Origin of the sequence: Plantactinospora sp. KLBMP9567, from assembly GCF_033446045.1 — a bacterium.
In the GTDB taxonomy this organism is placed as follows: Bacteria; Actinomycetota; Actinomycetes; order Mycobacteriales; family Micromonosporaceae; genus Plantactinospora.
Genome location: NZ_JAWQRR010000045.1, coordinates 1 through 183,097 on the forward strand (window position 1 = coordinate 1; position 183,097 = coordinate 183,097).

At 69.1% G+C, this 183,097-nt stretch carries 130 protein-coding genes and 6 pseudogenes; 60 read left to right on the top strand and 76 right to left on the bottom strand.

The genetic code is table 11. The features are described 5' to 3' along the window. The 6 genes from R6Y94_RS34005 to R6Y94_RS34030 all read left to right on the top strand — a co-directional run. A partial coding sequence (locus tag R6Y94_RS34005) for a hypothetical protein (protein WP_318400357.1) occupies positions 1-324 on the top strand: 324 nt, incomplete at its 5' end. After that, entirely contained in the window at positions 291-3,260 is a 2,970-nt protein-coding gene (locus tag R6Y94_RS34010) for a thioester reductase domain-containing protein (protein ID WP_318400359.1), read from the top strand. The genes R6Y94_RS34005 and R6Y94_RS34010, both read left to right, overlap by 34 nt. Further along, a complete protein-coding gene (locus R6Y94_RS34015) occupies positions 3,241-4,470 on the top strand; it encodes a cytochrome P450 (RefSeq protein ID WP_318400360.1) in 1,230 nt (409 codons plus the stop codon). The genes R6Y94_RS34010 and R6Y94_RS34015 overlap by 20 nt, the downstream gene beginning before the upstream one ends. Before the next feature lie 12 nt (positions 4,471-4,482). After that, a complete protein-coding gene (locus R6Y94_RS34020) occupies positions 4,483-5,430 on the top strand; it encodes an ATP-binding cassette domain-containing protein (RefSeq protein ID WP_318400363.1) in 948 nt (315 codons plus the stop codon). Positions 5,431-5,463: 33 nt separating this feature from the next. Beyond that, positions 5,464-6,219, top strand: a complete 756-nt coding sequence (locus R6Y94_RS34025) for an ABC transporter permease (protein ID WP_318400365.1) — start codon at positions 5,464-5,466, stop codon at positions 6,217-6,219. Positions 6,220-6,277: 58 nt separating this feature from the next. Continuing rightward, positions 6,278-7,594, top strand: coding sequence for a glycosyltransferase (locus R6Y94_RS34030; protein WP_318400367.1), 1,317 nt, complete (start codon positions 6,278-6,280; stop codon positions 7,592-7,594). A gap of 221 nt (positions 7,595-7,815) precedes the next feature. Here R6Y94_RS34030 and R6Y94_RS34035 read toward each other — a convergent pair whose 3' ends face one another. Continuing rightward, positions 7,816-8,178 (bottom strand): LuxR C-terminal-related transcriptional regulator, encoded by a 363-nt coding sequence (locus tag R6Y94_RS34035; RefSeq protein ID WP_318400369.1) that lies wholly within the window; start codon positions 8,176-8,178, stop codon positions 7,816-7,818. Further along, the gene (locus R6Y94_RS34040) at positions 8,171-9,514 is read right to left on the bottom strand and encodes a glycosyltransferase (protein WP_318400370.1); all 1,344 of its coding nucleotides are present in this window, start codon (positions 9,512-9,514) and stop codon (positions 8,171-8,173) included. Before R6Y94_RS34040 ends, R6Y94_RS34035 begins: the two co-directional genes overlap by 8 nt. 472 nt (positions 9,515-9,986) lie before the next feature. On the opposite strand from R6Y94_RS34040, the gene R6Y94_RS34045 reads away from it, so the two are divergent. The 6 genes from R6Y94_RS34045 (at position 9,987) to R6Y94_RS34070 (ending at position 18,845) form a co-directional block, all read left to right on the top strand. Then, entirely contained in the window at positions 9,987-10,637 is a 651-nt protein-coding gene (locus R6Y94_RS34045) for a class I SAM-dependent methyltransferase (protein WP_318400372.1), read from the top strand. 15 nt (positions 10,638-10,652) lie between these two features. After that, the gene (locus R6Y94_RS34050) at positions 10,653-11,528 is read left to right on the top strand and encodes a hypothetical protein (protein WP_318400374.1); all 876 of its coding nucleotides are present in this window, start codon (positions 10,653-10,655) and stop codon (positions 11,526-11,528) included. Positions 11,529-11,548: 20 nt separating this feature from the next. Further along, entirely contained in the window at positions 11,549-12,322 is a 774-nt protein-coding gene (locus R6Y94_RS34055; protein WP_318400375.1) for a sulfotransferase, read from the top strand. Continuing rightward, positions 12,312-14,564, top strand: coding sequence for a glycosyltransferase (locus R6Y94_RS34060; protein ID WP_318400377.1), 2,253 nt, complete (start codon positions 12,312-12,314; stop codon positions 14,562-14,564). The genes R6Y94_RS34055 and R6Y94_RS34060 overlap by 11 nt, the downstream gene beginning before the upstream one ends. 13 nt (positions 14,565-14,577) lie before the next feature. Further along, positions 14,578-15,720 carry a glycosyltransferase gene (locus tag R6Y94_RS34065; protein ID WP_318400379.1) on the top strand — a complete coding sequence of 381 codons (1,143 nt, stop codon included), beginning with the start codon at positions 14,578-14,580 and terminating at the stop codon, positions 15,718-15,720. Between the two features lie 299 nt (positions 15,721-16,019). Continuing rightward, entirely contained in the window at positions 16,020-18,845 is a 2,826-nt protein-coding gene (locus R6Y94_RS34070) for a helix-turn-helix transcriptional regulator (RefSeq protein WP_318400381.1), read from the top strand. Between the two features lie 3 nt (positions 18,846-18,848). Here the strand turns inward: R6Y94_RS34070 and R6Y94_RS34075 are convergent, their stop codons facing one another. After that, positions 18,849-21,647, bottom strand: a complete 2,799-nt coding sequence (locus tag R6Y94_RS34075; RefSeq protein WP_318400383.1) for an ATP-binding protein — start codon at positions 21,645-21,647, stop codon at positions 18,849-18,851. Positions 21,648-21,792: 145 nt separating this feature from the next. Between R6Y94_RS34075 and R6Y94_RS34080 the strand changes: the two genes are divergently transcribed. From R6Y94_RS34080 to R6Y94_RS34090, 3 genes are all read left to right on the top strand, one after another. Further along, a complete protein-coding gene (locus tag R6Y94_RS34080) occupies positions 21,793-22,149 on the top strand; it encodes a VOC family protein (RefSeq protein WP_318400385.1) in 357 nt (118 codons plus the stop codon). Positions 22,150-22,270: 121 nt separating this feature from the next. Then, the gene (locus R6Y94_RS34085) at positions 22,271-22,957 is read left to right on the top strand and encodes a glyoxalase (protein ID WP_318400387.1); all 687 of its coding nucleotides are present in this window, start codon (positions 22,271-22,273) and stop codon (positions 22,955-22,957) included. Between the two features lie 48 nt (positions 22,958-23,005). Next, positions 23,006-23,455 carry a DUF1801 domain-containing protein gene (locus tag R6Y94_RS34090; RefSeq protein WP_318400388.1) on the top strand — a complete coding sequence of 150 codons (450 nt, stop codon included), beginning with the start codon at positions 23,006-23,008 and terminating at the stop codon, positions 23,453-23,455. Positions 23,456-23,573: 118 nt separating this feature from the next. Here the strand turns inward: R6Y94_RS34090 and R6Y94_RS34095 are convergent, their stop codons facing one another. Together R6Y94_RS34095 and R6Y94_RS34100 are read right to left on the bottom strand one after the other, a co-directional pair. Next, the gene (locus R6Y94_RS34095; protein WP_318400390.1) at positions 23,574-24,536 is read right to left on the bottom strand and encodes an ABC transporter permease subunit; all 963 of its coding nucleotides are present in this window, start codon (positions 24,534-24,536) and stop codon (positions 23,574-23,576) included. Between the two features lie 5 nt (positions 24,537-24,541). After that, positions 24,542-25,429 carry an ABC transporter ATP-binding protein gene (locus R6Y94_RS34100; protein ID WP_318400391.1) on the bottom strand — a complete coding sequence of 296 codons (888 nt, stop codon included), beginning with the start codon at positions 25,427-25,429 and terminating at the stop codon, positions 24,542-24,544. Between the two features lie 118 nt (positions 25,430-25,547). Between R6Y94_RS34100 and R6Y94_RS34105 the strand changes: the two genes are divergently transcribed. Continuing rightward, positions 25,548-26,042 (top strand): hypothetical protein, encoded by a 495-nt coding sequence (locus tag R6Y94_RS34105; RefSeq protein ID WP_318400393.1) that lies wholly within the window; start codon positions 25,548-25,550, stop codon positions 26,040-26,042. Between the two features lie 267 nt (positions 26,043-26,309). Then, entirely contained in the window at positions 26,310-28,448 is a 2,139-nt protein-coding gene (locus tag R6Y94_RS34110; RefSeq protein ID WP_318400395.1) for a sialate O-acetylesterase, read from the top strand. An 82-nt stretch (positions 28,449-28,530) separates the two neighbouring features. On the opposite strand, the gene R6Y94_RS34115 is transcribed toward R6Y94_RS34110, so the two are convergent. From R6Y94_RS34115 to R6Y94_RS34160, 10 genes are all read right to left on the bottom strand, one after another. Beyond that, positions 28,531-30,705: a DUF6351 family protein gene (locus R6Y94_RS34115; protein WP_318400396.1), complete on the bottom strand. Its 2,175-nt coding sequence runs from the start codon at positions 30,703-30,705 to the stop codon at positions 28,531-28,533. A gap of 15 nt (positions 30,706-30,720) precedes the next feature. Continuing rightward, the gene (locus R6Y94_RS34120; RefSeq protein ID WP_412102950.1) at positions 30,721-34,461 is read right to left on the bottom strand and encodes a glycosyl hydrolase; all 3,741 of its coding nucleotides are present in this window, start codon (positions 34,459-34,461) and stop codon (positions 30,721-30,723) included. A 14-nt stretch (positions 34,462-34,475) separates the two neighbouring features. Continuing rightward, the gene (locus R6Y94_RS34125) at positions 34,476-36,494 is read right to left on the bottom strand and encodes a sialidase family protein (RefSeq protein WP_318400399.1); all 2,019 of its coding nucleotides are present in this window, start codon (positions 36,492-36,494) and stop codon (positions 34,476-34,478) included. Positions 36,495-36,565: 71 nt separating this feature from the next. Next, positions 36,566-38,560: a sialidase family protein gene (locus tag R6Y94_RS34130; protein WP_318400401.1), complete on the bottom strand. Its 1,995-nt coding sequence runs from the start codon at positions 38,558-38,560 to the stop codon at positions 36,566-36,568. 50 nt (positions 38,561-38,610) lie between these two features. After that, the gene (locus R6Y94_RS34135) at positions 38,611-40,062 is read right to left on the bottom strand and encodes a sulfatase-like hydrolase/transferase (RefSeq protein ID WP_318400403.1); all 1,452 of its coding nucleotides are present in this window, start codon (positions 40,060-40,062) and stop codon (positions 38,611-38,613) included. Beyond that, on the bottom strand, positions 40,062-40,994 hold the full coding sequence (locus tag R6Y94_RS34140; RefSeq protein WP_318400405.1) for a dihydrodipicolinate synthase family protein: 933 nt from the start codon (positions 40,992-40,994) through the stop codon (positions 40,062-40,064). The genes R6Y94_RS34135 and R6Y94_RS34140 overlap by 1 nt, the downstream gene beginning before the upstream one ends. A 31-nt stretch (positions 40,995-41,025) precedes the next feature. Beyond that, positions 41,026-42,576, bottom strand: a complete 1,551-nt coding sequence (locus tag R6Y94_RS34145) for an ABC transporter substrate-binding protein (RefSeq protein WP_318400407.1) — start codon at positions 42,574-42,576, stop codon at positions 41,026-41,028. A 33-nt stretch (positions 42,577-42,609) separates the two neighbouring features. Next, the gene (locus R6Y94_RS34150; protein ID WP_318400410.1) at positions 42,610-43,557 is read right to left on the bottom strand and encodes an ABC transporter permease; all 948 of its coding nucleotides are present in this window, start codon (positions 43,555-43,557) and stop codon (positions 42,610-42,612) included. After that, positions 43,558-44,466: an ABC transporter permease gene (locus tag R6Y94_RS34155; RefSeq protein ID WP_318400412.1), complete on the bottom strand. Its 909-nt coding sequence runs from the start codon at positions 44,464-44,466 to the stop codon at positions 43,558-43,560. After that, positions 44,463-46,628 carry an ABC transporter ATP-binding protein gene (locus tag R6Y94_RS34160; RefSeq protein WP_318400414.1) on the bottom strand — a complete coding sequence of 722 codons (2,166 nt, stop codon included), beginning with the start codon at positions 46,626-46,628 and terminating at the stop codon, positions 44,463-44,465. Before R6Y94_RS34160 ends, R6Y94_RS34155 begins: the two co-directional genes overlap by 4 nt. Positions 46,629-46,790: 162 nt before the next feature. Here R6Y94_RS34160 and R6Y94_RS34165 point away from each other — a divergent pair, with 162 nt between their 5' ends. From R6Y94_RS34165 to R6Y94_RS34180, 4 genes are all read left to right on the top strand, one after another. After that, positions 46,791-47,552 carry a FadR/GntR family transcriptional regulator gene (locus R6Y94_RS34165; RefSeq protein ID WP_318400416.1) on the top strand — a complete coding sequence of 254 codons (762 nt, stop codon included), beginning with the start codon at positions 46,791-46,793 and terminating at the stop codon, positions 47,550-47,552. A 2-nt stretch (positions 47,553-47,554) separates the two neighbouring features. Next, the gene (locus tag R6Y94_RS34170) at positions 47,555-50,038 is read left to right on the top strand and encodes a sialidase family protein (protein WP_318400418.1); all 2,484 of its coding nucleotides are present in this window, start codon (positions 47,555-47,557) and stop codon (positions 50,036-50,038) included. A 306-nt stretch (positions 50,039-50,344) separates the two neighbouring features. Then, positions 50,345-51,355 carry a GDSL-type esterase/lipase family protein gene (locus tag R6Y94_RS34175; RefSeq protein ID WP_318400420.1) on the top strand — a complete coding sequence of 337 codons (1,011 nt, stop codon included), beginning with the start codon at positions 50,345-50,347 and terminating at the stop codon, positions 51,353-51,355. A gap of 278 nt (positions 51,356-51,633) precedes the next feature. Continuing rightward, a complete protein-coding gene (locus tag R6Y94_RS34180) occupies positions 51,634-51,810 on the top strand; it encodes a hypothetical protein (RefSeq protein ID WP_318400422.1) in 177 nt (58 codons plus the stop codon). Positions 51,811-51,838: 28 nt separating this feature from the next. On the opposite strand, the gene R6Y94_RS34185 is transcribed toward R6Y94_RS34180, so the two are convergent. Then, positions 51,839-52,849 (bottom strand): hypothetical protein, encoded by a 1,011-nt coding sequence (locus R6Y94_RS34185; protein WP_318400424.1) that lies wholly within the window; start codon positions 52,847-52,849, stop codon positions 51,839-51,841. Positions 52,850-52,916: 67 nt separating this feature from the next. Here R6Y94_RS34185 and R6Y94_RS34190 point away from each other — a divergent pair, with 67 nt between their 5' ends. After that, positions 52,917-53,498, top strand: coding sequence for a TetR/AcrR family transcriptional regulator (locus R6Y94_RS34190; protein ID WP_318400426.1), 582 nt, complete (start codon positions 52,917-52,919; stop codon positions 53,496-53,498). 298 nt (positions 53,499-53,796) lie between these two features. On the opposite strand, the gene R6Y94_RS34195 is transcribed toward R6Y94_RS34190, so the two are convergent. Then, positions 53,797-54,957, bottom strand: coding sequence for an alkaline phosphatase PhoX (locus tag R6Y94_RS34195; protein WP_318400428.1), 1,161 nt, complete (start codon positions 54,955-54,957; stop codon positions 53,797-53,799). Positions 54,958-55,388: 431 nt separating this feature from the next. After that, positions 55,389-55,874, bottom strand: a complete 486-nt coding sequence (locus R6Y94_RS34200) for a phosphotransferase (RefSeq protein ID WP_318400430.1) — start codon at positions 55,872-55,874, stop codon at positions 55,389-55,391. On the opposite strand from R6Y94_RS34200, the gene R6Y94_RS34205 reads away from it, so the two are divergent. From R6Y94_RS34205 to R6Y94_RS34215, 3 genes are all read left to right on the top strand, one after another. Continuing rightward, positions 55,819-56,661 (top strand): helix-turn-helix domain-containing protein, encoded by an 843-nt coding sequence (locus R6Y94_RS34205; RefSeq protein ID WP_318400432.1) that lies wholly within the window; start codon positions 55,819-55,821, stop codon positions 56,659-56,661. The two genes, R6Y94_RS34200 and R6Y94_RS34205, sit on opposite strands and share 56 nt — an antisense overlap. A 74-nt stretch (positions 56,662-56,735) precedes the next feature. Continuing rightward, positions 56,736-57,347 (top strand): dihydrofolate reductase family protein, encoded by a 612-nt coding sequence (locus R6Y94_RS34210; protein ID WP_318400573.1) that lies wholly within the window; start codon positions 56,736-56,738, stop codon positions 57,345-57,347. A gap of 419 nt (positions 57,348-57,766) precedes the next feature. Continuing rightward, positions 57,767-58,255, top strand: a complete 489-nt coding sequence (locus tag R6Y94_RS34215; protein WP_318400434.1) for a pyridoxamine 5'-phosphate oxidase family protein — start codon at positions 57,767-57,769, stop codon at positions 58,253-58,255. 266 nt (positions 58,256-58,521) lie between these two features. Here the strand turns inward: R6Y94_RS34215 and R6Y94_RS34220 are convergent, their stop codons facing one another. Together R6Y94_RS34220 and R6Y94_RS34225 are read right to left on the bottom strand one after the other, a co-directional pair. Continuing rightward, positions 58,522-62,061, bottom strand: coding sequence for a carbohydrate-binding protein (locus tag R6Y94_RS34220; RefSeq protein WP_318400436.1), 3,540 nt, complete (start codon positions 62,059-62,061; stop codon positions 58,522-58,524). Positions 62,062-62,385: 324 nt separating this feature from the next. Continuing rightward, a complete protein-coding gene (locus R6Y94_RS34225; protein ID WP_318400438.1) occupies positions 62,386-63,240 on the bottom strand; it encodes a helix-turn-helix transcriptional regulator in 855 nt (284 codons plus the stop codon). Between the two features lie 102 nt (positions 63,241-63,342). On the opposite strand from R6Y94_RS34225, the gene R6Y94_RS34230 reads away from it, so the two are divergent. Continuing rightward, complete coding sequence (locus R6Y94_RS34230) at positions 63,343-64,041, top strand: SDR family NAD(P)-dependent oxidoreductase (RefSeq protein WP_318400440.1); 699 nt, start codon at positions 63,343-63,345, stop codon at positions 64,039-64,041. A gap of 204 nt (positions 64,042-64,245) precedes the next feature. On the opposite strand, the gene R6Y94_RS34235 is transcribed toward R6Y94_RS34230, so the two are convergent. The 10 genes and pseudogenes from R6Y94_RS34235 to R6Y94_RS34275 form a co-directional block, all read right to left on the bottom strand. Beyond that, on the bottom strand, positions 64,246-66,387 hold the full coding sequence (locus R6Y94_RS34235) for a S9 family peptidase (protein WP_318400442.1): 2,142 nt from the start codon (positions 66,385-66,387) through the stop codon (positions 64,246-64,248). A gap of 387 nt (positions 66,388-66,774) precedes the next feature. Then, complete coding sequence (locus R6Y94_RS34240) at positions 66,775-67,188, bottom strand: DUF3592 domain-containing protein (protein WP_318400443.1); 414 nt, start codon at positions 67,186-67,188, stop codon at positions 66,775-66,777. A 243-nt stretch (positions 67,189-67,431) separates the two neighbouring features. Beyond that, entirely contained in the window at positions 67,432-68,595 is a 1,164-nt protein-coding gene (locus R6Y94_RS34245; protein WP_318400445.1) for a glycoside hydrolase family 113, read from the bottom strand. Next, entirely contained in the window at positions 68,592-70,118 is a 1,527-nt protein-coding gene (locus tag R6Y94_RS34250; protein WP_318400575.1) for a glycosyltransferase family 2 protein, read from the bottom strand. The genes R6Y94_RS34245 and R6Y94_RS34250 overlap by 4 nt, the downstream gene beginning before the upstream one ends. Positions 70,119-70,120: 2 nt before the next feature. Next, positions 70,121-71,701 carry a glycosyltransferase family 39 protein gene (locus tag R6Y94_RS34255; RefSeq protein WP_318400447.1) on the bottom strand — a complete coding sequence of 527 codons (1,581 nt, stop codon included), beginning with the start codon at positions 71,699-71,701 and terminating at the stop codon, positions 70,121-70,123. A gap of 59 nt (positions 71,702-71,760) precedes the next feature. After that, positions 71,761-72,303, bottom strand: a complete 543-nt coding sequence (locus tag R6Y94_RS34260; RefSeq protein ID WP_318400449.1) for a hypothetical protein — start codon at positions 72,301-72,303, stop codon at positions 71,761-71,763. Then, on the bottom strand, positions 72,300-74,399 hold the full coding sequence (locus R6Y94_RS34265; RefSeq protein WP_318400451.1) for a galactose oxidase early set domain-containing protein: 2,100 nt from the start codon (positions 74,397-74,399) through the stop codon (positions 72,300-72,302). The genes R6Y94_RS34260 and R6Y94_RS34265 overlap by 4 nt, the downstream gene beginning before the upstream one ends. A gap of 167 nt (positions 74,400-74,566) precedes the next feature. Continuing rightward, positions 74,567-75,778, bottom strand: a complete 1,212-nt coding sequence (locus tag R6Y94_RS45415) for an RCC1-like domain-containing protein (RefSeq protein ID WP_412102951.1) — start codon at positions 75,776-75,778, stop codon at positions 74,567-74,569. Between the two features lie 147 nt (positions 75,779-75,925). Further along, positions 75,926-76,819, bottom strand: a pseudogene (locus R6Y94_RS45420) (RCC1 domain-containing protein); the annotation flags it as partial. 484 nt (positions 76,820-77,303) lie between these two features. Next, on the bottom strand, positions 77,304-78,392 hold the full coding sequence (locus R6Y94_RS34275) for an FG-GAP-like repeat-containing protein (RefSeq protein ID WP_318400455.1): 1,089 nt from the start codon (positions 78,390-78,392) through the stop codon (positions 77,304-77,306). 524 nt (positions 78,393-78,916) lie between these two features. On the opposite strand from R6Y94_RS34275, the gene R6Y94_RS34280 reads away from it, so the two are divergent. The 15 genes from R6Y94_RS34280 (at position 78,917) to R6Y94_RS34350 (ending at position 95,340) form a co-directional block, all read left to right on the top strand. Further along, positions 78,917-79,915: a ParB/RepB/Spo0J family partition protein gene (locus tag R6Y94_RS34280; protein ID WP_318400456.1), complete on the top strand. Its 999-nt coding sequence runs from the start codon at positions 78,917-78,919 to the stop codon at positions 79,913-79,915. Continuing rightward, a complete protein-coding gene (locus tag R6Y94_RS34285; protein ID WP_318400458.1) occupies positions 79,912-80,139 on the top strand; it encodes a hypothetical protein in 228 nt (75 codons plus the stop codon). Before R6Y94_RS34280 ends, R6Y94_RS34285 begins: the two co-directional genes overlap by 4 nt. After that, positions 80,136-80,879: a guanitoxin biosynthesis heme-dependent pre-guanitoxin N-hydroxylase GntA gene (gene gntA / locus R6Y94_RS34290; RefSeq protein WP_318400459.1), complete on the top strand. Its 744-nt coding sequence runs from the start codon at positions 80,136-80,138 to the stop codon at positions 80,877-80,879. The genes R6Y94_RS34285 and gntA overlap by 4 nt, the downstream gene beginning before the upstream one ends. Before the next feature lie 268 nt (positions 80,880-81,147). Beyond that, on the top strand, positions 81,148-82,110 hold the full coding sequence (locus R6Y94_RS34295) for a TauD/TfdA family dioxygenase (protein ID WP_318400461.1): 963 nt from the start codon (positions 81,148-81,150) through the stop codon (positions 82,108-82,110). Positions 82,111-82,123: 13 nt separating this feature from the next. Continuing rightward, the gene (locus tag R6Y94_RS34300; RefSeq protein WP_318400463.1) at positions 82,124-83,404 is read left to right on the top strand and encodes an ATP-grasp domain-containing protein; all 1,281 of its coding nucleotides are present in this window, start codon (positions 82,124-82,126) and stop codon (positions 83,402-83,404) included. After that, positions 83,405-84,181, top strand: a complete 777-nt coding sequence (locus tag R6Y94_RS34305) for a class I SAM-dependent methyltransferase (protein WP_318400465.1) — start codon at positions 83,405-83,407, stop codon at positions 84,179-84,181. Positions 84,182-84,183: 2 nt separating this feature from the next. Next, the gene (locus tag R6Y94_RS34310) at positions 84,184-85,572 is read left to right on the top strand and encodes a pyridoxal phosphate-dependent aminotransferase (RefSeq protein WP_318400467.1); all 1,389 of its coding nucleotides are present in this window, start codon (positions 84,184-84,186) and stop codon (positions 85,570-85,572) included. After that, on the top strand, positions 85,565-87,988 hold the full coding sequence (locus R6Y94_RS34315; protein ID WP_318400469.1) for a hypothetical protein: 2,424 nt from the start codon (positions 85,565-85,567) through the stop codon (positions 87,986-87,988). Before R6Y94_RS34310 ends, R6Y94_RS34315 begins: the two co-directional genes overlap by 8 nt. Beyond that, entirely contained in the window at positions 87,989-89,365 is a 1,377-nt protein-coding gene (locus R6Y94_RS34320) for a hypothetical protein (protein WP_318400470.1), read from the top strand. Then, a complete protein-coding gene (sbnA, locus tag R6Y94_RS34325) occupies positions 89,362-90,345 on the top strand; it encodes a 2,3-diaminopropionate biosynthesis protein SbnA (protein WP_318400472.1) in 984 nt (327 codons plus the stop codon). The genes R6Y94_RS34320 and sbnA overlap by 4 nt, the downstream gene beginning before the upstream one ends. Then, positions 90,338-91,654, top strand: coding sequence for an MFS transporter (locus R6Y94_RS34330; protein WP_318400474.1), 1,317 nt, complete (start codon positions 90,338-90,340; stop codon positions 91,652-91,654). The genes sbnA and R6Y94_RS34330 overlap by 8 nt, the downstream gene beginning before the upstream one ends. Continuing rightward, a complete protein-coding gene (locus R6Y94_RS34335; protein WP_318400476.1) occupies positions 91,648-92,646 on the top strand; it encodes a phosphotransferase in 999 nt (332 codons plus the stop codon). The genes R6Y94_RS34330 and R6Y94_RS34335 overlap by 7 nt, the downstream gene beginning before the upstream one ends. A gap of 19 nt (positions 92,647-92,665) precedes the next feature. After that, a complete protein-coding gene (locus R6Y94_RS34340; RefSeq protein WP_318400478.1) occupies positions 92,666-93,736 on the top strand; it encodes a scyllo-inosamine-4-phosphate amidinotransferase in 1,071 nt (356 codons plus the stop codon). Between the two features lie 269 nt (positions 93,737-94,005). After that, positions 94,006-94,134, top strand: a complete 129-nt coding sequence (locus R6Y94_RS34345; protein ID WP_318400480.1) for a hypothetical protein — start codon at positions 94,006-94,008, stop codon at positions 94,132-94,134. Positions 94,135-94,206: 72 nt separating this feature from the next. After that, entirely contained in the window at positions 94,207-95,340 is a 1,134-nt protein-coding gene (locus tag R6Y94_RS34350) for a SagB/ThcOx family dehydrogenase (protein WP_318400481.1), read from the top strand. Positions 95,341-95,719: 379 nt separating this feature from the next. Here R6Y94_RS34350 and R6Y94_RS34355 read toward each other — a convergent pair whose 3' ends face one another. The 8 genes from R6Y94_RS34355 to R6Y94_RS34395 all read right to left on the bottom strand — a co-directional run bounded on the left by R6Y94_RS34355 (position 95,720) and on the right by R6Y94_RS34395 (position 103,668). After that, positions 95,720-96,964, bottom strand: coding sequence for a PQQ-dependent sugar dehydrogenase (locus R6Y94_RS34355; protein ID WP_318400483.1), 1,245 nt, complete (start codon positions 96,962-96,964; stop codon positions 95,720-95,722). Positions 96,965-97,068: 104 nt separating this feature from the next. Then, positions 97,069-97,401 carry a hypothetical protein gene (locus R6Y94_RS34360; RefSeq protein WP_318400485.1) on the bottom strand — a complete coding sequence of 111 codons (333 nt, stop codon included), beginning with the start codon at positions 97,399-97,401 and terminating at the stop codon, positions 97,069-97,071. A gap of 2 nt (positions 97,402-97,403) precedes the next feature. Continuing rightward, a complete protein-coding gene (locus R6Y94_RS34365; RefSeq protein WP_318400487.1) occupies positions 97,404-97,781 on the bottom strand; it encodes an endonuclease/exonuclease/phosphatase family protein in 378 nt (125 codons plus the stop codon). A gap of 397 nt (positions 97,782-98,178) precedes the next feature. Then, complete coding sequence (locus R6Y94_RS34370) at positions 98,179-98,610, bottom strand: glycosyltransferase (protein ID WP_318400489.1); 432 nt, start codon at positions 98,608-98,610, stop codon at positions 98,179-98,181. A 61-nt stretch (positions 98,611-98,671) separates the two neighbouring features. Then, on the bottom strand, positions 98,672-99,349 hold the full coding sequence (locus tag R6Y94_RS34375) for a hypothetical protein (protein WP_318400491.1): 678 nt from the start codon (positions 99,347-99,349) through the stop codon (positions 98,672-98,674). Beyond that, positions 99,349-99,834 carry a hypothetical protein gene (locus R6Y94_RS34380; RefSeq protein WP_318400493.1) on the bottom strand — a complete coding sequence of 162 codons (486 nt, stop codon included), beginning with the start codon at positions 99,832-99,834 and terminating at the stop codon, positions 99,349-99,351. The genes R6Y94_RS34375 and R6Y94_RS34380 overlap by 1 nt, the downstream gene beginning before the upstream one ends. Next, entirely contained in the window at positions 99,831-102,359 is a 2,529-nt protein-coding gene (locus R6Y94_RS34385; RefSeq protein ID WP_318400495.1) for a nitrate reductase, read from the bottom strand. The genes R6Y94_RS34380 and R6Y94_RS34385 overlap by 4 nt, the downstream gene beginning before the upstream one ends. A gap of 613 nt (positions 102,360-102,972) precedes the next feature. After that, positions 102,973-103,668 carry a GAF and ANTAR domain-containing protein gene (locus R6Y94_RS34395; RefSeq protein WP_318400577.1) on the bottom strand — a complete coding sequence of 232 codons (696 nt, stop codon included), beginning with the start codon at positions 103,666-103,668 and terminating at the stop codon, positions 102,973-102,975. A 136-nt stretch (positions 103,669-103,804) separates the two neighbouring features. On the opposite strand from R6Y94_RS34395, the gene R6Y94_RS34400 reads away from it, so the two are divergent. Then, positions 103,805-104,149, top strand: a complete 345-nt coding sequence (locus R6Y94_RS34400) for an STAS domain-containing protein (protein WP_318400497.1) — start codon at positions 103,805-103,807, stop codon at positions 104,147-104,149. 597 nt (positions 104,150-104,746) lie between these two features. On the opposite strand, the gene R6Y94_RS34405 is transcribed toward R6Y94_RS34400, so the two are convergent. Next, a complete protein-coding gene (locus R6Y94_RS34405) occupies positions 104,747-105,631 on the bottom strand; it encodes an inositol monophosphatase (protein WP_318400499.1) in 885 nt (294 codons plus the stop codon). 814 nt (positions 105,632-106,445) lie between these two features. Between R6Y94_RS34405 and R6Y94_RS34410 the strand changes: the two genes are divergently transcribed. Together R6Y94_RS34410 and R6Y94_RS34415 are read left to right on the top strand one after the other, a co-directional pair. Continuing rightward, on the top strand, positions 106,446-107,243 hold the full coding sequence (locus R6Y94_RS34410; RefSeq protein WP_318400501.1) for a glycosyltransferase family A protein: 798 nt from the start codon (positions 106,446-106,448) through the stop codon (positions 107,241-107,243). Between the two features lie 926 nt (positions 107,244-108,169). Continuing rightward, positions 108,170-108,433, top strand: coding sequence for a response regulator transcription factor (locus R6Y94_RS34415; RefSeq protein ID WP_318400503.1), 264 nt, complete (start codon positions 108,170-108,172; stop codon positions 108,431-108,433). 47 nt (positions 108,434-108,480) lie between these two features. Here the strand turns inward: R6Y94_RS34415 and R6Y94_RS34420 are convergent, their stop codons facing one another. From R6Y94_RS34420 to R6Y94_RS34455, 8 genes are read right to left on the bottom strand one after another with little or no spacing between them, the layout of a single operon-like run. Continuing rightward, a complete protein-coding gene (locus R6Y94_RS34420; RefSeq protein WP_318400505.1) occupies positions 108,481-109,419 on the bottom strand; it encodes a Gfo/Idh/MocA family oxidoreductase in 939 nt (312 codons plus the stop codon). 31 nt (positions 109,420-109,450) lie between these two features. Beyond that, positions 109,451-110,947: an AMP-binding protein gene (locus R6Y94_RS34425; RefSeq protein WP_318400578.1), complete on the bottom strand. Its 1,497-nt coding sequence runs from the start codon at positions 110,945-110,947 to the stop codon at positions 109,451-109,453. A gap of 13 nt (positions 110,948-110,960) precedes the next feature. Further along, on the bottom strand, positions 110,961-111,611 hold the full coding sequence (locus R6Y94_RS34430) for a cyclase family protein (RefSeq protein ID WP_318400507.1): 651 nt from the start codon (positions 111,609-111,611) through the stop codon (positions 110,961-110,963). Further along, the gene (locus tag R6Y94_RS34435) at positions 111,608-112,846 is read right to left on the bottom strand and encodes an argininosuccinate synthase domain-containing protein (protein ID WP_318400509.1); all 1,239 of its coding nucleotides are present in this window, start codon (positions 112,844-112,846) and stop codon (positions 111,608-111,610) included. The genes R6Y94_RS34430 and R6Y94_RS34435 overlap by 4 nt, the downstream gene beginning before the upstream one ends. Positions 112,847-112,894: 48 nt before the next feature. Further along, positions 112,895-113,908 carry a TauD/TfdA family dioxygenase gene (locus R6Y94_RS34440; RefSeq protein WP_318400512.1) on the bottom strand — a complete coding sequence of 338 codons (1,014 nt, stop codon included), beginning with the start codon at positions 113,906-113,908 and terminating at the stop codon, positions 112,895-112,897. 28 nt (positions 113,909-113,936) lie between these two features. After that, positions 113,937-114,986 carry a Gfo/Idh/MocA family oxidoreductase gene (locus R6Y94_RS34445; RefSeq protein WP_318400514.1) on the bottom strand — a complete coding sequence of 350 codons (1,050 nt, stop codon included), beginning with the start codon at positions 114,984-114,986 and terminating at the stop codon, positions 113,937-113,939. Continuing rightward, complete coding sequence (locus tag R6Y94_RS34450) at positions 114,983-116,278, bottom strand: DegT/DnrJ/EryC1/StrS family aminotransferase (RefSeq protein WP_318400516.1); 1,296 nt, start codon at positions 116,276-116,278, stop codon at positions 114,983-114,985. Before R6Y94_RS34450 ends, R6Y94_RS34445 begins: the two co-directional genes overlap by 4 nt. A gap of 45 nt (positions 116,279-116,323) precedes the next feature. Beyond that, on the bottom strand, positions 116,324-116,587 hold the full coding sequence (locus R6Y94_RS34455) for a hypothetical protein (RefSeq protein ID WP_318400518.1): 264 nt from the start codon (positions 116,585-116,587) through the stop codon (positions 116,324-116,326). A gap of 454 nt (positions 116,588-117,041) precedes the next feature. On the opposite strand from R6Y94_RS34455, the gene R6Y94_RS34460 reads away from it, so the two are divergent. Together R6Y94_RS34460 and R6Y94_RS34465 are read left to right on the top strand one after the other, a co-directional pair. Then, on the top strand, positions 117,042-119,147 hold the full coding sequence (locus R6Y94_RS34460; RefSeq protein WP_318400520.1) for a carbamoyltransferase: 2,106 nt from the start codon (positions 117,042-117,044) through the stop codon (positions 119,145-119,147). Beyond that, entirely contained in the window at positions 119,144-120,547 is a 1,404-nt protein-coding gene (locus R6Y94_RS34465) for a condensation domain-containing protein (RefSeq protein ID WP_318400522.1), read from the top strand. Before R6Y94_RS34460 ends, R6Y94_RS34465 begins: the two co-directional genes overlap by 4 nt. A gap of 123 nt (positions 120,548-120,670) precedes the next feature. On the opposite strand, the pseudogene R6Y94_RS34470 reads toward R6Y94_RS34465, so the two are convergent. From R6Y94_RS34470 to R6Y94_RS34485, 4 genes and pseudogenes are all read right to left on the bottom strand, one after another. Then, positions 120,671-120,946, bottom strand: a pseudogene (locus R6Y94_RS34470) (transposase family protein); the annotation flags it as partial. Positions 120,947-121,193: 247 nt separating this feature from the next. After that, a complete protein-coding gene (locus R6Y94_RS34475) occupies positions 121,194-122,921 on the bottom strand; it encodes an ABC transporter ATP-binding protein (RefSeq protein ID WP_318400524.1) in 1,728 nt (575 codons plus the stop codon). Next, entirely contained in the window at positions 122,918-124,780 is a 1,863-nt protein-coding gene (locus R6Y94_RS34480; protein ID WP_318400526.1) for an ABC transporter ATP-binding protein, read from the bottom strand. Before R6Y94_RS34480 ends, R6Y94_RS34475 begins: the two co-directional genes overlap by 4 nt. 531 nt (positions 124,781-125,311) lie before the next feature. Then, on the bottom strand, positions 125,312-126,496 hold the full coding sequence (locus tag R6Y94_RS34485) for a phosphotransferase enzyme family protein (protein ID WP_318400527.1): 1,185 nt from the start codon (positions 126,494-126,496) through the stop codon (positions 125,312-125,314). 356 nt (positions 126,497-126,852) lie between these two features. On the opposite strand from R6Y94_RS34485, the gene R6Y94_RS34490 reads away from it, so the two are divergent. Next, positions 126,853-127,722: a hypothetical protein gene (locus tag R6Y94_RS34490; RefSeq protein WP_318400529.1), complete on the top strand. Its 870-nt coding sequence runs from the start codon at positions 126,853-126,855 to the stop codon at positions 127,720-127,722. 197 nt (positions 127,723-127,919) lie between these two features. On the opposite strand, the gene R6Y94_RS34495 is transcribed toward R6Y94_RS34490, so the two are convergent. From R6Y94_RS34495 to R6Y94_RS34505, 3 genes and pseudogenes are all read right to left on the bottom strand, one after another. Beyond that, on the bottom strand, positions 127,920-128,663 hold the full coding sequence (locus R6Y94_RS34495; protein ID WP_318400531.1) for a hypothetical protein: 744 nt from the start codon (positions 128,661-128,663) through the stop codon (positions 127,920-127,922). A gap of 569 nt (positions 128,664-129,232) precedes the next feature. Next, entirely contained in the window at positions 129,233-130,321 is a 1,089-nt protein-coding gene (locus tag R6Y94_RS34500; RefSeq protein ID WP_318400532.1) for a ParB/RepB/Spo0J family partition protein, read from the bottom strand. A 693-nt stretch (positions 130,322-131,014) separates the two neighbouring features. Further along, positions 131,015-131,506: pseudogene (locus tag R6Y94_RS34505) on the bottom strand (transposase); the annotation flags it as partial. A 456-nt stretch (positions 131,507-131,962) separates the two neighbouring features. On the opposite strand from R6Y94_RS34505, the gene R6Y94_RS34510 reads away from it, so the two are divergent. Both R6Y94_RS34510 and R6Y94_RS34515 read left to right on the top strand, forming a co-directional pair. After that, positions 131,963-133,003: an SGNH/GDSL hydrolase family protein gene (locus R6Y94_RS34510; protein ID WP_318400534.1), complete on the top strand. Its 1,041-nt coding sequence runs from the start codon at positions 131,963-131,965 to the stop codon at positions 133,001-133,003. A 170-nt stretch (positions 133,004-133,173) separates the two neighbouring features. Continuing rightward, the gene (locus tag R6Y94_RS34515) at positions 133,174-135,006 is read left to right on the top strand and encodes a carbamoyltransferase (RefSeq protein ID WP_318400535.1); all 1,833 of its coding nucleotides are present in this window, start codon (positions 133,174-133,176) and stop codon (positions 135,004-135,006) included. A gap of 494 nt (positions 135,007-135,500) precedes the next feature. Here R6Y94_RS34515 and R6Y94_RS34520 read toward each other — a convergent pair whose 3' ends face one another. Next, complete coding sequence (locus R6Y94_RS34520; RefSeq protein ID WP_318400580.1) at positions 135,501-136,670, bottom strand: glycosyltransferase family 2 protein; 1,170 nt, start codon at positions 136,668-136,670, stop codon at positions 135,501-135,503. A 1,616-nt stretch (positions 136,671-138,286) separates the two neighbouring features. On the opposite strand from R6Y94_RS34520, the gene R6Y94_RS34525 reads away from it, so the two are divergent. Further along, on the top strand, positions 138,287-138,946 hold the full coding sequence (locus R6Y94_RS34525) for a hypothetical protein (RefSeq protein ID WP_318400537.1): 660 nt from the start codon (positions 138,287-138,289) through the stop codon (positions 138,944-138,946). A 153-nt stretch (positions 138,947-139,099) separates the two neighbouring features. On the opposite strand, the gene R6Y94_RS34530 is transcribed toward R6Y94_RS34525, so the two are convergent. Then, on the bottom strand, positions 139,100-140,047 hold the full coding sequence (locus R6Y94_RS34530) for an SDR family NAD(P)-dependent oxidoreductase (RefSeq protein WP_318400539.1): 948 nt from the start codon (positions 140,045-140,047) through the stop codon (positions 139,100-139,102). A gap of 102 nt (positions 140,048-140,149) precedes the next feature. On the opposite strand from R6Y94_RS34530, the gene R6Y94_RS34535 reads away from it, so the two are divergent. The 4 genes from R6Y94_RS34535 (at position 140,150) to R6Y94_RS34550 (ending at position 144,647) form a co-directional block, all read left to right on the top strand. Beyond that, positions 140,150-140,821 carry a TetR/AcrR family transcriptional regulator gene (locus R6Y94_RS34535; RefSeq protein WP_318400541.1) on the top strand — a complete coding sequence of 224 codons (672 nt, stop codon included), beginning with the start codon at positions 140,150-140,152 and terminating at the stop codon, positions 140,819-140,821. 295 nt (positions 140,822-141,116) lie between these two features. Next, positions 141,117-141,497: a hypothetical protein gene (locus tag R6Y94_RS34540; protein ID WP_318400543.1), complete on the top strand. Its 381-nt coding sequence runs from the start codon at positions 141,117-141,119 to the stop codon at positions 141,495-141,497. 462 nt (positions 141,498-141,959) lie between these two features. Next, on the top strand, positions 141,960-143,270 hold the full coding sequence (locus tag R6Y94_RS34545) for a low temperature requirement protein A (protein WP_318400544.1): 1,311 nt from the start codon (positions 141,960-141,962) through the stop codon (positions 143,268-143,270). A 711-nt stretch (positions 143,271-143,981) separates the two neighbouring features. Continuing rightward, positions 143,982-144,647 carry a hypothetical protein gene (locus R6Y94_RS34550; RefSeq protein ID WP_318400546.1) on the top strand — a complete coding sequence of 222 codons (666 nt, stop codon included), beginning with the start codon at positions 143,982-143,984 and terminating at the stop codon, positions 144,645-144,647. A gap of 267 nt (positions 144,648-144,914) precedes the next feature. Here the strand turns inward: R6Y94_RS34550 and R6Y94_RS34555 are convergent, their stop codons facing one another. The 6 genes from R6Y94_RS34555 to R6Y94_RS34580 form a co-directional block, all read right to left on the bottom strand. Continuing rightward, positions 144,915-145,088 (bottom strand): hypothetical protein, encoded by a 174-nt coding sequence (locus R6Y94_RS34555; RefSeq protein WP_318400548.1) that lies wholly within the window; start codon positions 145,086-145,088, stop codon positions 144,915-144,917. Between the two features lie 322 nt (positions 145,089-145,410). Continuing rightward, positions 145,411-145,863 carry a hypothetical protein gene (locus R6Y94_RS34560; protein ID WP_318400550.1) on the bottom strand — a complete coding sequence of 151 codons (453 nt, stop codon included), beginning with the start codon at positions 145,861-145,863 and terminating at the stop codon, positions 145,411-145,413. A gap of 90 nt (positions 145,864-145,953) precedes the next feature. Beyond that, entirely contained in the window at positions 145,954-146,988 is a 1,035-nt protein-coding gene (locus R6Y94_RS34565) for an SDR family oxidoreductase (protein WP_318400551.1), read from the bottom strand. 1,008 nt (positions 146,989-147,996) lie between these two features. Next, positions 147,997-148,791 carry a DUF1963 domain-containing protein gene (locus R6Y94_RS34570; protein WP_318400553.1) on the bottom strand — a complete coding sequence of 265 codons (795 nt, stop codon included), beginning with the start codon at positions 148,789-148,791 and terminating at the stop codon, positions 147,997-147,999. 327 nt (positions 148,792-149,118) lie between these two features. After that, positions 149,119-149,919, bottom strand: coding sequence for a DUF1684 domain-containing protein (locus R6Y94_RS34575; RefSeq protein WP_318400555.1), 801 nt, complete (start codon positions 149,917-149,919; stop codon positions 149,119-149,121). A 126-nt stretch (positions 149,920-150,045) separates the two neighbouring features. Then, entirely contained in the window at positions 150,046-151,029 is a 984-nt protein-coding gene (locus R6Y94_RS34580) for an NAD(P)/FAD-dependent oxidoreductase (protein ID WP_318400556.1), read from the bottom strand. 640 nt (positions 151,030-151,669) lie between these two features. On the opposite strand from R6Y94_RS34580, the gene R6Y94_RS34585 reads away from it, so the two are divergent. Next, on the top strand, positions 151,670-152,314 hold the full coding sequence (locus R6Y94_RS34585; protein ID WP_318400558.1) for a dihydrofolate reductase family protein: 645 nt from the start codon (positions 151,670-151,672) through the stop codon (positions 152,312-152,314). 355 nt (positions 152,315-152,669) lie between these two features. Continuing rightward, positions 152,670-153,077, top strand: a complete 408-nt coding sequence (locus R6Y94_RS34590) for a four-helix bundle copper-binding protein (protein ID WP_318400559.1) — start codon at positions 152,670-152,672, stop codon at positions 153,075-153,077. A gap of 536 nt (positions 153,078-153,613) precedes the next feature. On the opposite strand, the gene R6Y94_RS34595 is transcribed toward R6Y94_RS34590, so the two are convergent. The 6 genes from R6Y94_RS34595 to R6Y94_RS45425 all read right to left on the bottom strand — a co-directional run bounded on the left by R6Y94_RS34595 (position 153,614) and on the right by R6Y94_RS45425 (position 165,722). Further along, on the bottom strand, positions 153,614-153,781 hold the full coding sequence (locus tag R6Y94_RS34595) for a hypothetical protein (protein ID WP_318400561.1): 168 nt from the start codon (positions 153,779-153,781) through the stop codon (positions 153,614-153,616). A gap of 4 nt (positions 153,782-153,785) precedes the next feature. Continuing rightward, positions 153,786-153,992 (bottom strand): hypothetical protein, encoded by a 207-nt coding sequence (locus R6Y94_RS34600; RefSeq protein WP_318400563.1) that lies wholly within the window; start codon positions 153,990-153,992, stop codon positions 153,786-153,788. 23 nt (positions 153,993-154,015) lie between these two features. Further along, complete coding sequence (locus R6Y94_RS34605; RefSeq protein WP_318400564.1) at positions 154,016-154,930, bottom strand: phosphotransferase; 915 nt, start codon at positions 154,928-154,930, stop codon at positions 154,016-154,018. 100 nt (positions 154,931-155,030) lie between these two features. After that, positions 155,031-161,354 carry an RHS repeat-associated core domain-containing protein gene (locus R6Y94_RS34610; RefSeq protein ID WP_318400566.1) on the bottom strand — a complete coding sequence of 2,108 codons (6,324 nt, stop codon included), beginning with the start codon at positions 161,352-161,354 and terminating at the stop codon, positions 155,031-155,033. Between the two features lie 130 nt (positions 161,355-161,484). After that, positions 161,485-165,075: a LamG-like jellyroll fold domain-containing protein gene (locus R6Y94_RS34615; RefSeq protein WP_318400568.1), complete on the bottom strand. Its 3,591-nt coding sequence runs from the start codon at positions 165,073-165,075 to the stop codon at positions 161,485-161,487. Between the two features lie 218 nt (positions 165,076-165,293). Next, positions 165,294-165,722 carry a tetratricopeptide repeat protein gene (locus R6Y94_RS45425; protein WP_412102952.1) on the bottom strand — a complete coding sequence of 143 codons (429 nt, stop codon included), beginning with the start codon at positions 165,720-165,722 and terminating at the stop codon, positions 165,294-165,296. Positions 165,723-165,790: 68 nt separating this feature from the next. On the opposite strand from R6Y94_RS45425, the pseudogene R6Y94_RS34620 reads away from it, so the two are divergent. Both R6Y94_RS34620 and R6Y94_RS34625 read left to right on the top strand, forming a co-directional pair. Further along, positions 165,791-166,063: pseudogene (locus R6Y94_RS34620) on the top strand (transposase); the annotation flags it as partial. A 531-nt stretch (positions 166,064-166,594) separates the two neighbouring features. Continuing rightward, positions 166,595-167,818 (top strand): serine hydrolase domain-containing protein, encoded by a 1,224-nt coding sequence (locus R6Y94_RS34625; protein ID WP_318400569.1) that lies wholly within the window; start codon positions 166,595-166,597, stop codon positions 167,816-167,818. Between the two features lie 221 nt (positions 167,819-168,039). On the opposite strand, the pseudogene R6Y94_RS34630 reads toward R6Y94_RS34625, so the two are convergent. The 7 genes and pseudogenes from R6Y94_RS34630 to R6Y94_RS45430 form a co-directional block, all read right to left on the bottom strand. Further along, positions 168,040-168,276 (bottom strand): annotated as a pseudogene (locus R6Y94_RS34630) (hypothetical protein); the annotation flags it as partial. A 106-nt stretch (positions 168,277-168,382) separates the two neighbouring features. After that, complete coding sequence (locus R6Y94_RS34635) at positions 168,383-168,550, bottom strand: hypothetical protein (protein WP_318400561.1); 168 nt, start codon at positions 168,548-168,550, stop codon at positions 168,383-168,385. A 4-nt stretch (positions 168,551-168,554) separates the two neighbouring features. Beyond that, complete coding sequence (locus R6Y94_RS34640) at positions 168,555-168,761, bottom strand: hypothetical protein (protein WP_318400563.1); 207 nt, start codon at positions 168,759-168,761, stop codon at positions 168,555-168,557. 23 nt (positions 168,762-168,784) lie between these two features. Continuing rightward, positions 168,785-169,699 carry a phosphotransferase gene (locus R6Y94_RS34645; protein WP_318400564.1) on the bottom strand — a complete coding sequence of 305 codons (915 nt, stop codon included), beginning with the start codon at positions 169,697-169,699 and terminating at the stop codon, positions 168,785-168,787. A 100-nt stretch (positions 169,700-169,799) separates the two neighbouring features. Beyond that, entirely contained in the window at positions 169,800-176,123 is a 6,324-nt protein-coding gene (locus R6Y94_RS34650; protein ID WP_318400566.1) for an RHS repeat-associated core domain-containing protein, read from the bottom strand. A gap of 130 nt (positions 176,124-176,253) precedes the next feature. Continuing rightward, positions 176,254-179,844 carry a LamG-like jellyroll fold domain-containing protein gene (locus R6Y94_RS34655; protein ID WP_318400568.1) on the bottom strand — a complete coding sequence of 1,197 codons (3,591 nt, stop codon included), beginning with the start codon at positions 179,842-179,844 and terminating at the stop codon, positions 176,254-176,256. A gap of 218 nt (positions 179,845-180,062) precedes the next feature. After that, entirely contained in the window at positions 180,063-180,491 is a 429-nt protein-coding gene (locus tag R6Y94_RS45430) for a tetratricopeptide repeat protein (RefSeq protein WP_412102952.1), read from the bottom strand. A gap of 68 nt (positions 180,492-180,559) precedes the next feature. Between R6Y94_RS45430 and R6Y94_RS34660 the strand changes: the two are divergent. Both R6Y94_RS34660 and R6Y94_RS34665 read left to right on the top strand, forming a co-directional pair. Then, positions 180,560-180,832 (top strand): annotated as a pseudogene (locus tag R6Y94_RS34660) (transposase); the annotation flags it as partial. 531 nt (positions 180,833-181,363) lie between these two features. Further along, positions 181,364-182,587, top strand: coding sequence for a serine hydrolase domain-containing protein (locus R6Y94_RS34665; protein WP_318400569.1), 1,224 nt, complete (start codon positions 181,364-181,366; stop codon positions 182,585-182,587). A gap of 221 nt (positions 182,588-182,808) precedes the next feature. On the opposite strand, the gene R6Y94_RS34670 is transcribed toward R6Y94_RS34665, so the two are convergent. Further along, positions 182,809-183,097, bottom strand: a 289-nt coding sequence (locus R6Y94_RS34670) for a hypothetical protein (RefSeq protein WP_318400571.1), incomplete at its 5' end; no start/stop codon positions are given.

Below are 183,097 nucleotides of genomic sequence, written 5' to 3' on the forward strand. Positions count from 1 at the left end.
CACACCCACCTCACCCAAGCCCTCACCGCACTCACCACCAACACACCCCACCCCCACCTCACCCAACACCACACCCCACCCACCACCACCCCACACACCACCTTCCTCGTGCCCGCCGCAGCCCAGGACCCCGATTCCCTGATCGCCTGGTGGCGGGAACGCGGCGTAGTCGCGGACACCGTGCTCACCGAGGACGATCCGCCCTCACCGCACTCACCACCAACACACCCCACCCCCACCTCACCCAACACCACACCCCACCCACCACCACCCCACACACCACCTTCCTCGTGCCCGCCGCAGCCCAGGACCCCGATTCCCTGATCGCCTGGTGGCGGGAACGCGGCGTAGTCGCGGACACCGTGCTCACCGAGGACGATCCCGAGGAGTTCCGCACCGCCGTCAAAGCGACCGCGGAAGCCGGCGCCGAGATCTTCGTCGAGCTGGGCCCGCGCGGTCTTGAGCACCTCGTCCGGCAGTGTCCCGGTGGGGAAACAGCCCTCTACCTCCCGACCTACGCCCCCGACGACCCAGACCCGGAACACCGGCAACTCATGCAGCAGTCCCTCGGGATGCTGTGGACGCGTGGAGTCGCGGTCGACTGGTCCGCAATCTGCCAGCGCCCGGAGAAGATTCCGGATCTTCCGCGCTACCCGTTCGAGCACCGCGACTACTGGGTCCCGTCGCTGCGGCAGGAAATGGCCCTCGTACCGGCCGACGAAGGCGTCGCACTGCGGCCGCGCGTCACCGAATCGGCGGCCGGACAGCTCATCGCGGAAACGGAGCTGTCGCTGGCGGCGCTGCCGCTGCTCGACGAGCACCGCGTACACGGCCGGATCGTGGTCCCCGCCGTCGCCTTCCTAGAGCTGATGCACCGCTGCGCACACCGCGCCCTCGATGGACCGTTCGCCCTGCGGAACCTGGCGCTGACCCGGCCGCTGATCCTCGCGGACGACGCCGCACGCACGGTGCAGGCCATCCTGGATCCGGACAGCGGCGGGCACGCCCGCATCCGCGTCTTCGCACGCGATCCGCAGAGCGGCTGGCAGCAACTACTCGAAGCCGACGTCGTCTCGGCCGATTCCGGGAACGCCGACGAGTTGGAACCGGAGGAGTTCGAGCGGGCCCGCAGCCGGTGCCTCGACGAACTCGACCACGAAGAGTTCTACCGACGGGCCTGGCATCCCTCCTTCGCCCTGGGCGCGAGCTTCCGGCTGGTGCAGTCGGCGCTGCGTGGCCGGGCGGCCGCGGTCGGGCTCGTCGCGGCGCCGGACCCGGAGTGCGCCGCACTGACCGCCGGGGTGCGGTCCGACCTGCTCCTGATGGACACCTGCGTGCAACTGATCGCGGTCGCTGCCGGCGCTGGCGCCGGAGCCGAACGGCCGGTGTACGTGGGCACCGGCTTCGAGGGCATGACGGTCCAGCGAAGCTTTACCGACAGCGAAATACGCTGCACCGCAGTCCTCCGCGACGGCCCCGCTCGCGGTCGGGACGACGGCGTGGTCGGCGACGTGTCGATCACCGACGAGGACGGGGTGCTCTTCGCACTCATCAGCGGCGTGTCCTTCCGTCCGCTCACCGCGGAGACCGTCGAGCGGCTGACCGCCGCGCCGGCGCCCGTCGGCGCCCCGAAGCAGGCCCCGGGGCGCGCGAAGGTGAGCCGACCCGACCCGTCGCGGCTGCGCCAGGCAAGCCCCCAACAGGCGCGACAACGCCTGGAGCAGTACCTCGTCGCGCTGCTCGGCTCGATCGAGGGCTGCGAGGCGGAGGAGATCGACCCTGCCGAGCCGGTGATCACCCGGGCCGACTCGCTGATGCTCGCCGAGTTCGTGACCGCGGTCGACCACGACCTCAGCGTGCGGCTGTCGATGCACGTCCTCTTCGACTCCGCCTCGCCGGCCTCGCTCGCCACGACGATCGCCGACGAGATCCGCACCGCTGCCCCTGAAACCGCCAAGCCCGCCCCCGTGCCGGACGCGTCGGCGCCGACCCTCGACCCCGTGGTCGCCACGCAGCCCAGCCCGCTGTCGATCCTGAAGACGGGCAAGCTCACCCGGATGAGCGTGGACGAGATGGCCGCACGGGCCGCGCTACCGCCATCGATCGCCGCCGCCGAGCCGGCGTCGCATCCCGACAGCGCACCGCGTGGCACCCTGCTGACCGGTGCGACCGGCTTCGTCGGCGCCTTCCTCCTGGCCGAGCTGCTCGAACGGCGCGCCGGCGACGTCTACTGCCTGGCCCGGGCCAGCAGCCCGCAGCGAGCGCTGGAGCGGATCCTGACCAACCTCGACACCTACGGCATCGACGTCGCCCGGCACCGGTCCCGGATCGTCGCGCTGCCCGGTGACCTGACCGAGCCGGGCTTCGGCTTGGCGGACGACGCGCTCGCCGACCTGCACGCGCGGTGCGGGGACATCGTGCACTGCGGCGCCCAGGTCAAATGGACCTATCCGTACAAAGCACTGGAACGGGCGAACGTGTACGGCACCCGCGAGGTGCTGCGCCTCGCCACTATGGGCGGCCCGGTCCGCCCCGTGCACTTCATCTCCACAGTCGGGGTGTTCTCCTCGGTCGAATACGAGCCGGACGCCGTCTACGAGTCGCAACTGCCGATCGAGAGCGGACCGCTGGCGGTCGGATACGCGCAGTCGAAATGGGTCGCCGAACAGATGATCCGCACCGCGCACGAGCGGGGCGTGCCCACCACGATCCACCGGATCAACACTGGAGGGGACAGCCGCACCGGTGCGTTCAACCGGCTCGACCACCTCAGCATGATGCTCAAGGGCTGTATCGAGGCCGGGGTGGGGCCGCAGGAGGTCAACGTCCATCTCCAGCCGGCGCCGATCGATTATGTCGCGGCGGCCGTGGTGGAGATCGCCCGCCGCCCGGAACTGAGCGGCGGAACCTTCCACCTGGTCAACGACACCGAGCTGACCTGGCCGCAACTGTTCGACATGGTGCGCGAATTCGGCTACCCGATCGACCTGACCACCTTCGACGACTGGCGCGACCGGATCACGGGCTCGCGTTCCGGGACGATGGCGCTACTCGGCCTCGTGCCGTTCCTGGTGGACACCATCGACGACGCGCGGGTACCGCGCTTCGACTCGGCATGGACCCGCCACGCCCTGATCGGTACCGGACTGGTCTGCCCGCCGCTGACCAGCGGGCTCGTGCACACCTATCTGCGAAGGTTCATCTCCGCCCGGTTCGTCGCCGACCCGAAGGGAGCAGTCCGTGCAGTCCGTAGCGAATGAGCCGATCATCTATGACCCGGCCGATCCCGAGCACCGCGTCCGGCCCTGGCCGATGTACCGGCGTCTGCTCGAGGAGGCCCCGGTACACCGCATGGCCGCCACCACCGTCGACGGCGAGGACTTCTACATTCTGAGCCGGTACGACGACGTGGCGATGGCGCTGCGGGACCGCAGGCAGTTCTCCTCACACGTGCGCCGGGGCGACTTCCTCGATCTGCCGATCATGGTGAACCGGGACGCCCCGGACCACACCAGGTTGCGCCGGGTGACCAACCGTGCCCTCGGGCCACGCGCGCTGAGCTCCCTGAACGGGTGGATCCAGCAAACCGTCGAGGAACTCGTCGAGGACCTGCTCGCGCAGCGCTCCGTCGAGTTCGTCGACCAGTTCAGCACCGCGCTGCCGCTGCGGGTCGTCGGCGGCATGCTCGGCTTTCCGATGGAGCGCAAGGCCGAGATGCAGCGCTGGTCCCAGGCGGTCATCGAGGTCTTCTCCGTGATGGGCGGGCTGGACCCCGAACTCGTCCCGGGCTTCTTCGAGGACTTCATGGGCCTGGTGGGCTACATCGACGAGCTGGCCGCCGAGCGCGTCGGCTGCCCGCACCGCGGCGACATCCTCAGTGACCTGGTCTGTCGCAGAGAGTCCGGGGACGTGGACCACGACGAAATGGTCGGCCTCGGCTGGTCCTATGTCGCCGCCGGCATGGAAACCACCATGAACCTGCTGGGTGGTGGGATGAGAATGCTGCTGGAGGACCGGCATCTGGGCCGGGTCTTGACCGCGGACCCCGACCGCACAGATGATTTCATCGACGAATACCTGCGCCTATACACCCCGACTCCCTGGTTACTGCGCCGCGCAGAGGTAGACGTTGTTTTGCACGACACGGTGATCCCCCGCGGCGCACTTGTGCACACGCTGCTCGCCGCGGCCAATCGGGACCCGCGCAAGTTCCCGGACCCGGACGCGTTCGACCTGGACCGCCCGAACAAGGAGGACCACATGGCCTTCGGCGCCGGCCCGCACTTCTGCCCAGGCGCCGTGCTCGGCAAGCTGTTCGCGGGCAAGGCGTTCCGGGCCATTTACCCGCATCTGGACCGGATGTCGATCGACCCGGAGCGGCCGCCGCGGCTGCGTTCCCGGCCCGGCACTTATGGAATCGAGTACATGGGACTGCTCATCGAGCCGGAGACGCGCGCGGACGCGTCCTGAAAGCGAGAAAAAATGATCGAAACTATTGGTCTTGGCAAAACATTCCGCGGTCGTCGCGGGCAGGTCGAGGCGGTGCGCGGTGTGGACCTCGTGGTGGAGCCCGGAGAAATCTTCGGCTTCCTCGGGCCGAACGGTGCGGGTAAGACGACGACGGTCCGGATGCTCGCGACGCTGCTTCGGCCGTCCTTCGGTCGGGCCACGGTGTTCGGCGCGGACCTCGTCGAGCAGCCGGCCGAAGTGCGCCGGCACATCGGCTACGTCGGCCAGCGAGGCGGCACCGACCCGACCATGACGGCCTGGCAGGAGCTGATCATCCAGGGCCGGTTCCAGGGCATGACCAAGTCCGCGGCGCAGGCACGGGCACAGTGGGCGGTCGACGCCTTCGAACTGGGCGAGTGCGCGGATCGGCGGACGGGCACGTACTCGGGCGGGCAGCGGCGGCGCCTCGACCTGGCGCTCGGCATGGTGCACTCACCCAGACTGGTCTTCCTCGACGAGCCGACCGCCGGCCTCGACCCGCAGAGCCGGGCGAACCTGTGGGTCCAGGTGCGCAGGCTGCGCGAGGAGGGCATGACCGTCTTCCTGACCACCCACTATCTCGACGAGGCGGACGCGCTGTGCGACCGACTGGTCATCATCGACCACGGCCAGGTGGCCGCGGAGGGCACGCCGCAGGACCTCAAGCGTGAGATCGCCGGAGACATCGTCGCGGTCGGCGTGGCCGGCGACCCGAAGATCGGCCGCAAGCTGCTGGCGGAGCAGCCGTTCGTGCGGGAGGTGGACGACACCGACCAGCAGACCATCCGGCTGTACGTGGACAAGGGAGACACCGCGCTGCCGCAGGTGATGCGCCTGCTCGACGCCAACGGGCTCGAACTGCGATCGATCACGCTGGAGCGGCCGTCGCTCGACGACGTGTTCCTGCGCAAGACCGGCAGGTCGCTACGCGATGCGAAGTGACACCGCCGCCCCCGGACGACCAAGGAGTACACCGTGAAGATCGCAAGCGAGACCTGGCTGGTGTTCCGGCGCGCCGTGACCCGGACCATCCACAGCAGGATGGGGGTGGCGGTGATGTTCGTCCAGCCCTTGTTCTTCCTGATCCTGTTCGCCCCGCTGCTCAAGAGCAGCCTGCGCGGGGCAGACCCGGATGACGTGCTCAACCTGTACTTCCCGGGCCTGCTGGTGCAAATGGCGATATTCACCTGCCTCTACGCCTGCTTCTCACTGGTCACCGAGACGCACTTCGGCGTGCTCGAACGGTTCCAGGTCACCCCGGTCAGCAGGTTCGCCCTGCTGCTCGGGCGGAGTCTGCGCGACGCGGCGGTGCTGCTGTTCCAGTGCACGATGATCACCCTGCCGGCGATAGTGCTCGGGCTGCGCCTGTACCCCGTCCAACTGCTACAGATGGCGGGCCTGCTGTTGCTGCTCGCCCTCTCCATCGCGCCGCTCTCGTACGCCCTCGCGCTGATCTTCAAGACCAACGAGGTACTCGGTCCGGGGATCAACCTGATCACCATGCCGCTCCTGCTGCTGTCGGGCATCTTCGTGCCGATGACGTACGCACCGGACTGGCTGCGCTGGCTGTCCCTGGCCAACCCGCTGACGACGGTGGTGGAAGGCGCCCGGGAACTGTTTGCGGGACATGCCTGGAACAGCGGGGTCGCGTGGGCGTTCGGCCTGGCGATTGGCGGTGCCGTCCTGTCGCTCGCCTTCGCCGGACGGCTGTTCGCGCGCGTGGCGGAGTGACCTCGGACGCGTTGCCGGCGCGGCGGAGTTCCGCCGCTGTGGCGGGAGGCTGACCCACATGACAACGATCCTTGTCACCACGCACGCCATCACCGGGCACCTGCGCTACGCGACACCCTTGGTGCGGGAGCTGGTCGCCGGGGGCCACGACGTGCTCTGGTACACCGGGAGGGTGTTCGAGCCCCTGGTCGTCGGTACCGGCGCGAAGTTCGCACCGATGAGCACGCGCGCCGGGGCCGACGCCGGCGCCGCGGACGCGTTGCGGAGCGCGCCGGGCCGAACCGGTGGCGTAGGCGGCTACGGCGCCACCGTGCTGGAGGTGTTCGTCCGCCCCGTGCCGGCCTTCGTCGCGGACATCGACGAGCTGATCGACTCCTTCGCGCCCGAGGTGGTGGTCTCCGACCACAGTTTCCTGGCCGGGATGTTCGCGGCCGAGCGCCGCGGCATCCCCCAGGTGGTCTTCTCGACCGGCGCCCTGCACGTGTCGAGTGTGGACACGGCACCGTACGGTACCGGCCTGCGGCCCTTGCGCGGGCCGCTCAACCGGATACGCAACCGCCTGCTCTACCACCTGGTTCGCCGGGTCGTGATGCGCGAGCCGCAGCGGGCCGCGACCCGGATCCGGGCGGCACTCGACCTGCCGCCGCTCGATGGCTTCTTCTTCTCCTGGCCGCAGCAGATCGTGGACCGCTACATCCAATCGAGCATCCCGCAGCTCGAATATCCACGACGCGACCTGCCCGGCTCGGTGGTGTTCTGCGGACCGACGCGGTTGGACGGATTGGACGCCTGGGCTCGGCCGGCGTGGTGGGGTCGGGTCACGCAGGCACGGGCTGCCGGCCGGCCGGTGGTGTTCGTCACGCAGGGTACCGCCGCCACCGACCCGGAGAACCTCCTGTTACCGGCGATCGACGGGCTGGCAGACGCAGACATGCTGGTGATCGCCACGTCGGGCGGCCGCGATCCGCGGGAGGTGCTGTCCGCGGACCGCCACCCGGCGAACGTCGTGCTGGAGCCGTACATTCCGTTCACCGAAGTGCTGCCGCAGGTTGACCTAATGGTCACCAACGGCGGTTTCGGAGGTGTGCAGACCGCGCTGGCGCACGGAGTGCCGCTGGTCGCGGTTGGCAACTCGGAGGACCACATGGAGAACAACGCCCGGGTGGCGTGGTCCGGTGCCGGCGTGTGGTTGAAAAAGGAGCGGCAGACGGCCGAGCGGATTCGCCACGCCGTGCGCACGGTGCTGACCCGGCCGGCGTACCGCGCCCGGGCCCGCGAAATCATGACCGCCTACGAGCGCTTTCCGGACGGCGCGCAAGCGGCGGCGCGGGTAGTCCTGGACACCGCGGCCTTACGCAAGCGCGGGACGGTCTGACCGCGCCTACCGATGCGACGCGGCACGCCACTCGGCCGCCGAGATTCGGGTGGCCCGTCGGCCGGCCCGAATGGGAGCTGATCCGTACGGAATGTCAGATCGCCCAGGAGCTCCGGGCGGGGGACCGACAGCCACCGGTTCCGGCGCGGGCAGGAGCACGCTTCAGGTCCACGCCGCCGGTACCTCGGGTTGCCGTACGGAACAGGCTGGGTCGACGAACGCTATTCGTCGGCGACGAACTCCCGCAGCACTTTGGGCGGCCAGGAGCCGGAGTCGAATATGCCCAGGGAGTACGCCCTGCCGACCAGAGCCGTCCGGTTCGGCACGCGGAATCTGCGCAGCAGCCGTCCGATGTGGTAGCTGACGCCCTGCTGACTCAGAAAGAGGCTCGCCGCGAGCTGCACGCTCGAGGCGCCCGAGGCGACACCCTCCAGGATGAAGGCGTCCCGATCGTTCAGCGGCGGAACTCTGCGGCGGGGCGAACGGGTCACCGCAGCCGGGAGGGTCAACTCGACCGCGTCCCTCCGGTGCGGGTCCCACTCGCTTCTCGACGCGAGTCTGCGGAGCTGGACCGGGTCACCCATGCCGGCGATTCGCCGTGAGGACGGGTACCCGGGTGCCGATCCGCTGCGCCTCGGCCAGAATCGCCGAGCCGAAGGCACTCCAGAGCCCATCCAGCCTCGACGTGATCACGACGGTGTCCACCGCCTTGTCCGGTAATGCGGTTTGAATGCCCAGGTTGTGACGCACGTCGTGGCGCGCGCCCGCGCCGTCCGCGAGGAGCCGGTCCACGACCTGCCGGTCGAAATCGGCGAGCACGCACGACTGCGTGACGGCCGGCACGACGGCGCCGGCGCCGAACACCGCAACGCGCTCATGGGGCGCGATCGGCTCGAACGCGTGCGCCAACTCCGCAGCGACGGTGAGCCCGGCGCATTGGCGGGTCCAGTCCGCCACCTGGCGGTTGAGCGTCTCCAGAGTGGCGAGCGCAGGCCCACCGGGTGACTGCATGACCAGCCAGCCGAGTTCGAGCGGCGGCTCGGCGAACTGGTATTTGTCGAAGAAGCTCCGGGCGTTGCGGTGGAAGCCCGCGAGGTTCACCGCCCCGTCCCGCTCGTGCGGTGACTCGATCGCCCACGCGTCCAGGCTCAGGTGAATCCCGGTACCGTTGCGTATCAGCCGGTAGCCCAGATCGACGTCGTCCAGGCCCCAACCGCGGAAGTCCTCGTCGAAGCCGCCGACCGCCCAGAAGTCGGCGGCGGGCACGGAGCAGTTCGAGCTCCAGAACAACTCCTCCGGGAAGATGCGGTTCCGCAGGTCGAAGCCGACCTTCTCGAACTCGCCGTGCCGTGGGTCGCGAAACCCCGGCTCGTCCCGATAGCGGTCCACCACCTGCTGCGGTGTCAGCGTCCGAACCGCCGCGGCCAGTCCGGGTGGGCACCGGTAATCCGGATCGTCGGTCTTCCGTGGCGGGTATCCGTACACGTAACCGGCAACCGCCCGGCCCGGCACGGCGGGTGGGGTGTGCGCGCGCAGATGCGCCGCGAGCAGATCCGGGCCGGCCAGCGTGGCGCAGTCCAGGAAGACCAGCAGGGGTGCGGTGGCCAGCCGCGCGCCGGCGTTGCGCACCCGCGTGACGCCGTTGTCGCGCACCGGCCCGGCCGGGGCACCGAGATCCTTCTGAAAGTGGTATTTGAACCACAGCCTGCCCGCGAAGGATTCGACGATGGACCGCGTCCCGTCGCGCGACCCGTCGTCGGCGACGACCACCTCGTACTGGTCGACGGGCAGCGTCTGCCCGCACAGGCTCTCAAGCGTCAGGCGCAGATCCTCGGCGCGGTTGTAGGTGGGGACGATGACTGAAATCCGCGGCGCCGCGTCGGCACCGCCACCGGCCGACTCGCCGTCTATCTCCGACACTCGACTCTCCTCGGAGTACGCATCGCCGAAGCGGCTTCCCACAAATACCCAAACAAGCATTTGGCAGTGAACCTTTTCAACCTGAACCGCGCGGCGCTCACGCACCGCGTCCGACCCTGCGGTCCGTCGAACCGCGAGGGGAGGTTGAAAAAGGTTCAGTGATGACGGTCAGCAACCTAGCCGGGATCCCAAGGAGCGGTCAAGTCGTCGGAGCCAATCTCCTGGCTCCGACGAAAGTCAATGCGCCGACGGGTTGTCCCTGGTCAACTGCGCATCGGCTGGCCATCGCACAGTCGTTAGCGATCACAACTACTCGTTGGTATTGCGTAGTTTTACCTAACGCACTCGCTAGGACGATCTGGTAGAACTGCTGCAGCGTTCCACGTCGGCCGGGTCCACCATGCGCGCACGGGACACCGGCCCGAACGCCACGTACCACAGGTGGCACGATCCCTACCTCAGGCGGCGACCCATGAATGATCAGCTCTGGCAGGACGTACTCGCGCTACAGGTTCTGGCCCCGCTGTCATCGAGCTATCTTCCATGGAATATGGCGGCAATGCGGCCCAGCGGCGTCGTCGCCGTGCTCAACGAGATCATCATCAACCGGCGGCGATGCATCGTAGAGCTGGGGGCCGGCATCTCGTCCATCTACATGGGGCGCCTTCTGCGACAGCGCGGAGGACATGTCTGGGCCGTGGAACACGACGAACAATGGGCAGACGCCGTTGAGCAGGAGTTCGCGAACGAGTCGCTGGAGGACGTGGTGACGGTCGTGCGTGCCCCGCTGGCGCCGACGGAGTCGGCGTGGCCTGACGAGGAGAACGCATGGTACGAATCGGAGGCCATTCGACGGACGATCGCCGACCGGACGATCGACCTGCTCGTCATCGACGGCCCGCCCGCGAACGACGTCGCACGACAGCACGCACGATATCCTGCGATTCCATTTTTCGCCCCGCTGCTCGCGGACGATTACACCATCGTGCTCGACGACGTCGACCGGCCCGGCGAGCAGGAGATCATGAAACGCTGGGAACGCGATCTCGAAATCAGCTTCGAACATCATATGCTCGCCGGAGGAATCGGCATCGGCCGGTCGCGGTCATCATTTGCGGTGTGAATCCCGGGAGGCACCATGAAGGTCGTCACCATAGCATCCGATCTCGATCAGCCCTTCCTGCAACGACTACTGGTCCCGTCCTGCGGCATACTCGGACTCGACCTGATCATCCTGCACTCAGCCAAGGAAGGCTTTCGGCACAGCGACAAGCGGTCGATCTTCACGGATTATCTCGCGCGGCACGCCGAAGCCGACGAGCTGATCGTGTTCACCGACGCGTACGACACGTTGTTCGTTCGGGGAGAGCAGCATATCGAGGATCTCTACACGAGCTTCTCGCAGCCGGTCGTGTTCGGCGCCGAAGCCGGTAGTTGGCCGCTGGGCGCCCTCGGGTTCGCCCTCCTGGACACTCCCCCGGTCTATCCCTACCCCTTCCTCAACAGCGGTGGTTTCGTCGGCCCGGCCGGCGTTCTGCTCGATCTCTGCAACAGATACCCGAAGCCCCCGAGCGAGCGGTTCGAACTCCTGGAGAAGTTGCGACTGTTCGACTACGACACCGACGAGCGGTACGCGTTCAGCGACCAGTACTACTGGACGCTGGTACAACTTGTCGAAGGCGGGACGGTAGCACTAGACCACAAGGCCCTGCTCTTCGAGAACCTCGGGCCGCGCGTACCGGACGTGTGGGACCTGAAGATCTTGCTCGGCCACTACGAGTTCTATGCACAGGACCGGAAGGCGGCCAGCTACCGGGAGGAGCGCGAACGGCTCGAAGAGTTGCTGCGAACCCCCAGCCAGGCCGCCCACATCCATTTCTCCAATCCCATGAGCAAGGCCGCGGTGCTGGATCTGCTCGACGAAGGACGGTTGCCCGACTGGCTTCGCGAGGTCACCGGATCCAGCCCGCCTGGCACACCGGGACCGACGATCCTTTCTCACGAACTCAGGTGAACAACCACGCGGAGGCACTCGTGCGGACCGACCAGGGGGCTCGGCTCGTGGAGAGGCCGGTCTTCATCCTGTCGGCCGTCCGATCCGGATCGACCTTGCTTCGCTGCATTCTCAACACGCATACACAGATCTACGCACCACATGAGCTTCATCTGCCCTCCACGAAGGTCGAGGTCCCCACCTGGTACGCCGAACTGGCGCTGCGGACCGCCGGACTCGTCGGCGAGGAACTTGACTTCCTCCTGTGGGACAGGATCCTCCATCGCCTGCTTGAAGCAAGTAAGAAGTCATTGATCGTCGAGAAGACGCCCTTGAACTCCCTGTCCTGGCGTCGGCTCAGCGAGTGCTGGCCGCAGGCCCGCAACATCTTCCTGCTGCGCAATCCAGCACACATCATGAAATCAGCGCTGCAGGCGGGGCCCGATCCAGAGTCCGAGGTCGTCCCTATCGTTCTCAAAATGATCGACGGGGTTGAGGAAGCTCGGCGGGAGTTGCCGGGCATCACGGTTCGGTACGAGGATCTGATAGCTGAGCCGGTCGAGACGACGAAGGCAGTCTGCGCCTATCTTGAGGTTGGCTGGGAACCGAGCATGCTGGAGTACGGCCGGGCAGACCACGGCCCGTTCCAGCCGGGAATCGGCGACTTCGGCACGGCTATTCGCTCGGGTCGGCTCCAGCCCCGGCCGGAACGGTCGACCACCGAGCCCGTTCCCGACTACCTCGAAGATCGATGCGCACGCTGGGGTTACGGAAGGTCCTCGTCAAGCGCGACGGAGATACAGGATGCCGGCTGAGCCCTCGACGTCAACACTCACGCTCGACCTGACTCGGCTTCCGCCACCGTCCAGCTTCTGGCCGGCTCGCGGGACACCGGACGTTCTGCCGTTCCAGGACGCCACCTTCGATCGCGCCGTCATCGGACTGGAGGTACTCAACGTCTCGCGGCTTCAACGGTTGTTCGACGACCTGGGTCGCGTGGTGGTGGTCGGCGGCGAAATCGAGTTCGTGGCGCGCGACGACGATCTCGTCGACGGTCTGAAGATCCGCTTTCCGGACATGATCGCGGCGATTCTCCGAGGTTTCGACGTTCACTCCATCACGTCGAACGACGGTCGCGTCGTCATCCAGGCGCGGAACCGGACCGCTCGAAAACCAGTCGACGTACGTGTAGAGACCATCGATTCGACCGCCGATGCCGCCGCCGCGCTCATGTGCATGATACGCGACCGTGATATCGAACAGACAGTCGGCGATCGTTCGCCGACCGCCGGCCGGCCGTGGCGGATCGACGTGGCGAACAGCAATGGAACAGCGGCGGAGACGGTCCGGTTCGAGTCGGCCAGTCTTCCGACCGGGCCGACGCGGCGGCCCGACCTCCGCGTCGCGGCCGTCCTTGGTGAGCGCTCGCGCTCGGCGCTGCGGTACGAGTTCGCGTTGGAGCCGGTATGGCGGGACTCCTGGCCTGCGGCGTTCCGCCCCGACCCGCCGCACCTCCTGCTGGTCGAGTCGAGCACCCCGGCCCGCGGTACGGGCGGTCCGTTCACCGCGGATGGCGGGCTCAGCCGATGGACCCTGGACCTGCTCGACCGCTGTCGGCAACACGCCGTTCCCACCGTTTTCTGGAACAACGACGACCCGCTGAGCTACGAGTCCCTTCTGCGCAGCGCCCGCCACTTCGACTGGGTGTTCACCGTGGACGCGAGCTGTGTAGGCCGGTACCGGACGGACCTTGGGCATGACCGGGTCGGCGTGCTGCCGTTCGCGATCCAGCCGCGCATTCACAATCCGGTGGGAGCGTTCTCGCACACCGTCGGCGACATCGCGTACGCGACGTCAGGTCACGATGCCGACCGTCGGGCGGAGGCGGAGCAGATCGACAATCTTCTGGGCGCCACCGCCGATCTCGGGTTGCACATCCTCTCGCTCGGCGAGTCCGAATCCCGTTCCGGGCTACCCACCGGCTCCGAGAACAACGTCGTCAGCCGTCTGGCGTATGACCAACTGCTGAGCGCGTACCGGCGCTATCGAATCCTCCTCAGCGCGAACCCGGCACCGGACTCCCCGACGAGGCTCCCGCCCGAACTCCTGGAATCGCTGGCCTGCGGTACTCCGGTGATCAGTGGGCCCTCGTCCGCGATTGCTCCGATGCTGGGCTCCGGTGTGGTGGAGATCGGCTCCGACACGTCATCGTCGCGGATGCTGGTCAAGGCCCTTCTGGCGAGCACCGAGCTGAGGGACCGCAAGGCGGTGGAAGGTGTCCGGCGGGTCATGCGGGACCATACCTATGCGGGCCGCGTCGACGACCTCCTGAGGACCGTCGGCCTCGACGCCGCTCCCCGCGCACGTCCGCTGGTCTCCATCGTGGCACCGACCCATCGGCTCGGCGGGTACGAGAGCATCATCAGGAACGCGGGTCGACAGACGTACCGGGATTTCGAGCTGATTCTCGGGCTGCATGGCGTCGATGAACCGGAGTCCCGCATCCGAGATGTCGCGCGCGACCAGGGGCTGCACAACCTCACGATCGTACGACTGCCGAGCGAGCGGTCGCTGGGGTCCGTGTGCAATGAGCTGATCGAGGCCGCGTCCGGGACGCACGTTGCCAGGATGGACGACGACGACTTCTACGGTGCGCACTATCTGGAAGATCAGATGCGCGCCTTCGAGTACACCGAGGCGGACGTCGTCGGGAAGTGGACCAGATTCATCTACCTGGAGAAGCTACCCGCGCTCGGGGTGATCTTCCCAGGCAACGAGCATGTGTACGGACCACCCCTGTGCGGCGGGACACTCCTGATGCGCCGGGATCTGTGCGACGCGGTCAAGTTCGCCGACCGGACGAGGGGCGAGGACATCGCGTTCCTCATCGACTGCGCGCGACAGGGGTGCGCCACGTACGCGACCGACCGCTTCAACTACGTCTACGTGCGCCACGCCGACAAGTCACGGCACACCTACCAGCCGGATGACCTGGACCTGCTCTCCCGGACCAGGATCGTGTCGTTCGGCTCGTCGCTGGAGCACGCGTTCGTCTAGAATGGACAGTCGCATGAGGGTTGTCTTCACCGGGGCTCCGCTGCTCGGTCATCTCCTGCCGCAGTTGCCGACGGCCCGAGCCTTCCATGACCAGGGACACGCCGTGTCGCTGATGGTGCCGGAGTCCGTCGCGAAGGTCTTCGCCGCCGAGCAGTTCGAGATTCTTCCCGCCGGCGCGGATGCGAGCGCGCTCCAGGCCGAGGTCCTGCGCCGTACGGGTGAGGACGTGTTGGCGGGGGCGTCGCTCGGAGCGCAGCTTGAGGCGTTCGGCAACGCCCGGATCGACCTCTCCCTGGCGGAGAGTCTGGCCACGGCCAGGGCCTGGCGGCCGGATCTGATTGTCGTCGACCCGGGGGACGTCCTCGGGCCGCTGGTCGCCGTCCTGTTGGACGTGCCCTTCGCCACGCTGACGTACGGGCCAGAGGGTTCGGAAGAGTTCCGGCTGGCCTTGAACGATAATGTGGCCGGCCAGTACCAGAGCCGCGCATCGGCGCCCCGGCAGGCCCGTTGGGTGCTGGACGTCTGCCCCCCGGGTCTGCAGATCGACGAGTGGCAGGTGCCCGACGGGTGGCTGCCGGTGCGCCCGGAGGCTCACCGGGCCCCACGAGGCCAGCACACCCCCGCGCTCCGAACGCTGGTCGGGCGACCACGGATCCTGGTCACCTTCGGCACCCTCTTCACCGACGCCCGGCGGCTCAATCCCATCCTGCGGGTACTCGCCGCCACCGGCGCCGCGCTCCGGGTGCCCGTCGGGCTCACCGCCTCGGCCGACGACTTCGACGTCGACCACACTGCCGTCGCCTTCGAGCCGTTCGTGCCGATGCACGACCTGCTGGCCGATATCGACCTGGCGGTCTGCCACGGCGGCGCCGGGACCGTGCTCGGCGTGCTGACCGCCGGGCTGCCCATGGTGGTCGTACCGCAGGGCGCGGACCAGTTCCTGCACGCCGAACGGGCGGCCAACGCGGGCGCCGCCATTCAACTCCTGCCAGACGACTTCACTCCGGAAGCTCTCGCCCGGGCCGTCGACACGCTGCTCAGCACACCGACCTACCGGCGCAACGCCCGCAGGATCGCCGATCAGATCGCCACCATGCCCTCCCCCGAAGAAGTAGTCACCACGCTGGCGGCAGCCTTCGTAGCCAGCCGGGGATAGACGTTCGCGATCGACCATCCGCCCCGGTCGCCGAGCGGGTCAGGCCACTTCGGCGCCGACGTCAACTCGGACGTGGGCAACGTCGGCGCCGGCGGCCTCCCGGACGCGCGGCTCGCCATGATGCGCACTTTCCGCATGGTCGCGGCGAAGGGCATAAATGCGGATCCGTTGCAGAACTGTCGGAAGAGACCGTTGTTCATGGGCAATTGATGGTAGTTGTCATCGGCCGACAGGCCCTTCGGCTGGCCGTCCATTCGGCGTCCAGTGGCGATCCAGAGGCGGCCGGCACCCTGAGCGCCGTGGGTGATGAGGTGACGCCGATGGTGGGACGTGCCGCCGAACTCGAACTGCTCGACCGGGCGCTGTCGATGGTCGCGGCCGGCCGGTTCACCGGGGTGGAGATATCCGGCGGGCTGGGCGTCGGCAAGACGCGGCTGCTGTCCGAGCTTCGGCAGCGGGCCGCGGCGGCGGGGTTGTCGACCTGCTCGGGCCGGGCCGTCGAGGTGGAGCAGAGCCGCCCCTACGGGTTGTTCGCCGAGGCGTTGGGCCCGCTCGGGTGGCGCGCGCCGGAAAAGGCCGACCGACTGGATGTCTACTATGGAGTTCACCGGCTGCTGGGCGGCGTGCTGCTACTGGACGATCTGCACTGGGCCGACCCCGCGTCACTCCAACTGACCGAGCACCTCATCCGCCGGCCGCCACCGCGGCCACTGCTGATCGCGGTCACCTTCCGGCACACCCGGCCGCCGGTGCGGGTGGTGGACGCCCTGGTCGGCCACGGGCCGGCGGCGATCCGGATCGGCCTGGCCCGGCTGGGTCCCAACGACCTGGAGAGTCTCCTGCCGGATCTGCCGCACCGCCGGCGCGAGCTGATCCTGCGGGCCAGCGGTGGAAGTCCGGGCCTCGTGCGGGCGCTGTGCCGGCTGAGCGACGATGCGCTGGCCGCGCTGCTGTCGGGCGGGGACCACGACGGAGACCGGGCCATCGGCGGCACGGCACGGGACGTCCTCGCCGGCCTGGCCGCGGAGATCGTCGCGCAGGATCCGGACACCCGAGCCGTGGCGCAGGCCGCCGCCGTCGCGGGCGACCAGGCCACCGTCGACCTCCTCGCGCACGTGACGGGACTGACGGTCACGGCGGTGACCTCCGCCGTCGACCGGCTGTGCTGGCTAGGTCATGTCGAGGTGTACGGGACGCGGTTCGGATTCCCGAACCCGGTGCTGCGCGCGGCCGTCCGGGCGCTGGTGGGGCCCGCCACCCGGGTGGGACTCCACGCGCGGGTCGCCGGCTACCTGCGCACGCACGGCGGACCGCTGCGGGCGCTGGCGCATCACACCGAGCGGTCCGCCGGGCCCGGCGACGAGACCGCCGCTCGTACCCTCGTCGACGCGGGCCTGTCGTGTGTGTTCTCCGCCCCGGCGCAGTCCGGCCGGTGGCTTGCCGCCGCGCTACGGGTCCTGCCGGAGGGGGACCCGCGGCGGCCGACCGTCACACTGCGGTATGCGCGCGCCCTGGCCCTGACCGGCGACCTGAACCGCCCTCAGGCGGTGCTCACCGACCTGCCCGACGACCCGGCCGAGCTACCCGACGAGGCTGGGACACGGGTGGGGGACGTGCGGGCGCTGGTCGCGCAGCTTCGGGGTGATGCGGACGAGGCCGCGGCGATCCTGCGCGAGCTGCTGCGGCGCAATCCGCCCGGTACGGCGGCGGCCGAGGTCGGGCGCCGGGTACGGCTGGCGGCGGCGGAGGCGCTGCGCAGTGCCCCGGGCGCTACCCGGATACACGCCGAACGCGCGCTGGCGGGCGCGGGAAACGACCGGTCCGTGCTCGCCGGGATGGCGCATGGGTTGAGCGCGGTGGCCGCATTGTCCGAGGGACGTATCGCGGCGGCACGCATTCACTTGGCCAGTGCGACGGACTTGGTGGATGCCGCCGCCGACGAGTCCCTGTGGCCACACCTCGACCTGCTCGGCACGGTCTCCTGGGCGGCGGCGGACCTGGGCGACCTAGCGGCGGCAGGCCGCCACCTGGCCCGGGCCAGGGAGCTGGCGGAGGACACCGGCCAGCGCGGCGTGCTGCCGTACCTGCTGGTGCTGGAGGCCGCCCTGCATACCCGGGCCGGCCGGTTGGTCGCGGCGCTGCGGCTCGCGCGGGAGGCCGGTACCGCCGCCCGGCGCGCCGGCAGCGCCGAGCTGGCGGCGATGGCGGACGCCGTGCTGCTGCGACCGCTGCTGTGGACGGCCGGTCCCGGCGCGACCGCCGCCGTGGCCCGCCGGCTGGCGGACGCCGACCGGCCCCGCACCGCAGCGTGGCGGCGGATCGCGGGGCTGAACCTGGCCGTGGCGGCGCTGGCCGCCGGGCACCCGCAGGAGTGCCTCGACCGGCTGGCCATCGGCCCGTCCCCGTCCCAGACATTGGCCAACGCATGGACGGCGGCACCGGCCAACGTAACGGCGGCGGCACCGGCCAACGCCCCACCCGACGCACCACCACGAGCCACCGCGGCACCGCCAGCCCACGCATCACCGTCGGTCGAAGCGCCGGCCGCCATGCAAGCGGAGGCGCTGCGGGCGGTCGCGCTGGCCGGCACGGGCGACCTCGGCGCAGCCAGGATGGCGGCAGAGCGGGCGCAGCTAACCGCGGCTGGCGCCGGCCTGCCGTACGAGCTGGGGCTGGCCGGCTACGCGCGGGCGTCCATCGCGGTACGGGCGGGCAGGTCGGGCGAGGCGGCCCGGCTGGCCCGCGGTGCGGCCGCCGACCTGGCCACCGCCGGCGCCCCGTTCGACGCGGCGCTCGCGGAACACCTCGCCGGTCGCGCGCACGGCCGGGCGGGTCACGTCGAGTGGGGGCGAGCGGCGTTCGATCGCGCCCTCGGCGGCTACCGGGAGTGCGGCGCCGGCTGGCTGGCAGCCGTGGCCGTCGCCGAGCGGGACCGGCCGGCGCGCACGTTGACCGCCCGAGAGCGGGAGATCGCCGGCCTGGTCGCGATGGGCCTGACCAACCAGGAGATCGCGGCGCGGCTGTTCCTGAGCCGGCGGACCGTCGAGTCGCACCTGTCGCGGATGTTCGCGAAGCTGGACGTCCGCTCCCGAACCGGACTGATCAACCGGCTGCGCGCGGCGTGACCATCAGGGTGTGGTGGTCCGGGGCCGGCCGGGGCCCATTGGGACGAGTCCAAGGTCGCCGAGCGCGGCCGCGCCGCGCTCGGCATGGGCACCACCGGCGAGCACCAGGGTCCGTGCGGACTGGTAGCGGCAGCCGACGGCGTCGAATGCAGCTGCCGCGGCGAGCAGCGCCTCCTGGTCGCCGTCGAGCAGGGCTTCGGCTCGTCCCACCAAGGCATCGGCCACCGGGTTGCCGGCCACGATGGTCCGGGCCTCGGCCAGGCGGTCGCGGGCGTCGGGGCTCCCGGCGAGTACGGCGGCCTCGGCGCGCAGCGCCACGTACCAGTGGAGCCAGATCCAGGTGACCCACTTCCACACCTCGCCGGGCTCGGGCACCATCCGCTCCAGCGCCTCTGGTGCCTGCCCGTGGTGCAGCAGGAGCATCGCGTCGAAGACCGCCCCGTACCCGTAGACATGCTCCGGTGGGGTGCCGAGCTGATTCAGGACAGCACGCCAAACGCGGCGGGCCTCCCGGTCGTCGCGCAGACCGTGGATCATCGCAACGCCGGCCGCCGCCGGACTGAGGACCGGCCTGGCGGGGCTGCCGGCCCGCTGCCACGCTTCGAGGAACCGGACACTGCCGGCGAGTACCTCGTCGACGTTGCCCGCCAACGCGTCGGCCACCAGCAGCCAGCTCGTGGCACGATGGCCGACCTCTGCCAGCAACGGGTGATCCGCGAGTTGCCGCGCCCACCGGCGGGCGCCCGGCAGGTCCCCCGCACCGAGGTTGGCCTCGGTGGCCATGCCGAGTGCGTCGATCAGCTCGTGGGTGCTGGCCGGGGTATCCGGCGCGGACGAGAGCAGCGCGATCCGGCGCTGGGCCGTGGCCGCGACGGCGAACGTGTCACCGGCCCAGCTCTGGGCGCCGGTGAGCGCATCGAGAGCGGCGGACTCGGCGAGCGGGTCGCCCGTACGGTGCGCGAGTTCGACCGCCCGTTCGGCGCGCGCGATCGTCTCCGGTACCGCGTTGTCGGGTGGGCCCTGGGCGGCGCCGAACGCGTCGGTGAGCACTCCTGCCTCGGCCAGCGCCACCGCAGCCTGGGCGACCCGGTCATCGCCGGCCAACTCCCGCGCCTCGGTGAGGAGCGCGATCGCCTCCTCCTGTGGCGGGATCCGTGCGAATTTGGTCGAGAACCGGTAGGCGTTGGTGGCGGCCGTCGCCAGGTCAGCGGCGGCGCCGGCGGTGTCCCCGGACCGGTGGGCTGCCTCCGCGGCCGCGCGGTGGAAGCCGTACATCTCATCACCGCGCATCCGGCATCCGGCCACAGCCGCGGCCTGCCGGAGCATCGACGCGGTGGCGGCCGGGTCGTCCGCGAGCGCGGCCGCCTGCTCATAGCGCCGCTGGGACTCGCCGATCAGGTGACGGGTGAAGGTCAGCTCCGCCAGGCACCGGGCGAGACGATAGGCGTCCGCGCGCTGCTCCGGCCGGTCGGCCGCCCACGCCAGGGCCGCGCGGAGGTCGTCGGCCACCGCGTCGAATCGGGCTCGCCAGTCCGCTCCTGCCTCCGCCAGCCCGGTAGCCTCGGCCAGGCACCAGCGAAGGTGCCGGGATCGGGCGTCGACCAGCTCGCCAGCCTCGGCGATCCGCTCCGTCCCGTACTGGCGGATGGTCTCCAGCGCCCGGTACTCGGTACCGCCTGGGGAGGCCGTCACCACCAGCAGGCTCTGTTCGGCGAGCCGGGCCAGTCCGTCGGCGACAAGGCCTTCCTCGGAGCCGGCGACCTCCGCCGCCGCCGAAGCGGTGAACGGCGCCACAAAGACCGACACCCGGTGCAGCAGTGCCCGGTCGGCCGGCTCCAGCAGGGCGTGACTCCAGTCCAGCGCCGCACGCACCGAACGGTGCCGGTCATCGGCACGGGAGCCACCGGTGAGCATCCGGAGCGGATGGGACAGGGCGGCGGCGATGCCATCCAGCCCGAGCGTGGGACACCGGGCGGCGGCCAGCTCGATCGCCAGCGCCATGCCATCGAGCCGCTCGCAGATCGAGGCGATCTGGTCGCGCAGCGCGGGATCCAGCGGCCGACCCACCGCCGCCGCCCGCTCCATGAACAACGCGACCGCGTCGGACCCGCCGTCGACAGCCAGCGACAGCGGCGGCACCGGATACACCCGCTCGAACGGCACCATCAGCCGCGCCCGGCTGGTCGCCAGCACCGTCACTCCAGGGCAGGCTGCCAACAGCCGCTCGAGAAACAGCGCCACTCCGTCCACCACGTGCTCGCAGTTGTCCAGCACCAGCAACGCGTGATGGTCGGCCAGCGCAGCGACCACAGACTCCGTCATGTCTCGGCCGGGCTGCTCGCCGAGGCCGAGCGCCCCGGCGACCGCGGTCGCAATCATGCCCGGGTCGGTGGTCGGGACCAGGTCGACGAACCACACCCCGTCGGAGTACCCGCCTGCGGCTTCCGCGGCCACCGCCAGCGCGAGCCGGGTCTTGCCCACTCCGCCGGGGCCGACCGCGGTCACCTGCCGGTGTGCCTTGATCATCTCGGTCAGCTCGGTCCGCTCGCCCACCCGGCCGATGAACGAGGTCAGCGGGGCCGGCAGAACCGGCGCCGGGTGAGCCCGGCCGGTACCGGCCAGTTCAGGCGCACGCTGGGCAAGCGCACGCCGATCCGGGACCGCCAGCTTGCGCAGCAGCGAAGAGACGTGAGTCTCCACGGTACGCACCGAGATGAACAGCCGGGCCCCGATTTCGGCGTTGCTGAGATGTTCTCCAACCAGCGCGAGCACCTCGGCTTCCCGAGGGGAGATGTCAACCATTGCCCCATTCTGTCGTAGGCCCCTCCGTGGTCCGGTTCCGTGGTCGCTCCGTGATCAGCACGGATCCGGGCCGGACGTGCCGGCGGACATGCTGTGCACACGTACCGACCGGGCCGACGGCGGCCCGCGACCTGAAGGAGTAACCATGGCTGGCTCTTCCACCCAGGGAATCAAGACCGTGCTGCATCCAGTGTCGGATCTGGCGAGGGCCAAGGCGGTGTACGCGGCCCTGCTGGGCGTGCCGCCCGCGAACGATTCGTCCTACTACGTCGGCTTCGACGCCGGGGGTCAGCACATCGGGCTGGTGCCGGGCGGTGGACCACAGGGGATGACCTCGCTGGTGGCCTACTGGCACGTTCCGGACATCGAGGCGAAACTGGCCGAGCTGAGCGCCGCTGGCGCCACCGTGACCGAGCCCGCGCACGACGTCGGTGGCGGACGTCTGGTGGCGACCGTCACCGACCCCGACGGCAACGTCCTGGGGCTGATCCAGGACCGGTGAGCGGCCGCTTCCACGCCGGCCGTCATCGAGAGCAGCCCGGCGGGATCTCGCCGGCAACGAACGACCCCTGTCACCTCCGTGGCCCGATAGCCACAATCCGACCTCATGGAAGGGACCTGCCATGTCCCGCATCGAATGTGTCACGCTCGAAGTGCCCGATCCCACAGCCGCCGATGCGTTCTACACCGCGGCCTTCGATTTGGGCGCCCGAGTGCGCGTACGCCCCGCACCGGCGCCCACGACCGGCTTTCGCGGGTTCGCCATGTCGCTCGTGGTGTCCCAGCCGGGCACTGTGGACAGCTTCTTCGGCACCGCCCTCGACGGCGGAGCGACAACACTGAAGCCGGCCGCGAAGGGGTTCTGGGGCTACGGCGGGGCGCTACGGGATCCGTACGGCACGATTTGGAAGATCGCGACGTCATCGAAGAAGGACACCGGGCCGGCCAGCCGGCACATCGACGAGATCGTGCTTCTGCTGGGAGTGGCCGACGTTGCCGCGACCAAACGGTTCTACGTCGAGCGCGGCCTGCCCGTGGCCAAGAGCTTTGGCCGCAAGTACGTCGAGTTCGCCACCACGAACATCAAGCTGGCGCTCTACGGCCGCCGTGCCGCTGCCAAGGACGCAGGCGTCTCTCCCGACGGCACCGGATCACACCGGCTCGTCATCGGCAGCAGTGCCGGAACCTTCACCGACCCGGACGGTTTCGAATGGGAGGCCGCCTCAGCCCCGATCGGGCAGTACGGCGAGGCCAGCCCTGCCGATCTGACCGTACGGGGCGGTGGCCTCGACTCGGACAGCGGGCGGTAAAGCCGATCCGGACGAATACGGGTGTCAAGACACAGAGAAGGAGAAGTCATGAGCACCGAAAACAGCAATTGCAAGGGTTTCACCGCCGAGGAACGTGCGGCGATGAAGGAGCACGCTCAAGAGCAGAAGAAGGCGGCGCGCCGTGGCCCGCGTGCGGACAAGGCGGCGGAGGCAGGGCAGGACCTGCTCGCGAAAATCGCCGAGTTGCAGGATTCGGACCAGATCATGGCCGAGCGCGTACATGCCATCATCACAGCCAGCGCCCCGGCCCTCGCCCCGACGCTCTGGTACGGGATGCCCGCCTACGCACTTGACGGCAAAATCGTCTGCCACTTCCAGCCCGCGGCGAAGTTCAAGACTCGCTACGCGACGTTGGGATTCAGTGACCAGGCAAAGCTGGACGAGGGCGAAATGTGGCCGGCCGCTTTCGCCCTGACCGAGGTGACCGCCGAGGTGGAGGCGCGGATCGGTGCGCTCGTGAAGCAGGCGGTGGGCTGAGGCGCGCCCCGGTGCGACAACCTCGCACCTGGGGCGACCCTCGATCCAGGTAGTTCTCCGGCGGTCGATGTTCCGGCCTCCCGGGGAGGTTGAAAAAGGATGATTGGTGGACACCGCCCTAGCTGACCCGGCGCTGAACGCGCCACAGGCCGACCACTGCGAGCAGCGTGCTGAGCCCGAGATACAGCGCCAGTTCGATCCATTGGAACGGCCAGAAGCGCCGGTTGGGCTGATAGGTAAGCTCTACGTGGAGGTTGAGTTTGCCGAGACACACCGCTGTGTCACCGAATCTGCCGCTGGCGCCGGTCTTCGGGGCGTTGTCCAAACATTCGTTGAAGGCGGCGTCGGACAGTTGCCGGCCCTCAGGCGTCAATAGCGCACTGGTATCCGTGACCCAGGCGTCCGGTATCTGCAGTCCTCCGACGACCGGCTTGCCGGTAATGCTGCCCAGCGACCGGGCCTGGTTGATGGCGTCGGCACTCATCGAGACGGTGGCACGCTCGGCGGGCAGGTAGTGCGGTCGCAGCAGATTCGGTACGGCGAACTGCACCGCGATCACGGCCAGGAACACCATCGCCATCGCCGGTAGGGTGCGGCGGACCAGCAGCCCGGTGACGGCCCCGAAGGTGAAGCCGAAGGCGGCGTACCCGATGGGCGCGACGACGCGTGCGCCGAACAGGAGTGCGCTGAACCGGTCGCCCGCCACCTGGTCGACCGGGGCCGCCGCCCAGGTCAACAGCGCGCTGAGCGTACCGGCGACGGCGGTGCTGGCAAGGGCGAGCACCGCCAGCTTGACGGCGAGCCAGCGGCGGCGGGACACACTCTGGTTCCACACCAGTCGATGGGTGCCGCTCTCTAGTTCCCGGGCGATGAGCGGCGCACCCCAGAACGCTCCGATGAGCGCGGGTACCAGGCCGAAACCGGCGGCGAGGAACAGCATCGTCTGCCCGTACTGGCTCGGGAGCTGGGATGGTTCGCGCGCGGCACGGATGTCCGCGCCGAGTTTGAGCAGGTAGGTGGCGGCCAGGACCAACAGGATCGCTCCGGCGAGCGCCTGGATGCGGAACTGCCGCAGGCTCATCCGGATCATCGCGCCACCGCCGCAGCACCGCGGGGCGCGGCAACCGTTGCGGCGGCCCGCGACATGTAGGCGAGGACCAGTTCCTCCAGCGTAATCGGCTCGGCGTCCCGCGCCGCCGCGCTGTGCCGTACCGCTGTGTCGTCTCGGACCAGGGCGTGGCCGTGCTCCGCCCAGATGACCTCGACCCCGGTGGGCGTCGTGGCCAAATCGCCGGTGATCCTGTGGTGCGAGGCGAGCAGGTTCCGTACCGGGCCGGCGACCTGAACGCGGGAGTCGCAGAGCACGACGAGGTAGTCACAGACCTGCTCGACATCGCTCAACAGGTGCGACGAGAGTACGGCACTGGCCCCCAACTCACCGACGAACTCCACGAGGCTGCGCATGAAGTCCTTACGGGCCAAGGGATCCAACGCGGCGGCGGGCTCGTCGAAGATGAGCACCTCGGGTCGCTTCGCCGCGGCGATGGTCATCGCGAGCTGCGCGCGCTGGCCGCCGGAGAGCCGGCCTGCCTTCTGCGCGGGGTCCAGGCCGACCTGGGTGATCCGTCGCCTGGCAAGCGCCGGGTCCCAGGACGGGTTCAGCCAGGCACCCATCTTCAGGTGGTCGGCGACGCTGAATGAGGCGTACACCGGGGTGTCCTGGGCAACGAACCCGACCCGGGCCAGGTGCGCCGCGTTGGCTGCCGGCCGGGACCCGAGGACGGACAACGTACCCGAGGTCGGCCGGATCAGGCCGCAGGCCAGTTGCAGGAGCGTTGACTTGCCGGCGCCGTTCGGGCCGACCAGCCCGACGATATGCCCGCGCGGGATTCTCAGGTCGCAGTTGGTCAGTGCGGTGCGGCGGCCGTACCGTTTGGTCAGCCGGTCGGCGCGCAGCACGAGTGGAGTTTCCATGGGCCCATCCTGGGAACGGCGGGCCGGGCCGGGCATCGGTCCGAAGAAGGGTTCGGTACCCGGCCGACCCTACTTTCGGCCGGTTCGGGTGGGCCGGTGACTTCCTAGCGTTCTCGGCATGGACACGACACACCGAACGGCAACGAACGCCATGCTGGGGCTGGTCTTCGTCGCCGGGCTCGGGCTAACGGCGCACCTGATCGCGGACAGTTGGGGCGGGCTGTACTGGCTGTTCGACTGCGTGGCCGGGATGGCGGTAGGGGCACTCGCGCTGCTGCGCGGGCCGCAGCGGACCTGGCCGGTGGCGGGCGGGCTCGCGGTCGCGGCGGTGGCCGTCGTGGTGGCCCGGGTCGCGGACCTGCCGCAGGAGCCGGGACCGGCCACCGCACTGGCCCTGGCGGTACTCGTCGGGTCCGGGCTCCGCACGTTGCCGGGACCGCGTGCCGCAGCCGTCGCGGCGGGCGGGCTCGCGGTGGTGGTGGGTACCTGGCTGAGCGCGCTTCCGGACGCGGCGGGCCTCACCGTGGTGACCGTCGTGAACGCCGTCACCTGGCTGGTTGCCATGGCGCTCGGGATCACTCTGCGAGTGGTTGGACGAGCCTCCGTAAGGTGACCGGGGTGAGCATCTGGGACCGGCTGTCCGGGGTCGCGGCCACGCCGTGCCGGATGGACTTTCCGAGCCGAGCCGTCCAGCGCGGAACCGTGGACCGATCATCGCTTGCAGATCACCATTCGCCGCACAGCGCCGGCACTCATCTGTTTCTTCCTGGTTACGCGGATAGCGTGGCGTCATCGACCGGAGCCGCCGGCGGGCCGGCCGCTCCGCCCGGGGCGCGGGGCGGTGCAGCCACCCGGGATCGAATCCCATGGAGGAGGGCCCATGCCGCGACGTCGGCTCGACACCCGCCTGCTAGCCAGCGGATGCGCTGCCCTGGCGTTCGGCACGGCAACCGTTTCCGCCATCGGCGTCGCCTCCGCTGAACCAACAGCCAGCGACGGCTGGTCCACGTCCTGCGATGCCGAGGCCACGGGCTACCGGCCGGTGCGAGGGCTCGACCTGCCCACCGCCGCGAACTGGCGGGACACCACGCCGCCGTACACATTCGATGAGACCGCAACCGTCGCCGGCGGTTTCGACCGGATCGGCTACTGCCTGGAGCTCAGCACCGAGGCGGGTACGACCTGGGTGTGGACGTCGATGGAGGCGCTGAGCGGCAACCCCGATGACGTCGGCCTGCCGACCCGGATGGAGCAGTCACGGCACCAGTTCGTCGACGACCTGACGGTCGCCTCCAACGTGCCCGGCGTGCCGGAGGTCGACGGCGGTTCCGGCTGGGTCGAGATGTGGCCCAACCAGTACGACGCGACGGGCTCCCGGCAGGTACCGGGAGCGTCCGAAACCGTTCACGATGCCGACGACGCGGTCCTGTGGGCGAACGGGTACGGCTCGTTCCAGGTGCACGTGTTCGCCGACGCCGACGACGCCCGTGGCCCGCGGGCCGCGGGCGCTGCCACCGCGACTCCGGTGCTGGCCGTCAACGCCTTCACCACCGCCGGCCCGCAGACGATGGACGTCGGCATCGGCGCCGACACGGTCGGAAACCCCGACTGGACGTTCGCCCAGAACGCTGTCGACTACACCGCTCGGCGGCTCACCTTCTACGCCCGGCCCTCGCTGGCCCGGGTGGACGCCGCCCCGATCTCGCGGCAGGTGGTCCCCCGCCCGGGCCGATCCGCCACCGAGGTGTCGGTGCCGGTCACCGGGGTAGCGCTCGACCCGTACGTCACCGCGGTCGAGCTGCGAACCACCCGCGACGGCCACCAGACGACCCGCCGAGCCACCGTGTCACCGGCGGCGCCACGGTTCTCGTTCACCGTATCGCTGCCGGTGGCGCGGACGTCGACCGATCTGGAACTTGTCGCGCGTACCTCCGACGGCGGTAGGCACCGCATCGGCCGCGCGGTCGACGTCGTCGCCGGTGACGTCATCGTGGTACAGGGACAGTCGAATGCGCAGGCCGGCCAGCAGCCGAACTCGACGTCGTCGGAAGCGGACCGGTCCCGCTGGGTCCGTACCTTCGGCACCTCCAACAACAACAACCCACGGCTGGCGGCCGCCATCGGCGGCTGGACCTACGCCATGGGCGACAACATCCAGCGGGTCGCGGCGATCGGCCAGTGGGCGGTCAGGATGGGACGGCTGATGTCGGCCGAGCTCGGCGTCCCGATCGCCATCGTCAACGGTGCTCGTGGTGGCCAACCGATCAGCTACTTCGCCCGCAACGACAGCGCGCCCACCGATGGTGCGACCAGCTACGGGATGCTGCTGCAACGCCTCACCCGGGCCGGCCTGACCGGGCCGAGTGCCATCGACGTCATGCTGTGGTATCAGGGTGAGGCCGACCGCGACAACGCCGAGGTTCACGTCGCCGGGTTCACCGAGCTGGTCGCGGACTGGCGCCAGGACTACGGCGCCGGGCTGCCGGTCTACGTCCACCAGGTCCGTAACTCCCCATGCGACCAGGCGGTCCCGGTGGCGCTGCGAGACGCGCAACGGCGGCTGCCGGACACCATCGACAACCTGCGGGTGTTGTCGACGACCGGCCTCAACGGCCACGACGGCTGTCACTTCGACTACCTCGACGGCTACCGCACCCTCGGTGACCACAATGCGGCAATGCTCCTCGACGACCTGTACCGTCCGGGTGCCCCGAAGGTGGCGCCGCCGAACCCCAGAGCGGCTCACCGGGTCGACGACCGCCCCAACCAGTTGGTGGTGAAGCTCCGCTCCCCCGCCGTCCGGCTGACCGTCGAGGATGGCGCCGCCGCGGACTTCCAGGTGCCGGGCGCAGTGGTGGAATCCGTGCGCTGGCAACGCGGCCGTGGCCTGGTGCTGACGCTCGACCGGCCGGTACCCGCCGGCGCGACGGTGGCGTACCTCGCCCACCGGCGCGCCGGCCCCCGGGTCATCGACGCCCGCGGTATGGGTCTGCTCGCCTTCCGGATCCCCGTCGAATAAGCACGGCGTCCTGTAGATCGTCGGCGGCGGCGCTGTACCGGTGGACGAACACACGTGTGCGGGGCCCGGAGCGCACCCCAGCTCAGTCGAACGACAGCCAGGTATCGCGCAACGGCCACTGCCCGACTCCGGGCTTCGCCCAGTCACACACGCCGGACGGGAAGATCTGCAACAGTCGACGGCGCTCGGCCGGGTTGAAGGCGACCCCATAGTCGCTCCACTCGATGGCCTTGCGGTGGCAGGTCACGACGTCGTCGGTCAGCGGAGCGCCGGCCACCAGCCGTGGGGTGGAGTAGGCGGGGTAAACCTGCCCGCACTCCCCGGCATTGTCCGCGGTGAGCCGTTGAACGATCTTGCGAGGCGTGTCGTCACGGCTCCAGCAGGTGTCGGTGAGATCAGCCGGCTTGTTCCGCACCACCTTCTGGTGCGCCGGTAGCCGCGCGTCGTCGCCCACGAGTGCGGTCAGCCACTCCTCCATGCTCGTCAGGGCGTACCGCAGGGTTGGACTGGTCAGGCTGAACCCGCCGAAACGGCTGTCCTCCACGAGGAAGACCTGGTTGTCCGCGTCGCCGTTCGCCGCCTCCAGTCGCGCCCTGGTGGCGTAGCCGTGCGTCATCATGTGGATGTCGCCGTTCGTGGCGTCTTCGGAGTACGACCGGTAGTCGATGATCGGTGTGCCGGCGAGGCCCGCCCCGCCGAAGAGGATACGCCCGGTGCGGTAGGCGGCGTTCCTCGCGATCGGGTCCGCCGTGCTGCGCCGCCGCACCGGCTTGGCGTCGAGGTCCAGGCCCCCGATGCCCTCGTTGAGGTCGAGGAACTGCGCGGTGGTGATCGCGCCCGAGTTCAGCGCGGCCAGCCCGTACTGCACGCCCACGTTGTCCAGCGGCCGCCGGGCGAATCCGGTGGCCGGATCACGTCCGTAGACGTTGGCGGTGTGGTCGTACACGTCCGCGCGCGCCCCGCCGGGGTTGGCCTGCGGGTGGTAGCGCAGCTCCGCCGGCAACTCGGCGGGGAACTCGGCGACCGGGTCGAGCCGTTTCGCCCCGTCGCTGAGGTTGCGAATGCTCTCCCACCGCAGGAAGCCGGCGACCTGGCGCTGCTCCTCCCGGCTGAACGCGCCCGGCGCGACCTCGGTGAAATAGTGCTCAAGCAGCCGGGCGTCGAACAGCGTGATGTTCGTCGCGGACGCGACGTCGGGAAACGTCCGCCCGACCACGATGCCGTCCAGCAGGCCTGGGTAGTTGTCCGCGATCTGGTGAGCCTGGTAGGAGCCTCCCGAAGAACCCCAGCCGATGGTGAACAGCGGATCGCCGTAGTGCTCGACGAACCGTTCCTTGACCATCATCATCGTCTCGGCCGCGAGCAGGTCGTTGCAGTTGTTGCCGAAGACGTTCAGCGAGGCCGACGCGACCGCGTAGCCGCGACCGAGCATCTGCGGGTCCAGGACACCGCCGGTTGCGGTGCCCTGGGTGTACCAGCCGCGCCGGCAGCCGCCGCCGAATGTGTAGATGAGCCGGTCGTTCCAGCCGGGACTGTGCCGGTAGAACGTGGGTTGTTCCGTTGCCGGGTCGTGCAGCATGGAGATCTGGTAGATCGACCGGTTGAGCGTGCCGGTCTCGATCCGGATGAGGAACGGGACCGTCTCGCCGACGACGGTCGTCGTCCAGGCGAGGTCGTCGGGTCGGACCGTCGGATCCGGCAGTGGCCTTGTCCGGCCGGCGGTCGATCGGTACGCGTAGTCGACCCGAGTGGCCGCCGAGCAGTCGGCGTCGAGCGGATCACCGAGCGTGCCGCCGTCGACCAGCCGGAACAGCGCCGTGGTGCAGGCGTACGGTGATTCCTGCGGACCACTGATCACCGGTCCGGTGGCCGGATGGTTTGTCATGACGAGTTGGTCGCGCAGTGGCCCGACGGTCGCGACGAGGCGATTGTGCCCTGGGCGGAGCCGATCGACCAGGCCGGTGAGAGCGTGTGCGTTCGCGTCGGCCCGGAAGGAACCGGTGATGTCCGCGCCGTTCAGCGTGAGCCGTACCCTGTCCAACGGCTTGTCCCGCGGCACCGTCGCGGTGACGAGCACGTCGTCCGCCGTCACCAGTTCGGGCCGGGCCGACAGCGCCACCAGTCGCAGGCTGTCGTCGCCGGCCGCCGTTGCCGGTGCGCCTTGAGATGCGACCAGCGTGGCCGCGGCGACAGCGGTCAGGGCCGTGACCGCGGCGAGGACGGATCGTGGCCGGCAGTGCCGAGTGACAGGACGCATCGCAGGTATCCGTTCTCACGCGCCGACGGAGTAGACGGCGAACTCGGCCAGTTGGGTGTTGTGGCCCGGCGAAGTGGGGTACCACCCCTCGGTGATGCGCAGCCGCACGTAACGCGCTGCTGTCGGCCTGACCGCCGTGCGGGTCGCCGCATTCCGGGCGTCGTCCGCGACCGACAGCACGGTCGTCCACCGCGCGCCGTCCAGAGACGTCTGCACGTCGTACGACCGCGGGGCCCAGTTCTCCCGACCGCTCAACCCCACCGCACGCACCACCGTGGCCAGTCCGAGGTCGACGCCGATGACCTCCGGGGTCTCAGGCGTCGGGGCCTGTCCGGGCGTGTGACCGCCGGACACCCAGTACGTCGACGCCAGCCCGTCGGTCAGGAACGAAGGCGGATGCTGGTACTGGTAGCTCGACGCGAAAACGCGTGGATACGGGCTGCCCGTCGCGTTGAGCGCCAGGTTGTCGGAGTGTCGAAGCGTGACCTGCGCCTGCCCGCTCGCCCCGTTGGCCGCCTCCGCGTCGATGACGAGGACCGACGAGCCGGACCCGCGCTGACCGCTCAGCCGTACCAGCACCGTCGCCGACGACCGTCCGGGAATCCGCAGCGCCGGCCGGTCCAACGCTGCCTCGACGCCGTCGTCGGTCGTCACGTCGAGTGACACCGACACCGGTTTCGGGGAGTTGTTGGCGACACGGACCCGCGCCTGGTTGGTGCCGCCGGCGGCCAGCGGCAGCTCCCGCTCCAGGGCCTCCACCGCCAGGGTCGGCTGCCGGGCCTCGCGCGGCGTCAGGCGTACCGGCCCGAACAACCCGTAGTCCATGCGTGCCCGGCCGGCCGCGCCGGTGCCGGGTGCGACCCGGACGGCGTTGACGAGGGTCGACGCGACGCGCACCGTCAGGGTGTTTTCACCGGCCCGCAGATGGCGACCCACCTCGATATGCCCGAGGTCCTGCGGACTGCGCGCCGGGACGCGGGTGCCGTTCAGTGTCACGGTGACGGTGTCGACGGCGGTTCCCAGGTCCAGGTACGCCGTGCGGACCCCGTCCCACGAGTCGTCGAGGCTGAACGTCGAGGTGTACGTGCCGACCCCGGACACGTCGCCGAGGTCGACGTCGTATCCGTTCGCCGGCGTGATCGCCGACCACGGCGGCAACGCTCCCCGCTCGCCGGCGACCGGTTCGACGGCCGGAAGAGTGGTCTTGGCCGTGTCACCGGGCAGCCCCGACTCACCCCGGGACCAGCTCTCCACCTGGAGAGTCCAATCGTCGAGAAGCACGGTGCCCAACCCGGAGTTGCGGGCGACGGTCGGACCGTGCCCCACCGCGGCCGACCACCGGAACGTCTCGTCGTGGCGCGTCGACAGCGCGATGACCGCGGTATCGGAGGCCGCCAGGGCGACGTCGACGACCACGCCGTGCGGTGTCCGCCGGTAGTCGGCGAGCGGGGTGATCTCGCCGGTCCAGGTGTCCAGTTTGTACGGTCGCCCCTCACCCGTGAGCGTCAGTCGCTGTTCGGTCGCCCACGACCGCTGGTTGAACAGGTAGTAGTAGTCGGTGGTCGGGTCGGAGCGGCGGACACTCAACACGTCGGCGGACGGCGTGGCGTGCGCGGCGGCCGGCGCTATCCCGAGCCGGGCGAGCAGGGCCGGCACGGCGGCGAGGTCGGCGACCCGGTGCACGCCGCGCCGGGCGGCCAGCTGGGCGATCAGGCGACGCAGCTCGGCATCCCGTGCCGCGTGTGAGAGGCCCGGAGTCGACGAGGGCAGCTTGCCGACGAAGACGACCGGCAGCCCGTCCCGGGCCAGTTCGAGCAACCGGCGCGCGGTGTCCACCGCCATCGTCGTCTGATCCGCGAGGACGATCGCCTGGTACGCGCCGGACTCCGGGAACAGCCGCTCGTCCGACACCTTCGCCGAAGGCATCCGCAGGTGCGCCGGGCTGAGGTACTCGTAGGTGTAGCCCCGTTCGGCCAGCGGCGAGTCGCTCTCCAGGAGGGTACCCGGTCCGGTGAGCGTGGTGGCCGGTGATCGCAGGCCGAAGTCCTGTAGGTACAGGGCCACGTCGAAGGTCGGCTTACCCTGCCGAAGCACCAGTTGCAGCCGGGCGAGGTGGTCGTTGATCGCCCGGTAGTCCGGCCAGTTGGGGCCGCCCTTGGCACCCCACGCCTCGGCGAACGAGGTGTTGCCCCCGTACGACATGCCCGGCCACACCGCCTGGTCGGACGTCCCCTCTCCCTTGGTCAGGTACGGGTAGCCGTGCCACACCAACTGCGTCACGCCACCGGCGTACCCGCGGTACACCGAGCGCAGGTTGCCCGGCTCCCGCCAGCCGCCGGCGGTCGACGCCCAGACGTCGGCCCGCGCCGCGCAACACTCGCTGGACACCACCGGGGTGCCGTTCACGTGCGCGCCGACCGACACCAACCGGTAGGGCTCGATGTTGTCGTAGAAGACCAGCGACTCGCCCTCGGGCACGTCGACATGGGTGGCGGCCTGTGGCGTGTCGACGGGCCCGCCGTACGGCTGGCTCCGCAGCGCCATGCCGCGCTCGTTCGCCCATCGGCGTAACGGCACGAGCCGGGAGGCGATGTACAGGTCGTTCCAGGTCTGCCGGTAGTCGGTCCGGATACGTGCGCCGCTGCCGTCGGTGAAGTCGAAGAACGGTGCCGTGGTGAGGCCCCCGGCTCCGGCGTCGGCGAGCGCCGGGAGTACCGGGATCGGCGAGTAGCCGCGACGCCGCTCCCACTGGTCGGCGAAGTCCCACGTCCACTTCTGCGAGTCCCCGAGCTCGAGCGAGTCCTCGAAGAGGTCGACGCTGCCAACGGCGTCGAGCGCCTCCCGCACCGGCGGGGTGAGGATCGACGAGTCGTAGAACTCGGTTGTCGCCCGGACCCCCGCTGCGCTGAGGTGGTCGAGGAAGTAGTTCGGCTTGGTCGTGGTGAAGTTGTTGCGAAGCTGGCCGTCGCCGGTCTGGAAGAAGCCGATCAGCACATAGGTGTCGCCGGCGTCGCCGGGCACGTCGAGGCTCAGCGTTCCGTCGTCGCCGACGCTGCCGGTGAGGTCCCGCACACTGTCGCGGTGGAGCATCCGCGGACCGCTGCCCTGGCGGTCGCAGGCCGGGTCCGCGCATCGGGCGAGCAGCACGGCGACCGGGGTGCGCCGGGCACCGACCGGGGGTTGCGGGCGGTAGTTGGTCGGCAGGTCCCCGCCGTATCTCGTACCGCCCTTGACGAAGGTGTGCGAGAACACCAACTGTTGCGACGCGCGCGGATCGTTGACGTCGGTCACCGTGGGTACGATCGCCGGCCACCGTGGACTGATGGTGAAGTCCAGGGCCAGGTCGAGCTGGCCGGCGGTCTCCAGCATGCCCTGGACCTTCCGGGCCCAGAGTGGCGAGCCCCAGCCGTACTCCGCAAGGAACTCGGGGTCGAAGGCCCGCGGGCCGACGGCGGTGGTCGTGGCGACCTCCGCGCCGCCGGCGCCGACGGCCTTCATGTCGGCGAGCTCCGCGCGAAGCTGCTCGTCCTCCGTGAAAGCCATCGGCATCCACCAGCGATACTTCGGACGCACTGTCGAGGGGGGATCGGCGAATGTCCCGGCGGTCAGCCTGGGGGCGGAGCCGGCAGGCGCCGCCGACGCCGGCGCGGCGTGCGAGCCCGACGCGGCAGTCGGTGCGATCGCGACAGGGGGGCCGGCGAGCGCCGCCGCGAGGAGCGGTACAGCGACGAGGCGGCAGCGACGCTTACGGGACATTGCCAGTCTCCGATCTACTTGCCGGCCGGGACGAGGGCGTTCATCGGCAGGCGGGCGGTGAGGCCCGGGATGGCGGCCGTGTTACTGGTGCGCAGCCGGAACACCTCGGTCGTGGTCAGCGCGCGGTCGTAGACGCGGAACTCGTCCATGCTGCCGTGGAACCGGTTCGCCCCGTCGAGCCGCTGCCCCAGGTAGATGGGCGTGGGATCGTCGCCGTGGACCGCACCGGCGGCACCGGCGGCGGCGCCGACCCGGACACCGTCCACGAACAACGCCAGATTGCCCGCCTGACGACGCAGCACGACGTGGTGCCAGGCACCATCGGCGTACGCGCGGGCGGAGGTGACGCTCGCCGAACCCGTGCCGGTGGTCACCGTGCCACGGATCCGGTTGTTGCCAGGTTCGGCCCGCAGCCACACCTCGGGTGCGCCGTTGATGCCGTACGCCCAGAACAGCGCCTGGTCCCTGCCGGTCTCGCCGTACCTGATCCACGTCGACACGGTGAAGTCACCAGTGCCCAGCACCGGTGCGGTCCGGAAGGGCAACTGCACCCGGCCGCGCTCCCCGTCGAAGCGGAACGCCCGGCCGTACCGGCCGGCGGTGGTGGTGACGCCGTCGAACACCAGCGCCGACCGGCCCGGCACGTCCGAAGTGGTGGCCGGGGTGTGCAGGTCGCGGTCGTCGAGCCGGACGAAGGCGATCTCCGAGCGGTAGTCGGTGGCGCCGCGCTCGTAGAGCAGCCCGATGTCCCCGCCCGGCAGCTCCACCATGTCGGAGTAGCCGCCGTAGCAGGCGCACTCCTGCACCGTGGCGTCGCGGTCATTGGTCCCGTAGACCTGGAGGCCCTCGTCGGTCGCGTCGAGCGGGGTGTCGACGGACTGCCAGCTCAGCCCCTCGTCGAACGACGACCGGACGGTCGGGCGGATCCGCGGCTCCACGTTCACCGACGGCGCCATGGTCAGGATCAGGTTGTACGCGTCACCCTCGTCGGTGGCGCGCAGCCGCAGCGACGACGACTGGATGTTCGGCGCCTCGAACCCGGGCAGCAGCCTGAAGTCGCCGTGGTAGGTCGCCCCGCCGTCCTTGCTCGTCGCGACCGCCCGGTGTGGACGGACGTTCGGGTCGGCCTCCTCCTCGGGAGTGCCACCGACCCAGTTCTGCCGGGCCCACACCATGACGTCGCCGTTGGCCAGCTCCACCAGGCTGAGTTCCTGCGGGATCAGCCGGCGGTCGGCCGGGTAGTGCGCCCGGGCGCCCCGGTGCCAGGTGATGCCGGCGTCGTCGCTGTAGACGAGCATGGCGCCGAACCCCCCGCCGTCGTAGTTGACGCCCGCGACCAGCCGGCCGGCGTGCGCGCCACGGGTGAGCTGGATGGCGTGCACCGGTCCGGTCGCGTAGTGGCCCCAGGACGGGTCGTCCAGCTCGGTCAGCGGGCGCGGTGCACCCCAGGTCACCCCGTTGTCGTCGCTGTGCAGCACGTACGGGGTGCGCGGCGCGGTCCGGTGGTTGCTGCCGGGAGTGGCCGGGTCCACCGGGTTGTGCGTGCCCAGCAGCACGACCCGGCCGTCCGGCGCGCCGGCGGCCGGCGCGCCGGGCAGTCGCCGGTACACCACCGGGCCGGGGTTGCCGCGGGTTGCCGGCGCCACCGGGTCGCCCGGTTCGCCCCGTACCACCGTCTGCACCGGCAGCCATTGGGTGGCACCGGCGGGCAGCCGCCGGACCACCGTCTCGATGTTGGACTTGTCGGCACACGTGTGGAACCGGTGCTCGGCGAAGGCCAGCAACGAACCGTCCGCCGCTCGGACGATCGACGGAATCCGGTAGCACCCGGACGGGACGTTCGGGCTGGAGTACAGCACGGTGGTCGTCGCCGCGAACGGGTCGACCGCCGCGGCAGTGACGTCCGCCGCCGCGGTGACGTCCGCCGCCGCGCTCTGGACCGGTACCAGCGCCGCCGCCACGCTGACTCCGACGGCGAGCAGCGCCGCCCGGTATCTGGGTTTGCGATGGGCGTGCCTGCTACGGACAATCACGGTCGTCACTCCTCTTTCTCGGGGGGAACGAGGGCTTCTCGGGAAGACGAGAGTTCGCGTGGAGACGAGGATCAGCCGCCCGATGGGATGACGGCGTTCATCGGCAGGTGTGCGGTGCGGCCGGGAATGCCGTTGGTATTGCTGATCCGCAGCCAGGTCAGCTCGACCGTGCTCAGCGCGCGGTCGTAGATCCGGAACTCGTCCATCCGGCCGTGGAACCGGTTCGCCCCGTCGGGGCGCTGCCCGAGGTATATCGGTGTCGGGTCGCCGCCGTGGACGGCACCGGCGGCGCCGGAGCCGGAGTCGACCCGCACGCCGTCGACGAACAGGGCGACAGTGCCGCGCTGCCGGCGCAGCGCCACGTGATGCCACCGACCGTCGGCGTACGCGCCGTCGGACGTGACGGCCACCGATCCGGCAACGGTGGTCACCATGCCACGGATGCGGTCACTGCCCGGCTCGGCCCGCAACCACACCTGCGGCTCGCCGTCCTGGCCGTACGCCCAGAAGATGGCCTGGTCCCTGGTGTCGTCGTCGTACCTGACCCAGGTCGACACCGTGAAGTCGCCCGAGCCCAGCACCGGCGTGGTCCGGTACGGCAACTGGATTCGGCCCCGCTGCCCGTCGAACGCCAGCGCCCGGCCGTACACCCCATGGGTGGTGGTGACGCCGTCGAACACCAGTGCCGACCGCCCCCGGACGTCCACGGTGGTTGACGGGGTGTGCAGGTCGCGGTCGTTGAGCCGGACGAAGGCGATCTCCGAGCGGTAGTCGGTGGTACCGCGCTCGTAGAGCAACCCGACCTCACCGCCCGGCAGTTCCACCATGTCGGAATAGCCGCCGTAGCAGGCGCACTCCTCGACCGGGACGCTCCGATCGTTGGTGCCGTACACCTGCACACCTTCGTCGGTGGAGTGCAGTGGGGTGTCCACGCCCTGCCAGGTACGGCCCTCGTCGAACGAGGCCCGGACCGTCGGCCGGATCCGCGGCTCCTGGTTCACCGACGGCGCGGAGACGAGGATCCGGTCGTACGCGTCGCCCTCGTCGGTCGCGTCCGTCCGCAACGACGCCGACTGGATCGGCGGCGCCTCGAATCCGGGTAGGTTGGTGTAGCCGCTGTGGTAGGTCTCGCCGCCGTCCTTGCTGATCGCGATCGACCGGTGCGGCACCACGTTGGGGTCGGCCAGCTCCTCCGGGGTTCCCCTGTTGGTGTTCTGCCGGCCCCACACGAGAATGTCGCCGTTGGCGAGCTCGACCAGGCTCAGCTCCCCGACGTTCTGCTGGGCGGCGGGCGGGTACTCGACCTGGGCTCCCTTGTGCCAGGTGGTGCCGCCGTCGTCGCTGTAGGCAATCATGAGGCCGAACATCGAGCCGACGCGGTAGTTGACGCCGATCGCCAGCCGGCCCGCGTGCGCCCCACGGGTGAGCTGGATGCCGTGCACCGGTGCGGTCTGCATGTGGCCCCAGGACGGGTCGTCGAGTTCCTCGTACAGGCTGCGCGCCGGGCTCCAGGTCACCCCGTTGTCGTCGCTGTGCAGCAGGTACGGGGTGCGCGGGTAGCCCTCGTGGTTCTTGCCGGGGGTGGCCGGATCCACCGGATTGTGGGTACTCATCATCACGATCCGGCCGTCCGGGGCGCTGGTGGCCGGCGCGCCGGGCAGCTTCCGGTACACCACCGGTCCCGGGTTGCCCCACGTCGCCGGGCTCTCCAAGGTAGATCCCAGCACGGTCTCCGCCGGCAGCCACTGCGTGGCCCCGGCCGGCAGTCGGCGGACCACCAGGTCCATGTGGGACTTGTCGGCGCAGGTGTGGATCCGGCGCTCGGCGAAGGCCAGCAACGAGCCGTCCACCGCGCGCACGATGGCCGGGATCCGGTAGCACCCGGCCGGCACGTACGGGGTGGAGAACAGCACGGCGGTCTTCGCCTCCAACGGGTCGGTCGCCGCGACGGTGGCATCGGCCGCCGCCCGGACCGGTGTCAGTGCCGCCGCCGCGGTCATCCCGACGGCGAGCAGCGCCGCCCGGTATCGGGGTCTGCGAAGCAGGCGCCTGCGATGGATGGTCACGATCGTCACTCTCCTCGTGGGGGGATGAGGGTGGTCGTGCGGATCGAGCGTCAGGGACGGTGCCGTGCGACCTCGGCCGCGAACAGTTCCTGCCGGGCGGCACGGTCGTCGCCGGTGACCCGGCGGTGGGACGGAGCGGCAGGGTCCACATAGGTCGGTGGGGTGGCATCGTGCAGCGCCCACCGCGCCACGGCGTCGCGCATCCGCCGGAGCGCGTCGGCATGGACCGGGTCATCGACGAGATTGGCCAGCTCGTGCGGATCGGTGGCCAGGTCGAACAGGGCTTCCCCGGCGGCGTCGGACCACAGCAGCTTGTACCGCCCGGCGCGGGCCATCCCCGCGGCCTCCTGCCGGCGGTCCTCGGCGAAGACGCAGTCGTGCCCGGCAGCCGGATCGGTCAGGTCCTGGCCGGGCAGCGGCGTCGCCGGTGACACTCCGCAGGTCGCCAGGACCGTCGGGGCGACGTCGATCAGCGAGACCAGCCCGTCGGCGGTCTCGCCGCCGCGCTGGCTCCCTGGGAACTTGACCAGGAGCGGCACTTTCACCACCGGGTCGTACATCGGCCCGTCCTTGAGCAGCAGGTGGTGGAAGCCCAGGTACTCGCCGTGGTCCGCCGTGAAGATAATCAACGTGTCGTCGTAGAGCCCGCGTTGTCGCAGCGTGTCGAGCAGGAGTCCGACCTGGTGGTCCAGGTGCGAAATGGTGGCGTAGTAGTGCGCCATCACCCGCCGCAACAGCGGCAGGGTCAGCGGCTCAAAGTCGAAGTACCGCTGCCGGTACCGCTCGTCAGCGGGCGGGATCTCGTCCGTCCAACCTGGCAACGTCGTCAACGCCGCCGGGTCGTACATCGCGTCCCAGCCGGCGGGCGGGTCGAACGGGTGGTGTGGCTTGATGAACGACACGTGCAGGAGGTCGCCACCGCCGCCGGACCAGCCGGCCACGGCCTTCCGCGCCCGCTCGCCGATCCAGGTGGTGGAGTGCCACTCCTCCGGCAGGTCCGACCGGCCGCTGCCGTATGTCTCCCAGTACGACCGCGGTGCCGTCGCGCGGAACTCCTGCTCCTGGTCGACGAGATCGGTCACCGGTGCCAGCCCGGCCGACGCCAGTTCCCGGTGATAGTCGTCGTCGTACCGGCCGGGCCCGTCCTGCTCCGCCAGTTCGAGATGGTCGTATCCCACGTCGAGGTACGTCGGCGTGAAGTGCATCTTGCCGACCGCCGCCGTCCGGTACCCGGCCCGGCGCAGCGCCCGGGGAAAGGTGTCGATGCCGGGCGCGAGCGTGCACCGGTTCGTCCAGCCGGCATGCTGGCGGACGTGCAGGCCGGACAGCAGCGAGTACCGGGACGGGGTGCAGACCGGGAACGGGCAGTACGCGTTGCGGTAGCGGACCCCGTCACCGGCCAGCCGATCCAGGTGCGGGGTACGCACGTCCGGGTTGCCGGCCGCGCCGAGGCAGTCCGCGCGGAACTGGTCCGCCTGGATCACCAGTACGTTCGGCGCCATCAGCGGCCGCCGTCGACGCCGAACCCGAGCCGGGCCACCTCGGCTCGCAGCACGGCCATCTGCTCCGCGCCGAGTGACGGCAGCGGAGGCCGGCACGGTCCACAGTCGACGCCGAACACCGAGCCCAACGCCTTGAAACCGGTCAGCTCGCCGCCCGACCGCGCGGCCGCGTCGATGACCTGCTGCGCCCGGAGCTGATACTCCTGCGCCTTGGCCAACTCGCCGCGGGCCGCGTGGTCGAGCATCTGCCGGAAGAGTGGACCGGCGAAGTTGTACACCGAGCCGATCGCGGCCCGTGCCCCCCACTGCCAGGCGGCGAGCACCAGCTTGGCGACACCGACGAAGACCTCCTGCTCGCCGGCCAGGTGCAGGCAGCGCTGCAGGTCCACCATGTCGTTGGCAGCGAACTTGACACCGGCGAACGACGGAATCCTTTCCCGCGCCGCCAGCAGCACGTCGCTGGCCCGCAGGTGCACGCCGGTGATCGAGGGGATGTGGTAGTAGGTGAACGGCAGTGTCGGTGCGGCGTCGGCGATGGCTGCGCACGCGTCCACCAGCGCGTCCACCGTCTCCGGGCGGTGGAAGTACGGAGGGACCGCGGAGATCGCTTTCGCCCCCACCTGCTCGGCGTGGCCGGCGAGCTGGCGTGCCTCGGTGAGGCTGGCGTGTCCGACGTGGACGATGACGTCCAGCCGGCCGGCCGCGACCTCGCACCACCGCTCGACCAGCGCCATCCGCTCGGCCGTCGACAGCGCCGCGCCCTCACCGGCGGTACCGCCGACGAAAGCCGCCGGTGACCCCCATGCCAGTAGCGCGTCCGCCTGCTTCGCGACGGTGTCCAGGGCCAGCTCGCCGGCCTCGTCGAACGGCGTGAACACGGCGGTCAACAGCGCCATGCCCGGTCCGGTGGTGGAGTAGCGCAACCCTGTCATGGGGTTCCTTTCAGTTGGCCGGTGGGGCAGGTCAGGCCTTGGTGTTGACGAGAGTGACGAAGTCGCGGGGATCGGTGGCCAGGCCGGTGACCCGCTTGTCCAGCGCGAACAGCGACGGCTGGGTGGAGATCCCGATCGCCCAGGACTCGTCGGCCAGCACCTTGTTCAGCGCCTCGTACGCGGCCTTCTGGTCCGCCGGTGTGATCGCGGAGCCAGCCACGGCCACCGCGTCGACGTACGCCGGTGGCACCTTCTCGCGGAACGTCGTGTTCCCCTTGCCCGGCAGCATCTGCCGGCCCCGGGCGATCAGCGACGGGCTCTGCAGGTTGTTCGGCTGCGCGGCGACGGTGCACTGCAGCTTGCTGGCGAACAGTGCCTCAAGGTACGCGGCCTCCTCCTGCGGGGCGATCTCCAACTCGAACCCGATCTTCTTCAGGTCCGCCTGGATGATCTGCAGCACCTCCACCTCGGGAGTCCCCGATGCCACGCCCGCCACGGCCTTGCGTACATCACCGGACTGCGCCAGCATCGCGGCCGCGGCGTCCAGGTCGAATTTGTGCGATTCGAGGTACGCCGGGTCGAACGCGGGCGACGGCGGCATGAAGGCCGTGTAGATCGGGTCGCCGATGCCGAAGTTGACCTGCTTGATGATCCGTTCGCGGTCGATGGCCCGCGCCAGCGCCTGCCGCAGCAGCTTGTTGTCGAAGGGCGGGATGGTGGCGTTCATGAAGAACAGGGTCATCCGGCCGCCACCCTCCACCAGGGTGAACCGACCCTTCAGCCGCTCGGAGTGCCGGAACCGGATGTACGCGGCGCCGTCGACGGACCCCGACTCGAGCGCGGCCACCAACGCGTCCTCGTCGGTGAAGAACCGGTACTCGACTTCGTTGAGGTATGGCTTGCCCGCATCGTAGAAGTCGGCGTTCTTCGTCAGCTTCAGGCGCTGGTTGCGCCGGAACTCCCCGAGCCGGAACGCCCCGGAGCCGGCCGGCTCGTGTTCGAGCTGCTTCGGGGTGTTCTTGTCCGCCGGAATCAGCGGGAACGCGAACATCCAGTCGATGACGAGCGACTCCGGGGTGGGCCCCTTGAAGTTGACGCGTACGGTGCGGTCGTCCACCGCGGTGGCCGTCGCGATGAACGCGGACGGCTGCGCGAGGGTGAACGCGGTATCGGGGTTCTGCGCCCGCTTGATACCGGCGACGACATCGGCTGCGGTAACCGGCGCGCCGGAGTGGTACTTCGCCTGCCGCAGCGTGACGGTGACCGACGTGTGGTCGGCGGCGTGCTCCCACTTCTCGGCGCCGGCGGGGATGGCCTGGTACGTGCCGTCGGTCGGGTAGTCGACCAGGTACGTGTAGAAGGCGTGGATGTGAATGTCGGTGTTGGTCAGGTACGGGTCGAACTGCATGATCTTCGTCGTACCGAGCGTGAGCTGGCCGGTGCCGGCGTCGCCGCCGGCGCTGTCACCGGAGCCGCAGGCGCTCAGCAGCGGCGCGGTGGCGAGCGCACCGGTGGCCGCCAGGCCGGTCCGTAGCAGCGCGCGGCGGGAGATGAGGCGGGACTGTCGCGGAGAAATGCTCATTTGACGCCCTCTGAAATGGAGTGGGGGTAGATGTCAGGCGAGTCGAATACGCGGATCGAGAACGCCGTAGGCCACGTCCACCAGGAGATTCAGCAGCAGGAACGTGGCGACGACGAACAGCACCCCGCCCTGGACCAGGGCGTAGTCGCGTTCCCCGATAGCGGTGTAGAGCAGCCGTCCGAGTCCGGGGTAGTTGAAGACGGCCTCGATGACGACGGTGCCGCCGAGAAAGCTGCCGAGCTGGAGCCCGACGATGGTGACGGTCGGCAGTGCGGCGTTCCGCACGGCGTGCCGGCGGATCACGTCCCGTTCCGGTACGCCCTTGGCGCGGGCGGTACGGATGTAGTCCTTGCCCATCACCTCGCCCAGCGAGTTGGCGAGGAACCGGGCGGTGACGCTGGAGGTGTGCACGGCGATGGCGGCCGCCGGCAGGATGGTGCTGCGCAGTGCGGCACCGGGGTCCTGCCACAGCGGCACGAAGTCGCTGGAGGCGGGCAGCCACCGGAGCTGCACGGCGAGCACGATGATGAGCAGCAGACCGAGCCAGAACGCCGGCACCGCCAGGCCCACCGTGAGGTAGCCCTGCAGGACCCGGCCGACGACCGAGTACGGCCGCAGCGCCACGACGATGCCGACCGGCACCGCGATGAGCAGCGTGAGCACCAGTGTGAAGCCGGCGAGCTGCACGGTCGCCGGGATCCGGTCCAGCAGCTCGGTGAGCACCGGTTGGCCCGAGTAGTACGAGGCACCGAGGTCACCGGTGAGCGCGTGGCCGAGCCAGACACCGTACTGCGCCAGGAATGGCTGGTCCAGCCCCATCCGGGCGCGGGTCGCGGCCAACTCGGCCTCGGTCGCGTCCGCGCCGATCAGCACCGTGGCCGGGTCGCCGGGCAGCAGGAACACGAAGGCCCACACCGCGACCGAGCCGAGCAGCAGCACCACCGCGAACTGCATCAGCCGGCGTACCAGGTAGCCGTACATCTACACCGCTCCTCTGCCGATGCCGCGCGCCGCCGCGCGCGGCCCGCCGCCACCGACCGCAAGTTGCAGGCCACGCCCGATCCGTTCCAGGAAGAACACGGTGGCGGCCAGGCAGATCCCCGGGAACAGCCCGTAGGTGGGGCTCTGGTACAGGTACGAACGGGCGTCCTGGAGCATGCCGCCCCAGGACGGTGCCGGCGGCGGGGTGCCGAGCCCGAGGAAGCTCAGCCCCGCTTCGATCACGACCGCCATCGACGCGGTGATGACGAACTGGACCATGATCGGACCGAGCACGTTCGGCAGTACGGTGCGGGCCATCGTGTCCGGCGTGCTCGCGCCCATCCCACGGGCCGCCAGCACAAAGTCGCGCTCGCGCACCTCCAGGGTCGCCACCCGGGTCAGCCGGGCGAACTCCGGTATCGCGCCGATCCCGATCGCCAGGATCAGGTTGAGCCGGCCCGGCCCCAGCACCGCGATGATGACCAGCGCGAGCAGGATCCCGGGCACCGCCAGCAGCAGGTCGACCACCCGCATCGCGACCGTGTCGGCCCACCGCCCCAGATACCCGGCGACAAGCCCCAGCGGGACCCCGATGCCCGCGCCGACCGCGGCGGCACCGGCCGCGACGAGCAGCGACGCACGAGCGCCGTGGATCATCCGGGAGGCGATGTCCCGGCCGAGCTGGTCGGTGCCGAGCAGGTGCGTCCCGGACGGGCCGAGCAACGGCTCACCGCCCTGCACGGCCGGGTCGAACGGGGCGACGACCGGCGCGAGCAGCGCCAGCACCGCGAGCGTGGCCAACCCGACCGCACCGACGACGGCGGACCGGGACCGGGCGAACCGGCGCGCCGCGGCCAGCCGTCGCCGTTGGGGCGCGACTGTCGGAGCCCCGGCGGGTGGCGCACTCATGCCGTCACCTGCGGTACCAGATCGGGGACTTCGTCGGCGAAGTGGCAGGCCGTGTGTCCACCGGCGACGGGACGGAGCAATGGTTCCTCCTCGGCACAACGGGCCGCCGCGATCGGGCACCGGGTGCGGAAGCGGCACCCCGACGGCGGGTTCACCGGACTGGGGACGTCACCGCCCAACGGCACGCGGCGCCGGGTCTCGCGGCCGACCGGATCCGGTACCGGCACCGACGCCAGCAGCGACCGGGTGTACGGGTGGCGCGGGTCGTCGTACACCCGGGTCACCGGCCCGGACTCGACGATCTTCCCGAGGTACATGACCGCGACCTGGTCGGCGACCTGGCGGATGACCGAAAGATCGTGGCTGACGAACAGGTACGCCATCCCCGACTCCCGCTGCAGGTCCGCCAGGAGGTTCAGCACCTGCGCCTGCACCGACACGTCCAGGGCGGACACCGGCTCGTCGAGGATCAGCAGCCGGGGCTGGGACGCCAATGCGCGCGCGATCGCCACCCGCTGCCGCTGGCCGCCGGAGAACTCCGCCGGGAACCGGTCGACGTGCTCAGGCCGCAGGCCCACCCGGCTGAACAGCTCGCGCACGTCTTCGCGGCGCCGCGCGCGCGGTAGGCGCTGGAGCCGTAGCGGCTCGGCAACGTTGTCGCCGACGGTCAGGCGCGGGTTCAGCGACGCGTACGGATCCTGGAAGACCATCTGCGCGCGCCGCCGGATCCGCCGCAGGCCGGCCCGGCCCGCCCGCCCGACGTCGTCGCCCTCCACCAGGACCTGGCCCCCGGTCGGATCCACCAGCCGCAGGACTAGCCGCGCGAGCGTGGTCTTGCCGCAGCCGGACTCGCCGACCAGGCCGAGCGTTCCCCCGGCCGGGATGCGCAGCGATACCCCGTCCACCGCGTGCACCCAGGCGGTCGCCCGCGCGAAGACCCCGGATCGCACCGGGAACCGGCTCACCGCGTCCCGGACCTCCAGCACCGGCACGCCGGACTCCGGTGCTGCCTCGCCGGCACCGGCCGGCGTGGCCACCAGCTCCACCGCGTCGCTGCTCAGTGCCGGCGCGCCGTCCCCCGTTCCGGGCCTCGCTGCCGCCTCGTCGGGGAAGTGACAGGCGCTCGCACCGGTGCCGGCGTCGTCGGCCCGCAACTCCGGCCGGGTCTGTACACAGGCGCTGCGGCCGTGGGCGGTCGGGCAGCGCGGCGCGAACGCACAGCCCGGCGGCATCTCGGTGAGGTCGGGCGGCTGGCCCGGGATCGGAAGCAGCCGTTCCGCCGTGCTGTCGAGCCGGGGCAGCGCGCGCATCAGGGCGGCGGTGTAGGGGTGTCGCGGCCGGGTGAAGACCGACGTGACGTCGCCGGTCTCCACGATCCGGCCGCCGTAGGTCACGGCGACCCGGTCGGCAGTCTCGGCGACCACTCCGAGGTCGTGGGTGATCAGCACGACGCCGGCACCGGTCTCCTCCCGCGCCAGCCGGAGCACGTCGAGGATCTGCGCCTGGACGCTCACATCCAGCGCCGTGGTCGGCTCGTCCGCGATCAGGACCTTCGGGCGGTTGGCGATCGCCATGGCGATCATCACCCGCTGGCACATTCCCCCGGAGAACTGGTGGGGATACTGGTCGTAGCGGGCCCGCGGGTGGGGCACGCCCACCATCTCGAGCAGCTCCACCACGCGATCCCGCGCCGCGCTGGCGGACAGGGCCCGGTCGTGCACCCGCAGCGCCTCGGCGATCTGGTCGCCGACCCGCTGAACCGGGTTGAGGGCGGAGATGGCGTCCTGGAAGACCATTGCCACGTCACGCCCGAGTCGCCGCCGCAGCTCCGCCTCCGGCAGGCTCAGCAGATCCACGTCGGCGAGCATCACCTCGCCGGAGACCCGCCGCAGGTTTGCCGTCTGGAGCAGGCCCAGCGCGGCGAGCACCGAGACGCTCTTGCCCGACCCGGTCTCTCCCACCACGCTGAGCGTCTCGCCGCCGTAGACGTCGTAGCTCATCCCGTCGACCGCGCGCACCACGCCCGCCGGCGTCGAGAACTCGACGACCAGGTTCCGCACGCTCAGCACCGGCTGGCCGGTACCGCGATCCGGCACGACGGGCATGGCGCCGCTGCGGGCGATCGCGTCTCGGACCACACCTTCCAGGGCTCCACCTGACACCGACGGCCTCCTTCGCGCCGAATTGCCGGCGCGTTGCTGCAAGATGTCCTACAGATTTCGCTACCGTAGGCGGCACCCACTAGGGTGTCAAGAGTGGCAAGATATCCTACAGGTTGGCGTGAACGGAGGTCGATCGAGAGCGTGGCGACTCGGCAGGACGACGTGCAGCCGGAGTTCCGGCGGCTTGGTAACACCCCTCCGCTGCACCAGGTAGTGCAGCAGGAGATCAGAAGCTACATCCTCAAGCAGGGACTGCGCCCCGGTGACCCGCTCAAGCCGGAGTCCGAACTGGCCCGGCTGTTCGGGGTCAGTCGCAACTCGGTCCGCGAGGCGGTCAAGGCGCTGGAGTCCACCGGCGTCCTGGAGACGCGTCGCGGCAGCGGCGTGTACGTGTGCGACTTCTCCTTCACCCCGCTGCTCGAGCACCTCCCCTACGGTCTCATGCAGGACTATCGCGCCCTGCGAGAGCTGGTCGCGTTGCGGAAGACCCTCGAAGCCAGCCTGGTCGCCGACGCGATGCGGGCCATGTCGCCCACCAGCGTCGCCGCGCTGCAGGAGAACCTGGAGACGATGCGCAGGCTCGCCGAACAGGGGGAGGGCTTCGCCGAGCAGGACCGCCAGTTCCACCAGTTGATGTTCCGCGATCTCGGCAACGGGATGCTACTGAGGCTCTTCGACCAGTTCTGGCTCGCCTTCCACGCCGCGGCGCCCCCGTCGCGCGGTCGCACGCCGATGGATGCCTACCGCGGCCACGCCGACATCCTCGACGCGATCCTCAGTGGCGACCCGGACCGGGCACGTGCGGCGATCCAGGACCACTACATCGGCATCGAGTCCAAACTCACCGAAGACCCGCCGGCGGAAACGCCGCCGCCCGCAGAGAAACCCACGCAGTCAGGTTCCGCCCCGACATTGGAGGTTTGACCGTGAGATCCCGCACGCTGTGGATCAGACTGTCCGTACTGCTGCTGATGGCCAGCACGTTGCTGGTGGCTCCGCCGCCGACATCGTCCGATGCGGCGATCCCCAACCCGACAGTGCTCTTCACCCGAGGCATGGGTGGCTACGACTGCATCCGGGGAGCCAAGCTGGTGCCCGCCCGTGACGGCACTCTCATCGCCCTCGGCAGTGCGAAGTACCGGAACAGCACGGGAGAGTGTCCGGATCTGACCCACACCGACATCGTGATGCGGCGGAGGTCCCAGAACGGCACCTGGGGTCCGCTGGTGAAGATCCGCTCCAACCCCAAGGGTGACGGCAGGATGCTCTCCGCGACCCCCGTCGTCGACCAGCGCACCGGCAACATCATGCTGTTCGTCCGCGACGGTTCGGACACCGATTTCGACGAGTCCGTGTCGTACGTGCTGAGCAGCGACGACAACGGCGCGACATGGCCGGAGACCGCCAGGTACGCGTGGGTGACCCGACCCGGCCCCAGCCACGGCATCCAACTGGAGCACGGACCACACGCCGGGCGGCTGGTCGTCGCCATGTGGCTCGACACGACGCCCCAGAAGACGCAGTTGATCTACAGCGACGACGGCGGCGTGAGCTGGACCCGTGGCGCCACGTCCACCGGGGAGTGGTCGGGCGAGCCGAGCATCTTCGAGCGCAACGACGGCGCCATCTACGTCATGGCCCGCAACCAGGGCGCCGAGGACCTGGGCGACACCAAGACCTTCGGCATCAGCGCCGACGGCGGCGAGACGTTCACCGGCCCGTTCCAGGTCGTCGACAACCTGGTGGCGCCGAAGGTGTACGGCACCGTCCTGCGCCTGCGGTCCACCCTGGACGGTGACAGGTACAACCGCGTGCTCTTCTCCTCGCCCGTCGAATACCGAGAACGGGCCGGGAGTAACACGAAGGACCGCCATCGGATGGTGATCCGGTCGAGCTACACCGAGGGCCGCACGTGGCAGGGCGTGAACGCCCCCGACAGCCAGACGATCCACACCGGCCCTGCCAGCTATTCCAGCATGGCGGAGCTGCCCGACGGCAGGATCGCCTTGGCCTTCGAAGCGGGCAACGAGGGACAGGTGTCCCACCACGAGGTCCGGTTCACCACGTTCACCGAGGCGGACCTCGGCCTGCCCGACAGCTACTCCGGCGGCACGGGTACCCCGGACACGTCCGGGCTGGGCAACACGGCCCGCATCCGGGGCACGACCCACGGCGGCGACGGCCGGTTCGACGGGGGCGTGACCCTCGACGGGGTCGACGACCACGTGCAGGTGCCGTTCGCGGAGTCGCTCGCGGTCGACGACGCGGACTTCACCGCGATGGCGTGGGTGAAGTACACCGCCACCACAGGCAACCACCCGATCTTCTGGGCGTACGGCGTCGGCGACGTCCATTCCCAGATGTGGCTGCGGGCCGAACCGGGGAGCAACCGCATCCGGGGCCGCGTCCAGAGTGGTGCCAACGGCGGCTCGGTGATGTCGAGCAGGGCCTACAACGACGGCAGGTGGCACCACGTCGCGTTCCAGCGACAGGGCAGCACGTTACGGTTGTTCGTGGACGGCGCGCTCACCGGCACCGCCACCGGTCCGACCAGCACGGTCAGCCCTGGCCGCCCCTTCCAGATGGCCGTCGGGCAGCGAATCGACGGTGCCCAGCACTTCGCCGGATCACTGGATGAGGTTCGGCTCTACCAGGGGGCGCTCACCGAGGCCGAGATCGGCCGCATCCACGCCACCAACGCCGTCAACGTCCCCGGCGCACTGTTGCGGCTGCCGTTCCATCCGAACTTCAAGACCACCGACGACGCCTCGGTCAACGACAACGACGGTTTCGTCCGGCAGGCGGTGTCCGGTCCCGGCAAGTTCGGCAACGCGATGACCTTCGACGGCGTCGAAGACCGGGTCCACATCCCGTACAGCAACGCGACAAACCTCGGATCATCCCAGTTCACTGTCGCCACCTGGTTCAAGTACTCCGGCGGCACCGCCAGGCAGACACTGCTGTGGGGCTACGGCGTCAACGAGGCGAGCAGCCAGTTGTGGGTCCGCGCCGACCCCGCCAACAACACGATCACCGCTTCAGCCAGAACCCCCGACGGCGTCGTCCGCGTCGACACCGGCAACGCATACGCCGACAATGCCTGGCACTTCCTCGCCCTGCGCCGCACCGCCAGCCAACTGATCCTGTCCGTCGACGGTGCAGACGTCGACACCGCACCAGCCCCGACGGGATCGCTCACCGCCGGCTACCCGGACGGCGTTCGGGGCATCCACCTCGGCGAGAAGCTTGACGGCACCGACACGTTCACCGGTGGCCTCGACGAGTTGCACGTGTACACCCGAGCGCTGTCGGTCGCCGAACTCGACGCGATGCGCACCAACAACACCACACCTACCAACGGACTGGCCCTGCACCTTCCGCTGAACGACACCACCGACCCGACACCCTGATCCAAGGCCACATCGCTCGGAAGCGGCGAGCGCGTGTCGGGTGGACACGGCCGTACCTTCACCGACTTCGGAGGTACGGCCGTGTTCGGTCGCCGATCCCGGCGAGCAGGCCGACCTCACTGCCGAGCGACCCGAGATGGCACCCGGTTGCCGACATCCGAGGTGGTCGTTGGCAGTGTCTGGGTTGTCGTGGGTGCGGGCGGCCATCCGGTACCGGTTGCCGCCCACCCGGTGAGATGAAGGGGACCGATCGGAAATGGACAGTCGCGGGCTGAACGTGGTGCTCCTGGGCAACCGGACGCCGACGTGACGGTCCTCCGGTTGGGCCCGGACGCCCCGGGGATCTGGCGGGGAAGCCTGGCCTGGACCGGGGAGGATGGCGCCTGGCAGCCATGGCGGCTGCCACCAGACCGGGTGGACACCGCCCACGCCCCCGACCTCGTCGTGCGGGCGCGGATGGCAGCCGGCGTCCGGGCGACCGTCCGCACCGACGCGACCGCGCTGGAGCTGCGGGTCATCGCGCTGGACGACGAGGTGGCGCCGGTTGACGTGCTCGTGGACGGCGCGCTGTGGCGGCGAGAGCCGCTGGCCGCTGGAGCCACGACGAGCCGCGTCACGTTGCCACCCGGCACCAAGGTCGTCGAGGTCTGGCTGCCCCAGTACGGCGAGGTCCGGGTCGGCCCGCTGATCCTGCACGGCGCCACCACCGCCGACCCCACCGGCGACGACGGGGACTTCCGCTGGGTCACGTACGGGAGTTCGATCACTCAGTGCCGTACGGCCTCGGGGCCGAGCGAGACCTGGCCCGCCCTGGTGGCCCGGCGCCTCGGGTGGGATCTGACCTGCCTCGGCTTCAGCGGGGAATGCCACCTCGATCCGATCGCGGCCCGGGCCATCGCAGACACCCGCGCGAACCTGATCTCGCTGTGTCTCGGGATCAACGTCTACGGTCGCGGGAGCTTCGGCCCCCGTACCCTCGCCGGCCAGGTGTCCGGATTCATCCAGACGGTCCGCGAGGGCCATCCCGGGGTACCCATCGTCGTGATCTCGCCGATCACCTCGCCGAGCCGCGAGCGGCTGCCTAACGCGGCGACGATGACCCTCGAAGACGTACGCGGCGCTGTCGCCAACGCGGTGACCACCCTCCGACTCCGTGGCGAGGCGCGGCTGCATCTCGTCGACGGCCCGAGCGTGCTCGGACCGGACGAGGCCCACCTGCTGCCCGATGGCCTGCATCCGAATGCGGACGGCTACCGTCTCATGGCCGAGCGGCTCGCTCCCCTCCTCGCGCACCACGGTCACGCCGCGGACGCATGACCCCGCACGTCCAGGTTCGGCCAACTCGAACCGGGCGCCGACGCGGCCCTCGACACGCAGTACCAGGTGCGCTCGTGCCGGACGGGCGGTAAGCGCTGCTGGCCGTCGGTGCCGGTTGGCTGGCCGTCGACGCCTACGCCGCGCTCGGGCACACCCTGCACCGCGACCGTCCGGTCGACCGACGGGGCAGCGTCCGGCGCTCGACCGTCCACCTTGGCCGGTCGGGCATCACGGGCCGGCGGATCACGCAATCGCTGTTCCAACGCCGACTCGCGCTGATGACCCTGGACGCGACAACAGCCGCCGGCCGGGGTCACTACTCGACAGTCGACGCGGATCCGTACGGGATCCTCGACGTCGCCGGCGCCGCCGTCCCCGGCGTGCTGCGGTCGTTCCTGTTGCGGCCGGACGGGTCGCCCATGCCTCTGCCGGACCTTCAGGACAAGCGGATGTGACCAGCGTGGCGCCAGGGTCAACGCGGTCTCAGCTCCACCGCTGGTGCGCGCGCGAGCGGCCGTACGCGGCGAGGGCGTGGAAGGCGGCCTTCGGCGTCCACGAGCCGTCCGGCAGCACCCGGACGATCCCGCGCGCGGCCAGGTCGAAGTCGCGCTCCGGGTCGTCGGTGGTCGGCAGATGCCGGTTCGCGAAGGTGTACACGAACGCCGCCTCCACCCCGCCGGCCTCGTAGTCGCGCAGCAGGTCCACGATGTAACGGGCCTGGCCCTCCTCGTCGCGCTCCAGCCCCGCGGTGAGCTTCGCGGCGCGGCCGTACTCGTCGTACGTCACCGGCTCCGGCCCGCCCGCGACGTCGGCCGCGCCCCGGAACGTGCAGCAGCCGAACTCGGTCGCGGCGTAGGGCTTGCCCTGCCCCACCGCGGCCGCCAGGGTCTGCGGGAACGCCGCGGCGTTGGTCGCGTCGCGGTAACCGGCGTCGCTGGCGATGATGTCGAACGGCGCCCAGTCCACGGCCTCCAAGGGGATTGCGGCGTAGCCGACGGGCCCTCCGAACCGCTCCCGCACCGCGGGCACCGCCTCGGCGAGGAAGTCGCGCACCGCGGCGCGCGCGGCCGGGACCGCCTCCCGCATCCGCATCGGGTCGCTGAACAGTGCCATGCGCTCGGCCAGGTCGCGGCCGGGCAGGAAGCCGTCGGTGAACATGGCGATCTCGGAGCCGGTGAGGTACACGACCGACGCCCCGCTCTGCCGTATCCGCTCGGCCCGCTCCGCGCCGTCGAGCACGAACGCCAGGAGCCCGTCGCGGTCGAGGCCGTTGGTGAACGGGCAGTACCACACCTCGAGCCCGGCCTCGGCGGCGAATCCGGCGGTCAGTTCGAGCCGGTCCTGGACCCCGCCGGTGATGCGCACCGCGTCGCAGCGCAGTTCGTTGCGGATGACGCGCAGGTCGCGCCGCACGGTCTCGGGGTCGAACGGCTCGTGGGTCGTGGACCCCGCGCTCACGAAACCGGTGTCGTAGTTCATGCCGAAGACGCGCATCGGACGGCTCCCCCGTTCGTAGGGTACTGGACGTACCCTATAGGGTACGTCCAGTACCCTGCAAGACGTGAGCACGAGGCGCCGGGGCGAGGAACTGGAACGGGCGATCCTGCACGCGGCGGCGGAGGAGCTGCGCGAGTCCGGCTATCCGGGGATGACCATGGACCGGGTCGCCGCCCGGGCCGGGACCAACAAGAACGCCATCTATCGCCGGTGGCCGCACCGGGCGGCACTGGGCATCGCGGCGTACCGTCACCTGTCCGACGCCGTGATGCCGAACCCGGACACGGGCACCCTGCGGGCCGACGCGCTGGAGATGCTGCGGCGGACCAACGAGACGTGGTCGTCACCGCACGGGGCCATCCTGCGCGGGTTGCTCGCCGCCGCGGCCGACGACCCCGAACTGCTCACCCTGATGCGGGAGCGGTCCGGCGCGGACACCATGGACCGCGCCTGGCTGGCGGTGCTGGAGCGCGCCGTGGCCCGGGGCGAGGCACCCGCCACGGCCGCGCACCACCGGGTCGCGACGACGCCGATGATGCTGCTGCGCGCCGAATACGCGATGCGCGGCATTCCCGCCGTGCCCGACGAGGTGCTGGTCGAAATCGTGGACGAGGTGTTTCTACCGCTCGTGCGCGGCCGCGGCTGAACGCGGCCGGCGGCCGTCCGAAGGCTGGTCGGCCGCCGTACCGGTCCGGCGTCGGGCTCTCGTCCTCCAGCGCCCGGATCACCCCGGTGGACGTCGACCGCACACACCGGTGCGGGTTCTGGCGAGCCCTCTCGGCACCCTTACCCTGGCGCGGTTCACCCGCCGTATTCCGGCACCGGACCGGCCGCCCAACGGTCGTCCGGGTGGCCCCGCTGGGCAACCGGCGTGGGGCGGGCGGTTCGGGCGGCGCAAACGTCTGTGGTGGTGGTCGTGGTGCGGGACGGGCGGCCGGCCGGGCTCAGGTGCGGAACGGTCCGGTCACGCAGTATGTGATGCCGCCGGAGGAGGAGCCCGAGGTGCCGCGCTGGGACGAGAAGTACAGCCGATTGCCGGCCGGGGTGAACGCGGGACCGCAGATCTCCGACGAGCCCTGGCCGGTAATCCGCAGGAACACCGAGATCTTGTCGTCCGGCGTGATCATGCAGATCTCCATGTTGCCGCCGTCCTCCGCGACATAGAGATCGCCGAACGTGGAACCAGTGATGTTGTCCACGCCGGTCAGCGGCGCCGCGCCGGGACTGACCAGATTGTCGTCGTAGGCGAGTTCGTAGGTGTTGCTGCCGAGGTTGAGCTGCCAGACCCGGTTGTCGCCCTTGGTGGTGAACCACACCGTGTTGTTGGAGTAGTAGCAGCCCTCGCCGCCGTTGAACGACTTGGCCCCGGAGACCTGCGACCGGGTCGTGGTCGGGGAGCCGTCCGGGTCGGGCACGGCGGCCCAGCTGAACGAGCCGGAGGTACCGCTGCCGGCGACCAGCACCTGCAGCCTGCCCGTGGAGAGATCACCCCAGGTGTCCGGGATGTATCGGTAGAACTTGCCGTTGCTCTCGTCTTCGGTGAGGTAGATGACCCGCCGGTCCGGGTCGGCGGCGGCGGCTTCGTGCTTGAACCGGCCCATCGCCGGGCGGACCACGGCGGTGCCGCCGAGCGGGTAGGTTTCCCATACCCGACCGAGGCTGACCTCTTCGCAGGACAACCAGGTGTTCCAGGGCGTCCTGCCACCCGCACAGTTGTTGGTGGTGCCGGAGAGGATCCGGGACGCTCCGGTGACGGCTCCGGTGGAGTCGAAGAGGATTCGGGACGCACCGCCGCCGGAGCCGGCGCTGGTCTCGGAGTTGGACACGTAGATCCAGCCGTTACCGTTGGCGAAGACCGCACCGCCGTCGGGGGCGTTGTGCCAGGTGTACGAGGTGCCCGGGACGACCTGACCGGAACGGGCGACGATCTGGCTGGTGAAGCCGGCCGGGAGCTGAATGCCGTGTCCGTTGGCCGCCAGCAGCGAACCGTACGGGCCGGGCGCCACCTGCGCCGGTGCCGCGTACGCCGCCGACCAAGCGGTGAACGGCAGCGCTACCGCGCCGGCTCCGAGTACCGTGGCACGGAGCATGTTACGCCGATCCATTGTGGACCTCCTTCTGGGCGGGTCCGACGAACGTAACGGCGTGTGCTTTCGCGGAGCCGGTACGTAAGTGAACGGCTGCCGTCGACGCATCGACGTTCTCCGACCCGGAATCCCCCGCTGGGGTGTACGCCGATCGCGCTGGGTGGCGGCCACCCGCAAACGCGCCGTCACCGCCTGGCCGGATAGACAAGACCGGGACACGATTAGTGGCCAAGCAGCGAGGCCCCGCCAGCGACCGCGACCAACCTCATCCACCGGTACGCGGGCGCCCCCGTCGAGCCGGCGGCTGCCGGCGCGTGCCGGAGCCTGCGCCGGCAGGCCGGTGGTTACCGGATCGTGGTCGCCCCGGATGCCCTCGACCCGGCCACCTTTCGGCAGCTACGCAGAGCAGGCGCGGCGGGCCGCAAGGGCCGGCCCGGGTTCGTGCAGCCTCACCGCCGGGATTTCAGCACGGCGATCTCGGGCCACGGGTCCAAGCCGTGCTCGACCAGCCAGCGGACCGCCCGCAGGCTTCGCAACGACCACCACGCGCGGATCACGTCGAGGTCGATGTCGGTGCCATGGCCGGTGATGACGTCGCCAAGGTGCTCCTCGTGTCCGAGCGTCAAGCTGCCGAGGTCGTACAGGGCATCGCCCTGGCCCGCCTCGGACCGGTCGACCACGCCGGTGATCTCGTCAGTGTCGACGGACACGTGGGTGACCTGCAGGTCGCCGTGCGTGAACACGGCCGTTCGCCTCACCGTTCTGTCGGCTTCTTCGGCCGCGCTGCCGGCGCTCGGCCGAGCAGCGGCGTCTCTGCCTGGTCGGTTGCGCTCAGCAGGGCAGCGATGGGCGTCCTGTGGGGGCGACCACACTGGGTCCATGGAATACGTCGGCCAGGTGCCAGCCCCGCCGCTCGACCGGCTCGTCGACGACATCTACTGCCTGACCGGGGTCCCGCGGTACCGCCGGATGAACGTCCCGCCGATGCCATCGGCACACCTGTTCATCAACCTGGGCGAACCCATCCGGGTCTGGGATTCCGATCCTTCGGTGCCGCCGACGCTGTTCACCGATGGCTGGTTCATGGGCGTATGGACCAGGCGGTTCCTCGTCGAGTACCCCACCCGGGTGCGGCTCGTCGGGGTGCACTTCAAGCCTTGGGGGATTTCGCCGTTCGTCGACATGCCGGCGACGGAGCTGCGGGACCGATGGGTGCCGGTCGACGCCGTCTGGCACCGGTCCTTGGACCGGATTCGCAACCAGGTCAGCGACGTCGCATCGGCCACGGAGACGCTGCGGGTGCTGGAGGAGGAGCTGCGATCGCGACTTGCTGAGGCACCCTCCGGCGGTCTCGACCTGGTACAGCACACCGGCGGGCGGTTGGAGACTTTCCACGGCGCGGTCTCGGTCGGCGCGCTGGTCGATGCCGCCGGGGTGAGCGGCACCCACCTGGCCAGGCAGTTCAAGTCCCACGTCGGGGTCACCCCGAAGCGGGTGGCGCGGATCTACCGATTCGCGCGGCTGATCCTGTCCGTGGACGCCCCGCGTCCGGTCGACTGGTCACAGCTCGCCCAAGCGGCGGGCTACTTCGACCAGGCCCACTTCAGTAGGGAGTTCAAGGACTTCACCGGCCACACCCCGACGGAATACCTGGCCCTGCGGCGCCGGTTCCCGGCCGAGCAGGGGTTCCCGCCAGACAGCGGTCCGATGCCCGCTGTTTGATTTTTTACAAGCCCGGTCGCCCTGGGGCGACAAAGATAATGGGGCGAATGCGCAAGACGATTCGAGGAGAACCTGTGGGCACGGTGATAATGCACAACGTGGTGTCGCTGGACGGCTTCATCGCCGACGAGAACGACGACGTCGGGCCACTCCACGATTGGTACTTCAACGGCGACACGCCGATCACCGAAGGCGGCGAGCAGCAGTACGATCACTCCGGAGTGGGAAGCCGCTTCAAGGTCTCACATGCGTCGGCGGAGTACGTCCGGACGATGTGGGATGGCATCGGCGCGATCGTGATGGGCCGGCACCTGTTCGATCTGGTCAACGGCTGGGAGGGTCATCCGCCCGCGGGCGACCACGTGGTCGTGGTGTCCCACCGGCCCAGGCCCGCGGGCTGGCACCCCGAGGCGTCGTACCACTTCCGCCATGACGTGACCGCTGCGATCGACAAGGCCAAGGAACTCGCCGGGAAGCGGGACATCGCCGTGAGCGCCGGCAATGTGGGTGGCCAGATCTTCGGCGCAGGACTCGTGGACGAGGTGGCAATGGATGTGGTACCCGTGGTGTTCGGGTCGGGCAAAAGGTACTTTGGCGGCATCGACCGGCAGCATTTGCTGGAGGATCCCCACGTGGTCGTCCACGGCGATCGGGTACTGCACCTGAGGTTCAAGATACGCCGATAGACCCCGCCGGGGTGCGACCTACGCTCCTCAGTGGATGCCGGAGATCGCGGCGGGTGTGCGGCTGTTGGCGCGTCCGGCGGCTTGGGTGTCCGTACTGTTGATCTGTTGTCTTGGCTGCAAGCCAGTGTCACGAACCCCGTCCGCTCTGGTCTGAACCGGAGTTGTGGCGCAATGAACCTTCCTCAACCTCCCCTGCGGTCCGGGACCGCAAGGTCGGACGCGCTGCGTGACCACCGCTCGGTCCAGTTGAAAAATGCTCAAATGTCCAGCAAGAGCCCCGGCCGGCGCCGGCGTCGAAGCGTCATCGGCGTCGATGCCCACGAGCACGTCCACGTCGCCGTCGCGCTACACGACATCGGCACCGCCGCCAGCGGCGACCACCTGCAATACCGGACCGTCCTTAGGAGGGCATCCCCCCGATGACAGCCGACGATATCGCCGCACACGCGCGGGAGTTGCTCGACGCGAACGGATTCCTGACCCTTGGCACGGTCGACCCGAGTGGCCGGCCCTGGACCTCCCCGGTCTACTTCGCCGCATCCGGCCTCCGCGAGTTCTACTGGAGTTCTGAGACCGACGCCGTGCACTCACGCAACCTCACCGAACGCCCGCACGTGAGCATTGTCGTGTTCGACTCCAGCGTCCGGCCCTACCACGGTCGGGCCCTGTACGCGGTCGGGCCGGCGTACGAGTTGCAAGGCGACGACCTCGAGCGCGGACTGCAGGTGTACCCCGGGCCTGGCGACCGGGGCGCTACCGCGCTGACCCGGGACGACGTGACCGGATCCTCCCCGTACCGCCTCTACCGGGCGACCGCGACCGACCTGTGGGTGCTGTGCCCACGCGAGCCGAGACAGCCATGCCCGCTGCACGGTCTCGCCAAGGACCACCGAACCCGCATCGAATAGGGCCCGCGCGGATACCCGAGAACCCGCGAATCAACCCCCGAGCCACCGAGCTCCAACACCAGGTCACCACGGGAGAAGACAGTCGAAGCTCCGACCAGGTTTCGCTGGTCCGGCGTCGGCCCCGCGTCCCCGGGGGCGGGACCCACGGCTGAGTATTCGAGCCCCACAAGTCGCAACTGGCGTACGTAGAAGGGTGCCACTCGTGGCTCTCGGTGCAGCAGGGAGGGCCGGCCCCTGCGGACCGACCCTCCCCCTGACGTCCGTTGTCAGTACGTGCCGAGGTCCTGCCACGGGCCGTTGGGACCGCCGGGCTGCTGGTTCCGGGTCCACCACTTGGCCTTCCAGGTGTGGCCGTTGTACGCGACCACCTCGCCGCCGGTGTAGACCCAGGACGCGGTCCAGGCCCGGACGTCGGCCCCGGCCGCCGGCACGAGAGCGCCCTGCTCTGTCCACGAACCAGTCGTGGTGCTGCCGGGCTTCTCGTTCTGCGTCCACCACTGGGCGATGTAGATCGCCCCGTTGTATGACACCTGGTCGCCGTTCTTGTACACCTTCTTCGAGTCCCAGACCGGAACCGCTGGCTTCGGCCCGACCAACGTGAAGGCGATGGTCGTGACGTTGCCCGCCACGTCGTACACCCTCAGCTCGTTCGCCCCGAGCACCGCCCCGAACACACCGGGCTTCACCCCGTTGAGATCGGAGTAGGTGTTGTCGGTCAGGTCCTTCTCGACCCCGTTCAGGGCGAGCTTGTCGACCTTGCCGGCGTCGAACAGCTTGAAGGAGACAATGCGGTAGACCCCGTCCCTACCCTTCGACTCCGGTTTGACCGTGATCGTCGGAGCAGTCGTGTCGGGCGCAGCTGGGACGGAGATGTCCGTCCTCATCGGGGGCAGCCCAGCCTCGTCACCCAGATAGAAGCTGGCGAATCCAAACTGATCGTAGCCGGTGTTCTTGTTCGCCACCCCGAGGCGGTACATCGGGTCGTGCATCAACGTACGGATGCCGTACTCGGTCGGCGACAGGGTGGTGACGATGGCCAGCCGGTTGCCGGACGCGCGGAGCACAAGCTCCTCGCGCCAGTCGCCCAACAGGTCGGCCTTGAGCGTGGGAGTGCTCTTGTTGCCGGTCGAGGTGAGGCCGGTCGCGAGATACGAGGAGGTCGCGAAGGTCAGGTCGTCGACCGTGCTGATGGTCGCGTTGCTGGCGGCCATGGCCGTCAGGCCACCGCCGAACCAGATGGCGTACTGGCCGCTGCTCACGTTGTGGCTGCCGTTCAGGAGCTCGCCGGTGACCATACTCCTGACACCGTTCTGCGAGTGTCCCTGCGCGCCGGGCCAGCGGTTCGAGAAGTTGCCGGCTACCGCGCCCTCCGCGTCGGTACCGGCGTACACACCGAAGATCATCGAATTCTCGTGGACAACCTCGCCCTGGTCGTTGCGCCGCTTGCCCTTCATCGGGTCGTGCGCCTCCGGGCCGGGCATCCAGCCATGTTGCCTACCGGTGCGAATGTCGTCCAGCAGGTTCTCCTCGCTGCCGGACCACATGCGGACGTTGTTGTCCTTGTCGACCGGGAGCAACGCGCCGCGGTCGCCGTGGCGGAGCGGAGCCCACGTGTTCAGCGGGTTGTTCCGGACCGCGTCGGTGGCGAACTCGAAGCTGCCGGCAACCGGAGGAATGCTGTTCTGCCCCTCGATCGTGGGCATGGTGTCGCCGTTGATCACCTCGGGCAGGATCTTGGTACCGTCGGCGTTCAGGTCGAGGACCATGGCTTTCATCACGATCTCATCCCGGCCGTCGCCGTCAAGGTCGCCGGACGAGGTGTGGTGGTTGCCGCGGTTCTGGTAGTCGTAGGCGGTGCCGCCGAGGGACCAGTACTGCGGGTCGGCCGAGTCGAAGCTGGCCTGGAGGGCGACCTTGCCGTTGACGATACGGAAGGCGGCCATAGTCGTCCTTGCGTAGTAGCCGCGCTGGGAGACCGCAAACTGGTTCTCGCCGTCCAGGGCGGCCACGACGCCGACGTAGCGGTTTCCGCGGTTGCCCTGCGCGTCGCCCCACGCGGCCGCTTTCCAGGGATGCTCAAGCCAGTAGGCCTCCGAGGGGGCCATCATCTGCGACTTGTAGTCACCGGGGCCGCTACCGGCGCCGGGGCCAGGGTAGGCCAGGTAGGAGAAATTGCCGCGCTGGGTGGCGGGCGTCATGGCCCAGTTGTCGCCGTCGACGCTGCCCTCGTAGGGGAACGGGTACTTGGCGCTGTCCATGAGTACGCCCTTGCCGGCGTCGGCGTCCCACTTGAAGGCCGAGAAGAACTCCTGGTCGTCCTTTGCGGGGCCGATCGGGCCGACGTGGTAGGTCTTGATCCACCGCTTGAGGGCCGGATCGTTGACTCCGTCGTTGCCGCCTCCGGCCACCGGGCTGCGGTAGCTGATGGTGAAGCTGTTGAGGAGCGACCAGTAGGTGTCCAATGCTGCGGTGTTGCCGCTGGCGAAGTACTCCTGGAACTTGTCCGTGGTCGTTTTCAGGCCGTCCTCGCCGCCCACGACGGTGTCGAGGGTGTCCGGATACACGACCGACTGCGACGCCTCGTCCCAGTTGCCGATGCGGGTGCCCAGCCCGGTCTTGAGCATCAGCTCAGCCTTGCCGTCACCGTCGAAGTCCTCGCTGAACAGGGTGGTCTCGTGGTCGTTGGCCGCTCTCACGTTGTAGCCCATGTCGACGCGGAACAGCAGGCTGCCGTCCAGCTTGTACGCATCGATGTATTCTGGTGCGGTTGTCGTGTTACTGCCGCCGAAGATCGGCTCGGAATACATCGGGTCTTGCTGGGTGCTACGCCACTTGACGACGATCTCATATTCGCCGTCGCCGTCGAAATCGCCCACCGTCATGTCGTGCGTGGAGTAGGCGCTGCTCTGCGACGTGTGTATCGCGCCAGTGCTGGTCTTCGCGTAGGGAAGCGACGTGCCGGAATCCAGGTTCTCTACATACTTGATGAACTCGGCTTCCAGCTCGTTGTACAGCGCTTCCGTGATTTTGCCGTTCACGAGGGAGTTCGTCAGCGGCCGAGAGGCGGTGTAGGTGGCGACGCCGAGAGCGTTGGGGGTCATGTTGCGCTCGTTGAGCGTGGCGACCCAACCGTCCAACTGCTCCTGAGTCACGGTCGCCTGATCGTCATACGCCACACGGAATGCTCTCAGCAGATCCATGTCGACGACGTACCAGTTCTGGTTGCCGGTACCCGGGATGACCATGTTGGCCGCGTTCAGATTGGTGCCTGGGCCGAACCGCTGGCCACGGTAGGTGAAGTGCACGAGCGGCACGGGAGCCGGCGCGGGCTTGAGCGGGATGTAAGTCGCCGCACCCCTGTCGGCCTGGCCTGCCTGGCCGGCCAGGGCTGACAGCATGGGCACGCTCATACCCTGCCTCTCGCCCTCGACGCCGTCGATGACCGGAGCGACCTCATAGATGGAGGCGACAACGCCGTCCGGGTCGGTGTAGTTGGACGGGGTGACGTCTTCCTTCACAATGCCGGGGTTCGTGTCGTAGTCGCTTTCCGGCTGAACGTCCCTAGGCGCGATCGTGGTGATCTTCACGAAGTCCGCATCACCGTCTTTGCGGTAGACGTTCCAGGAGATGCCGTCAGGTTCGTTGCCCAGAAAGCGCCAGCTCAGCAATATGCCGTCCGGGGTCTGGGCGGCGACCAAGCCTCGTGTCAGATACTCCATCTTGCGCGGGCTGGACGCGGGGGCAGCGCTCGCGGCCGGAGAGCTGAAGCCGACCAGGGACAGGCTCACGGTCAGCGTCAGGGCCAAGGGTACGAGTTCACGTAGTGTCTTTCGCACTTTTGTTCTCCATCTCGCATCGCACTCCGTTGGGCAAGCGCTTTCCAGCATCCTGCCGCCTCCCGCTCGGTCGCGCAAGATCCAACTTGACCTCGCGACCGGCATCTCGCCTCCGGCGCCGAGCAGACCAAGGCCGGCCTCGCCAAGCCCGCACCGAAGCCGAACCCAGCCGACGCGACCCACGCCCGTGACGATGAGCGGCCGACGGAGGCAGCCTTGCCGAAGATCTCATCCGCGCAGCTCAGGCGACGCCTCGGTGGGCTTCGTTCTGGCGGCGTGGCGTAGGTCCCGTAGCTACGGACCGGAGATACCGGACAGGAGAGCCAGTCGCAGTTTGGTCTCGTCCTCGGTATCGGGGGCGGCGGTAAGGATCACGATCTTGAGCTCTGCGTCGCCGTCGATCATGACGTCGCAATCGACCGCGATCGGCCCGACCGTAGGGTGCTCGACGATCTTGCGGTCTTCGCGGTGTGCACCGACCGCGCCGGCAGTCCACAGCTTGGCGAAGCGTTGGTTGCCTGCGGTGAGTACCCGGATCAGGTTGGTCAAGCGGCTGCTGTTCGGGAAGCGTCCGGTGGCCCGGCGCAAGTCAGCCACGATGGCGGCTTCCACCTCGTCGCGCGTGAGCGAGGTCACCGGCCACTGCGACAGCCGGGGACCGTCGCCATCGATCGGGAAGCTGTCACGGGCGAAGCTGCGAAGCGCCTGCGGCGTCGCTGACGGGTCGCCAAGAAGCGCCGCCCAGCCGCGATTCCACCAGATCAGCTGCCAATCCGCGGCGAAGACCGCGACGGCAACGTCACCGAGTCGGTTGAGAACTCGGTGGATGCCGGGCGGGATGTGGTCAGAGATCTCGCCTTCGGCGGGAGGGACCAGCCGGGCCAGCCGAAACAGATGGTCTCGTTCCGCGTTGCGGAGTTGCAGGGCGCGAGCGAGTGCGGCGACCACCTGTGCCGAGGGGGTGGTGAACCGTCCCTGCTCCAGGCGTACGACGTAGTCGACCGAGATCCCGGCGAGCTCGGCAAGCTCCTCCCGGCGCAGGCCCTTCGCTCGGCGCGCGCGGCCACTTGGCAGCCCCACGGCTGCTGGAGAGACGCGGTCGCGCCAAGCGCGCAGAGTCGCACCCAGCTCCGTCGCGTGAGTGGCCATACGACCGATTGTCTCGCGCGGCCAGTTGCCGAGGGTGGTAGCAGTGTTCCCACCGTCGCCTCGTCCCTGGCACACTTCGCGGCACGGGCAAACGATGGGCGCATGACGATCACCTTTGTCACCGGGGCCAACAAGGGCCTCGGCTACGAGACCGCCCGTCGCCTCATCGAACAGGGCCACACCGTGCTACTCGGCGCTCGCGATGGAAAAGCCGGCGCCGCGGCGGCCAAGAAACTCGGTGCCCGCTTCGTCCAGATCGACGTCACCGACGACGAGTCGGTCGCGGCGGCGGCCGCCAACGTCGAGCAACACGAAGGTTCGGTCGATGTGCTGATCAACAACGCTGGCGTTCACGGCCCGCACGGCGCCCCGAGCCGGTTGACCGGTGCCGACGTCCTGAGCGTTCTGGACGTCAATCTCGTCGGCGTGGTGCGCACCACCACGGCGTTCCTCCCGCTGCTACGACGTTCGGCCGACCCGGTCGTCATCAACGTCAGTAGCTCGATGGGATCTCTTGCCGCCACGCACGATCCGTCGCGACCCGAGTCACGCGTGATCGCCCCCGCCTACACGTCCTCCAAAGCGGCGCTCACCATGCTCACGACCCAGTACGCCAAGGCGCTGACCGACATCCGCATCAACGCGGCCGACCCCGGCTACACCGCGACCGATCTCAACGGGCACACCGGCCCTCAGACCGTCATCGAAGGCACCGACGCCATCGTCGCCCTTGCCACCGAAGGCCCGGGACACGGATCCGGGCGTTTCGTCGACCGCACCGGTGAAATCAAATGGTCCTGAACCGCTGGATCGTCCGAGTGGTATGTCGCTTGAACAGTGATCCGTTGTAGTGCGGGTGGGATGGTGCCTGCGGCGGGGGCTTGGAAATGACAGGTGGACAGCGGGCTGAGCGGGAGCGGCTTGCTCGTTCGCCCACCGCGCCGACTCGGAAGGTACGCCAGGCCAAGGCGTTGTCGTGGGCCGCGGGGATGTCCGACACCGGGACTACGTTGCGCCGGTCCTGTCGGGGTCGGCCACGACGGTCGCGGCAGTGCCCAACGCCGTGCGGAGGAAGTCCACCTGGGCGTCCAAGAGGCGCGCAGCGTAGCTTTCGCTGATCATGTGGGTGCCGGAGGGTAGTGGCAACACGTTGTGTGGCCGCCCGGCGGCCAGTAGCTTCGCGGAAAGCTGTAGCGTGTGGGTCGGATGGACGTTGTCGTCCAGCAGTCCGTGGATCAGCAGCAGCGGCCGCCGCAGTTCGGGAGCGTAACCGAGCAGTGAGTTGCGGTCATAGGCTTCCGGGTTGTCGTCGGGGTGGCCGAGGAAACGCTCCTGCCAGTGGGTGTCGTAGCGGCGTTGGTCTACGACTGCTGCGCCGGCGATCGCGGCGTGGAACACATCGGGGCGGCGTAGCACGGCCAGCGCCGCGAGGTAGCCGCCGTAGGACCAGCCGCGGATCCCGACGCGGGTCAGGTCTAGCTGCGGGTATCGGCGTGCTGCCTCACGCAGGCCGTCGACCTGATCCTCCAGTGGTGCCGTGCCGCGGTCTCCGTGCACCAGACGCTCCCAGCGTGGGCCGCGGCCTGGGGTGCCGCGCCCGTCGACGATCACCACGGCGAAGCCCTGGTCGGCGAACCACTGCGAGGTCAGGTACACCGACTGCGCGGCGAGTACCCGTTGGCCTGCCGGCCCGCCGTATGGGTCCATCAGCACCGGAAGCGGGCCGTCTTCTGGCTGATAGCCGGTAGGAAGGATCACGGCGGTCCGCAGCCGGAAGGGGCCGGCCTCGAACAGGTCGACCCGAGGGGTCAACGGCGGCCTCTGGGCGTGGCTGGTGAGTCGGGCCGGAGATCCGTCGACGGTTCGCAGAGTGGTCTGCGGGTCCGGCTCGTCCAGGTTGCGGCTCATGAGGACGGTCGTTCCGCCCGCTCGGTGGCCGTCGTGCACACCGGGAGCCGTCAGCCGGGACAGTCCGGCAACGGCGGACCAGGTCCATACGTGCCGCTCGGTCGGGTCGGTCGAACCGGCGAAAAGCACGATGTCTCCGTCGACATCGAGAATCTCGTGCACCTGCAGTCCGGGTGGCGTGACGGGCTCGCCGCCGACGAGTAGGTGCCGGGTGTCTTCGGTGTCGGCGGTCCAGACCAGAGCGCCGTCGGCGGTACGTGCTGGTACACCGGGCACCAGCGATACCCAGGCGGGATCCGTCTGTTCGTGTTCGACGTGGCTGGCGCCGGTGTCCGGATCGACACGGAGCACCCGGACGCAGCTCTGGGACCGGTTCTGCACGGCGATGGTTAAACCGTTGCGGTCCCAGGTGACAGCGGTGAGGTACTCGAACTCCTTCCGGTTCCAGTCGACCTCGACTCGGCTCCCGTCGAGGCCGAGGACGACCAGGCTGACATCGGCGTTGGCGGTACCCGCGGCCGGGTAGCGCATGGTTACCGGCGTGGCGGTGGGGTCGGCGGGGTTGGCCAGGTGCCACACCTGCACGGAACTCTCATCTACTCTGGCCGCGACCAGGCGCTGACCGTCCGGGGCCCACCACCAGCCCCGTCGGCGGTGCATCGACTCGGCTGCGACGTGTTCGGCGAGTCCGTAACTCACCTGCGGGGCCTCCGGCGCGGCCAAGGTCCGCATGCCGGTGCCGTCGACGTCGACGACGTACAGCCCACCGCCGCTGACGAATCCAACGGACCGGCCGTTCGGGTCTGGCCGGGGATCGACCACACCACAGGCGGACGGAAGGGTCCGGGTAGCGCCGGTGGCCGGGTCGAGCACCACCAGTTCGCCGCCGAGCGCCACCGCGACGATCGACTGGTCAGCATCGCAGCTGTACTCGATGACCCCACCACCGGTCTCGCGGGCACGCTCGCGGCGGCGCCGTTCGGCCGCAGGCAGGTCACCGTCGTCGACAGCCAGCTCGCGCGGGTCCAACAGCAGCCGCTCGCTGCGTGCCGCCACGTCGTACAGCCAGAGACATGCGATTGGGTCGTCGCCAGCACGCGTGCGGGTGAACAGCATCTGACGTCCGTCCCCACGGATCTGGAACCGTTGCGGCAGACCATGGGTGAATCTGCGGGTACGGGCCTGCAACTGCGGGAAGCTCACAAATAGCCCTTCGCCGTACGACCGGACACGCAGCATAGATCGGCGACGGCAGCGCGGCGAACGGATTCCAGAGCCGCAAACCACTTCGTGGGGTATCCACAGCCCTGGCTCCGCGGCCCAGCCACGGTCGTCGCTGATGCGTTCAGCATCCTGGGCAGGGCATGCACCACCGCGATGTTCTCCCGTGCGTCCGTCCGCCGAAACCGCCATGAAGGAGGTCCAAGGTAGCGGCGACGTCCCGGCTCGCCCCGGACATCCTCGTTTGGCCATCCGATCGGCGAGACGGTTGGCCTGCTGCCGCGAGGCTCGCCGATCTCAGCCACCCGACGGTCCGGCAGGCATCCGCCGGTCACGGTCTTCGAGGCAGAAGCCCGGCTCGCCGCCCAGGGTCGTCCGCGGACTGGCAGCCAGGGGCGTGCCAGGTCACATCGTTCCTTCGGGGCCGATGAGCAGGAACAGGACGATGACGAGCGCGAAGCATAGCCCGAAACAGATGAACATTCCGCCGACCCAGCCACCGCGCATCGACGTGCCTTGGATGTAGGCAAGCGTGGGCTTTTTGGGGTGGTACAGGACTGTGACCGGGCTTCCCTCACGCAGGGGCCGCCGCCCGATGTCGCCGCCCTTGGTCGTGATCTCGCGCCCGTCCTCGGTGATGAACTCGACGGTCGCGTCCCGGATGTGGTTCCCGTTCTCCGCAGGCACGACGTTGAGCTTGGTGATTCGCCCGGGGACACGCACCGCGCGGGCCCGGAACAGCCAGGATCTGGCCAGCAGGAAGATCCCGGCCAAGATGAGGCAGATCCCGAGAACCGCTAAGAATGACAGCTCGTCCACAAAACCTCCCGGTCGCCTGCGGCCCATCGACCGGACCGTCGGCGGCAGGCTACAGCAGGCCCTGCGAACTCCGGCATGCCGAGATCGCCTCCTGCACACGCCTGACGAGTCCCGATCAGGGCACTCCGCAGTCGGCAAACCTTTCCGAACCGCCCGGCCTGCTACCGCCCATCATCGCGGCGTGACCATTAGCGGCCAGATAGCTCCCACCAAGTCGATCTGGCCGACGGCTCGGCCAGCCCGTCAACCAGCCCGTTTGGCGTCCTTTGTGAAGCAGCGCGCGATGTTCTGCTCGCCCGGCCGGCCCAGGAAGTCCATCGGGGACTTGCCCGACGGCTTCGCCTTCGGGTCGGCGTCGAGGTTGATCATCCAGAAGTAGATGCCGGCAAGGTCCCGCTCGCGCATCACCTGGCAGGCCGCGTCGAACCAGCGCTGCTGGATCTCCGGCTTGATCGAACCCTTGGCGTGCGGTGACCACGGCTCCTCGTACGCCCCGGGGCGCGCACCGATCGCCACCTCGGCCAGGACCAGGTTGCGGATCGGACCCTCGCCACGGTTGTCGTCGAGCCAGTCGTTCCACCCGTCGACGAGCCGGCTCACCGGGGCGCTGTCACCCACCTTCAGCGGCGGGTACGCGTCGACGGAGAGGGTGACGCCCGACGCCGGACCGGTCTTCCGGAGCCGGTCGTGGTTGGCGCTGTAGTCGAGTTCCCCCTTGTACACCGCCTTCACGCCGGTCGCGACCGTACGCCAGCCGGTGGTGCTGCTCTCCAGCGAGTTCAGCTCGGTACCGACGACGAACGTGGCGACCTTTGCCGCCTCGGCCACCTTCGCGTACTTGACCAGCATGTCTCGGTACGACGCGAACCACTTCGTACGGCTCTGCGGGCGGATCGAACCCCGCCACATGTCCGGGTCGTCCGTGGTCAGGTTGCGCTCGTTGAGCATCGGCCGGACGGCGGTACGCAGGCCGCGCTTGTTGGCCTCGTCCAGCACGATCTCCAGCCGGGCGGGCGACGGGGTGATCGGATGGTCCATCCGCACCGCGCTGGCGTACGCCGAGTCCATCACGAACGAGAACGAGACGGAGATCGAGTTTGCGCCGAGCTCGACCACGTGGTCGAGCACCTTCTGCGCCTTGGCGCGCACGATCTGGTCGGTGTCGTTCTCGTTGTTCTCCCAGTAGATCGCGATGCCGTGCTGACGCATGCCGGGCTGCCACGGCAGGCGTACCTTTGTCACCTGCGGCTCGGCCGACGCGCTGGGGCCGGACGCGGCCCCCGGCGGTGCCTGGGAGAGGCGGGTCAGCGGGCCGCCCTCGCCGGACGAGCAGCCGGCCGCCAGCAGCACTGCCAGCACCGTGGCGCAGCGCGCCGCCGCCCTTCCCCGGATGCCGACGGTCCTCATATCGGCTTTGCGATCACTACGAACTGCTGCTGGCCGCCGCGCAGGTGCCGGATCAGGCCACGGATCGCGCCGGCCCCTTCCATCAGCGAGAAGATCGGTACGAGCAGGATCACCGCTATCCCCTCCCACCACCGGTACTTCGCCCGGCGGGAGACGCTCACGTTGATCCGCAGGCCCTCCGTGTAGAGCCAGATCGCGTACGCCATGTTGAGCGCCCAGATCGGCAGCACCAGGAGGGTGATCGGCACCGTGTCGTACGACCCGAGCACCCAGCCCACCAGCATGATGGTGCCGATGTGCTGTAGCGGGCTGACCACCCAGGTGAACGTCGAGTACCCGATGTAGAGCCGGTCGCGCAGTGGAATCCGGTCGTCGAGTGCCAGCCCGATCAAGCCCCACGCCCACCGTTCCCGCTGCCGGAAGAAGTCCCGTACGGTGGCCGGCGAGGCGCCGTAGCAGCGGCCCGCGAACCAGGCGCTCCGCCCGGGGTACCGCCGGCTGAAGATCAGCGCGAACTGGGCGTCCTCGACGATCGCCTCGGGGCCGAAGTCCCAGCCGATCTCGGCCTCCACGGAGGCACGGACGAGCAGCAGCTCGCCGTGCACGCCGGCCAGCGGGTAGCCGCCACCGGTGAACGCTGAATAGATGGTCACGTCCGCGATCGGCCGGCTCGCGTCGGCCAGCCAGGTGAGCCGGTTGCGGGCGTGCTCCCGTGGGTAGGTGAGGATGCCCTGGGCGAGGTGGCAGGCCTTGTCGCCGAGGTCGCGCTGCCGCTCGATGAGGCGAGCCAGCGCGATCGCCGTGTCCAGCCCCACGCCGGTGTCGTCGTCCATGTGCAGCACCCAGACGTCGTCCCGGTCCTCGTGCTGGGCGATGCGCAGCTCGTGCACGTAGTTGTTGGCCCGCGACTTGAACTTGGTGCCGTTGACGGTGTGGTAGCTCCGGGGCACGGTGACGACCCGGATGTACCGGCTGACCTCCCCCAGCTTGTAGATCTTTTCCGCCGCCTCGCAGCCCTCTTCGATGACGACGTCGACCCGCAGCTTGGGGAAGCACTCCGGCAGGTACGTGATGTACGAGTGCACGACGCGGTCGAGCGCCGGGTAGGTGTCGTGCCGGCCGATTGTCGGTACCACCACCACGAGCCGGTCGCGGCACCGGATGATCTGGTCGTCGTCGGCGGTGAGCCGGTCGCGGCGCAGCCGCCGTCGTGTCACGAACGCGCCGGCCAGGCCGAGGATCGTCCCGATCACCGGATACGTCCACAGGACGGTCACCACGGCACCGAGCGGCCCGGTCGACTTGACGCTCAGCCAGAGCGTGACCCCGAGGACGACGACGAACCACGCGACGAGCGGCCACATCCGGGGCAGCCAGCTCGCATGACGCTGCGCCATCGTGGTCGCACGCGTTGTGATCGGGATGCGTACGGCCGGCATGACGTGCGTCTCGCCGGAGCGCTGTTGCGGGATGATCTGGGTCCGCTCATCCGGCTCGTCGCGGCGCGAGGCGGCGACGTGCATCGTCACGCGGGGTCCTTCCGGGTCAGCAACGCGACGGTATAGCCCGTTGTCCACCAGCTTTCCGTGACATCATAACGTTCCTTCAGGACGTCCTTCTTCGCTCCGTCGAGGTCGTCCAGGGGGTCGCCGTACTCGCCCAGGCGGAGTACCCAGAGCCGCTGCGTCTCGCCGAGCCGGGCCGCCACGTCCTGGTGCTCGCTCGCCACCATCCACCCGTCGGTACGCATCGGGCGGTCCATCAGCAGGTCGGTCGGGCGGCGGTCCGCCGGCAGGTAGTGGGCGATGATGTCCCGGTTGAGTGCGCCGGGACCACGGTCCTTGAGCCCGTACACGATGCCGTCGCCGGGGCGGTAGTCGCGCTCGATCAGTGCCACCACCGCCTTCGTGTCCTGGTACCGGAACGATGACTTGCGCACCTCGGCGTGCCCGGGCAGGGCGAGCACCACCAGCGCGACCATCGCCGAGATCGCCGCGAGCAGCCCGCGCTTGGCGAGCAGCAGGCCGACCAGTACGGCCCAGCCGACGATCGTGTAGAGCACGTACCGCTGCTGCCAGATGTGCACGACCGAACCGAGCGCCATGAGCAGCCCGACCGGTACGACGCCGAGGCTGATCGCCACCACGGCGCCCCGCTCGCGGGAGATCGCGGCCACGCCGAGGGCGATCACCGCGCCGCCGATCAGCGCGCCGCCGAAGAACTCCAGGGCGTACGCCTCGACCTGGTGCAGATCGGTGAACGGGATCCAGCCGATCTGGGTTCCCTGCTGGCGGCGTCCGATCAGAATGATCGGCAAGAGCGGGATCAGCCCGGCGATCGCGCTCGGTGTCCACCGCCACAGCAGCTTCGGCTTCATGAGGAGTACGGCCAGGCCGTGCGCGGCGAGCAGCAGCAGCGCGACCAGGTGCATCAGGCCCAGCGCGGCGACGGCGGCCGCATACATCAGCGCGATGCCGAGGGTGAACCGCTCCAGCATGCGGAGCAGCAGCAGCGTGGCCGCCGCCGCGGCGAGTGTGGCCAGCGCGTACGGGCGGGCCTCCTGCCCGAAGCGGGTGGTTATCGGCAGGATCGCGAAGGTGAGCCCGGCGAGCAGGCCGATCTGGTGCGAGCCGAGCCGGGTGCCGATCCGCCCGACGACCGCGGCGGCACCGACCATCGCGAGCACCGACGGCAGGCGCAGCGACAGGTCGGAGTCCCCGAAGGCGATCGTCCAGATCCGGATCAGGACGTAGTACGGACCGATGGTCGCGTCGGTACCGTCGAGCTGGCGCCACAGCTCCGACCACGACACGGTGGTGATGCCCCAGGTGGCCAGCTCGTCGGCCCACAACCCGGGCCCGGTCAGGCCGATCGCACACAGCACCAGTGTCACGAGAGCCGGTGCGCCCCAGGCGATCCGGCCCTGCCAGGCCGCCCGCCGCTGCCGGCGCTCGGCCTCCTCCTCGGTCGGCGACTTCGGCAGCAGGATGGTCGCGTCCGTCGCGGGCTCCGGTGTCTCCACCAGACCCACCCGGCGCGGCAGCGGGATGTGCACCTCTCCGTTGGGGGTCGCCACCGGGAGCTGCGAGCGAGCGGCCCTATTCATCGGAGCAGGATAGAGCAGTGCCGGCACATGCAAATCCCCTTGTCGGGCAGGCGATTGTGTCAATCCCCAGCGCCACACGCGGTCCCGTCGTCGTTGCGATCCAGACCATGCCGGTCGCGCCCACCGGTGATCTTGAGCGGCTCGAACCCGCGCTCTCGCAGCCAGCCGCACCTGTCGGTCACACCGTCCGGAAACCTCCACGGTACGCAGACGTCGCGGTCGCCGTACGCGTGGTCGCAGCCGTCCGTACCCTCGGCGATCTCGACCCCGGCGGTGGGCGACGGCCGCGCCCCGCGCGGCTTGGCACCCGGCTGCTCGGCGAAGGGCTGCACGTACGGCGGTGGCGACCCCACCGGGCCGGTCGGATCCGGCGCGTCGTCGCGCTGCCCCGGCTCCGACTCACCGCCGCTCTCCAGCACCGGCTCGTCGGCCGGCGCCGCCGAGGTGCCACCGCCCCAGAGGATATCGGGGTCGCCGCCGCCGGCCACCAGCACACCGACGACGCCGACCACAAGCACCACCAGCACCGCCGCAATGCCGAGCTGTCCACGGCGACCGCTGGCCCTCAGCCAGCCGGCGACGGCACGGAACCAGCGACTCATCCGAGCTTGACCCACTTGGCGATCGACGGTACGCCGTTGGCGTTGTGCACGAAGAGCATGTACCAGCCGGGCGGGGCCAGGTTGGGGTTGCTCGTCACGTTCAGGTCGATGGTGTTGCCGTTGACCGTCATCGGCAGCTCGACGAACCGCTGGTTGGGATCGGACGAGTGCGTGACGGCCGCAGGCCGGATCAGCGACGCCCGGGTCACCGCCGAGTTGACGGTGATCCGCTGGGTGCTGCCGTACCCCCAGTTGGTCCGGGCCAGGGTCTGGATCACCGGCCGGGCGCCCCTGAAGAGGTACGGCGGCGAGTAGATCGAGATCCGGGTGTCGAACGACCCGTTGCCGGGGTTGTCGCCGACCGCCATGACCCGCCCGTCGGGCAGCAGGAACGCCGACGAGTGGTACGTGCGCGGCACCGGGTCGGTCGCCATGCCCTGGCGGAACCGGTTGGTCTGCGGGTCGAAGATCGACGCCTCGAAGACCGGGTCGGCCCGGTTGTGCAGCGCGCCGCCGGTCTCGAAGACCGTGCCGTCAGGCAGCAGCACCAGCGAGACGTACATCTTGCCCTGGCCGTCGCTCTGCGGCACGCCACCGGTCAGCGTGCCCTGCGGGAGCGGCGGACCCGGCTCGTACCGTGGGCTGGCGGCCTTGAGGTCGATGATGTCGGTCAGCCGGTGAGCGGTCGCGCCCGCGTCGCCGTTGCCGCCGCCCACCGTCAGCACCCGCTGCGCCTGGGCCGGCGGGAGCAGCACGCTCATCGACTGGTCGCGCTCGTCCTTGCGCTGGAGTCCGGGCACGTCGGTGATCGCGCCGGTGCCGTAGTTGTAGATCGACGCTCCGCTGCCCGGCAGCCCGACGCCGAACGTGTGGCTGCCGGTGTAGAAGAGCCGGCCGTCCTGCATCAGCACCATCGCCGGGTACAGGCCCCACCAGGACCAGGTCTGCTTCACCTCGTTCATCGGCAGCCACCGCTGCTGGGCCGAGCTGAAGTAGTCGGTGGTGGTGGTGCCGGTGGAGTCCTCGCCGAGGCCGCCGAGCGAGAGGATGTCGCCGTTGCCGAGCATGGTTGCCGACGGGTACCAGTGGCCGGCGAGCATGTCGTTCGTCCGGCTGTACTTGTTGGTGGCCGGGTCGAAGATGTACGAGTTCTTCAGACCCTGGTAACCCACGGTGCCGTCGGCGCTCGGGTAGTCCTTGTTGCCGCCCATCACGAGCACCCGGCCGTCGCGCAACTGCACGTGCCCCGCGCAGAAGAGGTCGACCGGCGTGGCGACGTTGGTGAAGGCGCCGGTCGCCGGGTCGTACACGGCGGTCTTGAAGGTGCCGGCCTCGAAGGCGCTGGGGTCGTTGCCGGAGCCCGCGACGAGCAGCACCTTGCCGTTGTGCAGCATCACCGCGTGGATGCCGCGCACCGTCGACTCGTACGGCATGACCTGCCACTTGCCCCTGGTGCAGCCGGTGGCGTCACTGCACCCGCTGGGGGTGGGCGTCGGCGCGCTCACGTCGACCATCGAGTAGTCGTCGGTGGTGAGCGTGCCGGTGCTGTAGATGCTGACGCCCCAGGTGATCTGGTCGGTGTTCGCCGGGATCGGGGGCGTACGCACCACCTTTTGCTGCCAGGCGGTGGTCGCCGCGAGCGTCGCCGGATCCAGCCAGTACTGCCAGCCGTCCCGGGTGTCGTGCCGGAACAGCGTGATCGCGTTGGCGGCGGTGGTCGACTTGTACCAGACCGAGAGGTCGTACTGGCGACCGACGGTGACGTGGGGAGCGCACTCCGCGTTCTCCAGCATCATCGCCTTCCGGTCGCCCGAGGTCAGTTCGGTGATGGCGATCCGCATGGCCCGGTTACCGCTGCGCGCATCGGTCGTCGGGCCGAACGTGTACGTGTTGTCGCCGAAACCGGACCGCTCCCAGCAGGTCGGGAACCCGTCGGCGCCCAACGTCTCCAGCCCTGGATTCCGCACCAGGTTGGTCGCCGCCTGGGCCGGTGTGGCGGCCAGACCGACGGTCAGCAGGAGAGCGAGGGCGAGCAGCCGGCCGAGTCCGCGGCGGAGCTCCGGGCTGAACATCGGAACGGCTTCTGCGGGAGGCACGGCGTCTCCTGTCGATCCTGTCTACACCTGGGCCGCCCCGCAGCGTACCGGTCATCGTCGCCCCGGCCAACGCGGGCTTCCGGCACTCTCCGGGTGGAGCGATTCGCGGTCCAGCAAGCAGAAGACCGGCAACGCAACGAGAAGACCGGACCCGGCACCTGCGGCCGCTATCGGGCGAGGCTGTGGTGCTCGCCGGCGGTGACGTCAACGGCCGGGGTGGCGAGGGGCTGGGTCGTCGGCACCGGAACCTGGCTGCTGACCGGTATGTCAATGTTGCCGAGTTGGCCGTAGTTGTTGCGTCCCCAGCCGAGGACCAGGCCGGTGGAGGTGGCGGCGAGGCTGTGGACACTGCCGCCGGCGACCGCGGTGACGGTGGTGCCGGCGGGCAGTGACACGGACACCGGCGTACTGCGGTTGGTGATGGTGCCGTCACCGAGCTGGCCGACGCTGTTGCTGCCCCAGGCGAGCGCCTGCCCGGCGGAGGTGACCGCCAGACTGTGCAGGAGGCCGGCGGCGAGGCTCGTGACGGTGGTGCCGCCCGGCAGTGACACGGGCACCGGCGTACTGCGGCTGGTGGTGCTGCCGTCACCGAGCTGACCGACGCTGTTGTATCCCCAGGCCAGCACCGGGCCGGCGGCGGTCCGGGCGAGGCTGTGGAACCCGCCGGCGGCCAGGCCGGTCGCGGTGGTGCCCGCCGGCAACGACACCGGCACCGGGGTGGTACGGGAGATGGTGGTGCCGTCGCCGAGCTGACCGTAGGTGTTGTTCCCCCAGGCGTAGACCTGACCGGTGGTTGTCAACCCGAGGCTGTGCACGTTATAGGCGGCGATGGCGGTGATCGTGACGCCGGTGGGGAGTGACACCGGTACCGGGCTGGTGCGGGAGACGGTGGTGCCGTCACCGAGCTGTCCCGCGCCGTTGCGTCCCCAGGCGTAGACCTGACCGGTGTCGGTCAGGGCGAGGCTGTGCGCGAGTCCGGCGGCGACAGCGGTGACCACGGTGCCGGCGGGCAGCGACACCGGCACCGGGATGCCGCGGCTGGTGGTCGTACCGTCGCCGAGTTGACCGTTACCGTTGGCTCCCCAGCCAAGCACACCGCCTGTGGAGGTGGCCACCAGGCCGTGGTGGTAGCCGGCGGCGACGTCGCCGACCGTGGTGCCGGCCGGCAGCGCGACCCGGCCCGGGGCCCGGTAGTCGAGACTGGAGCCGTTGCCCAGCTCGAAGGATCCGTTTCTTCCCCAACCCGCTACCGGCGCCGGCAGCCGCGACCCGAGCGTCACCCTGAAGGAGGCACCGACAGCGACGGCCGTCACCGAGACGCCGACCGGGAGCGTTGCCACCGTCGGTGTGGAGCTGTCGTCGGTACCCCAGACGAGCACCTGTCCGGTCGAGGTGAGGCCGAGGCTGTGGCTTCCGGCGGCAACGGTGGCAACGGTGGTGCCGGCCGGGAGCGGCACCGGCACCGGCACCGTACGACCACTCCCCCACGTCAGTACCTGCCCCGTCGGGGTGGTGGCCAGGCTGTGCGAGGAACCGGCGACGATCTCGGTGACCGAGGTCCCCGTGGGCAGCGACACCGGCACCGGTGTGGTCCGTTGGGTGGTGGTGCCGTCACCGAGCCGGCCACCGCCGTTGCTGCCCCAGGCCAACAACTGGCCGGTGGAGGTCAGCGCGAGACTGTGGGCGCTCCCGGCCGCGATGGCGACAACCGTGGTGCCGGCGGGTAACGACACCGGCACCGGCACGTGGCTTCGCTCGGTGGTGCCGTTGCCAAGTTGGCCGGCGTTGTTGATGCCCCAGGCGTACACCTGCCCGGTGGAGGTCAATGCCAGGCTGTGCCCGCCCCCGGCCGAGATCGCGACGACCGTGGTGCCGGCCGGCATGGCCGCCGGGACGGGCCAGGGTTGGGACTCTTCCGCCATGCCGTTGCCCAGTTGCCCGAACTCGTTCGCTCCCCACGCGTATACCTGCCCGGACGAGGTCAGCCCCACGCTGTGGCGCTCAGCGGCAGAGACCGCGACCGCACTGCCCGCGGGCATGAACGTCAGCACCGGAGTGGTCCGCACGAAGTCGCTCCCGTCGCCGAGCTGGCCGAAGGCGTTCTGCCCCCAGCCGTACACGTACCCGTCGCTGGTGATTGCCAGGCTGTGGGCCCCACCCGAGCTGATCTGGGTGTATGTGGTGCCCGTCGGCAGCAACACGCGCACCGGCAGCGGGCGCGGCGTATCGGTACCGTCGCCCAGTTGGAAGTATTGGTTGGTTCCCCAGGCGAGAACCTCCGTGCCGGTGACCTCCGCCGCGGCCGGTGCCGGCACCGCGGTCACCAACCCCGCCGCCAGCAGGAGCGTGCCGAGGTGTGGGCCGGCACGCCGGCCAGTCCGACGACAGCCGATGGTCAGGATGGTGCTGGCAACGGACATGACACAGCTCCTTGCCGAGGCCGTGGTCCAGATAACGGGATCTCTCGGCGGACGGACCGCCGCGATTCAAGGCATCGAATCCACGGCCGCCGACACCTCACCTCGAAGCTACTCTGAGCAGTCGCAAGGTCACACGTCGTCCAGGAGTCCAGCCGTGCACGCCGATCAGCCAACTCCCACAGGTGGACGTCCGCCCCCGGCAGCGGAACGGCGGACCACGCACCGCCGTAGGACCGCTACGAGTCGACTCGTGGGCGTTCGACGATCACACCATCACTGAACCTTTTCAGCCTCCCCTTGCGGTCCGTCGGAGCGCGAGGTCGGACGCGGTGTGAGCGCCGCGCGGTTCAGGTTGAAAAAATTCACTGCCGATGATCCGATGGGTGGTCACCCCGGTCACGCCATGGTAGGGGCGGCGAAGCCTGGAGATGCGTGGAAGTGCCCCCGCATCGACCGAGGCCGGTGCGGGGTACCAGTTGGGTGGTCAGTCCTTCATCCGGACGGTCACGGTGGCGGTGTCGCCGAGTCCGTCACCGAGCCGGTAGACGAACGTGTCCGGCAGGCTGTGGGTGTCCGTGCGCTGGTAGACGACCTCGTGGCGTGGGTCGTGGTCGGACAGGAAACCGTACCGGGGCGGGACGACAATGGTGAGGACCGCGTCCGAGCCCGCGATGTCGTTGTCCCGAACCTTGATCACCTTCGGCGTGTTCCGGCTCGCCTGAACCCGGTCGTCGTTGGCGACCGGTCCCATGTGGAAGGTCCGGTTGCCGCGGTTGGTGAAGTAGGTGACCAGCCGGCCGTTCTCGGATCGCACGTCCGGACGTCCGTCTGCGTTGGGGTCAACCACCTCCACGCTGAAGCCGTCGTCATCGTCTCCCTGCTCAAGCCACCATTCCGCCCCGTCGTCGAAGATGACGACCGCGCCCGTAGCCGGCAAGGACGACGCGCCGTGGAAGGCAAGGACGATGTCCATCGCCCCGTTCCCGTCAAAGTCCGCGAGTTGGTGGTGGTTGATCGAGCCATGGTCCTGCTGGATCGGGCCCGGGACCAGTTGCCCGGTTGGTGTGTTGAGGAACGTTCTGATCCCGTGGTGGTCGCTCCACCAGTAGATATCGGTCAGCCCGTCACCGTTGAAGTCCGCTCTGGAGATCTCGCTCGGCTGGGCACGCTCCGTTCCCAGCAGTTCGGGGACGAAGTTCCGCAGGATCAGGAGGGTGCTCCCGACGCCGGTGGGAGGGCCGGAAAACCAACCGACGACGAGTTCGTCGGTGCCGTCGCCGCCGAGGTCGACGGCGGTGCCCAGGTCCGGGCAACCCGCTGTCGGGAGCGTTGCGCCCGGTGGCACGTACGGGTGCTCGACGACGGTGCCGGCGCCACCCCATCGGACGCCGACCCCGCAGCGCTCGCCGTCGGCAGCGTCGCCGAGGGTGATCCGGTCGAGTTTGCCGTCGTTGTTCAGGTCGCCCCAGATGGGATCCTCTGTGCCACCGGCATGGGCTGGAGCTACGGCGATTCCGAGTGTTCCGGTGAGGACCACGGAGAGGATGGCGGCGGCGAGACGTCTTCTCCACATAGGGGCTCCGTTCGTGATCCGATCTGTGCTGGGAGAGGGACGCCCGGAGCTTACGGACAGCGCACGGTGATGATGGAGTTACTGACAGTGATCCGACAGCAGGGGTCACCAGCCGGCCGAGGTTCGCCATCGCGGGTCGGGGAGGTGCCGGCGGGCCGGCCGTGCTCGGGACAGGTCTGCCCGTGCCTCGTCCCGGCGCTGGTAAACCGGCGTGAAGTCGATCTGAAGACGCCTTCCGGTTGACTGTCGGCAGTCGTCGGCGGGGAGGACGACGAACTGTACGGCCGCCGGGCCCGGCCCGGCCGAGATGCCAGCGCACGGCACCGGGGTGACCCGACGAAGGTCACGGGTCATCACGCGACCCGGGCGTGCTCGCCGGTGATGGCGCCGTGCCTCGCACCGGTCCGGGCCGGCCCCGGTCGGCCCGGCATCTGCCCACCCCGCCTGGTGAGGTCCGCCGCGACCGACCGGCAGCACCCTGTCGGTACGCGCACGTCGGCTCTCGAACGGGAGGGACGCCTGTCATGTCCGAGGCCAGGGGTACGCACGCCGTCGCCACCGTGCGGCCGCACCACCACGGGCGTCCGGTGCTCGTACCGGTCGCCGCGCCGGGTCGAGGGGAGGGGGAACTGCCCCGTACCGCGACGGTGAGCCGCCCCGCCGGCTGGGGCCGTACCTCCGGCTCCGGCGGCGCGCTGTCGACGCACCGGCCGGCCGCGGACCAACGGCCGACGGCGCTGCTGGAGGTGGCCGGGCTCGGCATCGCCGACTCGCCCCGGCTGGCCGGGGAGGATCCGGAACATGTCCGCCTGCTCGCCGGCATCGAGGCGTCGTTGCCGCCGATCCTGGTGCATCTGCCGACGATGCGGGTGGTCGACGGGGTGCACCGGCTGCGGGCCGCCCAGCTCCGCGGTGACGAGCGGATCAAGGCCGTCTTCTTCGACGGCGACGCCGAGGCGGCGTTCGTCCGCGCGGTCGAGGAGAACAACGCGCACGGCCTGCCGCTGTCGCTGCCCGATCGGGAGGCGGCCGCAGCACGTATCGTCGCGTCCCATCCGCACTGGTCGGACCGGGCCATCGCGGCGGCTACCGGGCTGGCCGCCAGGACGGTCGCCGGGATCCGGAGCCGTGGGGGCGCCCCGGCGGCGGGGGGGGGCGGCCCCCGGGGGCGGGCCCGCGGCCCCACGCCCGGCTGGGCCGGGACGGTCGGGTGCGGCCCGTCGACATCAGCACCGGCCGGCGGCGGGCGGCCGAGTTCATCAGAGCCAACCCGGACGCGTCGCTGCGCCAGGTCGCGAAGGTGGTCGGCGTCTCGCCGGGCACCGTACGCGACGTTCGGGAACGGCTCCGCAAGGGACTCGATCCGGTCCCGGCCGGCGCCCGAAACCCGGGCGGGTCGGTACGGGCAGCCAGCGCGCCCCGTCGGCTGCCGGATCGGGTCGCGCCGGAGTCGCAGCGGGAGCGGTTGCGCAACCTCGCCCGGGATCCGGCGCTGCGGCACACCGCTGTGGGGCGCGAGGTGATCCGCTGGCTCGACGTCCACCTGATCGGCACCGAGGACTGGGCGGACCTGCTGGACGCGGTGCCGCCACACTGCGCGTACCTCATCGCGGAGATGGCGCTCGACTGCGCGGCGGCCTGGCGGGAACTGGCCGGGGCGCTCGAACGCCGGATCCAGGCCACGGGCGAGGTCGACCGGGGCGATGCCGGCGGCGCACCGGAGACGACCGTGAGGGCGGGCAGGTGAACCGGCTGTCCGGGGAACCGCCGCAGCCTGGGTCGGCGATGGCCGCCGGCCCGGTGCCCGACGACGTGAAACGCCTGGTCGAGGCGCAGCTCCGGGCCCTCGTGCTGGACGGTCCCTTTCCCTGCCTGGGTGCGCGGTCCGCGTTCCGGGTGGGAAGTTACCTGTTCAACGTCCACCACGAGCTGGGCACGGCGGGAAGCACCCGAAGCCTGGCCGCCGATCTCCGCCACTTCCGGACGGTGCGGCGCCGGATGGGCGACCTCTACACGTACGTGGGGAGCTTCCTGGAGCCCCGCATGGTCACCGACGAGCGGGACTGGGACCGGCTGGTGTGGGGCGTGCTCCAGGACCTGCACGACCTGGACGACGAGCCATGGGATGCCCGGTACTCGACCGACCCCGGTCACGCCGGCTTCGCGTTCTCGTTTGCCGGGCTCGGCCATCTGGTGGTGACGCTCTATCCCGGCGCGTCCCGGTACGCCCGCCGCTTCGCGTGGCCGACGCTGATATTCAATCCGCCGGAGCAGGACCGGGCGAAGTTTCCCTCCGACGAGGAATTCCTGCGGTTCCAGGACAAGATCCGCGAGCGTGACGCCCGGTTGCAGGGATCCGTCAACCCGTCGCTGCCGGATACGCTGGACGACCCGCAGGCGCCGGGATTCTCCGGTGCGCAGGTCGGCCCGGACTGGGACTGTCCGCTGCGGATCCGCGACGGGACGTCCCGCCGCGGCGAAGGGTAGCCGCCGACACCGATTCCACCCGACCACCGATCGGCCCCGAGGAGAGGCGCGCCCACACCGTGCGACGGGCGCCCGGATCGGTGTCGGACGGCAATTTCCTACCATTCCGGTGGGCTGAGCCGGACCCGTTCCTGGGTGCCGGCAATCCCGTGTCCGGACGCCTGGGCCGGCAATTCCGTGCCGTTCGTGTGCGACCAAATCGCCCACCTTGACCGGGGTCGATCCGGCTGAGTACATAACAGCGTCGACGCAAACGGGGGAGGATGCCTTGACGACGTTGCCAACGGCCGCAGGCCACGTGGTGAGTCTGCGCCCCGCCGAGTCCGCCCCGATGTGGCGGGCCGGTGACGAGGTCCTGCGGGCGACCGACCTTGTCCGGTCCGACCCGGACGAGATGATGGCCGCCGCCACCGCCGTGGCCGCCGCGATCCCGTCGGCGCTGGTCCGGGCGGTCCACGCCTACCGGAGCCGGGCCGAGCACGGTGACGTGCTCCTGGTCCGCGGGGTGTTGCCGGAGACGAACTTCGGCACCAACCCGTCGGCGTCGGCGGCACCGCTGGCGGGCCACGCCGTCCAGCGCGCGGCGCTGCAACTCCTCGGGATCACGATGCTGCTCGGCGAGCCGTTCAATTTCCGGACGTTGTACGAGGGAAAGCTCGTGCAGCACGTCGTACCGGCGCCGAACATGGAATTCACCCAGACCAGCGAGAGCAGCAGCGGAATGCTCGACTGGCACGTGGAGGACGGTTTCAGCCCCGACCGCTGCGACTATTTCGGCCTGCTGTGCCTACGTGGAGCCGAGGCCGCGGTCACCCGGTACGCCGCCGCTCGGGATGTCGTACTCGACGACCGGACCCGACGGATTCTCTCCGAGCCGCGCTTCGAGATGGCGCCCGATTCGGCGCACGTTCTCGACGACGGTTCCCCCTGCCGTACGCCGGTGCTGTTCGGCGCGCCCCACGCCCCGGAGATCTGCTACGACGACCACTACCTCACGGCGCTGGACGGGGAGGGCAAGGAGGCGCTGCGCGAACTGCGTACGCAACTCGACGCCGTGCACCACGGACACGTACTGCGTCCCGGCGATCTGCTGGTCATCGACAACCGGCGGGTCGTGCATTCCCGTACCCCGTTCGCCGCCCGGCACGACGGCACCGACCGGTGGCTGCTGCGCACGATGGTCTGCGCCTCGCTGCCGCGGTTCCGGGCCCACGGCCGCCGCATCATCTAGAAGGAATCCGCTGGTGTCGAAGGTTGTGCTCATCGTCGGCGCGGTCGAGCACCGCGAGCTGGCCCTGCGCACCGGGCTGGAGCGGGGCTACCGGATCGTCCTGGTGGAGGAGGCCACCTCGCCGTTGCTGTCCTGGGCGCACCTGGCGGTGCCGGTGCCGGACATCCTGGACGCCCGAGGCGTCCGGGCCGGGATCGACCGGGCGGTCGGGCTCGCCCGCCCCGACGCCGTCCTCACCCTGTACGACGAGCTGTTCCCGCTCGTGGCAGAGGTGGCTGCCGACCTCGGGCTGCCGTTCGTCGCCCCTGGTGCGGCGCTGCGCAACGCCAACAAGATCGAGCAACGCACGGCCCTGGAAAAGGCGGGAGTATCCATTCCGGAGTGGGCGACCTGCACCGACCTGACCTCGGCGCGGGAGGCCGCCGCCCGGGTCGGCTACCCGGCCATCCTCAAGGTGGCCGACCAGACCGGGGCCGGCAAGATCCGCGTCGCCGGCCCGGACGAGTTGGCGGCGGCCCACGCCCAGCTCGCCGGCCCCCGGTCCCGGAACGAACCACCGCTGCTGGTCGAGGAGCTGATGCACGGCCAGGAGTACAGCGTCGAGGCGTTCGTATGGCGCGGCCGGCCGACCCCGATCTGCGTCACCCACAAGACCACGACCGGGGGCGGGTATCCCGTCGAGCTCGGACACGCGCTGCCCTACCAGGGCACGGACGCCGATCCGGTGGCGGCGACGGCGCTCGACGCGGCCCGCGCGGTCGGTGCCGACCACACCCTCGTGCACGTCGAGGTCTTCCTCACCGCCACCGGACCGAGGGTGGTCGAGGTGAACGCGCGCTCCGGCGGCGACTACATCATGGACCTGGTCGCCCGCTGCAGCGGCGCCAACCCGTACGACATCGTCTACGACCTGAGCCTGGGCCGGGCGCCTAGCTGGCACCCGACCTGGCGCGGCGCGGCGGCGATCCGGTTCCTCGTGGCCGACCGCGCGGGCCGGCTCGCCGGCATCGCGGGGGTCGACGCCGCCCTCACCCTCCCCGGATTCCACCGGATCGGAGTCGACCGACGACCCGGTACGCCCGTCCGGCGCCCTCGGGGCGGCGAGGACCGGCTCGGCTGGGTCATCGCCGACGGGGCGGACTGGCGGCAGGCCCGGGACCGGGCCGACCGGATCGCCGCCGGCCTGACGCCACGGATCGCCGCCGGCCTGACACCGGGGGTCGCACCGCCCGACGGCACCGGCGTGGCACCGACCGACGGCACTGGCGCCGACGACTGGGAAGCGGGGAACTGAGTGCACGGATACACCTCGTCGACGTACGGCAACCGGATCGCCGACATCTACGACCAGCCGGGGCAGACGCCGCCGGACGCCGACCGGGCCGCGGCGTTCCTGCACGACCTCGCGGCCCGGGCCGCGGCGGCGGCCGAGGGCGTCGAGCCACCCCGGGCACTGGAATGGGGCGTCGGCACCGGTCGGGTGGCGATACCGCTGGCCGCGCTCGGCTGCGACGTCTCCGGGGTGGACATCTCGGGGGCCATGCTGACGCGCTGCCGTACCGCCGACACCGACGGGCGGCTGCGGCTGTCGATCGGCGACATGACCGCGGTACGGGTCGACGGGGCACCGTTCCACGTCGTCTACGCGGCCTTCAACACGCTGCTGCACCTGCTGACCCAGGAGGAACAGGTGGCCGCGTTCGCCAACTCGGCGGCGCAGCTCAGCCCCGGTGGCGCGTTCGTCGTGCAGGTGAACGTGCCGGACGTCGGGCGCCTCCGGGACGGCCAGCGGGTACGGATCTTCGAGGTGGAGACGGCGTACGTGGACCTGAACATCACCCTGCACGATCCGGTCCGGCAGCAGCTCCGTACCCAGCAGATGATCATCAGGGAGGGCGGAGCCGAGCTGCGCCCTCTGATGCAGCGGTACGTCTGGCCGAGCGAGCTGGACCTGATGGCCCGGCTCGCCGGGCTGCGGCTCGCGGCCCGGTACGCCGACTGGGCCGGCACCCCGTTCACCGCCGAGAGCACCGCGCACGTCTCGGTCTACCGCCCGGCCGAGGAGCGCTAGCCATGCCGACCCTGGAGATTCCGTTCGCGCCGTGGCGGTTCATGCTGGCCGTCGACGCCGTGAACTACGCCCTCGACGAGCAGGTCGGCTATCGGGCGCGCCGCCCGGGTGACGCGATCATCAACCTCTCCTCGGGGGTCAACCTCACCGAGCCGCCCTGGGAACTGGTCGACTTCGCGCTCGGTGCGGCCCGCGACCCGCTGTTCTGGCACGACTACGACGGGCCCGACGGCCACCTCGTCGGCCGGGCCGCCGTGGCGGCGTACGAGGCGACCCGGGCCGAGGTCGCGGTCGGGGTGGAGAACGTCCTGGTCACCGCGGGTGCCAGCGCGGCCCTCGCCCTCCTCGCCCGAGGGCTGCATCCCGGTGGTGGCATCGGGGCGCACGCCGTGCTGCCGGCACCGACGTTCCCGCTCGCCGGCGCCGCCCTCGCCGACGCGGGATTCCGGATCACCGAGGTGACGTCCGAGGAGCCGGACCGGTGGCTGCCGACCGTCGACGAGCTGACCGCCGCCACCACCGCCGACACCCGGGTGGTGTACGTCAACACGTTCAACAACCCGACCGGCGAGCGGTACGACGAGGCCGAGCTGCGCAAGCTGGTCGGCTGGGCGCGAGAGCACCGGGTGACGGTGCTGCACGACACCGTCTCGTCCGACGTCGCCGCGGTCGGCGGGCTGCCGCACCTGCTGTCGATCGCCGCCGAGGAGGACTACGCCCGGGGCGTGGTCACCGTCGGCAGCCTGTCCAAGTCGCGGGCCGTACCCGGCTTCCGGATCGGTTGGCTGATCGGCGACGCCGACCTGATCGCCCGGCTGGCCGGCTTCAACGAGCTGATCGCGCCCTCCTCGCCGGGGCTGGCCGCTCCCGCGCTGCTGATGGACCGCATGCTGGCGGTGGCGGCGGACAGTGCCCGGTCCGCGCCGGACGACCCCTGGGACCGCCTCGAGGAGCTGCTACGGCCGTACCACGCCGTGTCGCCCGGGCTCCGGGGCTTCCTCGACCGGGCCGGGACCCGGCTCGGCACGCCCAGAATCGCGAACGGACTCACCGGGTGGCGGGACTCGCTGCGCAAGACCCTGGCCGGGAACGTGGCCTCGCTGGCCGGCTGGGCAGAGACGATCGTGGATGCCCCACCCTGGTGCGGGGACTTCAACACCTTCGTACGGCTTCCGGCCCTGGACGGACGCGACGTCCTGACCACGACCCACCGGCTGTTCCGCGAGTACGGCGTGCAGACCCTGCCCGGTCCGGCCTTCGGACACTCCACCTCCTGGTGGCGCCGGCGCGGATACTTCCTCCGGCTCTCGTTCGCGCTTCCGCCCGCCCGCTGGCAGGAAGGGCTCGCCCGGCTCTCCGCCGCCTGCGAGAGGCTGTCCGCCGATGGCTAGCCGCGCCCCGTGGCAGCTCTTTCCGGTCGGGCTGCTGCGCTCGGCGGGGTTGCCGTTCGAGTGGCTCGACGACCTCGGGCAGGCGGAGCTGGAACCCCGGGCCGACGCGGCGGCGGCCAGCGCGGCGGAGTTGGGCCGGGTGCGTACCGAGGTGATCGCGGCGTTGAAGCGGGCGCAAGCGGAGTGCGACCACGAGCAGCGGCCGGCCCTGAACCGCACGCTCAAGGCCGTGATCCACTATCGACCCGCTCCGGCCGTCCCGCCGGTCGCCGCCCAGGTCACGCACTGGTGGCACACCGCCTTGACGGCACACCACGCGGCCGAGGCAGCCCTGGCCGCGTCGCTCGGCACCGCCCTCGCCACCGAGGGCGAGCTGCTGCGGAAACGCGCGTACGACGAGGCCTTCCTCGAGGGCGTGCTGATGGCCAGCCCGCACGCCCACGACGAGCTGGTCCGGTCGGTGGAACGCGGCCGGATGAGCCCGCGGGTCGAAACCACCGCCTACCGGTACCTGCAGCGCTTCTGCGCCAAGGCCGAGACGACCGGGCACGTCGGACCGCTCAGCCTGGTACGGGTCGGCGACGCGTCCCCGACCGCTGCCGGCTCGGGCGTCCGTGCCGCGTACCGCGACCCGGTGCTGGGCGAACTCGCCTACTGGTGCCTGGGCGACGGCCGCCGGGGACGGCGCCGTACCTCGATCAGCTTCTGGGCTGCGGAGGCGTTGGCGGAGGCCGTGCTGAGCGATCCCGTCCTCGGGGTGCGCCTGCGCCGGCCGCGCCGGGTCATCGGCGTCGGGCAGACGGGGCTGAGCCGCGCCGAGCGGGCCGTGCTGGACCGCGCCGACGGCAGCCGGACCCTGGCTGGCATCGCAGCCGAGACCGGGCTGGGCGAGACCGTCGCGATCGCCACCGAACTCGCCGGACGCGGTCTCCTGCGACTCGACCGACACCTCCGCGACCACACCGCCGACCCCGGGGCCGACCTGCGCGGACTGCTCGCCGGAACGGGCGCCCCTCCGGCGGCCGAGGTGGCAACCCTGCTCGACGACATAACCCGGTTTGCCGACCTCCGGTATCCGGGCCGGCCCGCCGCGCTGTCGGCGCTCGCCGACCGGTTCACCGCGCTGACCGGCCGGGCCGCCTGGCGCGGCGGCGGGCGCATCTCGGCTGACCGAGCGATCCTGTACGAGGACGCCCTCGACAACGTCCGCGAACTGCGGATCGGCGGCGCCGGGGCACGGCGGCTGGCGGACCGGCTCGGCACCGTGCTGGACCTCCTCGCCTCGCTCGCGATCGACGAGCGCGTCGCGGGGCAGCGGGAGCTGGACCAACTGCTGTCCGGGCGGAGCTGTGCCGACCTGCCCGCCACGGAGGTACGGCGGTGGTCCCCGTCTTTCCCGGCCGGCGCGACCGAACGGCTGGCCCGACTCGTCGACCCGGCGGTGGCGACGGTCCGGCTGACCCGTGCCGACCTGGAGGCCGCCGGGCTCATCCGCACCGATCTCGACCGTTGGCCCCTCTTCGGTGCCGCCGACCTCATGCTCGTCGGCCAGCCCGCGGCCGCCCCGGAGGCGGTCGGCGGCGGTGCAGGGGGCGGCGGCGGTGAGCCGCTCGTCGTGCTGAGCGAACTGCACCACATCTGGCCGCAGTTGGCCCGGCCGGTGCGCGGCCTCTACTCCGACGAGCAACTCGGCGTACCACAGCTCGGGCGGTTGCTCGCCGAGCAGCTCGCCCCCGCCATGCCGACGGTGCAGGAGGTCCGGCGGGTACAGAAGGGGACCGACAACTCGCCGGCCGGGCACCGGCTGCTCTGCCTCGACACCGCGTCGCCGGTGCCGGGCGCCGTACCCGTGGACGCCCTGCGGGTACGGCGCTGGGCGAACGGGTTCATCGGACTCCACGACCCGCACACCCGCCGGGACCTGTGGCTGCTGCCCGAGTACGACGACACCGACGTACCGGTCGGCGGGCTGGTGCGCTGCGCGACGCCCGCCCTCGAACTCCCGCGGATCAGCGTCGGCGAACGTACCCCGCGCATCGTGGTGGACGGGGTCGTACTGCAACGCCGCCGCTGGGATCCGCGCCCCGCCGACGTGCCGGCGTTCGGCGGGCCGGAGCCGACCGCCCGGGACTGGCGCCGGCTGCACGACTGGCGGCGCCGGCTCGGCCTACCCCGGCACGTCTTCTACCTGGTGGACGCCGAGGCCAAGCCGATGTTCCTGGACTTCGGGTCGGTGCTGTCGGTGCGCAGCTTCGGCCGCACCGTCGGCACGGCGAGCACCCTCACCCTGACCGAGATGCTTCCCGAGCCGCCGCGACTGTGGCTGAGTACGCCGGACGGAACCCTGACATCCGAGCTGCGAACGCTGTGGTGGCGGGCCCGAGCAACCGTACCGGCCCGTCCGGAAGGAGGCTGAATGCGGCTGCACACCGAGTTCGTCGCCCACCTCGACCGGCACCGGGACCGGGCGGCGACCGCACTCCGTACGCTGGCCGACGGGCTCGCCGCCGACCAGGTGATGCAGTGGTCGCCGCGGCTGCGGGCCCCGCTCGGCGCGGTGCCGCTGCTGCTGGACGCCGCAGACCACAGCGTCCTCGCCGAGGTGGGACGGGTCGTCGGCGACCTGCTGCCCCGGCTGCCCCAGCTGCTCTTCGGCGATCTCGACGGGGCACTGGACGCTTTCGGCGTACCGGCCGGCATGCGGCCGTTCATCCGTGCCGAGGTGCCCCGGGAGATACCCGTGGCGCGGACCGACTTCCTGCTCGGCGACGAGGGCTGGCGGCTCCTTGAGATCAACAACGGTGCCTCGGTCGGTGGCCTGCTGGTGGGGGACTACGACCGGCACGTGCGCGCCGAACCGTTCCTCGCCGAGTTCCTGGACGCGCACCGGGCCGGCAACGTCGCGCCGGTCGACGTACTGGTCGCCGAGGTGCTGACCCGCTGCGCCGACCTGCCGGTCGAGGACCGGCCCCGGGTCGCGATCGTCGACTGGGCGGGGTACCTGGAGGACTTCCCCCTCGAGTACCCGCAGCTCGCCGCCCGGTACCGGGCCGGCGGCCTGGACCCGGTGGTGTGCGCGCAGACCGAGCTGCGGTACGCGAACGGGCGGCTGTGGCACGGGCGGCTTCCGGTGCACGCGGTCCATCGGGACTTCGTCATCGAGGACCTGACCGAAGACGCCGGGTCGGCCCACCAGATCCTCGCCGCGGCCGAGAACGGCGACGTCGTGCTGGTGTCCGGATTCCGCCACGAGTGGCTGGCGCACAAGGGTTCGTTCGCCATGCTGCACGAGGCCGCCGGCCGCGGCCTGCTCTCCGCGGCGGAACGGGACATGGTCGACCGGTACGTCCCGCCGACCTGGATGCTGACCGGAGCCGGTCCGGAGCACTGGCGGTTCGCCGGGCTGGGCCGCGCCGATCCGCTGCCCCTCGTCCCGGAGGCGCTGATCGTCAAGCCCTGCATCGGCAGCCTCGGCGCGGGCGTGGTGATCGGCGCGCTGCGGTCGGCCGAGGAGTTCCGGGCCGCGGTCCGGGACGCGGCCACGGCGGCGCCGTCCGTGCTCCAACGGCTGGTCTCACCGATGCCGGTGCCGTTCCCGTGGCTGCGGCCGGCCGGGCCCGCCGCCGACGAGGACGTCGTCATCGACATCGCCCAGACCCAACCCGGCCTGTTCACCGTGGCCGGCCGCCCGTCCGGGTGGTGGTGCCGGCTGCTGCCCGACTCGACGCCGGCCGTCGCGAACGCCCTGCACGGTGCGGCGCGCGGCAGTACCTGGTGCGAGGCGCCACGATGATCTACCAGGGTGTCCACGAGATCGTCACCGACGACATCTTCCTGGTACTCCCCCGCTTCGCCGACCGGGCGGACGTCGAGCTGTACCTCAAGATCGAGGCGCTGAATCCGGCGGGCTCGATCAAGCTCAAGCCGGCGGTATCCATGATCGAGGACGCCGAACGCGACGGGCTCCTCGTCCCGGCATCCCGGATCATCGAGTCCTCCTCCGGCAATCTCGGGACGGCACTCGCGATGGTCTGCGCGGCGAAGGGCTACCCGCTCACCATCGTGACGGACCTCAACGCCAACCGGGCCGCAGTGGACACGATGCGCTGCCTCGGCGCGACGGTCACCGTCATCGCCACCCCCGACGCCGGCGGCGGGTTCCTACGCAGCCGGATCGCGTACATCCACCGGGCGCTCGCCGCCGACCCGAGCCTGGTCTGGCTCAACCAGTACGCGAACCCGGCCAACCCGCGGGCGCACCGTACGCACACCGCGAGCAGCATCCACAAGGAATTCGGCACCGTCGACGTCCTGTTCGTCGGCGCCGGCACCACCGGAACCCTGATCGGATGCGTGGACTACTTCCGCGAGCACAGCCCGCAGACCCGGATCGTCGCGGTGGACGCCGAGGGATCCGTCACCTTCGGCGCCCCGCCAGGCGTACGACACCTTCCGGGACTGGGCACCAGCGTCCGGCCCGCGATCCTGCGCGACGACGGCGGTGGCTACGAGACCTGCCACGTCAGCGAGGTCGACAGCATCGCCACCTGTCGGGAGACTGCCCGACGCTATGGCCTGCTGGTCGGTGCCTCCACCGGCAGCGTCCTCGCGGCCGTCCGCAGGCTGATCCCCACCATCCCACCGGGCTCCCGGATCGTCGCGGTCAGCCCGGATCTCGGCGACCGGTACCTGGAGACGGTCTACAACGACCGGTGGACCGCCTCCCGGTACCCGTCGTCGGGGCTGCCGCCGATTGGAGACGTCCTTGCCTGAGTGCCAGGTGGTGCCGACAACGGCGGCCGGGGACCGGCTGGGCGGTGCCTACTGGCGGTACTGGGCCGCCACCACCTCGACCAACCTCGCCGACGGCATCCGGGCGGGCGCGTTTCCGCTGCTCGCGGCGGCGCTCACCGGAGAGCCCGTCGGGGTGGCCGCCGTCTTCGCCGCGCAGCACGCCGCGTGGCTCGCCTTCGGGCTCTACGCCGGGGTGCTCACCGACCGCCATCCGCCGGCCCGGATCCTGCTGGTCGCCGACGTGTGCCGGGTGGCCGTGCTGGCGGTGCTGCTCGGCTGCGTCGCCGTCGGGGTGGCCACCATCGCACTGCTGGTCGCCGTCGCCTTCGTGATCGGCACGGCCGAGACCTTCCGCGACACGGCGGCACCGAGCCTGCTGCCCCGGCTGGTCGGCGACCGGCTTCTCGAACGGGCGGCCGGCCGCCTGCTCAGCAGCGAGGTGCTCGGCAACGAGTTCCTGGGACCGCTGCTGGGCGCGGCGCTGTTCGCGGTCGCGATGGCGCTGCCCCTGGCCGCCGACGGCCTGGTACTCGCCCTCGCCGTGACACTGCTGCTCACCCTGCCCCGGAGCATCCGATCGGCGGCGGCGCCGGAACGTGCCACGACAGTGCCGGCCGCGCCGGAGCCGGGGGTGCCGAAACCGGCGGTGGCCGGTTCACGGCTGCATACCCAGCTCGGAGTGGGGATCCGGTGGCTGGCCCGGCACCGGCAGCTCCGTACCGTCACCGCCTCCGGCGCCCTGCTCGCGTTCGCCGACGCGGCGTGGTGGGCGGTCCTGGTCGTCTTCGCGGCCGACGTCCTGCACCTCCCGCCGGCCGGGTACGGTCTGCTGCTCGCGGCCGGGGCGGCCGGCGGCGCCGGTGGGGGGCTGGCCGCCGAGCGGCTCGCCCGGTACGCCGGGCCGGTGCCGCTGCTGACCGGGGCAGTGCTCGTCGCCGGCCTGCCCGCGCTGGCGCTGGCCGTCGCGCCACCGCTGCCGGTCGTGCTTGCGTTGCTGGCGCTCAGCAGCGCCGGGTTCGCGGTGTGGAACGTGATCGCGTTCGCCACCCGGCAGCGCCGCACCCCGGCCCACCTGTTCGGCCGCGTCACCTCGGTACACCGGGTGGCCCTGTGCGGCGGCTCGACGCTCGGCGCGCTGGCCGGAGGTTGGGTCACCAGCGCGATCTCGTTGACCGCGATGTTCGCCCTCGCCGGGGCCGTCACGGTCGTCGCCGCGGGGGTGCAGGCCGGCGCATGGCGTGCCGACACCGGTGCCGGGTCCCCGTCGAGGGCCGGGTCGGCATGCTGATCGACAACGATCCGGACCCGCTCCGGCGCATCCACCGGCCCGAGTTCCTGCCCGACCTCGTGTCGTGGGCGGCGGCCCGCTGTGACCTCGGCCCGGTGTACCGGCACCGCGTCTGCACGGTCGGCTACGACGACTGCAATCTCCTGGTGGAGACCGGGACCGGCCGGTACGTCTTCAAGATCTTCACGATCCATCGGCCGGAGCCCCTGACCACCCGGTACGTCGAGGTGATCCGTACCGCGCTCGCGGCCGGGGTGCGGCACCCCCGCCTCCACCCCACCGCCGGCGAGGCGCTGCTGTGCCATCCGCCGTCCGGCAACCGCCTGATCGTCATGGACCACCTGGACGGCGGCACCTTCCTCGATCGCGACGGACATCCCAACGCCGGCCAACTCGCCGACCTGATGGCGCAGGTGAGCCGCATCCATCGGATCCAGCGGGACTTCGCGCCGGTGCCGGACTGGTGGGCGGTGCACGAGATCGGCGCGCTCGCCCGCGAGATGCTGCCGCTGCTGCCGGCCGACGACCGGGTCCAGGTGGAGCGGGCCGTGGCGTCGTTCGACGAGGTCGACCGGGCCGTCCTGCCGCACGCGCTGGTGCACGGCGACCTCACCAAGGCCAACGTGCTGCCCACCTCGCCGCACCAGGTCGCGATCCTCGACTTCGCGGTGGCCAACCGCTATCCGCGGGTGCACGAGCTGGCGATGGTCGCGGTCAACCTCATGCACGGCGACCCCCGGCCGCTCCGGGAGCGGGTCGACACCCTGCTCGGGATGTACCCCGCCGCCCCGCTCACTCCCGCCGAACACCACGCGCTGCCCCGGTACGTGCACGCGACCGCCGCCATGGAGCTGCTCGGTGCGGCCCGGGAGTGGGTGCTCAAGGGCAACCGCAGCGACGAGACCCGCTACCTGATCGGGCTCGGGCGCGCCGGCCTGCGCGCGGCCCGCCGATACGTGGAGAACGACGCCTCCAGCCGGAGGCGTCGGTGACCCGTCGAAAGGATCAGAGATGTCCCGTACCGCCGCCGTCAACTCGTGGGACGAGTTCACCCAGCTCCGTGAGATCGTCGTGGGCGACGCCACCCATGCCCGGGTGCCCCGGATGACCGACCCCTCCGCGTGGCTCGCCTGCTATCCGACCCTCACCCCGGCCGAGCTCGGGGCCGTGCACCAGGGCGAGTTCCCCCGCCAGGTGATCGAGGAGTCGAACGAGGACCTGGCCGAACTGGTGGAGACGCTCCGCGAGTTGGGGGTGAAGACGCACCGCCCGCCCGCCGTCGATCACCGCCGGGAGTTCACCAGCCCGGACTGGTCCGCCGACGGCTATATCTCCTACTGTCCGCGAGATATCACGCTCATCGTGGGATCCACCATCATCGAGGTACCCAGCCCGATGCGCTCCCGCTACTTCGAAATCTTCAACCTCCGGCCGATGTTCCAGGACTACCTGCGGGAGGGAGCCGGCTGGATCGCCGGGCCCCGGCCGCAGCTCCGCGACGAGCTGTACGAGTGGGACGACCTCGGCCGTCCGCTGCTCGGCGAGGCGGAACCGGTGTTCGACGCCGCGAACGTGCTCCGGCTCGGCCGGGACCTGTTCTACCAGATCTCCCGCAGCGGCAACGAGCTGGGAATGCGGTGGCTCGCCTCGACGCTGCACCTGATCGATCCCGAGCTGCGGCTGCATCCGCTGCGCGGGGTCTACGGCTACACCCACATCGACAGCACCATCGCCCTGCTACGTCCCGGCCTGGTTCTGCTGAACCCGGAACGGATCACGCCGGACGCCGTTCCGGAGCCGTTCGACACGTGGGACATCCTGTGGTGCCCGGAGATGGCCACCGTACCGACGGCGCTGCCGCACACCCTCAGTGAGCGGTGGATCAGCATGAACCTCCTGATGGTCAACCCCGACACCGCGATCGTCGACGCGACCCAGCCGGCGCTGCTCCGGGCTCTGGAGAGCAAGGGGATCACGGTGATCCCACGGCGGCTGCGGCACGCGCGGGTCCTCGGCGGCGGGTTCCACTGCGTCACCCTCGACATCGTCCGCGACGGCGGGAAGGAGGACTACCTGAGCTGAGTCCGCTCCCCCGCCCGATCGACCTTCCGCGCGTCATCTCTCACGCGCTCTTCCTCGCGCGTCTTCTCTCCGCGCGCGTTTCCGCGCCTCTCCTTCGACGCGTGATGCTGGCCGCCGCCCTGACTCGGGCCGGTGCCGTGCGGCGCTGCGGCATGCCGCCGGTCGTTCACGACTCGTTTTGCCGGACCTTGACGGTCATTCGGCCGGCAACTGTACTGACGAGCAATTCCAGGGCAGATGCCCACGGCCATCAGATGGAGGTGTCTGATTTGAAGAAGAAGCTGCAGGCCACGGTGACGCGGGTGGTGAAGTCCCGGGTGGACGTCGCGTACTCGCCGGCCGCGAGCGTCGCGTACTCGCCGTCGGTCAGCGTCGCGTACGCCCCGTCAGCGAAGTAGGACGCGTTGCGGTGCGCCGGTGTGTGCCTCCCACGGGGCACACACCGGCGCGGCGGGAAAGGTCGGCACGCGATGGAGTTCGTCACCAGATCAACCCTCACGATTTCCTGGTACGACGGCAGGGCGACCGCGTTGGACGCGATGACCGGTCAGGTCTGCGAGGTCAGCCGGGACACCCTGCTGATTCTCGACCGCTGCGCCGGTGGGGCGACGGTGCAGCAGGTCACCGAGGACCTGCGTGCCGACGGTTACGACGTCGACCCCGCCGAGGTCCACTCCACGCTGACCGAGCTCCAGGCCGCCGGGCTGGTACGCCGAGCCGCGGCCGGCGGCGGGAATCCGGACGCGAACGCTGCGTGGCGGCGCTGGGGACCGGAGGCGATGCTGTTCCACTTCGGTACCAAGGACGTTCCGTTCGCCGCCTCCGCCGAGGAGGCCGAGCGGCTCTACGCCGACGTCTCCGCCCACGCGCAGCCGCCGCTGTTCAAGCGCTATCCCAGAGCGCCGACCGTCGTGCTGCCCCGGCCCCGTCCCGTGGAGTCGCGCCGATTCGTCGACGTCCTGTTGAACCGACGTACCGTGCGCGAATTCGACGAGCGGGCGGTCGAGGTCGAGCAGCTCTCCGCCGTACTGTTCTATTCCTTCGCCCCGCAATCCTTTGTCGACATCGACGGGCTCGGCGCGCTGCCATTGCGGCCGTACGCCAACGGAGGAGCCCGATCGGAGCTCGAGATCTACCTGAACGTCCGGGGCGTCGCCGGCCTGGACGACGGCCTGTACCACTACGAGCCGGTCGCGCACTGCCTCGAATTCCTTCGCGAGCGGCTGGACCAGGCCCAGCTCACACACCTGTCGCACCAGCAGGTGATGTGTGCGCGCGCGCCGGTGACGCTCTTCGTCACCGGAGTGGTGGAGCGGCTGGCACACAAGTACCACAACGCCCGGGCGCTGCGGGTGATGTACCTCGACGCCGGGCACCTCGGCCAGACCTTCGCGCTCGTCGCCACGGCCCACGGCCTCGGGCCGTACCAGACCGCCGCCTTCCGCGACAGCGACGTCGAGCGGGCGCTCGGCATCGACGGGACCGACGAGACCGTCCTCTACCTGCTCGGTTTCGGCGTGCCCGCGGCCGTCGTGGAGAACCGGCTCCGGCCGGCCGGGCTCGGCGCGGCTGCCCTCACCCGCCTCTACGACGACCAGCCCTGAACCGGCCGATCCGGGGCCGGCGCGGCACCGGATCGGCGACGGTGGTGTTGCCGCGCTCAACGCCCGTCGAAACGTGAACTCCACGTTGAGCTTGTTCGCGGACAGTTCGATATGCCCGAGCATGAGGCAGCCGAGCGAGTCCTTCACCGACAGCCGTCTACTGAGCCTCTTTCAACCTCCCTTTGCGACCCGTCGGACCGCAGGGTCGGACGCGGTGCGTGCGCGCCGCGCGGTTCAGGCTGAGAAGGTTCACTGCCCGGCTCTGCGGGCGCCACGGATGTTCAAGTGCACGGGGCCTGCATCGGAGTGAGCCGGGGACGGCCGCCCGGACGCGGCCGTCCCCCAGGGTATTGCGGATGCGGAGGGATTGCCCCGGGGTTCAGCGGTTCGCCACCCCGCCGTCAGAGGTTGGCTGGACCCGCTCGAACCGCACCCGGCTCAGCCATCCCGGGAGGTCACTGAGCACGTACAGCTCGCCGTGCACGTCGGTGTCGATCGCGGTCGGCTGGATGGGGAAGTTGCCGATCGTAGCGGACTCGTAGCCGCCCGTGGGTTTGGGACGCACGGCGAACGCGAGGGTCGAGCAGTAGTCGCTCGCGACGTAGGTCCCCCATGCCTCCGGGGTGGCGGACCCTCGGTAAACCACGCCGCCGGTCACCGAGCAACTCTCCGTCATGAAGTGTTCGTACTCGAAGACCGGGTCGGTGTACCGCACGCCCGGCCGGCATTGCTCCGGGTCGAACACCGGGGTGCCCTCCCGGCAGGACCAGCCGAGGTTCGCCCCACGCTGCCACGGGCGGATGTGGTTGATCTCCTCGACCAGGCCCTGGCCGACGTCACCGATCCACAGCGAGCCGTCGACCGGGTCGACGGAGAACCGCCACGGGTTGCGCAGCCCGTAGAGCCAGATCTCCGGCCGCGCGCCGCGCGTGCGGACGAACGGGTTGTCGGAGGGTACGCAGTAGAGCTTCGCCCCGCAGGCGCGGTTGACGTCGATCCGCACGATCTTGCCGAGCAGGGTGCCGAGGTCCTGACCGGACTTGAACGGGTCGTTCGCGTGGCCGCCGTCGCCCAGGGACCAGTAGAGATAGCCGTCGCGGCCGAACGCCACCTGTCCGCCGTTGTGGTTGCCGTACTCGGCGTGCTCCTGGGTGAGCAGCACCTGCACCCGCTCAGGAGCACCGATGGGCACTCGCGCCAGGGTCAGCGCGCCGGCCGGCAGGCTCGTGTAGGCCACGTAGAGGATCCCGGTCCACGCGAAGTTCGGCGCAGGCGTGATGCCGAGGAGGCCGCGCTCGTTGTCCGAGGTGTCGATCCGGGCGGTCAGGTCGAGCACCGGCTCAGCCACCAAGCCGGTGTCGGGGTGGTAGGCGCGGACGGTGCCGTTCTTCTCCGCGATCAGCATCCGGCCGTCCGGCAGCCCGGTGAGCGCGATCGGACGTTGCAGACCGGAAGCCACCTGTTCGGATACCACGGTCAGCTCGGCGAGTGGCACCGCGCGGGTGTGGGATCCGCCGGCCGCGGCGGTGCTGGCCACCGACACCGGTGGCGACAGGACCGCAGACAGGGCCAGAACGAGCAGCCCGGCCAGCATGGTGGCCGGGCGACGACGCCGTCGCGACATGTTTCAGCTCCTCAAGCAAGTGGAGTGGAGGACGCGATCTGGGAGCGTTCCCACAGTACATCGACTCGCGACAATATCCAACCCGCCGTCTTGTTGCCTTCAGGTCAGAGGAGGAGTACCGCTACCGGTCCTACGATCCGTCTCCAGACTGACGAGCACCCCATGCTTTCGTTGCCTTTGGTCGCCTTCTGCGGCACGTCGGGAACGGCGGAGCTGAGCGTCGCCGCGTCCGGGTCGCCGCCGCCTGCTGCCCAGGCGTCGACCATGACGTCGAGCAGCGGCGTGAGATCGGGTTGGTCAACTGCGGCATTGAGGTCGCCGATGAGCAGTACCGGCAGGTCTCCGTCGAGCCGCGGGTCGGTGGCGAGTTCCGCGAGCGCTCGGCTCTGCGCGAGTTGGTCGGCGGCGTACGCGGGCTCCCACTCGATGCAGGACACGATCACGTGCAGCGGGCCCCGCGGGTGTTCGAGAGCGCGCTCGGGGGCGGGCCGGGCCGTTGGGCGCTCGGCAAACGGTGGATCTCTGTCGCGAGAATCGACCAGCTACTGAGCAGGCCGACTCCCATCTCGATCCCAGCCTGTGTCGGCTCTTCCGGCGGGTCCGGCACCGGAGGTAGCGAGGTCGGCGCGAATGCCGCAGCCGCCATCCCTAACCGGTCCGCCAGGCGCCGTGGCTGCGTGGTGTCGTCGTCGGCCCAGGCTTCCACCAGCCCGACGACGTCGGGCTTGGCCTGTTCCAGCGTTGCCGCTATGCCCGTTGCACGTTCCTGCCAGGCGCCGCCGAACCGCCACCACACGTTCCAGGTCATGACCCTCATGGCGCTGACCATAAGCAGGGCGGCCCGGTCACGCGACCGGCCGATAGCCGCCGCACGGCGCCGACGTCCCGTGGGCGTGCAGGTAGCTTCAGTGGTACCTCGACGTCGTGGTGGATCTCGTAACACCGCCACCGGCATCGGAACCATCGCTGCAGGGTTCGGGCCGATTCGACCTCGGCCGGCAGCCGGTGCCGGTGCCGGTGCCGCGACACCCAGCCCAGCTCGCGGCCGGCATCGACGAGACCGCGCCGGCCGTGCGGAGTGCGCCAGGCATCGATGATCGCACGAAGGATCACCGGGACAGGCCGCCGGAGCGCAGCGGGCAGCACCCGATTGCGCGCCTCCATCCGGTGCCGCGCACCCTGGTCCCGACCGGCAGCGGTGGGGAAGTGGTGCGTCACCAACTCGGGGACGTACGCGAGACCCAGCCCGATGCCGCGAGGTCCAGCGCCAGCAGCGCCTCCTCGCCGTACACCTGCAGTTCTGGTTGGAAACCGCCGATCTGGCGGGAGGCTCGGCGGCGGACGACCGCCGCGCAGGCCAGGAAACCCAGCACCGTCGGGCCGGGTAGGTCCGGCGGCGTTCCGAGCGGCTGCTCGGCCATCGCCGCTGACACTGGGTCGAGGCGCTGCTCGCGGCCGACTCGCACCTGCCCGGCCAGCAAACCCAACCGGGGATGGATCCGGAACAGCCGCACCGCATTTTCCAGTGATCCGGGCGCCCGGTAGGAGTCGTCGGCGGCGAAGGCGACGAACGGTGTGCGGGCCAACTCGACGCCCACATTGCGAGCCGCGGCACCCACGTTGTGGTCGAGCCGGACGACCCGCACTTCAGGAAAGCATGTGCCGACGGCATCCGCAGCCCCGTCGGTGGGCCGAGCGAAGATCCGCTTAGAGCTGTTCGCGTACGCCGGCCTCACGGGCGACGCCCCGTAGTTGACCGGCGATCGGGTCGTTCAGCATGGACCTGCCGGATCCCACGCGCAGCAGGGGCAGCACGGTGCGTCGGTGCACGTCTTCGAGTTCGAAGCCGGCCGCGGCGTAAAGTGCGACCACCGCCAGTACCAGGCCGCACCAGCCGGCCGCGGTACTCCAGTCCGGTGCTGCGGTGATCTCGGCGATGCCGGTGACGGCGAAACGAAGCGCGCTCAGACCCATGACGGCGGCCGCGACGAGTTTGCCGGTGGCCGCGACGGTCGGTACGAGCAGTGCGGCCGCACCTGCGAGCAGGACAACTCCGAGGCCGGAACTGGTGGTTCCGGCCGGGCTGGTCAACGTCACGGCACCGGCGGTGGCCCAGGCACCGGCCAACACCCCCATGCCCGTTCCGGCGACCGGGTCGCGGGCGAGGAACCCGAACACGGCGGCGATGAGCTGGACCGGCACGGTGAAGACGAGCGCGCCGAGTGCCACCTGCCGGTGCTGGTCGGCCGGCAGCCAGCCGAGTTGCAGGCAGGCGAACGCGGTAGTAGCGACGACCAGACCGATAAACCCCAGCGGAAGCGGCGTACCGGTCGGGCGGAGGATGATCCGGGTGACGGCCAGATGTTCGCGGTCGTGGTCGTCCATCAGCTCACCAGGACCTGGGCGGAGGTCTCCTTGAGTTTGGCGTTCGCCCACCGGGCCTGTCGCAGGGTCTGCGGGTGGCAGCGCTTGGCGAGCGCCAGCAGTTCGCGGTCCTGGGTGGCCTGGGCGGCCTGGGCCAGGACCTCCCAGTCCAGCGAGACGCCGGAGGCGTCCCGGTAGAGGTGGCGCAGGTCGGCGAGGAGGAGCAGCCCGGGCTCGCGGTGCCGCCCGACCAGTTCGGACGCCTTCTGCTCCATCGTCGCGAACAGCCCTGACTCGTTCCTGGCCTCCTCGTCGAGGCGCAGGCCGTAGTCGCCTCCGACCCGGGCGAGTTCGGTCACGTGCTGCTGGGACCAGCGCGACAGGTCCCGTCCGACGTAGTAGATCTCGTGGTCGGCCTTGTGCCGGTCCGCCATCCGCAGCAGGTCGACGGCGAGCTTGTTCTCCGACCGGTGCAGCTCCCGGATGGCCATGTCGATCCTGCTCATCGGTGGCCTCCGCCCGCCGGGACGGACGCCGGTTCCACTCTCGGGGCTTCCGGCACCCGCTCGTCCGCCAGAGCGGCGGAGCCGCCCACCGTGCCCGGAACGCCGTCCGCCACGGGTCGGGACCCGGTGGTCGTCGGCGCGCCCGCCGGGGCTCCGTCGCCGCTGCCCACCCGGCTCACCTGGGCAACCGCCGACTTGAACAGCGGCTGCTTCGACACCGGGTCCCAGTCGGTGATCGTCAGCTCGTTGGCCGCCCGGCCCTGCTCCCGGCCGTCCGGACCGGACCCGCCGGGCGCATCCCAGTAGCCGTAGTGGAACGGCAGGAAGAGCACCCCGGGCCGGATCCCGCTGACCCGTAGCCGCGCCCGCACCGAACCGCGCGGGGTCGTGACCTCCAGTAGGTCGCCCTCGGCGTAGCCGCGGTCCGCCGCGTCGGTGGCCGCCATCTCCACCCAGACCTCCGGCGCCGCCGCCTGCAATTGCGGTGCCCGGCCCGTCTTGGTCCGGGTGTGGAAGTGGTACAGGGTACGGCCGGTGATCAGCTGGAACGGGTACTCCTCACGCGGCATCTCGTGCGGGGGAAGGTACTCGGCCGCCTTGATGATCGCCTTGCCGGCAGGGTTCATCGCCTTGTACTCGGTCGGCTCCAGCGGCGCCCCGGTGACCAGGTCCCGGCCGTAGCTCTCGCAGTAGTCCGGGCCGGCCCAGAACCTCCCGTCGGCGTAGAGGCGCTCGGTGCCGTCCGGGTGCTCGGCGTCGCACGGCCACTGGATGCCGCTGCCACCACGCAGCTTGGCGTAGCTCAGTCCGGTGTAGTCGCACGGCCGGCCGGCGCTGCACTCCTGCCACGCCTCGAACGCGCCCTCCGGGTCCGCCCACTTCACCAGCGGCTGCCCGTCGTCGTCCCGCAGGTCCAGCCGCCGGGCGTAGTCGACGAAGATGTCCAGGTCGGGCCGGGCCTCACCGGGCGGGTCGACCGCCTTCTCCGACAGGTGCACCGTGCGGTCGGCGTTGGTGAAGGTACCGGTCTTCTCGCCCCAGGTCGCGGCGGGCAGGACCACGTCCGCGAGCTGCGCGGTCTCGGAGCAGAAGATGTCCTGCACCACCAGGAACAGCCGCTCCTGGCGGAGGATGTCCCGGATCCGGGCCAGTTCCGGCAGCGACACCGCCGGATTGGTACAGCTCACCCACAGGAAACGGATCGACCCCTCCTCGGCGTACCGCATCATCTGCATCAGGTTCGTCGGGGCGGAGTAGTGCGGGATCCGCATCGGGTCGACGTTCCAGATCCGGGCGAGGTCCTTGACATGTTCCTCGTTCGTCCAGTTCCGGAACGCCGGCAGGTCACCGTCGGCGCCGCACTCCCGGGTGTTCTCCGCGGTCGGCTGGCCGTTCATCTGTAGCACGCCGCAGCCCGGCCGGCCCAACATGCCCCGGACGATGTGCACGTTGTTGACCTGTACGGCAGCGGCGGTGGCCTGGTGCGACTGGTAGAAGCCCTGCAGCACGGTGGAGAGCAGCCGGCGGGCGGTGCCGATCAACCGGGCTGCCTCCCGGATCTTCTCCTCCGGTACGTCGCAGGCCCGGGCCGCCCGCTCCGGCGGGTACTCGGCCACCCGCCGGCGCAGTTCGTCGAAGCCGACGGCGTGCGCCGCGACGTACTCCTCGTCCACCCAGCCCTGCGCGACGATCTCGTGCAGCAGGGCGTTCATCAGCATCACGTTGGTGCTCGGCAGGGGTGCCAGGTGCACGGTGGCGGCCCGGGCCACCGGCGTCTCACGCGGGTCGACGCAGACGATCTTCGGCGGATTCGGGCCGGCGAGCCGGTCCAGGACCCGGGCCCAGAGCACGCTCTGCGTCTCGGCCATGTTGTGCCCGTACAGGACGAGCACGTCGGCGTGGTCGATGTCGGTGTACGAGCCGGGCTGCCCATCGCAGCCGAAGGACTCCTTCAACGCCTCCGCCGCGGTGGCCGTGCAGAGCCGGGTGTTGCCGTCGATGTGGTTGGTGCCGATCCCGGCGTGCGCGATCAACGCGAGCGTGTAGTACTCCTCCAGAAAGAGCTGCCCCGTGGTGTAAAAGCCGATCGCGCTCGGCCCCTGCTCGTCGAGCAGTTCCCGGGTCCGGTCGACCACCAGACCCATCGCGGTGTCCCAGTCGGTCTCCACCAGCCGCCCGCCCCGGCGGACCAGCGGCCGGGTCAACCGGTCGGCGGCGCGGTTGGCCTGCCACCCGTACAGGTCCTTCGGCCCGAGCCGGCCCCGGTTGACCCGGTCCACCGCCCGGCCCCGCACCCCGACGATCCGGCCGCCCTTGACCGCGATGTCGAGGCCGTCACCGTTCGAGTGCAGGATCGACGCGGACTGCACCCACCGGTCGACCTCGTCCGGGCGTACCCCGTCAGCCAGGAACGTGTCCACCCGGACCGGCCACGACTCCCCCGGCCCGTACGGCGTCCGGCTCCCCCACGGTTCCGCGATGCGGTCAACGCGTCGCGACGCGCCGCCCTGCGTTGCGCCGTCCATCCGCCCAGCTCTCCGTCCTCTCCCGAACCAGTCCTTCCGCCACCCTGACAGCAGGTCGAGCCTCGCGCCGCCGAAACGACCAGATCGGCGCGAGCGCGTCGGGGCGGGGCCCGAGGCGGCAAGGCAGCTCGCCTACCGGATGAGGCCATGGTGGGCCCGATCCGACGCTGTCGACCAGCTGGCGGTGACGCCGGTGGTATTGGCAGTGGTCGGCCTTGCGGTCGTAGCGGCGTACCAGTCGGCGGTTGTGCTGTAGCCAGGACAAATCCGGTGACACAAATGTGGATCTTCGAGCCGGGCTTGCCGCGATCGACCGGGTTTGGTCCGGTCACCTCACTCCCTTTTTTTGTGCTCGTACGCTGATCGAGTCGATCATCGTCCGGGACCAGTCGATCCTCGGAGAGGATTCCGAGGCGGTGCAGGAACCGTTGGCGCAGTCGTATCCACAGGCCGTCACTGGTCCATTCGGTGAAGCGACGGTGCACCGTGGAGGCTGACGCCGAACATCGCCGCCGGTAGCTTCGCCCACGAACAGCCGGGCCTGGACCAGGTGGAATTACGGCCGGGGAGGTCGCGTGGCGCGGTCGACGAGTGCGGCGGCGACGTCGCGGAGTTACCGGTTCGAGTCCTGGGAGACTTTCGCGAGGATCGCGAACGCCTCGTCGGAGGTGCAGCGACGTTCTGCCATGATGATTCCCTTGGCCTGCTCGATGACGGCGCGGCTGCGCATCGCGGTTTCCAATTGCTGGGCCAGGGTGGCGGTGCTGTCGAAGAGGTGTGCGTTCGCCGGGGCGACGGCGGCGTAGCCGGCGAACGTCTGAGCGAGGGTGATCGCATCGTCGTCGAAAGCGTCAGGCTTCCTGCCGTAGATATTGAGTGCCCCGACGACCTTTTCCTGGACCGGCAGCCCGATCGACAAGGAGCTGGATACTCCTTCGGTGCGGGCGCGGGCGGCCCAGTCCGGCCAGCGGGTCAGACATGGCAGGGGATCCTCGGAAAGGCGCCGCCGCCATGGTTCACCGGCGGTACGGACGCGGTGGCGGTCCGCGGTCGCGGACCGCCGCACGGACCAAGCCGGAGCTGGACCCGGGACCGCGCCGGTTGCTGGACGCTGGCTCGCCAATTCCCCCGAAAGCCGGGCATCGGCCACAGGCTCCCACCATACGCCGCCCCACGCCGAACCCGTGAGGCCGCCACCCCGAAGGCTGGCCGTTCCAGTGGCCGCCTCCGGCGGTACCTCGTTAGAATGCTCACGGGTCAAGCCACGCGCCCATCCCGCTCTCCTTTGCAAGAGAGAGAGGTCATTCATGGCCACGCGATGGATCCCCAAGCCCCTACTTCTCTCCAGGCTTCTTCTCAATGCCGCGCCACGGCTCGCTGACCATCGACGGGGCGCGAAGAGGCGGCGCCGTCCCGTCCGCCCACCGGTCCAGGTCCCTCCGGTGATGGCCGGCACGGGTGGGACACCGCCGTTCACCTTTTCCTGGCACACCGAGTCGGCAACGCCTGCGAATCCGCCCCAGGATGAACAACTGATCGTCCTCCCAGCCGGAGAGGTCGACCTGGCCACCGCACCGCTGCTGCAGAGGGCGTTGCTGATCGCCGTCGACCGTCATCCCCGGGTATGCTGCGACCTCAGCAAGGTCACCTTCTTCAGCGCGGCCGGAGTCACCGCCCTACTCGTCGTACACAACCGCGCAATCCAGACCGGATCCCGCCTCACCGCACGTCGCCCACACGGCATCACCGAACGCGTCCTACACCTCGCCGGCCTGGAACACATGCAATGAACCTCTTTCAACCTCCCCCTGCGGTCCGGCGGACCGCAAGGTCGGACGCGGTGCGTGCGCGCCACGCGGTACAGGTTGAAAAAGGTTCAATGGGACTCCGGCTCGTGTTCATCCGCGACAGCCGGTGCCTCTGCCTACGGCACGAGATCCTCGACATCGCCGACGCCTGTGCCACCGTCGGTTCCGATGTGCTGACCGAGGCACTCGACACCGGACGCGCCCGCAGCGCGATCATGCGCGACGACCACGAACACCACGACGCGGTGCAGGCAGCCCGCACCTGTCATTCCACGACGAACCGGTGGGCGCTGCGGCGGCTGCGGGTGAATCGGCGGCGAGCAGGCCCTGGATCACCCCGCCCCAGCTGCCCGTGTCGACGAAGGCACCGTGCACGAGGACGTTGGCCTCATGGCTCCCCCAGGTCTGGCAATGTCCCCTGAGGTTGTCCGGTTCCCGCCGCCGTTGCATCGGTCAAATTACTGCTGGTGGTGGCTTTGTAGCTGTGTCGGTCGATGTTCGGGCCGCGGGCTTGGTATTTGGAGTTTGAGCGTTTGATCGTGTGGGTCTTGGTGCGTAGCCGGCGCTTGGGGTAGCAGGTCAGGATCTGCCGCGTTCCGTGGCTACGTCCATCCACTCGAGCACCCGTTCGGCAAGGCGGTCGGCCGAGGGTAGCCACGCCACGAAGCTGCCGCGGCAGTCAGTTGGCACCGGGTCGGGAAAGGCCGCGAACCGGCCGCCGGCCGCGGTCACCAATGCCCGGCCTGCGGCGACGTCCCAGGCATACACATTGGTGTTCAGGGCCATGTCCGCTCGACCGGCGGCGGTCCAGGCCAACGCTAGTGCCGAGGAGCCGATGCGACGCAGCTCGGCATGGTGAAGCACGTCACCGATCAGACGGCCGTCCCCCGGGTGGAACGCCGGGCCGCCGTTCGGCACGTCGGTGAGGACCAGTGGCGGGCCGACCGGCGAACGCCCGGCCAGGGGAAGGCGCCAGCCGTCGAGCCGGAACTCGTCACAGTGTGCCGCAAAGGTCTCGCCGCCGACCGGGTCGTAGACACATCCGCCTAGAGGCACGCCGCCAACTTCGTACCCGATGGAGATGCAGAACAGGGGCAGGCCACGAAGGAAATTGTAGGTGCCGTCGATCGGGTCGACATACCAGCGAAGGTCACCATTCCCATGGGGGCCACTTTCCTCACCGATCACCCCGCAGTTCGGGAATGCCGAGTTGAGGGTCTTCCTGATGATCTCCTCGGCGTAGACGTCGCACTCGCTCACCAGGTCGGTGGCGGGCGAGCCGGCTACGCCGGGCGTGATCTTGTGCCGCACCCGAACCTGCTTGCGGAACTGCCGGAGCACATAGTCGCCGGCTCGATGGCTTGCGGAGACTGCTGCGTGAAGTAGGGTTGGCACGTCATCGGTGTCCCATGGGCATCTGTCGACGTTCGACCGTATGGTCACAGCTGCTCCTAAGTCGGTCACTCAGCTCGATGGCCGCCAACTGGCAATGCGGATCGGCGACCACGCCGCGAATGAGGCGCACGTACAGGTCCGCCAATGTGTCGACCCGGGAAAACGTGAAGTGCCGTGTGTCATAGGCCAGGAAGCCGCCGATGTCGTTGACGCATACTCCCGGCGCGTGCCGTCGAACATGGATCGGAGGCTGCCAGGACGATCCGCCGGCGAGAGTCGAAACGAGTCAGCAGATTCGACAAGCATCGGGGCTCCCGTGGTGCGACATCAGAATTCCATATGCGAATGGGGCCGGACAGCGACGAAAGCTGACAGAGGTGCTTTGGTGCTTTCTTTGCCGCAACTCCTCGGGCAGGCGGGGGGCGCATCGGGCACCGCTGGACAGACAGGAATTGCCTCGACCCTTTCGGCTCGAAAACCGGACACCGTACTCAGCCAACCGGACTTGCATTCCGCCTCAGAATATAAGCTGACAACTCAGCACCCGCAAGCCATCGTCGATATTGGCGTGTTTGCGCCAGGATCGCGGCCGCCCTGCCGACCTGTTCACGAAAATTTGCTGGTCAGCCGCCCGGTGCGGGCGAACACTCTGCTCACGATCAAGGAGATTGACAGCCGGTGCCCGGAGGGCGCCTTCCCGGATTCGCCATCCACTGCTACGTTATTCGCGTCGAGATCACTTCGGTGCTCAATCCAGTCCGGACGGCGCATATATGTCGGACCAGCCGGAGTCAATCGCGTTCTGACAGCGCCAAAAGACCACGGTGCGACGGTCCTCCGTGACAGGCAAAGCCGGATGCCGCCGACGGGAAGAAGGGCAACAGTGGACGCCAACCATGCTCCTGAGGGCGTGATCACGGTGATCACGCCAACACGACGCCGGCCGCACCTCATCGGACGAGCTATCGAGTCGGTGGCAAATCAGTGCTGTCGTCACGTAGACGAGCACGTCGTGGTCGTCGATGATTGCCCGAGCACCTGGTCATGGTTGGGACGAGAGCTGCCGCCGTTCGTCCGTCCCCGATTCGTCGCACGGGGCCCACGGGAGGTCGGCGGGCCGACCCGGGCGGCCAAGCTGCGCGATATCGGCACTAGTATCGCTCGGACCAGATGGGTGGCCTACCTGGACGATGACAACGAGTGGGAGAGCAATCATTTGCATAGCCTGCTCAGCGAGGCGATAGAGTCGGCCTGCCCTGCGGTGTATTCCTGGACACAGGTGTTTCATCGGGACGGAACACCATACCTCGATGAGGTGAACCCGTGGAGCCACGACCTCGACTCCGGACTCGCCGAATACGCGCGTCTGCGAAGAGCCGGTGTAGTGACAGCCGGTTCCCACATTTACCGGGACCGGCTGGACCCGTTCGACGGCGAGGACGCGGTCCGGTCCGTCGATCAAAGCGCCTGGTTGCTGGAGACGGAGCTCGTCAAACGCATCACGTTCAGCAACATGCCGATGCGGCCGAATCGCGAGGAAGGGCTCGCGGAGGACGACGTCTTCAATCTGAACCTCGTCGCCGAGGGGATACGCGCGCGTTCCACCGAACTGGCGACGCTACGTTATTATCTCGGAGGCTATTCGACCGCACCGGAGCAAAACGAGCCGGCCGACTGGTAAGGGCGACGCCTATCTCGCGCAGCCCGACCCCAGCTCTCAGCCGGCCGCCGTCTGCCCTGTGCCGGACCTGGGACGACGCGCCGGTGGCCCCCACACCCACGGCTGGAAAGCCTCGTGGGCATCCGAGTCGGGTGCCCGCCCGGGCCCCGCGGGGCGTGCACTCGTTTCGGCGACGGCGCCAGCACAGTTCAGCTCGCCGAGAGCTGACCTTGGTCGGGCCGTCCGAATGAGCGTAACGCAGAGGCGAGCACTCCGCCCCGAAGCGCCTCGGAGGTCGACACGGCCGACCGCGCAGCGCCGGACGTCACTTCGGCGGGCCGGCGGGGATGCCGATACCCGGTCGCTGCATTATTACCTGATGTAACGAGATTTTCGGACGTCGTTATGGCGTGGAAACAAATTCGCAGGTGGAGACGTTTTCCTGAGTCCTGGAAGCGACGGATCGCGACCACTTGGCACTAACGCGTGCGATCAGATTGCGTGTTGCGGACCCACCTTCATCCTGATACCGTAAGGCTCACGTACCGATACACAGTCCACCACGGGGATATTCTATGGAACCTTGTATTGGACGAGCATTCTAGCCATATCCGCCAGGTAGCGCCCCACCATTGTGATGATGCAGGCAGCAAACTGAGCGTCATTGTCAGAATTACCTGCCGGGTTTGTCCGTTCGGCCTCTCCGCACTGCCGAGGGGCACGGAGACGTGCATGGTCCCGTACGCCGGCATCCCGGCCAGGAATACTTTCGTTCATGCGCACATAGCATCTGTCCGGGCCGCGCGTCCACACTGCCGGGCCGCACCGCTACTGGTCGGGCTCCGGTGCAGGATGCACCCATTACTCACACTGGGATTAATTCTGTGTCCAGCTACCCTTCGCCGCCGCGGCATCCGACCGGCGACAAATTCGCGGTCTCCCGGCCCGTGCTGACCGCCCTTCAGCACGAGATCGTGCGCATGCTCGCTCGGGGAGCCAGCGACAGGCACATCGCTCACCGGCTCGGCCTGGGCCTGCGAACCGTGCAGCGCCATGTGTCCACGATCATGCAGCTCCTGCGGGTGCAGAGCCGATTCGAGGCGGGCGTCGCGGTGACCCGCGCCGGACTCCTCGAGGAGTTGGACGCCGGCGCCCGGCGTTCGACCGACCCGACGCCTGACCGGCCAGGTGGCAGCGGCGCCACGACTTGATCGTCATGCGATCCGTCGCGCCGGAGTGACCCGTGCAACGAACCTTTTCAACCTCCCCTTGCGGCCCGCGGCGTGGTCGCGGGCGTCGGCGCGCTGGCGCGGTGCAGGCTTGACTCGATCGCCCGGCACACCCCTTCGGCTTGCGCCGCGTCCTCCCACGTCGCCAACTGCGTTGCGGTGGTGCGTCCCTCGACGACGGCGAGGAAGGCGCGTATTTCGGCGGCGTAGGCCTCGGCGAAGCGCTCCCGGAAGTCGGCATACCCTCCGGCACGCGCCGGGTCAGCGGTGCGCACGGTCGTCTGCGCACCAACCAGTTCGGCATAGACCTCACAACCGTGGCCGCTCATCCGCTTGCTGATAATCGCGCAGACCACGCCATTGGCCAGTCGGACCGAGGTGAGCAGCGTGTCCGGCACCTCGTCGAGCTCCGCCTGCATGCCGGTCACCTGGACGACCGGTCCGCCGAAAATCCACAACATCAGGTCAACGTCATGGATCTGCAGGTCGTACGCAAGGCTTCCACCGGCGACCTGATACCCCGTTGGCGGCGCAGCGCCGTCGAAGCTGGTGAAGGCCGCGTACGTAAAACGGTCACTGCCCTGCTGCACCCGGTCGCGCAGGGCCAAGTACTCGGGGGCGAATCTGCGCTGGAACCCGATGTACAGCGGAACCTCCCACCGATCGGCGGCCGCGCCGAGCGACCGGGTGGTCACCGGGTCCGCACAGCACGGCTTCTCGACCAGCACCGGTACGCGGCGATCGAGCACCTGGGAGACCACCCGCGCATGGGTGTCGGTGGGAGAGCAGACGACGTACCCGCCGACCGTGCCGACCTCGGACAGGTCGGCGACCACGGCCAGACCTGGACGGCCGGCGAGCTGTGCACCGCGCCGCTCGTCGGGTTCGACGACGACAACCTGTGCACCGCTCGCGACCAGATTGCCGGCGTGCACGGCGCCGATCCGCCCGGCGCCGATCACCGCCACCCGCGGCCGGTCGTCCCTACTGATCGGGTCCTTAGCCATCGAGTCGCCGTCCCACTCGGCCCGCAGCCGGATCGTTCAACAAGCGTGCGGCCATGTTCCGATCGACCTTTCCGGTGGAAGTCCGGGGCAGTGGGTCGGTTACGAACGAGATGCGGAACGGCACCGCAGCGGACTCGACCCGCTTGGCGCAGAATTTCCGTACCTGCACCGCCGACAACGTTTGTTCCGGAGCGGTTCGGATCAGCGCCGCGACCCGGGTTTCGCCGCTCGGCGCCGTCCACGGCGCCGTCACCGCCTCCGTGACTCCGTCGAGCACCGAGATGACGTCCTCGACGTCCTCCAAATCGACACTCACCCCGTTGACCTTGATCCGGAAGTCGCGGCGGCCGAGGAACTGCAACGCACCGTCGGGTCGTCGTTCAACCATGTCGCCGGTGCGGAAGTAGGTATCGCCGGGCCAGCCGGGCGAGGCCCGGACGAAGTTGCCACCCCCGCTCGTGCCGAGATAGCCCTCCGCCTGGAATGGCGTGGTGACGACCAGCTCACCGGAGCCTGGGCCGCGTAGCTCGGTACCGCCGCCGTCGATCAGCCGGACATCGACGCCGGGCAGCGGCTCACCGAGCGGGATCCGTTCGGCGACCACCTCGTCATAGTCGAGTTGGGCGATCAGCGAGTCGTTGGTCTCGGTGCTGCCGTAGATGTTGTAGTAGCTAGCCGCAGGAAACATTTGTCGGATTACCCGCCGAGTCGGCAGGGGCGTATTGTCGCCGGTCATGATGACGTGGCCGGACGGCAGCGCATCGAGGTCGCCGGACTCCGCGAGCCCCCGGGCGAGCCGCTCGTATAGCACCGGCACGCCCTCGACGAGGTCCGGTTCCCAGGTTCGGACGAGCGCAGCGAGGTGCCGACTGTCGCGCAGAGCCGGTCCGGTGGCGGCCACCACTGTGCCGCCGTACGCCAGGGTGGTCCACACCTCGAGTAGGGACAGGTCGAAGTTGAGGGGGGCGTAGCTGAGGACTCGGCTGCCCGCACCGATCCGAAAGCGCTCGGCGGCCCAGGCGGCGAAGCGCGCGACGGCATTCTCCCGCAGCGGGACGAGCTTGGGGTTGCCGGTCGACCCGGACGTGCAGAAGACCAAGGATGCGGCCGGTGTTGGCACATCCGGATCGACTTCGGCCCGTTCTATCCGGGCTTGTTCCGGACCGGCACCCGGCCAGGCGACCAGGGCGAATCCGGTTTGCCGCTGGGCCGCGGCCCGCGTCGCCGGCGTCGCCGTGCTGGGCAATAGGACTACCGGGCGGCCGGCGATCATGGCGCCGAGCATCAGCGGGATGCCGCCGTCGCCGGCCTCGCAGACGACCGCGATGGCGCCGACGGAGCCGTCCGCAGACTTCAGCGTGCCGGCGTGAGCAGCGGCGGCTCGGTACAGCTGCGCGTAGTCGATGGTTCTTAGGGGCGTCGCCACGGCGATCCGACCCGGGTCCACCCGGGCCAGCCGGCGCACGGATTCAATCACAGTGATCACCATCGCCTCCTCCGTCTTAGTCGACGATCGCGAAGGCCCGTACCGAGCAGGTGCCGAAAGCGTGTACGGCCAGGGGTGGAGCGAAGAACCGGAAGCCCCGCGCCGGCAGACGATCGAGGCCGCGCAGGTGTTCCACAAGAGGAATGCCGGCCGCCAGCAGCAGAGAGTGCGCCGGTCGTGCCTTGTCCGACATCGCGTCGATGTTGACGGAGTCAATGCCGACCACCGCCGGGGCGAGCGTGGTGAGCCGGTCGACGAGTTCTCGCCCCAGGTATGGATGAGATTCTCCGAAGTAGTCGTCGGTCCCCCAGCGTCCGTCCCAACCTGTCCGGAAGAGCACGGCCTTGCCGGCCACCTCGGTGCCGTCGAGAATCTCCGGTCCGATTTCGCCCTCCGGCTCCGCGGTGCAGACCACACCGGCGACATCCACGACCTGTTCCAACGGAATTCCGGCGGTGTCCGCGCCGTCGGGGTAGCGGTGGAACGGCGCATCCAGATAGGTGCCGGTGTTGGCGACCATGTTGATTCGTCCTATGTGGAACTCCACGCCGTCGGTATACCGCGAGCGTGATTCAGCGCGGGACAGATGTGTGGTGATCTTCGGTCCAGGCAGACCGGGATACGTGCGCATCCCCTCGTGGATGGGGTGACTGAGATCGATGATCATGTTGCTCGCTCCTGTTCCGTGCCCGTTCCGGGTACCGCTCGTCTGAGCCGGTCGACGTGTGCCAGCGTGATGATTAGCCCGGCGTGTCCGCCCGGTGGCGGACCGGGCCAGGCCGACTCGGTGGCACGATGGCGGTACAGACCGTGCGGCGACTCCAGCCGCTGCACCGTGACGGAGCCGGCCACCAGGCGTAGCGTGACTGCGCCGGTGACGATGCGATCCAGCCGGGCCAGTGCCTCCCGGATGCATCCGGTGGTGTGGTCGAACCATCCACCGGCAACGGCGGAGTCCGTCCAGGCCGTCGCGAGCGTCTGCCGAATACCGTGTTCCCGCGCATCGAAGACCGCGTTCGACAATGCGCGGCGGGCAGCGGTGATCACAGCGGCGGCAGGCGCTTCCCGAATCTCGTGGTTTTTGCCCCACAGGTGCGTGTCCTCCAGTCCGGAGAACCGGCCCACGCCGCGCGCACCGGCCAGTTTGTTGAGGCGCCGCACCAGCGGGCCGAGCGGCATCCGCTGTCCGTCGACTGCTACCGGCAGGCCGCGTTCGAAAGCGAGGCTGAGGGTGACCGGACGTGCCGCCTCCGGTGCGTCCGGCGAACAGGTCCACTCGAAGACCTCGGTGTCGAGGATGTTCTCGGGACTGTCCAGGCTGCCGCACTCGATCACCCGCGCCCAGGGGTTGGTGTCGATGCTGTGTTCGCCGTGGCGGAACTCGACACCGGCAGCGGCGAGCTCTGCCACCATCGTTGGTCGCGGCGTCGTCGATTCCAGGAACGGCGCGGCGAGTGGCAGGCCCGGCGCCTCGTGCGCAATCGCGGTAGACAACCGGATCCCGCTGTTCTGCAGGGCTGTCGCGCTGTGGCAGATGGCGTCGCAGCCGCGTTCGACGGCGACCCGGGCAGCCACCATTCCGTACAACGGCCGCGAGATACTCGACCCTATCGGGTAGAGGCCCTGGTAGAACGCGTCGGCGTGGATCGCGGCGGGTAGGAAGTCACGGAAGAACTCCTCCTCCGCGGAAAGTTGGACCGGCTTTGCGCCGAGGGTACGCGCCCGCTCGGCGGCGTCCTCTTCGGTGCCGGTGCCGAGGTCGACCGTGAGTGCGACAGGCTCGGCCCCCCGGGTGACGAACCATTTGAGCAGGTACGACCCGTCCACGCCGCCGGAGTAGAGGACCAGCGGCCGACGGGGCAGGTGCCGTTCCAGGCTGTGCAGACTAGACACGAATTGCATCAGACTCCTCCGCGGACGACCAGATGAGCGAGACCGGCGGGCGGCGGGTCAGGGGCGAACCACGCGGGAGAAGGGTGGGTGACCCGCCTCGCACCGGCGGAGGTCCGCGATGGCGAATGCCCGCCGCAGCCAGCGATCGCGGCCGTCGAAGCGGGGTACGAACGGCGTCCGGCCGTGCACGGCGGTCCGATTGTCGATGACCAGCAGGTCTCCGGGAGTGAGCCGGACACCGACCGCGACCTGCCGCAGCGCCTCGAAGAGCCGCGACAAGGCGGACTTTCCATCGTCCGTGGTCGCCTCCATCGCGTGCAGATCCGCCAGCACGGTGACGTTGCCGGCATGTTCGGTAATCGCTGCCATCAAGGGCGAGTACATGATTCGGTCGGTGCCGACGAAGGAGGTGCTGTAGGCGATTCGGAAGACCGGTTCGCGCAGGCACCGCAGCACGTCGGGCCCCAGCAGAGGCAGCGCGTCACCGACGCCCGCGACCACGGTCTGTGAATTGCCGTCCTGATCCGGCCGCAGGCAGAGCAGCGTGACGACGTCGGGCTTGGTGGGGTGGAAGCCGTTTTCCGTGTGCAGTTCGAGAAGGGCGCTGCCAACGTTTTCTTGCCGGGTTTCCAAGCCCCGTAGCGCCACGATGTCTTGCACGAGCGCGCCGTCTTTCTCACCGGCGTAGGCGATCAGGTCGCCCAGTTGGGCGAGGACGACCAGCTGAGCCAGCGTGCTGATCGGCAGGTCACGCAAAGGCAGCGACGTCCGGTGTGACGGCGTCGGTGGCAACTCGTCGTCGAGTGGCACTCCGCGAATCAGTAGCGCGCCGTGGTCCGTGCTCTCCCAGCGGAACCGGGCGAGGGACGTGACCAGGTCGGCGGGGAGGTACCGGCTGCCGGCCACCGTCGCCGCCACGACGTGGTTGTCGATGACGTCGAGTGTGGGGCACCGGTCGATGATGTCCCGGCAGCCAGCCACCAGGTCCGCGCGATCGTCCGCGCCAAGGGTCGCCGATTGCAGCCGCTCCGGGAACGGCGGCTCGGGCGGTTTCGTCGGATGCTCACTCACCTTATCCACGCCTCCACGAGTTCGTTCGTCACGCCCGTTGGCATCGGGTGAAGATGTCGGCGACGGCGCGGACGTCGTGAACGGCGTCCCGGGCGTCCGCGCGACACGCCGCCCCCTTCGTCACCACGTCGGCGAAATGCTCGAGCTCGCGCTTGAAGGGGTCTGCGTACGAGCCCTCCTCCATCCGGCTCCGCAGCGGGCCTCGCGCCGAGGCCGAGAACGTGTGGCGCACCGTCGCCGGAGTGTTCTTGAGGTAGACGGACGGATACTCCAGGGTCGTGTGCGCCGTCGGCCCGGCGACCAGGAAGTCCTCGCGATAGCCGCCGGACAATCCGGCCATCACCGCCAGCGTGAGCGAGGCCGCGTCGCCGTCGTCGGTCTCCCACAGGGCGTGCACGCCGCGCCGGCCGAGCACGGCGCGAGCGGCGGTGAGGCGAAACCCGGCACGAAAGAGCCCGCGCAGGCAGTACAGCTCATGCGTGGCCAGGTTGTGCAGCACCTCTTCGAAGAAATACGCCCAGGTCGGTTCCGCCCGGGTGGTGCTGTCCGCGGCCGGCGCGGCGCACCGGGCGACGACGTGGTGCGCCCGGAAGAAGTAGTCGTCAGGGAGCACGGCCGTCGCCGTGATGAGCCGTCCCGGCGGCTGTTCCGCGGCCAGTTCGCGGAACCGGTCGTACGCAGTGTCGAACAGCCTGCTGTATCCGACCATCACGGTTAGGCCGGCTGACTCGGCCCTATCCGCGATGCGGACGGCATCCTCGACGCGGTAACACAACGGCTTCTCGACCAGGACGTGCTTACCCGCCGCCACCGCACGCTGCACGAGATGAGCGTGGTCGCCCGGCGTGGCGATGACCACCGCGTCGATGGCGGGATCCTGGAGTAGAGCGGTCGCGTCGGTGGCGACACGGTCGACCGCGAACCGCTGCGAAACCGTCTTGAGCACGTCCGGGTCGGTGTCACAGACCGCCACTAGACGGATACGCCCGTCCAGTTCGCGCAAGTGCGGCAGGTGCATGATCTGAGCGATCTCGCCACAGCCGATGACCCCAATGGTGATGGTTCCGGGCGACCTCACGGGACCGCCACGGCATCCGGCCGCAGCGCGGCGCTGTTCGTAACGACCTTGTCCACGGCCCGCGCGATGTCGTCCATGTCGGTTGCCGGGGCGAGCAGAGCCCGATGCGGGACGGTCAGGACGGTGGCCCTCGCGGCGTGCGCTTCCGGCAGATCGAACCGTGTCGGGTCGAGTCGGGACAGCAACATCGGGTCGTACTTGTGCGGGGATCGTCGCGGATCGTAGAGTCGGCACGCGTTCAGGGGCTCATGCAGAGCCTCGCAATGCAGCCCGAGTTCCGCGCCGAGGGCCGGCAGGACCGATTCGACCGGTATGCCGTCGAGCGCGTCCGGATCGACCCGAAAGCAATACCGGTAATACGTCCGTCGCGTCACCTGTGGCGGAGCGGCGATCGGGTGCGCGTAACCGAGGCCGGCGATGAGCTCGTCCAGACGGGTGGCGCTCGCCGCACGCCGCTCGTTCTCGGCGTCCAGCCGGGCCAGGCCGCCGAGCAGCATCGCAGCTTGGATCTCGGTAAGGCACAGGTTGCGGCCCTGTACGGTACCGACGTCGCGAAGGTTGGGCTCCCGCAGCTGCGGGAACTCGGCGTAGCGACGGCCGTCCGCGCGGTACTCCTCCATCCGCTCGTGCAGTGCCGCATCGCGGGTCACGCAGGCGCCACCCTCACCGGAGGTCAGAAGCTTGGACTCCTGCATGCTGAACGTGCCGACGGCTCCGTAGGTACCGACTCGCGCGTCCCGATAGGCGGCGCCGTGGGCCTGGGCGCAATCCTCGATCAGGGCCAGGCGACGGCGGCCGCAGAGATCCACGAACGCGTCGAGGTCGGCGAGGCTCGACCCGTAGTGCACCAGCAGTACCGCCTCTGTTCGTTCGCTGATCGACGCCTCGGCGGCGGCCGGAGACATGCACAGCGTCGCCGGATCGATGTCCACGAGAACGGGGACGAGACCGGCGTTGGCGACTGCGGACGCACACGCCACCCAGGTCAGCCCGGGTACTAACACCTCGGCACCGTGTGTGAGGCCGAGGGCCTCGATGGCGATCGTCAGGGCCGCCGTACCGCTGCTGGTAGCGACGCCGTACGGTACACCGTGGTAGCCGGCCCAGGCCCGGGCGAATCTGCGCTCGTAGAGCTCGTGTCCGTTGTGGTCCTCGCTGATGGCCCAACGGCCGGACTCCAGTGCTTCGGCCACGGTTGCCTTCGTGTCGGCGTCGAGGCTGGGCCAGGCCGGCCATCCTGCAGTGTGCACGGGAGTGCCGCCCAGGAGAGCGAGGTGAGTGCCGTCGGGCATGGCGAGTCCTTGTCGTCGTGGGAGGCAGGCGTTCGCGGGCCGGCCTCAAGCCTGCGGCGGGGAAGATCCGACCCGAAGCAGGTCGCCGATGGTGACCCGGTCGAGGTTCTCGAACAGTTCCGGGGCGGGCTCGGCGGCGTGCCGGCCGCACCAGCGGACCAGTAGGTCCGTGACCATCAGCGAGTCGAGGCCCAGGCCGTCGTGTCCCAAGGTGAGCGACGGCTCGAGGGAGAGGCCTGCCAGATCGCAGGCGAACTCCTGTTCCAGGATGTTTCTTATCTCCTGGATAGGCGAGTACAGCGCGTCCATCAAAGGCCCTTCGATGCATTGTCGAACGAGGTCAGAGAGCCTTCTTCCCGGTTATTGATGTAATGCTCGGGAAGGTGCATCGATAATGGTATCCCCGTCGGATGGGGTCAACCATAGGCAAGGTCGGCGGTACCGTGCAAGTGATGTCCAGTCCGGAAGCTGGCGTATTTCCGCCAGCGTTCGTCGGGTTCGTGCGTGGCGGGGAGTACCAGCTCGCCAGGTCCGCCAGAATCTTTGATTGATCATAATCAATCAGTGACCGGTTATTGATCGAGGGTCTTCCGCCGCGCGCGGGTCGGCTGCTACCTTGCCGATACCCATGTTCGGCATGTTGTTTTCGGCCGGTGCCGACATCGGGTCAATAAGCGATGCCGCGGTAGCCCCCCGTTTGCGAATCTCGCTTCCGCCCGCTGCCGCGGGAAGACCATGTTGATCCTGAGCCGGAGGGTGCCGCGTGTTCAGCCTCGGAATCTACACCGGACCACACGACCCGGCCGCCTGCCTCGTCGCGGACGGCCGCGTCGTCGCAGCAATCGAGGAGGAGCGGCTGACACGCGTCAAGTACGGGACCATCCGGGCGAATCTCGGGCTGTGGGAGGACTACGGCGACCGGTTCGGCTACTTTCCCTGGTCGGCGACCGCCTACTGCCTGCAGGCGGCGGGCATCGGCCTCGACGACGTCGACCGCATCGTGCTCGCCGACGACTACCTCGCGCCGATGGCGGCGCTGAATATCCCCGTGCGGGATCCGGAGCGCATCCTGGTCGCGCGCGACCCCGCCGGCTGCGCTCACCACCACATGCACGCCCTGTCCGCTTTCTACGCCAGTGAGTTCAACGAAGCCGCGGTCCTCGTGGTTGACGGGGACGGTACCTGGACGGACACCGGCTACGAGGCCGAATCGGCGTACGTCTTCGATCGGGACGGACGACACACGACGGTCCAGAAAAACCGGTATGTGCCGCTCCCCGCCGGCGATCGTGTGCCCAACCTGTTCCACTCCGGCCTGGGCTGGATGTATGAATACGTGACCGGCCTCCTGGGCTTCTCGAACGTGCGCGCCGGCGTCCCGGACGCCGGCAAGACCATGGGCTTGGCGCCGTACGGCGGCCCGAGCTCGTTGCTCGCGGGAGAGTGGTTCCACGAGCGTGCGGGCCGCTTCGACTTCCGGCCGTTCCTCGACTGGATCGTTGCGGCTGGATACGTGGATTACTTGGACGACCGGAGCTTCAAGATCATCGAGGACCCGGACCGGATCAGCGCGTACGCGATGGATCTCGCCTGGAAGGCGCAGAGTGAGCTGGAACGCGGATTGCTCGCGCTGGCCACCGAGGTGCGTCGGCGCACGGGTCAGCGCTACCTCTGCTTCGCCGGTGGAGTGGGCTTGAACGCGGTGGCCAACGGCGTACTGGCCCGGGCGGGGATCTTCGACCGGGTGTTCGTGCAGCCAGCCGCAGGGGACAACGGGCAGGCGATCGGGCTCGCGTATCACGGCTACGTGACCGCTGGAAAGGCGCGCATGCTCACCCCGATCCGGGATTCGTACACCGGGACGGCATACCCGACGGAGGAGATCCTCGCGCACCTACAGGTCCTGAACATCTCGGCCGAGGTGATCGACGGCGACCTCGCGGAGCACGTCGCCACCGAACTCGCCGGCGGCGAGGTGCTCGGCTGGTTCCAGGGCGGAAGCGAGTTCGGACCGCGCGCCCTCGGCCACCGCAGCATTCTCGCCGACCCTCGGCCCGAGGACATGAAGGATCGGATCAACGAGCGGGTGAAGATGCGCGAAATGTTCCGCCCGTTCGCGCCCAGTGTCCTGAGCGACCTCGCATCCGAGGTGTTCGACACCAGTGCGGCGGCTGATCTGCGCTTCATGCTGTCGTGCTGCGGAGTTCGCGAGGAGTGGCAGAAGCGCATTCCCGCCGTGTGCCACGTGGACGGCACCGCCCGCGTCCAGGTCGTCGACGCCAGCACGGACGAGCTCTACCACGGTCTGATCAGCCATTTTCACCGGCTGACAGGGGTTCCGCTGGTGCTCAACACCTCGTTGAACGTCCGCGGTATGCCGCTCGTCGAGACCCCGGCGGACGCCCTGCAGTGCCTGCTCTCCTCCGATCTGGATGCCCTCTACCTGCACAACATCCGCGTGGTATATCCCCCGCACGCCAGCCTGTACGTGCGCCTCGCCGACGGCTGGTCGCTGGCGGAGGCCGCCGGCGGCGCCACGCTGCGACACATCGGGACCGGAGGTGCACTCGGCGTGACCGAGGACGAGGCCGCGCTGCTGGGTGCTCTGGACGACGGGCGCACCCTGCACGCCGCCACCGTCGCGGCCGGCATCGGCCCGGACTCGGACGGCGCCCGCCGGACAGCGGGAATGCTGCTGCGCCGGGGATACCGGGCCGGTGCCCTCACCGTGGACGCCGGGGGACTACCGTTCGACACCCGGTGGACTTTCGGGCGCCTGCCACACGCTGAGGGTTCCCGACCGCATTCACCCTTCGCCGGCCCGATCGGTCCGGACGGCATCCGCCTGCCCCGGTCGGTCGGCCGATGACCCCGGCTGCTCTGATCACCGGGCCGCTGCCCAAGGGCTACGAACTGCTATGGGAGCGGATGCACGAACTTTCTCCGGGCGATCCCGGCGGCTCCCGGTTCACCGCCCTACTCACCCGCGATCTGCACGGTCCGGTCGACGCGGCCGTGCTCGGTACCGCCCTGCGGGAGGTGACGCGCCGACACGACATGCTGCGGATGCGTTTCGCCGACATCGCGCCGGACCCCGCCGTGTCGATCGATGCGGAGGTCGACGCGCCACTGTCCGTCGTCGACTTACGTGACTATCCGGAATCGCAGCGCCGCGCCGAGCTCGAGTATCACCTGTACGGCGAAAGTGTCCGCAGGTTCGACCTGATGGTCGCGCCGCTGTGGCGGGCCTACCTGATCCGGCTGACCGACGACCGGAGTCTGCTCTGTCTCAGCTTTCCCGACCTGCTGTTCGACGCCTGGTCTGACCGCATCCTCGTGCAGGATCTGCTGCGTTGCTACGCAGCCACCCTCGGCCTCGCTCCGGCGCCCGATGCGATGCCGCCCGGGTACCGGGAGCTGGTCGCCCTGCACGAGCGGCAGTACGGCCGGATGCCGGCGCACGTCGTGGCACAGGCCGGTCGCCTGCGTCGCCTGCCACCGATGCTGCCTGTCGAGCCGCGCCGGGCGTCCGCCGGCGACCTCCTGCTGGATCCCGCCACGGTGGAGTTCGAGTTCTCCGCCGAAACCACCGCCGGGCTGGAGAACTGTGCGCTGCGGCTGCGGACGACGACCTACGTCGTGCTGATGACCGCGTACGCGATGTTCATGGCGTCCGACACGCGTTCCTCCCGAACGGTGCTGAGCACGGTGACCTTGGGTCGGCAGAGTCGAGCGGAACGCGAGATCGTCGGCCAATTCGGGCAGGATGTCTTCGTGCCTGTCGACATCGACTGGCGGGAGCCCGTCGAGGCGTTGATCGCCCGAGTACACCGGGAACTTGTCACCGCTCGCCTGGCCCGGACCGGGTACCGCAATCTGGTCCGGCTGATCGGCGCCGACCAGTACCCACGGCCCTGGTCGGACCTTCACCTCTACGACTCCTACTTCCAGTCCGTGGTGCCGGGGACCGGCCCGCCTGCACACGGGCCCGTACAGGTGGGCGAGACGCCCGACATCGTTCCGAGACCGCGACCGGGAGAGGGCGCCTATCCGAAGGTCGGCGAGATCCGGCCGGCGGCCTTGCCGGCCTGGCAGAAGCAGGCGGCGCCGTGGATCGTGGTGGGCGGGCAGCGGCAGGGCGGCGCGTTGAACTACAACCGGTCGTTCTACGACGACACCCGGATGGCCGCCCGGGTCGAAGCATTCCTGGACCTCGTTCGCGCGGTGGCAGCCGACGCCGGCCGACCGGCCGGGCGTGCTGTCGGCTGAGGTCCGCCGCCAACTACCTACGCCATCGGCGGAAATCGACCGCGATCCCCTGCCTTGACGGGACACCCGGTCCGTTCGTAGCGTCGGCGCGAATGCCACGCCGTTCGTCCGCCGGCCAGTACCGGCCGGCCGCAGGTCGTCGGCTGTCGCGGCGAGCAGGCCGATCGCCTCGCGGACGTACCGCCGGGCGGTGGCGAACCCGACCTCGGACCCGGCGGCCAACCGGGCGAGGGTATCGCCGGTGCGAAGGTGAGCCAGGGCCAGTAGCGCTTGCCGGCCGGGGTCGAGGCGCCGCCAGCGGGACCGCCGCTGCTGGTGGTGGTGGTGGGTACGGATCAGGTCGACGGGGCGGTTCAGCGATCGGGTGGACAGCGGGATGGAGGCAGGGTAAGACAGCAACGCGGCTCCCGGTAGGGGCATCTTTCTTGGTCGATTGCTTGTCTTACCGGGATCCTCGCCTCAGCCAGCCATCGACCTACCGACAGACGGCTGACCTGCACCATCAGGTTGAAAATGGCTCATTGCTATAGGGGGCATACCGCCACCCCGCCCGGCCCCCTCGACCCACGACGACCCGGGCGCCGCGTCACGCGCGGTGATGGCGGGCGCCGCACCCGCCCCCCATACCCGACCACCACGATGTTGATCATGAGTTGAACCTTGCCGGTTCTCCGTGCCAGGACACCCAGAGCGCCGCGTACGGACCACCGGCCGCGACCAGGTCATCGTGGGTTCCGCTCTCGATGATGCGGCCGTCCTCCATCACCACGACACGGTCGGCGTCGTGGGCGGTCTGCAGGCGGTGGGCGATCGCGATCACCGTACGCTCGTGCAGCACCGCCGCCAGCGCACGCTCCGCCGCCCGCGCGGCCGTCGGGTCGAGCAGGGCGGTCGCCTCGTCGAGGATCACCGTGTGCGGGTCGGCCAGCAGCACCCGGGCCAGTGCCAGCTGCTGCGCCTCGGCGCCACCGAGCGGGTGCTCACCCAGGTCACGGTCGAGGTCGTCCGCCCAGGTCGCGCCCACCGTGTCCAGCGCACGCCGCAGCTGCGCGTCCGGCGCGGCGACCATCAGGTTGGCGCGCAGCGTGTCCCGGAAGACGTGGTGCTCCTGCGTCACGAGGACGACCTGGCGGCGGAGCTGATCGGGCGGCAGGTCGGCGATCGGCACGCCGCCCACGGTCACCTGGCCCGCGGCCGGCCGGTCGACGCCGGCGATCAGCCGGCCCAGCGTCGACTTGCCCGCGCCGGAGAGCCCGACGATCGCCAGCCGCTCGCCCGGCCTGATATCCAGATCAATATCATCAAGGACATCCAGACCCTTCTCGTACGCGTAACGCACCCCGACGACCTCGATCCGGTCGTCCCGCGGCGACCGTGTCGTGGCGGGCGGCGGCGCCGGCACCGCAGCCAGGCCCTCGACCCGGGCGAACGACGCGCTGCTGCTCTGCATCTGCTCGATGTAGACGAGGATCGTGTCCAGCGGTCCGACGAGCTGCCGCAGGTAGAGCACCGCCGCCCCGACCGTGCCGAGGCTGGCCTGCCCGTCCAGGTACAGCAGCCCGCCCACCACGAGCACGAGCACGGACGGCAGCGCGTACGAGATCTCCGCCAGAGGGAAGAAGACGGTGCGCACCCGCAGCGTCGCCAGCCGCGTGCGCCGCGTCTCGGCGATGGCCCGGCGCCCGGCGTCGAGCCGGCGCTCGCGCAGGCCGAACGCCTCCACCGTGCGCGCACCCTCCGTGGTCGCCGCGAGCTCCTCGGCGAGCCGCGAGTTGGCCGCACCCTCGGTGAGGTAGGCGTCACGCGCCCGCCGCAGATACCACCGCGTGATGAACCAGATCCCGGTCAGCCCCAGCAGACCCAGCACCCCGAGCACTGGACTGAGCAGCACGACCGCCACCCCGATGAAGACTATCTGCACCACGCCGATGAAGACGTTCGGCAGGATGTCACGCAACGTGGTCGCGACCGCATCCACGTCGGTGGTGCCACGCGCCGCCAGATCACCGGCCGGAACCCTCTCCACCACCGCGGCGGGCAGCCCGAGCGCCCGCTGGAGATACCCTTCGCGGATCCGTGCCGCCGTCCGCTCACCGAAACGGTACGCGATGAACAGCGCATACCGTGAGAGCACCATCTGCGCGACCGCACACCCCAGCACCGCGATCGCCAGCCGGTCCACGGCCTTGACACCGCCCCCGCCCGCGACGGCGTCGATGATCCGTCCCAGCAGCCAGGGCCCGCCGAGACTGGCGACCGCGGCCAGCGCGTTGATGCCGATCATCGCCGCCACCGCACCCCGGTCCCGACCGACCAGGCGCAGCGCTTCGCGCCCCACCGCACGCTGGTCCGCCACCGGCAGCACGGCACTCATGCGTCATCCCCGAACGCCCGGTTGACCAGCTCCCGATACCCCGGCTCGCCCCCCAGCAGCTCCCGATGGGTTCCCGACGCCCGCACCCGCCCGCCAACCAGGTAATGCACCACATCGGCCCGATCCAGCAACACCGGCGACGTCGTGGCCACCACCGTCCCCCGCCCCCGTCGCGCCGCCGTGAGCCGCTCCGCGATGGCCGCCTCGGTATGCGCGTCCACAGCCGACGTGGGCTCGACGGCGAGCAACACCTCCGGGTCGGCGTGGACCGCCCGGGCCAGCCGCACCCGTTGCCGCTGCCCACCCGACAGGTTCCGCCCACCCGATTCCACCATCCGCCCCAGACCGGTGGCGACGTCGTGGGCGACGGCAATCTCAATCGCTCTTCGCACCCGCTCATCCCCCGGCTCGCCCCTCCCGGCCACCACCTCACCCCGCGACCCGTCATCGCGCGCCGCCACCCCACGCGGCGGCCCCTCACGATTCGCGGCCACTTCGCGCAGCGACCCGTCGCCGCCAACAGCCCCACCCCCCCGCGACCCGTCACCGCGCGCGGGCCCATCCCGCGACCCGTCACCGCTGGCCGGCGCCGCACGTCCCGGCACGTCGCGGCCCGCCACCACCTCGCGCAGCGGCCCCGCGAACAGGGCGGCGTCGTTCTCGGCGACCAGGATGCGGGACCGGATCTCCGGCTGGGCGATCTCGGCGAGCGGCCGCCCACCCCAGGTCGCCGAGGTCGGCCCGTAGGCACCGAGCCGGTCGAGCACCGCCACCGCGTCGGCCGGCCGGTCTCCCGCCAGCGCGGTGAGCCGCCCCGGTTCGGCCAACACTCCCGAGTCGGGGTCGAACAGGACCGCCGGCCCGCTCGGTGCCGGTTCGCCTTCCGGATCGTCCAGCGGAAGGTGCAGGAAGTCGACGACCCGGCGCGCCGCCACCAGCCCGTGCGTGGTGTCGAATCCACAGAAGATCAGCATGTTCACCGGGATGACCAGCATGGCCGTGTACCCGTACACGGCGATCAGCTGCCCCGCCGTGATCTCGCCGGAAGCTGCCATGCGCGCCGCCACCCAGATCACCACGCCGAGGAAGACCACCGGCAGCCCGTCCCCGAACGCCCCGATCCAGCTGGACGGCCCACCCACCCGGTAGCCCTGCTCAAGCAGCCGCGCCGACTCCCTCGCGTAACGTGCCTCGTGCCCCGGTTTGCCCCCGAGCCCGTTCAGCACCCGCAGGCCGCCGAGCACGTCGACGAGGCGTGCGTTCAGCTCCCCCTGCTTCTGCCGATAGTTCAAGCCCGCCCGCTGCGTGCGCCGCAGCAGCGGCCCCACGACCAGCGCGAGCGCCGGCACCCCGATCAGCACGACGGCCGCCAGCACCGGCGACGTCTGAAACAGCAGCACCGCGATCACGACGCACGTCAGGGTCGCGGCCACCCCCAACCCGCCGACGTTCATGGCCCGGCCGATGGTCCACACGTCCGCGATGCCGATCGTGACCACCTCGCCCGCCGTGACCCGCCGAGGCAGCGCCGCCCCCAGTTTCGTGGCATGCGTCATCACCAGGTCGGCCGTCTTCAGCGCCGCCGCCAGCCGCAGTTTCGTCATGGTCCGGTGCCGCATGATCCCGAGCCCGGCCCCCGCCACGCCGACGAGCAGCACGACCGCGCCCCACCAGAGCAGTGTCTCCCGGCGCCTGTCGCCCAACCCACGATCAACTGCTTGCGAGATCAGGTACGGCGTGAACGCCAAACTCATGAACCACGCCGACCCGAAGAACGCCCCGAGCGCCACCCGGCCCTTGAACTCCAGCGCCAACCACCACAGATACCCAGCCGGTCCCCGTACGTCCACAAAGGCCATGCTGCCCCAATCCCCCCGTACCCGTTATCCGGTTCTCCCGCCGCCCAGGACACGCCGCCCTCATCCCGCGGCTCACCGCCCGTTCCCACACGAAGCCCCGCCACCCGACGCGCCCTTCACCCCGCGACACTGCCATCCAGCAGCCCGTCACGCCCAGACCCCCTGCCGCCCGACGGCGGCTGCCACCCGCCGTACCCCAAACCGCACGGTCCCCGGCACCCGCCGCGCCGAGGCGGCGGCCGCCGTCACCCCGCCGGCGCCGGCTGCCGGTCGCCGGTTGTGCACAGGAGGGCGACGCCCATCGCGATGAAGGCCGCCGCGCGGACGATCGCGGCTACCGTGCGGGCCAGGTCGGGGCGGCGGAGGTCACGGCGACCGGGGCCACGCCGGCCGCGAGCGGGTAGCCGTCCAGGCGGGCAGCACGGCGGCGCGAGCGGTCGCCAGCCCCAGGCAGACGCCGGCCACCATCATGATCACGCCGTGGACGGTCACCCACGGGTTGGAGGCGTCGTTCAGAGAGCTCCTGTGGCGTTACGCGTCGCCTGATCCGTTATGCGGTTGCTCGTCGGCGGCGTGGGGATCGCGTGGGTTCGAGTCGACGTGTGGTGGATGTTGCTCCAATGTCGCCTCGGCGGCCAGCCGGGGTGTGGGATCGGATGCTGCTTTGCGGACGTCCGCCAGCAGCTTGGCGATCACCGCTTCGGTCACCCAGGCGTCGCCGGTACGGGCGGCGGCACCCAGCCAATCACCGATGTCCCACATCGCACGGCAGGCAGCCAGTACGGGAAAGCCGGCCACCTCGCTCTGGCTCAGCGGACGGACCTGCTGGTAGCCGGCGAGGACCGCTGCCCAGCGTTCGCGATCCTCCTCCGGCGAGTCGGGCCCGCGATAGAGAGTGACCAGGTCGTACGCGCGTAACCCGAACCCGCAGTGGTCGAAGTCGAACGTGACGAACCGTCCGTCCCCGTCGATGTTGGTGTTGCCCCGGTGCAGGTCTGCATGGATGATCCCGTATGCGCCGCCGATCGCTCGGAGCCGCGGGATCTCGCCGGTCAGTCGCTTGCCGAGCTTGCCGAGTTCGGCGAGGTCCGCCGCGGCCCGGCCCGAGCCGGCATAGGGTGCCAGGCTGGCCAGCGGCCGTTCGACGAGGATGCGTTCGTCGAGGTGGTAACGGTCGTGGCTGGTGAGGAAGGCGTCCATCTCCAGGTGCATCCGGGCGATGCCGGAGCCGTACTCGCGCCATTGCTCGGCGGTCAGCGTGCCTTCGTACAAGGGAGTGCCAGGTGCGTGGGTGAACAGGGCGAAGCATCGTTCGCCTTCGGGCGCCATCAGCCGGCCGAGCCGGTCGCCGAGGGTCCGCTGGTACGGGCGGATGACGCCCAGCCCGGCCGCGGCCAGGTGCTCAAGCAGGTCGAGCTCGAAGCGGAGGTCGGATTCCGAACGGATCCAGTACTTTTCTCGGTTGTAGACCCGCAGCACGCGACGACCGCCCTCGACGTCGGTGACGAGGTAGGTGTCGTTGAAGCCGCGGTTCAACAAGCTCACCTTGACGGGCGCTGCAATGGCGTACTCCCGTTCCACAAGCTGGGCGAGGTCCTCGGCGTGAAGGAGCGAGTGGGTCACGCGCATATCGAGTGAGCCTATAAGGGGACCAGAAGGCCCGCCAGGAAAACCGGCGGTGGTAGCCGAGCGGGGTCGACAGCGGGGCCGCACCACCGCAGGGCCGGTGTAAGGAGGCAGCCGAGCGGCTCGCGGGCGAGTTCAACCGCCGGCCGGCTGTGGCGGCCCGCCGGACTCGTTGGCAACCAGGCCGCCGGGCAGGATCGGGACGGTTCCCGTGTCCACTGCCGCTCGCTCAACGAAGGAGGAGCCGGACTCTGCCCAACAGCCTCGCCACGGGTACGCCGCAGGCCTTTCTCGCAGCCTCCCGATTACCGGCTTCACGACCTCCGGAAGTTCCCCAACCACCCTCAGGATGGCGGGTATGCGCTTCTCCCGGCCCGTATCCACCAGGCCGAATCAGAAACGCGGACTGTAGTACCGGGCTACCCGACCCCGCTAAACTCTGTCGCATGAAGGTTGTCACCGTCGCGACCGATCTGGAAAATCCCTTCCTCAGCCGGCTTCTCATCCCGTCGTGCCGGGTGGCCGACCTAGAGCTGACCGTTTTGCATGTTCAGGCCCGACGGAAGTTCAGATTCGCCGACAAGCGCGCTTGCCTGACTCGGTACCTGTCCCAGGTAGCCGATCGCGATGAGCTCATCTTCTTCACCGACGCCTATGACACGCTGTTTATCCAGGGAGAGCGGTATATCCAGCATGCCTACGCCGGCTTTCCACAACCGGTCGTGTTCAGCGCCGAGCTGAACTGTTGGCCGCTCGGGGTCGTCGGTTTGGCACTGTGTCCCGGCACGCCGATCGGCCGCTATCCCTACCTCAACAGCGGCGGCATCGTCGGACCGGCGGGGGACCTCCTCGACCTCTGCACCAAATATCCCGAACCCCCGAGTGGACGGTTCGACCTTCTGGAACGCCTACGCTCACACGGTTATGACACCGACCAGCTGTTCGGTTCGAGCGACCAGTATTACTGGACACTGGTCCAGCACCTTGAGCCGGACCGAGTCGGGCTCGACAGCGATGCCCAGATCTTCGAATACTTCGGGCCGTCGATGCCCGGTCTTAGTAAGGCGGAGATAATGCGCGAGGTGCAGGAGTTTCGGGAACAGGGCAGGAGGGCGGCCAGCTATCGGCGGGACCGCGCCCGACTCAAAGCGCAGCTAACGACGCCGAGCTCGGCCGCTCAGCTGCACTTCGCCAGCAAGATGACCAAGGCGGCGCTGCTCGACCTGTGGGAGGAAGGCGAGGTCCCTGACTGGCTCCGCGACCGTACGGAGCAGGCATCCGCGGCCGCCCCGGGCTTCCGGGTGTACCGGGTGTGACGCCTTCGGGAGGCGACCCGGTCCCAGGCGAATGCGCGAAGTCCAGTCGTCGTTGTCCGCGAGAGTAGGTTTACCCGGTGTGGAAGCGTGAGCCTCCGGTTGGCGAGAGGTTCGGGACCGGGGTCGTGACCGTGCAGGATGGACCGAGGAACTCGGACGGCTCATGCCGTGAGCGCAGCTCCAGATAGCCCGTGCGGTCAGTGTGGAGCAAACAGCCATCCCGTCCTGTCACTGCCGAGCCGAGCCTCGATACTGTCGCAGTTCGTTATTAGCCGGTACAGCTCCTGAGAGTTGAGCTGCCCATTCCTGGGTGCCATGTACCGATCGACCTCGTCGAGTGCGAGCGGAGAGCAGTCGAGGAATCGGAGCAGTCGGTTAACCATGCCGGCACGGGCATCGCGCGGCGCGAAGTAGAGGTCCTCGTACGTCAACATCACACTACTTTCGTACCGCCGTGACGCAACGAGGTTCCCGTAATGGCTGACATCGTCGTCGAGCTGAGCGAGCCTATCGCTTAGCTGATGCACGTCGAGCTTTCCGAGGCTGCCATAGTAGTCCGCGATACGACCCGCTGCATCCCATTTCTGCCAGAGACCCGTCCGATCAGCAATCGCCTGCGAAACGACTGCCTGAAGTAGATTGGACCGACGCAGGAAGATGAGCTTGAACCGAGTGTCGCCAACCAGCACTTCGTTCAGCTCTCGCGGCAGGTCCTCGTCCGTGGTCTTGATACCGTTGAATTTCCTGCCCACGGCCTCTAGTTGTTCGTACAGACTCCGGACGTCGATTATCTTAGACCGGTAGTCGTCATTATCAACGTCCCAATCCTTATAATTCGGATTGAACGGCTCCGACACCGCATAAATCTCTTCGTGCAGGTTCAACGTCGCCAAAAGGCTCTCGCTTCCGCTACGAGCGTGTGCGAGCATGACAAAGGCCATGTTTGGCTTCATACACCAACGCTCCAGGTAACTGACCGGGTCCTCAAGCTGTCTATCAAACGACATGTTTCAGGACAGCGCTTGTACTTTTAACCTAAGCCCTGAGAGGACACTAGCCAAGGCGTTTGGGCTTGGCCGATCTGACGGACAGGGTCGATGTGTTGATCCTCGAATTACCTCCAGGGCGGGTAACTGCCGGACGTTGGTGCCGGTTTCGTAGGCGGCGGGGCTGAGGTAGCCAAGGCTGGAGTGCCGGTTCGAGTACAATCGCGACCTGACGGTGGTCCGGCCGACCGTTGGACCGGTTCGGCCCGGTGTTCGCCGGAGGTGAGCTCAGTGCGCTGAGATGTACAAGGCGGCGTCCCGACCGGGGGGTGCTCCCGATCTTCGCGGTGACACCACAGTGTGGATTCGGTGTGACGCGAAGTGTTCATCCCAGCGCCGGCAGTCTTAAGACGGTGGGTGGTACGCATAGTGAGGCCAGCGGTCCACAGCCGTGGCGGGCGGAGAATCCTCGCCGGTTGTGCGAGTGAGGAAATCCGCAGTCGCACGACATGCGCTTGGCGCAGTCACCCCGTGTCTGGCACATCGCAGCCGGTACGCTGCTCGCTGCCGCGATGCTCCAACTCGGTGGCGAAATCGATCAACTCGTTGCCGTACTGACGCGCGATCTTCCCGATCAGCACAGCGCAGTGGGGTGGGACGCTCTTCAACACGTCTCGCCACCTGACTGCCACGAGCGCCGACGAGTTGAGCCACTGCAACAGCCGCCGCCCTGAATCGGTGTAACGGAGGGAAGGGTCGCGGCGCAGCCCCTCAAGTACCGGTAGGACGTCGGAATGTCCCGCACGTACCCGGCGCTGCCGGGAGCGCGCAGTACCGCCGTCTGCCCCTTGTTCAACAGCGCCGAAGGGCCGCTGCGGCACGCCCTCGGACTGGTTCCGGTAAGTGCGCGCAGGCAATAGTGCCTCACCGGCTTGGATCCGGGCCCGCACGTCGCGGACAGTGGCGACGGAAATGCCGGCCTGCTTTGCGACCTGCCGAAGGGAGAGCTGAGGCTGCTCCATCATGGTGCGGCGGGCGATCTGCCGCCCGTCGGCCGTGCTGAGAGGCCGCACCACTCCGTCCCTTCCCACCCGCACGTGGGCCTCAGCACCGACCGTGCGTGCCCGAATCGACGCGACGGTGCGGGCCGCGAGGCCGGAGATGGCGGCGATGCGGCGATCGGACATCCCGGGGTTGGAGCGGATTATCCGCGCTGCGGCCGCCCGCCGCTCGGCCAGGCTCAGCCCCAGACCGTGCCGAACGTTCGCCTCGACCGCGACGCGAAACGCATCCTCCGGCGAGCCGTCGAAAAATCGTGCTGTAATCTCCGCGCGCCCGCGCAGTTGGGCTGCTCGGCATCGGTGCACGCCATCGATGATGCTCAGGGTGGCACGATGCACCAGGATCGGTGGCAGTTGCTCCTGCACCTCTGCCAGGACCCGGACGTGATCACCGTTAACACCTCGTAGGCGCGGGGAGTCAATCGTCCGGAGGTCGGCGATCCGCACAGAGATCACGGCACCGTCTGTGTCGAACCGGCTTCCCGTGTCCGGATCCGCCTCTGCATCCACGTCCGATTCCCGTTCGCCCTCCGATCCGACCTGATCCGCCATGCGTGTCCCCTTTCCATAAGCTGCATTTCTTGCGACAAAAACACACGGCTTTGGTTGGCAGCGCTCTCACTAGGACGAAGGCACGGCATCACGCTCTTGTCTACCGCGATGTCGCCACTAGCAACCGAGCGTAGGCCCTCACCTGGGCGCCGCAGCACAGCGTGACGATTCTCTACAAGCCACGACGCCACGGTGCAGCCGTGCAGGCTAGAACACTGAAAGGCGCCGGTAGGCAATCTGCCCCGCAGGCGGCGATGACCGAAACATTATCTTCCCCCACGGCAGGGACCCTCCCCCGTAACGTTCTCTAATAGAGGCTCGAAGGGCTCTTGCGACTGACGGACGTCTATTAGTGTAATTGAGCGTCTGATTATTGACAATGAGATCCGCCGGTGCTTGTCGCCTTGTTGATGGTGCGGTACAGTAGAGGCCCGGACCGCGCCCATGGATGGACATAGGCTACTCATCTCGGCCATCTGCCCCGGGTCACTCAGATCACCCTCGCGTTCACCCTGATCACGACGATCCCGGTGGACGGCTGACCGGCGACGGCATTGCTTGCGGGTTAGGCGGACCGCGGGGTGCCGCAGGCGTTTCGGCTCGGCGGTGGCAAGTTCACCGTCGAGGATGTGGATCCGCGACCAGCAGATGAAGTCACAGGCGATCACGGCAGCAACGCACCCGGACCACACAGTGGGTGCGGCAGCATCGCCCTCCAGCGCCCGGCAGGGCGGCGCCGATCGCGGCGACGAGGCCGCGGTGGGCGTCGGAGATGACGAGTCTGACCCCGGACAGGCCCTTTGCGGTCAGTGGACGGAGGAAGGCCAGCCAGCCGGCGCTGCCCCCGTCGGATGCGATGTCCAGGCCGAGGACCCCCCGGGCGCCGCCGGCCTTCACACCGGCCGCGATCGGGGCGTGGACGTTCACCGTCCGGCGGGCTTCGCGGACCTTGACGGCAAGGGCGTCGGCCCACACGAAGGTGTAGTGGGGAGGCATCCAGGGGCGGTTGCGGAAAGCCCCGACCTGGGCATCCAGATGCGCCGCCGTCTCCGAGCCCCGGGACTTGGACAGCTACTTGAGGCCGGGTTGCTCGACCAGTTTCTCCACCCGCCGGGCCGACGCCCCCAGCAGGTAGGAGGTAGCGACCCCGCTCACCAGGGCCTGTTCGGCCCGGCGACGGTGCTGTCGTGGTTTCTCCTTTTGATCTTGACTTAGCCCTCTCAAAGGACCTTCACGATGGTCGTCCTCCACTCCAGACGCCGCCTGCCACTTCGTTGCCATGAGGGTAGTCGGGGCAACCCCGACTACCGCGCCGCTTCCGCTCCTCGCCCGCTGCGCGGCCCCGGTGCGGGCCTGCCTGGTCTCGACGCGGCTGGCCACGCGAACCCGTACGCCGACACCAGGTGACGCCGACGTAAAGGTGATGCTGAGGAGTTTGAGGCCGGTCGGGTCGAGTGGTTGACGAACAGCATTGCGATCGCTCCACGCATCCCGTAGGTTTGTCAACAGCGACATATGTCGATCATTCGGTTGCATTCATTCAGCGGCTCCACATCGGCCGTTGACCGCGCTTGCCCAGTCGCTCAATCTGTCCGGGCGGGCTTGGCGGCAAAACCGGATATCTATTCTCACCATGAACGAGTGGGTGCTGTGATGCAATCACACATTGCCAGGCTTACACCGCAGATGCTGTACTATACAGAACAACTGTACGAGGATGGCAAGCTACGCTGGCTGCCCTACGTGATGTATTTCCAACCGGAGAATCACCGCTCCGATATCGTCAACACCGACCGACTGGGATTCCGCGTCTCCAGCAACGGCACTCGCGAGTCATCCGTCGCCGGCTCGAGGCCGGCCGGTTCAGCGAATGTACTCGTCGGCGGCTCCACAGTGTTCGGAGTTGGCGCCACGACGGATGATTCAACAGTGCCCTCCCGACTGTGGTCCAAATATTCGCCCGAGCATGTATGGGTGAACTTCGGTGGGCGGGCCCACAACTCGGCTCAGGAGCTGGTCAACTTCCTATTGCACCGGCACCTGCTGCCCGAGATCCGAAATATCGTGCTGCTCTCCGGGCTCAATAACCTCGGCCTGGCCCGACTGCCGTTGCCCGTACGCGGAGAGCACGGCGCCTTTTACCATTGCTCCGAGTTCAACGAAATCATGTACGAACGACACAGGCCGCCTCGACCGTCCGCGTTGTCGCAGATCCTGCGTCGGGACCAAAAGGCACCTCCATCGAAGCACGTCGCACCTCCGGTGCCGCCAGCTGCTGAGCAGATAGAGATTGCCACAGATCTAACCCTGCGGCACCTCGGCAGTTGGCAGCTGCTTGCAGACGCCCTGGGGGCGACCCTGTCCTTCGCCTTCCAGCCCCTTGCCACCTGGGTGCGGGACCGCCCCGCCCCGCAGGAGCAGCTGTTATTCGATGAGCTAGACGAGGTGTTCAGCTTTAGGCAGGCGTATGGTGACATCGTGCCACGACAGGTGGGCCGGTCCTACGCGACTGCGCTCCGAGCAGGCTGCGAAAGGCTGGGCATCCCATTCATGGATCTCAGTCCGCTAATCGCCGACGCCGCCGCCCCTGACGACTGGCTCTTCGTCGACCGCGCCCACCTAACTGACCTGGGGCACGACTTCGTTGCCGCCCTACTCGCGCGCCACCTCGACCTACGTTAGCGAACGCAATATCCAATTGCCTCAGGAGAGAGGGCGGTCGATGCTTTGGCCTACCTACGGCAACTTCTCGACTGGCTATTTCGGCGCAAGCGTCGACGCGGCAAGGGTCGGCGGGGCAACGACGACTCCATATATCCCATGTTCTGAGCCGATCGCTTCGCGAGGCCACAATGTCTGAACTAATCCTCGGGTTGTCCGCCCACTACCACGACAGCGCGGCAACGCTGCTCGCCGATGGCGTCCCGATCGCCGCAGCCCAAGAGGAGCGTTTCAGTCGGTCCCGGCATGATTCGGCATTCCCGGCCAACGCTATCCGGTACTGTCTCAACGAGGTAGGGGCGAAACTGCCAGATCTGTCCGCTGTGGCCTACTACGAGGATCCGGCCTTGAAGTTCAGGAGGGTGCTAGCGACGTACCTAGGCGCCGCACCACATGCCTTCAGAACGTTCCACCACACGCTGCCGCCCTGGCTGTCGTGGAAGCTCGCCATGACCCACCACCTCGGCCGACAGCTCGCCCGGCTGGATCTAGGCGCCCCTCCTCAGATCGTAGTCCGGCGGCACCACGAATCGCACGCCGCTTCTGCGTTTTTCCCAAGCCCTCACAAGTCCGCCGCCGTACTGGCGATCGACGGCGTCGGCGAATGGGCCACAACGACGATATGGCACGGCATGGGCAACCAGTTGCGCCAGCTCGCCGAGCTGCGCTTCCCACACTCACTCGGTCTGCTGTACTCGGCGTTCACCTACTACTGCGGCTTCAAAGTTGATTCCGGCGAGTACAAACTGATGGGACTGGCGCCGTACGGTACGCCAAGATACACGGACCTAATCCGAGAGCGATTGATCGACATCAAACAAGACGGGTCCTTCAGGCTCAACTTGCGCTGGTTCGAGTTTTTGCGCGGTCAGGCGATGACCGGCCGCGGCTTCGAACGGCTCTTTGGCGGACCACGCCGCGTCCCGGAAGCACCGCTCACCGAACGGGAGTTCGACCTGGCGGCATCGGTGCAATGGATCACCGAGGAAGTGGTGCTCCGGCTGGCGCGCACCGCGCGTCGGCTGACCGGTGAGCCCCGGCTATGCCTCGCCGGCGGCGTGGCGCTCAACTGCGTCGCGAATGGCAAGTTGGTCAACGAGGGCACCTTCGAGGAAGTCTGGGTCCAGCCAGCGGCTGGTGACGCCGGGGGCTCGTTAGGCGCCGCTTTCGCTGTCGCCATGTCTCGAGGCGCGCACCGCGTACACGTTGGAACCGGCCAGGACGCGATGTCCGGTGCGCTGCTAGGACCCGCCTATGACGACGCAGACATCCGGTCCGCGCTCGACCGCCGGGGGGCAGTCTACCGGGCGGTGGATGAGGCGACGTTGATCGACCAAGTTGTCACCGCACTCGCCGCGGGTAAAGTGGTGGGATGGTTCCAGGGGCGGATGGAATTCGGACCGCGCGCACTCGGAGCGCGCTCGATCCTTGCAGACCCACGGGACCCTGGCATGCAATCCGCACTGAACCTTAAGATCAAGTTCCGCGAGTCATTTCGGCCTTTCGCACCGTCAGTCTTAGCTGAGGACGCCAAGGACTACTTCGAGCTAGCTCAGGACAGCCCATATATGCTCTTGGTGGCGAAAGTTTCCCCCGCGCTCAGAATCTGCGGCGATTCCACCAGTCTTGCCACCGGACTCGACCTGCTTCGGATCGCGCGCTCCGCGATCCCCGCAGTGACTCATGTGGATTTCTCTGCACGAGTCCAGACGGTTCACTCGGAGAACAATCCTGTATACCACCGGCTGTTGACCGCGTTCAAGGAGGCGACCAAATGCTCCGTACTCGTGAACACATCCTTCAACGTCCGTGGCGAACCGATTGTTTGCTCCCCTGACGACGCGTATACGTGCTTCATGCGTACCAAGATCGACTTGCTCGCGTTGGGTGGTCATCTGCTAGAGAAGACGGCACAACCTCCGTACCAGGACGACGACTGGCGTGTGCTGATCCCGATGGACTAGCGCCACCCAGACTATTAGAAGGATCCCATGTCCACCGTGCTACTTGCCCTCGCCTATTACTTCATAATCACGCCAGTGGGCCTGTTGATCCGGATTGTCCATGACCCGCTACGACGCAACTGGAACCGGCGTGCGTCAACCTACATGCTCTATCTTGAGCACCGGTCGAGTCGACCTGACCAAGGCACGGGACTACACGAGGGCATCTGATTCACGTGTTTTGTGTGTTATGCGATTTGCGGTTTCGCCAGGTTCAGCGGCGAAGCCGGCAATCCCGCCGCCGCACGGAAAACATCCCAACCAGGCCCGGGACGGCACCCGGCAGTCGCACCCCGCAACCCGCCACGACGTCCACATAGCACCGCCGGCACCCGAGATGTGGCACCAGACGTCAGTCACCAGCACCAAACCGGCCAGCGGCACCAGGAAACCGAGGAAATCGACCAACCCCCGGCCACGCCGTACGGGTTAAGTCACGCTTGCAGAACCCCCGTCTATGCTGGAGCCACGACTGGCGTAACCACCCGCGCGACCCGTCCAACCTCGTTGAGCACCGCGTCCCGATACCGAGGGCTCAACTGCTGGACGCGCGGCAGGATGAAACACCGTTCGATGCTTTGGTCCGGATGGGGAAGCGCACATCCGATCAACGAAAGGACCTCGTCCGGCGGTCCCTGGTCAAGCAGACTCTGGGCGGTCGCGTCCGCGGGCTGCTGGCGGTCGTCGAGGGTGACGCCCACGACCAGGACGCTGCCCCCGCCGGCCGAACCTGTGATGACCCCCAGCCGGCCACCGCCGGTAACCGCTGTCATCTCCCGCCTGGCGTCGCCGAGCCATCGCGCCGCGTCGGCAGGGCCGAAGGCACGCAACAGTTCCACCTCAAGGTTCGGCCACTTCGCCAGGAAGTATCTCCCGTTGGCACGGTACTCGTCGTCCCCCAGGCGGCCGGACCGGAAATGTGGCTGGTGCACGCCGTACACATCCTCCCGCATGATGATCGGGGTCCCGCTCCGCCAGACCCGATAGCCCCATTCCACATCCTCAAACCCCCACCCGTGGAAGTTTTCGTCGAACGAGAGGCCGTGTCGTTGTACCGTCGCTACGGGTATCGCCACCAGACCGGCCCACACCCCTGTCCAGGCCACCGCCGGATCCCGGTCCAGCCGCCGATCCAGCCGCACACCGGGGCTGGCCTGTAGCTCCGCCAAGGCCGCGCGATAGTGCTCGTACGGCAGCCCGCTGCCGGGCACGTCGCCGTCGGGGACGGTGTAGACACCGTCCGGCCGGTAGTCGATCATCTGACCCACCAAGCAAACGTCCGCCTCGCCGGAGTAGTACTTCTCGTGCAAGTTCTGAAGAAAGCTGGACGGCAGCACCATGTCCGCGTCCATGAGGAGCAGGATCCGCCCGGACACCTGCCGCAAGGCCAGGTTTCTAGCGCGGCTGCAGTTCCACCCACCGTTGACCATGACCGTCACGATGGTAAGCCGATCGGCGTAGTCCTGACAGACGGCGACATACTCCGGTGAGTAGTCGATCGCGCCGACCACGACCTCGAAGCGCGAGCTGTCCATCGTCTGCTCCGCGAGTGACGTCAGCGCCCGCCGGAGGTTAGGCAGCCGCTGCCGGTAGGGGATCGCCACACTGAAGGTCGGCTTGCCCATGCTGAACACTCCAAAATGGTGTGTGAGCACTACTGAGGGTCTTGCCAGAGATTACCAGATCTGTCAGCCTTGGCAAGGATGCATTTACCTGTATCGAAGGAACGGCGCAAGAAACCGTCGACGATCGAAGCGAAAGACGAGGTCTGCACACGGGGCGGCCGGCGCCCGAATGCAAGTGCAGGTGCAACCAGGAACGGGGCACGAAACGCACGTCAACGTGTTCGTACCCAAGATTGAACGAGGTGAACAAGATAGGCATGGTGTACCGGGATGCCACGCTCAGATTTCCGAACCGGACTGTCGCAATTCGGCCGCAGGGGTGGGTTGGCTGCTTCGGTGCCGTCACGGTATGGCTGGTCCTGTGGCGGGGGCCGGCGAGGAAGCGACATGCAGGCGAACGGTCGTCCCGAGTGGCTGGGAGGCGTCAGTGGAGCCGGTGACCTCGGTGCTGTTGGCCTCATTGCTGTGCCAGCAAATGGACTTCCTGAGCTGTCTCGTTGCGGTCTCCGGCCGTTGACGTTGACGTTTAACTGGAGCGGGCTCGCATCCCCCTGTCTGTCAGTCACACTCGGTTGGCTGGTCCAGTAGGTACTCGTGGGAAGCCGATGCCAATGGACCTCAAGGACCGAAGTCAATATGGCTATGGCGCCGAGCGCCGGCGGACCGAGCAGTGCCCATTGACACCAATGCGTGGGGTCCTGACGGAGCCACCAGGTCATACTGCGAAACGACGCAGACCGAGGCCGACAGGTCCTTCCGGCAGCCATGGACCAAGAGCGACGCGGCTACCGAATGATCGTGCTGCCTCGGTTCGCGGTCGGGATGGTGCTGGCCCGCAAACTCATCGCCGCCGAGAACCCCCACGACGCGATCTTCGCCTCCGACGCGGCATCCGGCTGTCACCCAGCAACGTCCGCCGTCAGTGGCGCAGGTCCGCGCGACACCGACTCGCCTGGGTCACCCCGCACACCTTCCGCAAGACCGTGGCCACCCCCAGCAAGGAGGATTAACGACACCAAGAGCGCCGCAGCACAGCTTGGGCACTCCAGCGAAGAGGTGACCGACTACTACATCGCCAAGCCCATCCAACCCCCGGACGTCTCCGAGTTCCTTGAGCGCCTCGGCGCTGACCGGAACAGACATCCACACCTGTAGCACACAACGATGCTCACGCATGGTAAACCTGGTTGCCTCCCCGGGTAATTGGGGGTTTTCGGGGGGCGGTTCAAATCTGGTGTCGTTGCCCATCCCGTCGGCCATCGTCGGCCGGGCTCAGGCTCGACGTGACTGACGCCGCAGTCCGGGTCGACCGGGCCGCCGAGGATGTGTTGGCGACGTTCCTGGCGGCACGTTCAAGGGCTGCCTACCCCCAATACCTTGGAGGCGAGGGCCTCAGGTGTCTAGGGTCGATGAGGCTCTCGGGCTTGCCAAAGGTGTAGCAGCTCTGCCCAGGTACTGATGCCACCGGTGACGCGTTGCCTTCGCGTCGTGGCGTTCCGCAGCATCGCCTCCACCCGGCCGTCTCGGAGGCAGAGCTCTCCGACCAGCTTACGGATGTACGCCGCGGCCTCGTCAGAGCCTTCGCGGACGCTGACGTCGATCGCGCTGGTGAACACGTGGACGTCCTGGTGTGCGAGGGCTTCGATGGTGCGTTTCCAGGTGCCGTACGGCAGCCCCGGCGCGCCCGGATCTTTGCCGGACAGTACGACGACGGCACCACCTCGTTCAGCCACAAGGTGACCGTCCGGGCGGACGGCGCCCCCGACCCGCTGCTCCGGGCCGGCGGGCCCGCCCCGCAGTACCGGATCAGCCTGCACGTCCTGACGCGGCCGCTGCTGCGGTACATCCTCGTCGACCCGGCCACCCGGCTCACCGCCGACGACGCCGGCACAGCACGGACTATGCGCGACTACCGCGAGACCGTGACCGAGCGCCGAGACGTCCACAGGACGTTCGCCGGCCGTCAGTACGCGTGCGACCCGATCGTCGAGCCCGCCGAACACGGGTACCTGCGGACCACATCGATCTACGTGTTCGACGAGACGGACGCCTACTGCCTCGGATTCGTCCAGTCACTGCTGCTCACGATCCGGCCCGAGCCGCTGCGGGACGACCTCGGCATCCAGCCGGAACTAGCCGCGTTTCGGCGCAGACTCCGGGAGCGCCTGCGGACGGAACGCGCGCTCCACCCTTACAACATGATGCTTTTGAGTCTTGCCCACGTGCGGCGACCGGTCCTGGGGCCGCACGTGGTCCGGGCCCTGGACGGCTACTGACCCGATGGTCCGACCGGCCCTGTCGCCGCCGCCCGTGTGCCTGTTCCCGATGCTCGCCGGATGGCCGCCCTCGAAGCGGAGTGCGAGCGCCTCGTCGGTCTCGGCGCCACCCGCTTGCGCCACGACGAGCCGGACGCCTCCTGTCGGCGCGGGCTACATCGTGATGGCCGATCCGGAGGGAAACGAGTTCTGCTTGGACCGAACGGCGGGGAACTTCACCCCGGTGAGGTCTTCGGAGACGGCCCACAGCCGCTGCTGGACGGCTATCTCGTACGACTCCGGGCTGGAGGTGACCAGCCGGGGGTTGCCCATGATTTCGTTGCGTCCGCCGGGACCGTAGTACTGGCCGCCGAGCACGGCGGGGTCGGTGGCGGCGCGCAGGGTCGGCAGCGCGCCCATCGCCGGCGTTTGGGTGATCAGCGGCGCGAGCCAGGTGAGCGGAAGCCGGAGGGCCGCGGGGGTGTTGCGGGCGAGCTCGGTGCTGGACATGCCGGGGTGCGCGGCCACGGCGACGGTGGTGCCGTGCGTGGCGAGCCTGCGCTGCAGCTCGTACGTGAACATCAGGTTGGCCAGCTTGGACTGCCCATAGGCGGCGGCCCGGCTGTACGACCGCTCCCACTGCAGGTCGTCGAAGTGGATCGCGGCGCGGATGCGGTGGCCGGTGCTGCTGACCGTGACCACCCGCGAGCCGGGCACCGGCAGCATCAGGTCCAGCAGCAGACCGGTGAGCGCGAAGTGGCCGAGGTGGTTGGTGCCGAACTGCATCTCGAAGCCGTCCCGGGTGGTCTGCTTCGGGGTGTACATCACGCCGGCGTTGTTGATCAGCAGGTCGAGCCGGTCGAGCCGGGACCGCAGCCCCGCCGCCGCGGTCCGAACGGAGTCGAGCGAGGTCAGGTCCAGCGCCTGCACGGTCACGTCGCCGATCATGCGGGCCGCCGCCTGCTCGCCCTTCTCGACGTTGCGCACGGCGAGCACCACGGACGCCCCGCGCTCGGCGAGCGCCTTGGCGGTCTCGTACCCCAATCCGGTGTTGGCCCCGGTCACCACGGCCACCCGCCCGCGCTGGTCCGGAATGTTCGCCGTCGTCCACTTCTCGCTCATGTCAGGCTCCCCACCACTAACGTACCGGAGGTATCTTGTGTCGACGACGGTAAGGTACTTTCGGTACGTTGTCAACGTACCGAAGGTACCTAAGTTAGGCTGGTGATCGTGACTTTCCAGCGGGCGCGAACCCAAGAGCAGCGGGAGATCCGCCGGCGGGCGATCCTCGACGTGGCGGCGGCGATGCTCGACGAGATGCCTGTGGCCGCGGTCACCCTGAACGAGCTCAGCCGCCGGGTAGGCCTGGCGAAGCCGAACGTGCTGCGCTACTTCGAGTCTCGCGAGGCGGTGCTGCTGGAACTGCTGGACCGCTACCTGCAGGAGTGGCTGACGGAACTTGCCGGCGAGTTGGCCGCCGGCATCGACGAAGATTTACCCATGGCCGAGCGAGCGACAGCGGTGGCCGAAATCCTCAGCCGCTCACTCTCCGGCCGAGTGGTGCTGTGCGACCTCTTCGGCGCACAAGGCAGCGTTCTGGAACACAACGTCTCCGTCGAGGTCGTAGCACGCTACAAGCGCGCCTCCCTGGACCGCCTGACAACCATGACCACCCTGCTACAGAAGTACCTGCCGGAGCTGGACGAAAACGCAACACTGTTCAGCCTGCAAACCATGGTCATGGCCGGCGCGCTGTCGGCGTACAGCACACCCCCACCCAGCCTGCAGGCGGCCTACCAGGCCGAGCCCGATCTTGCCCGCTTCCACTTGGAGCTGAAGGACTACTTGAACCAGGCCCTGACCGCAACCCTCCTGGGCGTGCTACCCCGCGGCTGACCTGCGTTGCGCTGGACAGGTCACGACCTTCGTATTTCGCGGGGTGCGCAAGCTCGGGCCACCGGTCGGCGCGTGGGCAATGAGATCACGGTGGTGTACTCGTCGTCGATCTCGCCGTCCTCGGCTGCCGCAGCTCAACCCGGACCAAGCATCGACACATTTGCTCAGATCGCGGGAATGGGGCCCGAACTATCTGGAGAGGTGGGGCCAGAACCACCCAGCGAAAACACCAGACGCTGGACCCTACCCGAACCGACCCGGCCGGCCACCCGTCGGCGACGACATCCGTGCCCTGGTGCTGCGGCTGGCCCGCGAGAACCCGCGGTGGGGGCACCACAGAATCCAAGGCGGACTACAGCGGCCCGACTATCGGATCGGTGCCGGCACGATCCGACGAATCCTGGCCCGCCGCCGTGTCGGCCCACCGCGCCACAAGCGGGACACCAGCTGGCGTACCTTCCTGCGCAACCAGGCCGCCGGCCTGCTGGCGATCGACTTCTTTCACCTGGACACGGTCCTGCTGCGACGCCTGTACGCGCTGGTGGTCATGCAACTCGCCGACCGACTCGGCCTCACCACCCCCGTCCTGCGTGCCGCGGACCTGCTCGTCTTCCCGTCCTCCTCCGCGACCGTGCCGCCACCACCGACCTCGTCCACACCGTCCCCGCGCCACTGACCGAAGCGCGAACCGCATGATCACCAGCGGGCGGCGCGGAGCCGGGAAGGCACGCTGAGCCGCCTTGATGCACGCCTGCACGTCGACACCGAGTGTCTCGCCGAAGAACGGAGACGACCGGCAACAGCAGGACGACCGGGCCACCGCTCAAGATCCCGGCGAACGAAGGATGGGCCTGGATGCGACGGATCCGCCGGCACAGCACGGTCACCGAACCCGTCAGCGTGTAGGCGAGGTTCGTCACCGTGTTCCCTCCGGGACACCGTCCAGCTATGCGCCGCTGGAAATGCGTCGCCGGAGCTCACCAGATTCGCCGATCGGCCGCCCGCCTACGAGCAGATCAAATGGGTCGCGGACTTCACCCACCGGGGCCGGCCTGCCGGCCGGTGTTGCGGATGACTACAGTGGCTTCGAGTTTCGGCATCGGCCGACTGGATTGCCTGAAACACTAGCCTCGTGAGCATGACACCGGGCGTCCGGGCTTCTCGCTGGATCATGCCTGGCGCCCCCGGAAGTCGTGTCACACGACTGGAACTTCTATACGACCTGATCTTTGTGTTCGCGTTTCTTAACGTCACAGTCCTGGTCGGCAACACCCTGCGACCCCGGGCAATCATTGCCGGCATTGTCGTGTTGGCGCTCTTGTGGTGGTGCTGGAGCGGCCTTGCCGCGCTCGGAAACATCACCCGCGCCAATCGGGGCGCCCTGCCGTTGATCGGGTTCGCGACGATGGCGGCCGCCTTCATACTGGCACTGACCATCCCCCAGGCCTTCATGGACCAACCGGGTGAGTTGCGCGGACCGGTGGTATTCGCCGTCGCTTATCTGATGGTACGGGCGTTGACCGTCGGCGCATTCTGGTTCGTCACCACGCCCGGAACGCCATCACGGCGGCGACTGTGGCTGCTGACGGCTGCCGCGGGGCTTGCGGCAGTCCTCGTCCTGACCGCGGCTCTCGCGTCCCTGTGGGCGCCTGATCCGAGGTCCACGGTGTGGATACGAATCATCCTGTGGTGCGTGGCAATGGTCATGGAGGCGGTTGCCGCTCGGACCCCACCCTATTCCGGGTGGGCGGGACTCTCCGCTGGGCATTGGGCGGAACGCCATGCCCTGATCGTGCTGGTGGCGATTGGCGAGTCAGTGATCTCACTGGGCCTCGGCGCCGGAACCCTGGCCGAACTTACTCTGACTGTACCCATCATCGTTGCGGCCGTGCTGGGGATAGCCTTGGTCGCCACGCTGTGGTGGCTGCATTACGATACGTTTGCTTTAGCCGTCGAACAGGTCATACATGGCGTGCGGGATAAGCGACGTATCCCGCTGACACGGGACGTCTACACCTACCTGCACCTGCTGTTGATAATGGGGATAATCGGCACTGCTCTCGGGCTCAAGCTCGTGGTCAGGACCGTGGCCGGCGAAGCTGGACGTCCGCTGAACCCCACCGAGGCTCGCATCCTCTACCTGGGGGTAGTCGTCTTCCTCCTCGCCGAGATCAGCATTGCCCTACGTACCTTCGGGGTCGTGCCCCGGCCGGCCCTCTTCGCTGCCGCCGCACTCACCGCTGTGGCCGCCGCCGCTGACCGGGCGCCGGCCCTCGCTGCGCTCGGGTTCCTCACCACAGCGTGCGTCATGCTGGCTCTGGACCAACGCCTGCGACAGGCGGCCTTCCGTCAACGCGTCCGCCAGTCCGCGTTCCAGGAGGAGCAGGTGGTGGAGACTGCCTTGAATCGTTGGCGGGTTGAGCACCGGCAACGGCGGCAACTGTTGTAGCGCAGGATTTGCGAGGTCGAGCTGGCGTAACACCTCAGGTGTGGATGCGCTGCTCCCCCGCCTCGTCAAGACGATGTGGTAGCACGCGAGGTTGGAGCAGCCGTCGCCGTACTTGGAGAGCCCGAGCGGGTCCTGCGCATCCTGGCCGCATTGTGCCGCAGAGGCGGTCGTACCGCCGATCTTCGGCCTGGCCGCCGAACTTTCGACACCGACTCTGGAACGGACAGCCGCGCCAGCGGGTGCCCGGCGCGTTCCTCGTCATGATCGTCCCGCTGCTGGCGAACGGGATGATCGTACCGCTGGCCTGATCCAGCTATCCCGTAGATGTCGCCACGGCCAACTTCTCCCGACCGCCAACTGCGGCGTTGACCGAACCCTCGAGGACCAGCGGCGGGCCCAGGGCGGCTGAGGATGTCTTCCGATCGGCGGATCCTGGCCGGAAAACACGAAATCGGACCGCCGACGCGTGAGACTCGAGGAAGGCACATGTACGACTCATGGTCGGGAGGACGTCAGGTGTTCATCCTTCGTGACCATCGGGCTCACGGTGTGGATCAGTGGGGCGGTCACCCGCTCGTGCCGGCGCCCTCGCGATCGACGGCGCACAGCCCGGCCTCGCGGCTGGGCACCGAGGCATAACCGACTTCCGTGCCAGACCGCCCTCCTGCTCGGTCAGTCAGCAAGTCCTTCCTCCGGCGGCTGGACTGGGTCATGGGCGGCCTGGCGGTACTGTTTCTGGCCGTCGTCCTGGTCGAGCCGCTCAACCGGAACCCGACCCTGTCACTCGCCTTGACAATTACCGGATACGTACTGTGGGCGGTCTTCATCGCCGAATTCGTCTTCCGGCTGTGGCTCGCCCCGGATCGCCGGCGGTTCCTCAAACAGAACTGGTGGCGGCTCCTCATCCTCGCCATACCGTTCCTGCGGCTCTTTGCCCTGCTACGGGTACTCCGGATCGCCGCCCTCGCCCAACTCGTCGGCTCCGCCGTACGCGGCTCACGTTCCGCCGCCCGCCTGCTCTCCGGACGGCTGCTGCGCCTGGGCATCTTCACCGCCATCGTCATCCTGGTCGCCACCCACCTGACCTACCTCGCCGGCGGCCCCCCGTCCTATCTACAAGCGCTGCACGACGTCGCCCTCACCACGATCGCGGGCCAACCGCTCAACGCCAAGAGTGGAGTCGGGCAGATCGTCGAGGTGGTCCTGGCCGCTTACTCGGTGCTTGTCTTCGCCACCTTGGCCGGGAGCATCGGCGCGTTCTTCCTCGACGAGGAGCGCGCCCCCGATAACGCTTCCGATCCGGTCCGCACCGCGTCCGAGCCCGGCGATCAGACCGACGACCAGCAGGGATCCCCCCGATCCCGGCATCGACCATGATGGCTCAACTATGTCCCGGAGCGTGCCGCACCGGACCATCAGCAGGTGCCGGACGCCGAGAATCCGCAGAGTCACCCCCGCCGGGCAATCACCTGCCCACAGAGCCTCCGCAGCGCGGACGCGGGTGCCACCAGCGGGGCGACGCTCCCTGATGGGTTCGGGTCACCCCCGCCGATCCGCACGGCGTCGTCACGGCTCACCGCACCTCACGCGCTCAATCCTCGATCGACGGTGCCCCGACTCACCGGACCAGAACCCATCGACCAGTCAGCGCCGCCATCGGCCCAACAGGTAGCCGGCGACCAGCGCCAGTCCGACGGCAATCACCGTTGGCCGGACCAGCGTGGACTTGAGCCGCTGGACCCCCTGCCGGGGGTCGGCCGTGACGCCGGCGGCGTCACCCACCGCACCAGTCACCATCTCCTCGATGCGGTTCTTCATGACTGCGCTCGCCTTCCGTGTATTCAGCTACGCGATCGAACCATCCCCGGCAGCTACCCACTCAGAAAAACAGCAAACACCTGAATTTCGAGGTGCACAGGGCGCAGCACCAGGATGGGTGTCAAGCTGTTGGTGACGGCGCTGACGGCCCAGGAAAGACTTCATGTCGTCCCACGCGGTCATCGCCAGAAACGCGATTTGCTACTCGCATACCCGCCACTCACAGTAGCGGCGAATTCGACGCCAGGGCGTTGCCGATGCCCGCCCACGGCCTGCCGCCCAGAGGTGACGATCGGCAACGGTAAGCCGCAGGGTGCCGGGGTCACGAGTCGCCTGCCACGTTCCGCCGTTGCTGGGCTGACTCGGCGATCGCCATCTGTGCTCCGGAGAGGAGCAGATATGTTCCTGACAACAAGGCGCCAGCGAGCGGCCACGCCGCTGTACCGGCCAGTAGAGCTCCGACCACCCAGGCGACGCCGATGGTCAGACCGACGGAGAGGAAGCTCAGGGACACACCGAAGGCGGTAACGGTGATTGACTCCTGCTCCAACGGCGTACGGAAGCCTCTCGTGGCGAGCATCTCCATGGTGCCGAACGAGGCGGCCGCGCCGAGGCCGAAGAGCACGGCGTCAAGGCCGGTCGGAGCGCCCACCTGCGAGTTGAGGAGGGCGAACCCGCCCGTGACCGACACCGAGAACCCGTACGCCTGGCCGTTGTTGCGGATGGAGGCACGGACACCACGGTAGAGGTCGGCTTTGAAGCCGTTACCTGACATCCTCGGCCTCGCCGCCCAGCCGCCGCCCGCGGCGCCCACCGGCGCGGCGCCACCCGACCGCCGGACCGTCCCCGGCCGGCCACAGTGAGCTCATGGGCGGGTCAGCAGCCGGGCTGCCGCGCCGGCCGCGCCGAGCACGCCGGCGGCCGCCACGAGCAGAATTCGATGCTGGGAGGCCCACACCTGTGGACTACGGCGGTGGGATCGGCGGTCGAACGAGCCATGCGCGCCGAAGTCGTGGCCCTCGGCCGAGCCGACGGGGTGCCACGGGTTGGCCGAGCGGTGCGGACCCGTAGGCTTGCTGGTCTGCTGGGAGCAGTAGCCGGTCCGGGCGAGGTAGTGGTCGAGCAGACCGGGAACGATCCGGTTGGCGAGGATGGTGGCGACGGTGGAGGTACCCACCCAGTACTCCCGGCGCGGCTGATGGGCAGCGTGGAAGATGGCCCTGGCGGCCACCTCCGGTTGGTAGATCGGCGGCACGGGCTGCGGCTGCCGTTCCAACCGGGACAACACCCAGCCGAACTGCGGCGTGTTGAGCGCCGGCAGGTGGACCTGGGTGACCCGTACCCGGGTACCGCAGCGCAGCAGTTCGCACCGTAGCGACTCGGTGAAGCCGACGATGGCGTGCTTGGCACCGCAGTATGCGGACTGCAGCGGGATCGACCGGTGGGCGAGCGCGGATCCGACCTGCACGATGGTGTCGTGGTCGCGCGACAGCATACGGTCGAGCACGGCTCGCGTGCCGTACACGAAACCGAGGTAGGTCACCTCGGTGGCTCGGCGGAACTCGGCCGACTCGATCTCGGTGAACGGGGCGAAGACGGCGGAGAATCCGTCGTTGATCCACAGGTCGATCGGACCCGGCTGGGCCGTGACCCGGTCAGCCGCCGCCTCCACCTGGTCGTAGTCGGCGACGTCGGTCTCGATGGGCAGGGCCACGGCACCGGCGGCCCGAACATCCTCGGCCGCCGCGGCCGGTCCCGCCGACCCCCGGGCAAGGAGGGCGATCTTCCGGGTGCCGGAGCCGGCCAACTCACGCACCGTGGCCCGGCCGACCCCGGCGGTGGCTCCAGTTACCACCGCCACCTCGGGCCGGCGGTTCCGGTACGTCGTCGAACTCCCCATGCCAGGTACCCGCCTCCACGCTGTTCACCCAGGTACTGGATCTACCCCGGTTGACCTCGAATAACCGCCGCTCGGGGAGGACTCGGTGCGGCAGGCGCGCGATGACCGCAGCCCGAAGCCGTGCCACGGGTGACCCGCTTGCGCGGCTGAGCAGACCGTACCGGTCCTCGTACGTGGCGTGAGCGAGGACCAGGCCACGCACCGCGACGATCAACTCAGGGTCGTCCAGACCGCTGTCGTGCAGCCGGGCCAGATGCTCCTTCGCGTTCTCCGCCCGGTCAGCCCGGCACGACCCACCTCCGCACCGGTTTGAGTGCTGTTCCCGTACCAGATCTCGGGACGGAGGCCGGACCGGCGATGGGCGACGTCGGCCACCGGGTCGGGTTCCTCACCGACGGCCGCCGGCAGGTCGCTGGCCTCGACCCCACGACCTTCCCCGCGACATGGCGGCCGCGAGCGCCGCGACCGGGACGGCGACGCGCAGGGCGCGGCGCCACCACGGCGCCGCCGGCGGCCGGGGCAATGCTGTCGACTCCTCCGGACGGCCATCGGGGACGCCGTCCGGGTCGCACACTCGGGCCAGTGCCATCACCTCCGCGATGTGCAGGACTCAGCGACCGGTGCCGGCGTCGGCGATCTGGGTCTTGCGGGAGAACCCGTCAGCCACGACGAGCGTGTCCGGGCTCGCGTCCCGGACCCCACGTGCCCAGGTCGTAGGCGTAGCACCACCTTCAGCAGTGGCCCGTCGAACCTGGGATCGCGGGTCAGCAGCCAGATGATCATCCCTTCGTCGCCCCCGGCCCGCCTCGGCTTCCCGTTGCAGGTACCGGTGCGGCCACTCGGCCACCGCCTCTCGGCGTCCGGGAACCTGCGGCTTGTAGCGAAGAGCGGGCAGCGCGGCGCACCGTCACGTGACATCCGGGAAGGGCGCCGATCCGGGCAAGCGCAGCGGCGAAACCGACGGCGCCGAAGACGACGATCCGGGGGCAGCGCGGTCGGCAGAGCTGATCAGGGGTTGGCCCACAGCTTGACGAGCGGCCGGTCGAAGCGCCGCGCCGCCATGTCCTGCTTGGTGATCGACCAGTACATGGAGCCCATCGGTATGCCGTCCCACTGTGCCAGCAGTACCCAGTCGTCGGGCCGGGGCCGTTCTTCGAACACGGGGCCTCCTTCTATACCCAGCTCGTCCAGATGGGCCAACGTCTGGGTGGACTGTGTGACCGGATCCCCCCAGCCGTCCTGTTCCGATGCGTACCCACCGATCCGCAGCGGAGGCCATCCGCTCGACTCCTCATCGTCGCGCTCTACCTCCCGCCACGCCTCGCGCAGCTCATTGGCGTGGGGATGCTCTGCACGGTCGACGATCACGTCGTCGGGGAAGAAATCATGATCGGGCAGGGATACGTCGTACTTCAGGCGCAGCTCGCCCAGGTCTCGCAGCTCAGCCAAGAGGTCTTCGGACGTACTGAACGCGTACAGGCTGGAATCGGAATCGGAATAGTCCAGCTCGCGCGCCTCGACGACCGTGCCGGCAGGGACGTATACCACGTGACCGCAGAGGCCGTCGGCTTCGCCCAGGTCGACAACGGCGAACAACAGGAGGTGACCATCGGGCGGTAGCGAGAGCCCTGTCGCGTCCTCGGGCAGGGCCGCAAGGTCAAGAGTGGCGATGAGGTATTCGGGCTCCTCCGAGCTCCAGAGAAGAGGTACGTCGGGCGGAAGCATCACCGGCCCCCCGCCACGGCCCACGACCGGCCCGTCCACCTTTGACGACAGCACTGCGCACGGGCGTGCCAGCCCCATCCAGCGCTCCACGTCCGCCGAAGGGATTCCTCGCCCGAGTGCCCTCGCTCGGAACCGGTCCAGCTTGGCCAACATCCCCGGGTTCAAGGTGCGCGTACCTCCCGCTCGGTTTGCCGAGCGACTCTACTGGCGAGCCGTCCGAGCGACATCACCGGCGCCGGCCAACCTGTCGGATACGACAATCCGCCCCGGTTCAGCCGCGAGTACCGGCGCCGGTTCGGGGAGCCGCCCAGCGCTGATGCGGCACATGAGACCAATCGAGGTGACCACAGCACGACGGCTGGAGGCTCTCTCACAGCTTGAGCCCACAGCCGATTCGACACCGCATCAGTTCGAGTATTCGTACGGGGTCTTCTCGCCCGCTTCGACAGCGAATGGCAGTCGGTTTTCCGGCGGAGCCACCGGGCAGACGGGCATGTCGTTGAACGCACACGGCAGGTTGAGCGCGCGGTTGAAGTCCAGCATGACGACGCCGTCCTCGTCAGGCTCGGGAACCGAGACCGTGCGACACGCGCCGTAGGTGGTGACCCCACTGGTCGCGTCGGTGAACACGGCGTTCATGCCGTGGTCCCCACTGGTGAGGAGCAGGGTGTACTCGTCCCCGGCGTGGCTGAACCTGACGACACCGGGTATGCGGTATGTGTGACTGTCGGTTCCCAACGAGTCGATCGCGGCAGACGTCTCGGCGTAGGGTTCGAAGCGTGCGTTCAGCAGCCAGCGGGGATCTGGTTCGTAGGTTGGCACTCCGCGGAACTTCGCACGCGCTGGGGCTTGGGGATCGTACGTCACCAGCAGATACTGGCCCCGGTAGGTGACTCCGATCTGGATATCGCCGGCGCTTATCCGGACGTCATCCGGCGTAGCACTCAGATCCAAACCGCGGACCTCGGTGAAGGATTCGTCGCCGTACGACATCGTCTGCCCCTGCGGGTCGACGTAGAGAATGTTGCCTTCCTGCCACCACAGTCCGGGCTGACCGGTGTATTCGCGTGGCGTCGTGTCGACCCAGTTGAGAGATGTGACAGCAAGCCAGCCGTGGGGTTGTGACAGAAACTGTTCCCAGCCGGCCCGCCAGGAGCGCCATTCCTTGACGAACTGGGTCTCGCTGCCGGCAGCATGTGTTGTCATCGGTTTACCTCTCCTCGCTTGCAGGAACGAAATTCTGCGGGACAGTTCGCCAGAGTGGCACGCGGTCGAGGCGCGGTTCGTCGGTCAGCTCGGTGTATCCGGCCGGGCAGCGGTCGCGTTCTGGCGTCAGGTGCGCGCCGCCACGGCCCGGGCGGCGTCCTCGGCGGTCAGGTCGGCATTGATCGCGGCGGCAGCGGTCACACCGGACGCGGCGGACTGCAGAACGCCCGAAGTCACATCGGTCACGTTGCCAGCGACGTACACCCCCGGCACGGCGAGCCCGGTAGGCTCGGCCTGCACCTGCTCACCGATGCCGACCGGGTGTTGTACGACAGTGACGCCCAGCCCGTCGAGCAGCGCGTGCCGAGCGGCGAACCACGGAGCGACCACCACCACACTGCGCGCCACGACTTGCCCCGATGCTAGGCGCACCCCGGTGACATGGTCGTCGGTGACCTCGATGCCCACCACCTCGCCGTCCACGGCGGAGACGCCCCGCGCGGTCAACTGTGCGTGCTGCTCGTTGGTCAGCTCGGGTGCGGTGTGCCGGAACAGGAGCACGTCGTCGCTCCACTGTCGCCACATCAGCGCGTGCGTCGCCGCCAAGGGGCCGGTGCCCAGCACGCCGAGCGGCTGGTCACGTACCTCCCAGCCGAAGCAGTAGGGGCAGTGCACCACGTCGCGGCCCCAGCGTTCGCGCAGTCCGGGGATATCAGGCAATTCGTCGACCAGGCCGGTGGTCACCAGTACCCGGCGTGCCCGGTGGTTCGTACCGTCGGACAGTGTGGCCTGGAATCCGCCGTCCGCCAGCCGTTCCAGCGCGGTGACCTCGGCACTGATGATCGTGCCGTCGTAGCTGCGGACCTCACCCTGGCCGATCCTCAGCAACTCCAGCGGGGACACGCCGTCGCGGGTCAGATACCCGTGCGAATGGGCGGCGGGGGCGTTGCGCGGCTGGCCGGCGTCCACGACGAGCACCGAACGGCGCGACCGGGCCAGCGTAAGCGCTGCGCCCAAACCGGACATGCCTCCCCCAACGACGAGAACGTCAAGATCTACTGCGCCGTCGTATCCCGTGGTTCGGGCTGCGGCGGCAGGGATGTTCGTCATACCCGGAGACTGCGTCAGCCGCCGGGCGTCCGCAAACAGATTTGCGGAAACAGCAAATGCGCTGGTCGAGCTGGCGGGCGCCCCGAGCCCTTGCCAAGGCGGCCTCGGCGCACACGGCGCGTCGGCATCGGTAGGGCCGCCGCTTCCGCCAGCCCGGCGGGCCGGATCTCAACCCTTCCGGGCGCGGCGTCGCCCGGTCGCGCCCCGCGTGCCGAAACATCTCCTCGATGCCGACCCAAGTCCGTGCCGTGGTGGGACTCGCTTTCCTAAGGCCGTCGGCGACAGAGGTGCCGGGCAGAACCTCGTGATCGACACGTCGTGAACATGACCTCGACCTCGCACGAATGGTCCGACGGATACATCCAGCCTTGTTGCGCGAAGGCGCTCGCTGCGGCTGAGCACCCACGCGTCACTGTTGAGCATGGCGAGGCTGGGGACGCTGCCTGCGAGGCCCAGCCACCGTCGGCCACCTCATCGACGAGTACGGATGGTAGGCCGGACGCGCTCGCCGTAGATCAGCCACCCCTTGACCGGCCTCACTCCGTCCGGGATGACCTGAGCCGGCGCCTGCGACCGGTAAGATCGGCGCCATGGTCCGGTCATACTGAACGACCAGGCAAGCGTGAAGGGGCCTGTGACCATGAAACTGACGACCGTCACGAACGTCTCCCTTGACGGAGTGACGCAGGGGCATCGACGAATTGACGCAGGCACACGACGTGAGACCGGCGCGCGGGACGAGGAAGGCAGCGGCGGGTTCCAGCGCTTCGGATGGGCCCCGCCGCTACTCGACGACGAGGCCTCGACGTTCATCAGCCAGACTTTCCAGCGCGCCGACGCGTTCCTGTTCGGCCGGCGGACCTACGAGATCTTCGCCGGTTCCTGGGGAGCAGGTATGGATCCAGGAAACCCCGTCGGAGAGGCATTGAACTCGCGGCCGAAGTATGTCGCCTCAACCTCGCTCACCAACCCGCGATGGGCGAACACGACCGTCCTGTTCGGTGACGTCGCGGCGGCCATCGGGGAACTGCGAGCCGAGCCGGGCGGCGAGTTGCAGGTGTGGGGCAGTGGCACCCTGATCCGCTGGCTGCTCCACCACCGGCTGGTCGACGAGATCGTACTGCTCATCTATCCCGTGGTCGTCGGCCAAGGCACGCGGCTCTTTCCCGCCACCGGCCCGGACACAGGACTGGAGCTGGTCGACCTGCGGTCCACCCCGCATGGGCTAACGATCCAGACCTACCGCACCACGGGTCGCCCGCAGTACGAGACGGGCACGGCCTAATAGTGCCCAGGTTGGTACGAGTTGGTGGCAGAGAGGGCAGAATCCGAGCCAGGTCGCGAGTTGGTATTGCAGTTCGCGGAGTACGGCGTACAGGCTCAGGTGTGCCCTGTTGCTTTGGGTTTGTGAGCCGTGGTTGGGTGAGGAACAGTTGGGCGGCCGCGGCGAGGTGTTGGGTCGGGTCGGGGCGCGCTTTCGTCGTCTCCGGCGGTCCGTTCCCCGACCCGCCTGCTGCGGATCGGCCGACCACGGACGCCCCGTACCGGCCGGGTCTTCCCGCCATGCTGCCCGCGTTCACCCGGCATGTGTCGGGAGTCTCCGGGTAGGGCATGAGGAAGCGCGAGAGAGAGGAACCCTGATGCCGAGCACCACCATGCCGATGTTGGAGACGTACCCGAAGTCGATCAACCTGGACCGGGCGAAGCTGGCGGCGGTGATCGATGCCCTCAACGACTGCGCCCAGGCCTGCACCGCGTGCGCCGACGCCTGCCTAAGCGAGGACATGGTCGCCGAGCTGACCAAGTGCGTCCGGACGAACCTGGACTGCGCCGACATCTGCGCCACCACAGCCCACGTGCTGTCCCGACACACCGGCTACGACGCGAACATCAGCCGTACCCTGCTGGAGGCTTGCGCCACGGCCTGCAAGGCATGCGGGGACGAGTGCGCCCGGCACGCCGACAAGCACGAGCACTGCCGGATTTGCGCCGACGCCTGCTACGCGTGCGAGCGGGCCTGCCGGGACCTGCTGGCCACCATCAGTTGAGAACCAGCGGGCAGCGCCGGCAACCTGGTGCCCGGCACTGCCCGCGTTCGTCACCGCTTTGCCTTGTGTTTGGCCATCTGGGGCTGCTCACCCTTGCCGACCTTGCGCAGCGGGCGTGGCCGGTTCCCCGGGGGTGACCACCCACGGCTCGGCGTTACCGAACTCGTCGACCTGTTCCTGCACGGCGCGTTCGTCCGACCGGAGCCGGCCTGTCCGCCACGGCCACAGGTGTCAGCTACGGTCCGCGGGCGACCGGGACTGCTGTCGGCGTCGCTGGTCGCCCGCCCCGGCAGCAGCCTCGACAACCCGGCCAACACGGCACGGTCTACCGATTCCAGATCCAGCCGACGCACCTGCCGACGCAGCACCGCTACCTGGTGCCGCCGCACGAGCACCTCGACCTCGTTGGCGTGTCCACCGCGAGCCAACAGGATTATCAACTGCAGTGCCTGACGAAGAACCAGGTAGCCGAACGACAGGATCATGACCGGCAGCGTGCCGCCAGTTATCAATCCCACAGAGGACAAAATCGCCCGTCAGCGCCTACGGCCGAGTTTCCGAACGATACACCGTTCGATGATCCTGACCAACACCAGCGCCTTGAACACCTCGTCCTGCTCGGCAGCGGCAGCGAACCCCAGGGCGTCGTACCCGCGCCCCAACGCGTCCAGCAGATGCCCGGCACGTACGGACGTGATCGGCAACGAGTCACCCCCCGTTGACCGGACTGTCCGGCAGACGCAGAACCAACTCCTGCTGCGCCACCGCCAGCCGCTGCCCCGCTACCGCCTTGACCAGCTCCACGCCCGCGTCCGTGTGCGCGGACCCGATAAGCTCGATCTCCCGCGACCCCCGGCGCTGGGAATGCACGATCTGCGCCATCCGCGCCCCGGACGCCGTCTCCACCCTCCGCACGTACCACAATCTGCGCGCTGAGGCTACGCATTAGCCCGGCGGAGGCGTTCAGCTGCCTGCGCCCGCAACGCATCGCCGCCCGCCGAAGTACCACCACACAATGCCATCTCCCGCGCGTTGTACGCAGCCATCCACAAGCTGGCCGCCCATGCCATCTCCAGTTCCACGGCCGTGAACAAGCGCCGTCGAATGTCTTGATAAGCCACCAGGAACGCCTCGGAACTTTCGATCGGCGCCAGCATGGGCGGCCCGGAACTGGCGAACGACCCGCTCGCCGCTCCCACCAGCGCCGCCTCCGGCTGCCACGCCAGACTGTCCCAGTCATGCACCGCCCACACCCGCCAACCCTGCCACCGCAGGTTCTGCGCCTCGAAGTCGGCATGGCCGAGCACGCACGGCAAGCCAGCAGCCAGCAACCGCTCCCTAGCCCGCTCAGCCGTCTGAACAATGTGCTCGGACACCACACTCTGATCCCGGCTGTCGAGAAAGTCGATCGCCGGCCACACCCCAGAATCGGTGTGATCCCAGCGCACCCAGGGCGGATTCGGCAGCGGCGGCGCGACCGACACACCGGCAAGCTCGGCCATCAGCCCGGCGAACACCACCGCGCAGCGCCGAGCAATGTCCGGCGACTCCCCGCGCAACACCTCGCCGCCAGGCCGGAATTCCTCGGCGTGCACGGCCAGTGCACCAACACCGATCACCGGCGTGAGCGGCCGGGCACACGGGAACCCGCGCTCGGCCAGCCAGGCCTGCGCCACCACACACGACGAGGCCCGGCCGTCATCGGCACGCGCCTTGACCACGACGTCCCTGCCACCGACCAACCGCAGACCAAACACCATCGAGACCTGTCGCGACCGGAACAGCACGCCAACAGGCTCGCCGCCCAGATGGTCAAGACACCAAGCCGGCAACCAGTCCGGCAGCTCACCCAACCGCACACCCAGGACTGTGCCACAGACACCGAACGCACCTACTCTCGCAAACCGGAAACACGCAGGTCACAGCCTCAAGCCGACCCAGAACCCGCGCCCGTCAATCCCAGTCCACGAGATCATCGGTCCTCCGCCATACGTTCCATTTCTCGAGCGGTCCGTCAACCATCTCCTCGCCAAGCCAGCCACCGATACCGGCACCTACAGATCCGAAGAGCGGGGAACAAACCACCGCCCCCTTACCGCAGAGGCTTCCAGCGGCAGCCCCGAGCGTCGCACCCAGCGTGGAAGCACCTGCTACCACGAGGCCCTTGCCGACCGCAGTCGCCAAATCATCGCCCTCGAGCAAATTCATGGCCGTCTCAAGTGCGCCGCCGGCGACAATTGTCACCCGGGCAAACGTCTTCGTGATCGGACTTCTGCCCACCTTAGAAATTATCCGCAGGCCTTTCTCGTTCTTCACCATTCTCAGAAGGAAGGATGCAAGGCTACGCACCCCCTTCGTCGCCCCGTTCCGCATCGCCCGGCCGGCTGCCGAAACCAGCTTGCCAAAGCTGACCGCATAATCGGCCAGCGTCCCGACAAATTCGAGCGCCTCGGCTATCCTCCCAGCAGCCTTCCCGATCCCTTTTTCCTCGACCCACTTCGCAAGCTGGTCCCTCGCACTGGTGGCAGTCTTCTTAATGCTCCGCTTCTCGTTGACCACCCATTTGCCATTGCTCTTCTTCACCACCCGCTCGCCGGTCTTGCGGTAGTGTTCCGCGTCGCCTTGCCCAGTGTTGGTAATGAGGGGGCGCAACCCGTCGGCGTCACTGAGGGTAACAGGACTGTTAGTGGCATACGAGTAAGCGTTCCACTGCTGAGGGTCGGCGAGATCGTGCACCGGGTCGGCGCTTAGGAACATTCCGATGGCGGGGTCGTATTCGCGGGCACCGAGATGGGTCAGTCCGGTGGGATCCCGGTCGCCACTCACAAAGCCCTTCGGGTTGGGCCAGTTTGTCGCCGCCCCGCGCGGCTCGCCGTAGGGGGTCTGCCGGCGACGGATCACGGTTTGGTCGCCGGCCACGACGGCGATCTGCTGGGTGCCCTGATGATCGTCGACAAGCCAGGTGATGCCCCTACCAGGCATGCGCATCGCGGCCATCTGCCCGCCGTACGTGTAGTAACGGGCGACGGTCGTCGTGCCGCCACTCGTGTGGCGGATCTCCATTCCGGGCAGGTAGAGGGTGGCGCCGGCCGGATCCCGGGCGATGAGCCGGTCACCGTCCGCGTCGTAGAGGTAGCTGTGCTGGTCGGTACCCGCGTGCACCGTGGCCAGTCTTCCCTCGCTGTCCCAGTCCAGATCCTGGCTGCCGGCCCCGCCCGGACATGCGTTGGTGGCGACCCCGATCATCGGCCGGCAGGTGGCGTTGCCACTGGCGTCGAAGGCCAAGGTCCGGATCCCGTTACCGGCGCCGGTCGTGACCACCTGGGTGAGCCCGTGCGGCCGGTCTCCGCCAGGCGCCGGATAGCTGTAGGTGGAAACAGTGTCGGTGGCACCGTGCCGGGTCTCGGTAATCCGATTTCCGGTGGACCGGCCGACCGGGTCGAAGGTCCAGGAGTGCCAATAGGGGGCGGGGCCACCGAGCCCGATCACGGTCGGCGTGGGAACGCAGTCGCCGCTGTCCGGCGTCCACGCGTTGGTGAGCCGCCGCTGGTAGTCGTACTCGAAGCATTGGGTGTCGGTGGTATTCCCGGCCGGTGTGTCGGCGATCTTCGTGATGTTGCCGACGTCGTCGTAGTAGTGGTGCAGGTCGGCAACCCATTGCGGGTTGAGCTGGCGGAGCGTCGAGGCAGTGCGCAGCCGCCGGGTCGTGTCGTCGTACGCGAAGGAGCGCTGCAGCCAGCTCTGGGCGGTCTGTTGGAACTGGATGAGGCCGAGCTCTCCGAATGCGGTCCAGCCGGTGTCGGTCACGTAGTGGCCGGCCCCGGGCCAGTTGGTGCGGAGTTGCTCGGGCAGGCCGGTGACCGGATCGTAGGTGTGGGTGAGTTGCTCGCCGCCGAGTCCGCCGGCACTCGGGTAGGTGGTGGTGGCGAGGCTGGTGCCGTCGGCCTTGTATGTCTGGGTGAAGCTGTAGGTGCCCGCGAGTCCGGTCTCGGTGGCGGGGATGATGTAGTCCTCGCCGGTCGGCTGGTACAGGGCGGTGTAGCCCCGCACCCGCACCTGGTATTCGGTAGTACCGGAGTTGGTCCATCTGCTGGACGAGGCGAGCCGCCCGTTGGCTCCGCTCGGGTCGTAGGCCCAGCTGGCCAGCTTGTTCGCCGGGTTGATCGAGGTCCGGTAGCGGCCGGTCTGCCGGCCGAGTTGGTCGTACTCGTGAACGAGTTTCCTACCCTCGGCGTCTGTGACGGTGACCAGGTCGCCGTAATCGTTGTAGGTGGACGTGGTTTCACCCTTGTCCGGGTCGTCGACTCTGATCTGCCGGCCACGGGTGTCGTAGCCGTAGGTCCACCGGTTGCCGGCCGGGTCGATGGCAGCTACGAGTTGGTTCCTGCGATCGTGGATGAACCGGGTGGTGTCGTAACTTCCGCCCACCGATCCGCCCGCGTGCTGGCGCACCTCGACGGTGTTGCCGCGGGCGTCGGTGATCGTCGTGGTGGGAGTGCCGCCGGCCGGTGGTGTGACGTAGGTGCGGTCGCCGCCGTGCCCGGTCCGGGTACGCCAGCGTGCGGTGCCGCCGCTGGTGACGACTTCCTCGGTGATCCGGCCGGCCCGGTCGTAGTGGTTGACGGTCTGGTTGTTCGCCTGCCATTGCGCGATCGTGACCAGGGTGGTGCCGGGGGTCCGGTTCGGGTCGTGGTGGTTGGCGACGGTGTACGCGATCCGGCCGGCCGCGTCGTAGACGCGTTCGGTAACGACGGTTCCTCCGCCAGAGTCCGCGGCCCTCTGCGTCTGCCGCTCCCGGAGCAGCCCGTCGTAGAGGGTATTCGTGGTCAGGTAGTTGCCCTCCGCGTTCATGGTCTCTGCGGTTACCGCGCTAACCCCACCGCTGTTGCGGATCCGGTAGGCGTACCGGATCGACGGGGAGGCTTCGTTGCTGGCCTTGGGCCGGTTGGGTAGCCACACTGCGGTGAGCTGCCCGAGCCCGTCGTACCGCAGGTCGGTGACCTTGCCGTTCTCGTCAGTGGTACGGGTTGGTACTCCCCGGGCCGGGGAGAGGTCCTCGGTGGTGGTCCAGCCGAGGTGGTTGGTGGTAACGGTCCGGGTGACCGGCCCGCCGGCAGCCGGGGTGTATGCGGTGGTGGTGCGATTCCCGCGCACGTCGGTTGCCGCCACCACCCGGCCGTGAGTGTCATAGCTGGAGGTGGCGGTGGTGAGCCAGGTCGTGCCACCGGCGGTGGTCCAGTCCTTGAGTTCCTCGACCCGGGTCGCGTCGCCCCTTGTCGGGGCGGCGCCGTGGGCGCCACCGTCGTACGCGGTCCGGACGTCGCTGATGACGTCGTCAGGGCTGGTCGGCGTCTGTCCGCAGGCGATGGCGAGGGTCTGCACCCTGGCCGGTAGGGAGAGCAGGTTGGTGGCGGTGTTCCGGGCGTACGTCGTGTCCTCGCACTGCTGGTCGTCGGCGACCGCGACGTCGCCGTGGTCGGTGACGCTAGTGACCATCCCGTATGAGTCGAAGGCGGTGTTCCGCTTCGTGACCCGCCACCCGCGGCCGGCGTCCAGCCGGGTCGCATCCCAGCTCACGCCGGTACCCGTGTAGCGAGCATGCACAGCGGTGTCGCCTATTCGCCGGGTGGCCGTCGGCGCCGACTGCCACGCCTGATCCACTCTGGTCGAGACGATGTCCGAATCGATCCCGTTGTAGACTGTTTCCTGCCGTATCGCACCGGCCAGAGCGTCCTCGTCGGTGACCTCGGGGGCGTCGCCCGGGTCGGTGGTGTCACTGTTGCCGGTGAGATCCACTGCTGGCAGCCTGACCGAGCGGGTGCCGCCGGACGGTGCCGCCTTGTCACCGTGTGTGCCCCGGTAGTAGCGGGTTTCGGTCAGGGTCTCCCGGCCGTCGGTACCCTTTCGGATCCGAACCCGCTGATAGCCGCGGTAGTCGGCCCAGGTCCGGAACCTGTCCTGGGTCAGGCCGTCGTCGTCGGTGTACCGCCACGCCGCTCCGTCGAGGTATTCGTAGGCGGTGACGACGTCGGTTCCGCCTCCAGTCCAGTCGGACTCCAGGACCCCGGTCACGACGTACTTGTGGAAGTACTCGGTCTCGGTCTTCCTCGTGAAGGTGTCCTCGGACAGCACCGGGAAGCAGCGCAACGTGTTCGTCTGCGGTGACGCCGGCATCGGGCCGCCCTTGGCGCACTGGGGATCGGAGTAGATGGCAGAGATCTTTCCGCCGCTCTCCGTCCAGATCGTGCCCAGCCGCATCCAGTACATCGGTGGTTTGGTGTCGCCGAGGGCGTCGACCCGGTTCGGCCGCTGGACCCAGTCGAAGTTGATCTCGGGGAGGGTCACTGTTCCGCCCACGTGGCCGGCGTGCACGATGCTTTCCAGCCACATCCCGTCCCGGGAGGCGTCTCCGTTCGGGGGGAATGTCTGGGTCAGTGTCCACGAGTCCACGTCCCCGGAAGTCCCGGCGACCCGGGTGGAGATCTTCGCCAGTCGCTTCGTGGACCAGAACGTTGGTGAGACTTTGTCTGCGCAGTCCGGTCCGGCGCACTCCTGGTCCCACGGCACGTCCGGCCAGTGCGCCTCGTCGTGCTCGGAGCAGTCGGACACGCACCGGTCAGCGGTGCTGAATATGACCTGTGCCGTCGGGGTGACCGAGCGGTCGGCGGCGCCCCGGTCCCAGGTGCCGTAGTCGATCCGGGTGAGCGTGGACGACCGGACGTAACTTACCGGTGACGCGGGTTGCAGGTTCGCCCCGTACCTGTTCGTCTCCCGGACGTACCACAGCGACATGGTGTTCCCGTGGGTGTCGACGACGTAGTCCAGGTTCCACCGCCATGCCTGGTCGCAGTGACCGGAGGCGAACGACGAGTTGTAGCACGGTTCCCCGGAATGGTTCCCGTACACCCGCACGTGGTTGGTGGAGTTCGTCACCGAACCGTGGCCCGGCAATGCGTGCCGGCCGAAGAAGTACTGGGTGCCGTCGTCGGTTGTCACCTTCCAGTACTCACCGTCGCCGTCGCCGTTGGACGCGCCGGTCAGCCGCTCGACCCGGGACGCGTCGTCACTCCTCGACCGCCAGGCTCCGGTCGCACTGTCACGGATCAACTCGACCGAGCGACCGCTGAGAGAGAGCACGGCGTTGTCGGTGCCCCAGCACAGGTCCCCGGTCTCGGTCTTGTTCGTCGCCGCGCCGGCCATGTCGCTGGCGCACGGCACATAGCGACGCTCGATGAAGCCCGGGTGGTACTCGAACCCCTCCCCCAGCCACGACGGCTGGTTGTTCGACGCGTCACTGCGCCCGTCGACCACACTCGACGCGTAGGACAGGGTGATATCGGGGGTGAGGCCGGGCGCCGGAGGAACCTCCACCGGGTACGACCAGGTGAAGGTGCCGCTGGAGGGGCTGGCGACCCAGGTCGAGGACGCCAGCAGCGGGGTGGCGGCGTAGTCGCCCGTCTCACCGGACGGCGCGGCCCGCACCGCGATCAACACACCCGCGCCACCGCCCCGGGCAGCGGCGTGCCGCGCCGCCGGTAGGTCGACGTCGGCGGAGACCCGACGTGCCCCGGCGTCGTTGCGGGACGGCAGGGCGGTGCCCAGGCACTCCGGCCGGCCGGGGGTGGTCAGGGCGCACGCGGGCAGAGCCACGAGCCGCAGCCGGGTTGACCAGTCCGACCCGAACACGCCGGCAAACCCGGAATAGTCGACTGTCACGTTCACTCGGCCGCCCGCCGACGCCGCGTCCGCACGGGCGACCCGGAGCACGATTCCGTCCCGCCAGGCAGCCGGCACGACGGACCGGTCCAAGACCTCCACCCGGGCCCGGTCGACCCGAGACCTCACGGACGAGGTCGCTGGCCCGTCCGCCCCGCTGACCGGCGCCACGGTCAGCGGCGGCCCGATCGAAACCGGCAGCGATCCCGCCCGGCTGCCCGAGGCGGCACTCGCGTCGCCCCGGGCGGCGGCCCGACCGTCGACAACGCCCGCGCTCGCCTCGGCGACCCCGGCCGCGGGCCAGGCGGCCGAGGTGACCGGCCGCTCCGCCGCACCCTGGGACAGGTCGGCCGGTCTCGGCCGTGCCGGCACCGGCGCGGATCGCACCGGGCGCGGCTGGGTCACCGACAGGCGCGGTCCCGCCTCGGGGCCGGCCCCCGCCGGGGCCGGGATTCCGGCCGGCAGTGTGACCGCCAGGACCACGGCCATGCTGTACGCCACACCGGTAGCGCCACGGCGCCGCACCCGGAACCCCCGACCACGAACCAGACGATCGAACATCACCAAACCTCCGAGAGGGAGCGGGCGGACCAGAACCTGGCGCAGGGCCGGCAGTGGCAACGCAGAAGCGGACGTCCCGACGGAAAGAAGTCGAGTTGGTAGAGGGAGGGACGCGCGAGTTGCGCGTTCGCTACGACCGGTGCAACGCGGTGATTTCCCGCTCGGACATCGCCCCGGCGAACAGCCGTAGCTGGTCGACGGTGCCGTACAGGTGTCCTGAGAAGCCGTCGCTGGAGCCGACGTACAGCGGCCCAGGGTCAGCGGCGCCACCCGAACCGGTGCCCGTGCCGGCTTGCCGGACCCCGTCGAGGTACAACCGCGCCGTGCCGGTGACAGCGTCGAAGACACCGACCAGATGCACCCATTCGTTGGGCGTGGCTGGTGCGTCGGACCAGGAGAGAGCCCAGCGCGTCCCGCCGGTACCGTTCGGTGACGCGACACCGAACTGCCACTTGCCGGACGGCAGGACGTACAACCGCATCGCCGAGTAGGCGGAGAGGCCGTTCTGCCTGAGCAGGATCTGCTCTCCACCGGAGAGGCCGGCCAGGCGGACCCAGGCGGACACGGTGACCGACTGATCGGTCCGGACGATCGGGCCCGAGGCCGCGGCGTACCCCTGGCCGGCCCTGCCGTATCCGTCGGGTTGGGCGTGATTGAGCCACAGCGCGTCGTTGTCGTCGTACGCGTCACCGGTGTATCCGACGGTCTGCGGCTCGGAGCTGGGGTCGGTGCAACCGTGTAGGGCAAGCGTCTGCGACCAGTACGTGGCGCTCATCGACGGAGCGCAGCCGGAGTCGAGGCCGCCGCCGAAGTCCCACGCGGCCACCTCGGTCGGCGCCAGCAGACCGGCCTTCGGCTGAGTGCCGGCGGCGGCGTTCGCATCCGTGCCCCGGATGTCGTCCTCGGTCACCACGCGGTTCCAGACCCGCAGGTCCCGAACCTGCCCGACAAACGGCCCACCCATCGCCCCGTTCCACCTGTCACGACCCACCACGACCGGGCCGGTGGCCTTCCACCCCGAGCCCCGGGCGGAGGCCCAGGCCGCGGGCGCCGTGGTCACCGAGGTGGGATCCAGCGTCCCGTTGACCCACAGCTTGACCCGCTGCTCCGCCTCGTCCCACACGCCAGCGAGGTGCACCCAGGTGTCCGCCGGCAGCGACACTGGCGCCCAGGCGTCGAGGAAGGCCGGGGACGCCGTGTCAGTCGCGGGAATCCGCATCCGCCATCTTCGCTGTGTGCAGTTGTGTGTGAGGGTGAAGCCGCTGACCTGCGCCCCGTCGATCGACACGGCCGTCCGGTTGACCTCGGGCGGACACAGAGCTCCGGACGGGATCCGGACCCAGGCGGCCACGCTGAACGAGCCCGAGGTGTCCAGGCCCGTGCCGGTCGCGGTCGCACTGCCGGACATGCCAGCGGCATCACTGTCGAATATCGGCGTCCGCTCGCCCAGGACCCAGGTGTCGGGAGTCCAGGTGATGTCGGAGTTCTCGATGACGAGGTCCGCGCTGCCGATCTGGTCGCCGAACTGATGGGAGTCGATGCTGTCGAGCGGCCAGTGCGCGCGGGGTGCGGAGGGCGCACCGGTCAGGAAGCGGTGCGCGCCGGTCTCGCTCCGCTTGTTGGCCCGGTCGACGCTGTAGACGTTGAGAACGTTGTAGCCGTACCGGGGCGGGGTCAACGACACCGTGTACGAGGCCCCGGCCGACACGGTCACCGTGATCAGCGGCTCGACCTGCCCCGCCCAGCCGTACACGTACTTGACGACGTCCGCCGCCCCGGCAGTGAAGGTGAACGAGCCGGAGACGCCGGGGCCGCCGTGCGCCAGTCCGTCGCCGGGGTGGGTGCTCGAGGACACGCCAGGCTTGGGCGGTCTGGCCGTGTCCAGAGTGAAGCCGCACCACGGCGTCCACGGCGAGTACGAGCCGACGGCGTCCCGGGTCCGAAGCCGCCACTGGTAGCTCCGACCGTCCGGCCCCGTACCCAGGGCGATCGTTCCGGACTCACCGTAGTGGTTGCCCGGTTTGACCTGGCCAGTCTTGGCGACCACCGATCCCGAGGGGAGTTGCCGGTACTCGAAATAGCCGGTCAGGCTGTCGCCCGCCGCGTCCGCGTCGGCGTAGTACGCCCGCAGCACCGGCGAAGCTGTTCCCACCACACCCCCGCACGACTGGCCCGAGGCCGTCAGGTTAGACGGGACACCCGGCACCGAGTTGTACGTGACCTCTAGCCATGCCCGGTTGGTGTAGAACTTCTTCCACCGGTCCTGCGTCGACTCGTACTCACCCGACTCGTTGCAGGCGCATAACCCGACGGTGTACGTCGACCAGCGGGAATCCGCGGCATGCTGAAGGTCGGCCCGGAGGCTGGAGCCGGTGAACTCCGCGTCAACATCCGGTTGGATCCTGCCGCACCCTCCAGCCTCGTTCGCGTGGCCCTCCCAGGAATCCAGCCAGGCGGCCGGCAACGGCCGCGTCGACCACGCCATACGCTTCCCGCCACCCACCGTGATCGAACCCGTCCGGTACAGATGCACCCACGTAGGGCTGCACGACCACGAGTGATCCAGCTCGATCCTGACCACACCGGACAGGATCCGCTTGCCCCGCAGCTTGGCGACATCGAAGTCATAGAACGAGCGGTAACGCTCGCCGGAACCGCCCTCGGGTTCCGGTTGTCGACCCACCCGCGCCCTGGAAGTCTCGTTGCTCTCGCCGTTACTGCTGGCGTAGGCCCATTTCCGCCTGAGCTTCTCGAACGCGGGGTCAACGAAGACCGGATAGGTCAGGCCCGGATCGGCCATCAGTACGGGATCCGGCGTCACGGTCAATCCTCCGTCGGACACCGCCACCGACACCGGCGCGCTCCGGGACGTCGCCGCCGGCTCCACCGCAGTGGCCGGCTCGCCCAGCGCTCCCGACCCGCCACCCGCCCGCGCAGTGGCGACCGCCGGCACCACCTCGCCACCCCGTGCCGGATCATCGGACGAGTCCCACATCATCGCCGGGGCCGATGTCGCCACCGCACGGCCGGCCGCGTCCACCAGCCGGACCTCGCCGGCGCCGTTCTGCTCCACCCGCATGTCACCGCCGGTCAGATAGCGCAGCGACCGCATCGCCGGGCTCCCCGCCGCCGCCGGAGTGAGGATCTCCACCACCTGGGTGTAACCCTCGGCCGTCGCGGTGACGTGCAGGTCTACGTCATCGAGCACCGACTCGTACGTCGCCGTCGCCCCGTTCAGGCGGGGCGCCGGCAGGGAACCGAGCGGCCAGGACAACGTGAACGTCGCCCCGGCCTCGCGCCAAGTGACCAGCGGGCCGGAACCGCCACCGGAGAACCTCACATCCGCCAAGGTCGCCGCCGGCCCGACCGACCCGTCGCTCCGCTGGACCAGGTCCGTCGAAATCGGCCTCCAGATTCCGCCGGCACCCCTGACCCGCTGCGGCGCCACAGCCGCCTGGAGGATCAGCGCGCCCTCGACAGTCGCCACAATCTGGCTGCGCTCCGTTATGGACGGTCCGACGACGACCTGCCGCTGACAGGAGACAGCGAGCGCCACGGCTTCGGATTCGGACGGCGCGGTGTCCACGCAACCGAGAGTGGACGCCGCCTCGGCCGGAACCCCCGTCACCCCGACTGCCACGAGCCCGGCCGTGGCCAGCGACAACACGGTCAGCGACGCCAGCCAACGCCTCCAGCCGATACCACCCAGAACAGACACCACGCGCTCTCCCTCCGTGATTGGCCGAAACCCGTGAAGTCAGCTGCAGCACGTGGTGCGACAGTGAACCGATGCGGTCCGATTCACGGCGTCGGCTCGGCGGTCCATCCCACCCCCGGCGGCTCGATCCCGACCTGCCGGTGACCGTCACCCCTGTCGTCAGGGCGGGTTCCGCCCTGGCTGGAAGTCACGGTTCCACCCACCCCTTACGTTGACGGCGACTACCGGTGCACCGGCGTTCGCCTGACGGCTGGAGTGAGGGTGCTACGACTGGGTGGGTCGATTTGTTGATGGATTGTTGACGACCAACGGGCGCGGCGGCCGAAGTCCGGACTCCATGGCAGAGCTCCGAGTATTCGGGTATTGGGTTCGGTAGAGGGGCCCTGCATCAGCGCGGCTGTTGGAAGGGGTCGACACACGCTGGCGACGCAGGCGGTCGACGCCGGCCCGGCGACCGCGGAGACGCCGATTTGCCGGAACAGGGTGAGCGCCTGCGAATGGTGCTCGAAGGCCTGTTCAGGCTGGCCGAGGCGGTTGTAAAGGATGCCGAGATGGGCCAGTGCCGGAGCTTCGCCGGAGCGGTGGCCGAAGTGCCGGAATGCAGCACGCGCCTGCCGAAGGTGGTCGACGGCCGGCCCGGGTGGGTCCATCTGCGCCTCGACTATGCCAGGCTTGAGGAGTGTGACGGCTTCCCCGAGCCGGTCGCCGTACTGCACATGCAGGGTCAGTGCCTCCCGAAGGTGATCGGGAGGTCCTCGGCCTGGACATCGCCTCCGACGGGGACGGCGCCTCCTGCCGCCCCTGTGCGAAGCGCCGCTCGCCTGCAGGCTGGCTCGCGTTCCTTCGCTCGCTAACCGCTCGTGGCCTGGACGGGGTCAGACTCGTCATCTCCGATGCCCACCGCGGCCTCGTCGCCGCGATCGGCGCCGCCTTCCCAGGCGCCGGATGGCAACGCTGCCGCACCCACTACCTACGCAACCTGCTCAGCATCGACACCGACCGAACCGACGACACCAACAACCCACCCATGCCCATCGCCGCTTAAGATCAACACCGGAGCTTCTGATGGTCGTCTTCTACACCACGACCATGGACGTGACCCTCGGCACCGGCCGCTAAGGTCGATGCCTGGATTCACCCTGAAGGCAATATCAGTCGATGCGTAACCACCAAACCTGACTCGTTTTCCCTGGTCAGCAATTGTTTGTGATGTCCTGCGTGGCCCGCCGGGGGCGCTCAGAAGATCCCACCCGACTTCGCCGGGCACACGGGCCAGTTGGCCTGCTGCGCCCGGGAGTGTCAAGTTTTGTACGGTCCCGATACTGGATCATCGCGCCCTGCCCGACGGTTTTGCCGGTGTAGTCATGTCGCCGAGGCGCCAGTGGCTTGATGCCAGGAGATCGGCGGGTATCGCGGGCGTATCGAAAAACGCATACGCCACCGCAACAGTCTTCTGGGTTCAGTGCAGCATGGACCACAGCGCATCCACGGGCAGTTTGTCGATCAGGAAAGGGACGTGATCATGGACTCGGATTCGGTACGTGGTATCGGCCGGCGGCGGCTGCTCGGGTGGGGCGGGGTGGCGGCCGCTGGCGTGGCGGCCGGGCCGCTGGTGGGCGCCGGGCTCGGTCGGGCCGACACCGCCCCAACCGACGCCGACATCCCGCCGGCCACCCGTCCCGGCGGCGCCTACGACCGGTACATCGCGAAGCTGGCCGCCGAGGACAAGTTCTCCGGAGTGGTGCTGCTGTCGCGTCGCGGCCGGACGGTGCTGTCGCGCAGCTTCGGCATGGCCGACGAGGAGAAGGGGATCCGTAACCACGAAGGTGTCGCGTTCAACCTCTACGGCGGGCCGTTCGTCAGCCTGTCCATTGTGCAGTTGGCGCAGCAGGGCAAGGTGAAGCTGTGGGACACGGTGGGCACCTACCTGACCGGTTTCGCCACGGAGATCGCTGAGCAGGTGCGCATCCACCACCTGCTCGTCGGTACCTCCGGGTTGTCCTTCCCGGAGCACGACTACCAACGCATCTTCCACAGCAAGGAGGAGCAGCAAGAGTACTACCAGCAGTACACCCGGCAGGCGAAGCTGGTGGCCGCCCCCGGCGCGGGTTCGAACAAACCCGGTTGGGGTTCGGATGTCGTCGTACAGATCGTCGAGGCGGTTACCGGCATGACGTTCTGGGACTACGTGCACGAGCACGTCTTCGCACGCTGCGGCATGACCGGCTCGGCGTACTACACTAGGCCGCAATGGCTGGCCGACGAACACATAGCGCACTCGTACATGAAACAGGCCGACGGCAGCCGGGTGGACGCCGCCCGCAACCTGGACAAGGACAGCCCGAACCCGGGCATGGCGGGCCAGAACAATGCGCGCAACTTCGTCCCAGACGGCGGGTTCATCACCGCACCGGACATGGTCCGGTTCGCGGAAGCGTTGTACGACGGCACCGTGCTCGACCCGCCCTGGGCCGACGTGTACACCTCGGTCAAGGCCCCCAACTTCCGAGGCTCCCCGGGGTTCACCACCTACGGGCCGACAGCCCACATCGTCGAAGGCCAGTGGGAGATCGGGCGCGGCGGCCCCCACCCCGGCAGCTCCACCTACTACAGCATCTACCCGGACACCGGGTGGGTCGGCGTCGTCCTCAGCAACTACGACGACATACCGCTACAGGAGATCACCGGACAGCAGACGCAGGCCATCACCGGGGCTTCACCCGGCGACGGCGGCGGTGGTGGCTGACGCGCGGCCACGGCATAGCCGACCCGAAGAAAGAGGCCCGGGCCGGGAAATCCACCGGCTCGGGCCGGGTGGATTCCGCCGCCGGCAACCAGATCGCCCGACGACCGTCGACTCCGGCAGCGGCATCGGCGATCCTCATGCTCGGCGCCGACCCGGCGAACCATGGCTGATCGCCACGGTGCCCGGCGTCGGCTGCCACATCATGACCGATGGCGATGGGGTCAGGAGGTGGGGCGGAAGCGGCGGAGCCGCAGGCTGTTGGTGACGACGAAGATCGAGCTGAAGGCCATCGCGACGCCTTGATGATGGTCAGGGTACGGCAGGACAACCGGATCGCGGGCGGTGAGGTCGCCACGCACCAGGGTCAGGTCGGACGCCTCGATCGCGACGGTCAGGAAACCCATGACGGTACGGCGGCGCGCGGCCATTCCCACGCCAGCGGCGAGCAACAGCAGGGCGGTCAACGCGATCACGACGATGACGAAGAACCAGGTAGCCGAACGACAGGATCATGACCGGCAGCGTGCCGCCAGTTATCAATCCCACAGAGGACAAAATCGCCCGTCAGCGCCTACGGCCGAGTTTCCGAACGATACACCGTTCGATGATCCTGACCAACACCAGCGCCTTGAACACCTCGTCCTGCTCGGCAGCGGCAGCGAACCCCAGGGCGTCGTACCCGCGCCCCAACGCGTCCAGCAGATGCCCGGCACGTACGGACGTGATCGGCAACGAGTCACCCCCCGTTGACCGGACTGTCCGGCAGACGCAGAACCAACTCCTGCTGCGCCACCGCCAGCCGCTGCCCCGCTACCGCCTTGACCAGCTCCACGCCCGCGTCCGTGTGCGCGGACCCGATAAGCTCGATCTCCCGCGACCCCCGGCGCTGGGAATGCACGATCTGCGCCATCCGCGCCCCGGACGCCGTCTCCACCCTCCGCACGTACCACAATCTGCGCGCTGAGGCTACGCATTAGCCCGGCGGAGGCGTTCAGCTGCCTGCGCCCGCAACGCATCGCCGCCCGCCGAAGTACCACCACACAATGCCATCTCCCGCGCGTTGTACGCAGCCATCCACAAGCTGGCCGCCCATGCCATCTCCAGTTCCACGGCCGTGAACAAGCGCCGTCGAATGTCTTGATAAGCCACCAGGAACGCCTCGGAACTTTCGATCGGCGCCAGCATGGGCGGCCCGGAACTGGCGAACGACCCGCTCGCCGCTCCCACCAGCGCCGCCTCCGGCTGCCACGCCAGACTGTCCCAGTCATGCACCGCCCACACCCGCCAACCCTGCCACCGCAGGTTCTGCGCCTCGAAGTCGGCATGGCCGAGCACGCACGGCAAGCCAGCAGCCAGCAACCGCTCCCTAGCCCGCTCAGCCGTCTGAACAATGTGCTCGGACACCACACTCTGATCCCGGCTGTCGAGAAAGTCGATCGCCGGCCACACCCCAGAATCGGTGTGATCCCAGCGCACCCAGGGCGGATTCGGCAGCGGCGGCGCGACCGACACACCGGCAAGCTCGGCCATCAGCCCGGCGAACACCACCGCGCAGCGCCGAGCAATGTCCGGCGACTCCCCGCGCAACACCTCGCCGCCAGGCCGGAATTCCTCGGCGTGCACGGCCAGTGCACCAACACCGATCACCGGCGTGAGCGGCCGGGCACACGGGAACCCGCGCTCGGCCAGCCAGGCCTGCGCCACCACACACGACGAGGCCCGGCCGTCATCGGCACGCGCCTTGACCACGACGTCCCTGCCACCGACCAACCGCAGACCAAACACCATCGAGACCTGTCGCGACCGGAACAGCACGCCAACAGGCTCGCCGCCCAGATGGTCAAGACACCAAGCCGGCAACCAGTCCGGCAGCTCACCCAACCGCACACCCAGGACTGTGCCACAGACACCGAACGCACCTACTCTCGCAAACCGGAAACACGCAGGTCACAGCCTCAAGCCGACCCAGAACCCGCGCCCGTCAATCCCAGTCCACGAGATCATCGGTCCTCCGCCATACGTTCCATTTCTCGAGCGGTCCGTCAACCATCTCCTCGCCAAGCCAGCCACCGATACCGGCACCTACAGATCCGAAGAGCGGGGAACAAACCACCGCCCCCTTACCGCAGAGGCTTCCAGCGGCAGCCCCGAGCGTCGCACCCAGCGTGGAAGCACCTGCTACCACGAGGCCCTTGCCGACCGCAGTCGCCAAATCATCGCCCTCGAGCAAATTCATGGCCGTCTCAAGTGCGCCGCCGGCGACAATTGTCACCCGGGCAAACGTCTTCGTGATCGGACTTCTGCCCACCTTAGAAATTATCCGCAGGCCTTTCTCGTTCTTCACCATTCTCAGAAGGAAGGATGCAAGGCTACGCACCCCCTTCGTCGCCCCGTTCCGCATCGCCCGGCCGGCTGCCGAAACCAGCTTGCCAAAGCTGACCGCATAATCGGCCAGCGTCCCGACAAATTCGAGCGCCTCGGCTATCCTCCCAGCAGCCTTCCCGATCCCTTTTTCCTCGACCCACTTCGCAAGCTGGTCCCTCGCACTGGTGGCAGTCTTCTTAATGCTCCGCTTCTCGTTGACCACCCATTTGCCATTGCTCTTCTTCACCACCCGCTCGCCGGTCTTGCGGTAGTGTTCCGCGTCGCCTTGCCCAGTGTTGGTAATGAGGGGGCGCAACCCGTCGGCGTCACTGAGGGTAACAGGACTGTTAGTGGCATACGAGTAAGCGTTCCACTGCTGAGGGTCGGCGAGATCGTGCACCGGGTCGGCGCTTAGGAACATTCCGATGGCGGGGTCGTATTCGCGGGCACCGAGATGGGTCAGTCCGGTGGGATCCCGGTCGCCACTCACAAAGCCCTTCGGGTTGGGCCAGTTTGTCGCCGCCCCGCGCGGCTCGCCGTAGGGGGTCTGCCGGCGACGGATCACGGTTTGGTCGCCGGCCACGACGGCGATCTGCTGGGTGCCCTGATGATCGTCGACAAGCCAGGTGATGCCCCTACCAGGCATGCGCATCGCGGCCATCTGCCCGCCGTACGTGTAGTAACGGGCGACGGTCGTCGTGCCGCCACTCGTGTGGCGGATCTCCATTCCGGGCAGGTAGAGGGTGGCGCCGGCCGGATCCCGGGCGATGAGCCGGTCACCGTCCGCGTCGTAGAGGTAGCTGTGCTGGTCGGTACCCGCGTGCACCGTGGCCAGTCTTCCCTCGCTGTCCCAGTCCAGATCCTGGCTGCCGGCCCCGCCCGGACATGCGTTGGTGGCGACCCCGATCATCGGCCGGCAGGTGGCGTTGCCACTGGCGTCGAAGGCCAAGGTCCGGATCCCGTTACCGGCGCCGGTCGTGACCACCTGGGTGAGCCCGTGCGGCCGGTCTCCGCCAGGCGCCGGATAGCTGTAGGTGGAAACAGTGTCGGTGGCACCGTGCCGGGTCTCGGTAATCCGATTTCCGGTGGACCGGCCGACCGGGTCGAAGGTCCAGGAGTGCCAATAGGGGGCGGGGCCACCGAGCCCGATCACGGTCGGCGTGGGAACGCAGTCGCCGCTGTCCGGCGTCCACGCGTTGGTGAGCCGCCGCTGGTAGTCGTACTCGAAGCATTGGGTGTCGGTGGTATTCCCGGCCGGTGTGTCGGCGATCTTCGTGATGTTGCCGACGTCGTCGTAGTAGTGGTGCAGGTCGGCAACCCATTGCGGGTTGAGCTGGCGGAGCGTCGAGGCAGTGCGCAGCCGCCGGGTCGTGTCGTCGTACGCGAAGGAGCGCTGCAGCCAGCTCTGGGCGGTCTGTTGGAACTGGATGAGGCCGAGCTCTCCGAATGCGGTCCAGCCGGTGTCGGTCACGTAGTGGCCGGCCCCGGGCCAGTTGGTGCGGAGTTGCTCGGGCAGGCCGGTGACCGGATCGTAGGTGTGGGTGAGTTGCTCGCCGCCGAGTCCGCCGGCACTCGGGTAGGTGGTGGTGGCGAGGCTGGTGCCGTCGGCCTTGTATGTCTGGGTGAAGCTGTAGGTGCCCGCGAGTCCGGTCTCGGTGGCGGGGATGATGTAGTCCTCGCCGGTCGGCTGGTACAGGGCGGTGTAGCCCCGCACCCGCACCTGGTATTCGGTAGTACCGGAGTTGGTCCATCTGCTGGACGAGGCGAGCCGCCCGTTGGCTCCGCTCGGGTCGTAGGCCCAGCTGGCCAGCTTGTTCGCCGGGTTGATCGAGGTCCGGTAGCGGCCGGTCTGCCGGCCGAGTTGGTCGTACTCGTGAACGAGTTTCCTACCCTCGGCGTCTGTGACGGTGACCAGGTCGCCGTAATCGTTGTAGGTGGACGTGGTTTCACCCTTGTCCGGGTCGTCGACTCTGATCTGCCGGCCACGGGTGTCGTAGCCGTAGGTCCACCGGTTGCCGGCCGGGTCGATGGCAGCTACGAGTTGGTTCCTGCGATCGTGGATGAACCGGGTGGTGTCGTAACTTCCGCCCACCGATCCGCCCGCGTGCTGGCGCACCTCGACGGTGTTGCCGCGGGCGTCGGTGATCGTCGTGGTGGGAGTGCCGCCGGCCGGTGGTGTGACGTAGGTGCGGTCGCCGCCGTGCCCGGTCCGGGTACGCCAGCGTGCGGTGCCGCCGCTGGTGACGACTTCCTCGGTGATCCGGCCGGCCCGGTCGTAGTGGTTGACGGTCTGGTTGTTCGCCTGCCATTGCGCGATCGTGACCAGGGTGGTGCCGGGGGTCCGGTTCGGGTCGTGGTGGTTGGCGACGGTGTACGCGATCCGGCCGGCCGCGTCGTAGACGCGTTCGGTAACGACGGTTCCTCCGCCAGAGTCCGCGGCCCTCTGCGTCTGCCGCTCCCGGAGCAGCCCGTCGTAGAGGGTATTCGTGGTCAGGTAGTTGCCCTCCGCGTTCATGGTCTCTGCGGTTACCGCGCTAACCCCACCGCTGTTGCGGATCCGGTAGGCGTACCGGATCGACGGGGAGGCTTCGTTGCTGGCCTTGGGCCGGTTGGGTAGCCACACTGCGGTGAGCTGCCCGAGCCCGTCGTACCGCAGGTCGGTGACCTTGCCGTTCTCGTCAGTGGTACGGGTTGGTACTCCCCGGGCCGGGGAGAGGTCCTCGGTGGTGGTCCAGCCGAGGTGGTTGGTGGTAACGGTCCGGGTGACCGGCCCGCCGGCAGCCGGGGTGTATGCGGTGGTGGTGCGATTCCCGCGCACGTCGGTTGCCGCCACCACCCGGCCGTGAGTGTCATAGCTGGAGGTGGCGGTGGTGAGCCAGGTCGTGCCACCGGCGGTGGTCCAGTCCTTGAGTTCCTCGACCCGGGTCGCGTCGCCCCTTGTCGGGGCGGCGCCGTGGGCGCCACCGTCGTACGCGGTCCGGACGTCGCTGATGACGTCGTCAGGGCTGGTCGGCGTCTGTCCGCAGGCGATGGCGAGGGTCTGCACCCTGGCCGGTAGGGAGAGCAGGTTGGTGGCGGTGTTCCGGGCGTACGTCGTGTCCTCGCACTGCTGGTCGTCGGCGACCGCGACGTCGCCGTGGTCGGTGACGCTAGTGACCATCCCGTATGAGTCGAAGGCGGTGTTCCGCTTCGTGACCCGCCACCCGCGGCCGGCGTCCAGCCGGGTCGCATCCCAGCTCACGCCGGTACCCGTGTAGCGAGCATGCACAGCGGTGTCGCCTATTCGCCGGGTGGCCGTCGGCGCCGACTGCCACGCCTGATCCACTCTGGTCGAGACGATGTCCGAATCGATCCCGTTGTAGACTGTTTCCTGCCGTATCGCACCGGCCAGAGCGTCCTCGTCGGTGACCTCGGGGGCGTCGCCCGGGTCGGTGGTGTCACTGTTGCCGGTGAGATCCACTGCTGGCAGCCTGACCGAGCGGGTGCCGCCGGACGGTGCCGCCTTGTCACCGTGTGTGCCCCGGTAGTAGCGGGTTTCGGTCAGGGTCTCCCGGCCGTCGGTACCCTTTCGGATCCGAACCCGCTGATAGCCGCGGTAGTCGGCCCAGGTCCGGAACCTGTCCTGGGTCAGGCCGTCGTCGTCGGTGTACCGCCACGCCGCTCCGTCGAGGTATTCGTAGGCGGTGACGACGTCGGTTCCGCCTCCAGTCCAGTCGGACTCCAGGACCCCGGTCACGACGTACTTGTGGAAGTACTCGGTCTCGGTCTTCCTCGTGAAGGTGTCCTCGGACAGCACCGGGAAGCAGCGCAACGTGTTCGTCTGCGGTGACGCCGGCATCGGGCCGCCCTTGGCGCACTGGGGATCGGAGTAGATGGCAGAGATCTTTCCGCCGCTCTCCGTCCAGATCGTGCCCAGCCGCATCCAGTACATCGGTGGTTTGGTGTCGCCGAGGGCGTCGACCCGGTTCGGCCGCTGGACCCAGTCGAAGTTGATCTCGGGGAGGGTCACTGTTCCGCCCACGTGGCCGGCGTGCACGATGCTTTCCAGCCACATCCCGTCCCGGGAGGCGTCTCCGTTCGGGGGGAATGTCTGGGTCAGTGTCCACGAGTCCACGTCCCCGGAAGTCCCGGCGACCCGGGTGGAGATCTTCGCCAGTCGCTTCGTGGACCAGAACGTTGGTGAGACTTTGTCTGCGCAGTCCGGTCCGGCGCACTCCTGGTCCCACGGCACGTCCGGCCAGTGCGCCTCGTCGTGCTCGGAGCAGTCGGACACGCACCGGTCAGCGGTGCTGAATATGACCTGTGCCGTCGGGGTGACCGAGCGGTCGGCGGCGCCCCGGTCCCAGGTGCCGTAGTCGATCCGGGTGAGCGTGGACGACCGGACGTAACTTACCGGTGACGCGGGTTGCAGGTTCGCCCCGTACCTGTTCGTCTCCCGGACGTACCACAGCGACATGGTGTTCCCGTGGGTGTCGACGACGTAGTCCAGGTTCCACCGCCATGCCTGGTCGCAGTGACCGGAGGCGAACGACGAGTTGTAGCACGGTTCCCCGGAATGGTTCCCGTACACCCGCACGTGGTTGGTGGAGTTCGTCACCGAACCGTGGCCCGGCAATGCGTGCCGGCCGAAGAAGTACTGGGTGCCGTCGTCGGTTGTCACCTTCCAGTACTCACCGTCGCCGTCGCCGTTGGACGCGCCGGTCAGCCGCTCGACCCGGGACGCGTCGTCACTCCTCGACCGCCAGGCTCCGGTCGCACTGTCACGGATCAACTCGACCGAGCGACCGCTGAGAGAGAGCACGGCGTTGTCGGTGCCCCAGCACAGGTCCCCGGTCTCGGTCTTGTTCGTCGCCGCGCCGGCCATGTCGCTGGCGCACGGCACATAGCGACGCTCGATGAAGCCCGGGTGGTACTCGAACCCCTCCCCCAGCCACGACGGCTGGTTGTTCGACGCGTCACTGCGCCCGTCGACCACACTCGACGCGTAGGACAGGGTGATATCGGGGGTGAGGCCGGGCGCCGGAGGAACCTCCACCGGGTACGACCAGGTGAAGGTGCCGCTGGAGGGGCTGGCGACCCAGGTCGAGGACGCCAGCAGCGGGGTGGCGGCGTAGTCGCCCGTCTCACCGGACGGCGCGGCCCGCACCGCGATCAACACACCCGCGCCACCGCCCCGGGCAGCGGCGTGCCGCGCCGCCGGTAGGTCGACGTCGGCGGAGACCCGACGTGCCCCGGCGTCGTTGCGGGACGGCAGGGCGGTGCCCAGGCACTCCGGCCGGCCGGGGGTGGTCAGGGCGCACGCGGGCAGAGCCACGAGCCGCAGCCGGGTTGACCAGTCCGACCCGAACACGCCGGCAAACCCGGAATAGTCGACTGTCACGTTCACTCGGCCGCCCGCCGACGCCGCGTCCGCACGGGCGACCCGGAGCACGATTCCGTCCCGCCAGGCAGCCGGCACGACGGACCGGTCCAAGACCTCCACCCGGGCCCGGTCGACCCGAGACCTCACGGACGAGGTCGCTGGCCCGTCCGCCCCGCTGACCGGCGCCACGGTCAGCGGCGGCCCGATCGAAACCGGCAGCGATCCCGCCCGGCTGCCCGAGGCGGCACTCGCGTCGCCCCGGGCGGCGGCCCGACCGTCGACAACGCCCGCGCTCGCCTCGGCGACCCCGGCCGCGGGCCAGGCGGCCGAGGTGACCGGCCGCTCCGCCGCACCCTGGGACAGGTCGGCCGGTCTCGGCCGTGCCGGCACCGGCGCGGATCGCACCGGGCGCGGCTGGGTCACCGACAGGCGCGGTCCCGCCTCGGGGCCGGCCCCCGCCGGGGCCGGGATTCCGGCCGGCAGTGTGACCGCCAGGACCACGGCCATGCTGTACGCCACACCGGTAGCGCCACGGCGCCGCACCCGGAACCCCCGACCACGAACCAGACGATCGAACATCACCAAACCTCCGAGAGGGAGCGGGCGGACCAGAACCTGGCGCAGGGCCGGCAGTGGCAACGCAGAAGCGGACGTCCCGACGGAAAGAAGTCGAGTTGGTAGAGGGAGGGACGCGCGAGTTGCGCGTTCGCTACGACCGGTGCAACGCGGTGATTTCCCGCTCGGACATCGCCCCGGCGAACAGCCGTAGCTGGTCGACGGTGCCGTACAGGTGTCCTGAGAAGCCGTCGCTGGAGCCGACGTACAGCGGCCCAGGGTCAGCGGCGCCACCCGAACCGGTGCCCGTGCCGGCTTGCCGGACCCCGTCGAGGTACAACCGCGCCGTGCCGGTGACAGCGTCGAAGACACCGACCAGATGCACCCATTCGTTGGGCGTGGCTGGTGCGTCGGACCAGGAGAGAGCCCAGCGCGTCCCGCCGGTACCGTTCGGTGACGCGACACCGAACTGCCACTTGCCGGACGGCAGGACGTACAACCGCATCGCCGAGTAGGCGGAGAGGCCGTTCTGCCTGAGCAGGATCTGCTCTCCACCGGAGAGGCCGGCCAGGCGGACCCAGGCGGACACGGTGACCGACTGATCGGTCCGGACGATCGGGCCCGAGGCCGCGGCGTACCCCTGGCCGGCCCTGCCGTATCCGTCGGGTTGGGCGTGATTGAGCCACAGCGCGTCGTTGTCGTCGTACGCGTCACCGGTGTATCCGACGGTCTGCGGCTCGGAGCTGGGGTCGGTGCAACCGTGTAGGGCAAGCGTCTGCGACCAGTACGTGGCGCTCATCGACGGAGCGCAGCCGGAGTCGAGGCCGCCGCCGAAGTCCCACGCGGCCACCTCGGTCGGCGCCAGCAGACCGGCCTTCGGCTGAGTGCCGGCGGCGGCGTTCGCATCCGTGCCCCGGATGTCGTCCTCGGTCACCACGCGGTTCCAGACCCGCAGGTCCCGAACCTGCCCGACAAACGGCCCACCCATCGCCCCGTTCCACCTGTCACGACCCACCACGACCGGGCCGGTGGCCTTCCACCCCGAGCCCCGGGCGGAGGCCCAGGCCGCGGGCGCCGTGGTCACCGAGGTGGGATCCAGCGTCCCGTTGACCCACAGCTTGACCCGCTGCTCCGCCTCGTCCCACACGCCAGCGAGGTGCACCCAGGTGTCCGCCGGCAGCGACACTGGCGCCCAGGCGTCGAGGAAGGCCGGGGACGCCGTGTCAGTCGCGGGAATCCGCATCCGCCATCTTCGCTGTGTGCAGTTGTGTGTGAGGGTGAAGCCGCTGACCTGCGCCCCGTCGATCGACACGGCCGTCCGGTTGACCTCGGGCGGACACAGAGCTCCGGACGGGATCCGGACCCAGGCGGCCACGCTGAACGAGCCCGAGGTGTCCAGGCCCGTGCCGGTCGCGGTCGCACTGCCGGACATGCCAGCGGCATCACTGTCGAATATCGGCGTCCGCTCGCCCAGGACCCAGGTGTCGGGAGTCCAGGTGATGTCGGAGTTCTCGATGACGAGGTCCGCGCTGCCGATCTGGTCGCCGAACTGATGGGAGTCGATGCTGTCGAGCGGCCAGTGCGCGCGGGGTGCGGAGGGCGCACCGGTCAGGAAGCGGTGCGCGCCGGTCTCGCTCCGCTTGTTGGCCCGGTCGACGCTGTAGACGTTGAGAACGTTGTAGCCGTACCGGGGCGGGGTCAACGACACCGTGTACGAGGCCCCGGCCGACACGGTCACCGTGATCAGCGGCTCGACCTGCCCCGCCCAGCCGTACACGTACTTGACGACGTCCGCCGCCCCGGCAGTGAAGGTGAACGAGCCGGAGACGCCGGGGCCGCCGTGCGCCAGTCCGTCGCCGGGGTGGGTGCTCGAGGACACGCCAGGCTTGGGCGGTCTGGCCGTGTCCAGAGTGAAGCCGCACCACGGCGTCCACGGCGAGTACGAGCCGACGGCGTCCCGGGTCCGAAGCCGCCACTGGTAGCTCCGACCGTCCGGCCCCGTACCCAGGGCGATCGTTCCGGACTCACCGTAGTGGTTGCCCGGTTTGACCTGGCCAGTCTTGGCGACCACCGATCCCGAGGGGAGTTGCCGGTACTCGAAATAGCCGGTCAGGCTGTCGCCCGCCGCGTCCGCGTCGGCGTAGTACGCCCGCAGCACCGGCGAAGCTGTTCCCACCACACCCCCGCACGACTGGCCCGAGGCCGTCAGGTTAGACGGGACACCCGGCACCGAGTTGTACGTGACCTCTAGCCATGCCCGGTTGGTGTAGAACTTCTTCCACCGGTCCTGCGTCGACTCGTACTCACCCGACTCGTTGCAGGCGCATAACCCGACGGTGTACGTCGACCAGCGGGAATCCGCGGCATGCTGAAGGTCGGCCCGGAGGCTGGAGCCGGTGAACTCCGCGTCAACATCCGGTTGGATCCTGCCGCACCCTCCAGCCTCGTTCGCGTGGCCCTCCCAGGAATCCAGCCAGGCGGCCGGCAACGGCCGCGTCGACCACGCCATACGCTTCCCGCCACCCACCGTGATCGAACCCGTCCGGTACAGATGCACCCACGTAGGGCTGCACGACCACGAGTGATCCAGCTCGATCCTGACCACACCGGACAGGATCCGCTTGCCCCGCAGCTTGGCGACATCGAAGTCATAGAACGAGCGGTAACGCTCGCCGGAACCGCCCTCGGGTTCCGGTTGTCGACCCACCCGCGCCCTGGAAGTCTCGTTGCTCTCGCCGTTACTGCTGGCGTAGGCCCATTTCCGCCTGAGCTTCTCGAACGCGGGGTCAACGAAGACCGGATAGGTCAGGCCCGGATCGGCCATCAGTACGGGATCCGGCGTCACGGTCAATCCTCCGTCGGACACCGCCACCGACACCGGCGCGCTCCGGGACGTCGCCGCCGGCTCCACCGCAGTGGCCGGCTCGCCCAGCGCTCCCGACCCGCCACCCGCCCGCGCAGTGGCGACCGCCGGCACCACCTCGCCACCCCGTGCCGGATCATCGGACGAGTCCCACATCATCGCCGGGGCCGATGTCGCCACCGCACGGCCGGCCGCGTCCACCAGCCGGACCTCGCCGGCGCCGTTCTGCTCCACCCGCATGTCACCGCCGGTCAGATAGCGCAGCGACCGCATCGCCGGGCTCCCCGCCGCCGCCGGAGTGAGGATCTCCACCACCTGGGTGTAACCCTCGGCCGTCGCGGTGACGTGCAGGTCTACGTCATCGAGCACCGACTCGTACGTCGCCGTCGCCCCGTTCAGGCGGGGCGCCGGCAGGGAACCGAGCGGCCAGGACAACGTGAACGTCGCCCCGGCCTCGCGCCAAGTGACCAGCGGGCCGGAACCGCCACCGGAGAACCTCACATCCGCCAAGGTCGCCGCCGGCCCGACCGACCCGTCGCTCCGCTGGACCAGGTCCGTCGAAATCGGCCTCCAGATTCCGCCGGCACCCCTGACCCGCTGCGGCGCCACAGCCGCCTGGAGGATCAGCGCGCCCTCGACAGTCGCCACAATCTGGCTGCGCTCCGTTATGGACGGTCCGACGACGACCTGCCGCTGACAGGAGACAGCGAGCGCCACGGCTTCGGATTCGGACGGCGCGGTGTCCACGCAACCGAGAGTGGACGCCGCCTCGGCCGGAACCCCCGTCACCCCGACTGCCACGAGCCCGGCCGTGGCCAGCGACAACACGGTCAGCGACGCCAGCCAACGCCTCCAGCCGATACCACCCAGAACAGACACCACGCGCTCTCCCTCCGTGATTGGCCGAAACCCGTGAAGTCAGCTGCAGCACGTGGTGCGACAGTGAACCGATGCGGTCCGATTCACGGCGTCGGCTCGGCGGTCCATCCCACCCCCGGCGGCTCGATCCCGACCTGCCGGTGACCGTCACCCCTGTCGTCAGGGCGGGTTCCGCCCTGGCTGGAAGTCACGGTTCCACCCACCCCTTACGTTGACGGCGACTACCGGTGCACCGGCGTTCGCCTGACGGCTGGAGTGAGGGTGCTACGACTGGGTGGGTCGATTTGTTGATGGATTGTTGACGACCAACGGGCGCGGCGGCCGAAGTCCGGACTCCATGGCAGAGCTCCGAGTATTCGGGTATTGGGTTCGGTAGAGGGGCCCTGCATCAGCGCGGCTGTTGGAAGGGGTCGACACACGCTGGCGACGCAGGCGGTCGACGCCGGCCCGGCGACCGCGGAGACGCCGATTTGCCGGAACAGGGTGAGCGCCTGCGAATGGTGCTCGAAGGCCTGTTCAGGCTGGCCGAGGCGGTTGTAAAGGATGCCGAGATGGGCCAGTGCCGGAGCTTCGCCGGAGCGGTGGCCGAAGTGCCGGAATGCAGCACGCGCCTGCCGAAGGTGGTCGACGGCCGGCCCGGGTGGGTCCATCTGCGCCTCGACTATGCCAGGCTTGAGGAGTGTGACGGCTTCCCCGAGCCGGTCGCCGTACTGCACATGCAGGGTCAGTGCCTCCCGAAGGTGATCGGGAGGTCCTCGGCCTGGACATCGCCTCCGACGGGGACGGCGCCTCCTGCCGCCCCTGTGCGAAGCGCCGCTCGCCTGCAGGCTGGCTCGCGTTCCTTCGCTCGCTAACCGCTCGTGGCCTGGACGGGGTCAGACTCGTCATCTCCGATGCCCACCGCGGCCTCGTCGCCGCGATCGGCGCCGCCTTCCCAGGCGCCGGATGGCAACGCTGCCGCACCCACTACCTACGCAACCTGCTCAGCATCGACACCGACCGAACCGACGACACCAACAACCCACCCATGCCCATCGCCGCTTAAGATCAACACCGGAGCTTCTGATGGTCGTCTTCTACACCACGACCATGGACGTGACCCTCGGCACCGGCCGCTAAGGTCGATGCCTGGATTCACCCTGAAGGCAATATCAGTCGATGCGTAACCACCAAACCTGACTCGTTTTCCCTGGTCAGCAATTGTTTGTGATGTCCTGCGTGGCCCGCCGGGGGCGCTCAGAAGATCCCACCCGACTTCGCCGGGCACACGGGCCAGTTGGCCTGCTGCGCCCGGGAGTGTCAAGTTTTGTACGGTCCCGATACTGGATCATCGCGCCCTGCCCGACGGTTTTGCCGGTGTAGTCATGTCGCCGAGGCGCCAGTGGCTTGATGCCAGGAGATCGGCGGGTATCGCGGGCGTATCGAAAAACGCATACGCCACCGCAACAGTCTTCTGGGTTCAGTGCAGCATGGACCACAGCGCATCCACGGGCAGTTTGTCGATCAGGAAAGGGACGTGATCATGGACTCGGATTCGGTACGTGGTATCGGCCGGCGGCGGCTGCTCGGGTGGGGCGGGGTGGCGGCCGCTGGCGTGGCGGCCGGGCCGCTGGTGGGCGCCGGGCTCGGTCGGGCCGACACCGCCCCAACCGACGCCGACATCCCGCCGGCCACCCGTCCCGGCGGCGCCTACGACCGGTACATCGCGAAGCTGGCCGCCGAGGACAAGTTCTCCGGAGTGGTGCTGCTGTCGCGTCGCGGCCGGACGGTGCTGTCGCGCAGCTTCGGCATGGCCGACGAGGAGAAGGGGATCCGTAACCACGAAGGTGTCGCGTTCAACCTCTACGGCGGGCCGTTCGTCAGCCTGTCCATTGTGCAGTTGGCGCAGCAGGGCAAGGTGAAGCTGTGGGACACGGTGGGCACCTACCTGACCGGTTTCGCCACGGAGATCGCTGAGCAGGTGCGCATCCACCACCTGCTCGTCGGTACCTCCGGGTTGTCCTTCCCGGAGCACGACTACCAACGCATCTTCCACAGCAAGGAGGAGCAGCAAGAGTACTACCAGCAGTACACCCGGCAGGCGAAGCTGGTGGCCGCCCCCGGCGCGGGTTCGAACAAACCCGGTTGGGGTTCGGATGTCGTCGTACAGATCGTCGAGGCGGTTACCGGCATGACGTTCTGGGACTACGTGCACGAGCACGTCTTCGCACGCTGCGGCATGACCGGCTCGGCGTACTACACTAGGCCGCAATGGCTGGCCGACGAACACATAGCGCACTCGTACATGAAACAGGCCGACGGCAGCCGGGTGGACGCCGCCCGCAACCTGGACAAGGACAGCCCGAACCCGGGCATGGCGGGCCAGAACAATGCGCGCAACTTCGTCCCAGACGGCGGGTTCATCACCGCACCGGACATGGTCCGGTTCGCGGAAGCGTTGTACGACGGCACCGTGCTCGACCCGCCCTGGGCCGACGTGTACACCTCGGTCAAGGCCCCCAACTTCCGAGGCTCCCCGGGGTTCACCACCTACGGGCCGACAGCCCACATCGTCGAAGGCCAGTGGGAGATCGGGCGCGGCGGCCCCCACCCCGGCAGCTCCACCTACTACAGCATCTACCCGGACACCGGGTGGGTCGGCGTCGTCCTCAGCAACTACGACGACATACCGCTACAGGAGATCACCGGACAGCAGACGCAGGCCATCACCGGGGCTTCACCCGGCGACGGCGGCGGTGGTGGCTGACGCGCGGCCACGGCATAGCCGACCCGAAGAAAGAGGCCCGGGCCGGGAAATCCACCGGCTCGGGCCGGGTGGATTCCGCCGCCGGCAACCAGATCGCCCGACGACCGTCGACTCCGGCAGCGGCATCGGCGATCCTCATGCTCGGCGCCGACCCGGCGAACCATGGCTGATCGCCACGGTGCCCGGCGTCGGCTGCCACATCATGACCGATGGCGATGGGGTCAGGAGGTGGGGCGGAAGCGGCGGAGCCGCAGGCTGTTGGTGACGACGAAGATCGAGCTGAAGGCCATCGCGACGCCTTGATGATGGTCAGGGTACGGCAGGACAACCGGATCGCGGGCGGTGAGGTCGCCACGCACCAGGGTCAGGTCGGACGCCTCGATCGCGACGGTCAGGAAACCCATGACGGTACGGCGGCGCGCGGCCATTCCCACGCCAGCGGCGAGCAACAGCAGGGCGGTCAACGCGATCACGACGAGCGACACCAGGATGCCCGCTACGCGGGCGGCC

Coding starts and splice junctions, on each gene's coding strand:
- R6Y94_RS34020 (WP_318400363.1), top strand. CDS start 4,483: ATGATCGAAACTATTGGTCTTGGCAAAACATTCCGCGGTCGTCGCGGG.
- R6Y94_RS34030 (WP_318400367.1), top strand. CDS start 6,278: ATGACAACGATCCTTGTCACCACGCACGCCATCACCGGGCACCTGCGC.
- R6Y94_RS34035 (WP_318400369.1), bottom strand. CDS start 8,178: ATGGGTGACCCGGTCCAGCTCCGCAGACTCGCGTCGAGAAGCGAGTGG.
- R6Y94_RS34045 (WP_318400372.1), top strand. CDS start 9,987: ATGAATGATCAGCTCTGGCAGGACGTACTCGCGCTACAGGTTCTGGCC.
- R6Y94_RS34050 (WP_318400374.1), top strand. CDS start 10,653: ATGAAGGTCGTCACCATAGCATCCGATCTCGATCAGCCCTTCCTGCAA.
- R6Y94_RS34060 (WP_318400377.1), top strand. CDS start 12,312: ATGCCGGCTGAGCCCTCGACGTCAACACTCACGCTCGACCTGACTCGG.
- R6Y94_RS34065 (WP_318400379.1), top strand. CDS start 14,578: ATGAGGGTTGTCTTCACCGGGGCTCCGCTGCTCGGTCATCTCCTGCCG.
- R6Y94_RS34075 (WP_318400383.1), bottom strand. CDS start 21,647: ATGGTTGACATCTCCCCTCGGGAAGCCGAGGTGCTCGCGCTGGTTGGA.
- R6Y94_RS34080 (WP_318400385.1), top strand. CDS start 21,793: ATGGCTGGCTCTTCCACCCAGGGAATCAAGACCGTGCTGCATCCAGTG.
- R6Y94_RS34085 (WP_318400387.1), top strand. CDS start 22,271: ATGTCCCGCATCGAATGTGTCACGCTCGAAGTGCCCGATCCCACAGCC.
- R6Y94_RS34090 (WP_318400388.1), top strand. CDS start 23,006: ATGAGCACCGAAAACAGCAATTGCAAGGGTTTCACCGCCGAGGAACGT.
- R6Y94_RS34095 (WP_318400390.1), bottom strand. CDS start 24,536: ATGAGCCTGCGGCAGTTCCGCATCCAGGCGCTCGCCGGAGCGATCCTG.
- R6Y94_RS34100 (WP_318400391.1), bottom strand. CDS start 25,429: ATGGAAACTCCACTCGTGCTGCGCGCCGACCGGCTGACCAAACGGTAC.
- R6Y94_RS34105 (WP_318400393.1), top strand. CDS start 25,548: ATGGACACGACACACCGAACGGCAACGAACGCCATGCTGGGGCTGGTC.
- R6Y94_RS34110 (WP_318400395.1), top strand. CDS start 26,310: ATGCCGCGACGTCGGCTCGACACCCGCCTGCTAGCCAGCGGATGCGCT.
- R6Y94_RS34115 (WP_318400396.1), bottom strand. CDS start 30,705: ATGCGTCCTGTCACTCGGCACTGCCGGCCACGATCCGTCCTCGCCGCG.
- R6Y94_RS34120 (WP_412102950.1), bottom strand. CDS start 34,461: ATGTCCCGTAAGCGTCGCTGCCGCCTCGTCGCTGTACCGCTCCTCGCG.
- R6Y94_RS34135 (WP_318400403.1), bottom strand. CDS start 40,062: ATGGCGCCGAACGTACTGGTGATCCAGGCGGACCAGTTCCGCGCGGAC.
- R6Y94_RS34140 (WP_318400405.1), bottom strand. CDS start 40,994: ATGACAGGGTTGCGCTACTCCACCACCGGACCGGGCATGGCGCTGTTG.
- R6Y94_RS34145 (WP_318400407.1), bottom strand. CDS start 42,576: ATGAGCATTTCTCCGCGACAGTCCCGCCTCATCTCCCGCCGCGCGCTG.
- R6Y94_RS34150 (WP_318400410.1), bottom strand. CDS start 43,557: ATGTACGGCTACCTGGTACGCCGGCTGATGCAGTTCGCGGTGGTGCTG.
- R6Y94_RS34155 (WP_318400412.1), bottom strand. CDS start 44,466: ATGAGTGCGCCACCCGCCGGGGCTCCGACAGTCGCGCCCCAACGGCGA.
- R6Y94_RS34180 (WP_318400422.1), top strand. CDS start 51,634: ATGACCCTGGACGCGACAACAGCCGCCGGCCGGGGTCACTACTCGACA.
- R6Y94_RS34185 (WP_318400424.1), bottom strand. CDS start 52,849: ATGCGCGTCTTCGGCATGAACTACGACACCGGTTTCGTGAGCGCGGGG.
- R6Y94_RS34195 (WP_318400428.1), bottom strand. CDS start 54,957: ATGGATCGGCGTAACATGCTCCGTGCCACGGTACTCGGAGCCGGCGCG.
- R6Y94_RS34205 (WP_318400432.1), top strand. CDS start 55,819: ATGGAATACGTCGGCCAGGTGCCAGCCCCGCCGCTCGACCGGCTCGTC.
- R6Y94_RS34200 (WP_318400430.1), bottom strand. CDS start 55,874: ATGTCGTCGACGAGCCGGTCGAGCGGCGGGGCTGGCACCTGGCCGACG.
- R6Y94_RS34215 (WP_318400434.1), top strand. CDS start 57,767: ATGACAGCCGACGATATCGCCGCACACGCGCGGGAGTTGCTCGACGCG.
- R6Y94_RS34225 (WP_318400438.1), bottom strand. CDS start 63,240: ATGGCCACTCACGCGACGGAGCTGGGTGCGACTCTGCGCGCTTGGCGC.
- R6Y94_RS34230 (WP_318400440.1), top strand. CDS start 63,343: ATGACGATCACCTTTGTCACCGGGGCCAACAAGGGCCTCGGCTACGAG.
- R6Y94_RS34235 (WP_318400442.1), bottom strand. CDS start 66,387: ATGCTGCGTGTCCGGTCGTACGGCGAAGGGCTATTTGTGAGCTTCCCG.
- R6Y94_RS34245 (WP_318400445.1), bottom strand. CDS start 68,595: ATGAGGACCGTCGGCATCCGGGGAAGGGCGGCGGCGCGCTGCGCCACG.
- R6Y94_RS34250 (WP_318400575.1), bottom strand. CDS start 70,118: ATGCACGTCGCCGCCTCGCGCCGCGACGAGCCGGATGAGCGGACCCAG.
- R6Y94_RS34255 (WP_318400447.1), bottom strand. CDS start 71,701: ATGAATAGGGCCGCTCGCTCGCAGCTCCCGGTGGCGACCCCCAACGGA.
- R6Y94_RS34260 (WP_318400449.1), bottom strand. CDS start 72,303: ATGAGTCGCTGGTTCCGTGCCGTCGCCGGCTGGCTGAGGGCCAGCGGT.
- R6Y94_RS34275 (WP_318400455.1), bottom strand. CDS start 78,392: ATGTGGAGAAGACGTCTCGCCGCCGCCATCCTCTCCGTGGTCCTCACC.
- R6Y94_RS34280 (WP_318400456.1), top strand. CDS start 78,917: ATGTCCGAGGCCAGGGGTACGCACGCCGTCGCCACCGTGCGGCCGCAC.
- R6Y94_RS34310 (WP_318400467.1), top strand. CDS start 84,184: ATGCCGACCCTGGAGATTCCGTTCGCGCCGTGGCGGTTCATGCTGGCC.
- R6Y94_RS34315 (WP_318400469.1), top strand. CDS start 85,565: ATGGCTAGCCGCGCCCCGTGGCAGCTCTTTCCGGTCGGGCTGCTGCGC.
- R6Y94_RS34320 (WP_318400470.1), top strand. CDS start 87,989: ATGCGGCTGCACACCGAGTTCGTCGCCCACCTCGACCGGCACCGGGAC.
- sbnA (WP_318400472.1), top strand. CDS start 89,362: ATGATCTACCAGGGTGTCCACGAGATCGTCACCGACGACATCTTCCTG.
- R6Y94_RS34335 (WP_318400476.1), top strand. CDS start 91,648: ATGCTGATCGACAACGATCCGGACCCGCTCCGGCGCATCCACCGGCCC.
- R6Y94_RS34340 (WP_318400478.1), top strand. CDS start 92,666: ATGTCCCGTACCGCCGCCGTCAACTCGTGGGACGAGTTCACCCAGCTC.
- R6Y94_RS34350 (WP_318400481.1), top strand. CDS start 94,207: ATGGAGTTCGTCACCAGATCAACCCTCACGATTTCCTGGTACGACGGC.
- R6Y94_RS34355 (WP_318400483.1), bottom strand. CDS start 96,964: ATGTCGCGACGGCGTCGTCGCCCGGCCACCATGCTGGCCGGGCTGCTC.
- R6Y94_RS34365 (WP_318400487.1), bottom strand. CDS start 97,781: ATGAGGGTCATGACCTGGAACGTGTGGTGGCGGTTCGGCGGCGCCTGG.
- R6Y94_RS34375 (WP_318400491.1), bottom strand. CDS start 99,349: ATGGACGACCACGACCGCGAACATCTGGCCGTCACCCGGATCATCCTC.
- R6Y94_RS34380 (WP_318400493.1), bottom strand. CDS start 99,834: ATGAGCAGGATCGACATGGCCATCCGGGAGCTGCACCGGTCGGAGAAC.
- R6Y94_RS34385 (WP_318400495.1), bottom strand. CDS start 102,359: ATGGACGGCGCAACGCAGGGCGGCGCGTCGCGACGCGTTGACCGCATC.
- R6Y94_RS34395 (WP_318400577.1), bottom strand. CDS start 103,668: ATGAATGACCTCTCTCTCTTGCAAAGGAGAGCGGGATGGGCGCGTGGC.
- R6Y94_RS34400 (WP_318400497.1), top strand. CDS start 103,805: ATGGCCGGCACGGGTGGGACACCGCCGTTCACCTTTTCCTGGCACACC.
- R6Y94_RS34425 (WP_318400578.1), bottom strand. CDS start 110,947: ATGGTGATCACTGTGATTGAATCCGTGCGCCGGCTGGCCCGGGTGGAC.
- R6Y94_RS34430 (WP_318400507.1), bottom strand. CDS start 111,611: ATGATCATCGATCTCAGTCACCCCATCCACGAGGGGATGCGCACGTAT.
- R6Y94_RS34435 (WP_318400509.1), bottom strand. CDS start 112,846: ATGCAATTCGTGTCTAGTCTGCACAGCCTGGAACGGCACCTGCCCCGT.
- R6Y94_RS34450 (WP_318400516.1), bottom strand. CDS start 116,278: ATGCCCGACGGCACTCACCTCGCTCTCCTGGGCGGCACTCCCGTGCAC.
- R6Y94_RS34455 (WP_318400518.1), bottom strand. CDS start 116,587: ATGGACGCGCTGTACTCGCCTATCCAGGAGATAAGAAACATCCTGGAA.
- R6Y94_RS34465 (WP_318400522.1), top strand. CDS start 119,144: ATGACCCCGGCTGCTCTGATCACCGGGCCGCTGCCCAAGGGCTACGAA.
- R6Y94_RS34475 (WP_318400524.1), bottom strand. CDS start 122,921: ATGAGTGCCGTGCTGCCGGTGGCGGACCAGCGTGCGGTGGGGCGCGAA.
- R6Y94_RS34480 (WP_318400526.1), bottom strand. CDS start 124,780: ATGGCCTTTGTGGACGTACGGGGACCGGCTGGGTATCTGTGGTGGTTG.
- R6Y94_RS34490 (WP_318400529.1), top strand. CDS start 126,853: ATGAAGGTTGTCACCGTCGCGACCGATCTGGAAAATCCCTTCCTCAGC.
- R6Y94_RS34495 (WP_318400531.1), bottom strand. CDS start 128,663: ATGGCCTTTGTCATGCTCGCACACGCTCGTAGCGGAAGCGAGAGCCTT.
- R6Y94_RS34500 (WP_318400532.1), bottom strand. CDS start 130,321: ATGGCGGATCAGGTCGGATCGGAGGGCGAACGGGAATCGGACGTGGAT.
- R6Y94_RS34515 (WP_318400535.1), top strand. CDS start 133,174: ATGTCTGAACTAATCCTCGGGTTGTCCGCCCACTACCACGACAGCGCG.
- R6Y94_RS34520 (WP_318400580.1), bottom strand. CDS start 136,670: ATGGGCAAGCCGACCTTCAGTGTGGCGATCCCCTACCGGCAGCGGCTG.
- R6Y94_RS34530 (WP_318400539.1), bottom strand. CDS start 140,047: ATGAGCGAGAAGTGGACGACGGCGAACATTCCGGACCAGCGCGGGCGG.
- R6Y94_RS34545 (WP_318400544.1), top strand. CDS start 141,960: ATGACACCGGGCGTCCGGGCTTCTCGCTGGATCATGCCTGGCGCCCCC.
- R6Y94_RS34550 (WP_318400546.1), top strand. CDS start 143,982: ATGGGCGGCCTGGCGGTACTGTTTCTGGCCGTCGTCCTGGTCGAGCCG.
- R6Y94_RS34555 (WP_318400548.1), bottom strand. CDS start 145,088: ATGAAGAACCGCATCGAGGAGATGGTGACTGGTGCGGTGGGTGACGCC.
- R6Y94_RS34560 (WP_318400550.1), bottom strand. CDS start 145,863: ATGTCAGGTAACGGCTTCAAAGCCGACCTCTACCGTGGTGTCCGTGCC.
- R6Y94_RS34565 (WP_318400551.1), bottom strand. CDS start 146,988: ATGGGGAGTTCGACGACGTACCGGAACCGCCGGCCCGAGGTGGCGGTG.
- R6Y94_RS34570 (WP_318400553.1), bottom strand. CDS start 148,791: ATGGGGCTGGCACGCCCGTGCGCAGTGCTGTCGTCAAAGGTGGACGGG.
- R6Y94_RS34575 (WP_318400555.1), bottom strand. CDS start 149,919: ATGACAACACATGCTGCCGGCAGCGAGACCCAGTTCGTCAAGGAATGG.
- R6Y94_RS34580 (WP_318400556.1), bottom strand. CDS start 151,029: ATGACGAACATCCCTGCCGCCGCAGCCCGAACCACGGGATACGACGGC.
- R6Y94_RS34585 (WP_318400558.1), top strand. CDS start 151,670: ATGAAACTGACGACCGTCACGAACGTCTCCCTTGACGGAGTGACGCAG.
- R6Y94_RS34590 (WP_318400559.1), top strand. CDS start 152,670: ATGCCGAGCACCACCATGCCGATGTTGGAGACGTACCCGAAGTCGATC.
- R6Y94_RS34610 (WP_318400566.1), bottom strand. CDS start 161,354: ATGTTCGATCGTCTGGTTCGTGGTCGGGGGTTCCGGGTGCGGCGCCGT.
- R6Y94_RS45425 (WP_412102952.1), bottom strand. CDS start 165,722: ATGGACCCACCCGGGCCGGCCGTCGACCACCTTCGGCAGGCGCGTGCT.
- R6Y94_RS34625 (WP_318400569.1), top strand. CDS start 166,595: ATGGACTCGGATTCGGTACGTGGTATCGGCCGGCGGCGGCTGCTCGGG.
- R6Y94_RS34650 (WP_318400566.1), bottom strand. CDS start 176,123: ATGTTCGATCGTCTGGTTCGTGGTCGGGGGTTCCGGGTGCGGCGCCGT.
- R6Y94_RS45430 (WP_412102952.1), bottom strand. CDS start 180,491: ATGGACCCACCCGGGCCGGCCGTCGACCACCTTCGGCAGGCGCGTGCT.
- R6Y94_RS34665 (WP_318400569.1), top strand. CDS start 181,364: ATGGACTCGGATTCGGTACGTGGTATCGGCCGGCGGCGGCTGCTCGGG.